Here is a 227,757-nt window from a genome sequence, read left to right on the forward strand (position 1 = left end):
GATGGTCGCCTTCGTGCCGGCTTCGATAGAGTCGGCGCCAAGGCCGGGCCCGACAGTGCGCTCTTCCACCACCGTCAGCGGCGCCGGTAGAGCACCTGCGCGCAGGAGGATGGCGAGATTGTTGGCGCTCTCGACAGAGAAGTTGCCCGAGATCTGGCCCGAGCCGCCCGTGATCGGCTCGTTGATGCGCGGCGCCGAGATCACCTTGTTGTCGAGGACAATGGCGAATGGCTGGCCCACATTTGCCGTAGTGGCAGCGGCGAAGCGGCGCGCGCCGTTGGAATTGAAGCGGAACGAGACGATGGGCTCGTTGTTGCGCTGGTCAAAGCCCGGCTGTGCGTCAATGAGATCCTCGCCGGAGACCAGGATCTCCTTCTTGATGAGGTAACGCTCGCCCGGATTGTCCTCCGCACCCGGCATGATCTCGGAATCGGCCGGCGGGCGCGTCTGCTCCGCCTGCTGCACCGGCATGGTGACATCGACCATGCGGAAGGTCAGCTTTGCGGTGGTCCCGATCAGGGCCTTGAGGCGCTGCGGGTCCTGCAGGCCGGGAACCTGCACGAGAATGCGGTCCGCACCCTGGCGCTGAATGCTGGGCTCGGTGGTGCCCAGTTCGTCCACGCGACGGCGCACGATCTCGATAGACTGGTCGACCGCCGAGCGGATGCGGGCGTTGAAGCCCGTCTCGTTCGGGGTCACGGTGATCACGCCATCGGCCGTGTTCGTCACGTCCAGATCCACGCCACCGGGACCGGCCGCGAACATGGAGGAGGAAATGGGATTGGCCAGTTCGCGCAGCCGGGGCAGCGCCTTTCCGATGTCCGCCGGATCGCGCAGGCGCACCTGCACGGAATTGCCGGAGATGGACAGCCCGGTATAGCCCACGCGCTGTTCGCGCAGCACGGCTCGCGCCTGGTCCCGGATCGAGGTCAGGCGTTCGGCCCGCAGTGCTGCGGCGTCGACCTCCAGCAGCAGGTGGGACCCGCCCTGGAGATCGAGGCCAAGCACGATGCTGCGGGAGGGCAGCCATGAGGGAAGGCTGTCACGCATCTGCTGCGTGAGCAGGTTCGGCATGACGAGCATCAGACCCACCACGACGATCAGAAGCGTCAGGATGGTCTTGGTACGCGAATAATGAAGCATAGAAGACGGGCTGCCTTATGCGTCCGAACTGACAGGCTCGCCCTTGGCGCGCACTTCGGAGACGGAGGCGCGGGTGACGCGCACACGGACATTGTCCGCGATCTGCACCTCGACCTCGCCATCGTCCACGGCCTTCGTCACCTTGCCGATGATGCCGCCCGAAGTGACGATCGTGTCGCCACGGCGAAGATTCGTCGTCAGCTCGCGATGGGCCTTGAGGCGCTTCTGCTGCGGGCGAATGACCAGGAAGTACATGATCACGAAGATCAAAAGAAACGGCACGATGGACATGAAGAAGTTCGCCTCCCCGCCGGCAGCGGCGCCCTGAGCGAAAGCGGGAGTCACGAACATCATTCTCTCCATATGGATTCGGGACCAAAGGTCGGGAAGCGGCGGGACTATAGCGGTGCAACGGGGGAAAGCAACGCCGCCCTCATGGACACACGAAGGGGTGAAGGGTATCCGCACGGTATGACCGACAAGCCCCCCTTCCCGTCAGACGCACTCGAGCGCATCGCCAGCGCGCTGGAGCGCATGTCTCCCCCACTTCCGGCACCTGTGGATGTGGGTACCGCCGATGCCTTCGTGTGGCATGCGCCCTCGCGCCGGCTGGTGCCGGTGCCACACGTCAACCGCGTGGACATAGCTTTGCTCAAGGGCATCGACCTCTCGCGCGACACCCTTCTGGCGAACACAGAGCAGTTTGCCCGCGGCTACCCCGCCAACAACGCGCTGTTGTGGGGCGCACGCGGCATGGGCAAGTCCTCGCTGGTGAAGTCCGCCCATGCAGCCGTCAACGCAGCGGGCACCGCGCTCAAGCTGGTCGAGATCCACCGGGAGGACATCGAGAGCCTGCCCGAGCTGATGGGCATGCTGCGGAACCTCGACCACCGGTTCCTGCTGTTCTGCGACGACCTCTCCTTCGACAGCGATGATTCGTCCTACAAGGCGCTGAAGGCGGTGCTGGACGGCGGCATCGAAGGCCGGCCCGAGAACGTGCTGCTCTACGCCACCTCCAACCGCCGTCACCTGATGCCGCGCGACATGATCGACAACGAGAAGGCGACCGCCATCAATCCCGGTGAAGCCGTCGAGGAGAAGGTGTCGCTTTCGGACCGCTTCGGGCTCTGGCTCGGCTTCCACCCGTGCGGACAGGACGAATACCTCGCAATGCTGACCGCCTATGCGGAGCGTTACCGGCTGCAGATCCACGCCGATGAGTTGCGGGCTCAAGGACTAGCCTGGGCCATGGGACGCGGATCGCGCTCCGGACGCACCGCCTGGCAGTTCATCCAGGACCTTGCGGGCCGGCTGAACACGAAGCTCTCCTGATCGGGGCAAACGAAAAAGGGCGCCATCGAGGCGCCCTTCTGCATTCCAAGTTCGGAGCGATCAGCCGGCCGGCAGATGCTGCATCGGGTCGACCGGGGTCGCGCCGCGCCGCACTTCGAAGTGCAATTGCGGGGCGGAGACATTGCCGGTCTTGCCGGACTTGGCGATGATCTGCCCGCGCCGCACTACGTCTCCGCGCTTCACCAGGATCTCGCTGGCATGGGCGTAGGCCGTAACCCATTCGCCCTGATGGCGGATGAGGACGAGATTGCCGAAGCCCTTCAGCTCGTTCCCGGCATAGGCGACCACGCCGCCTTCTGCGGCCTTGATGGCCGTGCCTTCCGGCACCGAGAGGTTCACGCCGTCATTGGTGGCGCCATTGGGCTTGGAGCCGAACCCGGAAATCACGCGACCACGCACCGGCCAGCGGAAGTCGGCGCTGGAGGACGCACCGGAAGAACGGGGAGCATCGTCCGCCTCCTCATCCTTCTGTGCGGGCTTCGGCTCCATGCTGGCGACGGCCGGCTGGAACTTGGCCTCCGGCTCGCTTGCCTTCTCGACAGGCGCGGAGGTCTTCACCTCGGCCAGCGGCTTCGCGGCTGGAACGTTGAGCGGCGCTTCTGCGGCGGCGAGCTTCTGCGTGGCGAGAGGCGCCGGCGCGACTGCCGTGGTTCCGGCCGGGATCGTCAACGTCTCGCCGATGCGGACCTGATGGTCGAGGTCGAAGCCGTTGGCGGCGGCGAGTTGCCCGACCGGCACATTGTTGCGGCGTGCGATGGAGAACAGGGTTTCGCCGGGAGCGACGGTGTGCCCGCCGCCGGACGCGGTGGAGCGGCTTGCCGGAGCCTGCGCAACGGAGCGCGGGGCCACCGGCGCAGGACGCGAGATCACTTCGTTTGCAGCAGCCTGGTTGCCAGTGGACGGGATGACAAGGCGCTGGCCGGGAACAAGGGTCGATCCCTGCGGCAGCTTGTTGGCAGACAGGATCTTGCTGGCGGGAACGCCGTGGCGCTGGCCAAGCGAATACGGCGTGTCGCCATACTGCACCACGACGGTGCGGCCACCCTTCTCGTAGCTGCGGTCAGCCGTGGGATAGCTGGGGGCCGCCGAATAGGTGGGTGCCGGCGAAGAGGAATAGGAGGGCTGCGCGGGAGCGGAGCTTTGCTGCTGGTAAGGCGGATAGCTCGGCGCGGCCGGCGCGTAGGCAGGCGCATTGCTGCCGTAGCCGGACGGAGCCGCCAGCGGCTCGGAGGTAACGCCGCCAACCGGTGCGCTGGCGATGGGACCCGCGCCGTTCGAGACGGAGCCGGTCATCGTGGGGCCGCTCTCGCGGCCATTGAAGGGGTTCCCGAACGGGTCGTAGGCAAACCGGTCAGAGCTGCAGGCCGAAGCCGAAACCGCGACCGCGCCGAGAACCGCGAACCTGACGCCGAACCGGGACCAAGATGAAGCCGACTGCATCGCGCCACTCACACACTAAAGACATTGCGTGAGAGGGATTAAGCGCCGTCGCGGTAAACAACCCGTTGCACTCCAGAAGATTGCCCCGGATATTTTTCCGCCTTGTTCACCACATATCGAGCGCGACGCGGGCTTCGTCGGACATACGGCCCTGATCCCATGGCGGGTCGAAGGTCATGGTCACCTTCACGGCGTTGACGCCCGGGACCGAGCCGACCGCATTCTCCACCCAGCCCGGCATTTCGGCCGCCACGGGGCAAGCCGGCGCCGTCAGCGTCATGTCGATGGCCACATCGCGCTCGTCGCTGATGTCGATCTTGTAGACGAGGCCCAGCTCGTAGATGTCGACCGGGATCTCGGGGTCGTAGACCGTCTTCAGCGCACCGATGATCTCTCCCGCCATGCGGTCGAGCTCTTCCGGCGGAAGGGTCGCGGAGCTCAGCTCCACATTGTTCGGATTCGTCGTTGTGTCGGTCATGGCGGCTTTCTAGGCGAACAGGGCCTGCGTCTTTTCGAGCGCCTCGACCAGCGTGTCGATCTCGGCGGTGGTGTTGTACAGCCCGAAGCTCGCGCGGCAGGTCGAGGTTACCCCATATCGGGCCAGCAAGGGCTGGGCGCAGTGCGTTCCGGCGCGCACCGCGATGCCGTAGCGATCCAGCACATGGGCAACGTCATGGGCGTGCGCGTCCTTCATCTCGAACGCGACGATGGCGCCCTTGTCGGGCGTGGTGCCGAAGATGCGCAGGGCGTTGATGCGGCTCAACCGCTCCATCGCGTAATCGCGCAGCACGGTTTCGTGCGCAAGGATGGCTTCGCGGCCGATGCCGTTGACGTAGCGGATGGCCGCGCCGAGGCCGACCGCCTGAACCAGCGGCGGCGTTCCCGCCTCGAACCGGCTCGGCACGCCGGCATAGGTCACGCCGTCTTCGGAGACGTCGCGGATCATCTCGCCGCCGCCCTCGTAAGGCGGCATGCGCTCGAGCCATTCCCGCTTGGCGTAGAGAACGCCGATGCCGGTGGGGCCGTACAGCTTGTGGCCGGTGAAGACGTAGAAATCGACGTCGAGATCGCGCACATCGACCGGCATGTGAACGGCGGCCTGGCTGCCGTCGAGCAGCACCGGAATGCCGCGCTCGTGAGCGAGCCGGATGATCTCCTTCACGGGCGTGATGGTGCCCGTGACGTTGGACATATGCGTGATGGCGACGATCTTCGTCTTCGGCGTCAGCAGTCGCTCGTAAGCGGCGAGGTCGAATTCGCCCTCCTCGCTGACCGGCACCCACTTCAGCACCGCGCCGCTGCGCTCGCGGTGGAAGTGCCAGGGCACGATGTTCGAGTGATGCTCCAGCAGCGAGATCACGATCTCGTCGCCCGGACCGATCCCAGCCATGCGTCCGAAGCTGGAGGCGACAAGGTTCAGCGATCCCGTCGCCGAACGCGTGAAGACGATCTCGTCAAGCGAGCCGGCATTGAGGAAGCCCCGCACCTGCTCGCGCGCATCCTCGAATGCCTCGGTCGCGGCATTCGCGAGATAATGCAGCCCGCGATGAACGTTGGCGTATTCCGCCTCGTAGGAATGGCGGATGGCGTCCAGCACCTGGCGCGGCTTCTGAGCCGAGGCGCCGTTGTCGAGATAGCAGAGCGGTTTCCCGTTCACCTCCATCGAGAGCGCCGGGAAATCGAGGCGCACGGCCTCGACGTCGTAGGTGACGGTCTTCGGCAGGACAGGTGCGTTCATTGTCTGCTCTCCTCCCTCCACCTCGCGGGAGAGGGCCGGCTCAAACCGGCAGGTTCGAGCGGGGTGAGGGTTGCGCCCTCATATGTAAGTCTGTCCCCTCACCCGGCCATCGCTGCCGCGACGTGCCGACCTCTCCCCGCCGGGTAGAGGTGATGTTCAATCGCGGGTGCGCAGCCACTCATTGGTGATGATGGCCAGCTTCTCGCGCAGGGGCTCGTTGTCCACGGCCTCCAGCACTTCTCCGACGAACGCCTCGACCAGGATGGCCTCGGCTTCCATCTTCGGAATGCCGCGGGCACGCAGGTAGAACAGGTGCTCGTCGTCAAGCGCCGCACAGGTCGCGCCATGGGCGCACTGCACGTCGTCGGCGTAGATCTCCAGCTCCGGCTTCATGTCGGCTTCGGAGCCTTCCGAAAGCATCAGCGCGCGCATCATCATGCGGCCGTCGGTCTTCTGGGCGTTCTGGCGCACCAGGATCTTGCCCTGGAACACCGAGCGGCTCTCGCCGTCCAGCACCGACTTGAACGTTTCGCGGCTCTCGCAGCCATAGGCGGCGTGATCCACGAACATGGTCGTGTCGAGATGGCGGCGCCCGCCGGACAGTGAAATGCCGTGCAACTCGGCATTCGTGCTGTCGCCTGCAAAGGTCAGGAACATCTGCTGGCGGGCCATGGCCGCGCCGCGCGCGATGTTCACCGTCTTCAGCTTCACCTCGGCGCCGAGCTTCGCCCCGAACGTGGCGAGGTGCTGCGTGCCGAGCGATTCCGCCTGCAGCTTCACCATCGTCACATCGGCGTTGTCGTCGGCCACCAGTTCAACGACCGTGTTGGTCTGGTGCGAGCCTTCACCGGAATGCGTCTCGATGATCTCGACCTGCGCACCGGCCTCCACGACCACGACAACGCGGGTGTAGGCGGCATGGCCGTTGCCCTGCTGGACAAAGACGAGATGCAGCGGACGCTCGACCTTGGTGCCGGCGGCGACCCGCAGGACCACTCCGTCCGAGACGAACGCGGTGTTCAATGCCACGGCCGCGTTGTCGGGCGGGATCGGCGCCTCGCCCGAGCGGGCGATCAGCGGGTGGTTCTCCGCATAGGCGCGCGCGATGGACACGGCTTCCACGCCAGCCGGCAGGGAGCCGAGGTCCGACACGCCCTCGATCAGGCTGCCGTTGACGAACACGATGCGCGCGGAGTCCACCGCATGTTCGGCCATCTGCTCGCGCACGGAGTTGATCTCGCCCACGGTCGGCAGTTCGGCCAAGGGCAGCGCATCGCGCATCAGGGCGCGAAGATCGGTGTACTTCCACTCCTCCACGCGGCGGCTCGGCAGCCCGTCGGCGACGACGCCAAAGGCCTCCTCACGCGCCGCGAGGTTGCCGTTCAGGCGACCCTTCGCGGAGGTGAACTGTTCCGCCAGCGCGTTCTCGGCAGCGGTCTTCAGGGGACGGACGGCGGCGGTGCTCATCAAGCGGCCTCGCCATATTCGGCATAGCCATTGGCTTCGAGTTCAAGCGCCAGTTCCGGCCCGCCCGAACGAACGATGCGGCCCTTGGACATCACATGCACCACGTCCGGCTTGATGTAGTTCAGCAGGCGCTGGTAGTGCGTGATAACGAGGAAGGAGCGGTCGCCGCCGCGCAGGCGATTGACGCCCTCGGAAACAACCTTCAGCGCGTCGATGTCGAGGCCTGAATCCGTCTCGTCGAGAATGCCGAGCTTCGGCTGCAAAAGCGACATCTGCAGGATCTCGGCGCGCTTCTTCTCGCCGCCGGAGAAGCCGACATTCAGCGCACGCTTCAGCATGTCCTGGTTGATGCCGAGGTCGCCGGCGTGCTGGCGCACCATCTTCATGAAGTCGGGCGTCTGCATTTCGGGCTCGCCACGCGTGCGGCGTTGAGCGTTGAGGGCTGCCTTGAGAAAGGTCATCGTGCCGACGCCGGGGATTTCCAGCGGGTACTGGAAGGCCAGGAACACGCCCTTGGCGGCGCGCTCGTCAGCTTCGAGCTCCAGCAGGTCCTCGCCGTTGAGCTCCACCGAGCCCTCGGTCACCTCGTAGTCCGGCTTGCCGGCCAGCACGTAGGACAAAGTGGACTTGCCCGAGCCGTTCGGCCCCATGATGGCGTGCACCTGGCCGGCCGGAATCTCGAGATCGAGCCCCTTGATGATCTCCTGCCCGTTGTCCTCGATGCGGGCGTGCAGGTTCTTGATCGACAGCATGTTCGTCTTCCTTCTCGCCGGCGAGCGCTGCGCTGCAAACCGGCCTTAGTCTCAACAGGGATCATCACGGCAAAGCAGGCGGCGCGTACGCCGCCTGGCTTCAGCCCACCGAGCCTTCCAGGCTCACCGCGATCAGCTTCTGCGCCTCTACCGCGAACTCCATCGGGAGCTGCTGAAGCACCTCCTTGACGAAGCCGTTGACGATCAGCGCCACGGCTTCCTCGGACGAGAGGCCGCGCTGCTGGCAGTAGAACATCTGGTCTTCGGCGATCTTGGACGTGGTCGCCTCGTGCTCGAACACCGCCGTGGCCGTGTTGGCCTCGATATACGGCACCGTGTGCGCGCCGCACTGGTCGCCGATCAGCAGGCTGTCGCAGTTCGTGAAGTTGCGGGCGTTCTTCGCCTTGCGATGCGCCGAGATCACGCCGCGATAGGTGTTCTGCGAACGCCCGGCCGCGATGCCCTTGGAGATGATTTTCGAGGTCGTGTTGCGGCCGAGATGGATCATCTTGGTGCCGGAATCGACCTGCTGCATGCCGTTCGAGATGGCGATCGAGTAGAACTCGCCCACCGACTCGTCACCGCGCAGGATGCAGCTCGGATACTTCCAGGTGATCGCGGAGCCGGTCTCCACCTGCGTCCACGAGATCTTCGCGCGGTCGCCACGGCAATCGCCGCGCTTGGTCACGAAGTTGTAGATGCCGCCCTTGCCGTTCGCATCGCCGGGATACCAGTTCTGGACGGTGGAGTACTTGATCTCCGCATCGTCCAGCGCGATCAGCTCGACGACAGCCGCATGCAGCTGGTTCTCATCGCGCATTGGTGCCGTGCAGCCTTCGAGATAGCTCACATAGGAGCCCTTGTCGGCGATGATCAGCGTGCGCTCGAACTGCCCCGTGTTCCGCTCATTGATGCGGAAATAGGTGGACAGCTCCATCGGGCAGCGGACGCCCGGCGGGATGTAGACGAACGAGCCGTCGGAGAAGACGGCCGAGTTCAGCGTGGCGAAGAAGTTGTCCGTCACCGGCACGACGGAGCCAAGATACTTCTTGATCAGCTCCGGATGCTCGTGGACCGCCTCGGAGATGGGCATGAAAAGCACGCCGGCCTTGGCCAGTTCAGCCTTGAAGGTGGTGGCTACCGACACCGAGTCGAACACGGCGTCCACCGCGACGCGGCGCTCGCCCTCGCCTTCCGGACGCTCGACGCCAAGCAGGATCTCCTGCTCGCGGAGCGGGATGCCCAGCTTCTCATAGGTGCGGAGCAGTTCCGGATCGACCTCGTCCAGGCTCTTCGGCCCGGGCGTGTTTTTCGGCTGCGAATAGTAATAGAGCTCCTCATAGGGGATCGGCGGATACTCCACCTTTGCCCAGTTCGGCTCCTGCATGGTGCGCCAGCGCTTATAGGCGTCGAGACGCCATTCGAGCAGCCATTCCGGCTCGCTCTTCTTGGCCGAGATGTAGCGGACAGTGTCTTCGGACAGACCCTGCGGAGCGCGTTCGCTCTCGATGTCCGTCACAAAACCATACTTGTACTGATCGACGTCGATCAGACGAACCTGGTCGATCGTCTCCTGGACGGCCGGCATGAACTTCTCCTTCCACAGCGGTTTCAAGGACCGCGCGTTGGGGTTCCATATAGGTGCTGCGCGGGAAGATTCCCACGCTGCGTACGCATCAAGCAGCCAGACCTCGTCCGGCTGTGTGAATTCTCTGCTTCGTCGTGGCGAGCGCGGCGAGGAAACCGTCCACATCGGCTTCCCGCGTGGTCCAGCCTAGGCTGGCGCGCAGCATGCACTTTGCCATGTCGGGTTGCACGCCCATGGCGTCAAGGACGGACGAGGCCTTTACTGTGCCGGACGAACACGCCGAGCCGGAAGAGACCGAGACGCCTGCCAGATCAAGAGCCATCAGAGCGGTCTGGGCGTTCATGCCCGGCAGGGCAAAGCACACCGTGTTCGGCAAGCGCGCCGCGCCCGCGCCGAACACCGATGCTGCGCCGTCTAGCGACCGCAATCCGGCTTCGAGACGATCGCGCAGTGCGGTGATGCGGGCGGTTTCCTCAGTGAGAGACTGAAGCGCCGCCTGCGCCGCCGCAGCAAAGCCTGCGATCCCCGGCCCGTTCTCGGTGCCTGCGCGCAGACCCTTCTCCTGGCCGCCACCGCGCACCAGCGCATCGGGAATGTGGATGGAATCGCGGGCACGTACCAGCGCGCCAATGCCGGCAGGTCCGCCGAGCTTGTGGGCCGAAAGCGCCACCATGTCGGCGCCGATCTCGTTTATGTCGAGCGGCACGCGCCCAGCCGCCTGCACCGCGTCGCAGACGAGCAGGCCACCGGCCGCATGAACCCGTTCGGCGGCTTCGCGCAGCGGCTGGATGACGCCCGTCTCATTGTTGGCGAACTGCAGTGCGAGCAACGGGCGCGACCCAGTATCAGCAGCCAGGGCCGCATCCAGCGCATCGAGATCCAGCACGCCCTCGCGGCTCACCGGCAGCACCGTCACGGCATCTGCCGGGAAACGATGCCCGCGCAGCACGCAGGGATGCTCCGTCGCGGAGACAAGGAGATGCCAGGGCCGCGCGTCGGTGCCGTGATGTAGAGTGGGCGTCAGCGCAAGGTTCAGCGCCTCTGTGGCGCCGCTCGTGAACGTGACGTTCTTCGCTGCCCCGCCGACAAGCCCGGCGACAACGGAACGAGCTTCCTCCAGCGACGCGCGGGCGCGGCGGCCCTCGGCGTGGACCGAAGACGGGTTTCCGCCTCTCAACAAGGCCTGCCCCACCGCGCGTGCCGCTTCGGGCCGCACCGGCATGGTGGCGTTGTGATCAAGATAGATGCGTTCTTGTAACATCCGCCGTCACACGCAACGGAAAGCTTGCACCGCTGCCGCTGCGCCATGATATAAGCAGCCGGTTGCCGCCATGCGTGCAGCCGACCTTTAGAATAATTCCACCACTTCAGCCAGGTCAGCGTCCGAGTCAAGCGCGTTGCCGCGCCCGGGCCTTCCTGAAGCGAGAGATCACCTACGATGCCCGAAGTCATTTTCAACGGTCCGGCCGGACGGCTCGAGGGCCGTTATCACCCGTCAAAGACCAAGAACGCGCCCATCGGCATCGTCCTTCATCCGCACCCGCAGTTCGGCGGCACGATGAACAATCCCATCGTGTACCAGCTCTATTACATGTTCGTGGAGCGCGGCTTCTCGGTGCTGCGGTTCAACTTCCGCGGCGTCGGGCGCAGCCAGGGCATCTATCACGGCCAGGACGAACTCTCGGACGCGGCTTCGGCCCTCGACTGGGCGCAGTCCATCAATCCTGACGCACGCGGCTGCTGGGTGGCCGGCGTCTCCTTCGGTGCCTGGATCGGCATGCAGCTCCTGATGCGCCGTCCGGAGGTTGAGGGCTTCATCTCGGTCGCCCCACCCGCCGGCAAGTTCGACTTCACCTTCCTCGCGCCCTGCCCGTCCTCCGGCCTCATCGTCCACGGCGATGTCGACCGCGTGGCGCAGATGAAGGACGTGCAGGCGCTCGTCGACAAGCTGAAGACGCAGAAGGGCATCGTCATCGACCAGGACGTGATCCCGGGCGCCAACCACTTCTTCGACGGCAAGACCGAAGAGCTGCTGGACAGCTGCAAGGGCTATCTGGACCGCCGCCTGAAGGGCGCAAGCGCCGCCTGACGGCGGGACTGCGATGTTCGCTGCACTCGCGGTCGTCCTGCCGATCTTCGCACTGATCCTCGCCGGTGCCGCGTGCCGGCGCGCCGGTATCTTCGGCGCGACGGCCACGACCGAGCTGAACCGCTTCGTGGTCTGGCTCGGCCTGCCCTCCCTGATGTTCCACATCACGGCCAATGCCGGATGGCAGGAACTCTACCGGCCGGGTTTTACGGCCGTTTTCGGCATCTCCTGCTTCACGATGTTCGGGCTCGCACTGCTTGTGGCTGTGCGGCAGCGCGGTCTCGCGGATGGCGCGGTCGAGGGCCTGATCGCGGGATATCCCAACACTGGCTATCTTGGTTTCCCGCTGGCTCTCGCCGTCCTAGGGCCGGCCAGTTCGACGGGCGTGACGATCGCGTCCATCCTTACAGCCTGCGTGATGTTCGGCGTCGCCATCGTTCTTCTTGAGATCGGAATCCAGGAGGAGCGCCGTCTCGGGCCGCTGCTCTTCAAGGTGTCGCTGTCTCTTCTGAAGAACCCTCTGGTCGTCTCGCCGGTCCTTGGCGTGCTGTGGGCGGCTACCGGCATTCCGCTGCCCCACAGTGCGGATTCAGCCCTGCTCCTGCTGGGTGGCGCGGCCAGCCCGTGCGCTCTGGTGGCTCTGGGCACGTTCCTGGCGGACAAGCGCCCGCCCGCACCCGGCCAGCGCCCGACCGAGCTCTTTCTTGCGATGGCCAAACTGCTGCTGCAGCCGGGCATCGCTTACGTGCTCGCGCACTTCGTCTTCAACTTGCCGAAGTTCGAAGCCGATCTTGCCGTGCTGATGGCCGCGCTGCCGACCGGCACCGGGCCGTTCATGCTGGCCGAATATTACGGTCGCGACGCCGCGATCACGGCAAAGGTCATCCTGGCGACGACCCTCTGCTCCGTCATCACCATCACCATCTTTCTGACGCTGTCAGGCTACGGCGGCCTTCCGGGGTAGATCCGGGCCGGGGCTCGCAAGCACGCCGCCGGTCTGGGGACGCGGAACGCCTGTCGTCCCGGGAAAGCTCAGCGGCAGGCCGCGCAGGCTGCGCACCGCGAGGAAGGCAAAGGCCTGCGCCTCGATATGGTCGACCGACCAGCCGATCTCGGCTCCGGTCTCCACCCGCGCTGGCGCCAGCCTCTCGCGCAGCATCCGGATCAGGGTCGCATTATGCGCGCCACCGCCGCAGACGATCCAGCTGTCCGGCGTTTTCGGCAGATAAGGCACGACGCTCGCAACACCGGCCGCCGTGAAGGCCGACATGGTCGCTGCGCCGTCTTCCAGCGCGATGGTCTGCCAGGGCGCCACATCCGCGGCGAAGGCGCGGAACTCGTTGCGGTCCAGGGATTTCGGCGGGCCCATGCGGAAGAACTCATGGCTCATCAGCCGCGCCAGCACGGCCTCGTCCACGCGCCCGGCGGCCGCTGCCGCGCCGTTTTCGTCACATACCTGTCCGGTACGCGCCAGCATGAAGTCGTCCAGCAAGGCATTGGCCGGGCCGACATCGCACGCCAGAAGTTCGTCCCCTGTGCCGTCGAGATAGGTGATGTTGGCCACGCCGCCGAGATTGAGCACGACCACGGGTCCGCTTCGGCCAAGCGCGCGCACCAGAGCGCGGTGGAACACCGGCACCAGCGGCGCGCCCTGCCCTCCGGCCTCCATGTCCGACTGCCGCAGATCGTGAATGACGGGAATGCCGGCGGCACTGGCAAGCGCGGCCCCATCGCCAAGCTGAAGGGTCAGCCCCAGTTGCGGGCGGTGCACCACGGTCTGCCCGTGGAAGCCGACGACATCGGGCCGCGCCGGCAGATCACCTTCGAGGAAGCGCAGCAGGGCATCCCGGTTCAGCCGCGTAACGGCCTCTTCCGCCGCAGCGAGCCGTCCCGGACGCGCAGCACGGTCCGTCAGGTCGCGGGCATCGTCCATGGCGCCGAAGATCAGAGGGCGGTCCGCCCCCTCTTGGTCGTAGGGGTAGCTGGCCACGGGGCCGAAGCTCTGCACAGTCTCGCCATCGGTCTCGATCATGGCGATGTCGATGCCGTCGAGCGAGGTGCCGCTCATCATGCCAATGGCCCACATACGGGCTTTCCCCTCACGCGCCGCCACCGTGTCATCAGGCCACAAACCTGATACACGGTCGCACCTCCGTCATCGACACAAAGCCCCAGGATCATGGAAGCTTACGAATCGTCTTTTCTGAAGCTGCTCTCAGAGCGCGGCTGCATCAACCAGATTTCCGACCCCAAGGGTCTCGACGAACTGGCGCAGAAGGGACCGATCACGGCCTATATCGGCTTCGACATGACGGGCCCGAGCCTGCATGTCGGCCATATGATGGGCATCATGATGCTGCGGCGACTGCAGCAGGCCGGTCACAAGCCCATTGTCCTGATGGGCGGCGGTACCACCAAGGTGGGCGACCCCAGCGGCAAGGACGATGCACGTCCGGTGCTGACCGACGAGATCATCGCCCACAACATGGCTTCGATCCGGCGCGTGTTCGACCGGTTCCTGACCTTCGGTGACGGTCCGACGGACGCCATCATGGTCAACAATGCCGATTGGCTGGAAGAGCTCGCCTACATCCCGTTCCTGCGTGATGTCGGCCGGCATTTCTCGGTCAACCGCATGCTGACCTTCGACTCGGTGAAGTTGAGGCTGGAGCGTGACCAGCCGCTAAGCTTCCTCGAATTCAACTACATGATCCTGCAGGCCTACGACTTCGCCGAGCTGTCGAAGCGCTATGGCTGCCGCCTGCAGATGGGCGGCTCCGATCAGTGGGGCAACATCGTCAACGGCATCGATCTTGGCCGCCGCATCGCCGGTGCGGAGCTGTTCGGTCTCACCTGTCCGCTGCTCACCACGGCCTCCGGCGCCAAGATGGGGAAGACCGCCTCGGGCGCGGTCTGGCTCAACGCCGACATGCTCACGCCTTGGGACTTCTGGCAGTACTGGCGCAACACGGAAGACGAGGATGTCGGCCGCTTCCTGCGCCTGTTCACGGATCTTCCGATCGCGGAAATCGAACGGCTGGAAGCCCTGTGCGGAGCCGACATCAACGAAGCGAAGAAGGTGCTCGCGAATGAAGTGACCGCCTTGGTCCACGGCCGCGAGGCAGCGGACGCTGCGGCGGAGACGGCACGGCGCACCTTCGAGGAAGGCGCGCTGGCCGACGATCTGCCGAGCGTGTCCGTCCCGGCCGCCGAGCTGTCCTCCGGAATGGGCGTGCTTGGCGCCTTCGTCACGGCGGGCCTTGTCGCATCGAACGGTGAGGCACGGCGTCAGGTGAAGGGCGGCGGCCTGAAGGTCAACGATGCGACCGTTACGGACGAGCGCGCCGTTCTGACCGACGCCAACCTGCAAGACGGCGTGATCAAGCTGTCGCTCGGCCGCAAGAAGCACATCCTCCTGCGCCCCGAGGCCTGAGCGGGAGCGGTCAACCCGGCGGGTTCGCCCGCTGGGGATTGCCGTCGTCGCGGAACTCGAACAGCTTGCGCAGGAAGCCGGGCGCGACCGCCGAAAGCGGGTTCACCTTCATGCGCGGCTGCGACCACTTTCCGTCGACCTCGAAGGTTATGCCGAGCAGGCCCTCCTTGGAGCCGCCGCCGAGGATGGCGCCGATCACGGGCAGTTTTCCGAACAGGTTGTTGATGGCGTAGGCCGGCAGGAACGTTCCCCGGATGCCTACGTCATTGGCTGCGTAGTTGATCTCGCCAGTGAGCGTCGCGCCAAGTTCGTTTCCGTAGACAAGGCATTCGTCGATCAGGATGCGGCCTTCCGTGGCCCGGAACTTGGCATCCATCTTGGTGAAGGTCATGCCGCCATTGTTCTGGGGACGGCTTCCCCGCGCGATGGTGGCAAGCTGCTGGTCGCCGACCTGGAACCCCTGCAGTCCCAGCCGCGCATGGCTGACATCGCCGGGCACCACCTCAAGCGTCATGGTGCCGCCCTGCACCCGTCCGTAGACATCCAGGAAGCGCAGGGCCGCCCCGGCATCAGCCGCCCGCACGCTGATGATGCGGCGCTTTTCTCCGGAGGTGCGTGCCTCCACGCCGCCATTCCCCAGCCTGGCCGCCAGCGACAGGGTGCGGATATCGGCGCCACGGCGCACAACCTTCAGGTCGAGGCCGCTCAGGATCTGGCCATTGTGCCCGGTCACGGTGCCGAGCTTGGCTTCCACGTCCATGTCGAGCGAGTCCTTGCCGGCCGAGCCGGAGAACGCTTCCTTGAGCGCGCTGCGCGCGTCGAACGAACTGCCCTGAAGCGACACCTTGTAGCCATTGCCGGCCCGGGTGACCTTCAGCCGCGTATCGTCCCCTTCCGAGGCATGGAAGGTGCCGAGATCGGCCGAGACGAGCCCGGACGGCCCAAGCTCCAGCACACCGCGCGCATCAATGCTGCCGCCCTGCGCCTGGAAGTCCCGAAGCCGCCAGCCTTTCTCCAGAACGTCGACCGTGAATTTCAGCCGGCCGGCTTCTCCCGCAGATTTGGTCATGCCGATCGGGCCCTGGACACGCGCCCCGCTGAGGTCCGCCTCGAGAACTGCGTTCTGGATCTCGCCGGCCTTGGGCATGGTCAGTCGCGCAGAGACCGGCCCCACGAGCGTCCATTTCTCGGCCGCGAAATCCTTGATCTTCGAGGGATCGAGAGAGAAGGCCACGCTCGTCTGCCCGAACTCTCCGGGACCGCTGCGGGCAATCATCGCTTCGAGCGCCGTAGGGGCACCGCCGATCCGCGCCTGCCCCCGGACCGTCAGTGCCGAACCGTCGAGCGCGATATGGAAGTTTCCGTCCTGAATATCCTTGCCGCCGACCGCCCTCGGCAGCGAGACGTCCTTCACATCGGCATCGACGCTGATCGCCATCTTGGCCATTTCCGTCTCGCGGCCGATAAGCCCTTTCAGGGAGACGGTGCCGGCTGCGGTGCCCTGCCCCTTGAGCGCACCAGCCGCTCCGGGTGCCAAACGAGCAAGGGAAGGCGTCGCCATCAGGGAAGAAACCGCCTCGATGGGGCCGGCGAGCTTCACTGCGATCTCGCCGGGGAAATTGGCGGGCCTGTGGTCCGGCGCCGTGAAGCGCGTCCCGGCAATTGAGAGTGTCCGACCCTCTGCGAAATCCACCTGCCCCGTGTCCATCACAAGATCCAGCTCGCGATCGCCCATGACGATGCGGCCGGCGATGCCCGCTGCTGGAGGGGCATCGGCGAGATAGGACAACACGCCTTCGGAAAACCTGGCGTCGAGCCGAAGCGAACGGTCCGCACTTGGACCGACGCTCAACGGCCCCTTCACGGCGATCGTCATCTCGTCCACCACGGCGCGGCGGACGTTCTTCGAAAGATATGTGCGGGTGTTGGGAGCGATGGGTTCCGGCCAGACGCGCAGCAGCGCGGCAAGAGGTCCGCGCGAGCTGGCGATGGCAAGGTCGCCTTGCGGAACAGCGCCCGAGAAATCGAACTGCCCCTGTGCGACGACGGAAAGGGCCCGCCCGCGCAGGCCGACGGTCTGGAGGTCGAGATGACGTCGCTTGATGCCCGCCTTACCGGCCAGTTCGATCCGGTCGAAGCGCAACGCCTGTGCCGCCGCGTCGAGGCCGGGGATGGCGAGCTCCGTTCCGCCAAAGGAGAACTCCCACTCCTCCCCCGCCGCGTCAATCGGCTTGGCCTGCCCGCCCAGTGCGACCCGGGTGGTGCCGGTGGCCACATCGGCCTTCAGCAGTCGCAATTGCCGCTCGGCTCCGTTCCATTCAACCTCCACCCGGCCACGCTCGACCGTCGTCGCGGCCTCGCGCTTCACGGGCGAGATCATCTGGAAGCCCAGCACGTCGAGGCGTGCGCCCGCCGTCTGGATCGCACCTTCGGGGGCAACCTGCGCGTAGAGGTGCCCGGAAAGGCTGCCGGCGAAGTCGGCCGGCGTGGCTCCATTCAAAGCCTCTTCGATAAGGCGGCCGAGCGGCAGGTTCTCGAATCCGAGGTCGAAGTTCCGGCTGTCGCCCTCATGCCCAGTCAGGGTTGCAGTCGCCGACCAACGATTTCCGGCCTCCACGGACGATGCGCTTGCAATGAGACCACCGTCCTTCTCCCGGCGCGTGATGCGGACATCGACATTGCGCAGGCTCTCGGTCCGGCCCTTGCGCCGGTCGTCGATGACGATGTCCGCGGCACTTACCTCGGCAGACGAGAAGCGCGCGAATGGACCGCCTGAGCCGATGACAGCATCGGCGGCTGTCAGCATCTGCAGGATGTCGAGGGTCGAGGCCTGGGACGTAGCCGTGGATGGCATACCGAACAGGGGCAGGCCACCGTCCGATGACGCGAGGTTTACCGACCCGTTTTCCTCCACGCGCAACGTCAGGCGTGGCTGGACAAGCTTGATGCGTCGCAGCGGAAAATTGCCCGTGCCTGCGAGCAGCGCCTTATCCACGGCCATGGATGCGCTCGGCACGGAGAAGACGCGGTTGCCGCCTGCATCCAGAATCGAGAGATCATCGAGGCGGAGGTCCAGGCCCTCGCCGGTGATGTCCGTGCGGCTACGGCCGATCTGGACGCGATAGCCGGGCCCGAGGCGCGCCTCCAATGCCTTGACGATCTGCGGCGTCACCAGAATGGAGGCGACGGGCGTGAAGAGCACCACGGCGACGAGCGCGACCACGCACAGGACAGCGGCGGCGGCGCCGATCGCCAGCTTGCGCCTACGCGAAAGGCCCTGCCCCGGCAACAAGGGATGTCGAACGCCACGCCGGTCGAACGCGCAGTCCTTTAATCTCCTCGCGTGAACCGGCCGCTGCTCCGTCATTCCTCCCCGCATCTTGATGGGCCCGCCTGGCAGGTACTAAGCAGCACGCTTGCCGCAGCCTCAGCAGATGAGGCCCATAGGCTTCAGGAATAAGACGAAAGGACGGCACATGACAAAGCTCGCCATCGGTTCTCCCGCGCCTGATTTCAACTTACCGGGAGACAGCGGCCGCGCGGTGCGCCTTTCCGAGCTGAAAGGCCGCAAAGTGGTGCTCTACTTTTATCCCAAGGACGACACCAGCGGCTGCACTCAGGAAGCCATCGCCTTCAACGGTGCGCGCGAGGCCTTCGCCGCGGCCGGCACTGAAGTGGTCGGCATGTCGCCCGATTCGCCGAAGAGCCATGACAAGTTCCGCGCCAAGTACGACCTCGCCTTCCCGCTTGCCTCAGACGAGTCAAAGGAGGTTCTGGAAAGCTACGGGGTCTGGGTGGAGAAGAGCATGTATGGCCGCAAATATATGGGGGTCGAACGCACCACGATCCTCGTGGACGCGGACGGCAACATCGCGCAGGTCTGGCCGAAGGTGAAAGTCCCCGGCCATGTGGACGAGGTGTTGGCGGCCGCGCAGGCGCTCTGATCACGGGCTGTTAACCATGCTGGTGTTCTATGGCGGAAGCTCTGGGCGATCCGGGATCCGCCATGCACCTCAGGTCAACCCTTCCCTTCGCCGCGCTGCGGCAGCCGGTCCGTCTCGATGTCTCCGGCGGAACGATCCTGCTCGCAGTCGTCGTCGCGCTCCTTCTTTTCGGATGGTGCGCGGCGACCACCACCTACGCCTTGTTCCACGACCGGGCTTTGGACGCGATCGCCGAGCGGCATCTCTCCCGTCAGCAAGCCTCGCGATCGGAGATCCTGCGGCTTCGCGCTGAGCTGGAGAGGACCGGCAGTCTCCACCTCATCGAGCGGACGGGTTTCGCCGAACGCCTGGCCGAGCTTGAACGGCGTCAGGAAGCGCTCGAGAGCCGGGAAGAGGCGATCGCGGTTCCCGGTGCACCGCAGCGCGACGGTGCCGTAAATCTGTTGCCGCCCGCAGAGGACGGCAAGCCACAAAGCCTCACAGCACGGCTGGACGCCGCCTCGATCAGGGCCGACCTCTTGACCACGCAGCAGGAGCGCAAGGTCGCCGACGCCGTGGCCGCGACGCAACGCGAGGCTGCCGCCCTTCGCCTCGCATACAGCCGCGCAGGCGTCGTTCCCATCTCCAAAGCACCCGTCGAAGCAGGACTGGGCGGCCCCTTCATCGCCATGTCGGCACGCGATGCTTCCACGGGCGATGCCGCGCAGCTGATGAAAGCTCAGGCTGAACGGGATCGTCTGCGGGCCGGCCTCGACGCCATCCCGGTCAGGCACCCTGCCCCAGGATCGCCGGTCAGCAGCGGCTTCGGTGGACGCTCGGACCCGTTCCTCGGGGAGCCGGCCTTTCATTCGGGAGTGGACTTCCGCCAGCCCACCGGCGCCGGCGTGTCTGCGACAGCGGACGGCACCGTCGTCACCGCGGGCTGGAGCGGCGGATACGGGCAGCTGGTCGAGATCCGCCATGCGAGCGGCTTCTCCACCCGCTACGGGCATCTTGCGACCGTGCTTGTCCAGGAAGGGCAGCGCGTAAGCCAGGGAGAGATCATCGGCCGCGTAGGCTCGACCGGCCGCTCCACGGGCGCCCACCTGCACTACGAGGTGCGGCGTGACGGGCAGGCTGTGAACCCTGCCCGTTACCTCAGCGCAGCGGCTGCTCTCGAGAACTGAGCCTCGGGCTCAGTCCACATCGTCCACATTCGCGGGCCCACCACCGTAGACGCGCTGCGCCAGGGCCGCTTCCATATAAGGATCCAGCGCCCCGTCCAGCACGTCTCCGGGGCTGGTGGAGGTCACGCCGGTGCGCAGGTCCTTCACCATCTGGTAGGGCTGCAGCACGTAGGAGCGGATCTGGTGGCCCCAGCCGATATCCGTCCGCGCGGCCTGCTCCGCCGCCGCCGCTTCCTCGCGCTTCTTCAACTCGCGCTCGTACAGCTTGGCGCGCAGCATGTTCCACGCCGTGGCGCGGTTCTTGTGCTGCGAGCGGTCGCCTTCGCTGACGACGGCGATGCCCGTCGGCAGATGGGTCAGGCGCACGGCCGATTCCGTCTTGTTGACGTGCTGGCCGCCGGCGCCGCCCGAACGCATCGTGTCGACCCGCACCTGGCTCTCGTCGATGTCGATCTGGATGCGGTCGTCGATGACCGGATAGACGTCGATTGAGGCAAAGCTGGTCTGCCGACGCGCCGCCGAATCGAAAGGCGAGATGCGCACCAGACGGTGCACGCCGCTTTCGGTCTTCAGCCAGCCATAGGCGTTCTTGCCCTTGACCTGCATGGTCGCGGACTTGATGCCCGCGCCTTCGCCCGACTGGTAATCGACGAGATCGACCTTGTAGCCGCGCCGTTCCGCCCAGCGCGTGTACATGCGCAGCAGCATCTCGGCCCAGTCCTGGCTTTCGGTGCCGCCCGCGCCGGGGTGGATGTCGACATAGGTGTCGTTCTCATCCGCCTCACCCGAGAGCAGCGTCTCTATCTGCTGGCGCGCGGCCTCGTCGCGAAGGCCGCGGATGACGGCGTCCGCTTCATCGATGACGCTCTCGTCGCCCTCGGCCTCGCCGAGTTCGATCAACTCGATGCTGTCCGCCAGTTCGCGGTCGAACCGCAGGATGGCGTCGATGCGTGATTCGAGGTCGGTCCGCTCGCGCATCAGCTTCTGCGCGCGGTCGGCGTCGTCCCACAGCGTGGGATCTTCGGAAAGGGCGTTGAGCTCTCTTAGACGGGAATTTGCCTGATCCCAGTCAAAGATGCCTCCTCAGCAGCCCGACTGACTGCTTGAGTTCTTCTACGAGGTTAGCCGTCTCGGCGCGCATTATGGTGCTCTTCGAGGGGTTGGGGAAAGTTGGCGGAACCTAGGGAGCGCGGGCTGATCTGTAAACCGCCTGTCATGCTCGCGAGCGGCTCATCAGCGTGAAAAAACCGATGCCGGCGAGAACAAGCGTGCTGCCGGCCACATCGATGACCGTCAGGCTGTCACCCAGCACAAGCACCGCCAGTGCAAGTGTGGCCACCGGGCTGATGGTGGCGATCGTCGCATTGGCCTGCGCCGAGATGCGCGACAGCGCGGCGTTCATGAAGAACGACGGCAGGACGGTCGCAGCGATGGCCAGCAGCAGCCCGAGCCACAGGACCCGTTCCGAAACGGGTTCTATCGGATGCAGGAGCAGGTATTGCAGGATTGCGGCGACGCAGGCCGCGCTCATCGCGATGCAGGTGAACAGCCGCGCACCCATGCCGGCAATCATGCGATGGGCAAGCAACTGGTAGAGCGCGTAGGCGACGGCTGCCACCATCACCCACGCCACGCCCACCAAAGCTGCGGTCCCGATCTCCGCGAAATCCTGCACGAAGATCACCGCGAGCCCGCAATAGCTGATGCCGAAGGCCATCAGGGCGCGAACGCGCACGCGCTGCCCGAAGAACATCGCGCCCAGCAGAACCACGAACAATGGATAGGTGAACAGGATCAGCCGTTCAAAGCCGGCCGAGATGTAGAGCAGGCCCTTGAAGTCGGCATAGCTGGAGAACCAATAGCCCAGCAGCCCAATCAGGACAGCGCTCGCCACGGCACGCCGGTCACCGAGTACATGGCGGCTGCGGACAGGATCACTCCTGACACCGAGCAGGCCGATCACAAGGTAGAACGGCAGCGACATCACCATGCGGAGCGCGAGCAGCGTCTCCGGATCGACACCTTCGGCATAAGCCAGCTTGATGAAGATGCTCTTGGTGGAGAACAGGAACGCGCCCGTGGCCGCCAAGCCGTAGCCGACCCAGAGGCTCCGGGTCGCTGGCACTGCCTTGCCGGCCATCGATGTTCCCTTAGTAGAGCCCGCCAGTGCCCGTGCGAACCGAACGCCCCGCAGCTTCGGGGGTGACGTTCACCGCCTGCCCTTCATAGCTCTCACCGCCTATGACGGTATAGTTGTCGGGCGGAGCCGTGCCCGGCTTGAACGCTTCGAGGATGACCCTCTGGTCGCCCGGCCCTGCACGCATGCCCGTTGCCGGGTTGATGCGCACGAGCTTGATGCCGGCCGGCACGCGGAACGGCACCGCAGGCTTGTCGGCCAGCGCCATCTTCATGAACTCGGCCGCGACCGGCGCCGCCAGTCCGCCACCCGTCGCACTCTTCCCCATGCCGCGCGGCTTGTCGTAGCCAAGATAGACGCCGACGACGAGGTCCGGCGAAAATCCAACGAACCATGCATCCTTGTAGTCATTGGTGGTGCCGGTCTTGCCGGCCACCGGCTTGCCGACCTCGCGCAGTGCCGTGCCCGTGCCACGAAGCACCGCTCCCTCCATGATGGAGGTCATCTGATAGGCGGTCAGCGGATCGAGGATCTGCTCGCGATGATCCGCAAGGGTCGGCGGCTGCTGGTTGCGCCAGTCCGTTGCGCGACAGCCCTGGCACTCCCGCTCATCATGGCGATAGACGGTGCGGCCGTAGCGGTCCTGAATCCGGTCGATCAGAGACGGCGTCACCTTCTTCCCGCCATTCGCGAACACCGAATAGCTGGAAACCATGCGCAGCAGCGTGGTCTCGCCGGCACCCAGCGCCATGGATAGGAAGGGCGGCAGGTCGTCATACGCGCCGAAGCGACGGGCATATTCCGTGATGATCGGCATGCCCATGTCCTGCGCCAGACGGACGGTCATGACGTTGCGGGACTTCTCGATGCCGTAGCGCAGGGTCGAGGGGCCATTGAAGTCGTTGCCGTAATTCTCCGGCTTCCAGTCCTCCTGCCCGCTGCCCTGCGCGATCTCGATGGGAGCGTCGAGGACCAGCGACGACGGCGTGTAGCCGTTCTCCAGCGCGGCGGCGTAGATCAGCGGCTTGAAGGAAGAACCCGGCTGGCGCAGCGCCTGCGTGCCGCGGTTGAACTCGCTTTGTGCGTAGGAGAAGCCGCCCACCAGCGCCAGGACGCGGCCCGTGAAAGGGTCCATGACCGCCATGGCGCCGGAGATTTCCGGAGGCTGCCGCAGGCGGTACTGTCCGGCCTCGCCGCTCTTGGTCTTCAGCGGCTCGACATAGACGACATCGCCCGGCTGCACCGGACCCTTGAGGTTGGCGGGCTTCTCGACGCCGCTTGCCCAGCGGGCCCATTTCAGGCCTTCCGTCGGGATCGTGCCGGTCTCGCGGTCGGGCTTCACGGCGCCCGATCCCTCGCGTCCGGGCTGAAGACCGATGGCCACCTGATTGCCCTGCACGCCGATAACCACGGCCAGCTGCCACGACACGTCGTTCAGGGCGGGAACTTCCGCCAAGGCAGGTCCCCAGTCGGCGCCCAGCTCGATGTGCTTGACCGGACCACGCCAGCCGCGGGCCTCGTCGAACTTCACGAGACCGTCCGTCAACGCCTTCTTGGCCAGTTCCTGAAGCTGCGGCTCAAGCGCGGTGCGAACCGAAAGCCCGCCTTCATAGAGCCCCTTCGCACCGTACTTCTCATACAGGACGCGACGGACCTCCTCCGAATAGTACGGAGCGGTGTAGTTGTGCGGTGCGCCGGCCCGCGCGATCACGCCCAGCGGCGAATCCTTGGCCTTCTGGGCATCCTCGGGCTTGACGTAACCGTTCTCGACCATGCGATCGATGACCCAGTTGCGGCGCTCGATCGCACGGTCCGTCTGGCGAAAGGGATTGTAGTTGTTCGGAGCCTTCGGCAGCGCAGCCAGATAGGCAACCTCGGCAATGTTCAGTTCGTGGACCGACTTGTCGAAATAGTTCAGGGCCGCAGCCGCGATGCCGTAATTGCCGAGGCCGAGATAGATCTCGTTCACATAGAGTTCGAGGATCTTGTCCTTGGAGAAGGTCTGCTCGATCCGCATGGAGAGCAGCGCCTCCTTGATCTTGCGGGTCATCGAAAGTTCGTTGGTCAGCAGGAAGTTCTTGGCCACCTGCTGCGTGATCGTCGATGCGCCCTGCGGCCGGCGGTCCGTGCCGAAATGCTCCACGAAAGCCAGGGCCGCGCGAGCAATGCCGGTAAAGTCGATGCCGCTGTGCTGATAGAAGTTCTTGTCCTCAGCCGAGATGAACGCGCTGAGCACGAGTTGCGGCACGGCCTGGATCGGGAGGAACAGACGCCGCTGATTGGCGTATTCCCCGATCATGCTGCCATCGGAGGCATGCAGGCGGGTGATCACCGGCGGCTCGTAGTTCTGAAGCGCGGTGTGGTTGGGCAGGTCGCGGCCCGTCTGCCACACGAAGATTGCCACGCCGGCAGCCGCGACCACGCCGAGAATCGCAGCGGTGGCAAAGACAAAGCCGAAGAACCGGATCAGCAAGCGCATCGGTCAGCAGAACTCCAGGGTCAACGTCTCAGGCTGGCGGCACACCGCCTGCGGCCGAATGGGGCTTGGCGGTCTTTTGTGTGTTTTGTGGGGCGCGACGGCGAGTGGCGCTAGTTCACCCCACCTTCGGATTCGCTCCCCTGCCGTGCGCCGAAGAACGCATCGACAGCTTCCGTCATCGAGGTCGCGGCCCGCTCCCGCCAGCTTCGCGAGGTCAAGAGCTTAAGATCATCGCGACTGGACATATAGCCCAGCTCCAGCAGCACCGACGGCACGTCGGAAGACTTCAACACCATGAACCCGGCCGACCGCAATGGATTCTTGTTCATGGTGATGCTGGATTTGATCGAACCGTGGAGGGTCTGCGCGAAGCGGGATGAAAATACCTTGGTTTCGCGATGCGCGAGGTCGATCAGGATGCTGGCCACCTCGTCGGGCTCGTCCGCAAGATCGACGCCGGCGATGATGTCCGCGCGGTTTTCCTTTTCGGCCAATTTCTCGGCTTCGCGGTCACTTGCCTTGTCGGACAGGGTGTAGATCGTGGCTCCGCGCACGTCCTCAGCCGTGCTCGACATCGAATCCGCGTGCACCGAGATGAACAGGTTGGCCTGGTTGTCGCGGGCGATCTTCACGCGCTTCTTCAGGGGGACGAAGCTGTCGTTGTCGCGGGTCATCACCACGCGGTAGCGGCCGGTGGCCAGCAATCGGTCGCGCAAGGCGCGGGAGAACTGCAGCACGACATCCTTTTCGAGATCGCCCGATCTGCTGCGCGCTCCGGAATCGATGCCGCCATGGCCGGGATCGATCGTGATCAGGGGCTTGTGCTCCGCCCCTTCCGCCTTGGGCTCCTCTGCGGCGCTCTCCTCTTCCTGCAGCTTGGGACCTTCCCGCAAGGTCTGCATGAAGGCCACTTCCGAGGTGGGCGCCAAGTCTATGGAGATGCGGGCACTGCCGTCCTCGTCGATGAGCAACTGGGGCTGTTCGGCGCTCAGCGGCTTGTCGGAATCGATCACCACACGGGAACGCCCGGGTGCTATCAGCCCGTACCGATAGGCTGCGACCAGAGGCCCGGCCGAAGGTTCCGGCAGGTCGGGAGCGAACACGACGTCGGGGAGGTCGAGCACCACGCGATAGGGGTCGGCGAGAGTGAACACGCGCGCCTGCGCCGGCCCATCCAGTTCGAGCACCAGCCTGGTCCGCTGTGCATCGCCCTCCAGCCGTGTGGCGGTGACTACCGCCGGCTGCGCCGCCCGGGCCATTGGAGCGATGACGCATCCCGCCATGATCAGGAACAGAACGGCCAAACGTGCCAGCACAACATCCGATCCCCTGTTCGAGCGGTGTTTAGCGAAAGCCGCCGCTTCCGTGAACGCTTTTTCTTCCACGGCCGCCAACTCCCATTTCTGCGACCGTTGCCTCACGGCCACAGGCGACTTGTCAAAAGACGCCATTTCTGTATGAAGGAACGTGGCCCGTTTGAGGCAGCGCACGCTGCCCTGGCGTGATCCGGCGCCTCCAGGCTTCAAGCCAGGGGCGCTGCGTCGGGAAGACAATGGCGTTCATCGCCGCCGCGCACGCGTTTTTTGAGGCGCGGACATGGTCATCCGACGCTCGCGCGCCGAGCCTCAAGACGCTGCATCCTGCAGCGGATAGATGACCGGAGCCGATGGCAAACATGGCGTGCGTTTTTGAGATTCTCGACGCACACGCCGCTGCCCCGGCTGCATTAACCCACGACATCAATCTTCGCGCCACCGGCGCCGGCCGCTCACAGGGTGCCTTGCGCCTTGCCTGCGAGCGCCGCGCAGGACATCGCGCCAAACTGAAGGTTTCCCATGGCCAACAAAATGCTCATCGACGCAGCCCACCCGGAAGAGACACGGGTCGTGGTGGTGCGCGGCAGCCGCATTGAAGAGTTCGACTTCGAAAGCGCCAACCGTAAGCAACTTCGCGGGAACATCTATCTCGCCAAAGTTATCCGCGTGGAGCCGTCTCTTCAGGCAGCCTTCGTGGAATATGGCGGAAACCGCCATGGCTTCCTCGCCTTCAGCGAAATTCATCCGGACTATTACCAGATCCCCCTCGCCGATCGTCAGGCCCTGATCGACGAAGAGGAGCGCGATCGGGATCGCGACAACGGCGATGAAGCGGAAGCCAGCAGCAGCGAAGAGCGCCCCCGCGAGCGTCGGGGACGCGGCCGCGACCGCAGCCGCGCAAAGGGTGCCCGCCCTGACGAGTCGGTCAGCGAAGAGGCGTCGGCTGAGGACGTAGCCGCGGCATCTGGTGAATCCAGCCAGGAGCCGACCGGCGAAACGGAATTCACTGAGACCGGCACCGCCGACCAGCCGCAGCTGGAAGCCGAAAGCGAGCGGCCTGACGAGGAGCCCGCGTCCGAGGACCGGGTCAGCGAAACCCGCTCCGACGACAACGGCCAGGAGAACACCCCCTCCGACGAGGGCAGCGCCGAGATCGTTGAAGTCGGCGACGACACCAAGGAAGAGATCGAATCGCTCGGCGGTGACGACGAAGCGCTGGAAGAGGTGCCCGAGCGCCGCCAGCCGCGCCGCGCCCGCCAGTACAAGATCCAGGAAGTCATCAAGCGCCGACAGGTCCTGCTCGTGCAGGCCGTGAAGGAAGAGCGCGGCAACAAGGGCGCCGCCCTCACCACCTATCTGTCGCTCGCGGGCCGCTACTCGGTCCTGATGCCGAACACCGCACGCGGCGGCGGCATCTCCCGCAAGGTCACCAACGCGTCCGACCGCAAGAAGATGAAGGAGATCGCCGGCGATCTCGACGTGCCGGAAGGCATGGGCGTTATCCTCCGCACGGCCGGTGCGAACCGCACCAAGGCCGAGGTGAAGCGGGACTTCGAATACCTGCTCCGCCTCTGGGAGACCGTGCGCGAGAGGACGCTTGAGTCCACGGCGCCGTCGCTGGTGCACGAGGAAGGTTCGCTCGTGAAGCGCGCCATCCGCGACCTCTACAATCGTGACATCGACGAGGTCCAGGTCGCGGGCGAAACCGCCTTCCGCGAGGCCAAGGACTTCATGCGCATGCTCATGCCGAGCCATGCCAAGAACGTGAAGCTCTATCGCGACGTGGTGCCGATCTTCACCAAGTCCGGCGTCGAAGCGCAGCTGGACGCGATGTTCTCATCCACGGTGACGCTGAAGTCCGGCGGCTATCTCGTCATCAATCAGACGGAAGCCCTTGTCGCTATCGACGTGAACTCGGGCCGCTCGACGCGCGAGCAGAACATCGAGGACACCGCCGTCCGCACCAATCTGGAAGCGGCCGAGGAAGTGGCCCGCCAGCTTCGCCTGCGCGACCTTGCCGGTCTCATCGTGGTCGATTTCATCGACATGGAGGAGAACCGCAACAATCGCGCCGTCGAGAAGAAGCTCAAGGACTGCCTGAAGAACGACCGCGCACGCATCCAGGTCGGCCGCATCTCCCATTTCGGCCTGATGGAGATGTCGCGCCAGCGCATCCGCACGGGCGTGCTGGAAAGCTCGAGCGAGGTCTGCTCGGTCTGCGGCGGCAATGGCCGCGTTCGCTCGGTTCCCTCCGTCGCGCTCCACGTGCTGCGCATGATCGAGGACAACCTGCTGCGGAATCAGGGCTTCAACCAGGTCGTCCGCACGGCATCGGTGGTGGCGCTGTACATCTTCAACCAGAAGCGGGCCCATCTCCACGACATCGAGACGCGCTTCGGCATTCAGGTGGAATTCGTCGCCGACGATCATCTGGCCGTGCACGAGCATTGCGTGATCCAGCGTGGCGAGCCCGCCCTGAACCCGGTCCCGGTCCTGCTTCCGCCGCCTCCGGTCGACGACATCGAGGACGATGTCGAGGAGATCGAGGACGAAGAGGCCGATGCCGTCGAGGTCAAGGAGCCGGCATCCTCCGGAGACCGCGCGCCTCGTGAACGCGAAGCCGACAGCTCGGCTGAAGGCAAGAATGGCCGTCGCCGTCGCCGTCGCCGCCGTCGTGGCCGCGGTGGAGACGATCGCGGTGACGACCAGCAGGGTGCCGACGCCGCGCAGGGTGACGAAGGTCCCGACGACGCCACCGAAGTGGCCGGCGACGAAGGCAGCGCTGCTGAAGCCATGCCTGTGATCGAAGGCGGCGAAGAAAGCTCGACCGCTGCGGGCACGGTGGCCGATGCCGCCGAAGCTGGCGAAGCTCCGAAGTCACGCCGCCGTGGCCGCCGTGGCGGACGCCGCAGCCGTGGCTCCGATGCCGGCGAGAGCAGCGATGCGACGGAAGCCTCTGACGACAACGTCGAGGCCAGTGCCCCAAGCGAAGACGCCGCCGAGGCTGACGCAGCGGCTCAGCCAGTTGCCGAGGAACAGGCGGTAGCTGCGGAACCCGCTGCCGAGCCGCAGCCGGAAGCCCAATCCGCTGAGCCGGAGGAAGCCCCTGCCGAGGCACCAGCCGCTCCGGAAGAAGCCGCCCCGGCGGAACCCGCAGCCCCCGCACCGGCAGCTGAGGAACCCGAGTCCGCAGCAAAGCGGCGCCCGGCCCCGGAATCCACATCGCCCGATCCGGAGCAGCCCCGCCGCTCCGGCTGGTGGAACCGCCTTCGCGGTTAAAGCCGAACACAAAAGCCCCCGGTCTCCGGGGGCTTTTTTCTTAGGTGCTGCGCGTGCCGTTTCGCCACAGCGCGATCCGACGCACCGCTTCCGCGATATCCGCCTCGCTCCCCGCATAGGAGAAGCGGAGGAAGCGGCTTCCCCGGGCGTGGTCGAAGTCCATTCCAGGCGTGGCGGCAACGCCTGCCTCGTCCAGCATAGCCCTCGCGAACGCAGCGCTGTCGTTCGTCAGGTGACCAATATCGGCGTAGAGGTAGAACGCACCATCCGGCGGAAGAAAGCTGTCGAGGCCGGCTCGTGGAAGTTCGCGCAGCAGGAGATCACGGTTGCGCGCATAGCCTTGATGCACCACCGCCAATTCCTCATGCGCGTCCATGGCAACGGTCGCGGCAACTTGTGACAAGGTCGGTGCCGAGATGAAGAGGTTCTGCGCCAGCCGCTCCACGGGTCGCAGCAGCGTTTCGGGCAGCACCATCCAGCCCACGCGCCATCCCGTCATGCACCAGTACTTGGAGAAGCTGTTGATGATGACGGCATCATCATCGAATCGCAGCGCGCTTGTCGCCGCCATGCCATAGGTGAGGCCGTGATAGATCTCATCGGAGATAAGGCGAATGCCCAGGTTCCGGCACGTCGTGGCGATGTCTTGCAGCGCCGTGGCATCGATCATCGTGCCGCTGGGATTGGCGGGGCTCATGATCAGCAAGCCCTCGAGCGGACGTTCCGCATGAGCCCGAGCAATCGCCTTGCCGTCGAGCGCCCAGCGCTGCGCGGCCCCCACCTCGATCTCGACGGGCTCCAGCCCCAGGGCCTGCAGGATGGTGCGGTACGGCGGATAGCCCGGCGACGCAATGGCGACCCGCTGGCCGGGATCGAACATTGCGAGGAACGCCAGCACGAAGCCGCTGGACGAGCCGGTGGTGACCGCGATCCGCTCGGCTGCGATCTCGAGGCCATGCACGTCGCGGTAGTGCCGGGCAATGCGGGCGCGCAGTTCCGGCAGGCCGAGCGCCTCGGTGTAGCCGATCCGGCCGCTGGCAAGGCGCGCCATGGCGGCATCGATGGCGGGCTTGGGCGCGCCATGGCCCGGCTCCCCGATCTCCATGTGAACGACGTCGCGGCCGGAGGCTTCGAGACGGCGCGCGGAGGACATGACGTCCATGGCGATGAAGGGCGCAATCTCCGCCCGGCGCGCGTGCAGCATGCCTCGTGCGCGTCGTTCCCGGTCCGTCATGCGTCGCGCGCCCCTTTTGCGCCATTCTTCTGGTGCATCGCCCGCCCTATGCCGCGCCCTGCCCGTCCCCGCAACCCCGACAGCCCGTCACCGCTGGCACGCCTGCGCACCCGCGCCGTCGCCTTGCTGGTGGCCGTGTCCATTCTGGCGGTGCAAGTTCCCGTGCCTGCGCAAGCTCAGGACAGTGGCAAGCTTTCCCCGGTCCGCGATGCGGAGATCGAGGAACTGATGCGGGACTACGCGACGCCGCTGATGAAGGCCGCGAACGTTGATCCCACGGCGGTCCAGATCGTCCTTATCCGCGACATGTCTTTCAACGCCTTCGTTGCGGGCGGCCGGCGCATCTTCATCAATCTCGGCGCCATCGTCGAAAGCAAGACGCCGAACCAACTGATCGGCGTGCTCGCGCATGAGATCGGCCACATCGCCGGTGGGCATCTCAGCGCCATGAGGCAGAAGCTGGAGCAGGCACAGTCCCGCGCCGTTATCGCCATGCTGCTGGGCGCGGCAGCGGTGGCCGCGGGTGCGGCCGCCGGCGCCAGCGGCAGCAACATCGCCGGAGCCGCGCAAGCCGCCGCGACAGGGCCCAGCGAGATCATCAAGCGCGACCTGCTCTCCTATGTCCGCAGCCAGGAACAGGCCGCCGATCAGGCCGGCGTGTCTTACCTGACCAAGACCGGCCAGTCCGCCAAAGGCATGCTGGAGGTGTTCCGCGGCTTTGCCGACAAGAGCATGTTCACGGCGCGCTTCATGGACCCCTATGCCATGACCCACCCGATGCCGGCGGAACGCATCGCCTTGCTGGAGCGCATCGCCACGTCGGCTCCGAACTACAATGCTGTCGACGCGCCTGCCTTGCAGCGCCGGCACGACATGGCCCGCGCCAAGATCATCGGCTTCATGCGTCCGGCCCCCACCGTCGAGCGCGCCTATCCGCGATCGGACACAAGCTTCCCGGCCCGCTACGCACGCGCCGTCACCGCCTACCGGTTCGGCAACGTGGACGATGCGCAGAAGCAGATCGACGCCCTTATCGCGGAACAGCCCGGTAGCCCCTGGTTCTGGGAATTGAAGGGACAGGCGCTTCTGGAAGCAGGCCGTGCCCGGCAGGCCGTTGCGCCCTTGCGCAAGGCTGTTTCGCTGAAGCCGAATTCAGGCTTGCTCCACATCATGCTCGGCCAGTCCCTGGTCGACACCGGCGACGCTGCGCAGCTCGACGCGGCCATCGCGGAACTGCGCCAGGGCCTCGGGCGTGAAGAAGCCTCGGCATCCGCCTATCGCAGCCTGGCACAGGCCTATGGCCGCAAGGGTCAGACCGCAGACGCGGACCTTGCCTCCGCGCAGGCTGCCTTCCACAGCGGCGACATCACGCTCGCGAAATCGCTCGCCGCGCGCGCCAAGAGCCGCTTCTCCACGGGAGCACCCGGCTGGTTGCGCGCCGACGACATCGTCAATTACCGTCCACCCAAGCTTTGAGCGGGCTCACAGCTCAACAGCCGCCCTGGCGGCTGATCAGGAGAACATCTTGTCCATACGTCGGATCGTGATTGCTGCCCTGGTGGTGGTGGCTGGCCTCGGCCTCTTCCTGCTGCCGCGTTACTTGAGGGCTGAGACGCCGGCGGGCGCGACGGCCCAAGCGGCATCTCCGTCCGATCGCGCCGGCATCGAAAGCGTCGTGCGGGACTACCTTCTCTCGAATCCGGAGATCCTTCGCGAGATGATGGCCCGCCTTCAGCAGAAGGATCAGGTTGCCGCAAACGAGCAGCGCGGATCCGTCTTCGAGGAGTACCGCGACACCATCTACAATTCGCCGAAGCAGGTGGTACTTGGCAATCCCGAGGGCGACGTCACCCTGGTCGAGTTCTTCGACTACAATTGCGGATACTGTCGAAAGGCACTGGCCGATGCCGAGCAGCTTCTGAAGGAAGACGGCAAGCTCAGGATCGTCCTGAAGGAGTTCCCCGTTCTGGGCGAGGAATCACGCGATGCCGCGCGGGTGGCGGTTGCCGTCCATGCCCAGGCGCCGGACAAGTATCTGGATTTCCATCGCGCCCTGATGACGGCCGAAGGCGGCGCCACGGGAGCCGGCGCGCTCGAGGTCGCCAAATCCCTCGGCCTCGACATGGACCGCATCTCGGCGGACCTGACGGGCCCGGAAGTCGACGAGCCGATGCTGGAGGCACATCAGCTTGCCGGAAAGCTCGGAATCGACGGCACGCCGACCTATGTCATCGCCGATACTGTTGTGGCGGGTGCCGTCGGCGCCGAAACCTTGAAGGGCATCATCAGCAATGTCAGGACGTGCGGGAAGGCGTCCTGCTCGTAAAGACGTGCCGGCAAGCAATCGGAATGGCGGCACCACCCTTTCGCGCGATGATCAGCCCTCCTATAAGTCGGACCCGTCGATGAACGAATCCTGCCGGATGCGGCCCGCATGACCGCAACGATCTTTGTGCTCAACGGCCCGAACCTGAACATGCTCGGGCTGCGGGAGCCGCACATCTATGGTGCCGACACGCTGGCCGATATCGAGCAGCGTGTGAAGGCGCATGGCGTGGGCCTGGGGCTCGCCGTGGATTTCCGCCAGAGCAATCATGAAGGCGTGCTGGTGGACTGGGTCCAGGAAGCACGTGATCGTGCCCGGGGCATCGTCATCAATCCCGCCGCGTACACCCACACCTCGGTCGCGCTGCACGACGCGCTGAAGGCATCGGACCTCCCGGTCATCGAAGTGCATCTTTCAAATGTCCATGCGCGCGAGGAATTCCGCCATCGCTCGTTCGTTTCTCCCATCGCCCGAGGCATCGTCATCGGCTTCGGCGCGCAGGGCTACGAACTTGCGCTTGACGGTATTAGCCGCATGATTTCGCCCCCATCCGCCCAACGGCCCTAAAGAAAAGAAGATCAATGACCAAGGACGCCACTAAAAGCTTCGACCATGAGCTCATCCGTCAGCTGGCTCAGTTGCTGAACGAGACCGACCTGTCGGAGATCGAGATCGAGAACGACGATCTGCGCGTTCGCGTTGCCCGCACCATTCAGGTCTCGGCCCCCGTTTATCAGGCGCCTGCAGCGGGCGGTTTTGCGGCACCGGCTGCAGCGGCGGCAGCCGTCGAGGACAAGTCGAAGAGCGTCGGCGCTGTTCTGTCTCCCATGGTCGGCACGGCCTATCGCTCGCCGGAGCCGGGCGCCAAGTCGTTCATCGAAGTCGGCACCGAGGTGCGGCAGGGTCAGACGCTGCTGATCATCGAAGCCATGAAGACCATGAACGCGATCCCTGCTTCGAAGGGCGGCCGCGTCAAGGAGATCCTGTTCGACGACGGGCAGCCGGTCGAGTTCGGCCAGCCCCTCGTCATCGTCGAGTGATCGGATCCCCGATGTTCGACAAGGTCCTGATTGCCAATCGCGGCGAGATCGCGCTGCGCGTGCTGCGCGCCTGCAAGGAGCTCGGCATCGCAACGGTCGCCGTGCACTCGACGGCCGACGCGGAGAGCATGCATGTGAAGCTGGCGGACGAAAGCGTCTGCATCGGCCCGCCGGCGGCCCGCGACTCATACCTCAACATCCCGCAGCTTCTGGCTGCCTGCGAGATCACCGGCGCCGACGCCGTGCATCCCGGGTACGGATTCCTATCGGAGAACGCCCGGTTCGCCGAAATACTGGACGATCACGGCATCGTCTTCATCGGCCCCAAGGCCGAGCACATCCGCAGCATGGGCGACAAGATCGAAGCCAAGCGCACCGCGAAGCGCCTTGGCATTCCGGTTGTTCCCGGCTCCGAGGGCGGCGTCACGGAAGACTCGGAAGCGCTGCGCATCGCGCAGGAGATCGGCTTCCCGGTCATCATCAAGGCCGCTTCCGGCGGCGGCGGCAAGGGCATGAAGGTGGTCCACAGCGCGGACGAGATGTCCGTTCAGCTTTCCACCGCCCGGAGCGAAGCCAAGGCCAATTTCGGCGACGACGCCGTCTACATCGAGAAATATCTTCAGAAGCCGCGCCACATCGAGGTGCAGGTTATCGGCGATGGCCGCGGCAAGGCGGTTCATCTGGGCGAGCGCGATTGCTCATTGCAGCGCCGTCACCAGAAGGTCTGGGAAGAAGCCCCCTCGCCGGCCCTCAATGCCGAGGAGCGTGAGCGCATCGGCAACATCGTGGCCAAGGCGATGGCCGAGATGCAGTATCGCGGCGTCGGAACGATCGAGTTCCTCTACGAGAACGGCGAGTTCTACTTCATCGAGATGAACACCCGCATCCAGGTGGAGCATCCGGTGACGGAAATGATCACGGGCATCGATCTGGTGAACGAGCAGATCCGCATCGCCGGCGGCGCCGAGCTGTCGTTCACGCAGGACGAGGTGGTGCTGCGCGGCCATGCCATCGAGTGCCGTGTGAACGCCGAGAACGCGAAGACCTTCCGGCCATCTCCCGGCATGGTGAGCCAGTGGCACGTGCCGGGCGGCCTCGGCGTCCGCGTCGATTCACACGTCTATCAGGGCTATACGATCCCGCCCTATTACGACAGCCTCGCCGGAAAGCTCATCGTGCTCGGCAAAAACCGCACGGAGTGCCTGATGCGGCTGCGGCGCGCGCTGGACGAGTTCGTGGTGGACGGCATCGAGACCACGCTGCCCCTGTTCCGGCAGCTGGTCCGTAATCCCTACATCCAGGACGGGCAGTACGATATTCACTGGCTGGAGAAGCAGCTCGACGCGGATACTCTGGAGTAGAGCTCTGCAAACCGGGGCCCCGCGAGACTAGATTAGGCGCATGACCCGTATCGCCGACGCGCTTGTCGAAATCACGCCCGATGTCCTGCTGAAGGCCTATGCCTGCGGCATCTTCCCGATGGCGGAAAGCGCCGAAGATCCGGGGCTGTTCTGGATCGAGCCCCGGATGCGCGGCGTCATCCCGCTGGATGACTTCAGGGTATCGTCGCGTCTGGCACGCACCTTCCGGTCGGACAGGTTCACGGTGCGGGTGGACCATGACTTCGACGCTGTGATCTCCGGCTGCGCGGCCCCGGCCGAGGACCGCAAGCTCACTTGGATTAACCGCCGCATCCGCCACCTTTACGGTGAGTTGTTCGAGAGCGGCCACTGCCACACCGTCGAGGTCTACGACGGCGACCGGCTGGTCGGCGGCCTCTACGGGGTGCGGCTAGGAGCTGCGTTCTTCGGCGAGAGCATGTTCCACACCGAGCGCGACGCCTCCAAGGTCGCCCTCGTGCATCTGGTTGCCCGCCTCATCGCGGGGGGCTTCATGCTGCTCGACACGCAGTTCGTCACGGATCATCTGCGCAGCTTCGGGGCTGTGGAAGTGCCCCGGCGCCGCTACCAGGCGCTGCTTGACGCCGCCACAGGCCGTTCTGCGGATTTCTTCACATGGCCGAAGGAGAGGCTCGTGACCGGCGCCGAGGCCCTGGCGACCATCCGCGCGCGCTAGGCCCTATTCGCCGACGACTGGCCCACGCTTGGGCTGGGGCCGTGCACCGCCCGTGCAATCGGTCAGCCACACGTCATAGATCGGATGTTCGACGGCGTTCAGGCCGGGACTGTCGGCGAACATCCAGCCGGTGAAGATCCGCTTCGTCTCGTTCTGCAACGTGATCTCATCGACCTCGATGAAGCCGATGGTTTCCGGCTGCTCGGTGGTCGGGCGCGTGTAGCAGGTGCGCGGCGTGACCTGCAGGGAGCCGAACTGCACCGTCTCGTTCACATTGACTTGGAAGTTGACGATCCGGCCCGTGACCTTATCGAGCCCGGAGAACGTGGCGACCGGATTGGCGATGCGCTCGCCGTCATTTCCGGTTTCGATCTGCGCCGCCGCATGCGGAATCGCCATGCACGCCAGCATGGCCGCCGTCAGCGCGGTGTCGCGGGCTACAACCAGCACCCGCTTGCGCGCCTGCTGCCAGCTGCTTCTCTTTGGGTTTGTCACGACGGAGCGGGTCAGCCTTCCGGCGACCAGGCCTGATAGTCGCCTGTCGTCTTGGCGCGGCGGCTCTGGGAAAGCGTGGATCCCCGGGGGCGATAGGCTTCGCTCGTGCCGGTGGGGTTTGCGCGGTGCGGCTTCTGCCATTCGCGGGCCACGAAGTTTTCTTCGCTCGGCGCAACGTCGCTCGTGTGATGAATCCAGCTGTGCCAGCCCGCAGGAATGCGCGAGGGCTCGGCGACTCCATTATAGACGACCCAGCGACGCTCCCCGAGATGCGTGCCGCCCGCGCGGAAGTAGCGGTTGCCGAACTCGTCCTCGCCGACAGCCTTGCCGGCGCGCCACGTGAAGAAGCGGGTGCCGATCGTCTGGCCATTCCACCAGGTGAAAATCTGCAGGAGAAGCTGCTTCACGGATAGGGACTCCGGCGAACGATTGGGCGCGTTATGGCCCCTCTCCCGCACGCTGTCCAGCGGGCCTTCAGCGTTCTATTTGGAACAAAGTGTGGCAAAATCAAGAAACAGCTTCTACGGCTGACGGTATAGGTTAGACTTGATCCAAGCTTGAGGCTCACACCGATGCGAGATGACGATCTGCTGCCGCATGGAATAAGGCTGATGACCGAAGACGGTCTTCGCTTTGTTGCCAGCTATCGCGGCTTGCAGATGCTGGCGGCCCGGCAGGCGGTTCTCGGCGGCCCCAACGCCGCACGGTGGAAAGAAGCCGAGCGCAGGGCGGAAAGTGCATTGATGTCGGACGAGCCCCGCGCGGGCCAGCTCGCCATCGCCGCGTTCTCGGATGCAGCACGTTTCCAGGGCTGGTCGGTGCGCTCGGATACACCGCCGCCGGCGTTCACACGCCAGAACCGCCCCAGCGGGCGGCGCGAGCCGGCCCACGGCTGACGTTCAGCCGCGATTCGTGTCGTCCTTTGTCATTCCGATCTGCGCCGTGATTGCTGCGAAGGACCCTGCGCCCTCACCCTTGCTGGCAGCGCGAAGATAGCGGAACGGAAAGCGGATGGCGTCGATATGCGCCGGTGAAAGCTCGTGCGGCCGGTCCCGCGCAGTCGACTCCTCTGCATCCTGCAGGCAGCGCTCGATTTCCTCCTGGCTGAGTACGCCCTTCTGCTGCAGCGTGCCGATGATGGCGGCGAGAGCCGCATACAGTCCCTCAAGCTGAAGATTTGCAGTGTTCATGTCGGGCTCCAAACGTCACGGGAAACGTTCGCCCGGGCGGGCAGGTTCCTGAAACTTGGTTGGCGTATCCGTCAGCAAAGACTTTGCCTCATGGGAAAAAGCGGCGCACAATCTCCGCGTGCCGCGTTGCCCTCCCAGGTCCCCCATCCATGAGCACCATCAGTATCGAGCCCCTGCACTCCCGCATCTGGTCGGGCAAGCCACGGGCGGGAGACGATCGCCGTCTCGCGAGAGCCCTTGGTTTCGGTCCGGACGAAACTGAAAGCCTGGCCCTGTGCCAGGCGGCCTTGGCCGGCAACGTGGATGCGGCGCTCGATCTCTGGCGCGCCTGCCGGCCGGGCCAGTCGCTGCGCATCCAGGTCACCCACACGCCGTCCGCGTTGAAGATGTGCGCGCACCTGCTGAAGCAGGCCGAGGGCGAATAAAAACGGCCGCTGCATCTTCCCGGCCATCTGGGCGTTTCACTTCTTGAACGGAGTTGAGATGCTGGACACCAAAAGCGCGGCCGACGCGGCCATAGATCATCCCCACACACGCGAAGAACGCCCGCTGCAGGTCCTCGTGATCGCCGGCTCCGCGCGGCGGGTGAACGGATGCCCGGGCCTCGATTCGAAGGCCCGCTATCTTCTGAGGCGCATGGCCGCACAGCTGCCGGCGGGCTGGCAGGTGGATCTGGAGGACATCTCGAACGAGCATGGCAAGCCCAAGATCCAGGGCTGCAATGGCTGCGTCTCCTCCTCCATGGCGCTGTGCGTCTGGCCCTGCAATTGCTACGGGCCGAACAGCGACACCCAGCCCGATCTTCTGTGGGATCTGGACCTCTACGGTCGGCTCGCCCGCGCCGACGCCTGGGCGTTTATCGGCCCGATCTGGTGGTACGGCCCCAGCACCAATTTCAAGCTGCTGTTCGACCGCCTGGTCTGCATGAACGGCGGCAATCCGCGGCCGGACCTCATCGACAAGAAATCCACGCTGTTGGCCCAGGCGCTGGAGCGCTCGCCTCAATGGCCGGAGCTGAACCGCAACCATCTCGAGGGCCGCACCGCCGCTTTCTTCTCCTACGGCGACAAGGGCGGTGCGGATATCGGCGAGGATGGAAGGCCGAGGAATCTCAAGCGCAAGGACTGGTTCGACCCGGCGGACGAGCCGCAGGATTGCGACACGCGCGACGCCTATAAGAGCCTGGTGTGGCAATGCCGCTATTCCGGCATCGAAGTGCCGGATGCCCTTTGGCAGAGCACCAGCTTTGGCGTCGGCAAGCTCTATGCCGATGATCAGGCGGACGACATCGTGCGCGACCGCGAGCCGGGGCTGGAGCAGTTCGACAGCTGGGTGGACGGCTTCGTGCGCCATGTTCGCGCCAAGGGGGCGCTGCCCGGCATGAAGGAGGCGGTCGCCTCGGCCAAATCGACCACGAATGTCTGAACGCCGGGAACAGGCACAGCGACCGGACGTTCACCCGGCAGCACCGCCATCCGGACGGTCACAGCAAGGAGTTTCCCCAATGGGACTGTTCTCGAAAGACATCAAGACGCTCGACGACCTGTTTCTCCACCAGCTGGAGGACATCTATTACGCCGAGCAGCAGATCGAGAAGAACCTTCCGACCATGATCGAGAAGGCCACCAATCCCGAGCTGAAGCAGAAGTTCGAGACCCACCTTCGCGAGACCTCCAACCAGATCAAGCGCCTGGACACGGTGTTCGCGGCCTATGGCAAGCCCGCCAAGGGCGTGGATTGCGAGGCCATCGACGGCATCCTCAAGGAAGCCAAGCACGTAGCCGGCAATGTCGCTGACCCCGAGGTGCTCGACGCCGCCCTGCTCGCATCTGCGCAGGCTGTCGAGCACTACGAGATCACCCGCTACGGCACGCTGATCGCCTGGGCGAAGCAGCTGGGCCGCAACGACCTCGTACCGGCGTTCGAGCAGAACCTCGACGAGGAGTACAAGACGGACAAGGGCCTGACCGCACTTGCGGAACAGCGCCTCAACGCCAAAGCTGCCTGAACCAAGAAGGCCCGCCATCATGGCGGGCCTTTCTCTTCGACGGACGGTCAATCCATGAAATACGCCATCGCCGCTCTGGGCCTCTCAACCTTCGTGATGTCGGGCGCCGTTCTGCCCGCCCAAGCCGCGACTTACGACGGCGAATGGAGCGTGCTCATCGTGACCGAGCAAGGTAGCTGCGATCGCGCCTACCGCTATCCCGTGAAGATCAGCAACGGGGTGGTCAGCTATAACGGCCAGAACAAATTCAACGTCTCCGGTCGCGTGCAGTCCAACGGTTCCGCACAGGTCACCGTGAGCAAGGGCAACCAGGCTGCATCGGGCAGCGGGCGCCTCAGCGGCAAGAACGGACGCGGCACCTGGCGGGCGCCGGACGGCGGTTGCTCGGGCAAATGGACGGCTGAGAAGCGCGGCTAGACTTGCGGACCAGACGGCTTCGCGTATAGAGGCCCTTCCCTGCCACTGGCAGGCGTTAGGCCGGAGCCGTCATGAGAATTGCCCTGATCGGGTCGCGCTGGTTCGGCGCGGAGATGCTGAAGATCGTCCACGCCCGCGGCTACGACTTCCATGTCGTGGCGCCGGACGCGGAGGACCGCCTCGCCCAGACGGCGGTGGAGCTCGGCGCGCCGCTGTCCCTTCACACCGGCAAGCGACGCGTGACGCATGACCACCTGCCCGGCGAGTTCGACGTCGTGGTCGCCGCCTACTCCCATGCCTTCATCCCGCTCGACAAGGCGCCGATCTCCATCGGCTACCACCCGTCGCTCCTTCCGCGTTGGCGCGGGATCGCGTCGGTGGAATGGACAGTGAAGGCGGGCGACGCCGTTGCTGGCGGCAGCGTCTATCACCTCACGGACGAGATGGATGCCGGCGGCATCGCCGCGCAGGATTGGTGCTTCGTGCTGCCCGGTGAGGATGCCGGCAGCCTGTGGCGGCGCGAGCTCGGCCCGATGGGCCTGCGCCTGCTTGCACAGGTGATCGACGAAATTGCGCAAACCGGCACCTGCCGTGCCGAACCGCAGGACGAGCGATTCGTGACGCTCGCCCCCCGCATCAAGGAAGCAGAGAGCGCCTGAGCGTCAGGCGTCGGCCATGCAACTGGCGAGGATACCCGCCAGTTGCCCCGCCCGCGCCGTTCCTGTGTGGCCTTCCAGGATGATGCCCCGTGCCACGCCCGCCATCTCCTGCCTCTCCGCTTCGCCGGTTTCCTCCAGCATGCGGACCACATCCTCGCTGCTACCCGCGATGAAGATGGCTTCCGGCTCCGGCAGGAGCTCGGTAAGCCCCTCCCAATAATCACTGATGATCGGCGTGCCGCAGGCGCCTGCCTCGAAGATGCGCACGCTGGGCGACCATCCCGCGGCGATCATGTCCTGCCGCGTGATGTTCAGCGTAAAGCGCTGCCGTCCATAGAAGGCGGCGTGCTGCTCCGGCGGCAGGTGCTCGATGCGCTCCACATTCGCCGGCCACTCGATGCTGGCGGGGTATTGCGGCCCGGCGACCACGAAGCGCCGGTCCGGCATCCGCCGCGCGGGTTCGATCAGCAGCCGCTCGAGACCGGGCTGACGGTCATCGCTGTAGGTGCCGAGATAGCCGAGATCCCAGTGCGGCTCATAGCCGGTCGGTGCGTAGCGGGCCTCGTCGACGGCGCAGTAAAGCGCCTCGGCCCGCTGTGCTCCATATTCCTGTTCCAGTCGCTGCAGTGTCGGCCCGCCAGTGAAGGACAGGTACACGCTGAAGCAGGGGATGACCTGCGGGCTGACATATTCGAAATCGCCGCGCGCGAGCTTCGCAAGCGTCACCGGCGTGTCGATGTCATAGAACGCGGTGACGCCGCGCGCGGTGCGGAACACATATTCCGCAACGGCCACGCCTTCAGGCACGTATGAACCGACGATGACCGCATCCGCATCGCGGATAGCCTCTGCCCAGCGCGAGTGCAGTTCAGCCAGATCGGCGTAGAGCGCCAGCCGGCAGAAATCCGGTTCCGGCAGGTCGCGATGCGCGGAGTACCAGGGCACGTCGCGTTCGAGGAACAGCACGTCGTGGCCCAGCGCGTGGAGCCCCCGCACCAGCGCGCGATAGGTCGTGGCGTGCCCGTTGCCCCAGGCGGAGGTGATGGACAGGCCCAGAATGACGATGCGGAGCGGCCGCGTCGTCATGCCGGCGTCGGCTCCGCCTTGGCGTCGCGCATCGCGCGCAGCAGCCGGTGCACCTCCTGCGCGCGGCTGGCATAGGTGTGGTCACGCAGGACGCGAGAGAGCGCGGCTTTGCCGATCTCATCAGCGCGTTCGCGCGTCAGACCCGACATGATCTCACCGACATCCCGGCCATCGCGCGCAACCAGCACCTCGGTGTCCGGCTCCAGGAACATCTCGAGCCCCGTCCAGGCATCGCAGATCAGGCAGGCACCCGCGCCGGTGGCCTCGAAGACGCGGGTCGGAGGCGAGAAGCCGGTCGCGGCCATGCTGTCGCGGTTGATGTTCAGCACCGCCATCGGCGAGCAGTTGAAGGCGTTGTGGTCGCCCGTGCCGACATGGCCGATATAGCGGACATTGTCGGGCATGTGCTTGTCGCCCCAGCCCGAGCCGCCGAGCAGGAACGACTTTTCCGGGATGCGGGCGGCGGCGTCGAGGAAGAAGTCCTCCACCCGCTTCTCGCGGTCTGGAAGCCGGTTGCCCAGGAACGCGAGATCCACCGAGAAGCGGCTGTCTGCCGGTACCGGATGATGCGTCTCGGGATCGAGGCCGTTGTAGATCGGGTGCACCGCCCGCGCGCCGAGCGCGGTATAGGCGTCGATGACCGGCTGCCCGCCGCCATAGGTGCACACCGCATCGAGCGAAGGCAGCGTCACGCGCAGCGGATGCGCGGCGTCGGGCTGGATCTCGGCAAGCGTGGCAGGCGCATCCACGTCCCAGTAGATGCGGATGGCGTCAGACCGGGCAGCGGCCATGGTCTGCACCAGCAGTTCGTTGTCGAACACGCCCACGCCGCTGGCTTTCACCACCACGTCGTAGTCGGCGGCTTCCGCCGTGACCCGCGCAAGGGCTTCCTCGGTTGCGTCGTAGACCACCACGCGGCACCAGTCCGGCGGGTCCATGTCGCGGTTCTTCTGCCGGTCATAAGCGTCCGGCTCGTAGAACGTGACATCGTGGCCGAGCAGCGCCATCTGCTTCAGCAGGCCGCGGTAATAAGTGGCCGCCCCGTTCCAGTAGGAGGACAGCAGGCTCGATCCGTAGAAGGCGATGCGCATCAGGCGGTTTCCATGCGGTCGTTGCGGGCGGGCGCGTTCCCGATGCTGTCGAGAACAGCCAGCAGTTCATCCACTCGGTGGGCACAGGTGTGCCGCGCGAGAACGGTTTCCAGTCCGCTGGCAGCAAGGGCTGCGGCAAAATCCGGCTCCGCGATCACGCGCTTCATGGCGCTTTCCATCTCGCCGCCATCGCGGACGAACAGGAAGTCCTCGCCCGCACGAAACAGCCCCTCGCTGTCCGACCATGGGGCCGAGATCAGCGGGATGCCGCAGGCCAGTGCCTCGAACATGCGGATGGTGGGAATGCCGGGAAGCGACTGCGTATAGGGCCGGCGCGGCACATGCACCGTCATGCGGTGGCGGGCATAGACCTCCGGCACCGAGGCGCTGGCCACCCAGCCGCGATAGTCGATGCCGGCATCCGCCAGCGCGGCCAACGCGTCATGCGGGTAGCGCACGCCGTGTACCGTGCCGGAGAGCCCGAGCCGCTTGACGGGTTCGATCAGGAAATCGCGCAGTTCCTCACTGCGTTCCCCGTCGCCCCAATTGCCGATCCAAACGAGATCGCGCTCCGGCTCGATCTCCGGGCGGGGATGGAACAGCCTGACGTCGGCGGCCTCGTGCCAGGTGAAGACCCGGCGACCCCAGCCACGGCGCAGATAGAGCTCGCGCAGCACCTCGCCGAAAGCAAGCACGCCGTCATATCCGTCGAGGTCCAGCCCGCCGATCTCGTGCTCCTCGGAAACGGCACGATGATGCGTGTCGTGGAACAGCAGCGTGAACTTCGCGCCATCGCGGCGCATCCGGCCAAGATCGGCAATCAGCGCCGGATCGGTCCATTCATGGACCAGCACCACATCCGCGCCGTCCAGTGCAGCTCCGTGATCGAACCCCGCCCCATAGGTCTGCGACGTCAGCTCCGGAAAGCTCTTCGCGAACCAGTCCAGCGCCACGGGTCCGTTCTGCTCGATCAGGTTGGCGCGGCTCCAGCCATCGGCGGGTTCCATCGCGAGCGTCTCGTGGCCGCGCGCTTGCAACTCGCGCAGCACGCCGCGCAGGAAGTGGGCGTTGCCGTGGTTCCAGTCGGAGACGAGCGAATGGGTGTAGAGGACAAGGCGCATGGATCAGGCCGTCTGGAGTTGAACGGGAGCCGGAACGCGCTGCACTGCTTCGGCATATACCGCGAGCGTGGCGTCGGCCTGTGCCGAGAGGTTGTAGCGCTGCGCCCGATCATGGGCGGCGTGGCCGAGGCGCTGACGCTCGTCCGGATCATCTGCGAGCCGGTCGATCGCCGCCGCAAGTGCGGCCGCGTCCCGCGCCGGAACGAAGACGGCGGCGTCGCTCCACAATTCGCGGAAGCTCGCGATGTCCGATAGCACAAGCGCGGAGCCGCCCAGTGCAGCTTCCAGCACGGCCAGCCCGAAGGGCTCGTAAAGCGCCGGGGACACGAAGATCGGCGCCGAGCGCACGAGCCGGGCCATGTCCGGCCGCGAAAGATGTCCCACGGGCTGGGCGTGCGTTGCCTCGCGACGTTCTCCGCCCGGGCCGTTCAGTGCTCCGGCAATGCGGATCGGCCAGCGGCAAAGCCCTGCGGCCTCGTCGAGCGTGGCGAGGTTCTTTGCGTCGTCCCACCAGCGCCCGGCGGCAAGGGCGAAAGCGGCTGGCGAAGGAGCCCCAGTGTCGGCGATGCCGGCAGACGCGTTGTGCACGGTGTGCAGGTAATCGATGTGCCCATACGCGGCACGGATGCCGGAGGCATGGGCACGGCTTGGCGCGATCACCGCATCGGCACGCTGAAGCCCGGCACGGGTGGCCGCCAGATGCCAGCGCCAAGCTTGAGGAAACGGCTCGTCGCCGCGCACCATGTTCCACCAGGTCGCGAGGCAGGAATGCGCCGCGACCACCACGGGCTTGTCCGTGGGAATGTCGACGGCCTGCGTCGGCAGGTTGAGGTGGAGGAGATCGACGTCGAGTTCAGCAGCCAAAGCCGCCAGCCTCGGCGGGATCGTGGCTATGTCAGCCTCTCCCGCGTCGGCCATCCAGTCGAGGCTTCCGCCGAGCACGACGAGTTGCACTCCGCCGATGGTGCGGACTTCCGCCTCAAGGTCGGGGGACGGCGGCGGCCCCATGACCACCAGCACCGTCTCCACACCGCGCTCCGAGAGACTGCGGCAGAGATCGACGGCGTAGCGCCACACGCCGCCGACGGCATCCACCGTCATCATCACCCGGCGAGGCGTGGGCGTCATCACGAGGCGCATGCCACGAGACGCATCATGCTGGCTGCTTCAGCAGATTTGCCTGGCGCACGATGCCGATGATGTCGCTGTGCTCTTCGATCCAGCGCGCCAGATCGCGCAGGCCCTCCCGCCAGCCGGTGCGGGCGGTCCAGCCGGTCTCGCCCTGCAGGCGGCGGGTGTCGGCCACGAAGAACAGCTGGTCCCCGGCGCGCCAATCGGAATAGCTGACATTGAGCGGCTTGCCAGTGATGCGTTCGATCTCGGCCAGCATCAGCCGCAGGCTCACGGCGTTGTCGGCCCCGCCCCCGAGATTGAACACCTGCCCCTTCAGGCGGTCGATGTCCGACAATAGCGTGCGGTAGGCCGCGACGGCGTCGGAGACGTGCAGCACGTCCCTCACCTGCCGGCCATCGCCATAGATGGTGATAGGCTCGCCGCCGAGCGCGCGAATTAGGAAGTGCGCCACCCAGCCCTGGTCCTCGGTGCCGAACTGGCGCGGACCATAAATGCAGCTCATGCGCAGCACGGCCGTGCGCAGGCCAAAGGTGCGCGTGTAGTCCAGCACATACTGGTCGGCCACGCCCTTGGAGCAGCCATAGGGCGTCGCGAAGTCCAGCGGCTGCTTCTCGGAAATGCCGTAGGCGCGGATCTCCTCGTCGGCCGGGATGTGGCGGTCGTCCTGCGGCACCATCTCCACGTTGTCGAGATGGCCGTAGACCTTGTTCGTGCTGGCGAAGATCACCGGCGTCTGGCCGCCATGGCGGCGCACCGATTCCAGCAGGTTCAGCGTGCCCTGCCCGTTGATCGTGAAATCGTCCTCGGGCGATTCAAGGCTCGTCGTCACCGCCACCTGGGCCGCCAGATGCACCACGGCGCTGGCTTCGCGCACCGCATCATCGAGCGCCTGCTTGTTGCGGATGTCCTCGATGCGGGCCGTGACGCGGTTGCCGTAGCGGTCCTTCAGCCATTGCAGGTTCGTCTCGACACCCCGGCGCGCCAGCGCGTCGTAGATGATGACTTCATGGCCGTCGCGCAGCAGGCTGTCGGCCAGATTGGAGCCGACGAAACCCGCACCGCCCGTGATCAGAACCGGGCCAGCGCTCATACCACCAGTCCCCGGGCCTCAAGCTCCTTGCGCGCATCGCGGGCACGGTCCGTCGCCTGCTGGCGGGCCACCCACTCGGCCAGTTCGCCCAGCTTGTCGGAAAGCTTGTATTGCGGCTTGAAGCCCAGCACGCGCTCGGCCTTGGAGAGATCGCCGAAGCAGTGCCGGATATCGCCGGAGCGTGCCTCGTTCAGGATCTCCGGCTCGATCTCGCGACCCATGGCGCCGGCCAGCAATTGCCCGACCTGCTGCACCGTGTGCGGCTCGCCGGCGCCGATGTTCATGGTCTCGCCATTGGCCTCGGGCGTGTTCATGGCCAGCTGGAAGGCGCGCGCCACGTCGTCGACATGGACGAAGTCGCGCATCTGCTTGCCGTCCTCGAAGATCATCGGACGCTCGTGGTTCAGCAGCCGCGACGCGAAGATGGCGAGCACGCCGGTGTAGGGGTTGGACAGCGCCTGCCCCGGGCCGAACACGTTGAACAGGCGCAGCGCCACGGCGCCCATGCCATAGGCGCGGGCGGTGATCAGCACCTCCTGCTCCTGCACGAACTTGGTCAGCGCGTAGATCGAGGACAGCGAGATTTGCTTCGTCTCGTCCGTGGCGATGGGCGTCAGCGGCTCGCCATTCGGGCCGACAGGATCCCAGGTGCGGGATTTCACCTGATCGCCGGTGCGCACCGCGTTTTCCACGCGGGTGCCGTGCGGCGTCACATACAGCCCCTCGCCGTACACGCTCATGGAGGATGCCACCACAATGCGCTCGACGGGCTTCGCGATCAGTTCCTGCAGCAGGTTGGCCGTCGCTAGATCGTTGCCGCCGACATAGCGCTCGATCTCGTACATGCTCTGCCCGACGCCGACCTCGGCGGCGAGATGGTAGACCGCGTCCACGCCGTCCACGGCGCGCGCCGCGACATCGCGGTTCCGCAGGTCGCCCTGGATGAATTCGACATGCTGGAGAACGTCCGCGCGCGGCTGTCCCCCATGGACCTGCTCGACGAGGCTGTCGACCACCCGGATCTCATGACCCTCGTCCAGCAATTGCCGGCACAGATGGCGGCCGATGAAGCCGGCACCGCCGGTGACAAGATATCGCGCCATAAGTCCCGCTCCTTAGCCGGTCGCCTGAGTGCGGGCTTCTTTCTGCATGAGTCGCGGCGTCTTGGCATCAAGACATTGGGCAAACCACTCGGCGGTCGGCGGAAGTCCCTCCGAGAGCGGCACTTCGGGCGCCCAGCCCAGCACGGTCTTCGCCAGGGAGATGTCGGGGCGGCGGCGCTGTGGATCGTCCTGCGGCAGCGGCTCGTGCACGATCCGCGGCTTGCTGCCGACAAGCTCGGCGATCAGCTGTGCGAACTCGTTGACCTTGTACTCCTCGGGATTGCCGAGATTGACCGGTGTCGCCGGTGCATTTTCCACGTTCATCAGGCGCACGAGGCCACGCACCAGATCCGACACGTAGCAGAACGACCGGGTCTGCTCGCCGGAGCCGTAGACAGTGATCGGATCGCCGGAGAGCGCCTGGATCAGGAAGTTGGAGACGATGCGGCCGTCGTCCGGCTGCATGCGCGGGCCATAGGTGTTGAAGATGCGCGCGACGCGGATGTCGGCCCGGCCGAGGCGGGAGAAGTCGAAGCACAGCGCCTCGGCTGCGCGCTTGCCCTCGTCGTAGCAGGCGCGCGGCCCGGTGCAATTGACGTTGCCGAGATAGGCCTCGCGCTGCGGGTGCTGCTCGGGGTCGCCATAAACCTCGCTGGTGGAGGCCTGCACGAAGCTGGCGCCGAAGGCCGCCGCATGATCGAGCAGGTTCTTCGTGCCCACCACGCTGGTCATCATCGTGTGGATGGGGTCGGCCTGATAGGCCGGAGGCGATGCCGCGCAGGCCAGATTGTAGATCTGGTCGACCTTCAGCTTGGGATGCAGCGGCGTGCAGATGTCCTGCTCGATGAACCTGAAGCGGCTGTCACGTTCGAGCGGACGAAGATTGTCTTCCGAACCGGTCTGGAGGTTATCGACGCACAGAACTCGATGTCCGGCCTCCAGCAGGGTCTCGCAAAGATGCGAGCCGATGAAACCGGCGCCGCCCGCCACTAGGACGGTCTTCTGGGCCGCAACCGGAAGGTTCGTTACGGACATCGGGTGTATTCCTCGGATACTGGCGGGAAAATCAGAGACGGTCCTGCGCCGGGTTGACGGTCCAGCGTTAAGTGTTGCGGCGCAAGGACTGCGCCCGACACTGTCCAGCTTGTTGGCGGCGCCCTACCTCGGTCGGACATTCGCCAACTGGTCAAACTTCTTCATCTTCTTCTTTGTTCCCGCACCTCTGGCAGGACAGGCTTTCTGCGGAATCGCGCAGCCTCGCGTTGCACCGGCTCAGTCTGGTCATGTCATGTTCTTGTTGTCTACAAGCGGTGCCAACCCGCGTCTGGCCTGGTGAATCGCCGGGCGTCTCAGGAGGATCCATGTCGATGAACGGGCAGGCCCTAGACGGGCAGCAGCCGCGCCGTACCGGCGGTGAAGTCAGGGTAGCCCTTGTCGGGGTGGGAAATTGCGCCTCTTCGCTCGTGCAGGGCGTGCAGTTCTACCGTGACGCGTCGGACAATGAGCGCGTGCCCGGCCTGATGAATGTGCGGCTCGGCGGTTATCATGTCGGCGATATCCGGTTCGTCGCGGCCTTCGACGTGAATGCCGAAAAGGTCGGACAGGACCTCGCGGACGCCATTGGTACGAAGCCGAACAATACGATCCGCTTTGCCGATGTGGACAAGCTCGGAGTAACCGTGCATCGCGGACCGACGCTCGACGGCCTCGGCTCGTATGTGAAGGAAGTCATCGCGGAATCCGACGAACCGCCAGCCGATGTTGGTGCCATTTTGCGGGAAACGGGCGCCGACGTTCTGGTGTCCTACCTGCCCGTCGGCTCGCAGAAAGCCACCGAATACTACGCCGAGCAGGCGCTTGCCGCCGGCTGCGCGTTCGTCAACTGCATCCCCGTCTTCATCGCCTCGCAGCCGGAATGGGTGCGCCGCTTCGAGGAGAAGGGCCTTCCCATCATCGGCGACGACATCAAGAGCCAGGTTGGCGCCACCATCGTCCACCGCGCTCTGGCCAACCTGTTCCGCGAGCGTGGCGTGCGGCTCGACCACACCTACCAGTTGAACGTCGGCGGCAATCTGGACTTCCGCAACATGCTGGAGCGCGAGCGGCTGGAATCGAAGAAGCTGTCCAAGACCCGCGCCGTCACCAGCCAGATCGACCACGAACTGTCCAACGACGACGCCCACGTCGGACCGAGCGATTTCGTACCATGGCTCACCGACCGCAAATTCGCGTTCATCCGGCTCGAAGGAACAAGCTTCGGCGACGTGCCGCTGAGCGTGGAACTGAAGCTGGAGGTATGGGACTCGCCCAATTCCGCCGGCGTGGTCATCGATGCCGTGCGTTGCGCCAAGCTGGGTCTGGACCGCGGGGTGGGCGGTGTCCTGGCCGGCCCATCGAGCTACTTCATGAAGTCTCCGCCCGTTCAGGTCACCGACAACGAGGCGCGGGACGCGACCGAGGCGTTCATCGCCGGCGCCTGATTTCGTACGCCATGCGTCCATTGCCGGTCTCGTGCGTTGATGCACGCAAAATGGCGGGGCAATGCACCGGATGAAGAAACTACCCATTGGAATGAGCCGGATCCCCGACGGCGAGAACGGTGACATAAACTCCGTTCTCACCCGCAATATCGGGGCTCTGCGCGACAAGCAGAACGAGGACCAGCGGAACGCCAGCCTTCAGGAGCGTCTGGCGGAAAGCATAACGCGCTTCACCGGCAGCATGGCCTTCGTCTACATTCACCTGGTTCTTGTGGGGCTCTGGATCGCGATAAACCTGGGCATCGTCCCCGGCGTTCCGGTGTTCGATCCCACCTTCGTCATTCTTGCGACGTTCGCATCCGTCGAAGCGATCTTTCTCTCGACCTTCGTGCTGATCAGCCAGAACCGGGCGGCCGCGATGGCTGAGCGCCGGGCCGAGCTCGACCTCCAGACGAGCCTGCTCGCAGAGTACGAGATCACCCGCGCGCTGAGCCTGACCATCGCCATCGCGAAGCATCTCGGGGTCGAGGAAGCGAACGACCCCTCCCTGCAGGAGCTCCGGAACTACGTGGCGCCGGAGAAGGTGCTGGAGGAAATCGAGCAACCGCCCGAGGAGGCGTCCACTCTTCAGGAAGGCTAGACGCCCGCCGGGATGTTCTCGGCCCGGCGGTTCACGGCGCGCGGAGCGGTCAGGTCCTTCCATTGCGAAAGGGCTCGGCTGACGGCGCCGTTGGCCGGCCGTTCCACAAACCTGCCGTGCCCGGGCTCGGCCAGCACCTTGCCATCCCGGTAGGCCACGCGACCGCGCGACAGGGTGATGCGCGGAAGGCCGGTGACCTCGACCCCTTCGAAGACGTTGTAGTCGATGGCCGAGAACTGTGCGGCCGCGCTGATGGTCTTGGTGGCGAGCGGATCCCAGATCACCAGGTCCGCGTCTGAACCCGGCAGGATGGCGCCCTTGCGAGGATAGATGTTCAGGATGCGCGCAATGTTGGTGGACGTCATCGCGACGAACTCGTTCATCGTGATGCGCCCGGTGCGGACGCCGTATGTCCAAAGCACCGGCAGCCGGTCTTCCAGCCCGCCGGTCCCGTTGGGGATGCGCGTGAAGTCCGCGACGCCCATGCGCTTCTGCTCGGTCGTGAAGGCGCAATGATCGGTCGCAACCACCTGAAGGCTGCCTGCGGCAAGGCCCGCCCAGAGCCCGTCCTGATGCCGCCTGTCGCGGAACGGCGGTGACATCACCCGGCGCGCGGCATGATCCCAATCCGGATGGCTGTATTCGCTTTCGTCCAGCACCAGGTGCTGGACGAGCGGCTCGCCGTAGACGCGCATGCCCTTCTGGCGGGCGCGACGGATCGCCTCGTGTGCCTCCTCGCAGGAGACATGCACCACGTAGAGCGGCACGCCGGCCTGGTCGGCGATCATGATGGCGCGGTTCACGGCCTCGCCCTCCACTTCCGGAGGACGCGAGAAGGCGTGGCTCTCGGGGCCGGTTTTGCCCTGCGCCATCAGCTTCTGCTGCAGGTGGGCGATGATGTCGCCGTTCTCCGCGTGGACCAGCGGCATGGCGCCAAGCTCGGCACAGCGCTGGAACGATGCGATCATCTCGTCATCGTTGACCATCAGCGCGCCCTTGTAGGCCATGAAGTGCTTGAAGGTGTTGATGCCCTGGGCCACCACCTCCGCCATCTCGTCGAAGATCCGCTCGTTCCAACCGGTCACCGCCACGTGGAAGGAGTAGTCGGTCCGCGCCTTGCCGGCTTTATGGAACCATTGCTGCAGCGCATCCAGCATCGAGGCGTCGGGGGCTGGCAGCACGAAGTCCACCACCATGGTGGTTCCGCCCGACAAGGCCGCCGCCGTACCGGTGTCGAAGTCCTCGTGCGTCTGCGTGCCCATGAAGGGCATCTCGAGATGGGTGTGGGGGTCGATGCCGCCCGGCATGACCAGGCAGCCGGCCGCGTCGATGACCTCGTCGCCGGCCAGATGATCGCCGATGGCCAGGATGCGCCCGCCATCGATCAGGATGTCGGCCCCGTAGCTGTGATCGGCGGCCACGATCGTGCCTCCACGGATCAGTGTACGCGTCATCGCTCTTTCCTCTTCAGCTTTCCACGCCTGCCGTGCGCAGGACGGCGTGCAGCAGCACATTGGTTCCCGCAGCGGCCCATTGCGGCGTGATGGTCTCATCCTCGTTGTGGCTGAGCCCGTCCACGCAGGGGCACATGATCATCGCGGTGGGTGCCACGCCGGCCACCCAGCAGGCATCGTGCCCGGCGCCGGATACGATGTCTCGGTACGAGAGATTCAGCGTCCGTGCCGCCTCGCGCACGGTGTCTACGCAGCCCTCGTCGAACGTCACGGGATCGAAGGCCCCCACGTTCTCGAACGCGATCTCAAGGCCGAGATCCGCTGCGATCTTGCGGCCCTCGATCTCCAGCGCTGCGACCATCGCCTCGATCACCGCGCGGTCGGGATGCCGGAAATCGACGGTGAACACGGCTTTGCCGGCGATGATGTTGCGGGAGTTGGGGTGGTGGTTCAGCATGCCCACGGCACCGACGGCATGAGGCGGATAGCGCCAGGCGATGTCGTTGACGCGGTCCACGATGCGCGCTGCCCCGAGCCCCGCATCGACCCGTTTTCGCATAGGGGTGGAGCCGGTGTGCGCGTCGCGTCCGGTCAACGTGACCTGCACCCAGCGCAGCCCCTGCCCGTGGGTGACGACGCCGATATCGACCCCCTGATCCTCCAGGATCGGGCCCTGCTCGATATGCAGTTCGAAATAAGCATGGACCGGATGCCGCCCGCAGACCTCCTCGCCCTCGAAGCCGATGCGGGCCAGTTCCGCGCCCAGAGAGCGGCCATCGGCATCGGTGCGCGACTTCGCCCATTGGGCGTTCAGCACGCCCGCGAACACGCCTGAGGCCACCATTGCGGGCGCGAAGCGGCTTCCCTCCTCGTTGGTCCAGTTCACCACCTCGACTGGATGCCTCGTGCGGATGCCGAGGTCGTTCATGGTGCGGACGACTTCAAGCCCGCCGAGCACGCCCAGCACTCCGTCGAATTTCCCGCCGGTCGGCTGCGTGTCGAGATGGCTTCCGACGACCACGGGCGGCAGACCGGGTTTGGTCCCTTCGCGTCGGGCGAACATGTTGCCCATCGTGTCCACCGTCATGGCGAGCCCGGCATTCCGGCACCATTCGGCGAACAGCAGCCGGCCTTCGCGGTCCTCGTCGGTTAATGCCTGCCGGTTGTTGCCGCCGCGCACACCGGGACCGATCCTCGCCATGTCCATCAGGCTTTGCCACAGCCGCGCCCCATCCACGCGCCGGTTGTCACCCTCCGCCATCTGCACTCCGCTCGATCCCTGAGAACTGAAGACCGCCTTCGGCATCAGCCCGCGATGCGCTTGCGTGCCGCCTTTTGCGACACAAAGATCGCAGCCAGGGCGATGAGAATGATCCCCACCGAAAACAAGGTCGTCACGGTGCCGAGCGCGTAGAGCACCGGCGTCGTCACATTGGTGGTCATGCCGTAGATCTCGAGCGGCAGCGTGTTGAACGATCCCGCTGCCATCAGCGTCCGCGCGAACTCGTCATATGACAAGGTGAAGCCGAACAGGCCCACGCCGATCAGGCTGGGCAGGATCAGCGGCAGCACGACATGCCGGAAGGTCTGCCATGAGGTGGCGCCAAGGTCGCGCGCCGCCTCCTCATAGGCCGGGTTGAAGCGGTTGAAGACCGCGAACATGATCAACAGGCCGAAGGGCAGCGTCCATGTCAGGTGCGCGCCGAACGCCGAGGAGTACCAGACCGGCTCCAGCCCAAGGACCTGGAACAGCAGGCCGATGCCGAGGCTGACGAGGATGGACGGCACGATGAGGCTGGCGATGGCCGTATAGAACAGCGGCGTCGCTCCCCAGAACGGGCGGCGGAAGGCCATGCCGGCCAGCAGCGACACCACGACGGTGGTGATCATCACCATCAGGCCGAGCAGGAAAGACCGCGTGAACGAGCCGCCGAAGTCGCCGACCGCCTGCGTCTCCAGCAAATTCCTGAACCAGTGCAGCGAGAAGCCGTTCATCGGGAAGGTCAGGCCGCCGCTCGGCCCCTGAAACGACAGGATGAAAATCGTCGTCAGCGGGCCGTAGAGGAACAGCACGAACAGCGTGAAGAAGGCGGCCAGCACATAGAAGCCAAGCCCGCGGCGTTCGCGATCCATCTCAAAGCTCCTTGCGGATGTTCACGACGCGCAGGATGCCCGCCACCATCAAGAGCACCACGGCCAGCAGCACCACCGCATTGGCGGCCGCAGCCGGGTATTGCAGCACGGAAATCTGGTTCGCCATCATCAGGCCCACCGAGGCCGACTGCCCGCCGGACATGAAGCGCACGGTGATGAAGTCGCCCATAACGAGCGTCACCACGAAGATGGAGCCGATGGCGATGCCGGGCTTCGCCAGCGGGATGATGATGTTGGTGAGGATCTGCAGCGAGCTGGCGCCCGCATCGCGCGCCGCCTCCAGCAGGGAGCGGTCGATGCGCATCAGCGTGTTGAAGACCGGCGTCACCATGAACAGCGTGTAGAGGTGCACCATCGCCAGCACGACGGCGAAGTCGGAGAACAGCAGGAACTCCAGTGGGTGACTGGTGATGCCGAGGTTCATGAGCGTCTGGTTGATCAGCCCGTTGCGCCCGAGGAACGGAATCCACGAGATCATGCGGATGATGTTCGATGTGAGGAACGGCACGGTGCAGATCAGGAACAGCACCATCTGCATGGTGGGCGTACGCACATGGAATGCCAGGAAATACGCCACCCAGAAGCCGATCACGAGCGTCAGCGCCCAGACGATGGCCGTGTACTTCAGCGTGTTGAGATAGATTGTCCACGTCACCCAGGAGCCGAGCGTCTCCTCGTAGTTCAGGGTGATGAAGTCCGGGATGATCTGGATGGAGTCGTAGTCCCAGAAGCTCACCATGATGATGGTGAGGATGGGGAGCACCAGGAAAATTCCGAGCACGATGGCGAGCGGCGCGGCCTGAAAATAGGACGCCAGATGGCCGGCGCTGCGCTTGCGCGCAGGCTTGCTCTTCAGCGTGTCGGCCCGCGCCACGCCCGGCGCATAGTCCATCGCCTGATCGGTCACCCCTGCCCCCTTGCTCGTTCATGCAGGTCCGGGCCGCGGCGTGAACCGCGGCCCGGAAAGATCGTCAGGCGGCGATGAACTCGTTCCACTTGCGGACCATGTGGCGGTCCTCGTCCATCACGGAGTTCCAGCAGGCGACCTTGCCCATGCGCTCGCTGAAGGAGCCGCCATCGCGCACCGCACCGGCCTTCTCGATGAGCTGGCCATCGGGGGACTTGATGTCCTCGGCCGCGGGCTTGCCTTCCATCCAGAACGCCCACTCGGCGGGCGTCATATGCTCCTTGGCGGTCTCGACGCAGGCCGAGTAATAGCCCTGGCGGCCCAGATAGGCGCCGACCCAACCCGACAGGTACCAGTTGATGTACTCATAGGCCGCGTCGAGCTGCGCACCCTTGAGGTGGCTGGCGAGACCGATGCCGCCGCCCCAGGCGCGGTAGCCTTCCTTCAGCGGCTGGTAGACGCAGGGAATGCCCTTTGCCTTCACCGCGGTCACGGCCGGCGACCACATGGACTGGATGACCACCTCGCCGGAGGACATCAGGTTCACGCTCTCGTCGAAGCTCTTCCAGAAGGCACGGAACTGCCCGTCCTTCTTGGCCTTGATGAGGAAGGCGATCGTCTTGTCGATCTCCTCCTTCGTCATGTTGCCCTTGTCGCCGTATTTGATCTCGCCCATGGCCTCCATGATCATGGCCGCATCCATGATGCCGATGGACGGGATGTTCAGGATGGCGGTCTTGCCCTTGAACTTCGGGTCCATGATGTCGGCCCAGCTGGTGATGTCGCGGCCGACGAGATCGGGGCGGATGCCCAGGGTATCGGCGTTGTAGATGGTCGGAACCATCGTCATCCAGTTGGTCTGTTCCTTCGCGAACTTCGTGGAATCCTTGCCTTCGACGAAGGTCACGGTGTGCGGCGCCGTGCCCTGCGCGATGGTGGATTCCGGCGTCAGCTTGCCGTTCACGAAGAGCGGGACGATCTTGTCGAAATACTTGATCTTCGACACGTCCATCGGCTGCAGCTTGCCCGACGGGAAGATCTTCTTGCAGATCCAGTACTCGACATCGGCGATGTCATAGCTGTTGGGCTGCGTCACGGTGCGCTGCGCGGCGGCGTCGGAATCCAGAGCCGTCATCTGCAGCGTGATGCCGAGATCGGCTTTGCACTTCTCCGCGATGGCGTTGATGTTCGACACGCCGGTGCCGACCTGGCGCAGCGTGATCGGGTTCTGCGCCCAAACAGTTGGGAAGCCTGTGACCACGCCCGATCCGGCGGCGAGGCCCGCCGCTGCGGCAGCGCCCTTCAGCACGGTGCGCCGGCTGATGCCGCTGGTGCCCTTGTCCTTGTTGCTCATCCTGTTTGCTCCCCGTTGATGCGCGTGTTCAGGCCGTGGCAGACGGTTTCAGGACGTGGACGTCTTCCGGCGCCCAGGTCAGGGGCACCGCATCTCCCACGTGAAGCGGTGCCGAGAAGAAGTCGGTCTCGGGAAGCTGCAGCGCGAACTCGTCGACGCCGGGTGCGCTCAGCGCCACCTGCACCTTCTGGCCGTGATATTCGATGTTCTGCACCAGCCCCGTCAGGCTGCAGCCGGTAACCGGCTCCCGTCCGATCCGCACGCGATCATTGCGCACCGCGATCTCGATGGGTTGACCGACCTCGGCGCCCGAGGCGGGTGCGGTGAAGGACAGCCCGTCCGGTAGCTCGAAGCGGATGGCATCGTCGCCCGCCTGCGTCACCCGTCCCTTGAGCACGTTGTGGTCGCCCATGAAACGGGCCACGAACGCCGTTTCCGGCCGGTTGAAAACTTCGCGGGGCGTCGCCGCCTGCTCGATGCGCCCGCCGTTCATGACCACCACGAGATCGGCCAGAGCCATGGCCTCCTCCTGGCTGTGCGTCACGTGGATGAACGAGATGCCGAGCTGCAGCTGAAGCCGCTTGAGCTCCTGCCGCACCTTGATCTTGAGGAAGGGGTCGAGCGCGGAGAGCGGCTCGTCCAGCAGCAGCACCTGCGGATCGGTGATCAGCGCGCGGGCCAGTGCCACGCGCTGCTGCTGTCCGCCGGAAAGCTGGGCCGGCCGCCGCTCGGCCAGATGCTCCATGTGGACCAGCTTGAGCATCTCCATGGCGCGGGCGCGCCGCGCCGCCTTGTCCATGCCCTTCATCTTGAGGCTGAAGGCCACATTGTCCGTGGTGTCGAGATGCGGGAACAGCGCATAGCTCTGGAACATCATGGCGGTGCCGCGCGCCGCGGGCGGCAGATCGGTCACGACCGTGGTTCCAAGACGAATATCGCCTTCGGTGATCGTCTCGTGCCCGGCGATCATCCGGAGCGTGGTGGATTTTCCGCAGCCCGACGGTCCGAGCAGGCAGCAATAGGTGCCTGCAGGGATCTTCAGGCTGACATCATCGACCGCGGCCGCGCCACCCGCATATCTCTTGGTGACACCGATCAGTTCGATCTGGGCTGGCTCCACGCTGATGCTCCCCTGCCTTCGAACGGATCATCGCAATCCCCGTGCCAAGAGCCAAGCGCAACGTTGAGGCGGCTGCGGGCGGTGCGCGCCTCTCGACAGCTGCCTAATATCGCGCCAGATCGCATACAGAAGCACCCAAAGTTGTATACGAATGCGTCGTGACGTTCAGGGCCGCGAATGGGATGATCGTGGCCATGAAGCCGCTTCACCAGATGGACGATCCCCCCGGTGACACCCTGCCGCCGCCGGCACCGCGGGACCGCAGCAGCGTCGTTCGCGATGCGATCCAGGCAGCCATCATGGATCATCGTCTTCCGCCTGGCACCAAGCTGACGGAGGACGAGATCGGTGCGTCGTTCGGGGTCAGCCGCACACTGGTGCGTGCCGCGTTGCAGGCACTGTCCTTCTCAGGGCTGGTCACGCTTGAGCGGCACAGGGGAGCCTTCGTCGCCAGCCCCAGCGCCGAGGAAGCCGACCAGGTGTTCGCCTGCCGGCGCCTTGCCGAGGCTGAGCTTGCCGCGCTCGCCGCCGCCCGTTGCACGGCCGCGCACGCACGCATCCTGCAGGCTCACCTGGACGAGGAAGAGGAGGCCATGCGGGCGGGTGAACGCCGGACGGCCATCCGGCTCTCCGGAGAACTGCACCTGCAGATCGCCGAGATATCCGAAAACGCGATCCTCGCCCGCTTTCTGGGCGAACTGGTGGCGCGCTCCTCGCTCATCATCGCGCTGTACGGCGCCAGCGGCTCATCCAGCTGCGGCCTGGCCGAGCATCGCGAACTGGTGGCGGCTCTCGAAGCCCGGGATGCATCACGGGCTTCACAGTTGATGGTCCAGCATCTGGACCACATCCGCCGCGATCTCGATCTCTCGCGCCGCGCAGCCACGGAAAGTGTGGGCAGCCTGCTCAAGCTGTAAGCCTGTTCGGCCCTGTTCAGGCCCCGAGCGCAGCCCACGCCCGGTCGATCAGCCCGAACCGCTCGATGGCCGCCGCGCCCCAGATAAGCCCCGCGAGGGACAGCGTGCAGAACACCGCCGCCGAGCCGACATCCTTCACCACGCCGATCTTCGGGTGGAAGTCCGGCGTCACATGGTCCGCCAGCTTCTCGACCGCCGTGTTCAGCAGTTCCACGGCAAGGACCACCAGCAAGGCTCCGATCATCGCCACATACCAGGCGATGTCGGGCGCGATGAAAAAGCCGAGCGGAATGGCCACCACCAGCGCCATCAGTTCCTCACGCAGCGCAGCCTCGGTGCGCGCCGCAAAGCGCAGTCCGCGCAAGGTGTTGAGCGTGGCGTGATAGAGACGTGCCGGACCGTGCGACTGCTGGGCGTAGGAATGGGCCGGCTGCGGGTCTGTCATGGAAGCGTCCATCCTCTCCGAAGGATCGAGCCTAGCGATTGAACGTGACGGTTCTGTCGCATAGCTTCCGCGCCATGAAACAGGTTCACATCATTGGCGGCGGGCTCGCCGGTTCCGAAGCGGCGTGGCAGGTGGCGAATGCCGGAGTGCCGGTTGTGCTGCACGAGATGCGCCCCGTGCGAGGCACCGACGCGCACAAGACGGACGGGCTGGCCGAGCTGGTCTGCTCCAACTCCTTCCGCTCGGACGACAGCGAGGGAAACGCCGTTGGCCTGCTGCACTATGAGATGCGCCAGCTCGGCTCGCTGATCATGCGCGAGGCCGACGCCCATCAGGTGCCGGCCGGCGGCGCGCTCGCGGTGGACCGCGACGCCTTCTCGGCGGCAGTCACGGCGGCGCTCGAAGCGCATCCCCTCATCATGATCGAGCGCGAGGAGGTGTCTGGCCTCCCACCCGAGGACTGGGACAACGTCATCGTCGCCACGGGGCCCCTCACCTCGCCCGCTCTGGCCGAAGCTGTGCGGGAACTCACCGGACGCGATGCGCTAGCCTTCTTCGACGCCATCGCCCCCATCGTCCACTTCGACAGCATCGACATGGATGTCTGCTGGTTCCAGTCGCGCTACGACAAGGCCGGACCGGGCGGAACGGGCGCGGACTACATCAACTGCCCCATGGACCGCGAGCAGTACGAAGCCTTCGTGCGGGCGCTGGTCGCGGGCGAGAAGATCGACTTCAAGGACTGGGAAGCCTCGACCCCCTATTTCGACGGCTGCCTGCCCATCGAGGTCATGGCGGAGCGCGGACCTGAGACCCTGCGCCACGGCCCGATGAAGCCCATGGGCCTCACCAATCCGCGGGATCCGACCGTGAAGTCCTACGCCGTCGTGCAGTTGCGGCAGGACAATGCGCTCGGCACCCTGTTCAACATGGTGGGCTTCCAGACCAAGCTGCGCCACGGCGTGCAGGCCGAAACCTTCCGCATGATCCCCGGCCTCGAAAAGGCCGAGTTCGCGCGCCTCGGCGGCCTGCACCGCAACACCTATCTCGACTCGCCGCGCGTGCTGGACCGCACCCTTCGGCTGAAGGCGCAGCCGCGCCTGCGCTTCGCTGGCCAGATCACCGGCTGCGAGGGTTATGTCGAGAGCGCCAGCATCGGCCTCCTCGCCGGCCGCTTCGCCGCAGCGGAGCGCCTGGGGCAAGCACCCGCCGTGCCGCCGGAACTCACCGCATTGGGCGCCCTGCTCGGCCACATCACCGGCGGCCACATCGAGGTGGATGGCGACGAGAACACCAAGCGCAGCTTCCAGCCCATGAACGTGAACTTCGGCCTGTTCCCGCCCTACGACGGTCCGCTGAAAGGCCCCGATGGAGAGCGCGTCCGTGGCCCGGCCAAGTCGGCGGCGAAGAAGCGCGCGATCAGCGGGCGGGCGAAGGCGGCCTTGGCGGAGTGGATGGGCGGGACAGCGCAGGCGGCGGAGTAACACCGTCTCCGAGCAGGAGAACGCCGGCCACCGACGTGATCTCCAGCGCCTCCCGGCCCTCGGCCGTGATGTGGTTCAGGATCAAGGCGGATGCGCCGTCGACGGACGTGACGCTGATTGGCACATCCACGAAAGATCCATCGCGCACACCGTCGGCCAGCCACTTGAGATCGAAGACCAGCGGCGGCGTGGAGGCGAGCGTCACGCGGCTGTCCTGCAGGCTCAGCCAACCTTCGAACGGCTCCGGCTGAACGCTCTCCTTGCCGAGACTGAACGGCCCAAGAGCAAGCCCGAACGGGGTCCGGGTGCCACCTGCTGAAGCTTTTGGCGATGCATGCACCGTTGCGGCCGGCATCAGCCAGAGGGTCCGCAGCAGGGCGCGGGCTTCATCCGCGTTGGCGAACACCCGTCCGGTCGACTGGCGGACAGTATCCAGCGCGCCGAGCCCGAGAAGCACGCCTGCGGCACTCGCAATGTCCTGCCGTGCCGCCTCCGGCGCATCGTCCCTCACGCCGGTCACCGCGCCGCCGCTCCGCTGCGCCCACCGGTCCAGAAGCACATCGAGGCGGGCCGACTGACTTCGGATGGTGGTCTTCTTGAAGGTCAACGGACCCACCATGGTCGCAACGGCAAGCAGCAGCACGACGCCGGGAACAAGGCGAATGTCGAAGCGCTCGCGGAGCACAACGAAGCACGCAAGCAGCATCACGGCCGCCGCCGTGATCAGGGCCAGCACATGCCGCTCCGGCGTCACCCCATAGGCCCCGATGCGCTGCCACGTCGCCAGCGCCAGCAAGGCCACGGGTACGGCGGTCATCGGGAACCACAGCCGCCGGATCCAGCGAACCGCCGGGGCGACATCTCCATCGGGCCGGTAGCTCGCCAGCAGGCCAAGATTGCCAATGAACAGAAAGGCCGAGACGATCCAGCCAACCTGGTTGCGCGGCACATCCATGGTGAGCGCGATCTTGGCTGCGTAAAGGTGCAGCACCACCGCATAGATCGCGGCCAGAACGGCGAGGATGATGCCCAGCGCCGCCACGGCTCTTCGAATGAGCCCGTCCGGCGCTTCCGGAGACTGCCTGTTCCCCAGCAGCGAAAGCCACAGGAGCGGCAGAACGAGGGCGAAGCCAAGCGCCCACACATATTGCATCACGGTGTCCGTCACCGTGATGCCGAACAGGTACCGGATGCTGTAGAGGATCGCCGCCAGCCCGATCATGATCACGAGCGTGCTCAGCCCGGCGAAGGCGAGGCCGGACAGGGCCGAGAGGTTGAAGACCCAGCTCCGCCGTTCCTCGTCGCGCAGAAGCGACAGCGAACCCGTCGCCGCGAGCGCGATCGCGGCCACTCCGGCGGCCTCTGGACTGAACCAGTGCGACTCGTGGAACACGGCCGAGATCGCGCCCGTCGTCGCGGCAAGAAGTTGTAGAAGCGCACGCCCACGTCCAAGGCCGTGAGCTTCCGACATCACGCCTGCCGCCACCGACGCGGCAAAGGCGACAAGGCAGCCGATGCCGACCATCTCCGCCATGGTGTGATCGAGACGGTCATGGATTTCGGCGATCGCCATGGCGGTGACGATGACGGATGCGGCTACCGCTACGGGAAAGCGCGTCACCGCGCGCTGGAGATCGGCCTGCGCGAATGGCAGAGCCTTTATCCGCGACAGAAACCCCGATCCGTCTTGCCGCATCGCATCCTCCCCGTTCGGCCCCTTCAGGATGCGAGCACGCCCCTGAAAGGTCGAGAACCTAGCCGTATCGTTCCAGTTTGCGGGAAAGCAACCGGATGTTAACCGTTGCGGAACACATAAGGAACAGCTACCTTTTTGTTCCTGATTTGTTTTGATTCATCCGCCGAGGTGCCCATGCTCACGCGAAAGCAGCACGAGCTTCTGCGCTACATTCATGAGCGCCTGAAGGAATCGGGTGTCCCGCCCTCGTTTGACGAGATGAAGGAGGCACTTAACCTCCGTTCCAAGTCGGGCATCCATCGCCTCATCACTGCGCTTGAGGAACGTGGCTTCATCCGCCGTCTCCCGAACCGGGCTCGCGCGCTGGAAGTGCTGAAGCTGCCCGAGACGGTGGCCCCGCCCATGCGGCCGACCGGGAAGTTCCAGCCAAGCGTCATCGAAGGCAATCTCGGCAAGGCGCGCCCGCGTGCGGCCGATGATGACGAGGAGCGCGGCCATTCGGCGTTCGTGCCCGTCATGGGCCGGATCGCGGCCGGCGTGCCCATCGAAGCCATCCAGACCCGCAGCCACACCATCGCAGTTCCACCGGAAATGCTGACGGGCGGCGAGCACTTTGCGCTCGAGGTGCGCGGCGACTCGATGATCGAGGCCGGCATCCTTGAGGGCGACGTGGTCGTCATCCGCAAGGCCGACACGGCCGCAACCGGCGACATCGTGGTCGCGCTGGTGGATGACGAAGAAGCCACGCTGAAGAGGCTCCGCAAGCGCGGGGCGTCCATCGCTCTCGAAGCCGCCAACCCAGCCTACGAAACCCGCATTTTCGGACCCGACCGGGTGCGCGTGCAGGGCAAGCTGGTGGGGCTGATCCGCCGCTACTGAGGCGTTCGGCCCAGCGGAGCACGGCTGAAAATGATGCGGGGAGGTCCTGTCCGGACCTCCCCGTTTTCGTGCTTGAAGCTGCGAACAGTCGATGCGGCCGGGCGTGGATGCCGGGCCGCACGGATTGCCGTCAGCCGCGATCCTTGGCCGGAACGAAGCTGCGCTCGACGGCTCCATTGTAGAGCTGGCGCGGACGTCCAATGCGCTGCGCCGGGTCTTCCAGCATTTCCTTCCACTGTGCGATCCAGCCGACGGTGCGTGCCACCGAAAACAGCACGGTGAACATCGAGGTCGGGAAGCCCATCGCGCGCAGCGTGATGCCGGAATAGAAATCGATGTTCGGGTACAGCTTGCGCTCGACGAAGTACTCGTCCTGCAAGGCAACCTTCTCAAGCTCCACCGCCACGTCGAGCAGCGGATCGTCCTTGATGCCGAGCTCGTCCAGAACCTCATGCGCGGTCTGCTGCATGATCTTGGCGCGCGGATCGTAGTTCTTGTAGACGCGGTGCCCGAAGCCCATCAGGCGGAATGGATCGTTCTTGTCCTTGGCCTTTTCCACGAACTCCGGAATGCGGTCCGGCGTACCGATCTCTTCCAGCATCTTCAGCGCCGCCTCGTTCGCGCCGCCATGGGCGGGGCCCCACAGGCAGGCAACACCGGCCGCGATGCAGGCGAACGGGTTTGCGCCCGACGAGCCCGCGAGGCGAACGGTGGAAGTGGATGCGTTCTGCTCGTGGTCGGCGTGCAGGGTGAAGATGCGGTCCATGGCGCGTGCCATCACCGGGTTCACCTTGTACTCCTCGCAGGGCACGGCGAAGCACATCTGCAGGAAGTTGGACGCGTAATCGAGGTCGTTTCGCGGATACACGAACGGCTGGCCCACCGAGTACTTGTAGGCCATCGCCGCAAGCGTCGGCAGCTTTGCGATCATGCGGATGGACGCGATCTCGCGTGCGTTCGGGTCCGCCACATCGGTCGAGTCGGGGTAGAAGGCGGCCATGGCGCCAACGCTGGCCACCATCACGGCCATGGGGTGCGCGTCGCGGCGGAAGCCCGTGAAGAAGCGGGTCATCTGCTCGTGCACCATGGTGTGGCGCGTCACGCGGCGCTCGAAGCTCTCGCGCTCCTTCGCGCTCGGCAGTTCGCCGTACAGCAGCAGGAAGCAGGTCTCGAGGAAGTCGCCGCCCTCGGCCAGCTGGTCGATGGGATAGCCCCGGTAGCGCAGAATGCCCTCGTCGCCATCGATGAAGGTGATGGTCGAGGCGCAGCTCGCGGTGGAGGTAAAGCCGGGATCGTAGGTGAACATCCCGGTCTGCGCATACAGCTTGGAGATGTCGATGACGTCAGGTCCGGTCGAACCTTCCAGTATGGGAAGTTCGATCGTCTTGCCGCCGACGGTCAGCGAAGCTGTCTTGTCGCTCATACGCGCACCCTTTCTCCAGACAGATAGCATTCCCGTTGCCACGGAAAGGCCGTGATTTCAGCTAAGCGAATTTACCCCCGGCCACAAGAGAAGGGTGTGACAGCACGATTTCGTTCAGCCGGCTTGATCGGCCAGGCGGGCGAGGCTTTCGTCTCGGCCGAGCACCGCCAGCACCTCGAAGATCGGTGGAGACACCATCTTGCCCGTGAGCGCCGCACGCAAGGGCTGCGCCGCCTGCCCCAGTTTGATCCCCTGCTCCTCGGCGAACGCCCGCACCTCGGCTTCGGCGGCCTCGGCCTCCCAGTTCGGCAGCGCGGCGAGACGGCCGGCCAGCTTCGCCACACGTTCGCGTGTGCCATCCGCCGCCAGCGCCTGCTCGGCCTTCGCGTCGAGCGCCAGCGGACGGTCGACCAGCAGGAAGCTGGCATTGTCCATGAGCTCGATCAGCGTCTTGGAACGCTCCTTCATGGCCGGGAGCATCACCCGGAACGCGTCCCAAAGACCGGCATCGAGCTTAGCCTTGGCTTCGGGCCCGCCCGGAAGATAGGGCAAGGCGTCGGCAAAGATCTGCACCAGTTCCTCGTCGGGCGTGGCGCGCATGTAGTGGCCGTTGAGGTTCTCCAGCCGGCCAAAATCGAATCGTGCTGCCGAGCGGCCCACATCCGAGAGGCTGAAAGCCTCCACCATCTCCTGCGTCGAGAATATCTCCTGGTCGCCATGGCTCCAGCCGAGGCGGACGAGGTAATTGCGCACCGCGACCGGCAGATAGCCCATCTCGCGATAGGCCTCGATGCCGAGCGCACCATGGCGCTTGGACAGCTTGGCCCCGTCCGGCCCGTGGATCAGGGGGATGTGCGCCATGCGCGGCACGTCCCAGCCGAGCGCCCGGTAAATCTGGATCTGGCGCGCGGCATTGGTGAGGTGATCGACCCCGCGCACCACATCGGTAATGCCCATGTCGTGATCGTCCACCACGACCGCGAGCATATAGGTCGGCGTGCCGTCGGAGCGCAGCAGGACGAGATCGTCCAGATCGGCGTTCGGGAAGGTCACGGCGCCCTGCACCGCGTCATCGACCAGCGTCTCACCTTCATTGTTCACCCGCAGGCGGATGACCGGCTTCACGCCTTCCGGAGCCGTTGCCGGGTCGCGGTCGCGCCAGCCGCCGTCGTAGCGGGGCGGCTTGCCGGCCGCCAGCGCGCTCGCCCGCATGGCGTCGAGTTCCTCGACGGTGTCGTAGGCCCGGTACGCCGCGCCCTGCGCCAGCAACTGGTCCACCACGGCCCGATGGCGGTCCGCGCGCGAGAACTGGAACACGGGCTCGTCGTCCCAGTCGAGGCCCAGCCATTTCAGCCCGTCCATGATGGCGTCGATGGCCTCCTGCGTGGAACGCGCCCGGTCCGTGTCCTCGATGCGGAGCAGCATCTTGCCGCCCTTCGATTTCGCGAACAGCCAGTTGAACAGGGCCGTGCGCGCCCCGCCGATGTGAAGAAAGCCGGTGGGAGACGGCGCGAAACGGGCGATGACGGGATCGGACATGGGCGAACTTTGGCAGGTGGGATGGGGGGCGAGCGCGCTGCGCTTCGGCGTGGCTCCGTGTAGCATGGCCCGCGACGAAAGGGGAACGGGGTGGGGAACGGGGTCGGCAGCATGGGGGCTGCGCCATCCGCACGGCGGCATGGCCGTGGCACCGCCGCGTTCCGTTTGCGCCAACTGCTTCCCGTGTCTGGCGGTGCGCTGACCTCGGCCCTGGAAGAAGAGCGCGAGCGCGGCCGATTCTTCATCTGGCTGCCAGTACTGGCCATCTGCGGGGTGATCCTCTTCTTCGCGGCCCCCGACGATCCTTCGCTGACGGCGTCAGCGCTGGCGTTCCTCGCCGCCCTCGCAATGTGCGCCGCCGCGCGGAAGCGCCCGACCGGGTTCTGTGTTGCCGTGTCCGTGGCCGCCATCATCGGCGGCTTTCTCGCGGCCGGCCTGCAGGTCCACCGCGTCGCAGCGCCGGTGCTGGAGCGTGGCGTTCGCGGCGAGGCCGTCGGCGTGGTGGAACGGCGTGAGCCGCGTGCGCGTGGCGCGGTGCGCCTGCTGATCCGTGTTGAGTCCATCGCGGGCGTGCCGGAAGACCACAGGCCGCGCTTCGCGCGCGCAACGGTGCGGGGAGCGGATGGCGTTGCCGCCGGAAGCCGTGTCGCCATCGACGCCTATTGGCGACCACCGCCGCAGGCAGTGCGGCCCGGTGGCTATGACTTTGCGCGGGAGGCGTTTTTTACGGGCCTTGGCGCAGTGGGCAGCGAGGCGAAGCCCCCTCGCCTGCTGGATCCACCACCGCTGACCCCGATGGGCCGGTTCAGCGCGGCGACGGACCGGCTGCGCAATGCGATCTCCGCGCGCATCCAGCAGGTGGTCCCCGGAGACGCGGGCGCGATCTCCGCCGCTCTCGTGACCGGGCAGCGCGGCGACATCTCGGCGGCGGCCAATGATGCGCTGCGCACAGCGGGCCTCTACCACGTCATCTCCATCTCCGGCCTGCACATGGCCTTGTTCGGAGGCGGCGTGTTCGCCGCCCTGCGCCTCCTCCTCGTCATGGTGCCGGGGCTCGGGCTCCACGTCCCGGTCAAGAAATGGGCTGCGGCGGCGGCCCTGCTGGGTGCCGGTGGCTACCTCTATCTGTCCGGGAACGAGGTCGCCGCGCAGCGCAGCTTCATCATGATCTCCGTCGTCTTCCTCGCGGTCATCGTGGATCGCCAGGGCCTCACCATGCGCAATCTCGCCATCGCCGCGCTGTTCGGCATCGCGCTCACGCCTCATGCGGTGCTCGGCCCGAGCTTCCAGATGTCGTTCGCGGCCGTGCTCGGACTCGTGTCCTGGTACGAGCGGACCCGGTGGCAGGTGCCCGATGACGAACCCCGCTCCAGCGGTCGCGGCGTGGCGCGCCGGGTGTGGATCTACGTCCTCGGCATCGTCGTGACGACGATCATCGCCGCCCTGACCACCGGCCCGTTCGCGGGGTTTCACTTCCAGCGTATCGCCGTGCACTCCCTGCTGTCGAACCTCGTCGCGCTGCTTGTGGTGGGCACGCTCGTCATGCCGTTCGCGCTGCTCGGCTTCGTGCTGATGCCATTCGGCCTCGATCCGCCGGCCTGGATGGTCATGGGCTTCGGCGTCGACATCATGCTGGCTGTGTCCTACTGGGTAGCCGATCTTCCCGGCGCCCTGGTGGCGCTACCCGCCTTCTCCGCCTCCGCCGTTCTCTTCCTGGCCCTCGGATTGTGCTGGATCGCCATCTGGACGACATGGCTTCGGCTTCTCGGCGTGCTGCCCGTCGCACTGGGGGTCGCTCTCGCCGCGATCCCTGACCGGCCGGACATCTACATCGACCCGGAAGGCCGCGCTGCCGCGGTGCGGGGACCCGATGGCGTGCTCCATGTCAGCGGCCTTCGATACGCGAGCTTTGCGGCCGAGAACTGGCTCGCGGCCGATGGCGATTTGCGGAAGCCGCGCGACAAGAGCGTTGCGCTGGGCGTGCGGTGCGACAGCTTCGGCTGCACCCTGCCGCTCCCGAGCGAAGGCCACCTCGCCCTCGCCTGGACCTATGCCGCTCTGCGCGAGGACTGCACGCGGGCGCGCATCGTGGTGACGCGCCTTGTCGCACCGCCAGGCTGCCGCAACACCGCCTTCGTCGTGGATGGCACCGACCTCACGCGCAATGGCGCGACGACGCTCAAGCTGGAAGACGGCGAGGCCATCACCCTTCGAGCGCATGATCCCGGCCAGCGCGCGTGGAGCGCGACCAACCGGGCACCCGTCGGGCCGCCCTGGCGCCAGCCCGCCGTTTCGCCGCCTCCCTCCACTTCCCCCGAAGCGGAGCAGGCCCTGCCGGAGGGCGAGATGACGCCGGCCGAGGAGCTGGAGTGACGTTATCGTCCCTCAAGCAGCTGCAGAAGGAAGCCCCGGCCCTCTGGCCAGCTCCCAAGGCCGCTGTCGCTGTTGATGTGACCTAGACTGCCCACATCACGAAAGGCCGATCCCCAGAAGCCGGCAAATTCCTGGGCGCGCGGAAGGTCTATATAGGGATCGTCGCGGCTCGCCACGACCATCGAGCGGAAGGGCAGAGCCTGCCTCGGCATGGGCGCGAACCGCCGCACCGGGTCCGGCATGTCCGGGCGGTCGGCATCGGCGGGCGCCACGAGCAAGGCAGCTTTCACCGTCCACTGGGGCTTGGCACAGCGCGCCACCAGCACGCAGCCAAGGCTGTGCGCCACGAGCACCGCACCGGGCCTTGCTGCCACGACGGCCCGCTCGATCACGGGCTCCCAAAGCTGTGGCTCCGGATCATCCCATGCACCGAGCTCTACCCTGGCCGCACCCGCAATCTCGCCTTCCCAAAGGCTTTGCCAGTGATCGGGGCCGGATCCGCCCAATCCGGGAACAATCAGCACGCTCATGCCGGCTTCTCCGCAACAGCCTTGACGATCCGCGCCGCGAGAACGCTCGGCGGCTCTTCCACGCGCATCCTCTCGTCGAGACGTGCGAGGCCTCGCATCTGGGCCTGCCGCTCCGGCGAATCCGTGAGGAGAGAGCCCAGCGCTCTGGCTATTGCCGCCGGTTCGGCATCATCCGCGACGAATTCCGGGATGACCCGGTCATCGAGGATGAGATTTGGAAGCAGGATGTGGCGAGCCTCGATCTTCACGAAGCGACGGAGCACATCGGTCAGGCGGTCCGTGCGGTAGACACCGATCATCGGGACGCCGGACACGGCGAGCTCCAGCGTAACTGTGCCCGAAGCCGCGAGCGCCGCGTTGGAGGTGCGGAAGGCCTCGAGCTTGGCCGGCTCACCCGTGACAATGCGCGGGCGCTGCGGCCAATCCGACGAAAGCCGCGCAACCTCCGCTTCAAGACGCGGCATGGTGGGGATCACCAGATCCCGTGGCGCCTCCGGCAGCCGTGCGAGCACCTCTCCGAACAACGGCATGTGCCGCTCAAGCACCGAGGCGCGGCTGCCGGGGAGCAGCAGCAGCCGTGCTCCATCCGTGATCGGCGGGCGCTCTCCGGCATGCGGCCGAAACTCCGCCAGCCGTTCCACCAGTGGATGGCCCACATAGGTGCAGGCCGGGCCGCCAAGCCGGCGGTGCGCCTCGGGCTCGAACGGCAGCAGCGCCAGCACATGGTCGACATATTCGCGCATCGTCCGGGCGCGCCCGGAGCGCCATGCCCACACGGTCGGGGAAACGTAATCGACCACGGGCAGTGCCGGCAGCCGCGCCCGCGCCCGACGCGCTACGCGATGCGTGAAGTCAGGGCTGTCGATGATGACGAGCACGTCCGGCGGCCTGTCGGTCACCGCACGCGCTGTCTCCCGGATTCGGCGCAGCAGAAGCGGCAACCGGCGGATGACGGGAGCAAAACCCATCACCGCGATGTCCTCCATCGGGAACAGGCTCTCCATGCCCTCGTCGATCATGCGCGGCCCGCCCACGCCACGGAAGGTGACCTGCCCCTCCGTAAGGTCCTTCAAGGCGGCCATCAGCTTGAAGCCGAGCTGGTCGCCGGAATGCTCGCCGGTGACGAGGAAGACGTCGAGCGGCCGGGTCATGCCCTCTCCCGCTCATAGCCCTGGATGAATAGGCCGGCCGCATCAGCGGACGCGATCATCCTCTCGGCATCCACGGCCATGACGTCGCCGGCAGCATAGGCGATGCCTGCAAGGCCTGCCGCGCGCGCGCTTTCAACGGTTTTCGGCCCTATGGCGGGCGTGTCCATGCGCAGGTCCTGCCCCGCTTTTGCAGCTTTGACGAAGACGCCTGCGCGAGCCGGCAGGCGAAGACGACCGCTGGCGCGCAGTTCAGCCACCCGCACCAGCATGGCGTCGGTGCCTTCCGCCGCTTCGACCGCAACCACGCGACCGTTGGCGATGACCGCGCCCTGCCCGACATCGAACGGACTCATGGCTGCCAGCACCCGAAAGCCCAGCACCGCGTCGGCCGTGTCCGTGTCCAGTGCGGTGCGCTGTCCAAGCGGCCCTGCGGGCAGCATCAAACCGGGGGCGACCTCATGCACGCCACGCACCTGCAGGCCATGTTCCGCGACGGCGCCGACCACGGCGCGCAGAAGGTGATCATCGCCGCCGCGCAGGGCGCGCAGCAATCGGGGCACCAGCATCAGAAGGCGGCGGTCGGGACGCAGTTCGAGCCAGCCGGCCGGACGGCTCAGCGCCCCGACGAACACGATGTCCCTCGCACCTGCGCCGCGCGCAAGTTCCACCAGCCGGCCGAACTGCCCGAGCCTCGCCCACGCATGGGGATGATGTTCGATGGCCGGATCGCTGCTGCCCAGGATACCGATAAGGAACACGGGCCGCCCCGTGCGGCGCACCTCCTCGGCAACGGCCAGCGGAAAGGCGCCGGCGCCGCACAGGATGGCAAGCGGCGCCTCCGGCGAGCCGCCCGCCGGCATGCTCAGGCCGCGGTCCGCGGCGCACTCTCCGGTGTGCAGAGAGCCCGGTCGCCGCCGGCGCGGACGAAGGCTACGACGTCCTGCACAAGCGCGGACTCCGGGAAGCTGGAGGCCATGTTGTCGACCCGTTCCTGCAATGTGCCCGTCTCGGCGAACAGCAGGCGATAGCCCTCGCGCAGCGCATTGATCTCCTCGCGCGGAAAATTGCGCCGCCGCAGGCCCACCAGATTGAGCCCGGCCAGGCGCGCGCGATCACCCACCGCCATGCCGAACGGGATCAGGTCCTTCTCGACGCCGCTGAGGCCACCGACGAAGGCGTGCGACCCGATGCGGGCGAACTGGATCACGGCCGATCCCCCACCCATGATGACATTGTCGCCCACGGTCACGTGTCCGGCTAGAAGAGCGCCGTTCGACAGGATGACATTGTTGCCGACCCGGCAGTCATGGCCGACATGGGAGTTCGCGAGGAAGGCGCAGTTGTCGCCCACCACCGTGTGGCTGCCGCCACCTTCGGTGCCCGCGTTCATCGTCACGCCCTCGCGGATCAGGCAGTTCGCGCCAACCGTCAGCGTGGCGTGCTCGCCCCGGAACTTCAGGTCCTGCGCCTCGTGGCCGATGGAGGCGAACGGGAAAATGCGCGTGCCCGCTCCAATGCGGGTGTGGCCGGCCACGGCAACATGGGATTTCAGCACGCAGCCATCGCCAAGCACGACATCCGCGCCCACCGTGCAAAACGGACCGATGCTGACATCGCTGCCGATCACGGCACCATCTTCGACGACCGCGCTGGGGTGGATCGCCATTCTACTGGTCGCTGATCATGGCCGACAGTTCGGCCTCTGCCACGACGACGCCATCCACCTTGGCCTCGCCCCGGAACCACCACATCTTCGAGCGGCTCTTCAGCTTGGTCATGTGGTATTCGAGCCGGTCGCCCGGTACCACGGGCTTGCGGAACTTGGCCTTGTCGATCGTCATGAAATAGACGAGCTGCGGACGCGTGCTGCCGCCGGCGGCCACGCACATCGCACCGGCCGTCTGCGCCATGCCCTCGATGATGAGCACACCCGGCATGATCGGCGAGCCCGGAAAATGGCCGGTGAACTGGGGCTCGTTCATCGTGACATTCTTGATGCCGATGCCGCGCTCATCACCCTTGATCCCGATGATGCGGTCCACCAGCAGGAATGGGTAGCGGTGCGGCAGCAGTTCAAGCAGCCGGCGGATATCCACCGATCCCAGCGTCTCGGTTGCGGCCTCTACGGCGTCCGTCACTGTTCTTCTCCCGAATTCCCGCTCCTGGGCCCCCGCGCGCGGGCGTCCCGCACCATCTTCCGGACAAAGGCCACTTCGCGCATATGGTCCCGCACCGGCTGCGCCGGCGATCCGGCCAGCCGCTGCCCGGCCGGCACATTGTTCATGACACCGGACTGAGCACCTATCTGCGTTCCGGCGCCGATTTCGATGTGGCCGACAAGGCCCGCCTGCCCGGCCACGACAACGAAATCGCCGAGCGTGGTGCTGCCCGAAATGCCCGCCTGCGAGACGATAACGCAATGACGACCTATGACCACGTTGTGTGCGATCTGGACCAGGTTGTCGATCTTGGTGCCCTCGCCCACCACCGTGTCACGCGTCCCGCCACGGTCCAGGCAACTGCCGGCGCCTATCTCCACATCGTCCTGCACGACAACACGGCCGATCTGGGGAATCTTGAGGTGTCCGCGCGGCCCCATGGCGAAGCCGAAGCCATCCTGCCCTATGCGGACGCCCGAATGCAGGATCACGCGATTGCCGATCAATGCGTGAACCACCGTCGCGTTGGCGCCCACCGCACAGTCGCGTCCGATGCGTACATCCGCGCCGATCACCGAATTGGCTCCAATGATGGTGCCGCTGCCGATCTCCGCGCCGTCACCGATCACGGCGCCGAAGTCGACGATCACACCTGCTTCGAGGCGTGCGCGGGGATGCACCGTCGCGCCCGGCGCGACGCCCACGCCCTCGAAGATCGGCTCCGGCCGCATCGCCGCCGGGAAGAGACGAGCCGCCGCCACGGCGAACGCCCGGTAGGGCTCGCGAGAGACAAGAAGGGTCAGGCCATCGGGCGCTTCGCCGGCCAGATCGGGCGAAACAAAGCACGCGCCCGCACGCGTGGTGCGGAAGTCGCCGGCATAGGCCTTGTTGTCGAGGAAGGAGAGATCGGATCGGCCGGCGCGCTCCAGCGGACCTATGCCGTTGAGCTCCCGGCTGCCGTCGCCGTGCAGCTCGGATCCCGTCAGCTCGGCGAGATCGGAGGCACGTACCGGCTGGGGTTCAGCGAAGAAGCGGGGATCACCCATCATGTCACCCGCAAAAGGATCCGCGCGGCACCCGGCCGCGCGGACATCATTGTCCTCAGAAGCGACCGCCGCCGGAGAAGCGGAACGCCTGCTCCTCGTCCGCATCGTCCTTGGTCAGCGCCCAGGCATAGTCGAAGCGCAGCGGGCCGAGCGGAGACTGCCAGAGCAGCGACACGCCGACGGAAGAGCGGATGTCGCCATCGTCGCCTACGACATCGAGGTCGCGTCCGTCACCGAACCCGCAGGCCGTGTCGCAACCCTTGTAGTCGAGCAGCGTACCGGCGTCCGCGAACACCGCACCACGAAGGCCGAAGTCCTTCGGAATGCCCCAGAGCGGGAACAGCACTTCGGCCGTGGCACCTGCGTAGACCGTGCCGCCGAGTGCGTCGCCGGTCTCTTCGTCGCGCGCGCCGATGCCCGAGGTCTTGAAGCCGCGCACCAGATCCGGACCCTTGAAGAAGTGATCCAGGATGTTCAGGTCTTCATCGCCCCAGCCATAAATGTGACCGGCCTGGCCGCGGATCATGCCGACCATCTCGCCCGGCAGCTCGTGATAGTAGCGAGCGTCGAGTGTGGTGCGGATGAACTCGGAGTCGCCACCCAGACCGGCGAAGTCCTGACGAAACTCGGCACGGATGCCGTCCTTCGGGTTCAGGTTGCTGTCGAGCGAGTTCCAGACCAGCGAATAGCCGGCAAGCGAAGTCAGGGTCCTGCCCTCGGCCTGCTGGAGAGCAACCGACACTTCGCGGGGATCGAGCGTCCCGTCTATGCCACACGCGATCTCCTCGCCATCAGCGTTGCGATAGCAGCCATCCTTCAACTCGGGATCGATGTCGATCTCGCGCTGATAGATCTGGTAGTTCACGCCGGCGGTGAAGTTGTCCGTGATCGGCAGGCCCAGACGCAGGCCACCGCCGACGGTCTTCAGCTCGTAGGAGGCGTAGCTCGTCTTGTCGCGGTTCTTGATGTAGGCGTCGAAGCCTGCGGAGATGCGGCGGCCCAGGAAGTACGGGTCGGTGAAGCTGAAGTCGTAGCCATTGCTGTTTTCGCCCAGCGACGCGCCGACCTTCACGTAATAGCCGCGTCCGAGGAAGTTCTTCTCGGCAACGGAAACCTCGGCGATGAAGCCGTCCGCCGTCGAGTAACCACCCGACACCGAGAACTCGCCCGTGGACTGATCTTCGACGTTCACGTTGACGATCACGCGGTCAGGCGAAGAGCCCGGCTCCGATGTGATCTTCACGGCCTTGAAGAAGCCGAGGCGGTTCAGGCGGCGCTCGGCCCGATTGATGAGCGCCTGATTGTAGGCATCACCTTCCGACAGGTCGAATTCGCGGCGCACCACATAGTCACGCGTGCGGGCGTTGCCGCGCACATTGATGCGCTCGACATAGACGCGGGAGCCTTCCTCGACCGAATAGGTCACGGCCACCGTGTGGTTCTGGTAGTCACGCGAACCGCGCGGACGAACCTGGGCGAAGGCGTAGCCGTTCGTCGCCAGTTCGATCGACATAGCCTCGACGGTCTTCTCGATCTCGTCGGCGCTGTAGATCTCGCCAGCCGTGCCCTTGATCTTGGAGCGAAGCACCGCGGGATCGACGTCGGCCACGTTCGATTCCACATCGACGGCGGCGTAGCGATAGACGGGGCCTTCCTCGACGGCGACCTGGATGCGGTAGGAGTTCGCGGCCTCGTCGAAGGTGACGTTCTGCGACGCGACACGGAAGTCCGCATAGCCGTTGCGCAGGTAGAAGCGGCGGACCAGCTCAAGGTCTGCGTTCAGGCGGTCCGGATCGTAGACGTCCGAGCTCTTGAGCCAGCTCATGAAGTTGGACTGGGTCGTCGTCATCTCGTCGCGCAGACGGGAGTCTGAATAGACGGTGTTACCGGAGAACTCGATCTCCGCGATCTTGCTCTTCTTGCTCTCGTTGACGACGAAGACCAGGTCGACGCGGCCGTTGGGGCGCGAGATGACCTGCGGCTCGACGGTGGCCTCGGTGCGGCCGGCACGCCGGTAGAGCTCCAGGATGCGCTGGACGTCGCCCTGCACGAGGCTCGTATTGAACGGACCGCGCGACTTGGACTGCACTTCCGCTTCGAGCGTGGCGTCCTTGATCTTCCGGTTACCCTCGAAGGCGACACGGTTGATCATCGAGTTTTCGACGACGGTGACCACGAGGCCGCCGCCGGCGCGGGAAACCTGCACGTCCTGGAACAGCCCGGTCGCGTAGAGGCCCTTTACGGCCTCGTCGATCTTGACGGTGTCGAGACGCTCACCCGGCTGGGTGGCGAAATAGGCGCGAACCGCATCCGATTCGATGCGGCTGTTGCCGCGGACAGTGATGTTGGCGCTCTGCGCCTGAGCAGACGTCGATGACACAAGGACAGCGCCCCCGACAGGAGCGGCAAGGCTTGCCATGACAGCTGCTGCCGGAGTGACCCTTGCAAGGACACGATACACATACTTCATCGGGTTCCGACCCTCTTTGTCGGCGTGTCCGGACCCCCGTCCGAAACGGCAGATTCTGCTCCACGCCTATCCGGTTCTTAGCCGGTTTCCCGTCAGCCGCAACCCTGAATCCCTTGGGTTACGACGGTTTTCAGCGCAGCCGTTGCCCTGAGGCCACGGCTCTAGGTCGCAAGATGGACGATGTCGTTCCAGGTGGCGAAGAGCATGAGGCTGAGCACCATGGCGATGCCGATGCGGAACCCCACCTCCTGCGCACGCTCGCTGAGCGGACGTCCCCGTATCGCTTCCACGGCGTAGAAGAGAAGATGCCCGCCATCGAGCAGCGGAATCGGGAACAGGTTCAGCAGGCCGATGGAGATGGAAATCACCGCGGTGAGCTCGAACAGCACTTCGAAGCCAAGCTGCGCCGCCTGCCCGGACACCTGGGCGATGCGAATCGGGCCGCTCAGCTGGTCGGCGGATTCGCGTCCGGTGAAGATGCCGCCGATATAGGACATCGTCCTGTCGACCACGAACCATGTCTCGCCCACCGCCCCCGCGACGGCTTCGCCGAGGCTGTAGTCGCGGTGGGGAATCTCCGTTTCCGGCTTGCGGCTGATGCCGAGCACGCCGATGCGCAGGGTCTGCCCGAACGAATCCTGCACCTCCTGGCGCTTCGGGCTGGCCGTCAGGCTGACCTCCTGTTCGCCGCGCCGCACGTCGAACCGCATCGCCCGCTCCGGGCTGATGCGCACGATGCGCTGCATGTCGGCGAAGCTGCCGATGGAGCTGCCGTCGATCCGCAGGATCACGTCGTCAGGCTGGAAACCGGCGGCCTCCGCGGCGCTGCCGGCGACCACCTGGTCCACTCGGGCCTCGCTCGCCGGGCGGCCATAGATCCAGAAGGAGGCGGTGAAGATGACGATGGCGAGCAGGAAATTGGCGACAGGGCCGGCCGCGACCACGGCGGCACGCTTGCCCACGCTCTGGCCGTAGAAGCTTACGCTGCGTTCCTGCTCAGGCATGGCTGCCAGCCGCTCGCGGTCCGGCGCACTCGCTGCGTTCTCGTCGCCGTAGAACTTCACGTAGCCACCCAACGGTATGGCCGCGAGCCGCCAGCGCGTGCCCTTCCGGTCGTGAAAGTGGGCGATCTCCGGGCCGAAGCCCATAGAGAAGGTCAGCACCCGGATGCCGCACCACCGCGCCACGAGGAAGTGGCCCATCTCGTGGATGAAGATGACGATGGCCAGCACCGCGACGTAGGGGACGACGTATGTAACCGCACCGGCGGCGATATCGTAGGCGCTCATCATCCTCGGCTTTCGTGCAGGCGGGCCCTAGGCATCCGCGAGCTTCATGTTCAGGCTCTCGGACGCTATGTGGCGTGCTTCCCGGTCGATCGCGAGGGCATCTTCCACCGTTTGCGGAGCGCTGACCAGTCCCTGCCGCCCGGCCGCCTTTTCCAGCACCGTTGCGACGAGCGCCGCGATACCCGGGAAAGACAGCTTGCCGTCCAGGAATGCAGCCACCGCCACCTCATTGGCGGCATTGAGCACGGTCGGCGCGGCTCCGCCCGCGCTGAGCGCGTCGAGCGCCAGCCGCAAAGCCGGGAAGCGCTCGTGATCCACCGGCTCGAAGGTCAGCGAACCCACCCGCGCCAGATCCAGCGGCGTCACATTGGTGCGCAGCCGCACGGGCCAGCCAAGGCAGTGCGCGATCGGCACACGCATATCGGGCGGCGCCAGACCGGCGACCACCGAGCCGTCGCTCCAGCTGACGAGCCCATGAACCACCGATTGCGGATGCACCAGAACGTCCAGCTGGTCGGCGCCTACCCCAAATAGATGATGCGCCTCAATGAGTTCGAGGCCTTTGTTCATCAAGCTCGCCGAGTCGATCGTAACCTTGCGGCCCATGGTCCAGGTGGGATGCTTGAGCGCGTTTTCCGGCCGCGCGCGCGCGATCTCCCCGGCCGACCAGGTGCGGAACGGCCCGCCCGACGCCGTCAGGATGATCTTCGAGACCTCGCCCGCGCGCCCTGAGGTGAGGGCCTGGGCGATGGCGTTGTGCTCGGAATCGACGGGCAGAACTTCCGCGCCGGCTTCCGCCGCCTCGCGCATGAAGACGTCGCCGGCGGAGACGAGGCATTCCTTGTTGGCGAGTGCGATCATGCCGCCGCGGCGCACTGCAGCCATCGTGGGCCTGAGGCCCGCAATGCCGACCACCGCGCCCATCGTCCAGTCCACGGGGCGCGCAGCGGCATCGTCCATGGCCTCGTCACCGGCGGCAACCTCGATGCCGGAGCCATCGAGCGCGTCCTTGAGGGCCCCGTAGCAGGACGGGTCGGCCACCACGGCCACCTTGGCGCGCAGGGCCCGGGCGACATTGGCGAGCGCCGCGACATCGCGGCCCGAAACGACTGCCTCCACCTCGTAGCGATCGGGGTCGGCCAGCAGCAGGTCCACCGTCGATCGACCGATCGAGCCCGTCGCACCGAGGAGCGTTACCGTGCGGGGCGCCTGCGGCCCGTCCGTCGAAGTCACCATATCAGAACTCCCTGCCCGGCCGCTTCCCAGCCGCCGCGCATCACACCGAGCACCAGGGCGAACAGCCCCGCGGCGATGAACCCATCCAGCCGGTCCATGACACCCCCGTGACCAGGAATGACGGCACCGGCATCCTTGACGCCGAAAGCGCGTTTAACAGCCGATTCGAAGAGATCGCCGCCCTGGCTGATCATCGCGGCCACCACGCTCACCAGAGCGACAGGCAGGAGCGACGGAACGCCCGCCCCCGCGGCCACGCCAGTGGCTGCAACGCCCGCGAACAGCGTGCCGCCGATGAAGCCCGCCCAGGTCTTGCCGGGGGAGACACGCGGCCAGAGCTTTGGCCCGCCGATGAGCCGGCCGCAGACATAGGCCATAACGTCGCTCGTCCATACAACCGCGAACAGCCACAGCAAAGCCGGCAGCCCGAACTCGCCGCTCCACCTCAGGGTCAATGGAACCACGAGGACGATGGCCGCATAGACCAGGCCGAAGGCCTGCCACAACGGCCATCCCCGGGTGATCCGCCACCATTCGGCAAGCACGAACGCGGCAAGGGCAAGCCAGACGGCGATCAGCACCACGCCGCCCAGCCACGCCGTCACCAGCGCCCCGGCTGCCATGAAGGCTCCGGAGATCAGGCGTATGCCGAGGTCCGCCAGCGGCCTCTTAACCCGTGGGTTCACTGCCCGGCCTTGCGCAATCCACCGAACCGGCGCTCGCGCTGACGGAACTGATCGAGGGCTTGTTCGAGCGCCGCGCGGTTGAAGTCCGGCCAATGGAGAGGCAGGAACACCAGTTCGGCATAGGCCGCCTGCCACAGTAGGAAGTTGGAGAGCCGCTGCTCGCCGCTGGTCCGGATCACCAGATCAGGATCGGGCAGATCGCTCGCGTAGAGGTGGCGCGTCAGATCGCCGGCCGTAATGTTGTCGGCATCCAGCGCCCCGCTGGCGACTTCCCGGGCAAGCCTCTGGGCGGCGTGCACGATCTCCTGGCGTGACCCGTAATTGAAGGCCACGACGAGCGTCATCGCGGTGTTGTCGCGCGTCAGCGTCTCGCTCTCTTCGATCAGCGACTGGATGTCGGGATCGAGGTTCGCGCGCTCGCCGATGATGCGCACCCGGACGCCGGAGGCATGGAGTTCCGCCAGGTCGTCGCGGACGAAGCGGCGCAGCAGGTTCATAAGATCGAAGATTTCGCTGCGCGGACGCGACCAGTTCTCGACAGAGAAGCTGTACAGGGTCAGCACCTTGATGCCGAGTTCGCCCGCCGCTTTCACGGTTGACCGAACCGCCTGAACGCCGCGCCTGTGTCCTTCGACCCGCGGCAGACCCCGCGCCGCTGCCCAACGTCCATTGCCATCCATGATGATGGCGACGTGCTCGGGCATGCGCTCACCATCTGTCGCGGACACGGCCGCGCTCGCAAGGCGTTCGATGGCGTTCATCCGCTCGGCCGGAACCTTTCGTGTCAGACCTGGGTGATCTCTTTTTCCTTGGTCGCCATAAGCTGATCGATCTCGGCGATGGCCTCGTCGGTCACCTTCTGCACCTGATCACTCTGCTTGCGGACATCATCTTCCGCGATGTCGCCGTCCTTTTCCATCTTCTTCAGGACGTCCATCCCATCGCGCCGAACGTTGCGGACGGCAACCTTGGCCTGCTCGGTGTATTTATGGCCGACCTTCACGAGCTCCTTGCGGCGCTCGGCGTTCAGCTCCGGGATCGGGATGCGGAGCAGCTGGCCTTCCACGATGGGGTTGAGACCGAGATTGGACTCGCGGATCGCCCGCTCGACGGCGCCCGTCATGCTGCGGTCCCAGACCTGAACGTTCAGCATGCGGGGCTCCGGCACGGTGATGGAAGCCACCTGGTTCAGCGGCGTGTGCGAGCCGTAGGCATCGACGCTGATGGGGTCCAGCAGGCCGGCCGAGGCCCGGCCCGTGCGCAGGCCGTTCAGTTCCGTGCTCAGCACGCCGATGGCGCCCTGCATGCGGCGCTTCAGTTCGGCGATGTCGAAAGGGGTTGCCATCGTAGATCCCAGATTTTCGAGGCCCGAAGGGGCTGTGGACTTCAGCCGCCGACTAAGGTGCCGCGCCCGTTGCCCATGACGGTAGCCTTGATCGAGCCCGGCTCGTGAATGGAGAAGACGATTACCGGAATACGGTTCTCGCGGGCAAGCGCGAACGCGGCGGCGTCCATCACCTTGAGGTCGCGCGCGATGGCTTCGTCATAGCTCACGCGATCGTAGCGGACGGCGGTCGGATCCTTCTTGGGATCGGCCGTGTAGACGCCATCGACATTGGTGGCCTTCAGCAAGGCGTCGCAGCCCATTTCCGCCGCGCGAAGCGCAGCCGCCGTATCCGTCGTGAAGAAGGGGTTGCCGGTCCCGGCCGCGAAGATCATCACATGGCCGCGCTCGAAATGGCGCAGCGCCTTGGGACGAGAGAACGTCTCGCAGACGGCGGGCATCTCAAGGGCGGACATGACGCGGGCGGTGGCGCCGAAGCGTTCGATGCTTGCCCCGAGCGCCAGCGCGTTCATCACCGTGGCCAGCATGCCCATATAGTCGCCGGTCGCGCGGTCGATGCCGCTCGCCGCCACCTGCACGCCGCGGAAGATGTTTCCGCCGCCGACCACGAGCGCGACTTCCACGCCCTCGTTGCGCAGGCCTGCCACCTCTTCCGCTATGCGGTCGACGGTGGCCGGGTCGAGGCCGAAACCGGCCCCGCCCATCAGTGCCTCACCGGAAATCTTGACGAGCACGCGCCGGTACAGCGGAGTGGTCATGCTCATCAATCCTCCCGATGCCGTTCTATCAGCGCCCTCCGGCCGCCGCGGCAACCTCGGCCGCGAAGTCGGATTCCTGCTTCTCGATGCCTTCGCCCAGCGCGTACCGGACATAGCCGATGACCTGAATGGGCGAGCCCACCTGGCCTTCAGCTTCCTTCAGCGCCTGGCCAACGGTCTTGGAGCCGTCCTGCACATGCACCTGATCGAGAAGGGTGACTTCCTTGTAGTAGGACTTCAGGCCCGATTCGATGATCTTTTCCTGCACATTGGCAGGCTTGCCCTGGTGCTTCTCGAGAAGGATGGCCTTCTCGCGCTCCAGCACCCCGGCATCGATTCCGCTGGCATCGACGGCGAGCGGGTTCATTGCGGCGATGTGCATCGCGATGCCACGGCCGAGCGTCGAAAGCTTCTCGACATCGCCCTTGGACTCGAGCGCGACGAGCACGCCGATACGGCCGAGGCCGTCGGTGACCGCGCCGTGCACGTAGCTGGAGATCACGCCGTCCTGCACGGTGAGCTTGGCCACGCGCCGGATGTTCATGTTCTCGCCGATAGTCGCCACCAGATCCGTCAAGGTGTCCTTGAGGTTCTTGGAACCGCCCGGGAAATGCGCGGCCTCGAGGGCCTCCACACTGCCGTCCGTGTTCAGCGCAACCTTGGCCGCTTCGCGCGCGAAGGCCTGGAAATCGGTGTTGCGGGCAACGAAGTCCGTCTCGGAATTCACCTCGACCACGGTCGCGGTCTTGCCCGACGACTCGACAGCCACAAGGCCTTCGGCCGCGACGCGACCGGCCTTCTTGGCGGCCTTCGACAGGCCTTTCTTGCGCAGCCAGTCAACCGCGGCTTCAAGGTCGCCGCCGGTCTCCGTCAGGGCCGCCTTGCAATCCATCATGCCGGCGCTGGTCGTTTCGCGGAGTTCCTTGACGAGTGCCGCTGTGATGTTCGCCATGTCTAGTCCTCGGAAGATAAGGAAACGCGTGGCGCGACCGGAGCCGCGCCACGTGGTCTCGGATCAGGCGGCCAGCAGCTCGCGGGCCTGCGCCACCCAGCCCTCGGGGCTCAGGCGGCCGGCAAGCTTCAGCTCGCTGTCGATGGCGGATGCCTCGCCTTCGGTCATCGCGGCGATCTGCCAGTAGTGGAAAATGCCGTATTCGTTCAGCTTCTTCTCCACCTGGGGACCAACGCCCGTCAGGCGGGACAGGTCGTCCGGCGCGCCGCGCGGAGCGGACAGGCGCTCATAGGCCTGCGTCTGCGTCTCGTCGGTGGCGGAGGCAGGTGCCTCTTCCTCGACCGGCGGCAGCTCTTCCACCAGCACCGGCTCTTCGGCCGCACCGAGATCGAAGCCGGCGCGGCCCTGCGCACGGCCGATGCCGTCGATGGCGGCACGGGCGACGAGGTCGCAGATCAGCAGGATGGCGCGACCGGCGTCGTCATTGCCGGGAACCGGGAAGGCGATGCCATCCGGGTCGCAGTTCGAATCGAGGATCGCAGCCACCGGAATGTTCAGGCGGCGCGCTTCCTGGATCGCGATCTGCTCCTTGTTCGTGTCGATGACGAAGATCAGGTCCGGCAGGCCGCCCATGTCGCGGATGCCGCCGAGAGCGCGGTCGAGCTTGTCCTTTTCACGGGACAGCGTCAGGCGCTCCTTCTTGGTGAAGCCGGAGCCTTCGCCCGAGAGCATCTCTTCGAGCTTCCGCAGGCGCTGGATCGAACCGGAAATGGTCTTCCAGTTGGTCAGCATGCCGCCGAGCCAGCGCGAGTTCACGTAATACTGGGCGGAGCGCTGAGCAGCGTCGGCGACGTGCTCGGCTGCCTGGCGCTTCGTGCCGACGAACAGGACGCGGCCACCCTTGGCCACCGTGTCGGACACCTGCTGCAGCGCCTGGTTCAGCATCGGCACCGTCTGTGCCAGATCGAGGATGTGAATGTTGTTGCGCGTGCCAAAGATGAACGGTGCCATCTTCGGGTTCCAGCGGTGGGACTGGTGGCCGAAATGGACACCGGCTTCGAGGAGGGCGCGCAGATTTACTTCAGGAAGAGCCATTGTCTTGTTCTCCGGTTGTGACCGCCGCGGACGTGACCATGTCTCCATAGGGAGCCAGGGCACCGGAATGCATGAATGCAGGTGTCCGCGTGTGGAATGGCCGGGCTTATAGGGGATGAGGGCCGCAAGGGCAAGCCGAAGGGCGGCTTTTCAGGGATGCCTCGATCCGCACCGCCGCGTCCCGGAAGCGCGAAAGCGCTGTCCGGGACCCATACGCTCCGCGGTGATCGTTACATGGGTGCCCGCATCCCGAGTCGAGCGCTCCTAGCGTATGGGTTCCGGACAGCCGCTGCGCGCCTTCCAGAACGCGGCTGAACGGATGCAGGCTTGAAGCTAGGCGCTCACCACATCCAGCACGCCCGGCACGGCCTTGATGGCGGCGGCGATGGGCGGAGACACGCGGTAGCGGCCCGGCAGCTTGATCTCCACCTCGGTCGCGCCCTCCTCCATCAGCAGCACCATGCTGACTTCGCTTTCACCGCCACGCTGCAACCGGCTGGCGACAAGCTCCATCGGCTTCGGATCGCGCACGAACACCTGCAGCGACTGGCCGAAGCGGGTCGCGGCATCCTCCAGCGGCACCACGGAGAGGATGCGCGCCCTCACCTCCTCGCCCTCCAGCGAGGCCTGCAGGCTGACGACGACGGAGCTGTTCGGCTCCAGCAAGTCGCGATACTCGCTGAGCCCCTCGGAGAAGATGATGGCCTCGTAATGGCCCGTCGGGTCCGACAGCTTCAGGATGCCCATGCGGTTGCCGCTCTTGGTGCGCTTCTCCTGGCGCGACAGCACCGTTGCCGCCAACCGCCCGGCGGTCGCGCCCTGCCGCACCGAGGCGCAGAACTCCGACCAGCGCGACACCTTCATGCGGCCGAGCAGGTTCTGATAGCCGTCGAGCGGATGGCCGGTGAGGAAGAAGCCCACGGCCTCGTATTCGCGGGTCAGCCGCTCGCCCGGCAGCCACGACTCCACCCGGGGCGCACGAATGGTCTCCGGCTCCACCCCGCCGAACAGATTGTCCTGCCCGGCGACGGCGTCCGACTGCGTGCGCGCGCCGATTGCCATCACCTGCTCCAGCGAGGCGAAGACGCGGGCGCGGTCCGGGTCCAGCGTGTCGAACGCGCCGGCCTGAACAAGGCCTTCCAGCGTGCGCTTGTTCACGGCGCGCGGGTCGAAGCGGCGCGCGAAATCCGCCAGATCCTTGAACGGCCGGTCGCCGCGAGCGGTGACGATGGCCTCGGCCGCCTGTGCGCCGACGCCCTTCACGGCTGCGAGCGCATAGCGGATGGAGCCGTCGTGCACGCCGAACTCAACGCCGGAATGGTTCACCGAAGGGGGATCGACGCGGATTCCCATCCGGGAGGCCTCGGAGCGGAACTCCGCCAGCTTGTCGGTGGAGCCCATATCCATGGTCATGGACGCGGCCATGAACTCGACCGGATGGTTCGCCTTGAGGTAGGCCGTATGGTACGAAACCAGCGCATAGGCGGCGGCATGGCTCTTGTTGAAGCCGTAGTCCGCAAACTTCGCCAGCAGGTCGAAGATGGTGTTGGCGTCGTCCTTACCGACGCCGCGCTCGGTCGCGCCGTTCACGAAGATCTCGCGCTGCGCGTCCATCTCCGAGCGGATCTTCTTGCCCATCGCGCGGCGCAGCATGTCAGCCTGCCCCAGCGTGTAGCCGGCAAGCGTCTGCGCGATCTGCATCACCTGTTCCTGATAGATGATGACGCCGAAGGTCTCGGCCAGGCTCTCCTCGATCTTCGGGTGCGGGTATTCCGGCTCCTCGCGGCCGTGCTTGCGGGCGCAATAGGTCGGGATGTTGGCCATCGGACCCGGACGGTACAGCGCCACCAGCGCTACGATGTCCTCGAAACGGTCCGGCCGCATGTCGAGCAGCGCGCGCCGCATGCCGGCGCTTTCCACCTGGAACACACCGACAGTCTCGCCGCGCGCCATCAGGTCGTAGGCGGGCTTGTCGTCGATCGGCAGGCGCGACACGTCCAGTTCAAGCCCGCGCGCCTTCAGGTGATCCACCGTCTTGCGGATCGTGGTCAGCGTCTTGAGACCCAGGAAGTCGAACTTCACGAGGCCGGCCTGCTCCACCCATTTCATGTTGAACTGGGTGACCGGCATGTCGGAGCGCGGATCGCGGTAGAGCGGCGCCAGCTCGGCAAGCGGCCGGTCGCCGATGACGATACCTGCCGCATGGGTGGAGGCGTGCCGATAGAGGCCTTCCAGCTTCAGCGCGATGTCGAGCATGCGCCCGACCACCGGCTCCTCCTCCCGCGCCGCATCGAAGCGCGGCTCGTCCTTGATCGCCTGTGCAAGCGTCACCGGATTCGCCGGGTTCTGCGGCACCAGCTTGCAGAGCTTGTCGACCTGCCCGTAGCTCATCTCGAGAACACGGCCGACGTCGCGCATCACACCGCGCGCCTGGAGCGAGCCGAAGGTGATGATCTGCGCCACCCGGTCATGGCCGTATTTTGCCTGGACGTAGCGGATCACCTCCTCCCGCCGCTCCTGGCAGAAGTCGATGTCGAAGTCCGGCATGGACACGCGCTCGGGGTTCAGGAACCGCTCGAACAGCAGCCCGAACCGAATCGGGTCCAGATCGGTGATCGTGAGCACCCAGGCCACCAGCGATCCGGCGCCCGAGCCTCGGCCCGGTCCCACGGGAATGTCCTGCGCCTTGGCCCATTTGATGAAGTCCGAGACGATGAGGAAATAGCCCGGAAACTTCATGCGCTCGATGACGTCGAGCTCGAAGTCCAGCCGCGCCTCGTAGTCCGCCACGGTTAGGCCGGGCGCGCAGCCATGCACGTCGAGGCGCTGCCGCAGCCCCTCCTGCGCTTGCCGCCTCAGTTCGGCGCCCTCGTCGCCATCCTGCGTGAAGCGCGGCAGGATTGGCTTGATGGAACGCGGGCGGTAGGCGCAGCGACGTGCGATCTCGACGGTGTTGCCGGTGGCTTCCGGCAGGTCCGCGAACAAGGCCAGCATCTCGGCGCGCGTCTTGAAGCGATGCTCCGGCGTCAGCTGGCGGCGGTTGCTGTCCGCAACGAAACGTCCGTCGGCGATGGCGAGAAGCGCGTCATGCGCCTCGAAGTCTGCGACGGTGGCGAAGTAGCAGTCGTTCGTGGCAACGAGCGGGACATCGAGTTCGTAGGCAAGGTCGATCAGGCGCGGTTCGACGGCACGTTCGCTGTCGAGGCCATGACGCTGAAGCTCGATGTAGAGCCTGTCGCCGAAGCACTCGCGCAGCCTCGCGACTCGCGCGCGAGCAAGATCGGCGCGCCCTTCGGCGAAGGCGCAGTCCAGCGGGCCGCGCGGTCCACCCGTCAGGAGGATCAGCCCCTCATTGTGCTCGGCCAGGCAGGCGAACGAGACATGGGCGGTCTCGCTGGGATCTGTCTCCAGGAAACCCCGGCTCGTCAGCGCCAGCAGGTTGCGGTAGCCGCGCTCGGAGCGGGCCAGCACCACCACGCGCGGGCGTTCGCAGGCCGGTCCCCTCGCCCCCGGCGCGGCCTCACGGTCGCCGAACTCCACGGCGATCGAACAGCCCGTGATCGGCTGCACGCCTGAGCCCGCGAACTTCTCCGAGAACTCCAGCGCCCCGAACAGATTACCGGTGTCGGTCAGGGCCATGGCCGGCATCTTGTCCGCCTTGGCCAGCTCCGCGAGCCGCCCAACCGTCATCGAGCCTTCCAGCAGCGAATAGGACGCATGGACGTGAAGATGCACGAAGCCGGGATCGGACAAGGTACCTACCGCAGTTACAGGATCGGCAGGGCGTCTGCCCAGACCAGGATCATGCCGATGAATATGGCGACCGAGCTGAGTTCGGCCAAACCGGAGAGAACGCCTTTCATGTCGTCGAACACCATGGCTGGCTCCTGTTATCCACTGAGTTCTTGTTTTGTTCTTTTCTTGGCAATAGGTCAAGCGGGCGCAGGCGGTGCGCGCTCGTGTGGTTGATGAACTCTTAAGGAAGTCGCCGCTGCGGTGAGCTCAGGTCTCGACCGCCAGCCCGTCGCGAAGGGTGATGCGGCGATCCATGCGCGAGGCAAGATCGAGATTGTGGGTGGCAATCAGCGCCGACAATCCGGTGGCCTTGATAAGGCGGAACAGGCTCTCGAACACGGAATCGGCGGTCACCACGTCGAGATTGCCGGTCGGCTCGTCGGCAAGCAGCACGCGGGGCGCGTTTGCGACCGCGCGGGCAATGGCGACGCGCTGCTGCTCGCCGCCGGACAGCTCGTTCGGTCGATGCTGGACGCGATCCGGCAGACCAAGCCAGCCCAGCAGATCCTGCGCGCGGTTCTGCGCCTCGCGGCGCTCCAGCCCGTTGATGAGCTGCGGCAGCATCACATTCTCCAAGGCGGAGAATTCCGGCAGCAGATGATGGAACTGGTAGACGAAGCCTATATCGGTGCGGCGGATCTGCGTGCGCTCGGCGTCCGAGAGCTTCGAGGTCGGACGCCCGCCGATCACGACCTCTCCGGCGTCCGGCCTCTCCAGCAGGCCGGCGATGTGAAGAAGCGTCGACTTGCCGGTTCCGGACGGCGCGACAAGCGCGACCGCCTCGCCCGGATGAAGCGTGAAGTCGAGCCCGCGCAGGATGTCGAGTTCGGCTTCCCCCTGTCGGTAGCGGCGCTGGATGCCTTCCAGCCTGATGGTTTCGCTGAGGTTCATTCGTAACGCAGCGCCTCTACCGGATCGAGCCGCGAGGCGCGCCATGCGGGATAGATCGACGCGACAAGCGACAGCGCCAGCGCCATCAGCACCACGGAGACGGTCTCGCCGACATCCACCTTGGCCGGCAGGCGGCTCAGGAAATACAGCTCCGGCGAGAACAGCTCCGTGCTTGTCAGCCAGGACATGGCCTGCCGAATTTCGTCCACATAGGCGCAGACCAGCAGACCCAGCAAAACGCCCACGATGGTGCCGATGAAGCCGATGGCTGCGCCCGTGATCATGAAGATGCGCATGATGGTGCCGCGGCTCGCGCCCACTGTGCGCAGGATGGCGATGTTCTGCCCCTTCTCCTTCACCAGCATGATCAGGCTGGAGATGATGTTGAGGTCGGCCACCAGCACGATGAGCGTCAGGATGAGGAACATGACGTTCCGCTCCACCTCCAGCGCCGAGAAGAAGGTCACGTTGCGCTGGCGCCAGTCCGTCATCTGCACCTGCCGCTGCGTGGCTTCCTGTATTGGCCCACGCATGCGTTCGGTGTGTTCGGGGTCATCGAGGAACACCTCGATGGCCGAGACGTCGTTGTTGCGGTTGAAATAGGCCTGCGCCTCCGCAAGCGGCAGGAACACGAAGACGGCGTCGTATTCCGACATGCCGACCTCGTAGATCCCGCGCACGGGATAGCCCTTGATGCGTGGCGCCGTGCCCATCGGCGTCACCGCGCCGCGCGGCGAGACAAGCGTGAGGATGTCCCCCACGCGGATGCCCAGCTGCTCGGCGAGCTTGCGCCCGATGACCACGCCGACGCTGTTGTCGAAGTCCTCGAGCGTCCCTTCCTGAATGCTCTTGCCGATGAGGCCGGAGCGCTTCAGGTCCGCTTCCAGAACACCGCGCACCAGGACGCCGCCGGCATTGGAGGCCGAGGACGCAAGTGCTTGCCCCTCCACCAGCGGCATTGCGAGACGCACTCCCGGCACGGCGCCGATGCGCTGGGTGACCTCGACATAATCGGTCAGGTCGGAGCCGATCGGCTGGACGACCACATGGCCGTTCACGCCCAGGATCTTGCCCATGAGTTCTGCGCGAAAGCCGTTCATCACCGCCATGACGATGATGAGGACGGCGACCCCCAGCATCACGCCGAGAAAGGAGAATGCGGCCGAGACGGAGATGAAGCCTTCGCGGCGGCGTGCCCGCAGATAGCGGGCCGCGATCATCCACTCAAAGGGCGCGAAAGGCCTCGTCGCCTGCGCGCCGCCGCTACCGCTACTGCCAAACTTGGGGAGCCGGATCACCCGAGCAGCCGCGCCAGCGCGGATTCGGTGGAGAGGCTTTCCTTTTCACCGCTGGCCCGATGCTTCAGTTCCACCGTGCCGGAGGCGAGGCCCTTCGGGCCGACGACCAACTGCCAGGGAAGGCCGATAAGGTCGAGCGTCGCGAACTTGGAGCCCGGGCGTTCGTCGGTGTCGTCGTAGAGCACGCTTTTCCCGCCCGCCTGCAGCTTGGCATAAAGATCGGCGCACACCGTGTCGGTGCTCGCATCCCCCGCCTTGAGGTTGGCTAGCCCGATGTCGAACGGCGCCACGCCTTCCGGCCAGATGATGCCCTTATCGTCGTGATTCGCCTCTACAATCGCCGCCACGAGACGAGACGGCCCGATGCCGTAGGACCCCATATGCACTGGCTGCTCCTGCCCGTCCTGGCCGGACACGACGGCTCGCATCGGCGCGGAATATTTGGTGCCGAAATAGAAGATGTGGCCGACCTCGATGCCGCGTGCGGACAGGCGGCTGGCATCGGGAATGGCGTCGAAGGCGGCTTCGTCGTGCTTCTCGGAGGTTGCGGCGTAGAGTTCGGTCCAGCCATCGACGAGGCCCTGCAACCCGGCCGCATCGTCGAAATCGACGTCTGCGCCCGGCACCGGCAGCTTCAGGTAATCCTCGTGGCAGAACACCTCGCTCTCGCCGGTTGGCGCGAGGATGATGAATTCATGGCTGAGATTGCCACCGATCGGGCCGGTGTCCGCCACCATGGGGATGGCGCGCAGGCCCATGCGCGCGAAAGTGCGCAGATAGGCCACGAACATGCGGTTGTAGGAGGTGCGGGCGCCTTCCGCATCCAGGTCGAAGGAGTAGGCATCCTTCATCAGGAATTCGCGCGAGCGCATCACGCCGAAGCGGGGGCGCACCTCGTCGCGGAATTTCCACTGGATATGGTAGAGGTTGAGCGGCAGGTCGCGGTAGGAGCGGACATAGGACCGGAAGATCTCGGTCACCATCTCCTCATTGGTCGGCCCGAACAGCATGTCGCGTTCGTGCCGGTCCTTTATGCGCAGCATCTCCTTGCCATAGTCGTCATAGCGTCCGGACTCACGCCACAGATCGGCGGACTGAATCGTCGGCATCAGAAGCTCGACGGCCCCTGCCCGGTTCTGCTCCTCGCGCACGATGCCGCAGACCCGATCCAGCACGCGCTTGCCCAGCGGCAGCCAGGCATAGATGCCCGAAGATTCCTGGCGGATCATGCCCGCGCGCAGCATCAGCCGGTGTGAGATGATTTCGGCTTCCTTGGGCGTCTCACGGAGAATCGGCAGGAAAAAACGCGAGAGACGCATCGGGAAAACCTCTGTGGGGGCCGGCCGCTTCGAACGCGGCAGACGAAAGCCCAAGCCCTGCGGAAACACAAGGGCTGGAGCGCCCCGTCAACCGGCTGTGCAACGAGAAGGCATAACCCGTTCCCGCCGCCTGTTTAGGCATTTGTCGCCTTCGTGAAGGCAATGTGTCAAAAAAAGTGCCAAGAGCCGCGTACTACTTAGTGACAATGGCGTGACTCTTGTTCTAGCATCATCCCAATGAAAGAGGCCTGACAGCGCTGAGGCGCCGAAGGGTCCGGGTCTTGGGAGGAAGAGGCTCTTTTGGTTGCTGCCCCGCACCCGGCAGCCAAATACGCAAGGTCGATCCGCATCTCGACCAAAGCGAGCCCGCTAAACTAAAAAGCAAGGCTTCGGCCTTGCTTTTTTATTGCCTGCGGACCTGCCGAGCCGTGCTTAATTCAGTGAGTAGCGCGGCAGGAACGGCACGTTCTCCAGCGTGATCCAGCCCTGCGTCCAGTTCAGATAGAACGCCCCGAACACAATGCTCGCGAAAACCGTGTTGACGAGCGCGATGCGCAGCAGCCGGGTGGCCACCGGTGCGCCCGGCTCCGTGCCGGGCACCACGTTTCCATCCTCATGCTGGGACCGCACGCCCCAGGGCAGCACAGCGAAGAGGCCGATCCACCAGATCACGAAATAGATCGCCACCATGCTGCCGAGGGCCATGCCCAGTCCTCCTGATCAGACGCCGATCACCAGGACGTGGCAGAACGGCTTCTTGCCCCAGGCCGCGTTGACCTCAGCGCGTACTGCACGGCGTACCGCATCGGCTACCGAATCCCGGTCGCGACGGCGTGCTTTCGGAAGCGATTCCACGACATCCAGCACGGCATCGTAGACGATGTCGGCCATCTTCTCTTTGTCGGCATCCACATCCGGCAGGCCGGAAAGATCAACTTCCGGATCCCCGACCAGATCGCCGCGCGCATCGACCGCCAGAGCAACCGAAACCATCCCCGCGAACGCCAGCCTCTTGCGCTCCCGCACCGGCTCTTCACTCGAGAGCAGCAGATTGCCGTCCTTGAACACGCGTCCCGAAGGCACCTTGCCGACGATCTCCGGCTTGCCGGGGAACAGCTTCAGCACCTGCCCGTTGCGGACCCGGCCGATATTCTCGATGCCGAGGCTGCGGGCCAGTTGCTCGTGCGCGTTCAGGTGGAGCGCCTCGCCGTGGACGGGAACCACCGCCGCAGGCCGCAGCCAGGAGTAGAGCTGCGCCATCTCTCCCCGCCTCGGATGGCCCGAGACGTGGACGAGGTGGTCATTGTCCGTGACAACCTCGATCTCGCGATCGATCAGCGAGTTGATGATGCGGCCGACCTCGCGCTCATTGCCCGGAATCGTGCGGGAGGAAAAGATCACCCGGTCGCGCTTCGACAGCGAGATTTCCGGATGATCGCCCGAGGCGATGCGCGCCAGCGCGGCACGCGGCTCGCCCTGGCTCCCGGTCAGAAGCAACAGCGCCTTCTCAGGCGGCAGATAGCCGAACACGTCCGGGGAGCGAAACTCGCCGATGCCGTCCAGCCATCCCGTCTCGCGAGCGACCGCCACCGTGCGCTCCATGGCGCGGCCTACCACGACGACTTCGCGGCCGGTCTCGAAAGCGGCTTCGGCAACCGTCCTGAGCCTTGGAATGTGCGAGGCGAAGGTGGTCACGGCCACGCGTGCCGGCGCGCTGCGGATGAGCTCGGCGATGTTGGAGGCGACTTCGGTCTCAGACGGCGAGAAGCCCTCACGAGTCGCGTTGGTGGAATCGCCGATGACTGCGATCACACCCTCGTCGCCGAGCGCGCGGAACTTCGCCTCGTCGGTCGTTCCGGCCGTGGAGGACTGCGGGTCGATCTTCCAGTCGCCAGTATGAACCACGAGCCCGGCCGGCGTGCGGATAGCCAGCGCGTTCGCCTCGGGAATGGAGTGCGCGACCGGGACGAACTCGACGCTGAACGGTCCGAACGCAACCTTGCCGCCCTGCTGCACCACCTGAACGGGGACCTGCGGACCGTGGCGTTCGCCGGCCGCCTTTGCGGTCAGCAGATTAGCCGTGAAGGGCGTAGCCACCAGCGGCACCTTCAGCTGCGGCCACAGATCCAGCACCGCACCGTAATGGTCCTCATGCGCGTGCGTGAGGATGAGCGCGAGCAGGTTCTCCTTCAGGCCGAGCGCGAAGGTGATGTTGGGAAGGATCAGGTCGACGCCCGGCGTTTCGGACGCATGTCCGAAGGTGACGCCGCAATCCACCATGATCCACTGCTTGTTCCGGCCTGGACCATATCCGTAGAGGCCCATATTCATGCCGATCTCGCCCACGCCGCCCAGGGGCACGTAGACCAGTTCGTTCTCGTTCTCGCTCATCGCATCGTCGCCGCAGTGCCAAAGTGCACCTCGCCCGCCGCGATCATGCGGCGGCTTCCGGCATCGGTCAGCACGACCAGGCGTCCCTCATCATCAAGTGTTTCGAATATACCGCGTATCACATCATCGCCGTGGCGTATGGCAACCGGCGCGCCAATCCCCGCCGCCTGCTCCAGCCAGAGCCGTCTTATATCGGGCAGGCCCCTGCCCCCGTTCCAAATTGCATAGAAGCCAACCCACGAATCGCTCAGGGCCTCGAACAGGTCCGCCGCGGTGCAGTCGGAGCCGAGTTCCGCGAGCGACGTCGCCGGGTACGACGTGTCCTTGGGTGCGGCCGCTACGTTGACGCCGATGCCGACGACGGCGGCAAGCCCCGCCTCCTCGTGGGAATGGACCTCCACAAGAACCCCGGCAAGCTTGGCTCCGTCCAGCAGGACGTCATTGGGCCATTTCAGCGCGAGCCGATGCCCGGGCGCCTCGTAGCCATCGAGCACTGTTCGCGCCATGGCGCGCGGCGCGACCGCGGTGATCGCCGAATTGAGGGCCAGGCCCGCGACAAAACCGAGACCGGCTGCAAGAGGCCGATCCGCGACCCCGGGAACGACGAGACTTGCCGCGAGGTTGCCCGACGGCGTCTCCCAAGCCCGGCCGCGACGCCCATGCCCAGCCGTCTGGCGCGAGGTTACGATCCACAGGGGCCGCGAAACCCCGGCCTCCGCTCTCAGCAATCCCTCGGCATTGGTCGATCCAAGGCTTTCATGGGCTTCAAGCCCGTATCCAGCTTTGTCTGCGACCGCCCCGAGAGCAAACCTCATCAGGTCAGAACAGGCTGCGTGCGGCCGCGCTGGCAGCCTCGGCCATCGGCGCGGGATAGATGAAGTACAGCAGCACGAACGCTCCCGTAACCGCGACCATGGCGCGCAATTCCATCGGCATGCGCTCGAACCGCGGCGCGGGCTCGTCGAAGTAGATGATCTTGACGATGCGCAGGTAGTAGAACGCACCCACGACGCTGGTGACCACGCCGATCACCGCCAGCCAGTACAGCTGCGCATTGATGGCCGCGAGGAAGACGTAGAACTTCGCGAAGAACCCGGCGAGCGGCGGAATGCCTGCCAGCGAGAACATCATCATCGCCATGATGAAGCCCATCAGGGCGTCGTTGCGCGCAAGACCCGCAAGATCGTCCACGTTCTCGATGGCCTTGCCGTCACGGCGCATGCCCATGATCACGGCGAAGCAGCCGAGCGTCATGACGACATAGACCACGAGATAGATCAGCACGCTCTGCACGCCCTCGGCGGTGCCTGCCGCGAGGCCGACGAGGATGTAGCCGACATTGCCGATGGAGGAATACGCCATCAGGCGCTTGATGTTGCGCTGGCCGATGGCCGCGAACGAGCCCAGCGCCATGGAGGCGATGGCGATGAACACCACGATCTGACGCCACTGGTCGGCAATCTGCGGGAAGGCATCGATGGCCACGCGGGTGAACAGCGCCATGGCCGCCACCTTGGGGGCTGCGGCGAAGAAGGCCGTCACCGGCGTCGGCGCGCCCTCGTAGACGTCCGGCGTCCACATGTGGAACGGCACGGCGGACACCTTGAACGCAAGACCCGCAAACAGGAACACGAGGCCGAAGATCATGCCGAGCGGCGCGCTTCCGGCGGTCACCGACTGAGCTATGCCGGCGAAGGCCACCGTTCCCGAGAAGCCATAGATCAGCGAGCAGCCATAGAGCAGCATGCCGGACGACAACGCGCCCAGCACAAAGTACTTCAGGCCGGCTTCCGTCGAGCGAAGATTGTCACGGTGGAACGAGGCGATGACATAAAGCGCGAGCGACTGGAGCTCGAAGCCCAGATAGAGCGCGATCAGATCGCCCGCCGAGACCATGATCATCATGCCCGTCGTGGACAGGATGATCAGGATCGCGAACTCGAACCGGTTCAGCCCCTCGTTCTTGAGGAAGTGAAAGCTCATCACTAGCGCACCCAGTGCGCCGACGATGACCAGCACCTTCAGGAACTGCGCGTAGCGATCGAACACGAAGCTGCCATTGAACGCCGTGACCGTTTCGGACGGCGCGCTCAGCACAAGACCGCCGACCACGATCAGCAGGGCGATCGCCAACCCGTTGATCAATGGTGCCGAGCGGTCACCGCGAATGGCGCCGACGAGAACCAGGATCAGCGCGCCTGCTGCCATCAGCAGTTCCGGCAGCGCAGGTGCGAGGTCGGCGGAGGAGAAGCCGTTCATGGTGTCGGACCTGGACCTAGTGTGCGGGTGCGGCCGCTGGCACGGGTGCTGCCGCTGTCGCGGGCGCCGTGGTCACGGTCTGAATGGAAGTGTCAATCAGGTTCTGGACGCTGGCCGAGGTCATGTTGAACACCGGTTCCGGCCACACCCCGAACAGCAGCGTCAGGACGATGAGCGGCGCCAGGATCAGGGCCTCGCGGCGGTTGAGGTCCGACAGAACCGCGATAGCCGGCTTGTCCACCACGCCCCAGATCACCTTGCGGAAGAGCCAAAGGCCATAGGCCGATGACAGGATGACGCCGGTGGTCGCGAAGAAGGCGATCCAGGTGTCCGCCTGGTAGGCACCCAGAAGGCTGAGGAACTCGCCCACGAAACCGGACGTACCCGGAAGGCCGATATTGGCCATGGTGAACAGCAGGAACACGGCCGCGTAGGCCGGCATGCGGTTGACCACGCCGCCATACGCCGCGATCTCGCGGGTGTGGGTGCGGTCGTAGACCACGCCGACGCAGAGAAAGAGCGCGCCCGAGACGATGCCATGCGAGATCATCTGGAAGACGGCACCGTCGATGCCCTGCCGGTTCAGCGAGAAGATGCCCATGGTCACGAAGCCCATATGGGCGACCGACGAATAGGCGATCAGCTTCTTGATGTCCTCCTGCATCAGCGCCACCAGCGAGGCGTAGATGATGGCGATGACCGACAGCACCAGAACCATCGGAGCGAAGAACTCCGACGCATCCGGGAACATCGGCAGCGAGAAGCGGATGAAGCCGTAGCCGCCCATCTTCAGCAGCACGCCCGCCAGGATGACAGAGCCGGCCGTCGGCGCCTCCACATGCGCATCGGGCAGCCAGGTGTGGACCGGCCACATGGGCATCTTGACCGCGAAGCTGGCGAAGAAAGCCAGCCATAGCCAGGTCTGCATGCTTGCCGGGAACTCGAACGCCATCAGCGTCGGGATGTCGGTCGTGCCGGCCTGCACATACATCGCCATGATGGCGAGCAGCATCAGCACGGAGCCGAGCAGCGTGTAGAGGAAGAACTTGAAGCTCGCATAGACGCGGCGCGCCCCGCCCCAGATGCCGATGATGAGGAACATCGGGATCAGGCCTGCCTCGAAGAACAGGTAGAACAGCACAAGATCCAGCGCGCAGAAGACGCCGATCATCAGCGTCTCGAGCACGAGGAACGCGATCATGTATTCCTGAACACGCTTCTCGACCGAGCGCCAGCTCGCCAGGATGCACAGCGGCATCAGGAACGTGGTCAGCAGGACAAGCGGCAGCGAGATGCCGTCTACGCCCAGATGATAGTTGATGGTGTCGCCCAGCCAGGGCGTCTTCTCGACGAACTGGAAATCAGACGAGGACGCGTCGAAGCCCGGCAGGAGGAACAGCGACACCACGAAGGTGACGACCGTCGTCCAAAGCGCGATGTGCCGGACATTGCGCAGCGTCGCGGGATCGTTCCCCCGCATGAACAGCAGGAGCAGCGCACCAACCAGCGGCAGGAAGATGGTGACCGAGAGAATGGGCCAGTCGCTCATTTTGTCAGCCAACCCCGCCGAACATGAACCAGGTGAACAGCCCGGCGACGCCGATCAGCATCGCGAAGGCATAATGATAGACATAGCCGCTCTGCAACTGGACCACGCCGCGCGTGACATCCATGACGCGGGCCGCGACGCCGTTTGGACCGAAGCCGTCGATGATGCGGCCATCGCCGGTCTTCCAGAGGAAGCGGCCGAGCCACTTGGCCGAGCGCACGAAGACCACCTCGTAGACCTCGTCGACGTACCACTTGTTGAGCAGGAAGCGGTAGAGCACGTCGTGACGCCGTGCGAGTTCGACCGGCACGCGCGGATTGACGATGTAGAAGTAGTACGAGGTCACGAAGCCAAGGGCCATCATCACGAAGGGCGAGAGCCTCACCCAGAGCGGCACGTGATGCATCGCCTCGATGATCTCCGGATGGTCACCGCCGGCCAGCGAACCCTTCCAGAACTCCGCGTAATGGTGGCCGATGAAGTCCCCGGAGAACACCACGCCGGCCAGCAATGCGCCGACGCCGAGGATGATCAGAGGGATCGTCATCACGCGCGGTGATTCATGGACATGCTTCATGACTTCGAGCGGAGCGCGCGGCGCGCCGTGGAAGGTCAGGAAGATCAGGCGCCAAGAATAGAAGCTCGTGAAGAGCGCGGCCACCACCGTGAGGACGAAGGCATACATCGCAATCGGCTGCTCGCTGGCGAACGCCGCCTCGATGATGGCGTCCTTCGAGTAGTAGCCTGCCGTGCCGATGACGCCCGGAATGCCGAAGCCGGTCAGCGCAAGCGTGCCGATGATCATCATCCAATAGGTCAGCGGGACCAGCCGGCGGATGCCGCCCATGCGTCGCATATCCTGCTCGTGGTGCATGGCGTGGATGACCGAGCCTGCCCCCAGGAACAGCAGCGCCTTGAAGAAGGCGTGCGTGAAGAGGTGGAACATGCCGGCGGAATAGGCGCCGACGCCGAGCGCGACGAACATGTAGCCGAGCTGCGAGCAGGTCGAATAGGCGATGACCCGCTTGATGTCGTTCTGCACGAGACCGACCGTGGCCGCGAAGAACGCCGTGGTCGCGCCGAAGAAGATCACGACGGCCAGCGCGGTGTGGGAGAGTTCGAACAGCGGCGACATGCGCGCCACCATGAACACGCCCGCCGTCACCATGGTTGCCGCGTGGATCAGCGCGGAAACCGGCGTCGGACCCTCCATCGCGTCCGGCAGCCAAGTGTGCAGGCCGAACTGCGCGGACTTGCCCATGGCGCCCATGAAGAGCAACAGGCAGATCACCGTCATGGCCGGCGCCTCGCCCCAGCCCAGGAAGCTGAAGGTGGCGGCAGCCTTGCCGGGAGCGTCCGCAAAGATGGTCTCGAACGAGACGGAGCCGAACACCGCGTAGATGGCGAAGATGCCGAGCGCGAAGCCGAAGTCGCCGACGCGGTTGACCACGAACGCCTTGATGGCGGCGGCCGAGGCGGAGGGCTTCGTGTACCAGAAGCCGATCAGGAGGTAGCTGGCGAGACCGACGCCTTCCCAACCGAAGAACATCTGGACGAGATTGTCCGACGTCACCAGCATCAGCATGGCGAAGGTGAAGAGCGACAGATACGTGAAGAAGCGCGGCCGCTGCGGATCCTCGTGCATGTATCCGGTGGAATACAGGTGCACGAGAGCGGACACCGAGTTCACCACCACGAGCATGACAACGGTCATCGTGTCGATGCGGAGCGCCCAGTCGATCTCGAGCGCGCCCGAGGTCATCCAGCGCAGCACCTGCACGCGCTCGGCCTCGTGATGGCCCAGGCCGTACTGGAAGAACGCGACCCAGGACAGCAGCGCGGCGATCATCACGGCGCCCGTCGTGATCATTTCCGTGACGCGTGCGCCCGTGGCGACGGGCTGCACCGGGCCATGGCTATCGTGGTCGTCATGGTCGCCGTGGCCGTGCGCATCGTGATGCGCATGCGGATCGGCATGCGCGGCATGACCCATTGTCGGATCCTGCGGCTGCTCGACCTCGACCACATGGGCGTGGTGCCCGTGATGGTCATGATGCCCGTGCCCTGCCCCGCCCATCTGCGCGAGTTCGGCCGCACGGATGCGGTAGGCGCCCAGCAGCGTGATGGCGCCGCCGATGATGGCGCCGATCAAGGGAAGAAAGACGATCGCTTGAAACATGGCGCTGTCTTCAGCCCTTCATCATGTTGACGTCTTCGACCGCGATGGACCCGCGATTGCGGAAGAAGACAACGAGGATCGCGAGTCCGATGGCCGCTTCGGCAGCTGCCACCGTGAGGACGAGAAGTGCGAAGATCTGGCCGACCAGATCTCCGGAAAAGCTGGAGAACGCCACGAAATTGATGTTCACGGCGAGCAGGATGAGCTCGACCGACATCAGGATGACGATGATGTTCTTGCGGTTCATGAAGATGCCGAACACGCCGAGCGTGAACAGGATCGCTGCAACCGTGAGGTAATGTCCGAGGCCGACTTCCATGTCTGTTCTCCCGTACCGCCTCAGAGGCCCTGGCCGGACTTGACCTTGCGCACTTCGACGCCGGTCGCCTTGGTGCGCGCGATCTGCGCCGCAATGTTCTGCCGCTTCACAGTGGGCTTATGGCGGAGCGTCAGCACGATGGCGCCGATCATGGCCACGAGCAGGATCATGCCCGAGATCTGGAAGAAGTAGATGTAGTCCGTGTAGAGCACGCGACCGAGCGCCTCGGCATTGGTGACGTCCGTCGGGGTCGGCGACTGTGCCAGTTGCGGGGCGACGCCGGAGCTCGCCCATCCGCCGACGACCAGCACCAGCTCCGCCAGGACGATGAAGCCGACCAGCGCACCCACCGGCAGATATTGCAGGAAGCCTTCGCGGAGCTGGGCGAAGTCCACGTCCAGCATCATCACGACGAACAGGAAGAGCACTGCGACCGCCCCGACATAGACGACCACCAGGATCATCGCCAGGAACTCTGCCCCAAGCAGCAGGAACAGGCCCGCCGCGCTGCAGAACGCGAGGATCAGGAACAAAACGGAATGCACGGGGTTCCGCGACGAGATGACCATGAAGGCCGACGCCACCGTCACTCCGGCAAACAGATAAAAGAAGGCCGAGGCCAAGCTCATCCGATCCCCCCGTCCCTGTTCGGGACGTCTCTTAAATTGCGCTGCGTGCCGCCGTCCAGAGGATCAGCGGTACGGTGCGTCCAGCTTCAGGCGGCGTTCGATGTCGCGTTCCCAACGGTCGCCGTTCGCGAGCAGCCGCTCCTTGTCGTAGAGCAGTTCCTCACGAGTCTCCGTCGCGAATTCAAAGTTCGGCCCCTCGACGATGGCATCCACCGGGCAGGCCTCCTGGCAGAAGCCGCAATAGATGCATTTCACCATGTCGATGTCGTAGCGCGTGGTGCGGCGGGTGCCGTCATTGCGCCGCGGACCGGCCTCGATGGTGATGGCCAGCGCGGGGCAAACGGCTTCGCACAGCTTGCAGGCGATGCAGCGCTCTTCCCCGTTGGGATAGCGGCGCAGGACATGCTCGCCACGGAAGCGCGGCGAAATCGCGCCCTTCTCGAAGGGATAGTTGATCGTCGACTTCGGCTTGAAGAAGTACTTCATCGCCAGGAGAAAGGCCGACACGAACTCCGTCAGGAAGATCGAGCGGGCGGCTTGATCGAGTTTCATCGTCAGGCTCCCCAGCCGGTGAAGTGCAGGACGGATGCAACCAGCACCACCATGAAGAGCGAGATCGGCAGGAACACTTTCCAGCCCAGCCGCATCAGCTGGTCGTAGCGGTAGCGCGGCACGAACGCCTTCACCATGGCGATCATGAAGAAGACGAGGCTGGCCTTCAGGATGAACCAGATGATCCCCGGCACCCAGGTGAAGGGCGCGAACGGGATCGGCGAAAGCCAGCCGCCCATGAACAGGATGGCCGCGAGCGAGCACATCACCATGATCGACACATATTCGCCGAGCATGAACAGCAGGTACGGGGTCGAGGAATATTCGACCGCGAAGCCGGCGACCAGTTCCGATTCCGCTTCCGGCAGGTCGAAGGGTGGCCGGTTCGTCTCGGCCATGGCCGAGATGAAGAAGATGACGAACATCGGGAACAGCGGCAGCCAGTACCAGCCGAAGATGCCGAACGACGTATCCTGCGCGCGGACGATGTCGCTGAGGTTCAGCGAACCCACGATCAGCAGCACCGAGATGATGACGAAGCCGAGCGAGACCTCGTAGGACACCATCTGCGCCGCAGAGCGAAGCGCACCCAGGAACGGGTATTTCGAGTTCGAGGCCCAGCCGCCCATGATGATGCCGTAGACACCGAGCGAGGAGATCGCGAACAGATAGAGGATGCCGACATTGATGTCGGCCATCACCCAGCCATCGGCGAACGGGATCACCGCCCAGCCGGCAAGCGCAAGCGTCGCGGTGACAAGTGGCGCGAGAAGGAACACGCCCTTGTTGGCGCCCGACGGGATCACCGGCTCCTTCACCACGAACTTCAAGAGGTCGGCGAAGGACTGGAAGAGCCCGAACGGCCCGACCACGTTGGGCCCGCGTCGCAGCTGAACCGCCGCCCAGATCTTGCGATCGGCCAGCAGGTAATAGGCGATCGCCACGAGCAGGACGACGATGATCAGCAGGCTCTGTGCGAGCATGATGACCAGCGGCCAAATCCAGCTATTCCAAGCGTCCTGGAACATCAGGGCCTCACTCAGCGGCTTGAAGTGCGGCGCGCCCGGACACGGCGGCGCACTCGGCCATCAGCGCGGATGCCCGCGCGATGGGATTTGAGAAATAGAAGCTGTCGGACGCGGTGCGGAAGCCAGCTCCGGCCGGGACGGTCACATCGCGAGCGCTCAGCGAACGGAGCCCGTCAATGTCAGACGGCGCGATGGCGTCGATGGCCGCGAAATGCGGGTGCGCCGCATAGAGCGCGCGACGTAGTTCCGACAGGCTGTCATACGGCAGGCGCGCACCGAGCACGTCGGACAGTGCACGAAGCACAGCCCAGTCCTCGCGGGCTTCACCCGGCGGGAACACGGCGCGGGCGCCGATCTGGACGCGACCCTCGGTATTGACCCAGGTCGCATTCTTCTCTGTATAGGCCGCGCCCGGCAGGATGACATCGGCGCGGTTGGCGCCGCGATCACCATGCGTGCCCTGATAGACGACGAAGGCACCGGCTGGCACCTCGACCTCGTCGGCGCCGAGCAAGAACAGCACGTCCAGTGCACCGGGAGCGATCATGCCCGCGACATCGAGCCCGCCGCTCTGGGGAACAAAGCCAAGGTCCAGCGCGCCGACCCGTGCAGCGGCCTTGTGCAGGACCGCAAGTCCATTCCAGTCACCGGAAAGCGCGTTCGCGCCGGACGCGATGCGCGCGGCGAGCGCGAGAACGGCAGCGCCCTCCCCGCCGGCCAGCGCATCCTGCCCGACGATCACCACGGGACGCTTGGCCTTCTTCAGCACATCGGCAAAGCTGCCCGAGCCGTCGGCCAGCGACTTCAGCGTATCGACGCCGGCGCCGAGGTAATCATAGCTGTAGGTCAGGTCGGCATTGGCGCCGATGACCGCCACCCGCGCGCCATTCAGGCGCCAGGCCTTGCGGATGCGCGCGTTCAGCACCGGTGCATCATGGCGCGGATTGGAGCCGATGATGAGGATCAGGTCCGCCTCATCGAGCCCGGCAATCGTCGGATTGAAGATGTAGCTGCTGCGGCCGAGCGACGGGTCGAGCGCTGCGCCATCCTGCCGGCAGTCCATGTTCGAAACACCGAGGCGGCCCATCAGGTCCTTGAGCGCGAACACCTCTTCCACGGAGACGAGATCGCCGGCAATCGCGCCGATGCGGCCCGGCTGAGCGGCCGAAACGCGCTTCGCGATGACGCCGAAGGCCTCGGCCCAGCTTGCCGGACGCAGGCGTCCGTTCTCGCGCACATAGGGGCGGTCGAGACGCTGTGACTTCAGTCCGTCCCACACGAAGCGGGTCTTGTCGGAGATCCACTCCTCGTTCACGTCGTCGTTCTCGCGCGGCAGGATGCGCAGCACTTCGCGGCCACGCGCGTCGACGCGGATGTTCGAACCGAGAGCGTCCATGACATCGATCGACTCGGTCTTCGACAGCTCCCAGGGACGCGCCGTGAAGGCGTATGGCTTCGAGGTCAGCGCGCCGACCGGGCAAAGGTCGATGACATTGCCCTGGAGCTCCGACGTCATCGCGCTTTCGAGATAGGTCGTGATCTCCATGTCCTCGCCGCGCCCGATGGCGCCGAGGTCCGGCACGCCGGCCACTTCGGTGGAGAAGCGGACGCAGCGCGTGCACTGGATGCAGCGCGTCATCGTCGTCTTCACGAGCGGGCCGATATACTTGTCTTCCACCGCGCGCTTATTCTCGGCGAAACGCGACGAGTCCGAGCCATACGCCATGGCCTGGTCCTGCAGGTCGCACTCGCCGCCCTGGTCGCAGATCGGGCAATCCAGCGGGTGGTTGATCAGCAGGAATTCCATCACGCCCTCGCGCGCCTTCTTTACGAAAGGCGTGCGGGTGTTCACGACCGGCGGCTCACCATTCGGGCCGGGGCGCAGGTCCTTCACCGCCATGGCGCAGGAGGCGACCGGCTTCGGAGAGCCCTTCACCTCGACAAGGCACATGCGGCAATTGCCGGCGACCGACAGGCGCTCGTGGAAGCAGAAACGCGGAATTTCCGCGCCGGTCTGTTCCGCAGCCTGAAGCAGCGTGAACTCCGGCGGGACGTCCAGTTCGATGCCGTCGACGATGATCTTGGCCATCTCTCGTACCCTATTCCGCCGCCACCGGCATGACCGTGTCGCCACGGTTACGGGCGGTGAAGTCGTCGATGCGCTTCTCGATTTCCGGCCGGAAGTGCCGGATGAGCCCCTGAACCGGCCACGCCGCCGCGTCGCCCAGCGCGCAGATGGTGTGGCCTTCGATCTGCAGCGAAACCTCGAGCAGGAGATCGATCTCCTTCTTCATGGCCTCGCCGCGCACCATGCGCGTCAGCACGCGCCACATCCAGCCGGTGCCTTCGCGGCACGGCGTGCACTGGCCGCAGCTCTCGTGCTTGTAGAAATGGGCAAGCCGCGCAATGGCCTGGATCACGTCGGTGGACTTGTCCATGACGATGACCGCTGCCGTGCCGAGGCCGGACTTCAGATTGCGCAGGGTGTCGAAATCCATCGACAGCTCCTGGCACTGATGCGCAGGCAGCAAGGGAACGGACGAGCCGCCGGGGATCACCGCCAGCAGATTGTCCCAGCCGCCACGGATGCCGCCGCAATGGCGCTCGACCAGTTCGCGGAAGTCGATGCCCATCTCGACTTCGACATTGCACGGCCGCTCGACATGGCCGGAGATCGTGAAGAGCTTGGTGCCGGTGTTGTTCGGCTTGCCGATGCCCGCGAACCACGCGCCGCCACGGCGCAGGATCGTCGGCACCACGGCGATGCTCTCGACATTGTTGACCGTCGTCGGCGCGCCGTAGAGGCCCATATTGGCCGGGAACGGCGGCTTCAGCCGCGGCATGCCCTTCTTGCCTTCCATGCTCTCGATGAGAGCCGTCTCCTCGCCGCAGATATAGGCACCTGCGCCATGGTGGACGTAGAGGTCGAACGGCCATCCATGAATGTTGTTCGGTCCGATCAGATTGGCCGCATAGGCCTCGTCGACCGCCGCCTGCAGGCGCTCCCGCTCGCGGATATATTCGCCGCGGATGTAGATGTAGCAGGCGTTCGCGTTCATCGCGAAGCTGGCGATGAGGCAGCCTTCGATCAGGGTCTGCGGATCATTGCGCATGATCTCGCGGTCCTTGGCCGTGCCCGGCTCGGACTCGTCGGCATTGACCACGAGGTAGCTCGGACGGCCGTCCGAGACCTTCGGCATGAAGGACCACTTCAGGCCCGTCGGGAAGCCGGCGCCGCCACGGCCACGCAGGCCGGACGCCTTGACCTCGTTGATGATCCAGTCGCGGCCCTGCTCGATCAGGAACTTGGTGCCATCCCAGGACCCGCGCTTTTTCGCGCCTTCAAGACCGGAGTCCTGGAGACCGTAGAGATTGGTGAAGATGCGATCGCGATCATGCAGCATGGATCACTCCGCGTCCTTCTTGCCGGCGATGGTGGAAGACGGCGCGTCGGCTGTCTTCAGCCCCTCGCCTGCGGGATTGGTGGCCGTGTCGGCCGTGTCCTTGCGGAGCGACGGCTCGGCTGGCGCCTCGCTGGCGGCGGCCGCCTGGTCGCTGGCCTTGATGGGGCTTTCGCCGCGCGCAGCACGGTCGCCGGGGCTGTCGGACGCCTGCTTCTCGCCGGGGCTCTGCTCGTGCGGCTTGGCCGCATCGGTCGGCGCCTGCTCGGGGGCCGGTGCGGTGTCGAAGCGGTTGCGCCAGCTGCCCACGACGGAGCCGTCATAAAGCGTCTCGTCGAGCAGCGTGGTCGGACCGCCGGCGGGACCGGACAGCGGACGGTCGATCTGCGGGCCGGGTTTCACCGGGCGTCCATTGCGGAGATCGTCCAGCAGCTTCTCGAAGCTCTCGGGATCGAGGTCCTCGAAATAGTCGTAGTTGATCTGCGCCATCGGCGCGTTGGAGCAGGAGCCCAGGCACTCCACTTCCAGCCAGGAAAGCTGGCCGTCCTCGGAGACGTGGTTCTGGTGGCCGATCACGCGCTCGCAGACATGCATCAGCTTGTCGGCTCCGCGCAGCAGGCACGGCGTGGTGCCGCAGACCTGCACGAAGTGCTTCCCGACCGGCTCGAGCGCGAACATGGTGTAGAACGTCGCGACTTCGAGCACGCGGATATAGGCCATGCCCAGCATTTCCGCGACGGCGCGGATGGCAGGCTCCGGCAGCCAGCCGCCATGCTGCTCCTGCGCCTTCCACAGCAGCGGAACGACGGCGGAAGCCTGGCGGCCTTCCGGATATTTCGCGATCTGGCCCCTCGCCCACTCCACGTTGTCGGGCGTGAAGGCGAAGCTTGCGGGCTGTTCTGCGGCGAGGCGGCGTACGGACATCTCGCGTCTCTTAGCGGTCGACTTCGCCGAACACGATGTCCAGCGAGCCCAGAATTGCACTGACGTCGGCCAATTGATGGCCGCGGTTAAGGAAGTCCATCGCCGCGAGATGGGCGAAACCCGGAGCGCGGATCTTGGCGCGGTACGGCCGGTTGGTCCCGTCCGATACGAGGTAGACGCCGAACTCGCCCTTGGGCGCCTCGGTGGCGGCGTAGACCTCGCCTTCCGGCACCTTGAAGCCTTCGGTGTACAGCTTGAAGTGATGGATGAGCGCTTCCATCGAACGCTTCATCTCGCCGCGCTTGGGCGGCACCACCTTGTTGTTCACCGAGGAGATCGGCCCGCCGCCATCAATGGAGCGCAGCTTCTCGATGCACTGCTTCATCATGGACGCGGACTGGCGCATCTCCTCCATGCGGACAAGATAGCGATCATAGCAGTCGCCGTTCTTGCCGATCGGGATGTCGAAATCGAGCTCGTCGTAGCACTCGTAAGGCTGCGACTTGCGCAGGTCCCAGGCCGCGCCCGAACCGCGCACCATCACGCCCGAGAAGCCATAGGCCCAGGCATCCTCAATGGACACGACGCCGATATCGACGTTGCGCTGCTTGAAGATGCGGTTCTCGGTAAGGAGATCGTCCAGGTCCTGAACCACGTTCAGGAACGGGTCGCACCAATTGTAGATGTCGTCGAGCAGGTCGTTCGGCAGATCCTGATGGACGCCGCCCGGGCGGAAATAGGCCGCGTGCATGCGCGAGCCGGACACCCGCTCATAGAACACCATCAGCTTCTCGCGCTCGTCAAAGCCCCAGAGCGGAGGCGTCAGCGCACCCACGTCCATCGCGAACGTGGTGACGTTCAGCAGGTGCGACATGATGCGGGTGAGTTCAGCCATCAGCGTGCGGATCAGCTGGCCGCGACGAGGAACCTCGACGCCGACCAGCTTCTCGATGGCCAGGCACCAGGAGTGCTCCATGCACATGGGCGAGCAGTAATCGAGCCGGTCGAAGTAAGGCAGGCCCTGCAGGTAGGTCTTGTACTCGAGCAGCTTCTCGGTGCCGCGATGCAGCAGTCCGATATGCGGATCGACGCGCTCGACCACTTCGCCGTCCAGCTCCAGCACAAGGCGGAGCACGCCGTGCGCCGCCGGATGCTGCGGGCCGAAATTGATGGTGAAATTGCGGAGTTCGGCTTCGGACATGATCAGGACTTGGCTTTCTCGTCGCCGGGCAGCGCGTATTCCACGCCCTCCCAGGGACTCAGGAAGTCGAAGTTGCGGAACTCCTGCGGCAGGCGCACGGGCTCGTAGACGACGCGCTTCTGCGTGTCGTCATACTTCACCTCGACGAAGCCGGTCAGGGGGAAGTCCTTGCGCAGCGGATGCCCCTCGAAGCCGTAATCCGTGAGGATGCGGCGCATGTCCGGGTGGCCGGAGAACAGGATACCGTAGAGGTCGTAGGCCTCCCGCTCGAACCAGTTGGCGGCGGGGAAGATCTCCACGCAGCTCTCGACCGGCGTCATGTCGTCGGTCTGCACCTTGAGCCGGATGCGCGCGTTCTTCTTGGGCGACAGCAGGTGGTAGACCACGTCGAAGCGCAGCGCGCGCTGCGGATAGTCCACGCCGCAGACGTCCAGCAGGCACCAGAACTGGCACTCGGGATCGTCGCGCAGGAAGCGCAGCACCTGCAGGATTTCGGAGCGCTCCACCTCTACCGACAGCTCACCGAGGGTGATGCCGTGGCTGAGGATCGCGCCGCCGAGTTGCTGCGCCAGGCGCTCGCCGATTTGGATGTGGCTTTCGTCCATGATCTGCCGAACAGGCCTCGCCTAGCGTTCGATGGTGCCGGTGCGGCGGATTTTCCGCTGCAGCAGAAGCACGCCGTAGAGCAGCGCTTCGGCCGTGGGCGGGCAGCCCGGCACATACACATCGACCGGCACGACGCGGTCGCAACCGCGCACCACCGAATAGGAATAGTGATAGTAGCCGCCGCCGTTTGCGCACGACCCCATGGAGATGACGTAGCGCGGCTCCGGCATCTGGTCATAGATCTTGCGGAAGGCCGGAGCCATCTTGTTGCACAGCGTGCCGGCAACGATGATCACGTCCGACTGGCGCGGGCTGGCGCGCGGCGCGAAGCCAAAACGCTCGGCATCGTAGCGCGGCATCGACATGTGCATCATCTCGACAGCGCAGCATGCCAGGCCGAAGGTCATCCACATCAGCGAACCGGTGCGGGCCCAGGTGACCAGGTCCTCGGTCGAGGTGACGATGAAGCCCTTGTCGGAGAGCTCGCGGTTGACCTCGTTGAAGAACGGATCATCCGGGCGCTGAGCCGGAACCGAGGGGCCGCGCGAACAGCCGGTGGCCGGATCGATGATGTCGGTGCCGGAGGCCGGCAGGCGCGCCGCCAGTGGTGAATTCGGATCGATGATGCCCGGTACGCCCGGACGGTTGCTCTGCGGGCTCAATCCCATTCCAGAGCTCCCTTCTTCCACTCGTAGACAAAGCCCACGGTCAACACTCCCAGAAACACGATCATCGACCAGAAGCCGACGGAGCCGACATCACGGAAGGCAACCGCCCACGGGAAAAGGAAGGCCACTTCCAGATCGAAGATGATGAACAGGATGGCCACGAGATAGAACCGGACATCGAACTTCATGCGGGCGTCTTCGAACGCGTTGAAACCGCATTCGTAGGCAGACAGCTTTTCCGGATCCGGGCTGCGATACGCAACGAGGAAGGGCGCAACAAGAAGCGCGAGGCCAATCACCAGGGCCACCCCGATGAATATGGCGAGCGGAAGATATTCTGCAAGAACCGCGTTCATGACGACGCCTGTGCGATTGGGGCCGACCCGGTGATCGGCGTCAGGTCCGGCAGGGCCGGGACCCCGCAAGGCTTGGCGCCGACCCGTTGGATCGGCTGGCGCAGGCTTATCCAAGCCGCGCAGGCGACGCAAGCGCGCCCGGCTTATAATCGGTCCAATTCCAGAAAATAAGGCATGGTGCATACCAGCCGTGCTGGCCACACAAGATTTCGGGCCCACGCCTTATGACCGTCCTGCGACACACCGACTTGCGCGTGACAAAGCGTTGCGCGAGTCGGCGGGCGCCAAGTTCCTGCTAGCGGAGCATCGCGACAGGTCGGCTACGCACGAACGGATCCGGGGCGACCGTCAACGCCCGCAGATCCAAACATCACCGGCCCGAAGGCGACCCCTACTTCTTGGCTTCCTTGGAGCGGCCCACGGTGTCACCCACGACTGAGTTCTTGGTGGACGCCGCGGCGGCGGAGACCTTCGGCACCACCTTCTTGGGCTTCTTCGCTTCCCGGTTGCTTCGCTGTTCCTTGGCCATCATTGCCTCCTTGCGTGGCGCGAGTCGCGCCCTGCTTCACAGCTGCGGGTGCCCACGTCCGGCTGGCGCTCCGCGACCGCCATACCGCCGATCACGGGATTGGCTGAATCTCGAATTCGCGGACCATGAGTTCGGCAAGACCGGCTGCACTCTTGATCCTGTACTGGAAAATGCCGTCACGGCCCTGTGGCATCTGCCGAATGACCTTATACGCCCCCGAAGGGGTAGCAAGAGAAGGCGCCCGGAAGGTAACCGATGCGCCGACGAGAAATTCGTGTTCCTGTTCCATCAAGTCAATATGAGGATCGGGGCGCCCAGATACAATCCATTTATTTTCTGCCGACCATGCTGAACAGACCGACCGAAAGTAGCGGCGGCTTTTCCTCTACGTATTTCAAGACGTTCTATCGTAGCGGGCCGCTTTCGCATCTATGCCGGCAGAATCGTCTGGAGCACCTGCCGGGCACCCCGGAACCTCCCTTGCTCAATGCCGGGAATCATCGGGCGATCGCTCGTCCTGAAACGCAGGCAGTCTCTTTGGGACGCATAAGCGACGAACGCTTCAAGGGCGTGTCGAACGCGTGCAGCATGTATCTGAGGAAGGACCCGGAAGGCCGGGGCGCGGTGCCCGGTGGGCAGGCGCTTCAAGGGCTAAGCCATTGATATAATGGCGGGAGTGACGGGGCTCGAACCCGCGACCTCCGGCGTGACAGGCCGGCGCTCTAACCAACTGAGCTACACCCCCAGGAGCGTCCGAACCGGTCGCTCAAGGTGGGCGTGAACTACGATACCCCCTGCCCCAAGTCAACGGTCTGGCGGCGGCTCATGACGCTTTTCCGAATTTTTCGCGACGTCGCGCACGTGGCGCTGGAACGCAAAACGCCGGCTCCTCGCGGAACCGGCGTCTGAATTGGTGGGCAGTGACGGGATCGAACCGCCGACATCCTGCGTGTAAAGCAGGCGCTCTACCAGCTGAGCTAACCGCCCGTTGCGCTCTCTCTAAGTCGGAATCATGCGCAGGCGCAAGACGCCGCGCACGACGCGCTCACGAATGTCCGTTGATCGCGTCCTTCAGAACCTGACCCGCGCGGAACTTGGGCGTCTTCGACTCGGGGATCTTGATGGCCTCCCCGGTCCTCAGATTGCGGCCCACGCCGGCGGCGCGCTTCACCACCTGGAAGGTGCCGAATCCCACCAAACGCACGTCCTCGCCCTGCTTCAGCGTCTCCACGATCGAATCGATGGCGGCCTCGACGGCCCTGGTCGCATCTTGCCGGCTCAACCCGGCGCTCTCGGCGACCTTTCCGATCAGATCCGATTTGTTCATCCTGCCGCCCCTTCGCATCTCGCGCCGTTCCGCAGCCCCTCGAAACGAGCGGGCAAACTTCCGCGAAACACCGGGAAACGCAAGGAAAAGGCGCACTTGATTCGCCGCCGCGGCGAGGGTGTGGCCCCATCGGCACAGAACATACGCAAACGGCCCGCAGATGCGGGCCGTTCACAGTTCTCGTTCGTAGGAGGTCAGTGCGCGGTGACGACCGCCGGATCCTCGGGATGAGGATTCGGCATGGGGTCTGCCGCTTCTTCCCACTCGATAGGCTCAGGCTGGCGCAGCAAGGCGTGCTGCAACACCTCGTTCAGGTGACGGACGGGAATGATCTCCATCCCGCTCTTCACATTGTCCGGGATGTCGATCAGGTCCTTGGCATTGTCCTCGGGGATCATCACGGTCTTGATGCCGCCGCGCAGCGCGGCCAGCAGCTTCTCCTTCAGACCTCCGATGGGCAGCACCCTGCCCCGCAGCGTGATCTCGCCGGTCATGGCGATGTCACGACGCACGGGAATGCCCGTCATCACCGAAACGATCGCGGTGGCCATCGCCACGCCGGCCGAGGGGCCGTCCTTCGGGGTTGCCCCTTCCGGCACGTGGACATGGATGTCGCGCTTCTCGAACAGCGGAGGCTTGATGCCGAAATCGACCGCACGCGAACGGACATAGGAGGCCGCCGCCGAAATCGATTCCTTCATCACGTCCTTGAGGTTGCCCGTCACGGTCATGCGACCGCGTCCCGGCATCATCACGCCCTCGATGGTCAGGAGCTCGCCGCCGACTTCCGTCCAGGCAAGACCCGTCACCACGCCGACCTGATCCTCCATCTCCGCCTCGCCGTAGCGGTACTTCGGCACGCCGAGATACTGCTCGAGGTTCTCCTCCGTGACGTCGACCTTCTTGACCTTGCCAAGCACGATCTCCTTCACGGCCTTGCGGACCATGGTCGCGACTTCACGCTCCAGGCTGCGGACGCCGGCTTCCCGCGTGTAGCGGCGCACCATCGTCATCAGCGCGGCGTCGTCGATCGACCACTCCTCGGGCTTCAGGCCATGCTTCTTCACCTGGCCGGGGATGAGGTGGCGGCGAGCGATCTCCGCCTTCTCGTCCTCGGTGTAGCCGGCGATACGGATGATCTCCATGCGGTCCATCAAGGGGCCGGGGATGTTCAGCGTGTTCGCCGTGGTGATGAACATCACGTTGGACAGATCGTAGTCGACCTCGAGATAGTGGTCGTTGAACGAGCCGTTCTGCTCCGGATCCAGCACTTCGAGAAGTGCCGAGGCCGGGTCGCCGCGATAATCCATGCCCATCTTGTCGATCTCGTCGAGCAGGAAGAGCGGGTTGGCCTTCTTCGCCTTCTTCATCGACTGGATGACCTTGCCGGGCATCGAGCCGATATAGGTGCGCCGATGGCCGCGGATCTCGGCCTCGTCCCGGACGCCGCCAAGCGACATGCGGACATATTCACGGCCGGTAGCCTTGGCGATGGACCTGGCGAGCGAGGTCTTGCCGACGCCCGGAGGTCCGACAAGGCACAGGATCGGGCCCGCGAGCTTGTTCGCACGGCTCTGCACCGCAAGGTACTCGACGATGCGCTCCTTGACCTTGTCCAAGCCGAAATGCTCGGCGTCGAGCACCTGCTCGGCAAAGGACAGGTCCTTGCGGACCTTGGACTTGTCGCCCCATGGAATCGTCAGCAGCCAGTCAAGGTAGTTGCGCACGACGGTGGCTTCCGCCGACATCGGGCTCATCTGCTTCAGCTTGCGCAGCTCCGCATTGGCCTTGTCACGGGCTTCCTTGGAGAGCTTGGTGTTCTTGATCTTCTCTTCGAGTTCGGCGGTGTCGTCGCGGCCTTCATCGCCGTCGCCGAGCTCCTTCTGAATCGCCTTCATCTGCTCGTTGAGATAGTACTCGCGCTGCGTCTTCTCCATCTGGCGCTTGACGCGCGTGCGGATGCGCTTCTCCACCTGCAGCACGGAGATCTCACTCTCCATGAGGCCGAGCACACGCTCCAGCCGCTCAACGACGTTGAGCAGTTCGAGCACGCCCTGCTTCTCGGGGATCTTCACCGAGAGGTGGGATGCGATGGAGTCGGCCAGCTTCGACGCATCGTCGATCTGCGTCACGGCGGTGACGATCTCGGACGCAATCTTCTTGTTGAGCTTCACATAGCTCTCGAACTCGCTGACCACGGACCGCGCCAGAGCCGCAGGCTCGACGCCCTCGCCGTTGATGTCGGCAAGCGTCTCTGCTTCGGCCTCGTAGAAGTCCTCACGACCGCTGTAGCGCGAGACCTGCGCACGGCCGAGGCCTTCCACCAGCACCTTCACGGTGCCGTCGGGAAGCTTCAGAAGCTGCAGCACATTCGCGAGCGTGCCGATCTTGTAGATGGCGTCGGCTGCCGGGTCGTCGTCCGTGGGGTTGAGCTGCGTGGCCAGAAGGATCGGCTTGTCCTCCTTCATAACGGCTTCAAGCGCGCGGATCGACTTCTCGCGCCCTACGAAGAGCGGCACGATCATGTGCGGGAACACGACAATGTCGCGCAAAGGCAGGACGGGATAGGTACCGCTTTCCCCCGGAACCGGCAGGTTGGCCTTGGAACCAGTCATAGGATCATTCCTTTCGCGGTGCCGGCACGATGGCCCGGCACCGAAAGCCTGGGGCGATTTCGGCTTCGCGCGGAGCACCGCGCAATATCGCTTGTGGCGGATGACCGTCGCACTTCGTGCCGACGGTAGTTGTTGATGAAGAGATGGTCGGTGCGGCACGGCGTTTCAAGACGCCGTGCCGTGCAGTCGCGACCTGTAAGAACCGGCGAGAACAGGGCCGGTTCTGCGCTCATCAGGCGCTGGCTTCCGAGGCGTCCTTCGCGCGGTCGGAGTAGATGTAGAGCGGCTTCGCGCCGCCCTCGATCACATCCGCCGAGACGACCACTTCATCCACGCCTTCCAGTCCCGGAAGGTCGTACATCGTGTCGAGCAGGATCGCTTCCAGGATGGAGCGAAGCCCGCGGGCACCGGTTTTCCGCTGGATGGCTTTGCGCGCCACCGCACCAAGCGCATCCTCGTGCAGGGAAAGCTCGACGCCCTCCATCTCGAACAAGCGCTGGTACTGCTTCACCAGCGCGTTCTTCGGCTCCATCAGGATCTTCTTGAGGGCGCTCTCATCAAGATCCTCAAGCGTCGCGATGACCGGCAGGCGGCCGACGAATTCCGGGATCAGGCCGAACTTCAGCAGATCCTCGGGCTCGACCTCGCGGAACACCTCGCCGGTACGGCGATCCTCCGGTCCGGACACACGTGCGCCGAAACCGATGGACGTGGCCTTGCCGCGCGAGGAGATGATGCGCTCAAGACCTGCGAAGGCGCCGCCGCAGATGAACAGGATGTTCGTCGTGTCGACCTGCAGGAATTCCTGCTGCGGATGCTTGCGGCCGCCCTGCGGGGGAACGCTGGCAACCGTGCCTTCCATGATCTTCAGAAGCGCCTGCTGCACGCCCTCGCCCGACACGTCGCGCGTGATCGACGGATTGTCGGACTTGCGGGAGATTTTGTCGATTTCGTCGATGTAGACGATGCCGCGCTGCGCGCGCTCGACATTGTAGTCGGCGGACTGCAGCAGCTTCAGGATGATGTTCTCGACATCCTCGCCCACATAGCCGGCTTCAGTCAGCGTGGTGGCGTCGGCCATCGTGAACGGCACGTCGAGGATGCGCGCCAGCGTCTGCGCCAGAAGCGTCTTGCCGGAACCGGTCGGGCCGGCGAGCAGGATGTTCGACTTCGCGAGCTCGACATCGTTGTGCTTGGTGGCGTGGTTCAGGCGCTTGTAGTGGTTGTGCACCGCGACCGAGAGAACCTTCTTCGCCTGGTCCTGCCCGATGACATAGTCGTCGAGGACCTTGCGGATCTCCTTCGGGGTGGGCACCCCGTCGCGCGACTTCACCAGCGAGGATTTGTTCTCCTCGCGGATGATGTCCATGCACAGCTCGACGCATTCATCGCAGATGAACACCGTCGGGCCAGCGATCAGCTTGCGGACCTCGTGCTGGCTCTTGCCGCAGAACGAGCAGTAGAGCGTGTTCTTCGAGTCGCTGCCGGCCTTGCTCATATCGTCCAATCCTTCCAGCGGCGACTGCCACGGGCCCGGCGCCCTTGCACCTGAACCTTCGAGGCTAGGCCCGCCGGCCTAACAATGTGTTTCGCAGCGCCCGCACCCCGGATGCCGCACCAGAATCCTCACCCACACCTAAGACTCGCTGCGAATGTGACCATGGTAGGGCCGTTCGGATCAACCCACCTAGGGTACGCAGGCTGCGGATCAGGTGCTGCAAATCGCGGGCCAAGGGTCAGGGAGCCTTTCCCCCCGACCCGATCCGTCCCCTCAGGTGGCGGAAGTCAGCTTGGCTGCGCCTTCGCCGTCGTCGGGACGGGTTTCCAGCACCTGGTCGACGAGGCCGAAATCCTTGGCCTGGTCCGCCGTCATGAAATGGTCGCGGTCGAGCGTGCGTTCAATAGTCTCGAGGTCGCGGCCGGTGTGCTTCACGTAGATCTCATTGAGACGACGTTTCAGCTTCACGATGTCCTCGGCATGACGCTCGATGTCCGAGGCCTGCCCGCGGAAGCCGCCGGACGGCTGATGCACCATCACGCGCGCGTTCGGCGTGCAGAAGCGCATGTCCTTTTCACCGGCAGTCAGGAGCAGCGAACCCATGCTGGCTGCCTGCCCGATGCACAAGGTCGACACCTTCGGACGGATGTACTGCATGGTGTCATAGATCGCGAGACCCGACGTAACCACCCCGCCCGGCGAGTTGATGTACATCGAGATTTCCTTCTTGGGGTTTTCCGACTCCAGAAAGAGAAGCTGCGACACGATGAGGGACGCCATGCCGTCCTCCACCGGGCCGGTCAGGAAGATGATGCGTTCCTTGAGCAGCCGCGAGAAGATGTCGTAGGCGCGCTCGCCCCGGTTCGTCTGTTCGACGACCATGGGGACGAGGTTCATGTAGGTTTCATACGGATCGCGCATCTCAACTCCTCAGGCGCGGCCGCTCAGGCCGCTCAAACTTCCTCGGATTCAGCGTCTGCGAACAGTTCTTCGCGCGTCACGGTCTTGTCGGAGACGTCGGCGAGCTCGACGATATGGTCGATCACCTTCTCCTCGAAGATCGGCGCGCGGAGTTCGGCAAGCGCCTCCGGCGTTTTCTGATAGAATTCCCAGACCTGCTGTTCCTGGCCCGGGAACTGGCGGGCACGCTCGACTACGGCGCGAGTCACCTCGTCGTTCGTCACCTGGATATCGGCCTTCTCACCGATCTCCGCAAGGAGCAGGCCGAGACGCACGCGACGCTCTGCGATGGTGCGGTACTCCGCCTTCAGCTCGTCCTCGCTCTTGCCTTCCTTGGCCGCGTCGCCGCCCTGGGCGATCTCGCGCTCCACCTGCGTCCAGATTCCCGCGAACTCCTGCTCGACGAGGCTCGGCGGCAGGTCGAAGCTGTGCGTCGAATCAAGTGCATCGAGCAGCGCGCGCTTCAGCTTCTGGCGCGATGCCTGCTTCTGCTGGTTGCCGATCTGCTCGCGTACGGCATCCTTCAGCTTGTCGAGCGATTCCATGCCCAGCTTCGTGGCCAGCTCATCGTCCGCCTTCGCGTTCTGCGAGGAGGCGATGCCCTTCACCGTCACGGCGAAGGCGGCGTCCTTGCCGGCCAGTTCGGTTGCCCGGTAGTCCTCGGGGAAGCTCACGGTCACGGTCTTTTCATCGCCGGCCTTGGCGCCGACCAGCTGCTCCTCGAAGCCGGGGATGAACTGTCCCGAGCCGAGCACCAGCGGATGATCATTGCCGGCGCCGCCCTCGAACGGCGTGCCGTCGATGGAGCCGACGAAGTCGATCGTGATCTGGTCGCCGGTCTCGGCTGCTCCGTCCTTCGGCTCGAAGGTGGCGTTCTGCTCGGCAATGCGCGCCAGCATCTCGTCGACCTGCTCGTCGGAGATGTCGGTCACGAGGCGCTCGACCTTGATGGTCTTCAGGTCGCCGACCGTGATCTCCGGCAGCACCTCGACCTCGACCGTATAGGCCAGGTCGTTCTTGCCGGCGGCGACGCCCTCGATCTCGGCCTGCTCTTCCGGCAGCGACACCTTGGGCTGGCCGGCGAGCTTGATCTTGTTGTCCTCGACGATCTTCTGGTTCGCCTCGGTCATCACCTCCTGCAGCACCTCGCCGAACACCGAGCGGCCATAGAGGCGCTTCAGGTGGGCGGCCGGCACCTTGCCGGGGCGGAAGCCCTTGATCTGGACCTTGCCCTGCAGGTCGCTGAGACGGGTCGCGACGCGGCTGTCGAGATCGCCGGCCGGCACCGTGATGCGGAATTCGCGCTTCAGTCCCTCGGAAAGGGTTTGGGTGACCTGCATTGTTCTTCTTCCGGATCGTACGGGCTCGCGACGGAGCACCAGCTCTGAATGGATTTCCGGCGGGTCTCGCTAATGGTGCGGGCGGAGGGACTCGAACCCCCACACCTTGCGGCGGCAGGACCTAAACCTGCTGCGTCTACCAATTCCGCCACGCCCGCGCCGGGCGAGCCCCCTCACGGAGGCGGTCGCGTCTATAGCATGCGGATTGCGCTTCGCACGCAAAAAAGAGCGCAAGCCCGACTTGGTGTCCCGGAAGCGCCTGCGCTGTCCGGGACCCATACGCTCCGAGTGTTCTGATGGGGCGATGGCAGAACCGCGAACTCACGGCGTATGAGCCCCGGAGAGACGCTGCGCATCTTCCGGGACGCGCTCAACGACGCCCGAGGTAATCCCGTTTGCCGACGGGCACGCCCTTATGACGCAGGATGTCGTAGGCTGTCGTGACGTGGAAGAAGAAGTTCGGCAGCGCGTGCTGCAGCAGGAATTCCTGCCCCCTGAAGGCAAACGACTGCTTCCCGGCCGTCAGCAGCACGTCTCGCTCTTCCGACCCGTCGATCTGCTCCGGACGCACCGTCTGCAGGAAGGCGACCGTTCGGGAAATCCGATCCTGGAGCTCGGGGAACGTTGCCTCATTATCCTCGAAGCTTGGCATGTCGATGCCTGCCAGGCGCGCCGCGCAGCCCTTGGCGGTGTCGCTTGCCCGTTGCACCTGGCTGGACAGCGGCCCCATGTCCTCGATCAGCCGCGCCTGCACGAGAGCATCCGGATCGACGCCCTGCTCGTCGGCGAAGGCCAGTCCCTTGTCGAGGATGGCGGACAGATTGGCGAAACCGTGGAGGAACACCGGCACGCTGGTTTGATACATCGAAAGAGGCATGCACGTTTCTCCTGTTGAGGCGTCAGACGCCGTAGCGCTCGGCGCGAATATCCTGGGGAGCCACGCCGGCGGCCACGAGGGCGTCGGCGGCAGTGTCCACGAAGGCATTGGAGCCACAGATGAAGGTCCGCTGCGGCGGGTCCGGCAGGCGCGCCAGCACCTCCGCCAGCATCGCGGCGTCCAGCCGGCGGCTGAAATCACCTGCCCGGCGCGGCTTGTCGCGCGTCAGCGTCAGGACGATCTGCGCGCCATCCTTGGCGCCTTCCAAAGCCAGCAATTCGTCGCGGAAGATCACGTCGTTCCATGTGCGCGCCGACACCAGCAGCAAGGCCGGAACGGTGGAGCCCGCCCCTGCCCGATGCCGCAGCATTGACATCAGCGGCGCGACCCCGGAGCCCGCCCCGATCAGCAGCAGCGGCCCGCCATCCTCGACCGACCACACGAAGTGCCCGCCCAGCGGCCCACGCACTTCGATCTCGTCGCCGACTGCCGCCACCTCATGGAAGAACGGCGACACCTCACCGCTCTCCAGGCGCTCTATAGCGAGCTCGATCCACGGTCCGTCCTCCGGAGCGGAGGCGATGGAGTAGGCGCGCCGTGCCTCGTAGCCATCCGGCGCGACCAGGCGGATGTCGACGTGCTGCCCCGCCCGGAAGCCGAACGGCTCGGCAGGACGAAGGAAGAAGGATGTGACGGTCGGCGTGCGCGCCACGATGCGGGTGATCGTGGCCGTCTGCCAGTGCAGGGAAGTGGACGCCATCAAACCCCACCTGCGTCCCGGAAGATGCGAATGCATCTGTCCAGGACCCATACGCTGTGTGCTTGCGATCTGAATCGCTGCCTGTCCGCTATCGACCAGAGCGGAGCGCATGGGTCCCGGACAGCGCGTTCGCGCTTCCGGGACGCAGCCATCGGCATCGCAGCCCCATCACGCATCGCTGGAATAACGCTGCTCGCGCCACGGATCGCCATAGGCGTGGTAGCCGCGCAGTTCCCAGAAACCCAGCTCATCGCGCTCGGTGAACTGCAGGCCCGTCACCCATTTCGCCGATTTCCAGAAATAGAGATGCGGCACCAGCAGCCGCGCGGGGCCGCCATGCTCGTGCGTCAGCGGCAGGCCCTCATATTTCAGAGCCACCATGGACTTGCCGCCGACGAGATCCGCGGTCGGCACATTGGTGGAATAGCCGTCATAGGAATGGGCCAGCGTGAAATCGGTCGGCGCTTCCACCCCTGCTGCCGCCAGCACGTCGTCGATCAGCACGCCCTCCCACGGGGTGTCGAGCTTCGACCAGGTGGTGACGCAATGGATGTCCCGCGTCATCCGCGTCATCGGCAGCGCGTTGAACTCGTCCCAAGTCCATTTCACCAGCGGGCGTGGGCCGTGCTTCAGCTCGAAGGTCCAGCGCGCCGCCTCGATGCGAGGCGTGGGCCCGGCCGACAAGACCGGGAAGTCGTCGGTCAGGTGCTGGCCGGGCGGCACGCGGCCTTCCGGCTCCTGCGGCCTGGGGCGTCCAAAGAAACCGCGCGTGATCATGCCGTCCTCCATGGCGGAAACCAGTTCAGGCGCAGGTTACACGTGCCTGTTGCCAAGGCCATGTCGGTGAAGTCACCACGGCAGGGGCTGCCCGAGATGGAAGAAGCCGCCTGTCGGTCCGTCCTCCGCCAGCGTCGCAAGCTGCACGCTGGTGCGCCCGCCGGTCTCGATGTCGAGATCGGCGCCTGCTCCACCCATATCGGTCCTCACCCAGCCGGGATGCGCCGAGTTCACCTTGATGGCGGTGTCGCGAAGTTCATGCGCCAGATGCACCGTGAAGGCGTTCAGCGCCGTCTTGGAGGCATCATAGGCGAAGCCCTTGGCGTCATAGATCGGCGAAGCGGGATCGGCGTGCAGGGTCAGCGAGCCCAGGATGCTGGAGAGGTTCACGATCCGGCCGGCGGCCGATTTGCGCAGAAGCGGGAGAAGTTCGCGGGTCAGCGCAACCGGTGTGAAGAAATTCACGTCGAAGGTGTCACGCAGGATGTCCGGCTCGACGCTCAGCGTGGTGTTCGTTCCCATTCCCTCGTGCATGACGCCGGCATTGTTGACGAGGATATCGAGATGGCCGAAGCGGCTCTCTATCTCGTTCCGGACGACTGCGCGCCCCGCGTCTGTACTGATGTCGGAGGCGATGAAGTGCGCGTCCGCGCCGCCTTTGCGCAGAGAGGATACCGCCTCCTCGCCCTTTCCCGCATCGCGCACCCCGATGATCACCGTCACGCCGAGCGCGCCGAGTTGCCGCGCGGTCTCCAGACCGAGCCCGCGATTGCCGCCGGTGATGAAGGCGAACCTGTTCTGCTGCTGATCCGGCATGATGGACTCTTGCGTTTTATCTAACGGTCATTACATTTCTAGTCTGTAGACGTGCCTGTCAACGGGCTTGTACTGGTTCAGAAGGAATGGAAGGAACGCGTTATGGCACTCGGCCGGCCCCGGTCATTTGACACCGACACCGCCCTCGCTGCGGCGATGGGGGTGTTTTGGCGTCGCGGCTACGAAGGCGCTTCGCTGGCTGAGCTGACGAAGGCCATGGGCATCAACCCGCCCAGCCTGTACGCAGCCTTCGGAAACAAGGAGCAGTTGTTCCGCGCCGCGCTCGACCGCTATGGCGAGCGCCGCTCCGAGTTCTTTGCCTGGGTTCTTGAAGCGCCGACGGCGCGCGAGGTGCTTGAGCGCATCTTCCGTGGCACCGCGGAAAGCTCCACCACGCCCGGCGAGCCGCGCGGTTGCCTCGTGGTTCAGAGCGGCACGGCCTGCAGCACTGCCGATGATTCGGTGGCGAAGGAGATCGTCGCCCGACGTCGCGGCATCGAGGAGGCAGTGACCGCCCGGTTCCAGCGCGCCAAGGACGAGGGAGACCTCGCGCCGGACGTCTGCCCGGTGGCTCTCGCCCGCTATGTCAGCGCGGTCGTCCAGGGCATTGCCCTGCTCGCCGCCAATGGCGCGGAGCGCGAGGAGCTTCAGCAGGTTGCCGAGATTGCGATCCGCACCCTCCCCGCCGGTCAGAGCGCGTCCGACTCGCGGTCGGCTCAGGAGCCCGCTATGACGGCGGGATGCATCGAGCCAGCCAACCAGCACTGACGCGACGCCTGCTGCTGACCACGGGTATCGCCGCTCTCTTGGCGAGACCTGACCTTGCGTCCGCACAGGGCGCATCCCCGCCGATCCTGCTTGCCATCAAGCCGGGCGAGTGGGCGGTGCCGGGCACCTCGCAAACTTTGCTCGCGCCCCTGATCAATGGCGCGGCGGCAGGCCCGCTGGTGAACACGGTCGCCGGTGCAGAGACCATCCTCGACATCAGCAACGGCACCGCTGCGGCTTTGCGGTTCTCTGTGCAGGGGCTTCGCTCGTCCATAGCGCCGGACGAACCGGTGCCCGCAGGACAGACCCGCACCATCAGGTTCACCGCGCCGGACGCCGGCACCTTCGTCTACAGGTTTCACGCAGAGGCTGAGGAAAACGTCGGCGAGACGGTTCTGCTGGCGGGTCCCGTCATCGTGGGCGGCAACGATCCCGCTGTGGCGGACCGCGACATCTGCGCCGCGTTCAGCATTCTCAACCTTGCCGGCGAAGACGGGTCGCGGCGCAGGTTGGTGCTGGTGAACGGCGGCCCGGCTCTCTCCGTGTCCGCGCGGCTCGGCGAGCGCCTGCGCCTTCGCCTGGCCAATCTCGCGGAGGACGTGGCGCCGCTTCGCCTGCCGGAGGGCGCCCGCATCATCGCGCTCGATGGCCAGCCCTGCGCACCGTTTCCTCCGCTCGACAATGTGCTGCTCCTGCCGCCGCTCGGCCGCGCCGACATCCTCCTCGACATGCCGGCCTTGCCCGGCGACGTGGTGGTGAAGGACGATCTCACGCCGGATCATGTCCTCGTCCGCATCGCCGTGGCCGGCGAACCCGTCGCCGCGCGAACACTCGCGGACAGGCTCCCTGACAACCCACGCCTTCCTGCCAAGATACCGCTGAAGTCTGCCGTCCGGGCCAACCTCCCGACAGGCCAGCCGGCACCGGAGGTTCTGGTGAATGCGCGTAAGGGCCAGACGGTGGTGCTGACCGTCTCGGGCGGCAAGGTGCTCACAGCTCTGCGGCTTGAAGGCGTCAGCGCTCGCCACTTGGACACGATGGACGACGGCTGGAAGCCATGGTGGCTGGACACGCAACTCATCTTCCCCGGCGAGACCAGCCGGCTCGCCTTCGTTATCGACAGCGCTGGAAGATATCCCGTCATCCTCCAGCCGCTGGAAGGCGGCGGCCCCACGCTCAGAAGCGTGGTTCAGGTAGACTGAGCCCTGGCCGCAGCCCCGTAGAGCCGGGCCAGCACGGGCCTGAGCGCATCCGGCAGATCCTCGGCGATCAGCCCCGGTCCGATCTCGCGAGCGGCCTCGCCGTGCATCCAGGCCGCCGCCGCGGCGGCCTCGAACGCGGGCATGCCCTGCGCCAGAAGGCCTGTGATGATGCCGGCCAGCACATCACCGGACCCCGCCGTAGCGAGCCATGGAGGCGCGTTGTCCGAAATAGCGGCCCGCCCATCCGGCGCGGCGATCACGGTGTCCGCGCCCTTCAGGAGCACGACGGAACCCGAAGCTTCCGCGGCCGCCCGTGCGCGCTCAAGTTTCGAACGAGATGAACCGCGCAAGCCCCTGAAGACGCGGTTGAACTCGCCTTCATGAGGGGTCAGAACGACGTTCCCGTTCTGCTTGTTGCGCGAGAACAGATGCTCCGGCTCGTCCGCGAAGCTGGTCAGGGCGTCGGCGTCCAGCACCACGGAGCGGCTGCTTTCAAGAGCAAGCCAGGCAAGTTCCCGGGTGGCGAAATCCGCGCCTGCGCCCGGACCCACGAGCACCGCATTGCGCCTGTCATCGAGAAGCAGGTCGGCAAAGCCGCCTCTGCCGTCCATCGGCAGGACGATCACAGCCTCCAACGCCGCCTGGTAGATCGGCAGGACGGCTGGCGGCGCGCCAAGCGTTACGAGACCGGCGCCTGTCCGCAGCGCCGCCCGCGCAGCCAGGCGGGCCGCACCCGTCATGGTCGAGCCGCCGGCAATCAAGGCGTGTCCCCGGCTGTACTTATGCCCGCCGGCACCCGGAACGGGAAAACAGGAGCCCCAGAGCGAGGGTCGGTTCAACCATGCGCGACTGCCGATGGCATCCAGCACCCCCGGCTCGATGCCGATCTGGGCCAGCCGGACGCGCCCGCAAAGCTCTCGCCCGGGCAACAGCACATGTCCCGGCTTCAAACGAAAAAACGTTATCGTGGCATCGGCCTGCACAGCCTCGCCGCGCACCTCACCGGTCGTTCCGTCCACCCCGGAAGGCACATCGACGGCGAGCACCCGTGCGGTGGACCTGTTGACCAGCCGCACGGCCTCCAATGCGGCTCCCTGCACGTCGCGCGCAAGGCCTGCGCCGAACAGCGCATCGACGATCAAGGAAGCGCCCTCCAGCCGGTCGGCCGACACCCGCTCGACGGGGCCGTGCCAGAGCGCAGCCGCCGCTGCGGCATCCGGGCGCATCGAACCCCGATCCCCCACGATCCCGACCCGCACCCTGTAGCCGCTTTCCTGCAGCAGGCGCGCGGCAACGAAGCCATCGCCGCCATTGTTGCCGGTTCCGCAAAGAACGTAGACGCACGCGCCGTCAGGCAGCATGTCCACGGCCGAGTCGCGGACCGCCTGCCCTGCTGCCAGCATCAATTCCCCGACCGGCCGTCCGCTCGCGGCGGTCAGCGCATCGGCGCGGTTCATCTCCTCCGTCGTCAGCAGCTCGATCATGTGTGCAGATTATCCGGTGCTGCTGGGGCTGGCTTCTGTCGACCCGCTCTTCGCTCTTGCTCAATGTTGAAGCAACCGCCGATCAAAACCGCGGCGGCATCGTGCCTAAACATGCGCCACTTGACCGCTTTTTAATCATCAACAGGCATACCGCCACGTCGCGAACATAGAGGGCATAGACAATAGCTGCCGTAAAAAACGGTTCCGCGTCTTTGGCACGATTGCTGCTAGTGGTGGGCGCGCCCGCGGCGGCGGCAGGTAACAGGGGTAGACATGAAGAAGATCGAGGCCGTCATCAAGCCGTTCAAGCTCGATGAGGTGAAGGAGGCCCTGCAGCAGGTCGGCGTGCAGGGTATCACTGTCATCGAAGCCAAGGGATTCGGCCGCCAGAAGGGCCATACCGAGCTTTATCGCGGCGCCGAATATGTTGTGGACTTCCTGCCCAAGGTGAAGATCGAAGTCGTGATCGGCGACGACCTCGTGGACAGCGCTATTGACGCCATCCGCAAGGCCGCGCAGACGGGTCGCATCGGCGACGGCAAGATCTTCGTGTCCACCATCGAGGAAGTCATCCGCATCCGCACGGGCGAGACCGGCATCGACGCCATCTGAGCCCACCAGCCTATCGGCGGCGTCCGCCGCTTAATTTCTTACGTCAGAGGAAGCAGACATGAAGAGCGCCAAGGAAGTCCTGAGCTTCATCAAGGACAACGATGTGAAGTATGTGGACCTCCGCTTCACGGATCCGAAGGGCAAGTGGCAGCACGTCACCTTCGACATCTCCATGGTGGACGAAGAGTTCTTCGAGGAAGGCCAGATGTTCGACGGCTCGTCGATCGCCGGCTGGAAGGCCATCAACGAATCCGACATGCTTCTGATGCCGGTTCCCGAGACCGCCTGCCTCGACCCGTTCTTCGCGGCATCGACCCTCTCGGTCGTCTGCAACGTCCTCGAGCCCACCACCGGCGAGCCCTACCCCCGCGATCCGCGCGGCATCGCGCTGAAGGCCGAGGCTTTCGTGAACTCCGCCGGCATCGGCGACACCATCTCGTTCGGCCCGGAAGCCGAGTTCTTCATCTTCGACGACGTGAAGTACTCCGCCACGCCGTACAATGTCGGCTTCCAGGTCGATCACCCGGAACTGCCGCACAACTCGAACACCGCCTACGAGGGCGGCAATAACGGCTACCATGTCGCCACCAAGGGCGGTTACTTCCCGGTTCCCCCGGTCGATTCCGGACAGGACATCCGCGGCGAGATGCTGGCAGCCATGGCAGCCATGGGCGTCAAAGTCGAGAAGCACCATCACGAAGTCGCCTCCGCGCAGCACGAACTCGGCATGAAGTTCGACACGATGACGCTGATGGCCGACCAGCTGATGATCTACAAGTACTGCATCCACTCGGTTGCGCACTCGTTCGGCAAGTCGGCGACCTTCATGCCGAAGCCGGTCTATGGCGACAACGGTTCGGGCATGCACTGCCACCAGTCCATCTGGAAGGACGGCAAGCCGCTCTTCGCGGGCGACAAGTATGCCGGCCTCTCGCAGGAGTGCCTGTGGTACATCGGCGGCATCATCAAGCACGCCAAGGCCGTCAACGCCTTCACCAACCCGTCGACCAACTCCTACAAGCGCCTGGTCCCGGGCTTCGAGGCTCCCGTGCTGCTGGCCTATTCGGCCCGCAACCGCTCGGCCTCGTGCCGCATCCCGTTCGCGACCTCGCCCAAGGCGAAGCGCGTCGAGGTGCGTTTCCCGGATCCGCTGGCGAACCCCTACCTGGCATTCGCGGCCCTCGCGATGGCCGGCATGGACGGCATCCTCAACAAGATCGATCCCGGCCAGCCCATGGACAAGGATCTCTACGATCTGCCGCCCGAGGAGCTGAAGGAAATCCCGACCGTGTGCGGCTCGCTGCGTGAAGCGCTCGAGAGCCTCGACAAGGATCGCGAGTTCCTGAAGGCCGGTGGCGTGTTCACCGACGACTTCATCGACAGCTTCATCACCCTGAAGATGCAGGAAGTCATCAAGTTCGAGCACACCCCGCACCCGGTCGAGTACGAGATGTACTACTCGCACTAAGACCAGCGAAACATCGATGCACTGCAAGAAGCCGGGGCGTGGAAGCGCCCCGGCTTCTTGTTTGAGTAACCCTCGATCGCCCACCAAAGGAACCATTCCGTACCAGTGCGGTTGTCTGGACCGGGGACCACGAGGGATAAAAACATGAACACCAGGATCATTCTTGCTGCCGCTATCGGCGCTCTTGCTCTGTCCGGCGCCGCACAGGCACAGGAAGGCACCGCAGCCGGCGTGGCTGGCGGCGCGGCCACGGGCGCCGTAGTGGGCGGCCCGGTCGGCGCAGTCGTCGGCGGCGTGGTCGGCGGCATTGCCGGCACGGCCATCGATCCGCCGCCGGCCGAAGTTCGCCAGTACGTGGTCCGCGAGCGCTACGAGCCGGTTCGCGTCGAGCGTCGCATAGTCGTCGGCGAGGCACTGCCCGAGACCGTCGTCGTCCGCGAAGTGCCGAACTACGAAAGCTACAGCTACGCTTACGTCAACGACCAGCGCGTGATCGTCGATCGCCGCAGCCGCAAGGTTGTCGAGATCGTCGACTGAGCCAGCACCACCAAGGACAATGACGACGATGCCGCCCTCCCGGGCGGCATTTTCGTTTTCGGTGCGCATCGCGCCGAAATGATGAGGAGGCGCACTCCGTGCGATGCGGTACCTCCGCAGATTTTTTCCGATGTCACTTGACTGTCATTCAGGACAGTACCAATCTCTCATTGTCAGACACGGAATACGGAGGTTTAAGAAAATGACCCCGCCGGAGCAGATATAACCTGATAGAACGTTTCATCCGCTGAGATGAATACTGGCATCAGGACGTCAGACAATCAGAAATTACATCGTTACATATGAACGACATCTGCTGCATGCCATCGTTGATGGAGGCAGCAACCTGATGGCGCAGATGTGGTTCACCTGAACGTACAATCAAAGCCGATAGGGTTCGATCGCCCGCGCGCATTATCATGCCCGGCACGGACAGGCTCCGACGAACCAATGGCAACGCGCCCCTTCGCATGCGAGGGGGCGTTTTCATGTCGGGACGGAGCCGTCCAGCTTGATGAAATCCAGAAAGGCCCGCAGAGGCGCCGGCACCAGCCTGCGGCCCGGATAATAGAGGAAGGGGCCGGTAAATCGCGGCCACCAGGGTTCAAGCACCGCCTCCAGCCGTCCGCTGTCCAGATGGGGCCGCAGCCAGTCTTCGAACAGGGAGATCACTCCCGTTCCTGACAGAGCGGCATCGACCGCGAGATCCGTCGCCGCTCCCGCGCTGACAACCAGCGGACCACCGGGCTCGACGCGAACGACCTCGCCCTCGCGCTCATACTCCCACGTAGTCATCGCCCCGCTGCTGAAACGCCCCTGGATGCAGGCATGGCCAAGCAGGTCGCGCGGATGCTCCGGACGTCCTCGCCCATCGAGATAGAAAGGCGCCGCGGCCGTGGCGAAACGCTGCGTTCGCGGGCCGATGGGCACGGCGATCATGTCCTGCTCCAGCCGCTCATCATAGCGGATGCCCGCGTCGCAGCCTGCGGAGACCACGTCCACGAAACTGTCGTCGGCCACGATCTCCAGCCTGATGTCGGGATATGCCGCAAGGAAGCGCGGCACGATGGCTGGCAGCACCAGACGCGCGGCGCTCACGGGCACGTTCAGCCGCAGCGTGCCGGCTGGGCTGTCGCGAAATCCGTTGATCACGTCGAGAGAGGACCTGATTTCGTCGAAGGCGGGTGTCAGGCGCGCCAGCAGCCGCTGCCCGGCCTCCGTCGGCACCACGCTCCGTGTCGATCGATGCAGCAGGCGCACGCCAAGCTTTGCCTCGAGCCGCCGCACGGCATCGCTGAGAGCCGAGGCGCTCGTCTGGTTCAGCCGCGAAGCCTCACGGAAGCCCCCGGCGCGAGCGACCCAGACAAAGTGGTTCAGATCTTCCAGCATGCCATTGTTCGCCGTTCCGGACAGCTCGTGCGGATTGTGCCCCATTATCAGCTGGAGCGCGACAGCCTAGGTTCAGTCCACCCAACGAGGAGGATTGCCATGTCCATGATTGATCGCAGCGGCACGTTTCGGCTTGGAGACTTCGAGGTTCGCAGGCTCGGCTATGGGGCCATGCAGCTTGCCGGTCCGGGCGTGTTCGGGCCGCCGAAGAACCGCGCGGAAGCCGTGGCAGTGCTGCGAGCCGCGGTTGAAGCCGGCGTCAACCACATCGACACCAGCGACTTCTACGGACCCCATGTCACGAACGAGATCATCCGCGAGGCGCTTCATCCCTATGCCGACGATCTCGTGATCGTCACCAAGATCGGAGCCAGGCGTGGTCAGGGCGGCTCGTGGCTTCCGGCCTTCTCAGCCGACGAACTTCGTCAGGCCGTTCACGACAACCTGCGCAATCTCGGCCTGGATATCCTTCCGGTCGTCAACCTCCGGGCCATGTTCAGCGTACACGGGCCTGCGGAAGGCTCGCTTGAAGAGCCGCTTTCGGCGCTGGCTGAGATGCAGAAAGAAGGGCTGGTCCGGCATATCGGGCTCAGCAATGTCACGCAGCGGCAGGTGGAGGATGGCCGGCGGATCTGCTCGGTCGTGTGCGTGCAGAACCAGTACAACCTTGCGCAGCGCGCCGATGACGGTCTGATCGGCCGGTTGCAGGCCGAGGGAACGGCCTATGTGCCATTCTTCCCATTGGGCGGCTTCACTCCCCTGCAGTCTTCAGCTTTGAGCGGGGTCGCGGACCGGCTGGGGCGCACGCCCATGCAGATTGCGCTGGCATGGCTGCTGCAGCGAGCGTCGAACATCCTGCTGATTCCCGGCACGTCTTCTACGGGGCATCTGCAGGAGAACCTCGCAGCCGCTGAAGTCACGTTGAACGACGACGATCTCGCCGAACTGGACGGTATCGCCGGGAGTGCTGCGGGCTTGTGACGCTGCCGGCCTTAAGCAGGAGGCCTGACCATGCATCAAATCATGGAACTCACGGCGGAGCCGGGTGCCCCTTGGTCTCTAAATAGCGCCAAGACGTACCAACCGGGTTGCGTACAGAAGCGCCGCCTAGTGCAGGATGGGCAAGCCTGCCAGTCTGGGTATCTGTTCAAGGGAGCCGTCCCCCAGACCCGCCCTTGATCGGCAACTTGGCCGCGCCGCTCCATCCCTCACCCCGGGAGCGGCGCGGCGGCTTATCCGCTCAAGAGGAGCATTGGATGAGCAGTCCGATCGATCCCAGCCCGATGGCCTTCATGTCGCCAAGCCGGGCTGCGCTAGGGCACATTCGGCGAGTACAAGACGGGCCTGTCCTGTCGTGCCGTCTTCAGCCAGGAGGCCGCCATTGCTAGCGCGGCGACCGCATATACCATCCCCGCCGGAATCCACATGATGAGGCCCGCGAGTTGCTGATCCTCCAGCGGGGTCATTCCCCAAAGACCAGCATCGGGCATGGCCTCATACAAAAGGCTGGGCGAGAAGGTCAGGAGCACGCCTAGGAAGCCCGTGTGCAGCGAGGTCACGAACAGGTGGCCGACCACGGCACCGGAGGCGTGGCGGCGGCGCCACCCTTCCAGCATCACCCACCAGAACAGCAGCGCCGAGGCGAAGAAGCTGAGATGCTGCAGCCAGTGCAGCCATTCGACGGCGAGCGCAGCCTCGAACAGGCCCTTCACGTGCCAGATCCAGATCGCCAAGCCGTGCAGGACCGTCGCGGTCAGCGGCCGCGTCAGGAACGCCCAGAGGGCTACGAACCGCCTGCCCCTGGCAGCCCGCCCGAGCCCGCGCCGCCAAGCTTGCCGGAGCGCCCACAGCATGGCCCCGAGCGGACGGCCCAGCACCAGCAATGGCGCGGCCACCACCATCAACAGCTCATGCTCGACCATATGGGCGGTGAAAAGGCGGCGGCTCGCATCATGCAGGGGTGAAACAAGGGCGATCGCGGTGGCGAGCCAGCCAAGGGCGAACAATGCGGCCTGCGCGCCGGAAACGCCGCGGCCCCATCCCGCACGGCGCCACAGCCGCAGCGTTCCCGACCCGTAGAGGCCGGCGCTCAGCAGCAGCGGAGCAAGCAAGGTGGGATCCAGCGTCCAGCCGCCAAAGGTCTGCCCGCCAAAGCAGCGGGACGCCGCAAGCAGCAGGTCGAACTGGCTTCCGGTCACCGCTCGCAGCCGTGGAAGATCAAGCCCGCCAGTCCGTGCAGCAGGATGATGGCGGTGAAGAGCGCGGCGGACATAACGCCGAGCGCGGCAAGGAAGCGTTCGGTCTCGGGCCTGCGGTCGAGGCTGCGCGCATCCGCCTCCGCGCCGCGCCAGCCTCGCCACGAGACCAGCCCCCCTGCCGCCGCCACAAGTGCGAGGACACCGGCCGCCCAGGGCACAGGATAGAGCTGGTGCGCGCACTGCCAGGGCACGAGCACGTAGTTCAGCTGAAAGGACAACGCCCATGCGGCGGGTCCGGTCGCCAGGCCGGCCCATGGAAGGGAGAAGCGGCGATATCCCATCATGGCGTCAGATCCGCTGGAACCAGTAGAGCAGGACGTAGAGCGGCACCCAGGAGCCAACCACGAAGTACCAGTAGAAGCCGTTGTCCTCGACATCGGTGAACCGGCGTGGCACGCGCCCCTCCTTCGTGAACATCAGCACGGTCACGACGAGCGTGTCGCCGACATCGGTGGCGAGATGGACGGTGTGCAGGGCAAGGATCAGCCACAGCATGGAGCCGTAGGCGTTCGTGTCCCACCAGATGTTCAGGGCCGGGAACTCGAAGACGCGGACACCGAGCAGGACAAGGCCCAGCAGGCTCATGACCACGAGCCCGATCCTCACCCGTCGCAGGTCCTTCTTCACTGCCGCCTGCTTGAGCCAATGGTTCGGCAGCAGGCTGGCCAGCAGCAGGATGCTGAAGACAATGCCGGGCATGAGGTCCGGCGGCGCCGCACCGATCGGCCAGGCACTTTCGCTGAGATAGGCAAGATAAAGATAGGACCCGCTGACCAGCGCGAAGCCCATGCCCTCCAGCGCGCAGAAGGCAAGCGTGCCCCACCACGTCGTCATGCGGGGGCCGAAGCCGTAGGTCGGGTGGTCCTTCAGGTCGAGGACGACGCGCGTCTTCATTCCTCATCCTCCGGGTTGCCCTTCGGCCAGAACCAACCGATCAGCGCAACCGCCGCCACCGGCGTGCCCCAGACCACGAACCAGGGCGAGAAGATGGAGCCCAGGAAGGTCGCGCCCACGGCCATCGCCGAGAGGAAAGGCCAGATCGAGGGGTCGGGAGAGGCCTCGCGCAGGTCAGGCCGGGCGCTCGTCACCGTGGTGACGACGATCTCGCGGGCATCGACGCGCAGCCCCGCCACCGCAGGAAGGCTCTCACGCTCATGCCAGAGCGGCTCCTCGTGGGTCACCACCGGTATGCGCGCGAAATTGTGCGGCAGCGGCGGCGAGGCTGCGGCCCATTCCAGCGTGCCGGCGTCCCACGGATTGGCCGGCGCGACGGAACCTGAGCGCAGGCTGCGCACCACATTCACGGTCAACAGCACGAAGCTGACGAACAGCATCAGCGCGAACGCCGTGACGAGCAGGTTGATGCCACCCCAGCCCAGTTCCTCCGGATAGGTGTAGACGCGGCGCGGCATGCCCATGAAGCCCAGGATGTGCATGGGAAAGAAGGCGCCGTTGAACCCGATGAAGGCGGTCCAGAAGTTCCAGGTGCCGAGCCGCTCGGACAGCATGCGGCCGGTGAATTTGGGGAACCAGTAGTAGACGGCGGCGAGCAGCGGGAACACGGCGCCGCCGATCAGCACGTAGTGGAAGTGCGCCACCACGAAATAGGTGTCGTGCACCTGGAGATCGAGCGGAACGGACGCGACCATGACCCCGGTGAGGCCGCCCGCCACGAAGATGAAGAAGAAGCCCAGCACGAAGAGCAGCGGCGTCTTGAGCACGGGGCGACCCATCCACAAGGTCGCGATCCAGCAGAAGATCTGGATGCCGTTCGGAATGGCGATGAGCATGCTGGCGGCGGTGAATAAGCTGGCGCCGAGCATGGGCAGCCCTGTCGCGAACATGTGGTGGACCCACAGCCCGAAAGACAGGAATCCCGTGGCGATCAGCGACAGGACCAGCGCGATGTAGCCGAAGATCGGGCGGCGCGCGAAGGTCGGGATGATGGCCGACACGAAGCCCGTCGCGGGGATGAAGATGATGTAGACCTCGGGGTGCCCGAAGAACCAGAACAGGTGCTGGTAGAGGAGAGCGTCGCCGCCTTCCGCCGGGTTGAAGAAGTGCGTGCCCACCAGCCGATCCAGGATCAGCATGGTGGAGGCCATCATCACGGCCGGCATGGCGAAGATGATGACGAAGCTCGTGATGAGCAGTGCCCAGACGAAGAGCGGCACCCGGTCGAGGCTCATGCCCGGCGCGCGCTGCTTGAAGACGGTCACGATGGTGCTCACCGCACCGGCGAGCGAGGCCACCTCCGTGTAGGTGATCATCTGCGCCCAGACGTCCGGTCTTTTGCCGATGCCGTATTCCGGCCCGGACAGCGGCACATAGGCGAACCAGCCGACATCCGGGCCGATGTTCAGCATGAACGACGCCCACAGGAACAGCCCGCCCGACAGGAAGATCCAGTAGCTGAAAGCCGTCAGCCTCGGAAATGCGACATTGCGGGTGCCCACCATCAGCGGCACCAGATAGATGCCCAGCCCCTGCATCACCGGCACGGCGAACAGGAACATCATGGTCATGCCGTGCATGGTGAATAGCTGGTTGTAGAGATCCGGCCCGATGAACCCGTTCTCCGGCCGTGCCAGCTGGATGCGCATGGCGATGGAGGACAGCCCGCCAAGGAACAGGAAGATGAAGGCCGTCACGATATAGCGGCGGCCGATATCCTTGTGATCGACGCTGGACAGCCAGCCGACGAAGCCCGGCTCCCGCCGCCAGGTATCGGCAAGAACGCGGTCCAGAGTCTCGTCATCCAGCCCGTCGTCGCGGGTATCGAACGGCACCTGTCCGGGAACGAGTGGAGGCGGCGCCCGTCTGGCGATCCCGGGCACCTCCGCGATACGGGCGAAGGCCTGCGGGTACAGCATTCGCTTGACGGCCAACGCACCCGCGACGCCCGAGGCGAACGCCAGAAGCGTCGGCAGCCAGGCCCGCAGCCCACCGTCATCCCGTCTCCCGCCGGCGCTCATTTTAGCCCCGCGAGATAGGCCGCGACCGCACCGATATCCTCGCCGCTGAGATCGGTCTTCGGCATGTTCACGCCCGGCTTGAAGTGATGGGGATCGGCGATCCAGCGCGCCAGATTGTCCTCGCTCATGGGCAGGGTGCCCGCCCCGATGGTCTGCTGGCTGCCGACATGGGTCAGATCAGGAGCCACGCGCCCGGCAGCCGAGGTGCCGCGAATTCCGTGACACATGGCGCAGGCCCGGCTGGTGAAGACCTGCTCGCCGCGTTGACGGCTTGCTTCGGAGGGCCGCTCCGCCGGCTTCAGCTGCGCCTCGTACCAGGCATCGAATTCGGCGCGCGGATGGGCGATGACGAGCAGCCCCATATGCGCGTGCTGGAAGCCGCAGAACTCCGCGCACTGGCCACGATAGGTGCCGGGACGATCAACCACGAAGGACTGGATGTTGGTGCGGCGGGGGATCAGGTCCGTCTTGCCGGCAAGGCTCGGCACCCAGAAGCTGTGGATCACGTCCGCCGAGGTCAGCTTCAGCGTGACGGTCTCGCCCACGGGCACGTGGATCTCGTTGGCGACACTGAGCACGCGCGAAGGCTGGTCGCTTTCATAGGTCACCTGCCACCACCATTGCTGGCCGGTGACGCGCAGGACCAGCCCTTCGCCTTGCATGCCCGCGAGGCTCTTGCCGGTGAGGAAGGTGGCGGCGGTGAGGACGACGAGGATCACCGCCGTCAGCGCCACGAGGCCCGACACGGCAAGGGTCGCAAGGCGGTCGGCGCGCGGACGTTCCTTCAGCGGATCGGCATGGTCGGTGCGCCGCCGCCTCAGCATCGCGAACCCGAGCGCGGCCATGGTCAGCAGCCAGACAACGGTGCACACGGCTATGAAGAACCAGGTCAGGCTCTCGATCCCGCCCGCCATGGGGCCGTGGCTGTCGAGGGAAGACTGGATGCCCCGGCATCCACCAAGCGCCAGGCTGGACGCCAGAAGCCCGGGAACTGACCGCCTGTTCACAGCGGCGCCCGCTCGGCCGGCGATGGGGGCGTCACATTGTTCGGCACGCCAACGCTCGGCGGTGCGTCGGCTGGACCGAACGGGTCCTTCACCATGCGGTTTTCGCCGGGAGCGGACTGCATGTCGTCATTGCGGCCCGGCGGCACGTCCTTCGAGGTCAGGCCACCCAGCGCGCGCACATAGGCCGACAGCTGCCAGATTTGCTCCTCCGGCACCTTGCCACGGAAGCTCGGCATGCCGTTCGGCCGTCCTTCGCGGATCGTCGCCGCGATGTTCTCGATGGTGTTGCCGTAGATCCAGGCATCATCCATCAGGGCCGGGCCGGAGCCGCCGCCGCCGTTGCCGTGGCAACCCACGCAGTTGAACCAGGTGAACAGGCGCTTGCCCTGGCTGACGTGGTAGGCATTGCTCTCATAGGCCTGCCCCTGCCCGCTGTTCGCGGCCACGGGAGCTGCCTGCCCGGGCGACAGCGGCGACAGAACCACCTGATCGGCCGGCCCCGGCGGCGGGCTTTGGAAACTGCGGTCCTCGCGCTCACAGGCTGCGACTGCCAAAAAGAGTGACATGGCGGCGATCAACCGGATCATCGGCGGGCCTCCGTCCGGTCGAGCCGCGGCACGCCATAGCTCGCAAGGATGGCGTCCACATCTGCCCGCCGCGCCTTCAGCGCCGCATCCACCTCCTCGCGCAGGGGTTCGTCCTCGCGGCGCACACCCATGGAGATGTCGAACACCATCGGGAGCATCGGCCCATCGATTCCCGGCGTGACCGGGCGAATGGAGAGTTCCACGGCCTGCCGTGGCGCGAAGTAGCCGGCGAACGGACCCCAGACGACCGCGACATCCACTTCGCCCTCCGCCACGGCGCGCACGATGCGGCCGGCGGGGTTCGCCTCGGCATAGTCGCCGTAGACGGTGTAGCCCCGCATATTGCCGGTGATGCCCCGGCGCTCCAGCGCATGTGCGGGCGGCGCATTCGAACCGTCGTCGCCGATCAGTTGCACGCCCACGCGCAATGTCCGCAGGCGCGGATCGTCGAACGAGCCGATGTCCAGTGCATCCACGCCCCGCGTCACGAACACATAGCCCGAGCGATAATACGGCGCGGTGGTACGCAGCATCTCCATATTGGCCACGGTGCCGGGGATCAGGTCGCAGCGCCCTTCCCGCAATGTGTTGCGGATGAAGCCGCGCCGCTGTGCCCACCAAGTGTAGCTGACCTCCGCACCCATCTGCTCGGCGATCACTGCCGCGATGCGGTTCTCGAAGCCTTCCCCGCGCTCGTTCGAGAACGGCAGATTGTTGGGGTCGGCACAGACCCGCAATTCACGTGCGGATGCTGGAAGCGCCAGAACCACGACAAGCGCGATGCCCTTAAGGAAGGCGGAACACATAAAGCGTCCCTCCCTTCGTGGTGTGCTGCGGCAGGTCGCCCATGGCACCGACGAAGCCGAGCGCCGCCGTCTTGTCCCGCGCGTCGAGATCGCCTGACACGATCACCCCCGGCCAACCGCCGACGCCGGCGAGGATGGCCACATACTGATGCCCGTCGGGACCGCGATAGGTGGTGGGCTGGCCGATGATCCCCGAAGAAGTCTTGAACTGCCAGAGCACCTCTCCGCTCCGGGCGTCCACGGCTTTGAACCAGCCCTCCATGGTCCCGTAGAAGACGACATCGCCCGCCGTGACCAGCGCCCCGCTCCAGACGGGGAACGGCTCGTTGATCGTCCACACCTCCTTGCCGGCGCGGATGTCCCAGGCGGAGAACTCGCCGCGATGGCCACCGGGGCCGGGCTTCATGTGGACATTGGCGCCGACATAGGGCGTGCCGGCGATGTAGTTCGGCTCGACGCCCTCGAAGTCCATGCACAGGTTGGCGTGCGGAAGGTAGAGCAGCCCAGTCCGCGGCGAGAAGGCGGACGGGTTCCAGTCCTTGGCGCCGGAGGCATTGGGGCAGATGTCGCGCACCACCTTGCCGGTTTTAGGCTCCTTCTCGGACACCATGTGCGGGCGCCCGGTCTTAAGATCGACGCCGCTGATCGCCGTCAGCGCGTGGAACGGGTTTGCGGACAGCACCTCGCCCGTCGTGCGGTCCAGCACATAAACGAAGCCGTTCCGCTCCGGCCGCACCAGCACTTTGCGGGGCTCTCCGTTCCAGTCCATGTCGAGCAGGATCTGCTCGTTGATCCCGTCATGGTCGTAAACGTCGTGCGGGCTCCACTGGTAGAACCACCGGGCCGCGCCCGTATCGGGATTGCGCGCGAAGATGCCGGCCGTCCACTTGTTGTCGCCGGGGCGGGCCTCATGGTTCCAGGGGCCGGGATTGCCGGTGCCGTGGTAGATCAGGTCGAGGTCGGGATCGTAGGAGATCCAGCCCCACATATTGCCGCCGCCCTGCCGCCACGCCTCCGGCGGCCAGGTGGTCACGCCGAGATCGGTGCCCCGGTCGTTCTCGTAGAACGGCTTGAACTCCGGGCCGATCAGGACATCGCCGTCCGGCCCTGTCGCCCAGGCCGTCCAGCGCACCTCGCCGCTGTTTATGTCGAGCGCCTTTAGCCAACCCCGGACGCCGTACTCGCCACCGGAATTGCCGACGAGCACCTTATCCTTCACCACCAGCGGAGCCATGGTGGTGGTCTCGCCTATATTGATGTCGCCGACCTTGACCCGCCACACCTCCCGGCCCGTCTCGGCATCGACCGCGACGGTGTGGGCGTCCAGCGTGTTGTAGAAGATCTTGCCCTCGGCATAGGTCGGGCCGCGATTGACGACGTCGCAGCACGCCACGCCCTGAGAGGCCGGCTCCGCCTTCGGATCGTAGCGCCACTTCATCGGCGCGCCGGGCCGGGCGAGGTCAAGCGCGTAGAGGATGTTTGGCCAGGGGCTCAGCACATACATGGTGCTGCCGACGACGAGCGGCGCCGCCTCTTGCCCCCGGTTCACCCCAGTGGAGAAGGTGAAGGCAACCTGCAGGCCTTTGACGTTCCCCGTGTTGATCTCGTCGAGGCCGCTGAACCGCGTGCTGGCATAGTTCTTCGCCGGCATGGTCCACTGGCCGTCCTCCGGCGGAGCAGCGGATGGTGGCGGCGCGATGGCGGGTTGTTGCGCAAGCGCGGGCGCCATGGACAACAGTGCCAGCAAGAGCAAAACACCGGAACGCATGATCACCTGCCCCTACGCGACAGAGGCATGATAACGCGGCCGTGAAATCCGCGGTTCCTCGGTACTCTAGGGCACAAACCTCCCGCGCCACAGGCCCCGCCCGGGGTCGTAGCCCAGCACGGCACCGGCGAAGAACACGGCAGTGCACCCGACGACGATGGCGAGCGAGAGGGTGTTCAGCTGAAGATAAAGAGCAAACCGGATCAACTCGACCGCGTGGCTGAACGGGTTCGCGGCAGCGATGCCAGATAGGACAGCGCTCGCTTCCTCCAGCCGCCACAGCGGGTAAAGCGCCGTGGAGGAGAAGAACATCGGGAAGATCACGAAGTTCATGACGCCGGCGAAGTTCTCGATCTGCCGGATCAGCGAGGAGACCAGCAGGCCGAGCGCGCCCAGCATCAAGCCCGCAAGCACGATGGCCGGCAAAGCCGCGGCATAGCCCCAGAGAGGTGGGCGCATGTGCCAGAAGCGGGCGATGATCAGGAAGGCGTAGACCATCGGCAAGGCCACGAGCGTACTCGCGAGGAGGCGGGCCGCCAGCACGAACCATCGCGGCAGCGGGCTCGCCAGCAGCACGCGCATGGAGCCCGTCTCCCGGTCATGCACCATCGAGAGTGCGCTTTGCATGCCGTGGAACAGCAGCATCATGCCGGCGAGGCCGGGCACGACATAGGTCTCGTAGAGGATGTAGGTCTTGTAGGGCGGGATGATCGAGAGCCCCAGCACTGCCCGGAAGCCCGCCGCGAAGACCACGAGCCAGACCAGCGGCCGCACCAGAGCCGAGACGAACCGCGCCTTCTGGGACACGAAGCGCAGCGCCTCGCGCCGGAAGATGCCGGCAAAGGCACGGGAAAGGTGCCGCGCCGTCATGCCGCCCGCTCCGTGGCAGCAAGGAAGGCGCGTTCCAGATGGCCGTCCGGAGCGAAGTCGCCTGCCGGTCCAGAATGCAGCACCCTGCCCTTATGCAGCAGGACGAGCCCGTCACCGGCCTCCACCTCGTCCGCGAGATGGGTTGCCCAAAGCACCGAGAGCCCGTCCCGCTGCCGGAGCTCCCGGACATGGCGCAGAAGATCGCGCCGGGAGGCGGGATCGAGGCCGGAAGTCGGCTCATCGAGAACGAGCAGGCGTGGCCGGTGGATCAGCGCCCGTGCCAACTCCACGCGCCGCTTCTGCCCGCCGGAGAGGATGCGCACCGTGTCACTCAGCCGGCCGGCCAATCCGGCGCGCTCCAGTTCCTCGCACGCCCGCCGCGCACTTTCCCCGGCGCCGAGCCCATAGAGCGCGCCGTGGTAGCGCAGGTTCTCGCGAACGCTGAGATCGGGATCGAGCGTCGTCTCCTGGAACACGACGCCCATCAGCGCAAGCGCCGCCTCCGGCTCGCGCCGCAGATCGCGGCCCAGCACCCGCACCGTTCCCTGCCGCGCGTGGTAGAGCCGCGTGATCAGGGAAAGCAGCGTCGTCTTGCCGGCGCCGTTCAGTCCGAGCAGCGCGGTGAACCCGCCCGGCTGAAGGCTGAACGACACATCGGTCAGCGCCTGCCGCCGTCCGAAGCTGTGGCTGAGACCGGCGACCTCCAGCGCGTTCACGGAACCACGGCCACGCCCCATGGCCCGCGCCCGACCGCGATGGTCTTGACCGGCTCATTGGTCTCCAGATCGACGATGGTGACGTCGCTGGAGGTGCCGTTCGCCGTGTAAAGCCGCCTGCCATCCGGCGAGAGCGCCATGTGCCACACGCGCTGCCCCACAAGGAACATGCGGACGACCTCGAAGCTGGCCGGGTCCACCTCGGCCACCCGGTTCGCCGGCCCCAGCGCCACGAACGCGCGCTTGCCGTTCGGCGACATCTCGATGCCGACGGCCTGCACCAGTTCGCGCGAAACGCTCGGCACACCGAAGCTGATCTTCTTCAGCGAGGCGCGGGTGTTCGCGTCGAAAACCTCGACCGTGCCCCGGATCTCCGACGACACCCAGATCTGCGCGCCATCCGGCGTCACCATGGCCTCGCGCGGTCTCGTATCCACGAGGATGTTGTCCAGCAGTTCCATGCTTGCGGCATCAATCACATGCAGCATGCTTGTCGTCTCGGAGGTCGCCAGCACCAGCTTGCCGTCCGGGCTCACGCCCATGCCCTCGGGCTCCACGCCGACCTCGACCTCAGCCGTCACCTCAGATGAGGCGATGTCGACCGCCGACACCTTGGCATCGTCCTCATTGGCCACGAACAGCCTTTTGCCGTCGGGATGCACCGCGAACAGCTCCGGATCCTCGCCGCTGGGAATGGAGCGGACGACCTTTGCCGTCGCCACGTCCAGGACATCGATCCGGTCGTCGTCGCCCACCGCGATGAAGATGGACTTGCCGTCCACGCTGGGTGCGATGCCGCGCGGCCGGCGGCCGACATCCACGGTGGCGACCAGTTCACCGCGCTCACCGTCGATGATGGAGACGGTGTTGTCCTGCTCGTTCGACACATAGACCCGGTCCGCGAGCGCGGGGGTTGCAAGGATGAGAGCTCCCGCGAGCAGAACATCTCCTACATGCGGCATCGGCTCTCCTCCCTGTCGGTGCCCAAGGTGTCCAGCTCCGATCCACGGTGCAGGAAGCCCGGCTGGGGCGAGGCCGAGACGAGGAGCCGTGCCGTTGAGATGAGCACGGGCTGGCGCATCTGCCCATCCCAGTCTCGGAAGCTTAAGCCTTGCCCCTTGAAGCCGGCGAGCACGAAATCGGGCCCTCGCAGATAGGCGTTCAGGACGCCCGGATCGCTGCTGCGCGTGCGGATGGCCGCCTCACTTACAGCTCTCACAGCCAGCCAGGCCGCGTAGTCCGCCGCGTTCATGCGGCGACCCGCCAGTTTCTGGAATCGGCTGTGCAACTGGGCCGCGCCCCATTGCTCGTTCATGGTGCTCCAGCCGCCGGCCACGATCCCGTGCGTACCGACAACAGGCCGCGGAAGCGCCGTGCGTCCTTCCAGATAGTCCCCAAACTCGCCGCGCTCGTCAGCGACGACAAGCACATCGTGATCAGGAGCTCGCGTGAAGACGGGTATTTCGGATTGAAGTGCGACATGGCCCGTATCGGCACGCGCATTGCCGGGCTGGAACGTCCACCTTTTCTCTGCCACGATCTCTGCGCCGAACCTCTTGGCCGAGCGGTGCAGCGCCGCCGCCACCTCAATGTCGCCCTCGCCGCGTCCGACGATCAGGAACCAACGTCGCCAGCGCTTCCAGACAAGATACTGCGCCAGTCCGTCCGCGATCTGCGCACGGCTTGGCACGGTGTGCAGCATACTTGCTCGGCAGTCCTCGTTGCGAAGCCGGTCATCGGGTGCCCGGGCATTGATAAGCCTGATGTCGGCGTGGCGTGCGGCGTCGGCGGCGGCGAGCAGATCCTCCGCATCCAGATCCGTGGTGACGAAGCGCACCCCCTGCCCGGCAAGCTCAAATAATCCCGCCGCGATATCCCCGCTGCCAATCCGTCTCTCGATCAGACGGAAGCTGTGCCCGCTGAACCTTCCGGTAGTATTGCCATCCGCAATGGCGAGCCTCGCCCCATCAAGCCCGCTATCCGGGAGATCGGCGTCCACCGGGCTGACCTGCGTGAGCGGCGGCCGCTCCCGGCTCAGGAAGCCTATTGCCAATTCGGCGGCTTTAGCAGGCGCGACGACGAGCGAGGAGCCCAGCAGCACGAACAGCAGCGCCACAGCGATGGTCGTGGTCCTCATCGCCTTCCCCCGCAGCGCTCGGGATCGCGGATGCACGCGCCTATGACGCTCAACGCCCCACGCCACTCGCTCGTTCTCGGCTCAACCTCGGCAGGGCCGGCGCGCTGCAGTTCCCGATAGGCACGTTGGGCGGAGCGGAACGCTTGTCGTACGGCTTCTCGATGACCCTTGACGACAGCCACTTGCTCGAGCGCCGCCTGAGGCACCACCGCCAGCGGCGCGTAGCACTGCTCCGACATGCACACGACGTCGCTGTCGTCCGACATGCCTCGTGGGCCGGATAGCAGTTGATAGATCGCGTATTCGCCGTTGCCGCTTGTGGTGAAGATGAAGAACCCGTCCAACCCGCGCTCGATTTCCGAGGCGATGAGGGGGCGATCTCCGTCTGCGCCGCGCACGGCTGCAGGGACCACCAGAACAGCGGCAAGAACGAGGATGCGCTTCAATCCTGCGTAAGCTGCCATCACCGCTTCCGACGCACTCCAGTCGCTGACTTTCCTTAGTACCGCGATCTTGCCCCCGCAGGCTCCTATGATCGGAAGAGTACCGTCAGCTATGAAGTGTGAATGCGCCCGATCTCGGCTTGGGCACTATGCATGGAGCTGAACGTCGCCGGACGTGTTGGCGCAAGCGACTGATCTTGCCAGCTTATCGCGTGGTCCAATTGTGATCCCCCGCAAGGGACAGGAACAAGGCGGCGGCTTCGCGCGATCGGGCGATGCGCTCCAGGTCTCCCCAGCCGATACCGCCGCTCTCGGCGCCGAAGAACACCTGCCACGCCTCTTCGGAGACCCTCCGTCCCGGAAGATCGGCCTCGATGTCCCGCATCACGCCGACAAGCGCGGGCGTGATGGAGAAGGACGGGAGTGCCTCGTCGTCATCGGGAGATGCGCAGGATTCACACATCGCGCTCCACCGCCGCGGGAGTCGTTGCGGTGACGATCTCGAACCCGCGATCGCGGTCCAGGATGTAGACGAAGCCGCGCTCATCGACATCCACGTCGTTGCTTTGTGGCGCGACGTGACCGGGATAGGGCTCCGGCAGGTAGAAGCCGACCTCCACCGGGTGCTCGGGATCGGCGATGTCGATCACCCGCACACCACCCGCGAACCAGGTCGCATAGACGAGGCTGCCCACCTGCTTTTCCTGGAACTGATGGGCGCCGAACCGTCCGCCTGCTCCCGCATAGGGCGACCCGCGTTCGCTGACATGGAAGGTGGAGATAGGCGTCAGGTTCGCGGGATCGCTGGCATCCATGATCCAGATGAAGCCGTGCGGCTGGCCGGGCACATGGTCGTGCTCCTCGTCGACGATCAGCGCGATCTCGCGCCCGCCGACCGGCTCCGGCAGGCGCATCAGCGTGTGCGTCGGCTCCGGGAACGGGGGATGATAGTTGAAGCTGCCGATGGTGGTGGGGCGGGTGATGTCGGAGATGTCGATGACATAGGCGCCGGCATACCAGCACGCCGCCCACATCCGGTCGCCTTGCCGCAGCGCGTGGTGCAGGCGGTGGCGCTGGCCCTTCCATGAGGGCGTCTCGCCGCCAGCGACGTGCTGCCCTGGCATCCACCAGCGCGAAACCTCGCGCGGCGCCGCCGGGTCCGCCAGATCGTAGGTGACGAGGATGTTGCCGACATAGCCCTCCATCTCGGTCGAGATGTAGGCAAAGTCGCGGTCCATGTCGAAGCGATGGACGCCGATGCCGCCGGTGCGCACGGTGGACAACAATCGTGGATTGGCAGGATCGGCGATGTTCCAGACGCGGAAGCCCCCTTCGTCATAGCCGCGCGCCGCCCCTTCGCGCAGATCGGCCATGTCCGCCTCGGCAACGCCGATCTCGGCCGCCAGTTCTGCCTCCGTGGGCGGCCGGCCGAAGCGGGCCGACAGCACCTCGCCAGCGGCCGGCAAGCCTTCGCCCTTGCGGTAAAAATGTCGCCGGTGCCGCTCGACATTGGTGATCATCAGGTGGCCGGCCACCCGCACCTTGTGGGTATGCGAAAAGCGGCTGGGCGGTGGGATGCGAGCCACGACGACTGGATTCCATGGGTCGCGCACGTCGATGATGGAGGTGCCTTCCGGCGGCGACATATGCCCGACAAAGGCATAGCCGTCCTGCACCACCACTTGTCCGCCACCCATGATGTCCAACCGGGCAACAGGCCGCAGGCCTCGCGCGGTTTCCGTCTTCGGTACCGCGGTCATGCCCCGCCTCCCGCCACTGCCCCGGCGACAGGCTGCGGGCGCAGGCCTCGCTTCTTCCGCCACGCCACGAATGAAGGAATGAAGAGGGAGATGAAGAGCAGTGCCCACAGGATGTTGCCGACCGTGGAGGAGAAGAACACCAGCGGGTCATTGCCGCTGATGCGCAGCGCGCGCATCACATTGGCCTCCAGAAGCGGGCCGAGGATGACGCCGATGAGCATGGCCACGACATTGTAGCCGGTGCGGCGGCAGACATAGCCGATGACGCCGAACAGCAGCGTGAGCCAGAGGTCGAACATGTAGCCGCGCGGCGCGAACGAGCCCACCATCGTGAAGGCGATGATGATGGGCGCGAGAACCGCCGTGGGGATCAGGATCAGCTTCGAGATGTAGCGGGTCAGCGGCAGTGTGGTGAACAGCATCACGCCATACGCCACCAGCATGGTCACGAACACGCCATAGCCGAGTTCGGGCGTCTGGATGAACATGCGCGGGCCAAGCTGGACCCCGTGATAGGTCATCACGATCAGCATGACGGCCGCGGTGGTGCCGCCGGGCACCCCAATCACCAGCAGCGGGATGAGATCGCCCGAGGCGCAGCCATTGTTGGCGCTCTCCGGCGCGATGACGCCCTCGGGTATGCCCGTGCCGTAGAGCTCCGGCGTCTTCGAATAGAGGCGTGCCTGCTGGTAGGCCACGAAGGCTGCGATGGACGCTCCCGCTCCCGGGACGATGCCGATGATGAGCCCGACAATGCCCGTCCAGATCATCAGCCACCATCGCGCGAAGGCCATCTTCACGCCCTCCCACGTCTCGGGCCAGCCCGCCTTCTTCGCGATCTGCATGCCGGCCTCGGACAGCACCGAGCGGCTTTCCATCATGATCAGCGCCTCGGAGATGGCGAACACGCCGATCAGCACCGCGATCAGCGGAACGCCGTCGTAGAGTTCGAGGGCTCCGAACGTGCCGCGCGGCGTGGAGTAGATGTGGTCCGCGCCGATGGCGCCGATGAGCAGGCCGAGGAACCCCGCGATCAGGCCCTTCAGCATGTTCTCGGACGCGATGGATGCGATGAGCGTGATCCCGAACAGCAGGATCACCACCATTTCCACGCTGTGCAGGTAGTAGGCCAGCCTGGCCATGTAGGGCAGCAGGAAGATCGACATTCCCGCCGTCACCATGCCGCCCACGGTGGAGGCCACGAAGGAGAGGACCAGCGCCTGCTGCCCCTGCCCTTTCTTGGCCATGGGGTAGCCGTCCAGGCAGGTGGCCGCCGAGCCTCCGTTCCCCGGGATGTTGAGCAGGATGGAGGTTATGCCGCCGCCCATCTGCGACGCGCAGAACAGCGAGACCATGAAGATCATGGCGACGTCGACGTCCACGGCCAGCGTGAAGGGCAGCAGCATGATGATGGTGTTGGCCGAGCCGAAGCCCGGCATGGCGCCGATGATGATGCCGATGGTGGTGGCGATCAGGATCAGCCACCAATACGACAGAGCGTGAGCGAAGAGCTCCGCCACGAAGCCAAGGCTTGGTTCCATTGGACGCGTCCCTAAAGGCCGGTCAGAGCGCGCGCCGCGAGCTCGAACGGTCCAAGCGGAAAGGTGGTGCGGAGGATGGCGATGAAGAGCACATAGCCGCCGAAAGCGAGCGATGCTGCGGTGATCAACGCCATTCGGGGGCTCATCTTCTCCAGCCACAGGAAGGATGCCAGCAGGAAGAAGAACGTGCTGAGCGTAAAGCCGGCCCAGGGCAATGCCGCCACCGACAGCACCGCGAGCAGGAACAGCAGCCCCCGGACGCGGAACAGTGCGGCGTTCTCCCACAATGGGGTGAAATCCACCCGTAGCGCGCCGCGCCGCAGCCCCACAACCACCGTGACGACGAACACCGCGATCAAGGCGTAGAGCACGACCGCGACGAACACCGCCGCGATCTTGGCTTCCCAGACCAGATCGCGGATCGAGAACAGGTAGTAGGTGGCGAACCCCGCCGCGATGACGGGGATGATCCAGTCGCCCCCCGTCGCGTTTCGCGGGGCAGCTTCGCCGGAGGTGACCTCCGGCTCAAGGTGCGCGCTCACTTGCCGGCCGAGAGCAGCGGCTTGTACTGCGCGGCCAGTGCGGCGAACGCCTTGGCGGATGCATCGCATGCGGCGGCATCGCCAAACTGGATGAACTCCCAGGGCGTGCCGGCTTTCTCGGCGACTGTCTTGTATTCGGGATCGACGAACACCTCTTTCATCGAAGTGATCAGCTTCTCGAGGCGGTCCGGATGCTGTTCCGCCGCCTTGCGATGGATCGCCCAGGCGCGCTGGCCAGACATCGCAGGTATCTTGGTGCCAAGCGCCTGGTTCACGGGTGGGGCGTTGTCGGTCAATTCCGGCGCACGGTTGGTGTCGTTGAACACGGTCAGGAAGCGCGCCTGCTCGGAAAGTCCAAGCGAGGACGACAGGAAGGTCGCGCAGCCATCCACCTCGCCCGTGAGAGCGGCGGCGCGGGCGGGACCACCCCCGCCATAGGGGATCATCCGGATCTTGATCCCCGCCGCGTCGGCAAGCGCCAATGCCCCGATTGTCGAGGGATGAGGCAAGCGGCTGGTGGACAGCGTGATCTGACGCTTCTTCCCCTCTTCCACGAGGTCGTTGATCGTCTTGAACTTGCTGTTGGTGGGAACCCAGATGACGCTGTCGTCGACGTCGATCGAGCCGAAATACATGATGTCTTCAGGATATTTGTAGCGCACGTTCTGTGTCGCATACATGATCATCTCAGGGCCGATATTGCCGAACAGCAAATTGTAGCCCGTCGGCTCCCTCTTGCCGACGAACACCTCGTAGCCGACTTGTCCGGAGGCGCCGGGAAAGTAGGAATACTCGAAATTGGCGCCGAGATGCTTTGCCCACACGCGGGTGAATGCGCGGGCCGCCTGATCGACGCCGCCACCCTCACCCGTTGGCACCAGAACCTGGATGTTCTCGGACGGGAACGCCTTCTGCGCCCGCACGATCGATGGCGTGCAAAGTGCCGCTGCGGCGGCACCGCCGGACAAGATGAAACCACGGCGGGTGAAAGGCCGATCGGTCATGTTTACCTCCCTGAGCGCCGGCGGTTTGCCGCCTGGCTTTTTTGTTCAGTCTCCAGCTTTGAAGGTGCCCCGCGACCCACTCAGGAAGCTTATTGAGGTTTCCCGATGGGCTTGGTTGCGTGGTGGTCTCTTGCGCGTTCCAAGCCTCCCGAAGGAGCTTTTGGTTTAACCAATAATGGACATGATAATGATTGGTTCGTCTACGTAGTCAAGCCGATCAGCTGCAGGATCAGACAACCAGTAGCGTGTTCTGGGCGAAGCTGTCGGATTAGCGTTCGCCTGCGAATTCTCAGCCGCAAGGAGGCCGCCGTCGTTCCGATGGTTGCTTACAACTCTCGGTGCCGCCTTCCATTCAGAAGGCTCTTTCGCGACGAGAGGCCAAGCGCTCGAGGGGAAGAAGCCCTGACGCGTGCGGTCCGACGACCGTCTTCGTCCATGATAGGAATGTAGCTGCCACTGACGGTGGCTCAGTCACGGGGTTGCCTCTACGTTTCGCCGGCTGACGCAGCTGTGATGCGGCAGCATCCCAAAGCGGCCGAACTGGCGCTGGACCTGCGAGATCACCTTCGCGGATGAGCACGCCTCCGGAACTGGGCTCAGCAGCCGCCGAAGGCGTGGATCAAGGTCGATCCGAGGCGGGTCCCGGCGAGAACGCTCGGCTTGGAACGATCAGCCGCGCGGGCCAGCTTTAGGCGCAACAGCAAGGACATCCTCGCCGACGTGCTCCTCAAAGGCTCGGAAGTTGTCGGAGAACATTGTCACGAGGCGTTCGGCCGCCCGGTCGTAGCTGTCACGGTCCGCCCAGGTCTGACGGGGATCGAGAAGCGCGGTGTCGACGCCGGGTACTTCCGTCGGAACCGCGAAACCGAAGTGAGGGTCAGTTCGGAAGGTCACGTGCCGCAAGGAGCCGTTAAGCGCGGCCGTCAGCAGGGCGCGGGTTGCGTTGATCGGCATGCGCTTGCCCGTGCCGTAGGCGCCTCCCGTCCAGCCGGTGTTGACTAGCCAGCACTCCGAGCCATGTGCCTCGATCTTGCTCCGCAACAAGGCGCCGTATTCAGAAGGATGACGCGGCATGAACGGTGCGCCGAAGCAGGTCGAGAACGTGGCCTGTGGCTCGGTCACCCCCTTCTCCGTTCCTGCAACCTTGGCGGTGTAGCCCGACAGGAAGTGGTAGACCGCCTGGGCCGGCGTGAGGCGGGCGATGGGCGGCATCACGCCGAACGCATCCGCCGTCAGCATCACCACGTTTCGAGGATGCCCTGCCCGCCCGCTGGCGCTGGCATTGGGGATGAAGTCGATCGGATATGCGCAGCGGCCGTTCTCCGTCTTGGAGACGTCGTCGAAGTCGGGCTCACGGGTGGCAGGATCGAGCGCCACGTTCTCCAGCACGGTGCCGAAACGTCGCGTCGTCGCATGGATCTCCGGCTCCGCCTCGGCAGAGAGGTTGATCGTTTTGGCATAGCATCCACCCTCGAAATTGAAGATGCCGTCATCGCTCCAGCCGTGCTCGTCGTCACCCAACAGAATGCGCGTGGGGTCGGCAGAGAGCGTGGTCTTGCCGGTGCCGGAGAGGCCGAAGAAGATGGCGGCATCTCCGTCCGGCCCCACATTGGCAGAACAGTGCATCGGCATGATGCCACGCGGCGGGAGCAGGTAGTTCAACGTTGTGAACACCGACTTCTTCATCTCGCCGGCGTAGGAAGAATTGCCGATGAGAACCAATCCGGCGGTGAAGTCGACCGCAATAATCGTCTCGCCACGCACGCCGTGCCTGGCCGGGTCTGCGCGGAAACTCGGCAGATCGACGATTGTGAGATCCGGCACGAAATCCACGAGCTCCGCCGGCTCCGGGCGGCGCAGCATGGTCCGGATGAAGAGGGCATGCCAGGCATACTCCGTGAACACCCGGACCTTCAGCTGGTTCGCCGGATCCGCTCCTGCGAATAGGTCTTGGGAGAACAATTCCAGGCGCTGCGCGTGATCGACAAAATCGGCGCGGATCATGCCGAATTGTTCGGGTGTCAGCGCGGCATTGTTGCCCCACCACACGTCGGCTTCGGTGCTGGCGTCACGGACGGTGAACTTGTCCTTCGGACTTCTTCCCGTATGCACGCCGGTGTCGGCAGCCAACGCGCCGCCCGCAGCGAACTGTGCCTCTCCTCTGCGGATTGCCTCCTCGATGAGCACGGGCTCAAGAAGGTTGGGATGATGGGCCTTGAACTCCTCAGCGGATTTGATGTCAGCGTTCATAGTCTCCCCCTCGCCGCTCGTTGATGTGTGGCGGCCTATTCATTGTTTTTGGCGTCAGGCCGGTTGGAAGCCTGCCATGCGCAGCGCTGACTTCAGCGGCGAAAGAATATGACCTCGCTCCGCAGCGACAGTCACCAAGAGACGGCGCGTCCACTGTTGGCGTCGGCAAGTCGCCGGAATTCCCCCGGTCGGATCGCGCCTACAAGCCGAAGCCGGCTCTGCCTTTCATCGTTTTGCAGAGCAGCTTCGAGAAGATCATGATGCGCTGCTCGGCACGCCCCGCTAGATTGCACCGAGGCTGGATATTCCAAGTTCGTCCGCGAGCAAGTCGAGCTTCGTCAACAAAGCCGTTGGAATGGTGACGCCTTCAGCCTGCCTTTTGCTGCGGCGTTCCGCGCGCTGCTCGCCCGGTAGACGGATCGTGCCGAAACCGGGAAGCGTATCGCCGGACTTCAGGTCTGCGACATGCCGGGAGACTTCATTCTCGAAGGTTTCGAGCGGAATGAAGCGGCTGATATCGATTGCCAGGATGCACTGACCCGTATTGGTGACGGTCCTGTTGTCCGCATTGAAATCGACGACGTCCTTTCCGATCGAGGCGCCGTTCAGCGTGCCAGCCAGGAAGCTGAGCATCAGGGCAAGGCCGCTGCCTTTGTAGCCGCCGATCGGCAGCAAGATGCCTTCGCTGCTTTGAGCGGGATCTGTGATCGGCTCGCCGGTTGTTCGGCTGACCATCCAACCCTCCGGCAGCGGCTTTCCTAGCAATGCGTGCTTTTTGATCGTGCCGTAGGAGACCACCGTCGTCGCCATATCGAGGATGATCGGCCCCGACGGGCCGCCCGGCACGCCGATCGCCAGTGGATTGGTGCCGAGAAGGAGGTCTGTGCCGCCCCAGATCGCCATGTGATTGGCGCTCGCCACGGCCGAGTACACGCCGATCATCCCATGCTCCACAGGCATGGACGCATAGATCGCCGCAGGCCCGGCATGATTGGAAAAGCGCGTCCCGACCCACCCGATGCCGCTTTCCCGAGCAAGTTCAATTGCGGTGTGCGCGGCACGGCGCATGACCAGATGTCCCATCCCGTTGTCGCCGTCGACCAGGGCCGTTGCAGCGGCTGTGCGGGTGACCTGAATATCGGGTTGGACATTGATGCCGCCCGCCTTGATGCGCGAGACATACTGCGGCAGCCGGAAGATGCCGTGTGCATCCGCACCCGTCACGTCAGCCTCCACCATCAGTTCGGCGACATTTTCCGCATCTGGCTCGCACAGCCCGACAGCCGTGAGCGCGCGTGCAATGAACGCACGCATGGAGGCGGCGGAATGGCTGCGGGACGGCTCGGCGTCGGCAGGCAGGGGAGCCGGCATCAAAGCCTCTTCTCATGCTCGGCAGCCACGGCCCGCGTCTCGCCGGTTTCCACATTCGTGCGGGTCGCCGCCACATCGGCGTAGGTCCAGAAGATGCGCATCTCCTCGGTGTCCGAGGCGTTGATGAAACGATGCGGCGCATTCGCCGGGATCCAGGTCGTGTCCATGGCCTTTAGCCGATGTTCGGTTCCATCGATCACGGCGATCGCATCGCCCGAGAGCACCATCACGCTCTCTTCGCAATTGTGCAGGTGGAACGGTATCTTGGCGCCTGGCGCGAAGATCGTGATGCCGTTGATCAGGCTCTTAGCGCCGAGCCCTGGGTGTACGAGCGGAATGGTCTTCGCGCCGTTGCCTCGATCAGCCGGCCGAATTTCATCGGGGCGCAGGATCGCGCCCTTGAGTTCTTCTGCCATAACCTGTCTCCCTAGCTTTTGCCGTCATTCCGAACGTGCGGGCGGCGCACCGACGCAGACGGTCTTGATGTTTGTGAATTCGCGGATGCCGTAGACGCCGAGCTCGCGGCCGTAGCCCGATTTCTTGATGCCGCCGAAGGGCAACCGGACGTCTGAGGCGGACATGCCGTTGATGAAGACGGCTCCGGCTTCGATCCGTCGAGCGAGGCCGTTGGCGCGCTCGATATCGCTAGTCCACAAGGCTGCGGCCAGCCCGTAGTCGGTGTCGTTGGCAAGCGCGATGGCGTCGTCCACGTTGGCGACCCGGATCACAGGTGCGACGGGACCGAAGATCTCTTCGCGACAGGCCGCCATGTCGGTGGTGACGTGATCCAGGATGGTCGGTTGGTAGAAGGCTCCCGGGCCCGCAAGCGGACCGCCGCCCAGGACCAGCTTCGCTCCCTCCGAGATGGAGCGCTCAACCTGGGCATGAAGCTCATCGCGCAGATCCTCTCGCGCGATCGGCCCCATCTGCGTGCCATCCTCGAGCGGATCCCCGAGCTTCAGCGCCCGAGCGTGGCCGGTAAGCCGCTCGACGAATTCATCCGCCACCGAATGCTCGACAATGAAGCGCTTCGCCGCGATGCAGCTTTGGCCAGCGTTCTGAAAGCGCGACCTAGCCGCGAACTCTGCAGCACGCGCGATGTCTGCGTCTGCAAGCACGATGAAGGGGTCGGTGCCTCCAAGCTCCAGAACTTGCTTCTTGATGTGGCGACCGGCCTCGGCAGCGACCAACTGGCCAACGGCGGTGGAGCCCGTCAGCGTCACAGCCGCAATCCGGCGATCCGCGATCAGACCGGCGACACGCTTCGACTCGATGAGAAGAGAACGGGATAACGCGGACGGAACGCCGGCACCGTGTACCAGTTGCTCGATCGCGAGCGCGCATCCCGACACGTTCGACGCGTGCTTGAGAACGACGCCGTTGCCCGCAGCGATGGCCGGCGCGAAGAAGCGGAAGAACTGCCAATAAGGGTAGTTCCAGGGCATGATGGCGAGCACGACCCCGAGCGGATCGTAGACGATCCGGCTGTCGGCGGCGCTCGCCTCGACCGTCTCGTCGGCGAGAAAACGCTGCGCATTTTCTGCGTAGAAATTGCAGCACCATGCGGACTTCTCAATCTCTGCCCGGGCTTCGGCCAGCGGCTTGCCCATCTCGGTGCTGATGAGATGCGCGAATTTATCGCGACCCTCGCGGAGCGCTGCTCCGACGCGCGTCAGTGCCGCGCATCGCTGTTCCATCGGCTCCGCACGCCACTTGGCCTGCGCCGCGACCGCCTCGTCCAGCACCCGGCCCACCTCGGCCTCGCCGTGCGGCTCATAGCTTGCGATCTGCTGGCCGTCGGCCGGGTTGATTGAGCTGAACATCCAGGATTCCTCCAGTGTGCTGGGGGCTGCCGATCACGCGGCTTGAGCCGTGGACCGGCGCTTCTCCTCAGCGATGAGTGGGGACAAGAGCAGAGCGCCCGCCAGTGGAAACAAAGCGAGACAGGCGAAAGCCAGCGACCAGGACGTGCCTGCCACGACCGCACCGAAGGCCACGCCGGCGCCCGCGCTGACCACGCGCATCACGGTACCCTGCAGGCCAAGAGCGAACCCCGCTTTGGAGTAGCCCGCCATCTCAGCCGCGGCTGTGAAGGCGAGCCCATTCCAGCTGACCGAGATCACGCCGGCCGCCACCACGACCACCACGATCAAAACCGCAGAGGCATCGACCAGCAGCGCGCTTAAGACCAGCATCACCGCGAGCGCGATGCCCTGCAGCCGCATCTGAGGGATGCGAAGGCCGCTGCGATCCGATATATGGCCGGACAAAATGCGGGCGGCGCCCCCTGCGATCTGCACGCCGGCCAGAACCGATGCGGCACCCAGCGGCGTGAAGCCGCGCTGCTCATTCAGGAAGATGACCAGGAAGGAAGCCAGCGCGATCTGGCCGCAGGCGAACAGGCCCGTACACATCGACAAGCGCCACATCGGCCAATCCCGGGTGGGTGCCGGCAAGCCATGGAGCCGTGGCTCCGCCAGCGTTCGACGGGGAGGAAGCAGCCCAGCAAGGGCGATAAGGCCTCCGGCGAAGAACGCCCCTCCGAGGCACGACAGCGCGCCACCAATGCCCCACCGCACGGCGGCGAGAGGCAGTGCCACAGCAGCGATGCCTCCCCCAAGCGTCACGGCCATTTGGCGGATTCCAAGCGCGAGACCGCGTTCATTTCGCCCGAACCACGCCATCGCGGAGCGTCCCGACGCTGCGATCGCGGATGAGCTGAGACCTCCTGCCAGGAAGAGCAGGATCGCGATGTCGACCGGTGCGTCGGTCTGCGCGGCGACGAGCATCACACAACCTGCACTGCCAAGCCCGAGAACGGTGACCAGGCGTTCGCCGAAGCGATCCGTCAGCACGCCCCACAGGACGAGCATCATCATCGTTCCCCAATTGGAGGCGGCGAGAACGAGACCGACTTCCGTAAGGGACAGCGAAAGCTCCGAGCGAAGATAAGGGCCTATTGCCGGCAAGCCATGGTGCAGAGAGGACATGGCTGCCTGTGCCGCGACGCCGGACGCGAGCACCAGCCACTTCACGTGCGACCCATGCTGCGGAAGTGCTACCGCATCCGGCATCTGCGTCATGCCGACCTCGGCTTTGGCTTCGCCTTCCGGGCGCGCGGCTTCGAAGAAGACGGCTTCTCCAATCCTGGTTCGCCTGCACGCTCAGGACCGCTGGCAGCAACGGGAACGAGACGCCGTGGATTGTCGAGGAGATCGAAACTGGTGTTCGCCACCACTTCGAACGAACGCCGATAATGCTCGACGAGCAGCTGAGCGGCATCGTCCGCCTTCCTCGCGAGGCACGCATCGAGGATGTCCTTGTGCTCATGCACAAGCTTGTCCCTCAACGGGGGCTGCGTCGCAGACAATCTGCGACGCCGCGCGCGGTACCGTGTCAATTGATCATAGAGCTTGCGGCAGAGGCCGATCAGCCACTCGTTTCCACACGCGCTCAGCAGCGCGAAGTGAAACTCCTGATGGGCGATCGACCAGGCCGGTGTCAGCACGAAATCGGTGGCCGTCCCTGCCGACGCAGCCTTGGAGAGGCGATAGAAAGCGAGAACGATCCTCTCTTCCCACTCGGCGTCTCCCTGAAAGATTGCCAAGCGAAGAGCCGTCTCTTCGAGAACAAGACGCAGATTGGTGATTTCCAGAAGCTCTGCTTCGTCCAGTTTCGAAACGAAGAAGCCCTTCTGTTCACGCTTCTCCACCAGTCCGTCGGCGCATAATCTGTTCAGCGCGTCTCGCAGCGGGCTAAGACCGATGCCGTAGTTGGCCTGCAGATCCGAGGCGAGCAGCTTGCCGCCTGGTTCGAGAACGCCGGCGATGATGTCTCCGTAGAGCTGATCATAAGCCTGCGCAGCAAGGGATGCTGGCCGCCCTGCCTCCGATGCGAGCCCCCTCGCGGGCCAATCCGTCACGGACAAGTTCTTCAGGGTCATGACGATCCAACTCCGCCATGATCGGCCGATCGTTCGCTCTGCGCCCTGCCCGGCAGCACCAGCGCCCGGAAGGATTGGCGGATGATCTCAGCATCCATGCCCTTCGTGATCACGACAATCCTCGATGTGGCCGTGTCATCACCCCAGTCCCCAAATGGCTCAAGTGCGCCGACAAGGGGTCCGACGCCATGGATTGCATGAGGAATGCGGTGCCCAACGAGGTTGAGGACCGCTTTCATACGAAGCAGGTGGGAGGCGCGCAGGGAGTAGAGAAGGTCAAGCCAGTCCCTGAAGCGGCTCCACATGATCGGCTCCTCGATCTCCTCGGACCAACTCTCGACCGAGCGATGACGCACGACTTGGGAGCCGCGCACCCGGCGGGGAGCGAGACGATATGTCGAAGGTGCCGCCAGCCGGGAACCCGACGGGGCCAGCAACAGATCTGGATCGAAGGATCCGGCGCGCAGCACTTCAACCGCCGCGTTCGGATTGAGTGCGTGCAGTTCGCCGACAAGCGCGTTGATTGCGTTCGGATTGCTGAGTTCGGCCTTCGTTACTAGGCAGACATCGGCCTGGACAACCTGCGCCACAGCCTCATCCGCCGAGCCGAGTTGCTGCGCACCCAGCACTCCGTCGACCGTGACGATGACCTTCCCCAACACCACCGGCCGCGAGGACCGGATTGTTTGCAAAGCCGCGATGATAGGCTGGGGGTCGGCCAGCCCGGTCGTTTCCACTATGACGCGAGAGAAAGCCGGTATCTCCCCGTTCGCGGCCCGGGCAAACAGATCGGTGATCGTATCGACGAGATCGCCGCGGATGCTGCAGCACACGCATCCATTCTCAAGCAGGAGCGTGTTCTCGACCGCGGACTGGACGAAAAGCTGGTCGAGCCCGACCTCTCCGAACTCGTTGATGACCAGCGCCGTATCCGTCAGATGCGGGCTTTCCATCAGCCGACGGATCAGGCTCGTCTTGCCGCTCCCCAGGAACCCCGTGAGCAGGAAGACCGGTGTCACAGCATCGGGTCGTTGGGTCTGGGCCATGGTGATCAGGCCTTTTTTCTGACCATGGACACGGTAGACCCGACGATGATCGCAAGTGCCAGCAATAGCAGACCGGCCGCGATGGGGTGGCTGAGCGCCGCGACGATGTCTCCACGATTGATGATCAGGGCACGCCCGAGATTGGTTTCGATGATCGGCCCCATCACGAACCCAAGAATGACGGGCAGCGGCGAGACACCGATCTTCTCCAGAACATAGGCGAACACGCCTATGACCAGGAACATCACCACATGCGTGACGGAGTTGTCGTAGGCATACGCGCCAACGACGAGCAGCACGAAGATGAACGGCGCAAGCAGCTTGGCCGGCACATAGGCGATCGGAACGAAGAACCGAATGCCGAACCAGCCGACCAGGAGAAGCGCGATGTTGCACGCTACCAGGCCGAGGAACACGGACATCACCAGCGGGCCACCCTCGCTGAACAGGGTGGGACCGGGAACGATCCCCTTGCTGACGAGAACCCCAAGCAGGATGGCGATTGCTCCGGTGCCCGGGACGCCGAGCGCAAGAGCCGGGACCATGGCGCCAGCGACCACGGCGTTGTTGGAGGATTCAGGTGCAGCAATGGCGTCATCGACACCCTGGCCGAACCTGTCTCGGTCCTTGGACCAGCGCTTTTCCTCATTGTAGGCGACGACCGCAGCGACAGTTGGGCCGGGGCCAGGCAAGGCGCCAATGGCGGTCCCGATCAGGCCACCGCGGATCGAGGCTGGCAGGATCTTGATGAAGTCGCGAAAGCCAAAGCCGTCCTCCGCGCTCGATGCGATCAGTGTGCCTTGGGGCTGGTTCGGCGCGCCGTAGCCGCGGCCGCCAGACAATGCTGCAAGCATCAGACGAAAGCCTTCAGGCGCAGCGAGAAAAGCCATGATCATGACGATCAGAGGAACGCCATCGTAGAGAAAGGGAAAATCGAAGGTGAGCCGAGTTCCACCGAACGTGGAGTCCCCCACCGTAGAAAGCAGAAGGCCCAGGGTACACCCGATGAACGCCTTGATCGGCTCACCGCCGACAAACCCGCCGACGATGGTAAGCCCCACAATGCCAACGGCGAACAGTTCCGACGGGCCGAACTGAAGACCGACCCAGGCAAGGCCGCTGGCCGAGAAAATGAAGATCACGCTGGACAGCAAGCCGCCGATCACTCCCGAAACATTCGAGATCTGCAAGGCGCGGCGCGGGCGACCCTTGCGCGCCATCGGCGAACCGTCGAGGAGCGTCATGATGGCGGCGCTGGTACCCGGCGTCTTGATCAGGATGGCAGGAATGGAGCCGCCATACTCCGCACCGGAATAGATGCTGAGCATGAACATGATCGCGCTCGCCGGTTCCATGAAGAACGTGAACGGGAACATGAGCGCCAGCGCCTGCGATCCTCCAAATCCCGGAAGGATGCCGAAGGCGGTTCCGATGAACACGCCCAGGACGATAAGCACGATGTTGAGCGGATCGCCGACGAGGAACAGCGCCGGCATGAATTGCTGAAAGGCATCGAACATCAGCGGTCACCAGTTCAGGTAGCGAGGCAGAAAGGTGAGCGGCATGAACACCGACAACAGCTGACAGAATATGACATACACAACAGCTACTGCAGCGACTCCGGACAGTATTGACGTTAGCGCCCGGCGAGTAACGAAGTACACCATCGCCGCCACGAAGAGCAGAACGCCGACCTCCATGCCGACCCACTGCATGACGGCAACGAAGGATGCCAGCATGGCCAGGACAATGAGGAAGTCCCGCGCGGATGTCGGCTCCTCGGCATCCTCATCCGGTGCGAGAGGCACAGGCGCCTGAGGCTCAGCAGCAGCTGAGCGCGAGAGCCGCAGGAGTTCCAGCGCGATGCCTGCGGCGGCGAAGACACCCATGAGGGTCAGCGCCAGACGTGGGAACATAGCCGAGCCGGGATAACCGGGAAGCAGCGGCTGCGGGAAGCCGTTGGTCTGGAGGTAACCGAAGCCGGCCACCAGAATGAAGAACCCGTACAGCCCGATGTTGATGAAGGACTTCTGTCGCGACGACGTCATGTTGCACCTTCCCCTGAGGTAAGGGGCCGCGCACGCGCGGCCCGGTTATTACTTCAGCAGGCCGGCTGCACGCAGCGTATCGCCCATCGTCTTGCGCTCTTCATGGAAGGCCGCCGTCGCTGCGGCCTTATCCGCATTGAACGACGGGATGACGTGGCTGTTCTTTGCTAGATAGTCCTTGTAGCGAGGCGTCTCGACCGCACGCTTCAAGGCTTCGACGATTTTTGCCTCGACGTCCGGTGGGGTTCCCTTCTTCAGAAAGACGCCCTGGAGTTGGTGTGTGATCGGGTAATTGACGCCCAGTTCTGAGGGGACACGGATGTCCGCCAGCCCCTTCTGGTTCAGCCGCTCCTCGTTGATGAGAAGCAGGTAACGCGCCTTGCCGGCGTCGACATGCGGCTGCCAGATGCCGGGAGGTCCGATGGCGGCATCCACATGGCCGCCCAAGGTGTCCTTCATTGCATCGCCCGCGCCATCATAGGGCACGTAGCTCCACTTCACGCCGAATGCGCGGAACAGCTTGTCAAGGTGAAGATGGTGCGCGGAGCCCGGCTTGTTGGCCGCTACGGTGACCTGCCCGGGCCGGGCCTTCATGTCGGCGATCAGATCCTCGAAAGTCTTGTACTTGCTGCTTGCCGGGACAGCGACGACAAACAGAAACTTCTCGATGTCGGCCACGACCTCGAAGTTCATGGGGTTCGGGCGGAACGTCGGCAAGCTCATATAGCCGGCATAGCTCGTGTTGCGCTGAAGCCAAGTGTAGCCATCGGCGGGCCGCTCATCGACGTATGAAGCCCCTTCATTGCCAGCGCCGCCCGCCTTGAAGAGAACTTCGACGGGCTTTCCCAGTTCGGCGCCCGCGAGCTCGGCCATGAGCAGACACCAGTTCGCCGCGCCGGAGCCCGCATTGGTCGCACAAACGAATTCGATGGGGTGCTTCGGCCAATCGGCCGCCGTCTGAGCCGCGGCAGGAACGAGAGCCGAAACGAGGGCGCACGCCCCCGCAAGTGCGAGCTTCAACACGCGCATGATGAGTTCTCCAAGCGTTTCCTTGCCGGCGCACTCTGATGGCACGTCTCAGCCCCCGAACTATCCGCTCCGTACAATCCACCTGTCAAACATAATTTATAAATTGCGTCGCCATGAAAGCTGAATTTATATGGAAGCCTCACTCGGGAAGGAATGCTCGTGCAAGGCGCAGTCTCGAACAGAATGACCCTGCTGTCGCAAGACACCCTCCGCGGCTTCGGCGCCATCGGTGAAGGCATGAGCATGCAGATCGCGGGCGATAGCCGGCGAATCCTGTGGATCGCTCATGAGGGGCCGCCGAAGAATTTCTCCGCGGTCGACGTCAGCGATCCGCGCACACCGAAGGTGATCTGCCAGACCGAGCTGCCGCACAACAACATGCGTTCGAACTCGCTCGAAGTGTGCGGCAACCTGATGGCAGTCGCCTATCAGGTGTCGGTGCCGGGACAGCAGCCTGCGGGGATCGAGATCTTCGATATATCCACGCCGGAGACCCCTCGCTCGATCTCGTTCTACGACACCTCCGGCCCGCACTCGCGGGGAGTGCACTGCCTATGGTTCGTGGACGGTGAATACATCCATGCATCCAGCGGCTCGGCAGATTTCATGCCCCGCCACCCGCGTGACGATCAGTTCTACCAGATCATCGACGTGCGCGATCCGACGCGGCCGCACGAAGTCGGACGCTGGTGGTATCCCGGAACACGGAAGGGCGATGTAGCCCCTCCCCCCGCACGGGTTCGGCCGCAACCCATGGAGAATCTCCGCGGGCCCGACGCCTTCCGCCTCCACAACGCAAACGTTTATCCGGAACGCCCGGACCGCGCCTACATCGGCTATATCGACGGAGGCGCTTTCGTCCTCGACATCTCAGACAAGTCAGACCCGCGTGTCGTCAGCTCATGGAACCCGCACCCGCCTTACCCCGGCTTCACACACACCGTGATGCCCCTGCTCGAACGTGGCCTTCTGGTGGTGACGGATGAATGCGTGCAGGACGACGCGGAAGACTGGCCGAAGTTGACTTGGATGATCGACGCCCGCGTAGAGACAAATCTTGTTCCGATCGCGACGTTCCCGATGCCACCGGTCGAAGAGTTCGGTCACAAAGGTGGACGTTTCGGTTCCCACAACATTCACGAGAACCGGCCAGGCCCCTCGTTCCGCAGCGAAGAGATTATCTTCGGTTGCTTCTTCAACGCAGGGATCCGGATCTTCGACATCAAGAACCCCTACCGACCCGAGGAGATAGCCTGCTTCATTCCGCCCGGGCCCGCGGGATCACGGGTCCCGACAGCTCAGATGAACGAGATCTATGTCGACGACCGCGGCGTGATCTACTCAGGCGACCGCTGGGCCGGCGGACTGTACACTCTAGAAGCGGACATCTAGGCATCTCGATGTCGGCCGGCTCGGGCGCAGTGCTCCACGTGGTGTATGGGATCGTCGAAGACCCTGGGGCGGCGCTTGCTCGGTTGCGTGCCGCCGATCCTGGTACATCGCCTTTGACGCCGATGTCGTTCAGCATGATCCACGGTTCACCGGCGCTGCGGCTCAACAGCCATGGCTGGATGAACCTGCCAGCTGATGTTGTGAGCGGCCTGTCTGGTACGGAGGCCCTTCTCCACTATTGTCGTGAACGGCTGCACAACCGGGTGTCGGTCTTCTCGCTCGCGATCCGCGCATTTCTGAGCCACTATCTCGATGTGGTCGAAGCTGAGATCGAGCACCTCAGGGGCGAGCTTGAATCGCGCATCTCCAAGGCCGGGCTTCCAATCAGCCTTGGCTTCCCAACACACCGAGATTTCGCCTTCTCGGCGCTGCTGCCACTGCCAAATGCCTATATTGGGTTGAGTGGAGACAGGTCCGGCGGAGCCGAATTCGTGCGTGTCGATGCGTTGTTCTGGGATGGCAAGACGGCCACAGCGGTGCTGCTTGAGGGGAATAGCGCGCCAACACGCAGCGATGCTCAAAGGCTGAAGAGGCTCGAAGATGAGTCTCCCCACGTCTCTATCCTGCGGCTGAAGAAGCCGATGTCAGGCATCGCCGACATCGCCCGCAGGTCGTTGAACGACGCCGTTTTGCCGTTCGGACCGTACCGGACGCTGCATCGGGATGCATTCGCTGGCCGCGAGACAGAGAATGCACCTTCGTCGGGATCCGGGGCTGAAAAGGCCTGAGCCTTCGGGCGCCAGAGAAGATGGAGTGCTGAGGACGGCGATGTTGTCGGACGAGCGATCTCGACTGTGCTCAAGCGGACGAGTTCAGTTGGATATGCGCTGACACCCGCCGCCACCGCTCCAGATTTCCAACTCGCGGCGAGCGCCATGATGACGCTGGAACGGGAGGGACAGAGAACAAAGGCTGTAAAACCGGGTGTAAAATCGGTCTGATGTTCTGGTCTACCGCCACCCCGTTTCTCCAGGAGAATGAGGTGGTGGGCGCACTAGGGCTCGAACCTAGGACCCGCTGATTAAGAGTCAGCTGCTCTACCAACTGAGCTATGCGCCCGCCTGCAGGAGATGAACTCCCCGCGGGCCGGTTGGGTACCAAACCCCCCGTTCTATGTCCATAGCTTCATGACGTTTTTTTCACAGGCCGGGCCGGATTGCCGACCACGGTCGTGCGCGGCGGCACGTCCCGCGTCACCACGGCCCCTGCTCCTACGACGGCATCATCCCCGATCGTCACGCCGGGCAGGATGATGGCACCGCCGCCGATCCAGGCATTGCGGCCGATATGAACGGGCCGCCCGAACTCCAGCCCGGCGGCACGCTCCTCCGGGTCGCGGGGATGATCGGCTGCATAGATCTGCACGGCGGGGCCGATCTGGGTCCCGTCGCCGATGCTCACCGCCATCACGTCGAGAATCACGCAGTTGAAGTTCAGGAAGACATCGCGTCCGAGGCTGATGTTGTAGCCGAAGTCGCAATGGAAGGGCGGGCGCACCACGGCGCCCTCTCCAACGCTGCCGAAGCGCTGTGACAGCAGCGCACGCCGCGCGTCCGGCGACGCCGCAAGCGACGCGTTGTACTCCACCATCCACGCCTTGGCCGCCGCCTGATCGGCCTGGATCTCGGAATCGCCCGGCCGGTACGGCTCACCCGCCAGCATCTTCTGCTTTTCCGTGCGCACCCTGCCCCCTTGATTGCAGCAGAGGACGTCGCCCGTCTGCGCTATTCCTCTTCGACGAACACTTCGTCGCGCTTCTTCCTGATGCTCGGCAGGAAAACGACCACCAGCGCGATGAACGCCAGCACCAGCAGCGTGGCGCTGATCGGGCGTTCCGCAAAGTTGATGAAGATCGTCGGATCGCCCCGCGAGATGATCATCGCACGGCGCAGATGTTCCTCCAGCAGCGGCCCGAGCACGAAGCCCAGCAGCAAAGGCGCCGGTTCGCAGTCGAGCTTCAGCAGTACCCATCCCACAAAGCCGAACAGGGCGATGGCGTAGAGGTCGAACGGATTGCTGTTCACCGACCACACCCCGATCGAGGCGAAGGCGAGGATGGCCGGAAACAGCGCGCGATACGGTATCCTCAGCAGCCGCACCCAGATGCCGATGAGCGGCAGGTTCAGGATAACCAGCATCAGGTTACCGATCCACATGGAGGCGATGAGGCCCCAGAACAGGTCCGGCTGCTCGCGGGCCACGTTGGGGCCGGGAACGATGCCCTGGATGATCATGGCGCCGATCATCAGCGCCATCACGGGATTGGCCGGGATGCCCAGCGTCAGCATGGGGATGAAGCTTGTCTGAGCGCCTGCATTGTTGGCGCTCTCGGGCGCAGCCACGCCCTCGATGGCGCCCTTGCCGAACTTCTCCGGATGGCGCGAGACCTTCTTCTCGATGGTGTAGGCCGCAAACGAGGCGAGGATCGCGCCGCCGCCCGGCAGGATGCCAAGAATGGAGCCGATGGCCGTGCCGCGCAGGATGGGCGCCACCATGCGGCGCATGTCCTCGCGCGAGGGCATCAGCCCTTCCACGCGGGCGATGATCGGCTCGCGCGTGCTTTCCGTCTCCATGTTGCGCAGGATCTCGGCCACGCCGAACACGCCGGCTGCGACCGCCACGAAGTTGATGCCGTCCGCGAGTTCCAGCTGGTCCAGCGTGAAGCGCGGTACACCCGTATAGATGTCCGTGCCGACCAGGCCGAGGATCAGGCCCAGCACGATCATGGCCAGCGCCTTCAGCACCGATCCATGCGCCAGCGCGATGGACGAGATCAGGCCGAGCACCACAAGCGAGAAATATTCGGGAGGCCCGAAGCTCAGCGCGACTTCCGTCAGCGGCGGAGCGAAGACGGCGATGGCGATGGTCGCCACCGTGCCGGCGAAGAACGAGCCGATGGCCGCCGCCGCAAGCGCAGGTCCCGCCCTGCCCTGCCGCGCCATCTGGTAGCCGTCGACGGACGTCACCGCAGACGAGCTCTCGCCCGGCATGTTGATGAGGATGGCGGTGGTGGAGCCGCCATATTGGGCGCCGTAATAGATGCCGGCCAGCATGATCAACGCGGGCGTCGGCGCCAGCGTGAAGGTGATGGGCAGCAGCATCGCGGTCGTGGCCGTGGGGCCGAGGCCCGGAAGAACACCCACGAGGGTGCCGAGCAGGACACCGATGAAGCAGTAGAGGAGGTTCTCCGGCTGGGCCGCCGTCGACAGCCCGAGGGCCAGGTTTGCGAGCAGGTCCATGGTCCTAGAACCTCACCCAGGGGCCGAACAGCTGAATAGGAAGGCCAAGCGCGTACACGAAGACGAGCGAGCAGAAGACGGTCAGGCCCACCGCCAGCATGAAGGCGAAGACAGGTCCGGTCTGGCGGCTGGCGAAGGCGGAGCTGAAGGCGACGATGAATACCGCCGGGACAAGCCCCAGCCCGCGCACGCCGAAGCCGAAGATGATGGTGGCAGGCAGGATGAAGATGAGGGCGCGCCACGGCACGCCGCCGAGCGGGCTGGATTCCTTGTTGATGGCGCGCACCGCGAGGATCGCCCCGATCAGCATAAGTCCCACGCTGAGAACGAGCGGGAAGTAACCCGGCCCCATCCTGAACGCTGTGCCGAGCGGCAGGTCCAGCGAACCGATTGCGAACAGGCCACCCAGGCCGATGAAGATCAACCCGGCCAGAAGATCCTTGCGATTGACGACCATGAAACCCCGCAGCCCGCGCACTCACCAAAGAAAACCGCCGGCGTCTTGGCGACGCCGGCGCTTGCCGCAAACCTAGTCCGCGAACTGTCCGGCCTGCTGGATGACCGGCTTCCAGCGGGCGACTTCTTCCTTCAGCTTCTTCTCGAGTGCAGCGGGTGTGGCTTCCTCATTGGTCACCGGAACGGTGCCGAGCGAGGCGAAGCGAGCCACCACATTGGGGTCCTGAAGCGCCTTCTGCAAAGCAGCGGTCAGCTTGTCGAGCGCGGGCTTCGGCGTGCCCTTGGGCGCGTAGATGCCGTGCCAGATGCCGACCGTGAAGTCCGGCAGGCCGGCTTCGCCCGCGGTGGGCACGCCCGGCAGCGCTGCCAAAGGCTGCGCCGTCGTGGTGGCATAGGCCTTGATCTTCTTTTCCTTGATCTGGTTCGTCGTGTTGGTCGTCTGGTCGCACATGAAGTCGACCTGCCCGCCCATCAGGTCCGTCAGCGCCGGTCCTGTTCCCTTGTAGGGCACGGTCGTCAGCGGCGTATTGATGGCGCTCATGAAGAGCATGCCGCAGAGATGCGAGGCGGCGCCGATGCCGGCATTGGCATAGGTGACCTTGTCCTTGTTGGCCTTGACGTAGTCGATCAGGCCCTTGAGGTCGTTCGGCTCGAATTTGGGGCTCGCCACGATGACCATGGGCACATCGGTGACGAGGCCCACATAGTCGAAGCTCTCCAGCGTCTTGTAGGCAAGCTTGCGGTAGAGCGTGTCGCTGGTGGCCATGCCGATGTGGTGCAGCAGCAGCGTGTAGCCATCCGGTTCCGCCTTGGCGACACGGCCCGCGCCGAGCGTTCCGCCGGCACCGCCGACATTGTCGACCACGATCTGCTGGCCGAGTTCCTTGCTCATGCTCTCCGCGACGAGGCGGGTCACCGTGTCCGTGGGCCCGCCTGCCGAGAACGGCACCACCATGGTGATCGCCCGCTCGGGATAATCGGCAAATGCTGGGCTGGCGAGGAATGCGGCGCCAAGTGCGGCCGCAAGGATCTTACGCATCGATTGCTCTCCCATCGGACGTCTTCCGGCCCAGAGCCGCGCGTCCTTGTCCTGCGATCTTTGGGCGGAATCGCTTTTTCTTCAAGGGCTTTGACGGCGCGCTGCGCTTTTCACGCCCCGCTTGATCGCGGACAGGGGTCACGTAAGCTCCGACAAAAATTGGGAGGAAAGAAAGATGAAGCTGACACGCCGTGAACTGGGTCTCGGGCTCGTGGCCGTCGGAGGAGCCGCCGCGCTCGGTATCGGGCCGTCTCGGGCACAGCCGAAATCCCTTGAGATCATCGCCGCAGCGGGTCCTGGCGGGGGCTACGACACCCTCGCCCGCACGGTCCAGCAGATCGCGCAGGAGCGGAAGCTCATCTCGAACGCGCAGGTGATCAACGTGCCCGGCGCTGGCGGCACGGTGGGTCTCGCCCAGTTCGTCAATGCGAAAAAGCCGAACGGCCTGCTCACCATCGGGCTTGGCATGGTGGGCGCCATCACGCTCAACAAATCGCCGGTCACACTCGACCAGATCACGCCGGCGGCCCGCCTCCAGGGCGAGTATCAGCCGCTCGTCGTGTCCGCGAAGTCGGACATCAAGACGCTCGACGACCTAATGGCGAAGTACAAGGCCGATCCCGGCTCCGTCAGTTGGGGCGGGTTCGGCATCGGCAGCCCGGATCATTTCGTCAGCGCGCTGGTCATCAAGGCCGGCGGGGGCGATGTGAAGAAGATGAACTACATCGTCGTCGGCGCAGGCGGCGAGATGTTGCCCTTCGTCATCTCCGGGAAGGTGACGGTGGCGACCGGCGGTTACGCGGAGTTCGCGGACCACATCAAGTCCGGCGCCTTGCGTGCCATCGGCATCTCCTCTCCGCAGCGGCTGGCCGGCATCGACGTGCCGACCTTCAAGGAGCAGGGCTACGACGCGGAACTGGTCAATTGGCGCGGGTTCGCAGCGGCTCCCGGTCTCTCTGGCGCGGATCTGGCCGCCCTCGACAGCATCCTGAGTGAGGTCGCACGCAGCGAGCAATGGGCGGACGCCTGCAGGACGCGTGGCTGGGAGAACCTTCATATGCCGGCCGCCGAGTTCAAGACGTTCATGGAAGCCGAGAAGACGCGCATCGCCGGCCTGCTGAAGGAACTTGGCCTGGCCACTTGAAGAAGAAACGATCAAGGACGGCGGCCCTCAACGGGCCGCCGCCAGTCTTGTCCAGTCGCCGACTGGGACGCCGCTGCATCGGCAGGCGACCGGCACCCGGACCGATACTTTCAGCAGTGCTTCACCTTTGTGCCATAACCCTTCGATTGGCACCCAGGGGATCGCGATTGCGGACGTTCAGTAGCTGGTTCGCTGGCCGGGCCCTCCCGGCCATCATCGGCATCATCGCTGTCAGCTTTATCCTGACGATCTTCCTGATTGTCCGCATCGCTGATGCCCAGAACACGGCTTCGCTTCAGCGCACGGCCGAATTCGCGGAAGCTGCGGTCAGTCGGCAGCGCGAGGCACTGGAGCGCACCGCGAAGGACTATGCGGCGTGGGCCGACGCCTACCGGCACCTCCACCCTCAGGTTGACCTGCAGTGGAGCTATGAAGAGGGCAATATCGGATCCACGCTCTTCCCTGATTTGGGGATCGACCACCTTCTGGTGATCGGCCCCTCCGATGACACAGCCTATGCCGTGGTCGAAGGAAAACTCAGCGCCAATGCCGTGGCAGAGCGCTTGCTGGATGGCGGGATCAGGGCCCTTGTCGCCCGTGCCCGTGAATCCGGCACAGAGACTGTGCCCGTGACCGGCTTCCTCTCTGCGGGAGGCCATCCGGTCCTTGCGGCGGCAGCCGTGATCTCCCCCGGAGATCAGGACGATGTCGCGCGGGCCCCCGGCCCCACATCCGTGCTGGTGCTCGCCAGCGGGTTGACGCCCGAACGTCTGGAAAGGCTGGCCGGCGAGTACTTCGTGCCCGCCCTCCGCAGCGTGCCTGCCGATGGCCTGCGTCCGGAAGAAAGCATCGCCATCTCCTCCGAAGACGGGTCCCTTCGGCTTGCCCTCGAATGGGATGCCGAGCGCCCCGGGCAGGCCCTGATCGACCAGGTGCTTCCATGGGTGCTCGCAGCGGCGGTCCTGATGGGGCTGCTTGCCTTCCTCATCCTGCGCTACGCGGTGCGCACTGCACGGACCATCGAGGAAGGCGCCAGGGAGCTCGCCGCCGCCCATCGCAAGGCCGAGCACCTCGCAATGCACGACGCGGTGACCGGCCTGCCCAACCGCAGCATGATGAGCCGTTTTCTCGACAGCAGCATCGGTCGGGAATCGGGGCAGGCATTGGCGCTGATCTACCTTGATCTCGACCGGTTCAAGCCGGTCAACGACACGATGGGCCATCTGGCCGGCGATCTCGTCTTGGGCGAGGTGGCGAACCGCCTGCGGTCCGCCGTTCGGGAGAAGGATCTTGTGGCTCGCGTGGGCGGAGACGAATTCGTCGTGGCGCTCCGCAGCGTTACGGCGCCAGCAGAGGTGGAACTGCTCTGCCAGCGCCTGAAAGAAGCCGTCTCCCAGCCTATCCGCCTGGACGGCACCGATGTCGGTGTCGGCATGTCGGCAGGCATCGCGATGGCTCCGACGGATGCGCAGACCTCCGAAGAGCTGATCCGCATGGCCGACATCGCGATGTATCAGGCGAAAGCCACCCGACGGGGATCGCACCAGTTCTATTCGCCCGAGATGAACGACCTCATCCGCCAGCGCCGGGCTCTCGAGATCGACCTGCGGCGCGCTTTGGCTTCGCAGGAGTTCGTCCTGCACTTCCAGCCACGGCTGCGCGCAGAGACCTTGCAGGTCATGGCGGTCGAGGCACTTGTCCGCTGGCAGCACCCAATCCACGGTCTCGTCGCGCCTGGGGACTTCATCCCGCTGGCCGAGGAGACCGGCCTCATCATCCCTCTGGGCGACTGGGTGCTTCAGGAGGCCTGCCGGGCGGCCGCGTGCTATCCGGATCTGGTCGTCTCCGTGAACGTCTCTCCCGTTCAGTTCCGAAACGGCGATCTGGTCGAACAGGTCCGCGCGGCGCTCTCATCCAGCGGCCTGCCCGCGTCCCGGCTCGAACTGGAACTGACCGAAGGTGTCCTGCTCGAGAACATCGAAAGCGCCATCAAGTCGCTTCGGGCGCTCAAGGCACTGGGCGTCAGCCTGGCAATGGACGACTTCGGAACCGGCTATTCTTCGCTGGGCTACCTGCAGCATTTCCCGTTCGACAGGCTGAAGATCGACAAGAGCTTCATCGCTCCCCTGGGAGATCGCGAGGATTCACGGTCGATCGTCCAGGCGATCCTCAGTCTGGGGCGTGCGCTCGGCATGTCCGTGACAGCGGAAGGCGTGGAGTCCGCCGAGCAGTTGCGCGTGCTGCGCGATGACAATTGCGATGAACTGCAGGGCTTCCTGCTCGGCAGGCCCATGCCCGCCGAGCAGCTGAGCGAGCTCCTGGCCGATCCCGCACGCAGCATGGCAGAGGCATCGGCAGTCTGAGCGAGGGACCTCCATGGCCCCTCGCACCAACTTTTCCGATCAGGCGCTCATCACCTGCGCGCCCACCGTGGTGCGCTTCACCATCAGCTTGTTCAGCGCCGCCACATAGGCGCGGGCCGACGCCACCAGCGTGTCGGGATCCGCCGCGCGCGCCGTGACGGTCTTGCCGTTCTCCGTCAGCCGCACAGACACTTCCGCCTGTGCGTCGGTCCCTTCGGTGACGGCATGGACCTGGTAGAGCTCCAGCACCGCCTCGTGCGGCACCAGTTCGCGGATGGCGTTGAAGATGGAATCGACGGGGCCGTTTCCGGTGGCCTGCACCGTGCTGTGCTGGCCGTCGGTGTCCAGCGTCATCGTGCAGGACTGTGCGCCCACCGTGCCGGCGATCACCGTCATGGACAGCACCTTGATGTGGTCGCTGGCCAGCGCGATCTCCTGATCGACCAGTGCCTCGATGTCCTCGTCGTAGACATGCTTCTTGCGGTCCGCGAGCGCCTTGAACCCGTTGAAGGCATCCTCGAAGGCGTTCTCGCCCAGCTGGTAGCCGAGCTCGCGCAGCTTGTCGCGGAAGGCGGCGCGTCCCGAATGCTTGCCCATCACCAGCGAGGTCTTGGTCACGCCCACCGAGGCCGGCGTCATGATCTCGTAGGTGGTGGCGTTCTTCAGCATGCCGTCCTGATGGATGCCGCTCTCATGCGCAAACGCGTTCCGGCCCACGATGGCCTTGTTGTACTGCACGGGGAACGAAGTCACCGCCGAGACCAGCTTCGACGCACGCGTCAGCATCGTGGCCTCGACGCCGGTCGCATAGGGCAGCACGTCGCCGCGGGTCCGCAGCGCCATCACCACCTCTTCCAGCGCGGCATTGCCGGCACGTTCGCCCAGCCCGTTGATGGTGCACTCGATCTGACGGGCACCGCTCGCGACACCTGCCAGCGAATTCGCGACCGCCAGGCCCAGATCGTCATGGCAATGCGTGGAGAAGATCACGCGGTCGGCGTTCGGCACCTTCTCGATCATGGTGCGGAACATGTGGCCGTATTCCTCGGGCGTCGCATAGCCCACGGTGTCCGGCAGGTTGATGGTGGTGGCGCCGGCCTTGATGGCCGCCTCCACGCAGCGCGCCAGATAGTCCAGCGGCGTGCGGGTGGCGTCCATGGCGGACCATTCCACGTCGTCGACGAGGTTGCGTGCCTGCGCCACGGTCGCCGCGATGATGTCGAGCACCTGCTCCTGCGACTTGCGCATCTGGTGTTCCAGATGGATCGGCGACGTGGATACGAAGGTGTGGATGCGGCCACGCTGGGCCACGCGCACCGCCTCGCCGGCGCGGGCGATGTCACCCGGAATGGCGCGAGCCAGGCCGGCGATGATCGACTTTTTGGCCCGGCGCGCGATTTCCTGCACGCTTTCGAAATCGCCTACGCTGGCGATGGGGAAACCGGCCTCGATCACATCGACGCCCATCTCCTCCAGCAGTTCGGCGACTTCCAGCTTCTCCTCGAGCGTCATGCTCGCGCCGGGGCACTGCTCGCCGTCGCGCAATGTGGTGTCGAAGATGACGACGCGGTCGGATGCGTTTGCGGTCGTGGTCATCGGATATGCCTTCTTGATTTCTTGCCCGGCTCTGCGGCTCTGGGCGTCGGGTCTGTCTTCTGTGCGGTGACCATCCCCTGAGCGCCCAGGCAAAAGCCCGGCCGGCCCTCAGGGGCGGCTAAGAAGAAGCAGGCCGGAAAGAAGGCACACGGACGCCCCGGCGAGGTGCCGGTCAGCCGTCCATGCTGTGTTGGTGCGCGCCATCATGGCAGCGGTTCCATTCGCCTTCACGTGCGCAAGCCGCGCATCCATTCCCACTTACGCGCTTCGGCGCCTCCGGGCAAGCGCCCTCAGGCCGCCCTGCCCCCGGTGACGATCTCGACCAGAGAGCGGGCATATTCCAGAACATTGTTCAGGCTGGCCGCATCACGAACGAGCACGATATCGGCCAGTTCATCGTCTCCACCCGACGCGCGATGTGCCTCGAAACGGGCCCGCACCTCGTCCGCGGTAAGCCGCGTGTCGATGCGCCGCGCGCAGCAGACAAGAGGGCCGTCCTGACTGATCCAGCGCTGCTCGGAGGGTACGAGCACGTCGGCCCCAAGGCCCGTCTCCTCCTCCAGTTCGCGCAGCATGGAGGCCTCGAAGTCGAGCCTGCCGCCCGTCACATCGTCCAGATCGGGCGTGCCGCAGGGAAAATAGAGCCGACCCGCATTGGCGGTGTGCGCGCCCATGCGGCCCAGCAGCACCGCGCCATCGGCCGTCACCACCACGGCCGAGGCAAAGGTGTTGCAGGCTCCGGTCTCGATGAAGCCCTGGCTCAGCCAATAATTCAGCCCGGAATAGCGCACAACGATGTGCGCACCGCGCCAGATGCCGTCTTCGATGCTGAAGCGGCGGGCAACCAGCACCTCGCCGTCGAACAGCGACGGCTTCTCCGCGGCGGCACGCGCCCAGTGCTCGCCGATCGCCTCCGCGTTCTCGTCGCGCCAAGGCCAGGGCTCATCCACCACGAAGGCATCGAAGCCCAGCACCGGCGTCACGATGGCCCGCTTACCAGAGGGATTGAGCGGGTTCATGCGGTGATCCGGCCCTCGGATACCAGGATAGCCTCGCCCCCGATGGTCGCCCCCTCGAGCACACCCTTCCAGACGTCGAGGCCCAGCACGATGCGGCTGGGACGCCCCATCTCGTGGCCCTGCTCCACCACCACGGCATGCTGGCCATCCGCCGGCCGCTCGAAGGCCATCAGCGCGCCGGCGAAAGCAGCCACGGCAGATCCCGTGGCCGGATCTTCCCCCATGCCGAAGCCCTGCTCCAGCATGCGCGCCCGGAACGACGCATCCGGCGCCTCGCCGCCGCGTGTGTAGACATAAGCCGCGGCAGCATCGGGCATCGGGAAGGCAGCCGGCCAGTGCTGCGGCTGGACGGCGGCACGGGCCAGCACGCCGGCATCCCGCACCGGCACGAAGGTGAAGGACGGCCCCACCGCAAAGCGGCTCGGCACGTGGCGGTCGAATCCGATCTCGTCCGGTGAAAGCCCCAGAGCCGCCGCGACGGCGTGGATCGGCGCCGCCTCGCCCGCTCCAAATGGCAGCCGCGGCAGGTCGAAACGTGCGCGGCCCGTGTCCTCGCCCAGGCGATGCACGGTGCAGGGCACCACGCCGACCTCTTCCTCAACAAAGAAGTTGAGGTCGCTGCGAAGCCGGGCCTTGTTCTCGATGGACAGCACCAGCGCTGCGCCGACGGTTGGGTGGCCGGCGAAAGGCAGTTCCGTAGCCGGCGTAAAGATGCGCAGCCGCGACAGGTTCACGGGCTCGCGCGGCGGCAGCAGGAACACCGTCTCCGACAGGTTGAACTCGCGAGCCACCGCCTGCATCGACGCGGTGTCCAGATCCTCGCAGCCGAACACCACGGCCAGCGGATTGCCCGCGAAGCGCCGGTTGGTGAAGACGTCGAGCGTGATGAACCGGCGCGGGGTCACAGCGCTTCCGCTGCGAAGACGGTGGTGGGGTTCACGAACTCATCCTGCGCCGCAACCGTCAGGATCTCGCGCGAACCCGCCTCCTCCGTGCGCCGCAGCAGTCCGTAGACGGAGGACGCGGCATGCGATAGCGCCTCGCCGGCATCACGCGTGGCGAGGTAATGCACGAAGAACAGCGCCGCGATGGCATCCCCCGCCCCGTTCACCGAAACGGGCAGCAGCGGCGTGCGCACGCGCCATTTGCGGCCCCGGTCCGACACCACGAGGTCGAGAAATCCCAGCGGGGTGTCATCGGTGTGCAGGCTGGTGACCACGACGACCGCCGGTCCGAGCGCATGAACCGCATCAAGCGCACGGACCAGGGCCGCGTCGTCCCTGGCTTCCATCCCGGCCAGGTATTCCAGCTCGAAATGGTTCGGCGTGATGATGTCGGCCACGCCGAGCGCGCGGTCCCGCATGAATTCGGGGATGCCCGGCCGCACGAAGACGCCACGCCCGATATCGCCGATCACTGGATCGCAACAATACAGCGCCTCCGGATTGGCCGCCTTCACGCGCGCGACGGCGTCCAGCACCGCCTCGCCGATGGCGGCATCGCCCATATAGCCGGACAGCACCCCGTCCGCCGCGCCGAGCACGCCCCGATCGGCGATGCCATCGACCAGGTCGCGGATCGCATTGCCGGAATACACCTGCCCCTTCCAGGCGCCGTAGCCGGTGTGGTTCGAGAACTGCACCGTGTTCACGGCCCAGACCTCGTGCCCCAACCGCTGCATCGGGAAGACAGCGGAGGAATTCCCGACATGGCCATAGGCCACCCAGGACTGGATCGACAGGATGTTCATCAGCGCGTTCTACATTCTTCCGATGGTATGAGGATATGCCAGGTTCGTCATGAAGGCCCCAGATGTCGCAAGCGGTGCTGTTCCTCACCCATCTTCGAACACCTCGTGTGCTTGCACATTTCGAACGGCTGCGCGCCGAGGCCGGCCCGGTCTTGCCGGTGTTCCTCGGCGCTGATGATACGGCGCATGTTCAGTTACCGCCTCCGGGCCCGCAAGCCGATTTTCAGGTCTGCGTCGAGGCCACCCAGGCGATGTTCCCTGGCCTTTACCCCGATTATGCTCCCGGCCGCACGGATCTTATCTTCCTGACAATGCTCATGGATCCGCGCCTGCGCGCCTTCGATCATGTCTGGATCATGGAGTACGACGTCGATTATTCCGGCGATTGGTCCGAGTTCTTCAAGGGCTTCGAGAACAGGCGGGGAGACCTCGTGGCCACGCGGATAACGCACCGGTCACGTCATTCGACCTGGTTCCATTGGCGCGATTTCGCGAGCCCGCCTAGCGTGCCAGAATCTCGGCATATCTATGCCTTCATGCCGATGGTTCGTTTGTCCCGAGCCTTCATCACCGCCTATATCGAGGCTCGCCGGCGCGATTTATGGCAAGGGCATTACGAGGCCATCCTGCCGTCCTTCGCGCTGGACGCGGGCTTCCACATCGTCGACATGGGGTATGGCCCCTATGGAAGCTTCTTCCGGCGCCGCCTCTACCGCCGTCGAACGTTCAGGTTCCGCCCCGCTCGCCCCAACTACTTCCATGAAGTGCCCGCGCAGTTTCCGTTGCGCTCCGTACTCTACCACCCGGTAAAGCTGTAAAGCCGTGGCTGAGGCCTGATTGCCAGCCCCGCGCAGGCATGGTGCATGAGAGGAAATGACCTCTGCCCGCCAAGCGATTCTCTTCCTCACCCACGTCCGAAGCGCCCGCGTCCTCCAGCATCTCGAACGGCTGCGCCGTGAGACTGCCGGGCTGATGCCGGTGTTCGTGTGCGTGGATGATCGCGGAAGCCGACGAGACACGGCAGCCAGCTTCCCAAGCGATTTCAGCGTGCGCGAGGAAGATTGGCGTCGTCTGGCGCCGGCCCGCGCCGCCCATCTGCGCCATGGCCCGCGCACGGACTATTACGACCTGTTCTACCTGCCGGCCTTGCTGTCGGAACGGCTGTCCGGCTTCGACCATGTGTGGTTCATCGAGAACGACGTCGATTTCGCAGGCAATTGGGGGGACTTCTTCCGGCCCGCGATGCAGAGCGCAGCCGATCTCTTGGCCACCACCGTCTACCCCCGTCCGCTGCAGCCGGGCTGGACCCATTGGCGGCGCTTCCGCACGCCGGAGCGGATACCGCAGGAGCGCCATATCCGGGCATTCCTGCCGCTGGCGCGGTTCTCGCAGCGCTTGATCCGCGCCTATGCTGAAGAGGCACACGATCCGGCATGGGCGGGGCAGTTCGAGGCGATGTGGCCGACCTTGGCAGCGGAACGCGGATGGCCGATCAGCGATCTTGGCGGCGCGGGGCCATTTCAGCCCGCCGAAGGCTTCGCCTTCTACCGGAACACCTTCAACCGGCGCACCTTGTCGCCGGGCAATTTCGTCTTCCGTCCGGCGCGCCGGGTCTACTTTCACGAAGACCCGGCGGCATTTCCGGAGACGGGGCAGCTCTACCATCCCGTGAAAGGCTGGTAGAGCCCCCGCTCCTGCTTAGTTGCGCTCGCGGTCGACCAGCTTGTTCTTGCCGATCCACGGCATCATGCCGCGAAGACGCTCGCCGACTTGCTCGATCTCGTGGCTGTCGTTGACGCGGCGGATGCCCTTGAAGCGTGCCGAACCGGCCCGGTATTCCTGCATCCAGTCGGACGTGAACTTGCCGGTCTGGATGTCCGCGAGAATCCGCTTCATCTCGGCCTTGGTTTCGGGCGTGATGACGCGCGGACCGGAGACATACTCGCCCCATTCGGCGGTGTTCGAGATGGAGTAGTTCATGTTGGCGATGCCGCCCTCATAGATGAGGTCGACGATCAGCTTCACTTCGTGCAGGCACTCGAAATAGGCCATTTCCGGCGCATAGCCGGCCTCAACCAGCGTCTCGAAACCGGCGCGGATCAGCTCGACGAGGCCGCCGCAGAGCACGGCCTGCTCGCCGAACAGGTCGGTCTCGCACTCTTCCTTGAAGGTGGTCTCGATGATGCCCGAACGGCCGCCACCGACTCCCGACGCATAGGCGATCGCGAGCTCGAGCGCATTGCCCGAGGCGTTCTGGTGCACCGCCACAAGGCAAGGCACGCCGCCGCCCTTCTGGTATTCGCCGCGCACGGTGTGGCCGGGGCCCTTCGGGGCGATCATCACGACGTCGACGCTCTTCTTCGGCTCGATGAGGCCGAAATGCACGGCCAAGCCGTGGGCGAAGGCGATGGCTGCGCCGTCGCGGATGTTCGGCGCGATCTCGTCCTTGTAGATGTCGGGCTGCAGCTCATCCGGCGTCGCCATCATCATCAGGTCGGCCCAGGCAGCCGCTTCCGCGACGGAGAGAACCTTCAGGCCGTCGGCCTCGACCTTCTTGGCGGTGCTGGAGCCCGGGCGCAGGCCGATCGCGATGTCGGTGATGCCCGATTCCTTCAGGTTCAGCGCATGCGCGCGGCCCTGGCTGCCGTAGCCGATGATGGCGACCTTCTTGCCCTTGACCAGATTGAGATCGGCATCACGATCGTAATAGACGCGCATGTGGTTCCCCTGAAGCGACGGCCGCCCTGCGGCACGTGTAGTGTGCGGGCGGCTACGCCCTAATCCCCGGCGGGCTTCTAGACCCGCGCGGGCGTTCTGAACAAGAGGGCTACATCCCCTCCGGGCCGCGCGAGATCGCGGCGACGCCGGTGCGGGACACCTCGACGAGGCCGAGCGGCATCATCAAGGAGATGAACTGGTCGAGCTTGTCGGTCTTGCCGGTCAGCTCGAACACGAAGCTTTCGATGGTCGCGTCCATCACTCGGGCGCGGAACGCCTCTGCCAGGCGCAGCGCTTCCGCGCGGGCCTCGCCCGTGCCGGCCACCTTGATGAGCGCCAGTTCGCGCGACACCATCGGCCCGCTGTTCGACAGGTCCACCACCTTGTGCACCGGCACCAGACGGCCAAGCTGGGCCTCGATCTGGTCGATGATCTCCGGCGTTCCGGAGGTCACGATGGTGATGCGCGAACGATGCTTGCCCTGCTCGATCTCGGTGACCGTCAGGCTCTCGATGTTGTAGCCGCGGCCGGAGAACAGGCCGACCACGCGGCCCAGTACGCCGGGCTCATTATCGACGAGGACGGACAGGGTGTGGCGTTCGACGCGGTTCTGGCTGGCGGACATGACTGGCTTTCGCAGGTTGGCGCGGACGCGCCGGGCAGAGGGGTGCGGGCGCGGCACCGGCCGCGCCCGGAAGCATGATCAGACGAGCATCTTGCCTTCTTCGGAGATGACGGTGCCGATGTCCTCGGCAGAGGCCGCATCGCCAAGGATCATGTCGTTGTGGGCCTTGCCCGACGGAATCATCGGGAAGCAGTTCTCGATCTTCTCGACACGGCAGTCGAACAGGACGGGACCGTCATAGGCGAGCATCTCGCGGATCTTGTCGTCCAGTTCGGCCGGATCGTCGCAGATGATTCCCTTGCCGCCATAGGCCTCGGCCAGCTTCACGAAGTCCGGCAGGGCTTCCGAATAGGACTGGGAATAGCGCGATCCGTGCAGCAGCTGCTGCCACTGGCGCACCATGCCCATATATTCGTTGTTCAGGATGAACACCTTGATCGGCAGGTTGAACTGCTTGGCCGAGGACATCTCCTGCATGTTCATCAGCACCGAGGCTTCGCCCGCGATGCAGACGACGAGCGCATCGGGATGCGCCACCTGCGTGCCGATTGCCGCCGGAAGGCCGTAGCCCATGGTGCCGAGGCCGCCCGAGGTCATCCAGCGATTCGGCTCCTCGAAACCGTAATACTGAGCCGCCCACATCTGGTGCTGGCCGACCTCGGTCGTGATGTAGGTCTCGCGATCCTTGGTCAGCTCGTACAGGCGCTGCACCGCATATTGCGGTTTGATCACGCTTTTCGACTGGTTGTAGGCGAGGCAATTGCGCGAGCGCCAGCGCTCGATCTGCTTCCACCAGTCGGCCAGCGCCGCCGTGTCCGCCTGGAGCTTCTGCTCCTTCCAGAGCCGCACCATCTCGGCGATGACATTGCCGACATCGCCGATGATCGGCACGTCGACCTTGACGATCTTGTTGATCGACGAGGGGTCGATGTCGACGTGGATCTTCTTCGATCCCGGCGAGAACGCATCGACCCGTCCCGTCACGCGGTCGTCGAAGCGTGCGCCGAGGCAGATCATCACGTCGCAATCGTGCATCGTGTGATTGGCTTCGTAGGTGCCGTGCATTCCCAGCATTCCGAGGAAGCGCTTGTCGGAGTGCGGGAAGCAGCCGAGGCCCATCAGCGTCGATGTCACCGGGAAGCCGGTGAGGTCCACCAGTTCGCGCAGCGCGCGGCTGGCTTCCGGGCCGGAATTGATGATGCCGCCTCCGGTGTAGAAGATCGGCTTCTTCGCGCCCGCCATCAGTGCAACCGCTTCGCGGATGCGAGCGTCGTCGCCCTTCACGCGCGGCTGGTAGGTGCGGTGCTCGACATTCGCGGCGCCGGTATAGGTGCCCGTTGCGAACTGGATGTCCTTCGGAATGTCCACGAGCACCGGACCCGGACGCCCTGAGCGCGCGACGTAGAACGCTTCGTGCAAGACGCGCGACAGGTCGTTCACGTCCTTCACGAGGTAGTTGTGCTTGGTGGCCGCGCGGGTGATGCCGACCGTGTCGCACTCCTGGAATGCGTCGGTGCCGATGAGGTGAGTCGGAACCTGGCCGGTGATGACGACGAGCGGGATCGAATCCATCAGTGCGTCGACCATGCCGGTCACGGCATTGGTGGCGCCGGGGCCGGAGGTGACGAGAACCACGCCCACCTTGTTGTTGGAGCGCGCATAGCCTTCCGCCGCATGGGTCGCACCCTGCTCGTGGCGAGCCAGGATGTGCTGGAGCTCATTCTGCTGGAACAAGGCATCGTAGATCGGAAGCACGGCGCCGCCGGGATATCCGAAAATCGTGTCGACGCCCTGCTCTGCAAGCGCGCGAACGACCATCTGCGCGCCGGTCATCTGTTCACTCATGGCGAACCTCCGCCTTGTGTTCCTGCGCCTCGGTGCTGACTGGGACATCGACCGGGCAATAAAAAAGGGGCCTCTAAGAGCCCCCGCATGCGCCACCTTTCGCGACGGCTGTCAAAGCCGTTACGTCGATGGCGCTCCCGATACGATAATCAACGTGCGCACGCGCAGCGTCTCCTTTGAAGTACGGGTTGGATAATCCCCTGCCCGGCGCGGGTCAAGTAGAACCGTGACACAAAGATGGCACCGCAAAGCAAAACCCCGCCCGCTTGCGCGGACGGGGCTTTGAAACCGGATCGGACCGAAGGGTCAGATCAGAAGTGGTAAGCGATACCGCCGCGAACCGTCTGCATGTCGAAGCTGACATCGGCAGCTGCCGTCACGCCGTCCGCGCTGAGCGAGAAGCGCTCGTCGTCGAAGTCCGTGTAGAGGTACTCGACGCGAGCCGACCAGTTGCCGCCGAACTTGGCTTCGACGCCACCACCAACGGTGTAGCCGACCATCAGGTGGCTGTCGTCGTCGCCGAGGACGTCAGACGACACTTCGACATTGGCGAGCGAGAGACCGCCAGCAGCGAACACCAGGAAGTTGCCGAAGGCGTAGCCGACGCGGCCACGGGTCGTCGACCAGGCGTTGATCTCGGCGTCCACCAGACCGGGAACCACTTCGGTGTCGATGTCGACATAGGAGATGCTGTTGTCGATGCCGACAACCCAGTTGCCCCACTGGCGGTTGATGCCGCTGTAGATGCCGATGTTGAAGCCGTCGTCCTCGATGTCGAAGGTCGGATCGCCAAGATCGCCGCCGTTGACGCTGATGCCGTCGAGTTCGCCCTCAACCCAGTTGTAGCCGCCCTGGACGCCCAGGTAGAAGCCCGACCAATCGCTCTCGGCAGCAACCGGAGCAATGGCGGCCTCAGCCGGGTAAGCCGGCATGTCGGCTGCGAAGGAAGCGGTGGAGAGAGCGACGAAAGCGGCGCCGGCGAGGAGAATGGTCTTCATTGGGTAGTCCCCCGAAACAAGTTGATTTGTTCTAGCCCAAGCCGGCGCTTCGGGCTGTAACCTTTGGGTCACACCGCATTTTCAAAAAACCGCGGCGCCGGCTGCCAGTCCGCGAAACGGTTCCTCATCCAGGTTGTCTGCCGCTTCGCGTATTGGCGACTGTCCGTGATGGCGCGTTCCACCGCCTCATCAAGGCGGAGCTGTCCCTCTAGATGGGCGGCAAGAGGCGCGACACCGATGGCCCTCATCACCGGCAACGAAGGGTCCAGCCCGCGCTGCAGCAGGATCAGCACCTCATCTAGCCCGCCGGCCGAGATCATGGTGCGAAAGCGTTCCGCAATGCTCACCCGGATATCGTATCGCTCCGGGATCAGCAGGAATCGTTCGCCGGCCTGTACCAAAGCGGGAGAAACCTCGCTCTGCCATTCGAGGAGCGAGCGCCCGGTCGATTCGACCACCTCGAGAGCCCTCAGGATACGCTGGGTGTCCGAAGCCCGGATCCGCTCCGCCGCGGCGGTGTCGCGCCGGGCTAGCTCGCCGTGCAAATCGGCGGCTGATCGCAGCGCCGACTGGCCTCGCCAGTGCTCCCTGACGGCCTCGTCGATCGGCGGCACCTCCGACAATCCTTCGATGAGCGCCTGAAGGTAAAGGCCGGTCCCGCCCACGAAGATCAGCGGGCGAGGATCCGTACCGGCCAGCAGGCGCCGCACATCGTCCAGCCAGAGCGCGACCGAATAGGGCTTGGCGCCATCCACATGGCCGTAGAGCATGTGCGGCGTGCGGCGCTCCTCCTCCGGGTCGGGCCGCGCGGTCAGAACCCGGAGGTCGCTGTAGACCTGCATGGAATCGGCGTTCACCACCACGCCGCCGCAGGCCTGCGCCCACCGGACGGCAAGAGCCGATTTACCACTCGCGGTGGGACCCGCGAGCAGGATTATGCGACGGCCTTGCCCCACAGCCATTGCGCTTTACCTCTGGAACACATCTTTATTGCCGTCTGTAGCATCTGCTGCCATCGGCCGGACCCCACATGAACATCGCCTCGATCATCACTCGCCCGGACAACCCGGTGCTGGGGGATACGCTTCTGGCATATCTCGCCTCGGAGTTGCCGCGGGCCGGGCTCGTGAAGTGGCTGGCGCCCGGCACGGCCGCCGAGATCCCGTTCGTCGGCCGCGGCGCGGCGCTGGCGCTGGCCTGGGAGCGGGCCACCGAGGTTATTGGCGACCTGCCGGTGGACCTGAACATCATATCCGGGATCAATCGGCGCAAGCGCCTGCTGGTCGCGGACATGGACTCGACCATCATCCAGCAGGAATGCGTGGACGAACTGGCCGACCTCGTTGGCAAGCGGGCCGAAGTGGCGGCGATCACCGAACGGGCCATGCGCGGAGAGATCGAATTCGCAGGTGCCTTGCGGGAGCGCGTGGCGCTTCTGCGCGGCATCCGGGAGGACCAGGTCGAGGCCCTGCTTCGCGACCGCATCACCGCCACGCCCGGCGCCTCCACACTGGTGCAAACCATGCGCAGCCACGGCGCCTACACGGCGCTTGTGTCCGGCGGCTTCACGCTGATGACCGGCGCTGTTGCAGCGAGGGTTGGCTTCGACGAGCATCGCGGCAATGTTCTCGGGCTCGACGGCGGTAAATTGTCCGGCACGCTGGAAGAGCCTGTTGCCGGAGCCGATGCCAAGCGGCAGGCCGTCGTCGAACTGCGCGAACGTCTCGGGCTCGAGGCCGACGACACCATCGCTGTGGGCGACGGGGCCAACGATATCGACATGATGCGCGAGGCGGGGCTCAGCGTCTCCTTCAACGGCAAGCCGGCCGTGGCCGCCGCAGCCACCGCCCGCATCCGGCACGGGGACATGACCGCCCTCCTCTATTTGCAAGGCTACAGCCGGGACGAATTCGCCACCGGCTGACCCTCAGGGCAGCGGAATGCGGATGAACTTCATTTCCGCCTTCGGCGTGGCCACCAATATCAGTGCGCTGGTCTGGCCATCCTTCTTCAGCGCCTCGATCTGGCGCGAAAGATCATCCGGCGAGGCCAGCTTGCGCTGCGCGATCTCCACGATGGTGTCCCCGATCCCGATATTGAGGTCCTTCAGCGGCGATTCGGCGCGGATGGCGACCACCACCACGCCCGCCTCGACAGTGCCGTCGATGCTGAAGGCGCCGCGCGCCGGCGCCTGCAGGGGCGCGACGTCGAGGCCCATGATCGTTGCCGTGCTTTCCGGCGGCTTCGGAACGCCGGCGTTCTCCGCCGCACCGGCGGGACCGGCCGCTGCCTGACGCGCGATCTTGATCTGCGAGCTGACCTGCTTGCCCTCTCGCCAGATCTCGAGCGGCACCTCGCGCTCCACGCCGGCGTCTGCGACGAGCCTCTGGAACCCGCGTGACGTGGTCACCGGCTTCGCGTCGAACCGCGTGATGATATCGCCGATCTTCAGCCCCGCTTCGGCCGCAGGCCCATTGTCGATGACGCCCGCGACCAGCGCCCCTCCGGTGCCCTGCATGCCCACGCGTTGGGCGACTTCGGGCGGCACGTCCTGAATGCGCACGCCGATATAGCCGCGCCGGACCTCCCCGAATTTGAGCAGTTGATCGATCATCGGACGAAGCGTCGATGCCGGGACGGCGAAGCCGATGCCGACAGATCCGCCCGTGGGCGAAAGGATCGCGGTGTTCATGCCCACCACCTCGCCCGCGAGGTTGAACAAGGGCCCGCCGGAATTGCCCTTGTTGATCGAGGCATCCGTCTGGATGAAATTGTCGAAGCGGCCGGTGCGCATGTCGCGATTGCGCCCGGAAACGATGCCGGACGTCGCCGACAGGCCGATCCCGAACGGATTGCCCATCGCCAGCACCCACTGGCCAAGCTTCAGGTTCTCCGCATCCCCGAATCGAGCCGGCTTCAGCGGGCCGGCCACGGGCTTGACCTTCAGCACCGCGATGTCGGTTTCCTTATCTCGGCCAACCACTTCGGCTGCGAGCTTCGTGCCATCGTTGAAGGCTACCTCCACGCGGTCCGCACCATCGACAACATGGAAGTTCGTGACGATGGTGCCTGAAGCATCGATGACGAACCCGGAGCCCTCTCCAGTCTGCCGGCCGCTTCCGCCACCTTCACCGCGTTGCTGACGCTCGAAGAAATCGTTGAAAAACTCGTCGAGCGGTCCGCCCTCCGGAGCGTCCGGACGTGGTCCGGCCTCGGCATCCTCGTCCTCGCCGGGTGAACCGTCGACGTCCTCCGAGGTGGAGATCAGAACGACGCTGTCGATGACCTGCTCGATGACGTCGCTGAGTGCGTCCGGTCCGCGCAAGGTGCCCTGATCCGCAGGAGCAGTTTGGGACTGGGCCACGTCCATGGCCGCCAGGGACACAGAAAAGGCGAGGCCGATCCCGAGCAGGGGACCGCGAAACATCTGCTGCACCAAACAAGCCTCCCGGCTGCATCCGCAGCCAACACGCAGGCGCCGGAGTATGTCCGAGCAACCCGACCGGTCGAGATGCCCGCTCGTCAGGACCAGTTCAGGCCCTGATCTGCACCGGCGGCATCTGCACCGCTGCCAACATGGCACGGCCCCCGCCTCCCGGGGAAGCCGGGGGACGGGGGCCGTTGATCACAACCGCTAGCGTGGAAGGCGCGGCCTATTGGGCGGGAGCCGGAACCGCCGGCGTTGGGGCCGGTGGTGCCGGAGGAGTCGCGGCATCCGCAGGCGCTGCCGTCGGCGCCGGGCTTGCTGCGCCCGTTCCCGCAGGCGCGGAGCCAGGCTGGCGGAAGTACTTGAAGAACTCCGAATCCGGGCTCAGCACCAGTCGGGTGCCGTTGTTGGCGAGACCGGTCTCGTAGGCCTGCATCGAACGATAGAAGGCGAAGAAGTCCGGATCACGTCCATACGCACCCGCGAAGATCGCGTTGCGCTGGCCGTCACCCACGCCGCGCATCCGTTCGGCCTCACGGTTGGCTTCAGCCTGCAGCACCACCACGTCGCGGTCTGCCCGTGCGCGGATGCGCTGTGCCGCCTCGGCGCCCTCGGCGCGGATCTCCGACGCCTCACGCTGACGCTCCGTCTGCATGCGCTGATAGACCGCCTGGCTGTTCTGCTCCGGAAGGTCGGCGCGGCGGATGCGGACATCGACGATCTGGATGCCGAGTCCGGTGGACTGTCCGTTCACCTGGTCCCGGATGCGGTTCATCAAGGTCTCGCGCTCATCGCGCACCACCTGCTGGAAGGTCGATTCGCCGAGAACGCGGCGCAGGCCGGAATTCACGAAGGTCGCCAGCTGGCTGTTGGCCCGCTCGATGGAGCCGAGCGTCTGATAGAAGCGCAGCGGATCGATGATCTTGTAGCGCGCGAACGCATCGACGCGGATGCGCTTCTGGTCGGAGGCGATAACCTCCTCGACCGGAAGATCGAGCGCGAGGATGCGCTTGTCGACCCGCACCACGCCGTCCACGAAGGGCAGCTTGAAGTAGAGGCCGGGCTCGCGCACGACGTTGATGGCCTGCCCGAAGCGCAGGACGATCGCCTGCTGCGTCTGGTCGACGGTGAAGACGGAGCTGAAGCCGAGGAAGGCCAGCGCCGCGACGAGAATGATCGCGGCTCCACTTGCAAGGCTCCTCATCGGCCGGCTCCGTTATTGTTGGGCGATCGCAGCACGGGCTGCGGCGGCTGCGGTGCCGGCGTGGACACGGCCGGGCGTTGCTGCTGGCCGAGTTCGCCGAGCGGCAGATAAGGCACCACGCCGGAGCCATTGCCGCTGTTGTCGAGCACGATCTTGTCTGTCGTCGAAAGCACGCGTTCCATGGTTTCGAGGAACATGCGTTCGCGCGTCACCTCGGGAGCCTTGCTGTATTCCGCGTAAATGGAATTGAAGCGGTCGGCCGCGCCGCGCGCCTCGTTGATCACGCGCTCGCGGTAGCCTTCTGCTGCCTGCAGGATGCGGGCGGCATCGCCTCGAGCTTCAGGAACCACGCGGTTGGCGTAGGCCTGCGCCTCGTTCTGGAGGCGCTCCTGGTCGGCTCGCGCCGCCTGCACGTCGCGGAAGGCATCGATGACCTGATCCGGCGGATCGACCTTCTGCATCTGCACCTGAATGACCGCGATGCCGGCCTGGTAGCTGTCCAGCGTGCGCTGCATGAGATCATGCACGGCACGTTCGACACCCTGCCGGCCCTGGGTCAGCACCGGCTGAAGCTCCGAGCGTCCGATCACTTCGCGCATGGCGCTTTCGGCGATGGCCTGGATGGTGGCCTCGGGGCTCTGGATGTTGAACAGGTAGTCGGCGGCACCGCCCGGGGTTTCCGTCTCGGGATTGCCGGGCTTGATCTGCCAGACGACGGTGAAGTTCACGTCGACGATGTTTTCGTCGCCTGTCAGCATGAGGCTTTCCTGCGGCACCTCGCGAACGCCGACCGTGGTGCGTGCGGCAGGAGCTTCGAGGCGCAGGCCGATCTCCAGGCGACGGTTCTCGGTCACGTTGGGCGTGATGACCGTTTCGATGGGGTACGGCCAGTGATAGTGCAGGCCCTCGCCCGTCGTCCGCACGTGCTTGCCGAAGCGCAGCACCACGCCCTGTTCGCTGGGGCTGACGGTGAAGAAGCCCGACGCAAGCCAGACGATCAGCGCGATGACGAGGATGGCGAGCAACCCGAGGCCACCGCCGAACGAGCCACCCGGAACAATCCGGCGCAGGCGCTCCTGGCTGCGGCGGAACAGTTCATCCATATCCGGCGGCTTGGGCCCTGAGGATTGCGGGCCGGAGCCCCACGGTCCGGGGTTCGGGCGCCAAGGTCCGCCACCACCCCCGCTCTGATTACTCCAGGGCATCCAGTTCCTTCCCATGCCCGGCCGGGAAGGCGGGCAGCGTATCCACATGTGGGAAAGCTTTTAGGCTGGGGGAAGGCCTGCGATCAACCCGGTGGAACTACCTTCCCTCGGGTTTGGCAAACACGCCTACGTTACGTCGGACGCGGCCTTGCGGATGTAGTCGATATAGCTGGAGCCGCAATCGTCGCCCGGTGAAGCCGGATGCACCGTTCGGCTCTCCTCGAGCCACTGGCCCGGGTCCAGCTCCGGAAACTCGACGTCGCCCTCCGGCGAGCAGTCCAGCTCGGTCATATAGATGCGTTCGGCCAGGTCCATGACCTGTGCATAGACCTCCCCGCCTCCGATGACGGCGATCTCGTCGGCCGAGAGCTGGACCGCCAGTTGCTTCGCCCGCTCCACCGCCGCTTCCAGCGAATGCACCACGTGCCCGCCCTCGGCGGTGAAGTGCGGATCGCTCGTCACGATCACGCTCTCACGTCCCGGAAGTGCCCTGCCGATGGCCTTCCAGGTCTTGCGGCCCATGATCATGGGCTTGCCCCAGGTCACCGTGCGGAAGCGCTTCAGGTCGCTCGGCACACGCCAGGGCATTGTGCCTTCGTTGCCGATGACGCGGTTGCGGGCCATGGCGACGACAAGAACGATGGCGGCCTGTTTCATGCATCCTCCGCGAGCTTGACCAGCGCATCCCCGGACACCCGGCATGTCGTCCAGCCATCCATCAGTTCGGCGCCGCGCGAGCGATAGAAATCGATGCTCGGCGTATTCCAGTCCAGCACCGACCATTCGAGCCGGGCGAGCCCTTCGTCGCGGCACCGTGCGGCAAGGCGGACCATCAGCGACTTGCCGATTCCCTTGCCCCGCAATTCGGGACGAACGAACAGGTCTTCCAGATAGATCCCTGCCCGCCCCTCGAAGGTCGAGAAATTGTAGAACCACAGCGCCAGCCCGACCGGCTCGCCATCCCATTCCGCAATGTCGCAGAATGCGCGGGGCTCGGGTCCGAACAGGGCCGCATCCATCATCTCGTCGGTCGCGACCATTTCGTGCAGCAGCTTCTCGTACTCGGCGAGTTCGCGGATCAGCTGCAGCACCAGCGGGGCTTCGCCCGGGCGGGCGGCACGGATGTTCAACGTCATGTTGTCCTCTGGAACGGGCGGGCTCTACACGGCCACCGGCGCCTTGATGGCGGGATGAGGATCGTAGCCCTCGAACGCGATGTCCTCGAAGCGGAAGTCGAACAGCGAGCGAACATCCGGGTTCAGCCGCAAGACCGGCAGCGCGCGCGGCTCGCGCGAAAGCTGCTCGCGTGCCTGCTCCAGATGATTGAGGTAGAGATGCGCATCGCCGAAGGAGTGGACGAAGTCGCCCGGCTCCAGCCCGCAGACATGCGCGATCATCTGCGTCAGCAGTGCATAGGACGCGATGTTGAACGGCACGCCGAGGAAGATGTCGGCCGAACGCTGGTAAAGCTGGCAAGACAGGCGTCCGTCCGCCACGTGGAACTGGAACAGGCAATGGCATGGCGCCAGCGCCATCTTGTCGAGATCGGCCGGGTTCCAGGCCGAGACGATGAGCCGGCGCGAGCTCGGGTTGCGCCGGATCTCGTCCAGCACCCCGCCGATCTGGTCGATCACGCGGCCGTCCGGCGCTTGCCATGAGCGCCATTGCTTGCCGTAGACGGGCCCGAGTTCGCCATCGGCGTCGGCCCATTCGTTCCAGATCGAGACGCCGTTGCGCTGCAGGTAATGCACATTGGTGTCGCCGGCGAGGAACCACAGGAGCTCGTGGACGACGGATTTCAGGTGCACCCGCTTCGTGGTGACCAGCGGAAAGCCCTTCGAGAGGTCGAAGCGCATCTGGTGTCCGAACACAGAGAGCGTGCCGGTGCCGGTACGGTCATCCTTGCGCGTGCCATGGTTCAGCACATGGTCCAGCAGGTCGAGATAGGCCTTCATCACGGTCTCCGAGCCTGCGGACATTAGCGTCCGGAAGCGGCCGGATGCACCCCCTCAGTGCCCTTTTCCCTGAACCTTTGGCTGTCAACCGCGTTCAGTTTGGGTTCAGAGCTTACCCCTTAAGGGGAAAGATGAGCCGGGGGGCTCAAGGAGGAATTCATGCGTAAGATCATTGCCGGCGCGCTACTCGCCACCACCCTTGGTCTTGGTTTCGCTGCGGCGCCTGCGGCTGTTCAGCCCGCCAGCGCCCAGGGCATCGCAATCGGCCCCAATGGCGTACGCATCTATCCCGGTGACCGGGATTATGACCGTTACGACCGTCGCTCGCGTCGTGACGTCGATCGCCGTGACGCCGAGTACATTGCTCGCCGCAACGGCGTGGACCGCGTGCGCAGCGTAACGCGCCGGGGCGGTGACTGGATCGTCGTGGGCGAGGCCCGCCGCGGGCGTGGCGACCTGCGTGTCCGCATCGATGGCCGCAGCGGCCGCGTGCAGAACGTGGATCGCATCATCCGCCGCTGATCTGTTCAGCTCTAGCGAAGGGCGGGCCATGTGCCCGCCCTTTTCGTTTGCGCGCCGTGCATCGGACCGCTTTTCAAAACGTGACTCGGTGCCTATATCTGTCTGTGCCGGCGCAAGTCGGCTATGGCGATAAACGAGCCTCGAAATAAGCCTTTCGGACCCGGGGGCAGTACCCGGCGCCTCCACCACAGACCGCGTCTTACGGTTTGCGGCGGGGGCGAAACAGGATCGACGAGGGTGTAAAGGTTGTTCTTTCGCTCGGTATTGTTCCGCCGTTATCGGGCTGTTGCATAGTTGCCAATGATAACAACTACGCTCCGGCCGCTCTCGCCGCTTAATGCGGTGCTGGTGACCGACCATAAAGCCCTGGGGGATTAGCGTTCCTTAGGCGGGGTTCGGAGGCACCTGGCAACAGAAGCCTCCACTTTATCCTTTGCTCTGGCCTGCCGGAGCGCCCGATTTTTCCCGATCCGGTCGCATAAGAGCCCATGAGCACCGATCTCATCAGATACGATCTTCTGGCGCAGGAAGCCCTGCGCGGCGTGGTCCGGCGCGTGCTGGAAGACGTGTCCCGCACCGGTCTGCCGGGCGAGCACCATTTCTACATCTCGTTCAACACGGAATTTCCGGGCGTGCGCATCTCGCCGCGCCTTCGCGAGAAATATCCGGAGGAGATGACGATCGTCATCCAGCACCAGTTCTGGGACCTCAACGTCGAGGATCATGATTTCCAGATCGGACTGTCGTTCTCGAACATTCCCGAAATGCTGCATGTGCCGTTCGACGCCATCACCGGTTTCTTCGATCCGTCCGTGAAGTTCGGCCTGAAGTTCGAGCCGCTGACGCCTGTGGACGAGGACGGCAAGACCAGCGAGTCGTCTCCGGCACCCGCCGCCGTTCCTGCCCCGGCATCCGAAGTCAGGTCCATCGTTCCCGCCGCGCGTCCTGCCAAGGCTGAAGCCGAGGATGAGAAGGCCGCGTCGGAGAACGGGGACGAGACCGAGGAGAAGCCCGAAGGCGCCCAGATCGTCAGCCTGGACAAGTTCCGCAAGAAATAAGCGGGACGCCGAGCCCGCCTCGCCGGGAGGGCGAGCCGATGACCAAGACACGCACGGAAACCGACACCTTCGGCCCCATCGAAGTCGAGGCTGATCGCTATTGGGGCGCACAGGCCCAGCGCTCCCTCGGCAACTTCAAGATCGGCTGGGAAAAGCAGCCCCTGCCGGTCGTCCGCGCGCTCGGCATCGTCAAGCGCGCCGCCGCCGAAGCGAACATGGACCTCGGCCGGCTCGATGAAGGCGTTGGCCGCGCCGTCGTTCAGGCCGCGCAGGAGGTCATCGAGGGCAAGCTCGACGCCCACTTCCCTCTGGTGGTCTGGCAGACCGGCTCCGGCACCCAGTCCAACATGAACGCGAACGAAGTGATCTCGAACCGCGCCATCGAGATCATGGGCGGAGAGATGGGCTCCAAGAAGCCGGTCCACCCAAACGACCACGTCAATATGAGCCAGTCGTCCAACGACACCTATCCGACGGCCATGCATGTGGCCTGCGCAGAGGAGATCGTGCACCGGCTCATCCCGGCGCTACAGACGCTGCGCAACGCGCTTAACGACAAGGCTGAAGCGTGGAAGTCGATCATCAAGATCGGCCGCACCCACACGCAGGACGCGACACCCCTTACCCTCGGCCAAGAATTTTCCGGCTACACCGCGCAGGTCGAGAACGGCATCGCCCGGATCGAGCAGACCCTGCCGAAGCTGATGGAACTCGCGCAGGGCGGTACCGCTGTCGGGACCGGCCTCAACGCGCCCGTCGGCTTCGCGGAAGCGGTGGCCGACAAGATCGCCCACATCACCGGCCTTCCCTTCAAGACCGCGCCCAACAAGTTCGAGGCCTTGGCGGCGCATGACGCCATGGTGTTCTCGCACGGCGCCATCAACACCGTGGCCGCCAGCCTCTTCAAGATCGCCAACGACATCCGCTTCCTTGGGTCAGGCCCGCGCTCGGGCCTTGGCGAGCTGTCGCTGCCGGAGAACGAGCCCGGCTCCTCCATCATGCCGGGCAAGGTGAACCCGACGCAGTGCGAGGCCATGACGCAGGTTTGCGTGCAGGTGTTCGGCAACCACGCCGCCCTCACCTTCGCGGGCAGCCAGGGCCATTTCGAACTGAACGTGTTCAACCCGGTGATGGCCTACAACTTCCTTCAGTCCGTGCGGCTGATGGCGGATGCCGCCGTGAGCTTCACCGAGAACTGCGTCGTGGGCATCGAGCCGCGCACCGACAACATCCAGGCCGCGCTCGAGCGCTCGCTGATGCTGGTGACGGCGCTCGCTCCCAAGATCGGCTACGACAACGCCGCCAAGATCGCGAAGACCGCGCACAAGAACGGCACCACCCTTCGCGAGGAAGCGGTCGGCGGCGGCTATGTCACCGATGCCGAGTTCGATGAGGTCGTCCGCCCGGAGAAGATGATCTCGCCCGGCTAGTTGCCGTACTCCAATCATCGGCTACAATGATGCGCATGAACCATGCGCAGAGTGCTCGATGCCACGTGTAGCAGAAGCTGGAGCAGCAACGCGACCGGCCGCGAAACGGGCGGTTAATGTCTCCGTGCGGCAGGACCTCATAACCGAGGCCAAGGAATTCGGGACCAACATCTCTGCTGTGCTGGAGCGGGCTCTGGAGGCAGAGCATCGGGAACATAAGCGCCGGCATTGGCGGCAGGAGAATGCCGCGGCGATCCAGACTCTGAACCTCTGGGTCGAGGAGAACGGGGTTCCGTTCGCAGATCTACGAGCTTGGTGACCCGCCAGTTCGACGTCTGCCGCATCGTAGGACTACGAGACGGATCGGCCGTCGATCTCGGTCTAATTCTTCAGGACGATACATTGTCGGATCTGGCGACGAGGATTGTCGCGCCGCTTATTGAGATCGATTCCGGCCTGACCGGCACCGCCGCCACCCCCGAGGTGGAGGTCGATGGACAGCGCTTCATCATCGCGATGCATCTCATGACGGCGCTGCCATCGCGCAATCTGGGACGGGTGATCGTCAATCTTGAAAGCGAGGAGCGCCGCATCAAGAACGCTCTCGACCTTCTCTTCTTCGGGATCTGAACGCCATGGCCGATCTCATCAACCTGAACAAGGCCCGCAAGGAGCGCGCCCGCGCCGAGAAGCCGGCCAAGGCTGCCGAGAACCGCGTCGCCTTTGGCCGCACCAAGGCCGAAAAGGATTTGGAGAAGGCCAGGGCCGAAAACGCAGCCCGCCTTCTCGATGGTCATCGCCGCGACGGCGACACCTGATGAGTGGCGTCCTCAAGCGCTCCATCGAGATCGCCGGCCATCGCACCAGCATCACGCTTGAGAACGACTTCTGGGCGGCATTGCGGGAAATCGCCGAAGAAAAGCAAATGACGCTGCGCGCTCTGGTGGCCGAGATCGACGCCGGTCGCGGCGAGAACAACCTGTCCTCCGCCATCCGCCTTCACGTCCTCACCCACTACCGCACGCGCTCTTCCGACCTCCTGAACAGGTCGAACGGCAGCACCTGACGACGCACGGGCGCGGGAGCAGCTTGCGGCGGCGGCGCCGGTGCGGGCGGCGGCCGCAGATCGACAGGCGGGGGCAGTTCGCCGAGCGGCACCTGCCCCGTGCTTTCCGTGATAGCACGGATGCGGGCTTCTTCGGCCTCCCGGCGCGCACGCTCGCGCTTGTCCCTCTCCATCTTCTCCACCCGGCGCATTTCGCGGTCCAGCGCCTGGACAGTCAGGAAGCTTGTGAGGGTGGTGGTGTCGATCACACGCTGTGGCGCCGCAATGGGACCGGAGAATAACAGGACCGCCTGTGGAGCCGACGCGCCGGGGATGGCTTCCGCACCGGCGGGCCGCAGCGTCAGTTCCGCGGCGAGGCCACCCCGCACAAGGTCCAGTTCCGCCGAGGCGGTCCCGGTGGCAGACGGCGACGCAATCGCGGCGTTCGACACCCGCAGCACGCCGGACGCCATGGTGAAGGCGCTTGTGAGATCGGCCGCCTGAAGGTCCCCGAGGCCAAGTTCATGTGCGAAACGCTGGGCCACGTCCTGCGCATCCGGCGGAGTCGTTTGGGCCTGGACCTGCTGCGTCACCCGCTGGAACGCGCCTGCGTCCACTCCCTTGAGCCGGGCATTGCGCAGTTCGAATGTGCCGCTGCCGGTCAGCCCGCTGGCCATGGCCGCGAGCGTCCGCCCGCTGCCAACCGCGTCGGCGGTCACGTCCAGCACGCCGGACGCCACGGGGCTGCCGCGCGAGGTCCAGACCAGTCCTGCCAGCGCCGCATCCTTCAATGTGCCGCGCACGGAGATGGAGGCATCCTGCCCCGCTTTGCGCACCGTGAGTTCGCCCGCGATCGAGCCGCCGGCGAGAACGCCCGAGACATCCTGCAGCACGAACTCGTTCGGCGTGACCGCCAGCGTCAGCGCCGCACGGCCGGCGACATATCCCGCCGGAAGGCCAAGAGCATCGCTGCTGATCCTCAGCTTGGCCTTCAGCCCGCTGAGAAGCCCCGTCTCGATCGTGCCGGTGGGCCAGGAAACGTCGGCAGCAGCGACCGCTACGGGCCCGAGGGCAACCCCGAGCAGTTCCGGCAGGCTTATCGAGGCGATTTTCACATCGCCAGTCAGGCCTTGCGATGGTCCGTAGGCCACGGTGCCCGAAACCGGCCTCCCGGCCACGAAGCCGGTCATGCCCGATGCCGTAAGCACTGAAGCGTCGCGGCGCAAAGTGCCGGTCAGAGTGACGGGGATGGCCGGGAGCTCGAGAGGCTGCAGCCGCCCCAGCAGCACGCCCAGCCGCCCGGCATCCTCCATCTGGGCTTCGGCCCGTCCGTTCAGAACGAAGTCATCTCCCAGCACGCCACGGAATTGCGCGCGGCCGCCGATTGCCTCCAGATCGCCCTCTGCCGAGAGTCCAGAGGTGCCCCGCACAAGGCTTGTGCGCAAGGCACCGCGCCCTTCCGGCTCAACCCCCGCTACGGGAAGCCCGATCTGCTGGAGAAGGCGGGTCGCGTCCCGGGAGCTCGCGGTCAGTTGCATGTCCTGCAGCGAGGCAAGCGAGAGGCCGGATCGTAGCCGCAGGTCGAAATCGCTGCCGGCCAGGGTTCCGGAAGCCGTGCCCTCGAACACCCCGCCATCGCGCGACGTCACGTCCAGGGCGAGCTTGGCCGGCACCAGCACGTCCATGCGCGTGGCAAGCCGGTCGGTCAGCGCCGCCGGCACGGCCAGCGCGCGCATCATCCGGGTCACGCCATCGAGCGAGCGCGCATCGAGCTGCGCCTTCAGATTGCCGCCTGCGGTAGCGCCGAATCCAACGCGTCCCGCCGCTTCCAGTCGCGCGCCACCGAGGTTACCTGCGACGAACCTGCGAATATCGGCACCGTTGCCATCGAGGCGGAGATCGGCGTCGAGATCGCGGGTCTCCACGCCGGCAAAGGTCAGCTGGCCGACTTTCGCCGTCAGGTCCAGGCGCAGCATGCCGCCGGCCGACTCCTCGACCCAGCGCGCAAACCGCTTCACCTCCAGGGCGTCGAGATCGAGCTGGTCGCTCTTCAGCTGGGCCTTCAGGGACGCCTCGCCATCGTCGTCTTGCGACCAGCTGAACGCGCCATCCGCAGCCATGCCGTCGAGCGCCAGCCGCATCTTGTCGACCGAGAAAGCTCCGGGGCGAGCCTGAAGCTGCCCGGCGATCGCCACTTTCCGGACGCCCAGATCCGGGCGCGCCCCGCCGGTTTCCGCTCCGCGCAGCCAACGCACCAGACTGGGCATGTTGGGCGCGTCCACCGAAAGCGAGCCGGTGTAGCTCGGTGCCGACCATGCGTTCACGGCGAGGACACCGCGGCTCGCCGCCAACGCACCGCCAGGAAGCTTCATGTCCAGCGAGCGCACCGCCCATCCCTCACTCGCGGAGGCAAGTTCGAGCTGGGCGCCCGACACCACGTCGCCGCCGAGGATGACCGAATCGATTGCCACCGACGCTTCGACGGGGAAGCTCAGCTCCGGCGGTTCCGGAAGCGTGTCGAAATAGGCTGCAAGCGCCTCGTGGGGCGGCAGAGCCGGTGCATCCTCGGGACGCATCAGCGCGCGATCCAGGTCGAACTGCTTCGCCGTGAGATCGAGCCGTGCGCCGGGCTGTGCTCCGAAGCGCCATTCGCCGCTGCCGACCAGCCGCAAGCCCCGGCCCTCGGGCCCATACAGAAGATCGAGCCCGCGCGCGCCGACGCGACGGGCATCGGCTTCCACTTGTCCCGAGACGCGCCAGACGGTCGCCGCCTCGCCACCAGCCGGCGCCGCCGTGAACCTGCCGCTCAGCACCGGAAGGCCATCGGCGATCTTCAGCGAGCCATCGACGTCCAGATCGGGCACAGCCGGCGAGCGGAGAGCCAGCGTGATGCGGCCGGCACCCTGGTCGAACCCGCCGGTGGACAGGCGTAGCGTGAACGGCGTCTCGTCCTTGAGCCCCGTAGCCTCCATCTTCAGCGGCCCGCGCAGGCTGTCCGCCTGCCCCGTCACCAGCAGGTCCCGCAGGTTTATCTCGCGCTTCGCCGCCATATCCGTCAGCAGCAGGCGCGCGTCGCGCACCTCGAAGCTCTCCAGGGAAACGCGGTCCAGATCCTCGCGCGCCGCCATCGCAGCACGAGCCGGCAGAATGGGGCGTCCCTCGGCATCGAGGTCGAGCCGCGCATCGACGCCGGCCACGGACAGGCGTGTCACGCGGTATTGCCCGCTCATCAACGGCGCGAGCGCCAGGTCCAGCGTGAAGCTGCGCGCATCCAGAAGCGGCCGTGCATCCTCGCCCACCCGCACATCGCCGAAGCTGATGCGGGGGCTCGGCAGCAGGCGGGCATCCACCTCGCCGCGCACCTTCACCGGCACGCCGGCAAGCCGCGAGGCCTGCTCCTCGAAGCTGCTGCGGTAGTGCGTCCAGTCGACGAAGAACGGCCCGACAAGCGCGGCGATCAGGGCCACGACAAGAGCAATTCCAAGACCGGTCAAGGTGGAGTTCAAAGGGTCGGCACCCGCATCCTGTTGCGCATCCGGCGCGGCCCCTCCTTATCATGCTGATCGGACGGGGAGAACGCCGCGACGCTCACCGGCGCAGAGACTGCACGCCATCCACAAGCGATTTGATGCCGAACGCCACGAAAAGTGCGCCAGTGATGCGGGTGATGGTGCGGTGGTGCCGCTCCACGACGCGGCGCACGGGGCCGAGCCCGGCCATCCACAACAGCAAGCCGTAGGCCAGGACGAAGCCCGCAATGGCCGCCGCCATGAAGCCCGGTGCGTCACCCCATGTCAGGTCGGCCGCGAACGGCGAGGTCAGCGCCGTGAACATGGCCACCGCGACCGGGTAGGCCTTCGGGTTGGTAAGGCCGAAGACAAGCCCCGTCCTCACCGGGTTGCGCGCGCCCACCGCCTGCGAAGGTCCGTCTCCCGGCTGGCGCAGCGCCTTGACGCCCAGCCAGATCAGGTAGAGCCCGCACGCAATGCCGAGCACGTCGAACAGCCCCTGCCCCAGCTGGCTCACGCCGACGATGGCGAGGATGGCCAGCGAGCACCACAGCGTGTCGCCCAGCAGATGCGCTCCGATGAAGCGCGCGCCGTGCTGCCGGCCGGCCAAAGCCGTCAGTGTGAACAGAGCAAGCACCGCCGGTCCCGGCGAGAGGCCGTAGACGAAGCCGGCGGAGAACGAGGCGGTCAGGGCTTGCGAGGTCATCGGCGCACCGTGGAGAGCACCCCTGCTTAGCAAGCCCCGCAGCGCTTGTGCATCTTTTCACGCGCGATTGCGTTGTCAGCACGGCGCAGGGGGATCAGGCATGAAGATGACAGGCAAGGCGGTCGAGCACATGGCTCGCTTCGGCTTCGCGGCACGCGGCGCGGTCTACGTCGTCATCGGCGCGCTTGCCTTGCTGGCGGCGTTCGGCTCCGGCGGGCAGACCACCGGCTCGAAGGGCGCGCTGCAGGAGGTGCTGACCCAGCCTTTCGGCACCTTCGTCCTCGGCCTCGTCGTGCTTGGGCTGTTCGCCTTCGCGCTGTGGCGGTTCATAGAGGCCACGCTGGATGCCGACGATCGTGGAAGCGACGCGAAGGGCCTCCTCGTGCGAGGCGTTCACATCCTCAGCGGCGTGGTCAACACCGGTCTTGCGCTCTCCGCGGCCGGACTGTTGATCGGCACCGCCAGTTCATCCGGCGAGGATGGCGGCACGCAGGACTGGACGGCCTGGCTGATGGAGCAGCCCTTCGGCCAGTGGCTTGTCGGCGCCGTCGGCCTGGGCATCGTGATCGCCGGTGGAGTGATGTTCTGGAACGCCGCGCGCTGCAATTTCCTGAAGCGGCTGCGCTGCCCGGCCGCCCATGAAGGATGGATCAAGATCGTCGGTCGCGTGGGCTATGCCGCACGCGGCGTCACCTTCCTGCTGATCGGCGGATTTCTGGTGATGGCGGCTATCTCGTTCGACTCCAGCGAGGCACATGGTCTCGGCGGGGTCTTGCGTGAACTGCAGCAGCAGCCTTATGGCTGGGCGCTTCTCGGGCTTGTCGCGGCGGGGCTGTTTGCATTCGGGGCCTTTGGCTTCGTGCAGGCGCGCTACCGCAAGATCGATGCGCCGGATGCCGGCGACGTGCCGGGCCTCGCGCGCGTCTGATCGTGCCCGCCTCGCAATTAGGCAGCCGAGATGCCATTTTGTTCACGGGAACGAATCGCTTCAGGCGGTGATCCCGCCGTGAGGTAAGCCCGTTTGGCCGAACAGAACCCGGTTCCGTTTTTCGATGAGGATGCTCCCCTGTTGAAGGAGGGCGGCATCGCCGCGCGCGCTCTCGCCGCATCGGGGCGTGGCGGCGTCGCCGATTACCTCTCCGGGCTGAACCCGGAACAGCGCGATGCCGTCGAGACGCTGGACGGGCCTCTTCTCGTGCTCGCCGGCGCCGGCACCGGCAAGACACGCGTCCTCACCACCCGCATTGCCCACATCCTCGCCAGCCGGCGCGCCCACCCTTCCGAAATCCTCGCCGTCACCTTCACCAACAAGGCCGCGCGCGAGATGAAGATGCGCGTCGCCAACCTCGTTGGCGATGTCGCGGAAGGCATGCCCTGGCTTGGCACATTCCACTCCATCGGCACGCGCATCCTGCGCCGCCATGCAGAGCTAGCCGGCCTGAAGTCCAGCTTCACCATCCTCGACACCGACGACCAGATCCGCCTCATCAAGCAGATCCTGCAGGCCGAGAACATCGACGAGAAGCGCTGGCCCGCGCGCTCGCTGGCCTGGACCATCGACGGCTGGAAGAATCGCGGCCTTGGACCGGCCGAAATCCCGGCAGGCGAAGGCGCCTCCTTCGCCAACGGCAAGGGCGGAAAGCTCTACACGCTCTATCAGGAGCGGCTGAAGACGCTGAACGCCGCCGATTTCGGCGACCTGCTGCTGGAGCCGATCCGCATCTTCCGGGCGCATCCGGACGTGCTGGCCATCTACCACCACCGCTTCCGCTTCCTGCTCGTCGACGAGTACCAGGACACCAACGTCGCGCAATATCTGTGGCTGCGCCTGCTGGCACAGGGGCCGCAGAACCTGTGCTGCGTGGGCGACGACGACCAGTCGATCTATGGCTGGCGCGGCGCCGAGGTCGACAACATCCTGCGCTTCGACAAGGATTTCCCCGGCGCCAAGGTCATCCGGCTGGAGCGCAACTACCGCTCCGACGCCCACATCCTCGGCGCAGCCTCCCACCTCATCGCCCACAATGAAGGCCGTCTCGGCAAAACGCTGCGGCCGCAGGGTGCGGACGGCGAGCCCGTCACCGTCACCGGATCATGGGATTCGGGCGAGGAAGCCCGCTCCATCGGCGACGAGATCGAGAGCCTCGAGCGCAAGGGCGAGAGCCTCGACAGCATGGCCATCCTGATGCGCGCTTCCTTCCAGATGCGAGAGTTCGAGGAGCGCTTCGTCACGCTCGGCCTCAACTACCGCGTCATCGGCGGCCCGCGTTTCTACGAGCGCGCGGAGATCCGTGACGCCCTCGCCTATCTGCGCTGCGTGAACTCGCCCTTCGACGGGCTGGCCTTCGAGCGCATCGTCAACACGCCCAAGCGCGGCCTGGGCGATGCCACCATCCAGACGCTGAACCACATCGCCCGCTCCGCGAACGTGCCCCTGATGGAAGCCGCCCGCATGGCTTCGGACTCCGAGGAGCTGAAGCCGAAGCCGCGCCAGACGCTGCGCGACCTCACCGGGTGCTTCCAGCGCTGGTCACGTCAGGCCGAGACGATGAAGCACACCGATCTCGCCGAGATGGTGCTGGATGAGTCGGGCTACACCGAGATGTGGCGGCAGGACCGCTCGCCCGATGCCGCTGGCCGGCTGGAAAACCTCAAGGAGCTGATCCGCTCCATGGACGGCTTCGAGAACCTTCAGGGCTTCCTCGAACATGTCTCGCTCGTCATGGATGTCGAGGGGCCGAACAACGGCGCCGCCGTAACGCTGATGACGCTGCACGGCGCCAAGGGGCTGGAATTCGACACCGTGTTCCTGCCCGGCTGGGAGGAAGGCCTGTTCCCCAGCCAGCGCTCCATGGACGAGAACGGCCGCGCCGGTCTGGAGGAGGAGCGCCGCCTCGCTTATGTCGGCATCACCCGCGCCCGCAAGCGCGCCAAGATCTACTTCGCCTCGAACCGTCGCATCCACGGCATGTGGCAGTCCTCCATCCCGTCGCGTTTTCTGGATGAACTGCCGGACGCCCATGTCGAGGTGAAGGAAGCGCCGGCCGCATTCTCCAATCGCGGATACGGCACCAGCCGCTTCGACCGCGTGGAGCCGTTCGGCTCCACCTACAACACGCCGGGGTGGCAGCGCGCGCAGGCACGCCGCGAAACCCATGCCGGCTTCGCCGAGCCGAAGCGCAGCGGCTTAAGCTCAGGCCCGGGCCGTCGTGGCGGGCCGATGGTGATCGAAGGCGAACTGGTCGCCACCTCGGACGCGAGCGCCGCGACCTACCGGACCGGCGAGCGCGTGTTCCACGACAAGTTCGGCTATGGCGACGTAATCGGCGTCGAAGGCAACAAGCTGACGGTGCAATTCGACAAGGCCGGCCAGAAGCGCGTCATCGACAGCTTCGTGAAGCGGGCTTAGCGCGTCCCGGAAGCTCTCGGCGTTCCGGAAGGCGAAGCCTGTCCGGGACCCATACGCTGTGCCCCATCGCAGCTTGCCGCAACCTGCGCAGCCAAATAACACAGGCGTAGCGTATGGGTCCCGGACAGCACTGCGTGCTTCCGGGACGCACGTCGACCGCACTGATAAGTGCCCGCAACCCAACATCCGGACACCCCATGCCCACCGCCGTCCTCCGCATCTTCGCGCCGCAGCAGCGTGCCGAGCACATAGCCCTCCTCGCGGAGGAGATGCTGACGCTGGACGACCTCTCCATCGTGGTGTCGGAAACCGAGCCGGACGATCCGATGTGGCGCGTCGACCTGTTCGCCGGCGTCAACATCGCGCCCAGCGATCTGGAAGCCGAGGTACGCGCGGTCCTGGCCGACGAGATCGACGGCTGCGAGACACGTGCCGAAGCCATTGAGGATGCGGATTGGGTGGCGCAGTCGCTCGCGGGCCTGGACCCGGTGCTCGCAGGCCGCTTCTTCGTCCATGGCGCGCATGATCGGGATCACGTGCCGGCGAATGCGGTGGGCATACAGGTCGAAGCGGCGCTGGCCTTCGGCACCGGCCATCACGGCACGACGCGCGGTTGCCTGCTGGCGTTCGACCGGCTGCTGAAGCGCACGCGGCCGCAGCGCGTGCTGGATCTCGGCACCGGCACCGGCGTGCTGGGCATCGCAGCCGCCAAGGCGCTGCACATTCCGGTGCTGGCCAGCGACATCGACGCCATGTCGGTCGTGATCGCGCGCGAGAATGCAGCGCTGAACCGCGCGGGACAGGCCGTTCGGGTGCTGCACGCCAACGGCATGCAGGACCGTCACATCCAGACGGCGGCACCCTACGATCTTGTGTTTGCGAATATTCTGGCGGGGCCGCTGGTCGCGCTGGCACCGTCCATCGCGCGCGCGGTCATGCCGGGCGGCGTGGTCATCCTGTCGGGCCTGCTGACCCATCAGGAGCGTGCGGTCCGCGCGGCTTACCGCGCACAGGGACTGATCCCGGTTGGCCGGATCGTCCTCAACAACTGGGTGACGATGACGCTCGCGGCCTGAAGCCGCCGCGAGCTATTTTCGTAGAGCGATCAGAGGCCGCGCAGCGAGAAGAAGGCGGCGTCGAAATCCTGCGAGGGGGCGCTGTAGCGGTTCAGGAACCCGAACAGGGTCTCGATGAAGCTGGGGCGAGCGATGAGGGCGCCAGAGGCGTAAGTCGTGGTGGCCATTGTTCTTGATCCTTGCGGTTCTTGTGCGCTGGTATTTGGTATACCAACTCGATCAAGTTACCTCCGGGCGCGCCGTTTCGCCTCTGTCGAGTTTGCATGGCTGCCCATGCGGAGCAGCGGGATCACGGTCAACGGGCTATAATCAAAGACACAGGGGAGCCTCTTCCTCTGGCCGCGTGCCGCACCTAGTCTGCAGCCATGTTCGAAAGCAGATTCCAGGACTTCGACGAGCGCGCGGACGGTCTCCGCGGAGCGGAACGCCTTGCCCTCCTTCGCGCGGAGCTACGCGCCCGTGGAGTAGACGGCTTCCTCGTCCCCCGGGCGGATGCCCACCAGAACGAGTACGTGCCAGCAAGCGAGGAGCGCCTCGCCTGGCTGACGGGGTTCACAGGTTCCGCCGGATCCGCGGCGGTGCTGATGGACCGGGCGGCCTTGTTCATGGATGGCCGCTACACCGTGCAGGCGCGTGAACAGGTCGACACATCAGCCTTCACGCCGGTGAACATCCTCGACCAGACCCCCGCGGCCTGGCTGCGCGAGCATGCCGCCGGGCACAGGATCGGCTTCGACCCATGGCTGCACACGGTTGATGCCGTTGATCGTCTCCGCGCGGCAGGTGTCGCCCTGGTGCCCCTGGCCAACAATCCGGTCGATGCGATCTGGAACGGTCGTCCACAACCACCTGCCGAGCCGATCACCGCGCATGAGCCGCGTCTCGCAGGCGAGGACGCCGTCTCCAAGATCGCTCGCGTGCAGCAGGAAATCGTCAGCGCAGGTGCGGACCATCTGCTGCTGACGGATCCGCACGCCATTGCGTGGCTGTTCAACATCCGGGGCGGCGACGTCGCCCACACCCCTCTCCCGCTCGCCTGGGCCCTCGTTCCAGCAGACGGCAAGCCGCTCCTTCTCGTGCAGTCGCGCAAGTTGACCAACCTCCTGCGCGATGATCTGGCGGAGATCGCGGAGATCGGCGAACCCGAGCGGCTGCAGCAGGAACTCGCCGCGCTGGGGCAGGCTGGCCGCACGATCATGCTCGATACTTCCATGACGGCGGACCACCTGCGCCACGTGCTGGAGACGAATGGCGCCCGGCTGAAGCACGCCGCCGATCCCATCCAGAAACTCAAGGCTGTCAAGAACACGGCCGAGATCGCCGGCACGCGCGAAGCGCATCTCCGCGACGGCGCTGCCATGGCGCGCTTCCTCTGCTGGTTCGACCGCGAGGCTGCCGGCGGCGCACTCGACGAGATATCAGCCGCGCAGGCGCTGGAGACCTTCCGGCGCGAGACCGGCCAGTTGATGGACGTTTCCTTTCCCACCATCTCGGCGGCGGGGCCGAACGCGGCGCTGCCCCATTACCGGGTCACCCGCGCCACCAACCGCCGTATCGAGCCCGGCCTGTTCCTGATCGATTCGGGCGCGCAGTACCGCGACGGCACCACGGACATCACCCGCACCATTGCCGTGGGCGAGACGACGCCGGAGATGCGCGACCGCTACACGCGCGTCCTGAAAGGCCACATCGCCATCGCCACCGCGCGGTTCCCGAAAGGCAGCAGCGGCGCCCAGCTCGATCCGTTCGCCCGCCGCGCGCTATGGGATGTCGGCGCGGACTTCGACCACGGCACGGGCCACGGCGTCGGCTCCTACCTCTCGGTGCATGAAGGGCCGCAGCGGATATCCAAGCTCGGCCATGTGGCCCTGGAAGCCGGCATGATCCTTTCGAACGAGCCCGGCTATTACCGCGAAGGCGCGTTCGGCATCCGCATCGAGAACCTCGTTCTGGTGCGGGAAGATGCCCGTCCGGGCGACGAGCGTCCCATGCTCGCATTCGAGACCCTGACCTTCGCGCCCATCGACACCCGGCCTCTGGCGCTCGATCTGCTGACGGCGGAGGAACGCGCCTGGCTCGACGCCTACCACGAGCGGGTCGCGGCGAAGATCGGGCCGTTGCTCGACGAGGGCACCCTGAGCTGGATGGAGCGTGCCTGCTCGTCTGTACGGTAAAGTGCGGGCAACCCTCTTGTTAGGTGGAACTTCGCGGCGCGCGGCGGTGTTCACTTGTCGGCACCGAGGCAAGGAGGGCCAACATGTCCACCATTCTGATCATCATCCTTATTCTGATCCTGGTCGGCGCACTGCCAAGCTGGGGCTACAGCCGTTCCTGGGGCTATGGCCCGGGCGGCATCGTGGGCATCATCCTGATCATCGTGATCGTCCTGGCTTTGATGGGCCGCCTCTAGACTGATCCGCGGCAGGCCGGTCCTCAGGGGCCGGCCTCGCCTGCGCCGATCAGGCCCAGCCACTCGTCTTCGGACATGACCTGAAGGCCCAGTTCCGCCGCCTGCTTCAGCTTGGAGCCTGCACCCGGCCCGGCCACGACGATGTCCGTCTTCTTCGAGACCGACCCCGACACTTTTGCGCCCAGCCGCTCGGCCTGAGCCTTGGCCTCGTCGCGCGTCATGCGTTCGAGGGTGCCGGTAAACACCACCGTCTTGCCGGCAACGGGGCTCTCCTCAGCCACCCGCTCCATCTCCTCCGGCTGAAGCTCTGCAAGCAGCGCGTCCAGCACCGCTTCGTTGCGCGGCTCCTGGAAGAACTCGACCACCGCTCCCGCAACCACGGTCCCGATGCCGGGCACGTCCACGATCTCGCGCCACGCCTCGTTGCCCTTGTCGGCGCGGCTCTCGCCCGAAGGGGGGTGCGCGGCAAGCGAGGTCTCCCGCAGCCGGTCCAGTGTCCCGAAGTGGCGCATCAGGCGCTTGGCGTTGATCTCGCCGACATGACGAATGCCCAGTGCGAAGAGCACGCGGTTCACCGGCCGCGAGCGCGCCGCTTCGATGGCGGCGAACAGGTTTCGCACGGACGTCGCGCCCCATCCCTCCCGGTTGCGCAGGCGGGCGAGCCCGTCCTTTTCCGCCGTCTCCAGCCGGAAAATGTCCGATGGCTCGTTGACCAGCCCCCATTCGTGCAGGGCCAGCACCTGCTTCTCGCCCAGCCCTTCGATGTCCATGGCATCGCGCGACACGAAGTGCCGAAGCCGCTCCTGAAGCTGCGCCGGGCACACCAGCCCGCCGGTGCAGCGCCGGTCGGAGACGCCCTCCTCCCGCACGGCATGGCTGCCGCAGGCCGGGCATGTCGTCGGGAACTCGTAGGGGCGCGATTCCGGCGGCCGCTTCTCCACCAGCACGCGCACGATCTGCGGGATGACGTCGCCCGCGCGCTGCACCACCACCGTGTCGCCGACACGTATGTCGTTGCCGTCTCGCACAGGTTGGCCGTGCGAATCCACGCCGCGGATGAAGTCCTCGTTGTGCAGCGTGGCATTGGCCACCACGACGCCGCCCACCGTCACCGGCTCCAGCTTCGCCACCGGCGTCAGTTTGCCCGTGCGGCCCACCTGAATCTCGATATCGCGCAGGATCGTCGTGGCCTGCTCCGCCGCGAATTTGTGGGCGATGGCCCAGCGCGGGGAGCGTGAGACGAAGCCGAGCCGGCGTTGAAGATCCAGACGGTCCACCTTGTAGACCACGCCGTCGATGTCATAGCCGAGCGTGGCGCGCTGTTCCTCGATCTCGCGATGATAGGCGGTCATCTCCTCCACCGTGCCGACCACGCGCACCAGAGGATTGGTGACGAAGCCCCACTCGCGCAAAGTCGCCGTCATGGCCGACTGCGTCTCGGCCGGCAGCGAGGACGCCTCACCCCAGCCATAGGCGAAGAACTTCAATCCGCGCGAACGGGTAATCTCCGCGTCCAGCTGGCGCAGCGAGCCGCCAGCCGCGTTGCGCGGGTTGGCATAGATCGGCTTGCCCGCTTCCGCCTGCCGTTCGTTCAGCGCCTTGAACCGGTCGTGCGGAAAATAGACCTCGCCGCGCACCTCGATCAGGTCCGGAACACCGCCGCCATCCAGCCTCTTTGGAATGTCGGGGATCGTCAGGACGTTGGCCGTCACGTTCTCGCCAGTCTCGCCATCGCCTCGCGTCGCGGCGACGGTCAGGCGTCCGCTCTCATAGCGCAAGTTGCAGGACAGCCCGTCGATCTTGGGTTCCGCCTGAAAGGCGATGTCAGTGGTGATGTTCAGGAACCGCCGCACCCGCCCGACGAACTCGGCCACGTCCTCTTCGTCGAAAGCATTTTCCAGCGACAGCATCGGCACGCCGTGGCGCGATTTCGCGAACTTCTCGGAAGGAGCTCCGCTGACCCTCTGGGTCGGACTGTCCGGCGTGACGAGTTCGGGATACTGCGCCTCAATCTCGATGAGGCGGCGTCGCAGCGCGTCGTATTCCGCGTCGGAGATCGCAGGCGCATCCTGCTCGTAATAGCGCCGGTCGTGGCCGCGGATCTCCTCGGCCAGCCGGGTGTGCTCCGCGGCAGCGGCTTCGAGGGTTTCAGGCGTGGAATCTGCGGCGGTCATGCCAGTGTTTTGCCCCAGAACACGCCCGGGAAGAAAGCCGCTTCGCGCCTAGAGCGATCCCGCGATGGCGGCCTGTATGCCCCGCACGTCAGCGCCCTTTCGCAGGGTCTTCTGGATCGGCGCACCCATGCCGGAGACCCAGATCTTCAACTCCGATTCCAGATCGAAGCGCCCGGCATTCTCGATGGAATATGCGGTGATCGCGCGGTACGGCACCACGAAGTACTCCACCTTGCGCCCTGTCATTCCCTGCTTGTCGACAAGGATCATGCGGCGGTCGGTGAAGACATAGAGATCGCGCACCACGCGGAAGGCCACCTGCACCGGCTCCCCCGGCAGCAGGACGTCCTTGAGCTCGTCCTGGACCTCTGCGGCAGACACATCGCTGCCGTGGCCCATCAATCCGTCGAGAATGCCCATGCCCGCCTCCGTGTGGCTTTGAAGGTGGGCGATCAAGACGCCCGGTCAAGCACCGGAGGCCTCTTAAGCCGCGCCGCTCAGCAGCCGGTCCGCCGCCGCCCGTGCCTCGTCGGTGATGCGCGCGCCGGCCAGCATGCGGGCGATCTCCTCACGCCGGAACATATCTTCCAGCGGCGTCACGCGCGTCGCCACCCTCTCCTCGCCCGGCACCTCGTCCTTGGCGATGAGGAGGTGGCTGAGGGCGCGCGCGGCCACCTGCGGCGCGTGCGTCACCGCCAGCACCTGCACCCGCTCGCCCAGACGCGCCAGCCGCGCACCGATGGCATCGGCCACGGCGCCGCCCACGCCCGTGTCGATCTCGTCGAAGATCAGGGTTGGCGCCGAGCCGCGATCGGCCAAGGCCACCTTCAGCGCCAGCAGGAATCGGGCAAGCTCGCCGCCCGATGCCACCTTCAGCATCGGCCCGGCGCGCGTGCCGGGATTGGTCTGAACCCAGAATTCGACGCGATCCAGCCCTTCCGGCCCGGGTGTGGTGTCCTCGGTGATCTCGGCATAGAAGCGCGCCCGCTCCAGCTTGAGGTCCGGCAGTTCGGCCATCACGGTCGAGGCAAGGTGCCCCGCCGCCTCGCGCCTCTTGGCCGACAGCACGCCGGCTGCGGTGCGGTAGGCCTCCTCGGCTTCCGCAGCCTCTTTCTGGAGCCGCACGAGGTCTTCCTCGCCGCCTTCCAGCGCGGCAAGCTCGCTGGCAAACCGCACGGCAACGGCGGGCAGACCCTCCACGCTGGTCTCGAACTTGCGGGCGGCGGCGCGCAGAGCGAACAACCGCTCTTCCGCGCGCTCAAGATCACGCGGATCGAACGCTGCGGTGCGGATGGCCTCTTCGAGATACGTGCCCGCCTCGTCCAGCAGCACGAGCGCGTCGTCGATGGCCTTCATCGCGGGCTCGACATAGCCGGGAAGCTGGCCCGCGCGGCGTTCCAGCCGGCGGATTGCGGCGGCCAATGCCGGAACCGGCGAGTTCGGGCCGGTCACGGCCTGATGCACATCGTCCAGATCCCCGGCGATCTTCTCCGCCTGCATCATAGTGGCGCGCTGCGCCGCCAATTCCGTCTCCTCGCCTTCCTGAGGCGAGAGTTCCTCCAGTTCGGCGTGGGAGTGGCGCAGGTAATCGGCTTCCGCCCGCACCCGCTCCACCAGTTTCCGCTGCGCCTCGCGCGCCTGGACGGTGGACCGCCACGCGGCATGCAGCCGGGCGAGGCCACGAACCTCGCCGTCGAGGCCGCCGAACGCATCCAGCAAGGCGCGGTGCTGCGCGGGATCTACCAGAGCCCGGTCGTCGTGCTGGCCGTGGATCTCGACAAGACTGGAGGCGATGGCCCTCAGGGCCTGCACGCCGACGGCCTGATCGTTGACGAAGGCTCGGGTGCGTCCGTCGGCCAGCTGGACACGCCGCAGGATGAGGTCGCCCTCATCCGAAAGATCATGCGCTGCCAGCGCAGCGCGAGCGGGATGGCTGTCGGACAGGTCGAAGACCGCCGTCACCTGCCCTTGGGCAGCGCCGGAGCGCACAAGGCCGGCATCGCCGCGCCCGCCAAGTGCCAGCGTCAGAGCATCGAGCAGGATGGACTTGCCCGCACCGGTCTCGCCGGTCAGCACCGTGAGCCCGCGCGCAGGCGCGAGGTCCAGCCTCTCGATCAGAACGATGTCGCGGATCTGGAGCTGGACCAGCATGTGGTGACCGGTTGCGCGTCAGCCCCTGCCGAACGCCTTGCTAATCCACGAGCCCTTGTCCTCGCGGGGCGCAGTGCCCTTCGAAGCCATGAGCTTGTAGGTGTCCTTGTACCACTCGCTCTGCGGGAAGTTGTGGCCCAGCACGGCGGCGGCGGTCTGCGCCTCCCCGACAATGCCGAGAGCCATATAGGCTTCGGCGAGGCGGGCCAGCGCTTCCTCGACGTGGCGGGTGGTCTGGTGCACCGTCACCACCGTCTTGAAGCGATTGATGGCGCCGACGAAATTGCCTTCCTTCAGGTAGTAGCGGCCGATGTCCATTTCCTTGCCGGCGAGCTGGTCGCGGGCAAGCTGGATGCGCTGGCGCGCAGGCTCGGCATACTCACTGGTGGGATATTTGCGGATGACCTCCTGCAGGGCGTCGAGCGCCTGCTGGGTGCGCGACTGGTCGCGGGTCACGTCCGGAATGCCGTTGTAATAGGACATGCCGAGCAGGAACTGCGCATAGGCCGCGTCCGGGCTGCTGGGATGCAGCGTGACGTAGCGCTTCGCGGCCGTCGCCGACTCGTCGTAGTCGCCCTTCTTGTACTTCGCGTAGACCTCGAGCAGCGCAGCCTTGCGCCCGTACTCGGTGTACGGGTGCTGCTTGTCGAGTTCCTGGAACTTCTCGCTCGCCGCGTCGTACTTGTTCTGGTTCAGGTTGAAGACGCCCTGATTGTACAGCTTGTCGGGCGGGTCGTCGGAATAGACGATCGCCTCCTCCTTGCTCCCGCCGAAGCTGGAGCAGGCGCCGGCGCTGAACGCCAGCACGGTGGCGAGCGCCACGAACACGGCCCGGCGCGGTCCGCCGGACAAAGGAGCCGAAACGCTCGAAACCATGCAACCCTCAGAAAGGTGATACGCAAACAGGCGCTGGCACGCCTTCTAAACCAAAGCGGACTGAACCGCCATGGTGTGGCGAAGCTGTGTTGCTGCCGAGGCGATCAGGCTTTTTCCGCAGAGAAGACAGGCTGCATCGACGGCACCAGTTCGCCGTAGCCCTGACGCACCGGCTTGCGGACCGTTTCGATGGTCCAGGCGCTCGTGTCGGCATAGAGGGCGCGCAGCATGGTGACGTTCAGCTTGTGGCCGCCGCAATAGGAGCGGTACAGCCCCTGGATGGGCAGACCGGCCAGCGCAAGATCGCCCACGGCGTCCAGCGCCTTGTGGCGAACGAACTCGTCCGCTCCGCGCAAGCCGCCCGGGTTCAGCACGCCATCGTCGCCGATGACCACCGTGTTCTCCAGTGCCGAGCCGCGCGCGAGGCCGAGCGCGGAAAGCTTCTCGAAATCACGCAGGAAGCCAAAGGTGCGGGCGCACGAAAGCTGGCGACGGAAATTCGCAGGCGTAAGGTCGAGCGCGATGGACTGGCGGCCGATCAGTGCCTCGGTGAAGTCGATCTCCACCTCCAGCCGGAAGCCCTTGTGATGCGGCAGAAGCTCGCCCCAGGCGCGTCCCTGCTCGACCCGGATGGGCTTCAGCACCTTCAGCACGCTGCGGGCTGCGGAAAGCGTCACCACGCCCACCTCGTCCACAGCCTCCACGAAGGCGGCAGAACTGCCGTCCATGATGGGCATTTCCGGCCCGTCGATGCTGATCTGGGCGTTGTCCACGCCAAGCCCGCGCAGGGCGGCGAGCAGGTGCTCGACGGTAGAGACGGCGCCCTTCTCATTGTCGCCGAGCACGGTGCAAAGCTCCGTCTGGCCGACCTGGTCGACATGGCCGCGGAGGGTGCGCGTCTTGCCGCCTGGAAGATTCGTGCGGAGGAACCGGAAGCCTGTGCCGGCCTGTGCGGGCGCGAGTACGATGCTGGCCGGAGCGCCGCTGTGAACGCCGATTCCGGAGACAGCGATCGTGCCTCCGAGAGTGGTCTGCTGCGTGCCCATGCCCTGCCCCCGTACCCCACTAGGCGGGCGCACTGCCCGCCTGCCGACCGGCACGCGCGAACTTTGATTCGCGCGGCAGGTTCCGCATCTGGAAGGTAAATTTTCGCAGGCGCAGGAACAAATCACTGTTCATTGCCGAACATTACAGGCCTGCAATGAAAAGGCCCGGCAAAACCGGGCCTCTTCTTTATTCAACGCCGTCAGGCGCTTAGTTAGCCTGGCGGCGGAGGAAAGCCGGGATTTCCAGCTCATCCTCGAGGCCGCGGGCGGGAGCCGCTGTTGGGCGCGCCGCGTGCTGCGGACGCTGGGCCTGCGGTGCCGGGCGCGGTGCGGCCGGTGCCATCATCGGATGCTCGCGGTGCTGAACCGGAGCAGGCTGCTCCTCCTCCTCGCGACGGCCGAGGCCAACGGCGGCGAGACGCTGCAGCAGCGAGTTGCGCTTGCGCTCCGGCGAGTGATCCTCGGCATAGCCGCCGCGCTGTGCGATCTGCTGCTGCGCGTGCACCGGCAGTTCCTCGAGGCGCGGCATGCGGGGTCCGCGATTGGTGCGCTCCGGAACCGGAGGAATGAAGGGCATGGCCTCTTCCTCATGGTGCTCGGGGGCCTGCACCGGCTCCTCGTAGAAGCTCGGAGCCGCGCGCTGCGGCAGCGGGCGGATCGTCACGTCATCCGAAACGACGGCGGCGTGGGCCGGTGCCGGTGCGTGATGATGCTCCTGATGCGCGTCCTGCGCATAGATGTCCGGGCGCTGCTCGTCGATCGGACGGATGATCGGCGCGCGAAGTGCCGGCTCGGCGGCCTTGGCCTGAGGCTTCAGCTTCTCGGCCAGTTCGGCGAGGCGCTGCTCGGAGTAGACGGGCTGAAAGCCTGCCACCTGATCGATGCCGGTGGCGACCACCGACACGCGAATGGTGCCCTCCAGTTTTTCGTCGAAGGTTGCGCCCAGGATGATGTTGGCTTCCGGATCCACTTCCTCGCGGATGCGGGTCGCGGCTTCGTCCACTTCATACAGCGTCAGGTCGTTGCCGCCGGTGATGGAGATCAGCAGGCCGCGCGCGCCGCGCATGGACACGTCGTCCAGCAGCGGGTTGGCGATGGCGGCTTCGGCGGCCTGGATGGCGCGCTTCTCGCCGGTGGCCTCACCGGTGCCCATCATCGCCTTGCCCATTTCGCGCATGATGGCGCGGACGTCGGCGAAGTCGAGGTTGATGAGGCCTTCCTTGACCATCAGGTCGGTGATGCAGGCAACGCCCGAATACAGCACCTGGTCGGCCATGGAGAACGCGTCGGCGAAGGTCGTGCGCTCGTTGGCGACGCGGAAGAGGTTCTGGTTCGGGATGACCAGCAAGGTGTCGACGGTCTTGTGCAGCTCCTCGATGCCGGCATCGGCGACGCGCATGCGGCGCTGGCCTTCGAAGTGGAACGGCTTGGTCACGACGCCGACGGTCAGGATGCCCATCTCGCGGGCGGCGCGAGCCACCACCGGAGCGGAACCCGTGCCCGTGCCACCGCCCATGCCGGCGGTGATGAAGGCCATGTGCGCGCCCTGGAGGTGATCGCGAATCTCGTCCATCACCTCTTCAGCGGCGGCGCGGCCGACTTCCGGCTGCGAGCCGGCGCCGAGACCCTCGGTCACCTGCAGGCCCATCTGGATGATGCGGTCGCACTTGGAGAGGCTCAGCGCCTGGGCGTCCGTGTTGGCAACCACGAACTCCACGCCGTGCAGGCCGCACTCGATCATGTTGTTCACAGCGTTGCCGCCGGCGCCGCCGACGCCAAACACCGTGATGCGGGGACGAAGTTCCCGGATATCAGGCATTTTCAGGTTAATGGACATCGCTCGCCTCTAGTGTTGTACGCGCGCCGCGTTTCTGGTTTCCGTCACCGACTTCCCCGAGGGGCCGCCGGTTAAAAGCTTTCCTTGAGCCAGTGCCCCATGCGGGACAGATAGCCGTTGGTTCCCGTCGCGCGCGCCGTGGGGCGCGCGGTATCGAAATGTTCGTCCCCGCTCCGCTGCGGGTAGACCAGCAGGCCCACGCCAGCCGCGAAGCTGGGAGCCTTGGCCTCTTCCGGCAGGCCGCGCACGCCGAGCGGGCGACCGATCCGGACATTGCGGCCCAGAATGCTGCTGGCCAGATCGGGCATGCCGTTCAGCTGGCAGGCGCCGCCGGTCAGGACGACACGCTTGCCGCCGCTGGCCACATGGCCGGAAGCCCGCAGGCGATCCCGCACCAGTTCGAGGGTTTCCTCGACGCGGGGCTTCACTATGCGCAGGAGCTGCGCCTTGGTGATCTGCTGCACATGGTCCAGCGCATCCTCGCCCACCGGCGTGATCTGGATCATCTCGCGCTCGTCCGAGCTCGCGGAGAACACGCTGCCGTGCAGGGTCTTCAGGCGTTCGGCGTCGTCCACGGAGATCGACAGACCGCGCGCGATGTCGAGCGTGACGTGGTTGCCGCCGAGCGCGATGCCGTCGACATGGACGAAATTGCCGCCGGAGAACACCGCCACGCTGGTGGTGCCCGCACCCATGTCGATCAGCGTCACGCCGATCTCGGCCTCGTCATCGGCCAGTGCCGCAAGGCCGCTGGCATAAGGAGCCGCCACAAGCGTCTGGACGTCCAGATGGCAGCGCTCGATGCAGAGCATCAGGTTGCGAACCATGGCCTCGTCGGCCGTCACCACATGCATGTCGAGCCCAAGCTCGGAGCCCACCATGCCGCGTGGATCATGGATGCCGCGCGTGGCGTCGAGGCCGAAGCCGACCGGGATCGAGTGCAGGATGGAGCGATCGCGGCGCACCGAATGGTCCGTGCCTGCGCGCAGCACCCGCTGGATATCGCCGTCGTTGATCGCCCGGCCATGCACCGGCACCGTCGCGTTGAACATCTCGCTGCCGAGGCGTCCGGCCGATATGGAGACGATCAGGCTTTCGATCCGCGCGTCGGCCATGCGCTCGGCGGCGTCGACGGCGAGACGGATGGACTGCTCGGCGGCTTCCATGTCCACCACCGCGCCGCCCTTGATGCCGCGGGACCGCTGGTGCCCGATGCCAAGGACTTCGATGCGGTGCGTGCGACTGGGCAGTGCCGGCCCGCTCTCCACGGGCTTCAGCCGACCGATGAGGCAGGAGATCTTGCTGGTGCCGACATCGAGCACCGAGATTTCCACGGCGCGCTTCGGCGGCAGGGGCTTGAGGCGAGGCGTCACGCCATGCGGATGGTGCTTCATGTGCCCGCCCGCTTGTTCTTGTCTTTGGAGGCTGCAGCCAAGGCAGCGGCAGCGTCGTCCGAGAGCCGCACCGTGACCAGTCCGTCGCGGCGCAGGTCGAGTTCGGTGATGTCGCGGTCGGTGATCTTCTGCGAGCGGTCGAGTTCGGCCACCTGGGCCAGCGCCGCGTCCAGGGCTTCTTCCGGCAGCTTCACGTCCATGCCGTTCTTCAGGCGCAGGTTCCAGCGGCGCGAGCCCACGCGGACAGCGGCATAGACCTTGTCGCGAAGCTCGGCATGCGGCTCCAGCGCCTTGAGGATGCGGGGGGCACCGGTATCGGCGCCGGCGCCGACAACGAGGGGAAGGTTCACGAAGCGGCTGTCGCCAGCCGCCTCGATGACGGTTCCGTCAGCCGCGATGACCGACAGCTTCTCGCCGACCTGCCACAGCGCGAAGGGCTCGCGCTCGGCGATCTGCACGGAGAGGCGGTCCGGATAGAGCTTGCGGATGGTCGCCTGCTTGATCAGCGGATTGGCCAGCAGGGTTTCGCGTGCGGCCGCAACGTCCAGGGACATCAGCGACTGGCCGGGCTCGTAGCCCAGCGCCGCCAGGATCTCGTTGTTGGTGACGACCTTGCGGCCTTCGACTTCGATGCGGGCGATGGTGAAGCCGCTGCCGCGGGCAAAGGCCTCGGGCGCGCTCTGCGCCAGTTCACCGACCTCGCCCCAGCGCTCGCCGATCGTCGCGCCATAGACGCCGGTGGTGGCGAGAAGGACGACCACGCCGGCCCAGCCAATTCCGGGACGGGTCAGCTGGCTGGCGATGCTGTCGTGGTGCAGGGCCGTCACGCGGCGGCGACGGCGGAAGATGCGGAAAGGCAGGCGCGTCCCTGCGGCCCGGCGGGGGCCGTCTATCTGTTCAGGGAAGCGTCTTCCACCATCCATGACACGAGCTCATCAAAACTGAGGCCGGCGTAAGCCGCCAATTCGGGCACCAGGCTCGTTCTTGTCATCCCCGGCTGCGTGTTGACCTCGAGACAAACAAGCTCCCCGGTGCCTCCGGGTCGATCGTCGAATCTGAAGTCCGCGCGGCTTACGCCTCGGCATCCAAGTGAGTGGTGCGCCTTGAGAGCTGAGTGTTGAACAAAATGGTAAACAGATGGTGAAAGAACCGCCGGCAATTTATGAATTGAGCCTCCGGCGGCGTACTTGGCGTGGTAGTCGTACCAGCCATTGGCGGGCACGATGTCGATGATGTCGGTGGGCTTCCCGTCGATCACCGCGCAGGTCAGCTCCCTGCCCTCTATGTACTTCTCACACAACAACAATTCGCCGTGCGGATAGTCCTCGCGGGTGAGCTCCTGAGGCGGGTGTTCCTGCCCTTCGCGAACGATGAGAATGCCGACGCTGGAGCCTTCGCAGACGGGTTTCAGCACATATGGAGGTGTTAACGGGTGTGCCTTCGCTGCATCAGCGCGGTTAACCACTACGCCCTCCGCGACAGGCACGCCGGCGGACGCCATCACCGTCTTCGCACGGTCCTTGTCCATGGCCAGCGCCGAGGCCAGAACACCCGAATGCGTGTAGGGGATCTGCAGCAGTTCCAGCACGCCCTGCAGCGTGCCGTCCTCGCCGAAGCGGCCATGCAGCGCATTAAAGGCCACGTCCGCGCGCAGCCGCGCCAGCACGTCGGCCACGTCGCGCCCCACATCCACGCGGGTCACCTGATAACCGGCGCGCTCCAGCCCGTCGGCGCACGCGGCGCCGGAGTTCAGCGAGACTTCGCGCTCGGCGGACCAGCCACCCATCAGCACGGCCACATGCTTCGTCATCGTCCGTCCCCGCTAGACCGCGCCGGTGAACACGTCACCATCCAGGAATTCCCGCACCTCGCAGCCTTCCACGAAGTGCCCCATCCGGCGAATCTCCCAGCGAAGCTCGATTCCCGAACGGGCTCGCACGCGGTGGCGCACCGTCTCGCCCAATGTTTCGATGTCGTAGGCGCTCGCATTTCCCAGATTGAGCAGGAAATTGCAGTGCAGTTCCGAAACCTGGGCATCACCCACCGTCAGACCCCGACATCCGGCCTCGTCGATGAGCTTCCAGCTGGAATGCCCATCCGGGTTCTTGAAGGTCGAGCCGCCGGTGCGCGACTTCACGGGCTGACTTGATTCGCGCCGTTCGGTGATCTCGCGCATCCGGTTCTTGATGTCCGCCGGATCGCCTGCGGTGCCCTCATAGACCGCGGAGACGAACACCGCGCCCGCAGGTCCGTTGGACTTGCGGTAGCGGTAGTCCATGTCTGCATTGGTCAGGGTGACGATCTCACCCGACCGTGTCACGGCCCGGAGTTCCACCACCCGGTCGCGCGTCTCGGTGCCGTAGCATCCCGCATTCATGTAAAGCGCGCCGCCGATGCCGCCGGGAATGCCGCTGTAGAACGTCAGCCCGTCGATGCCGGCCTCGGCCGCAGCCGCAGCGGCACGCGCATCCGGCAAGGCCGCGCCAACGCGGACGCGGCTCTCGCCCAGCACCTCGGCGCCGCCGAAGCCGCGTGCGGAGAGCCGGATGACCACCCCGTCCAGCCCACCATCCCGGATCAGCAGGTTGGAGCCCAGGCCGATGGTGGTGACGCGAATCTCGGCCGGCAGATTGCGAAGGAAAAAGCCGAGATCCTCCTCGTCCGCCGGCTGGAAGAACAGCTGCGCCGGTCCACCCACGCGAAACCAGGTGATCTCTGCGAGCGACTGGTTCGGCACCAGCCGGCCACGAATGTCGGAGGCCCAGGAGCCAAGTTCGAGTTCAGGAAAGCTCAAGACACGAACTCCGTGCGGTCCGGAAGCGGCAAAGCCGCTGTCCGGGACCCATATCCCAGAGCGCCCTTGGCCCCATCGCAGGCCTCACGCCGTATGGGTTCCGGGCTCCCGCTGCGCGAGCGCCGGAACGCGGATGAGAGGCAGAAGGACATCAAGCCCCCGTCCCCGACACGGCCTCGAGTTCACCCGGCAACGCGTACGCCCACTGCGTGATCGACCCCGCACCAAGGCACACAACGTAATCCCCGGGCCTCGCCAGCCCGGCGATATGGTTCGCCAGCCCCTCAGGCGCTTCCAGTGAAATCACGTTGCGGTGCCCGCGCGCGCGCAGGCCGTTCACCAGATGCTCCCGGTCGGCGCCCTCGATGGGCTGCTCGCCGGCCGAATACACATCGGCCACGATCACCGCATCCGCATCGTTGAAGCAGGTGGAGAAGCCGTCGAACAGCGCCTGCAGGCGGGTGTAGCGGTGCGGCTGCACCACGGCGATCACCCGTCCCTCGGTGGAGGCCCGCGCCGCGCGCAGCACGGCGGCGATCTCCACCGGATGGTGCCCGTAATCGTCGAAGATCGAGACGCCCTTCCACTCTCCGGTCTTGGTGAAGCGCCGCTTCACGCCGCCGAAGCGCGACAGTCCCAGCCGGATCTTCTCCGCCGAGATGCCGAGATTATGAGCCACGGCAATCGCGGCCGTGGCGTTCAGGGCGTTGTGGTGCCCCGGCATCGGCAGTTCCAGCCCATCGATCTCCATGCAGGAGCCGTCGCGGTCGCGGATCATGACGCGGAAGCGGCAGCGTCCGCCCTTCAGATCGACATCCAAGAGCCGCACATCGGCCTGCGGGTTCTCGCCATATGTCACGATGCGCCGGTCCTCGATCAGGCCGACAAGGTCCTGCACCACGGGATGGTCGAGGCACATCACGGCGAAGCCGTAGAACGGCACGTTCTCCACGAAGGAGCGGAACGCCGCCTTGATGGCGTCATAGGTGCCGAAATGATCCAGATGCTCGGCGTCGATATTCGTCACAATGGCGATGTCCGCCGGCAGCTTCAGGAAGGTGCCGTCCGACTCGTCGGCCTCCACCACCATCCAGTCCGAATCGCCCATGCGCGCATTGGTGCCGTAGGCATTGATGATGCCGCCATTGATGACGGTGGGATCCAGTTCGCCCGCGTCCAGCAGCGTGGCCACCAGTGAGGTCGTGGTCGTCTTCCCGTGCGTACCGGCCACCGCCACGCAGGTCTTGAGCCGCATCAGTTCGGCAAGCATCTCCGCTCGGCGGACCACGGGAAGGCGCTTGGCACGCGCAGCCATCAGTTCGGGGTTGTCCCGTTTGATGGCCGAGGACACGACGAGGACTTCCGCCTCACCCAGGTTCTCGGCCCGATGTCCGACGCTGACGGCGATGCCCTTCTCGCGCAGGCGCTTGACGTTCGCGTTCTCCGCCACGTCCGAGCCCTGCACGGCATAGCCCTGATTGGCGAGAACCTCGGCGATGCCGGACATGCCGATGCCGCCGATTCCGACGAAGTGGATGGGGCCGGTGTGGCGGGGGAGCTTCATGGATGGACCATTCTAATTGGCAGGCGTGATGCCGCCGACGCTCAGGACGAGATCGGCAAGCCGCGCCGCGGCGTCGGGGCGCGCATAAGCGCTCGCCGCAGCCGCCTGGGCGTGGAGACGTGCAGGATTGGCCAGCAGGCTTGTCAGCAGGCCGGCAAGAGTAGCTGGCGTGAACTCCGACTGCGGCACCAAAGTGGCGGCGCCCAGTTCCTGCAAAGCCCGCGCATTCTCCAGCTGGTCGTTGTCCAGCGAATGCGGCAGCGGGACCAGGATGGAAGGCCGGCCGATGGCCGCCAGTTCCGCGACGGTGGAGGCGCCGGAGCGCGCGACCACGAGATGGGCATCGGCCATGCGCACCGGCAGGTCCCGGAAGAACGGCGCGACCTCCGCCTCCACGCCGGCGGCAGCATAGATCGCCTGAGCAGCCGTGAGATCTTCCGCACGTGCCTGCTGCACCACCGAGAGGCGGGCCCGCAGATCTGCGTCGAGTTGCGCCACGGCGGGCGGGACGATCTCCGACATCACGCGCGCGCCCTGGCTTCCACCGAAAGCGAGAAGTCTGATCCTGCCGGTCTCGCCGACCGCCTCATAGGCGCGGGCAGCATCCAGAACCGCGGCGCGGATCGGGTTACCGACATGAACCGCCTTGGCAGCAATCTCGGCTTTCGCGTTGACCAGTCTGGAAAATCCGGTCGCGATGCGTGTTGCGCGCGGAACAAGTACCCGGTTTGCCCGGCCCAGAACGGCGTTCTGCTCGTGCACCACGGTGGGCACGCCCAGCACCTGCGCCGCCACCAGCGGCGGCAGGCTGGGATAACCCCCAAAACCCACGATGACGGAAGGCTTCAGGCTGCGCATAAGGTTCAGCCCCTGCGCGAATCCGAGCCCGAGCTTTGACGCCGAGGCCAGCATTGCGAGCGGCGCACGGCTGCCAAAGGTCGCCGACGCCACGGAATGCACGCGCCGCGCAGGAAAGCTGCCGGCATATTCGAGGGCGCGGGGGTCCGTCACCAGTTCCACGGGCACGCCGCGACGGTTCAGCTCCGTCGCAAGCGCCTCCGCAGGGAACAGATGGCCACCGGTTCCGCCGGCGGCCAGGAGAACGAGAGGTTCGCGCGGCATCAGGCGTACTGACCCTCGGGAAGCGCGCTGTACCCTCCGGTGATCCGCGAGCGCGGACGGCGGCGCGTCAGCGCTAGCAGCATGCCCATGCTGAGCGCCAGCGACAGCAGCGAGGAGCCGCCATAGGAGATGAAGGGGAGCGTCATGCCCTTGGCCGGCATCAGCTGTACATTCACGGCCATGTTGATGGCCGACTGCAGGCCGAACAGCATGACGAGGCCGGAGGTTGCGAACCGGGTGAAGGGGTCGTCCTCCTGCGCCGCGATCCAAAGGCCGCGCAGCACCACGAAAGCGAAGAGCGAGAGCAGGATGAGGCAGAACAGGATGCCGAACTCCTCGCCCGTCACCGCGAAGATGAAGTCGGTGTGCGCATCGGGCAAGATGCGCTTCACGGTGCCCTCGCCCGGACCACGGCCCAGCCAGCCGCCGGAGACAAAGCTGTCGAAAGCGCGCTCCGACTGGAAGTTCTCGTTGGAGCCCGCACCGGACCCGGTGAACTTCGCAAGGCGCGCCCTGATATGCGGGAACGCCTCGTAGGCCAGGAACACGCCACCGATGCCGAGGCCGGCGAGGCCGCCCATCAGCACCCAGCTAAGTCCGGCGAGGAAGAACAGCGCACCCCAGACGACGGAGATCAGCACCGTCTGCCCGAAATCTGGCTGCAACATCAATATGCCGATGGTGGCCCCGTAAAGGGCGATGGACAGCAGCCGACCCGGGACATCGCCCCGCCGCGAGCCCTCCGCGAACAGCCAGGACGCCAGCACGATGAAGGCGGGCTTCACGAACTCCGACGGCTGCAGGCCCAGCGGGCCGATCTGGATCCACCGATGCGCGCCCTTGATCTCGGGACCGATGAACAGCGTCGCGATCATCAGCGGATAGAAGATCAGGAAGGCGATGAGCGCCGTGCGGCGAACGCCGCGCAGATCGAGGAACGACAGCGCGAACATCAGCACTACCGCCGGCACCAGGAACATCACCTGTCGGTTCACGAAGTGGAAGAGATCGAGGTTCAGCCGATCGGCCACGCCCGGGCTGGCCGCCAGCGACAGCACGATGCCCGCCACCATCAGCGTGCCGAGCGCCGCCAGCAGCGGCTTGTCGATCGTCCACCACCACTCACCGAAGCGGGTGCGTTCCGCGCGCGAAATCATGGCCGTCCCTCTGCTCCCGGAAGGCGGGAGAACACGGCACCAGCATGACCCATTATGGTAAATTCTTTATTCGTTCCTGGACCAGCCGCCGGAAATGGTCGCCGCGAACTTCGAAGTTCGCGTACTGGTCGAAGCTCGCGCAGGCCGGCGAGAGCAGCACCACGGGCTCCTCCGCCCGCGAGAGGGCGGCATCCTCATGCGCGCGCTCCACCGCCTGCTCCATGGTGCCCGCGATCTCGTGCGGCACATCGCGCAGGGTCTCGGCGAACATCTCGGCCGCCTCGCCGATCAGGTAGGCCTTCGCCACGCGGTCGAAGAAAGGCTGGAGGCTGGCGATGCCTCCGGTCTTCGCCTTCCCGCCGAGGATCCAGTAGATGTCCGAGGGAAAGCTCGCCAGCGCCTGTTCCGCGCTGTCGGTGTTCGTGGCCTTGCTGTCGTTGACGAAGAGCACGCGGCCGGCCTGGCCAACCTGCTCCATGCGATGGGCGAGACCCGGAAAGGTCTGGAGCCCGCGCGCCACGCTCTCGGCAGACAGGCCCAGCGCAAGGCACGCCGCCATCGCAGCCGCCGCATTCTGCGCGTTGTGCGCACCACGAAGCGAGCCGACACCGCCGAGATCGGCCACTTCGCGGGTCTTGCCCTCCGTCTCGCAGAACAGTTCCGAGCCCTCGGCGTAGATGCCCTTGGGCACATGATGGCGCGCCGAAATGCGCCGTACATGCACGCCGGCGCCTTCCACCCGGTCAGCGATGGCCGCGCACAGCGCATCGTCGACGCCGATGACGGCGGTGCGGGACCGGGCGACCAGCCGTTGCTTGATGGCGGCATAGTTCTCCATGGTGCCGTGCCGCTCGAGGTGATCCTCGGATAGGTTCAGCAGCAGTCCGACCGTCGGATCGAGCGTGGGCGCAAGATCGATCTGGTAGGACGAGCACTCGACCACGTGGATGCACGCCTCGGAAGGAGGGGCGAGGTCGAGGATCGGCACGCCGATATTGCCGCCCATCTGCACGTCCACGCCGGCCGAGCGCAGCACATGCGCGATCAGGGCCGTGGTGGTGGACTTGCCGTTCGTGCCCGTAATGGCCACCAGCGCGGAATCGGGCGCGATCCCGCGCCGCTCCCGGCAGAACACCTCGATGTCGCCGATGATCTCGACACCCGCAGCCCGCGCCTTCTCCACGGTCCAGTGCGGCACCGGATGCGTGAGCGGCACGCCGGGCGCGAGGACAAGGCAGTCGCAGCGTGCGAAATCCACGTCCCGCAGATCTGCCACGGGAACACCGGCCGCGCGGGCCTTTTCAACGCTCGCGGGCGCATCGTCCCAGGCCAGAAGGTCCGCACCGCCGGCCAGCAGCGACTTCGCGGTGGAAAGTCCCGATCCGCCGAGGCCGAACAAGGCGACCCGCTGGCCGCGGAATGAAGTTGCGGGCGTCATCTCAGTTTCAGCGTCGCAAGCCCGATCAAGGCCAGAACCACGGCGATGATCCAGAAGCGAATGACGACCTGCGGCTCCGTCCAGCCCAGATGCTCGAAGTGATGGTGGATCGGCGCCATGCGGAACACGCGCTTGCCCGTCAGCTTGAACGAGACGACCTGGATGATGACCGAAGCGGCTTCCAACACGAACAGCCCGCCGATGATGGCCAGCACGATTTCGTGCTTGGTCGCAACCGCAATGGAGCCCAGCAGTCCGCCCAGTGCAAGCGAGCCGGTATCGCCCATGAAGACCTGAGCCGGAGGCGCGTTGAACCAGAGAAAGCCAAGGCCGGCACCCAGAATGGCGCCGCACATCACGGCCAGTTCCCCGGTGCCGGGCGTGAAATGGATCTGCAGGTAATCCGCGAACACCGCATTTCCCGCCAGATAGGCAATCATCGCGAAGCTCATCGTAGCCACGATCACCGGGACGATTGCGAGGCCGTCGAGCCCGTCGGTCAGGTTCACGGCATTGCCGGAGCCGACGATGACGAAGGCGCCGAAAATGATGAAAAACCAGCCGAGATCGATCAGCACACCCTTCAGGAAGGGCAGCGCCAGCGCATTCTCCAGCGGCTCCGGGCTCACAGCCGACATGATCGCCACGGCCACGGCGGCGATCGCGAATTCCAGCAGAAGCCGCGTGCGGCCGGAGAAGCCCTTATGGCTCTGCTTCGAGACCTTGAGGAAGTCGTCGTAGAAGCCGATCAACCCGAAGCCCAGCGTAACCGCCAGCACGACCCAGACATAGACGTTGCGCAGATTGCCCCAGAGCAGCGTCGCAACGACAAGGCCGACGATGATCATGAGGCCGCCCATGGTGGGCGTGCCCTTCTTCGACAGAAGATGGCTCGCAGGCCCGTCCTCGCGGATCGGCTGTCCCTTGCCCTGCTTGAGGCGCAGATAGTCGATGACGGCGGGGCCGAACATGAACACGAACAGCAGCGCCGTAATCACCGCCCCGCCTGTGCGAAAGGTGATGTAGCGGAACACGTTCAGGAAAGGCAGACTTCCGGAGAAGTCCGCTAGAAAGGTCAGCATGGCGCGTCCTTACGCGGGGGTCGTCTCGGCTGCGGAGAATCGGCCGACCAGCGCGGTGACGATAGGGCCCATTCCGCTGCTGTGCGAGCCCTTGATCATCAGGGCATCGCCTGCCCTGACCGCATCGAGCACCTGCGGCTGCAGTTCCGACGAGGTTGCGGCCCAGCCGCCGCGCCGCGCTTCCGGCAGTTCCTCGTGCAGCGCACGCATGGCACGTCCGGCCGTGAAGACCAGATCGACCTTCGCCGCCAGAAGCGTCTCGGCCAGCCCGCGATGCATGTCCTCTGACGCGTCGCCGAGTTCCAGCATGTCGCCCAGCACGGCGATGCGCCGACCGTTCGTCGCGCCAAGAAGCGCGATGGCCGCGCGCATGGAGGCGGGGTTCGCGTTGTAGCTTTCGTCCAGCAGAACCGCCTGCCCGCCGACCAGATTCAGTGTGTGCCGCTGCCCGCGCCCCTGCGGCGCCTGGAACTGTGCAAGGCCCGCCGCAGCCGCCTTAACGTCGGCTCCCGCCAGCTTCGACGCCAGCAGCACAGCGAGGCTGTTCTGCACCAGATGGCGGCCGGGCGCGCCCAGCGTAAAGGCGACGTCCTCGCTCATGATGCTGGCCGTGACGATGGAGCGGTCCGGCAAGGTGCTGACCGTGAGCAGCCTCGCGTCGGCATCGGGTGCCACGCCGAAGCTGCGGATCTCGACATCGATCTGTCGCGCCGCTGTGCACAGGCGCCCGAACTGCGGGTTGTCGGCATTGAGAACGGCGACGCCGCCCGGCACCACGCCCGTGAAGATCTCGGCCTTGGCGTCGGCAATGGCCTCGACCGAGCCGAAATACTCGAAGTGCACCGGCTCGACATTGGTGATGATGGCCACGTGCGGGCGCACCATGCCGACCAGCGGCGTGATCTCACCCGCATGGTTCATGCCGATTTCGAACACGCCGTATTCGGTGTCGCGCGGCAAACGCGCCAGCGTCAGCGGGACACCCCAATGATTGTTGAAGCTTGCAGCCGAGGCATGAACACTGCCCTGCCCGCCAAGCGCTGCCCGCAGCATCTCCTTGGTGCCCGTCTTGCCGACGCTGCCGGTGACGGCGATGACCTTGCCGGCGGTGCGGGCCCGGGCGGCACGCCCCAGGGCTTCCAGCGCACGCAAGGCATCGGGAACGACCAGGAGAGGTGCGGCATCGCCGAGCCCGTCGAGCTTGCCCTCTTCCACGACGGCAAGGGCCGCACCGTTGCCCAGTGCCTGCGCAACGAAGCGGTGGCCGTCCATCTTGTCGCCGGTGATGGCAAAGAACGCCTCGCCCGACGTCAGGGTGCGGCTGTCGATGGAGACGCCCGTGACGGCGTCCGGCAGGTCTCCCCGCGCCTGTCCGTCCAGCGCCGCGCGAACCTCCTGTCCGCTCCACAGCGCCTCAGACATTGCCTGCCTTGGTCATGTCGCCCCCGCGATCGCAGCTCGAATCGCCGCCTGATCGGAAAATGGAAGCGTTCGGTCGCCCACGATCTGGCCGGTTTCATGGCCTTTGCCCGCAACCAGCAAAACATCGCCGTCCTGAAGCGAGCCTATAGCCGTGCCGATGGCCTCTGCGCGGTCCCCGATCTCGAACGCTCCGGGCGCTGCCGCGATGATCTGGCTTCGGATGCCAGCGGGATCCTCGGAACGCGGGTTGTCGTCCGTGACGATCGCGACATCGGCATGGCGGGCGGCCACCGTGCCCATCAGGGGGCGCTTGCCCGGATCGCGATCCCCGCCGGCCCCGAACACGACGATCAGGCGATTGCGGGTGAAGGGCCGCAGCGAAAGAAGCGCGTTCTCGAGCGCATCCGGCGTGTGGGCATAGTCCACCAGGATTTCAGCGCCGCCATGGCTGGCCACTCTCTCCAGCCGGCCGCTGGCCCCCGTGAGGCCTTCCAGCGCCGTGAACACGTCGGCCGGCTCACCGCCGGTGATGATGGCAAGCCCGGCCGCGACAAGCGCGTTCTCTGCCTGGAACACGCCAGCAAGTGGCAGGAGGAAGCTGTAGTCGAGATCGCAATGACGCACGACAAGGCGCTGCGCAAAGCCGGCGGGCTCGCTGGCCAGCAGGTGGATGCCCAGGCCGGCCGATCCGACCGTCAGCAATTCCAGGCCGCGCTGCCGCGCGGCTTCAGCGAATATCTCTCCGTTCGCGCCATCGACGCAGATCACGGCGCCCGCGCCTTCCGGCAGCACTTCCGTGAACAGGCGCAGCTTGGCGGCCCGGTAGTCGGTGAAGGTGGCGTGATAATCCAGATGGTCGCGCGTCAGGTTGGTGAAGCCGCCCGCGGACAGCCGCATGCCGCTCAGGCGAGACTGGTCCAGCCCGTGCGAAGAGGCTTCCAGCGCGAGATGGGTGACGCCCTCGCGGCACAGCTCGTCAGCGATGCGGTGCAGCTTGACGGGATCGGGCGTGGTCAGGTTCGAGTAGACCTCGCCCGAGGGGCTGACGAGGCCGACCGTTCCCAGGCTTGCCGCCTTGTGGCCCAGTGCCGTCCAGATCTGGCGGAGGAACGAGGCGACGGAGGTCTTGCCGTTCGTCCCCGTCACCGCGACCACGATGTCCGGCTGCGCGGGATAGAAGCGTGCCGCTGCGCGGGCGAGCGAGGCGCGCGCGTTCGGCACCCTTACAGGCACCATGCCGGCGGGCACTGGATCGGAGCTTTCGGTGAGAACCGCGACAGCTCCGGCAGCGGCAGCGGCCGCCGCATAGAGCATGCCGTCCGCCTTCACGCCGGGCAGCGCCGCGAACACGAAGCCTGGCCCGACTTCGCGGCTGTCAGCCGTCAGTCCGGCCACGTGGATGCCGCGCGAGGGCGCGGAAAGTTCGGCGTCCGGAAACAGGGACGCCAAGGTGACAGGCTGGCCCATCAATGAGGATCGCCAAGTGCCGCCGCATATTGCGCGGGCGGCAGATTTGGCGGCGCGTCGAAGTCCGGCTGCAGGCCCAGCAGCGGGGCCACGCGGCTGACGATGCGGCCGGCCACCGGTGCGGCGTTCCAGCCGGAGGTGCGAAAGCCGTGCGTTGCCTTGGTACCCTTCGGCTCATCGAACATCACGAGCACCGCATAGCGCGGGGCGTCCATCGGGAACACGGCCGTGAAGGCGTTCATCACCTTGTCGCTGCTGTAGCGGCCGTTCACCACCTTCTCGGCCGTGCCGGTCTTGCCGCCCACGCGGTAGCCGGGAATATCAGCCTTCTTGGCCGAGCCCTTCTCCCCGTTCAGCCGGAACAGGTAGCGCATCTGGGCGCTGGTTTCCGGGCGGATGACGGTCTTGGCGAGCTTCGCCGCGTCTTCCTTCGAGCGTTTGAGAAAGGTGGGCGGGATCATCTGTCCGCCGTTCATCAGCGCCGCCGTGGCCATGAGCGTCTGAAGAGGCGTCACGGAAAGGCCGTGGCCGTAGGAGATCGTGACCGTGTTCAGCTCGCCCCAATTGCGGGGCACGATCGGCATGGCGCTTTCCGGAAGCTCGGTCCGAAGACGGTCCAGTTGGCCCAGCTTCTTCAGGAACGCCTTGTGGCCTTCCACGCCGACGGCGAGCGCGATCTTGGCGGTGCCGATGTTCGATGAGTGGATGAACACCTCCGGCACGGACAGAATACGGCGGGTCGGGTGGAAATCGTCGATGCGAAAGCGGCCATACTGCATGGCCGAACGCGCGTCGAAGCGGTCGGTCAGGCGCACCTTGCCGGAATCCAGCGCCATAGCGAGCGTAAGCGCCTTGAAGGTCGAGCCCATCTCGTAAACGCCGACGCTGAGCCGGTTGATGTTGTTGGGCTTCAGCGCTTCGGCAGGCTGGTTGGGATCATAATCCGGCACGGACACGAAGGCGACGATCTCCCCCGTTTCCACGTCCATCACGATGCCGGATGTGGCGATGGCGTCGAATTCCTTGAGGCCCTTGTAGAGCTCGTCGCGCACGGCGTGCTGGACATTCAGGTCCAGCGCCAGCTCCACCGGCTTCAGATCACCCTTGCCGTCTTTCGAGACCTGCCCGACGCGGTCGAGATACTGCTCGAAGCCCGCAATGCCCTGATTGTCGACATTCACCGAACCCAGAGAATGCGAGACAATGGGGCCGTTGGGATAGATCCGGCGCTGCTCGTTGAGAAAGCCCACACCCGGTATGCCCAGGCGGTGAACCGCGGCCTGCTCGGTCGGCGTGATCTCGCGCTTGATCCAGACGAAGCCGGCATCCTTGTTCAGGCGCTTGTGCAGTTCATCCGCGTCGAGCCCCGGCATTGCGCGCGTCAGCAGTTCGGCTGCCTCGTCGGCGTCGATCATGTTGCGCGGTTCGGCGAAGATGGACGAGGTCTGGATATCGGTCGCCAGCTGGCGGCCGGCGCGGTCCATGACCACCGGGCGGCGCATCGCAAGCGATGCCTCGGCGTCGATGCGCTCCTTCACCTGCGGATCGGGCTCGACGCCCAGCCATACGAGACGCCCGCCGATCGCAAGATACACCGCCGCAAAGCTCACCATCGCGAGCTTCACGCGCCCCGAGGAAGGTCCCATGCGCATCATCGTGCACCCCCGGCCGGCCCGTCGGACCCGACCTGCTTCATCCGCGACTTCACCCGGTCGCCGGCACCTGGAAGTGCCAGGCCCATGGCCTCGATGGTGCGCGCGATCGCATCGTCCCGAGGTGGTGTCGCTTCGATCTCAAGCGGCTTTTCCAGACCGAGCGAGGAGATGGTGTCGGCGATGCTGTCCACCCGCCCCGGCCGCATCGGCAGGCTGGCCAAGGCGATGCGCTGCTCGGAATTCACCGGCTTCAGGTCGAGGTTCTTCTCGGTGAGGATCTGGATGCGGTCCGGTCGCAGCAGGTGCGCCCATTCCGCGTTCAGCACGGCGATGGCCGTCTTCTCACGCGCAATCTGGCGCTCCAGCCGTGCCACTTCCTCGGCCTGCCAGGTCGCTTGATACTTGATCTTGTAGACGTACACCGCGGCGCCGATCAGCAGCCCCACGGCCAGAACGTTGACGACGCGGGTGATTTTCATGCGCGCTCCATGAAGGCGGCAAGCGCCGACAGCTGTGGCACGCCGTAGGCCATGGGGTCCCCGGCGCCGCGGGCGGCAGCGTCCGTGCGCTCGGCGGCGCGCAGGCGCGCTGACCGGGCACGTGGATTGCGTGCCATCTCCTCCTCGCCCGGCGTGGCCGAACGCACGATGGGCACGAAGGTCGGCGTCGCGGCAAAGGTCGCAGGTGCGTGGCGGGACACGTTCGGCGTGGTGCGCGAACGCTCCGCGAGGAAGGTCTTCACGATGCGGTCTTCCAGCGAGTGGAAGCTGACCACCGCCAGCCGCCCGCCGGGCGACAGCACCTCTTCCGCCGCGAACAAGGCGCGCAACAGCTCGCCCAGCTCGTCGTTCACGGCGATGCGCAGGGCCTGGAAGGTGCGGGTCGCGGGATGGATCTGGTCGGGAATGCGGCCGATCACGGCTTCGCAGATGCGCGCCAGCTGTGCGGTGCTTTCGATGCGCCCGTTTGCGCGCTCCGCCACCACGGCCTTGGCCACGGCATTGGCGCGGCGCTCTTCGCCCAGCGCGCGGATCAGCGAGGCCAGATCCTTTTCGGCCAGTTCGTTGACCAGATCGGCGGCGCTCGGCCCTTCGCGGCCCATGCGCATGTCGAGAGGACCATCGAAGCGGAAGGAGAATCCCCGTTCGGCGGTGTCCAGCTGCATGGAGGACACGCCGACATCGAGGACGACGCCATCGACGCGGTCGACGCCGAGTTCCTGCACGATGGACTTGAGGTCGCCGAAGCGTCCCTCCACAACCATCAGCCGGCCACCCGCCTGATCGACGAGGGTCGCGGCGCCCGCGACGGCCTCCACGTCACGGTCGATGCCGATGACATGAGCGTCCGCCATATCGAGGATGGCGCGGCTGTAGCCGCCCGCCCCGAAGGTGCCGTCGATGTAGACGCCGCCATCCACCGGCGCGAGGGCGTCGACCGCCTCGTCGCGCAGGACGGAGATGTGGCGCGGCTTGGAGCCGTCCTGGCCGGGCTGGAGCGCCATCATTGTGGCGTCCCCGTCGTTCCGCCCATCCGCTCCGCGCCGATGCGGCGGCGAAGTTCGCGCGCCTTGGCGCGGGCGTCGTCGAGATGGGCGCGAAATGTCTCCGGCTCCCAGATCTGGAATTTGTGGCCATGACCCACGAAGGTCACCTGGTCGGTGATGCCAGCATAGGCCTTCAGGCTCTCGGTGAGAACGACGCGGCCCTCCGCATCGGTCTTTAAGGTTTCGCTGGTGCCAAGAAGCGCCGTCGAAATGGCGTCCCGCTCCTCGGAATAGGGCGCGAACCCCTCCAGCAGACGGTCGATTTCCCCGAGCAGCGCATTGCCGCCCGCGTCCAGCGCCCGGGTGTCGAGCGAAGGGGTCACGCACAGGCCTTCGTAGCCATCCCGCGCCAGAACCGCCCGGAACGAGGCAGGGATCGAGACCCTGCCCTTGGCATCCAGCCGGTTCGTAAAGTTGGACACGAAACGGTCCATGACCCTCCCCAGGCCCCTGCGCAAAGCTCCGCCGCCGGTCCGAAATGGCCTTTCCGGCCACCTCCAACCAAGACACTTTATACGCTCCGCAAGGGATAGTTTGGGATAGCATGGGCTCCTATGGGCGTCAACGATATTTAGCCACAATTAACCATTGCGACGGGCTCTTCGGGCACACCCGGGCCGACGCTAAGTCACTGGTGAATCTGAGCCCTTAAGGTTAACAACCGCTTTCGCAGAAAGATTCATCTCAGTTGATCCGGCGCTGGGGATTGCCGTTCTAAGTCCCTGTAAAAGCTAGTGGAGCGCTGAAAAGGCGCGGCGGGGACGATTTCCCATGGAATGGATTTTTCTCGGGGCGGCCGCCTTTCTGGCCGGTGTCGTCGACGCCGTGATCGGCGGCGGCGGCATGGTTCAGATTCCTGCCTTATTTGCGGTGCTCCCAGAGGCGCTGCCCGCCACATTGTTCGGCACCAACAAGGTGGCTTCGCTCGCCGGCACGCTCGGTTCCGGGTGGCGCTACGCACGCAACCTTCAGGTGCCGTGGCGTATCATCCTGCCGTCCATGGCGGCGGCGTTCGTCGCGTCCTTCATCGGCGCAGCGGTGGTCTCGTACATCCCGGCAGACTGGCTGCGGAAGGCCCTGCCCTTCATCCTGCTCGCGCTGCTCGGCTACACGGTCTTCAACAAAGTGGGGCTTGAGCACTTGCCCCGTCACACCGCAGGGCGCGCGACCCTCATCGCCACAACCGGCTCGGCGCTCATCGGCTTCTACGACGGCATCTTCGGGCCCGGCACCGGCGCGTTCCTGAAACTGCTCTTCGTGCGCGGTTTGGGGTTCGACTTCCTGAACGCCTCCGCGCCGTCGAAATTCATCAACGTCGCCTCGAACCTGTCCGCGATCGGCTTCTTCGGTGTGGGTGGCTATGTGCTCTGGGGGCTCGCGGCGTGGATGGCCGTTTGCAACTTCCTCGGGGGTCAGGTCGGCAGCATCATCGCCATTCGCTTCGGCAGCGGCTTCCTGCGTGTCGCTCTCATCGTCGTCGTGTCGGCCCTGATCCTCAAGACCTTCTATGACGGCTACCTCGTCTAGCGTCCGGCGGGGCCTTGATGCCGCAGCGAAAGCGTGTCCGCTGGTCTAAGCCGGGGCCGGTGCTATATCGGCTTGAAAACAAACCTTTTCTCGAACCCCGGCACCATGAAAAGCGACGCCTCCCAAATCTCCACCGGCAATGAGGGACTCGACCTCATCCTGTGCGGCGGCCTTCCCCGGCACCGCCTCTATCTGCTGGAGGGTGCGCCCGGTTCCGGCAAGACCACCCTCGCCCTGCAGTTCCTGCGGGAAGGCGCCCGCCGGGGCGAGAAGGCGCTCTACATCACCCTCTCCGAAACCCGGGACGAGCTTGAGGTCGTGGCCGCCTCGCACGGCTGGGACATCAGCGATTTCGACATCTTCGAATTCAACGCGGTCGACGGTCTTCTGGGCGACGGCGCAGACCAGTCCATCCTCCATCCCTGGGAGATCGAACTCAGCGAGACGGTCAAGCTGATCCGGGACGAGGTCGAGCGCGTCCAGCCGTCACGGGTGGTCTTCGACAGCCTCTCCGAGATGCGGCTGCTGGCGCAGGATCCGCTGCGCTACCGCCGACAGGTGCTGGCGCTGAAGCAGTTCTTCGCCGGACGCAGCACGACCGTCCTTCTGGTGGACGATCTCAGCGGCGCCAAGGATGGCAGCGACAGCCAGTTGCACAGCCTTTGCCACGGCGTCATCACCCTCGAGCGCCTGACCCTGGACTTCGGCGCCGCCCGCCGCCGCCTTCAGGTGCAGAAGCTGCGTGGCGTGGATTTCAACGCCGGCTATCACGACTTCATCATCGCGCGCGGCGGCCTCGACATATACCCGCGCCTTATAGCTGCCGACCACCATGCGGAGTTCGACGGCCACCCCGTCAGCAGCGACGTGCCGGAACTGGACGCGCTTCTAAAGGGCGGCCCGC

The 227,757-nt window shown here is 65.5% G+C and carries 207 protein-coding genes, 4 tRNA genes, 1 other RNA gene and 1 pseudogene (2 of these 213 running past the window's edge); 54 read left to right on the forward strand and 159 right to left on the reverse strand.

Annotation, left to right across the window (positions count from 1 at the left end; all coding sequences use genetic code 11):
- A protein-coding gene (secD, locus tag SCD90_RS04915; RefSeq protein WP_319843517.1) for a protein translocase subunit SecD crosses the window boundary here: on the reverse strand, positions 1-1,143 show its 5' portion. 471 nt of this gene lie to the left of the window's left edge; the window shows 1,143 of its 1,614 coding nt (coding positions 1-1,143); the start codon lies at positions 1,141-1,143; its stop codon lies beyond the left edge, outside the window.
- A gap of 15 nt (positions 1,144-1,158) precedes the next feature.
- A complete protein-coding gene (yajC, locus tag SCD90_RS04920) occupies positions 1,159-1,497 on the reverse strand; it encodes a preprotein translocase subunit YajC (protein WP_319843518.1) in 339 nt (112 codons plus the stop codon).
- Between the two features lie 117 nt (positions 1,498-1,614).
- Here yajC and SCD90_RS04925 point away from each other — a divergent pair, with 117 nt between their 5' ends.
- Positions 1,615-2,475, forward strand: a complete 861-nt coding sequence (locus SCD90_RS04925; protein WP_319843519.1) for an ATP-binding protein — start codon at positions 1,615-1,617, stop codon at positions 2,473-2,475.
- Positions 2,476-2,535: 60 nt separating this feature from the next.
- Here the strand turns inward: SCD90_RS04925 and SCD90_RS04930 are convergent, their stop codons facing one another.
- From SCD90_RS04930 to SCD90_RS04960, 7 genes are all read right to left on the reverse strand, one after another.
- On the reverse strand, positions 2,536-3,936 hold the full coding sequence (locus tag SCD90_RS04930; RefSeq protein ID WP_319843520.1) for a peptidoglycan DD-metalloendopeptidase family protein: 1,401 nt from the start codon (positions 3,934-3,936) through the stop codon (positions 2,536-2,538).
- 106 nt (positions 3,937-4,042) lie between these two features.
- Positions 4,043-4,414: an SUF system Fe-S cluster assembly protein gene (locus SCD90_RS04935; RefSeq protein WP_319843521.1), complete on the reverse strand. Its 372-nt coding sequence runs from the start codon at positions 4,412-4,414 to the stop codon at positions 4,043-4,045.
- Positions 4,415-4,423: 9 nt separating this feature from the next.
- On the reverse strand, positions 4,424-5,674 hold the full coding sequence (locus SCD90_RS04940; protein WP_319843522.1) for a cysteine desulfurase: 1,251 nt from the start codon (positions 5,672-5,674) through the stop codon (positions 4,424-4,426).
- Positions 5,675-5,830: 156 nt separating this feature from the next.
- The gene (gene sufD / locus SCD90_RS04945; RefSeq protein WP_319843523.1) at positions 5,831-7,141 is read right to left on the reverse strand and encodes a Fe-S cluster assembly protein SufD; all 1,311 of its coding nucleotides are present in this window, start codon (positions 7,139-7,141) and stop codon (positions 5,831-5,833) included.
- Positions 7,141-7,893: a Fe-S cluster assembly ATPase SufC gene (sufC, locus tag SCD90_RS04950; RefSeq protein ID WP_319843524.1), complete on the reverse strand. Its 753-nt coding sequence runs from the start codon at positions 7,891-7,893 to the stop codon at positions 7,141-7,143. The genes sufD and sufC overlap by 1 nt, the downstream gene beginning before the upstream one ends.
- A gap of 100 nt (positions 7,894-7,993) precedes the next feature.
- On the reverse strand, positions 7,994-9,481 hold the full coding sequence (gene sufB, locus SCD90_RS04955; protein WP_319843525.1) for a Fe-S cluster assembly protein SufB: 1,488 nt from the start codon (positions 9,479-9,481) through the stop codon (positions 7,994-7,996).
- Positions 9,482-9,569: 88 nt separating this feature from the next.
- A complete protein-coding gene (locus SCD90_RS04960) occupies positions 9,570-10,742 on the reverse strand; it encodes a cysteine desulfurase family protein (protein ID WP_319843526.1) in 1,173 nt (390 codons plus the stop codon).
- A gap of 177 nt (positions 10,743-10,919) precedes the next feature.
- Between SCD90_RS04960 and SCD90_RS04965 the strand changes: the two genes are divergently transcribed.
- Positions 10,920-11,570, forward strand: coding sequence for an alpha/beta hydrolase (locus SCD90_RS04965; protein WP_319843527.1), 651 nt, complete (start codon positions 10,920-10,922; stop codon positions 11,568-11,570).
- A gap of 13 nt (positions 11,571-11,583) precedes the next feature.
- Complete coding sequence (locus SCD90_RS04970) at positions 11,584-12,534, forward strand: AEC family transporter (RefSeq protein ID WP_319843528.1); 951 nt, start codon at positions 11,584-11,586, stop codon at positions 12,532-12,534.
- Here SCD90_RS04970 and SCD90_RS04975 read toward each other — a convergent pair.
- Positions 12,508-13,656, reverse strand: a complete 1,149-nt coding sequence (locus SCD90_RS04975) for an anhydro-N-acetylmuramic acid kinase (protein WP_319843529.1) — start codon at positions 13,654-13,656, stop codon at positions 12,508-12,510. The genes SCD90_RS04970 and SCD90_RS04975 overlap by 27 nt on opposite strands.
- A 93-nt stretch (positions 13,657-13,749) precedes the next feature.
- Here SCD90_RS04975 and tyrS point away from each other — a divergent pair, with 93 nt between their 5' ends.
- Entirely contained in the window at positions 13,750-15,003 is a 1,254-nt protein-coding gene (gene tyrS, locus SCD90_RS04980; protein WP_319843530.1) for a tyrosine--tRNA ligase, read from the forward strand.
- Positions 15,004-15,013: 10 nt separating this feature from the next.
- Here the strand turns inward: tyrS and SCD90_RS04985 are convergent, their stop codons facing one another.
- On the reverse strand, positions 15,014-18,292 hold the full coding sequence (locus SCD90_RS04985) for a YhdP family protein (RefSeq protein ID WP_319843531.1): 3,279 nt from the start codon (positions 18,290-18,292) through the stop codon (positions 15,014-15,016).
- 187 nt (positions 18,293-18,479) lie between these two features.
- Here SCD90_RS04985 and SCD90_RS04990 point away from each other — a divergent pair, with 187 nt between their 5' ends.
- Both SCD90_RS04990 and SCD90_RS04995 read left to right on the forward strand, forming a co-directional pair.
- Positions 18,480-18,947 (forward strand): peroxiredoxin, encoded by a 468-nt coding sequence (locus SCD90_RS04990; protein ID WP_319843532.1) that lies wholly within the window; start codon positions 18,480-18,482, stop codon positions 18,945-18,947.
- A 62-nt stretch (positions 18,948-19,009) separates the two neighbouring features.
- The gene (locus SCD90_RS04995; RefSeq protein ID WP_319843533.1) at positions 19,010-20,113 is read left to right on the forward strand and encodes a M23 family metallopeptidase; all 1,104 of its coding nucleotides are present in this window, start codon (positions 19,010-19,012) and stop codon (positions 20,111-20,113) included.
- Between the two features lie 9 nt (positions 20,114-20,122).
- Here SCD90_RS04995 and prfB read toward each other — a convergent pair.
- The 4 genes from prfB to SCD90_RS05015 form a co-directional block, all read right to left on the reverse strand.
- Positions 20,123-21,254, reverse strand: a protein-coding gene (gene prfB / locus SCD90_RS05000; RefSeq protein WP_319843534.1) for a peptide chain release factor 2 whose coding sequence is annotated in 2 segments (ribosomal slippage) — positions 20,123-21,184 and positions 21,186-21,254 — 1,131 coding nt in all. Because the reading frame shifts where the segments join, the coding sequence is not laid out codon by codon here.
- A 72-nt stretch (positions 21,255-21,326) separates the two neighbouring features.
- Entirely contained in the window at positions 21,327-22,253 is a 927-nt protein-coding gene (locus tag SCD90_RS05005) for a DMT family transporter (RefSeq protein ID WP_319843535.1), read from the reverse strand.
- 10 nt (positions 22,254-22,263) lie between these two features.
- Positions 22,264-24,729, reverse strand: a complete 2,466-nt coding sequence (locus SCD90_RS05010) for a penicillin-binding protein 1A (protein ID WP_319843536.1) — start codon at positions 24,727-24,729, stop codon at positions 22,264-22,266.
- 110 nt (positions 24,730-24,839) lie between these two features.
- Positions 24,840-26,045: an N-acetylmuramoyl-L-alanine amidase gene (locus tag SCD90_RS05015; protein ID WP_319843537.1), complete on the reverse strand. Its 1,206-nt coding sequence runs from the start codon at positions 26,043-26,045 to the stop codon at positions 24,840-24,842.
- Positions 26,046-26,564: 519 nt separating this feature from the next.
- On the opposite strand from SCD90_RS05015, the gene SCD90_RS05020 reads away from it, so the two are divergent.
- Entirely contained in the window at positions 26,565-29,324 is a 2,760-nt protein-coding gene (locus tag SCD90_RS05020; protein WP_319843538.1) for an Rne/Rng family ribonuclease, read from the forward strand.
- A gap of 40 nt (positions 29,325-29,364) precedes the next feature.
- On the opposite strand, the gene SCD90_RS05025 is transcribed toward SCD90_RS05020, so the two are convergent.
- Positions 29,365-30,558: a pyridoxal phosphate-dependent aminotransferase gene (locus tag SCD90_RS05025; protein WP_319843539.1), complete on the reverse strand. Its 1,194-nt coding sequence runs from the start codon at positions 30,556-30,558 to the stop codon at positions 29,365-29,367.
- 48 nt (positions 30,559-30,606) lie between these two features.
- On the opposite strand from SCD90_RS05025, the gene SCD90_RS05030 reads away from it, so the two are divergent.
- The 6 genes from SCD90_RS05030 to aat all read left to right on the forward strand — a co-directional run bounded on the left by SCD90_RS05030 (position 30,607) and on the right by aat (position 36,000).
- Positions 30,607-32,034, forward strand: a complete 1,428-nt coding sequence (locus SCD90_RS05030; RefSeq protein WP_319843540.1) for a M48 family metalloprotease — start codon at positions 30,607-30,609, stop codon at positions 32,032-32,034.
- A 49-nt stretch (positions 32,035-32,083) separates the two neighbouring features.
- A complete protein-coding gene (locus tag SCD90_RS05035; RefSeq protein WP_319843541.1) occupies positions 32,084-32,884 on the forward strand; it encodes a DsbA family protein in 801 nt (266 codons plus the stop codon).
- Between the two features lie 108 nt (positions 32,885-32,992).
- Positions 32,993-33,451, forward strand: coding sequence for a type II 3-dehydroquinate dehydratase (gene aroQ / locus SCD90_RS05040; protein WP_319843542.1), 459 nt, complete (start codon positions 32,993-32,995; stop codon positions 33,449-33,451).
- 14 nt (positions 33,452-33,465) lie between these two features.
- Positions 33,466-33,924: an acetyl-CoA carboxylase biotin carboxyl carrier protein gene (accB, locus tag SCD90_RS05045; RefSeq protein ID WP_319843543.1), complete on the forward strand. Its 459-nt coding sequence runs from the start codon at positions 33,466-33,468 to the stop codon at positions 33,922-33,924.
- Between the two features lie 11 nt (positions 33,925-33,935).
- The gene (gene accC / locus SCD90_RS05050) at positions 33,936-35,285 is read left to right on the forward strand and encodes an acetyl-CoA carboxylase biotin carboxylase subunit (protein WP_319843544.1); all 1,350 of its coding nucleotides are present in this window, start codon (positions 33,936-33,938) and stop codon (positions 35,283-35,285) included.
- A 40-nt stretch (positions 35,286-35,325) separates the two neighbouring features.
- Complete coding sequence (gene aat, locus SCD90_RS05055; protein ID WP_319843545.1) at positions 35,326-36,000, forward strand: leucyl/phenylalanyl-tRNA--protein transferase; 675 nt, start codon at positions 35,326-35,328, stop codon at positions 35,998-36,000.
- A 42-nt stretch (positions 36,001-36,042) separates the two neighbouring features.
- Here aat and SCD90_RS05060 read toward each other — a convergent pair.
- Both SCD90_RS05060 and SCD90_RS05065 read right to left on the reverse strand, forming a co-directional pair.
- Positions 36,043-36,399: pseudogene (locus SCD90_RS05060) on the reverse strand (DUF2155 domain-containing protein); the annotation flags it as partial.
- A gap of 107 nt (positions 36,400-36,506) precedes the next feature.
- Entirely contained in the window at positions 36,507-36,902 is a 396-nt protein-coding gene (locus SCD90_RS05065; protein WP_319843546.1) for an NADH:ubiquinone oxidoreductase subunit NDUFA12, read from the reverse strand.
- 204 nt (positions 36,903-37,106) lie between these two features.
- Here SCD90_RS05065 and SCD90_RS05070 point away from each other — a divergent pair, with 204 nt between their 5' ends.
- The gene (locus SCD90_RS05070; protein ID WP_319843547.1) at positions 37,107-37,391 is read left to right on the forward strand and encodes a hypothetical protein; all 285 of its coding nucleotides are present in this window, start codon (positions 37,107-37,109) and stop codon (positions 37,389-37,391) included.
- A gap of 3 nt (positions 37,392-37,394) precedes the next feature.
- On the opposite strand, the gene SCD90_RS05075 is transcribed toward SCD90_RS05070, so the two are convergent.
- Positions 37,395-37,685 carry a hypothetical protein gene (locus SCD90_RS05075; protein WP_319843548.1) on the reverse strand — a complete coding sequence of 97 codons (291 nt, stop codon included), beginning with the start codon at positions 37,683-37,685 and terminating at the stop codon, positions 37,395-37,397.
- Between the two features lie 149 nt (positions 37,686-37,834).
- On the opposite strand from SCD90_RS05075, the gene SCD90_RS05080 reads away from it, so the two are divergent.
- The 5 genes from SCD90_RS05080 (at position 37,835) to SCD90_RS05100 (ending at position 40,769) form a co-directional block, all read left to right on the forward strand.
- Positions 37,835-38,110 carry a hypothetical protein gene (locus SCD90_RS05080; protein WP_319843549.1) on the forward strand — a complete coding sequence of 92 codons (276 nt, stop codon included), beginning with the start codon at positions 37,835-37,837 and terminating at the stop codon, positions 38,108-38,110.
- 58 nt (positions 38,111-38,168) lie between these two features.
- Entirely contained in the window at positions 38,169-39,110 is a 942-nt protein-coding gene (locus SCD90_RS05085) for an NAD(P)H-dependent oxidoreductase (RefSeq protein ID WP_319843550.1), read from the forward strand.
- A 79-nt stretch (positions 39,111-39,189) separates the two neighbouring features.
- Positions 39,190-39,693 carry a YciE/YciF ferroxidase family protein gene (locus tag SCD90_RS05090; protein ID WP_319843551.1) on the forward strand — a complete coding sequence of 168 codons (504 nt, stop codon included), beginning with the start codon at positions 39,190-39,192 and terminating at the stop codon, positions 39,691-39,693.
- A gap of 54 nt (positions 39,694-39,747) precedes the next feature.
- On the forward strand, positions 39,748-40,110 hold the full coding sequence (locus SCD90_RS05095; RefSeq protein WP_319843552.1) for a hypothetical protein: 363 nt from the start codon (positions 39,748-39,750) through the stop codon (positions 40,108-40,110).
- 71 nt (positions 40,111-40,181) lie between these two features.
- Entirely contained in the window at positions 40,182-40,769 is a 588-nt protein-coding gene (locus tag SCD90_RS05100) for a formyltransferase family protein (RefSeq protein WP_319843553.1), read from the forward strand.
- Between the two features lie 3 nt (positions 40,770-40,772).
- Here SCD90_RS05100 and SCD90_RS05105 read toward each other — a convergent pair whose 3' ends face one another.
- The 7 genes from SCD90_RS05105 to SCD90_RS05135 are packed head-to-tail and all read right to left on the reverse strand — an operon-like array spanning position 40,773 to position 48,429.
- On the reverse strand, positions 40,773-41,855 hold the full coding sequence (locus SCD90_RS05105) for a CgeB family protein (protein WP_319843554.1): 1,083 nt from the start codon (positions 41,853-41,855) through the stop codon (positions 40,773-40,775).
- Positions 41,852-42,946 carry a CgeB family protein gene (locus tag SCD90_RS05110; RefSeq protein WP_319843555.1) on the reverse strand — a complete coding sequence of 365 codons (1,095 nt, stop codon included), beginning with the start codon at positions 42,944-42,946 and terminating at the stop codon, positions 41,852-41,854. The genes SCD90_RS05105 and SCD90_RS05110 overlap by 4 nt, the downstream gene beginning before the upstream one ends.
- On the reverse strand, positions 42,946-44,067 hold the full coding sequence (locus tag SCD90_RS05115; RefSeq protein WP_319843556.1) for a CgeB family protein: 1,122 nt from the start codon (positions 44,065-44,067) through the stop codon (positions 42,946-42,948). Before SCD90_RS05115 ends, SCD90_RS05110 begins: the two co-directional genes overlap by 1 nt.
- A 3-nt stretch (positions 44,068-44,070) precedes the next feature.
- Complete coding sequence (locus tag SCD90_RS05120; RefSeq protein WP_319843557.1) at positions 44,071-45,195, reverse strand: glycosyltransferase family 4 protein; 1,125 nt, start codon at positions 45,193-45,195, stop codon at positions 44,071-44,073.
- 25 nt (positions 45,196-45,220) lie between these two features.
- The gene (locus SCD90_RS05125) at positions 45,221-46,291 is read right to left on the reverse strand and encodes an NAD-dependent epimerase/dehydratase family protein (protein ID WP_319843558.1); all 1,071 of its coding nucleotides are present in this window, start codon (positions 46,289-46,291) and stop codon (positions 45,221-45,223) included.
- Positions 46,288-47,394, reverse strand: coding sequence for an NAD-dependent epimerase/dehydratase family protein (locus SCD90_RS05130; RefSeq protein ID WP_319843559.1), 1,107 nt, complete (start codon positions 47,392-47,394; stop codon positions 46,288-46,290). Before SCD90_RS05130 ends, SCD90_RS05125 begins: the two co-directional genes overlap by 4 nt.
- 12 nt (positions 47,395-47,406) lie before the next feature.
- Entirely contained in the window at positions 47,407-48,429 is a 1,023-nt protein-coding gene (locus tag SCD90_RS05135; protein ID WP_319843560.1) for a UDP-glucuronic acid decarboxylase family protein, read from the reverse strand.
- Positions 48,430-48,755: 326 nt separating this feature from the next.
- On the opposite strand from SCD90_RS05135, the gene SCD90_RS05140 reads away from it, so the two are divergent.
- Both SCD90_RS05140 and SCD90_RS05145 read left to right on the forward strand, forming a co-directional pair.
- Complete coding sequence (locus tag SCD90_RS05140) at positions 48,756-49,874, forward strand: inositol-3-phosphate synthase (RefSeq protein WP_319843561.1); 1,119 nt, start codon at positions 48,756-48,758, stop codon at positions 49,872-49,874.
- 91 nt (positions 49,875-49,965) lie between these two features.
- A complete protein-coding gene (locus tag SCD90_RS05145; RefSeq protein ID WP_319843562.1) occupies positions 49,966-50,514 on the forward strand; it encodes a DUF1003 domain-containing protein in 549 nt (182 codons plus the stop codon).
- Here SCD90_RS05145 and hydA read toward each other — a convergent pair.
- From hydA to SCD90_RS05175, 6 genes are all read right to left on the reverse strand, one after another.
- Positions 50,511-51,968, reverse strand: a complete 1,458-nt coding sequence (gene hydA / locus SCD90_RS05150) for a dihydropyrimidinase (protein WP_319843563.1) — start codon at positions 51,966-51,968, stop codon at positions 50,511-50,513. The genes SCD90_RS05145 and hydA overlap by 4 nt on opposite strands.
- A gap of 13 nt (positions 51,969-51,981) precedes the next feature.
- Complete coding sequence (locus SCD90_RS05155) at positions 51,982-53,229, reverse strand: Zn-dependent hydrolase (protein ID WP_319843564.1); 1,248 nt, start codon at positions 53,227-53,229, stop codon at positions 51,982-51,984.
- Positions 53,230-53,273: 44 nt separating this feature from the next.
- The gene (locus SCD90_RS05160; protein ID WP_319843565.1) at positions 53,274-54,101 is read right to left on the reverse strand and encodes an ABC transporter permease; all 828 of its coding nucleotides are present in this window, start codon (positions 54,099-54,101) and stop codon (positions 53,274-53,276) included.
- A 1-nt stretch (position 54,102) separates the two neighbouring features.
- A complete protein-coding gene (locus tag SCD90_RS05165) occupies positions 54,103-55,014 on the reverse strand; it encodes an ABC transporter permease (protein WP_319843839.1) in 912 nt (303 codons plus the stop codon).
- A 79-nt stretch (positions 55,015-55,093) separates the two neighbouring features.
- Positions 55,094-56,383, reverse strand: a complete 1,290-nt coding sequence (locus tag SCD90_RS05170; protein ID WP_319843566.1) for an ABC transporter substrate-binding protein — start codon at positions 56,381-56,383, stop codon at positions 55,094-55,096.
- 28 nt (positions 56,384-56,411) lie between these two features.
- Positions 56,412-57,503, reverse strand: coding sequence for an ABC transporter ATP-binding protein (locus tag SCD90_RS05175; protein ID WP_319843567.1), 1,092 nt, complete (start codon positions 57,501-57,503; stop codon positions 56,412-56,414).
- A gap of 194 nt (positions 57,504-57,697) precedes the next feature.
- Here SCD90_RS05175 and SCD90_RS05180 point away from each other — a divergent pair, with 194 nt between their 5' ends.
- Positions 57,698-58,420: a GntR family transcriptional regulator gene (locus SCD90_RS05180; protein WP_425265639.1), complete on the forward strand. Its 723-nt coding sequence runs from the start codon at positions 57,698-57,700 to the stop codon at positions 58,418-58,420.
- A 16-nt stretch (positions 58,421-58,436) separates the two neighbouring features.
- Here the strand turns inward: SCD90_RS05180 and SCD90_RS05185 are convergent, their stop codons facing one another.
- Complete coding sequence (locus SCD90_RS05185; RefSeq protein ID WP_319843568.1) at positions 58,437-58,865, reverse strand: diacylglycerol kinase; 429 nt, start codon at positions 58,863-58,865, stop codon at positions 58,437-58,439.
- A 74-nt stretch (positions 58,866-58,939) separates the two neighbouring features.
- Between SCD90_RS05185 and trmFO the strand changes: the two genes are divergently transcribed.
- Positions 58,940-60,349, forward strand: coding sequence for a methylenetetrahydrofolate--tRNA-(uracil(54)-C(5))-methyltransferase (FADH(2)-oxidizing) TrmFO (gene trmFO, locus SCD90_RS05190; RefSeq protein WP_319843569.1), 1,410 nt, complete (start codon positions 58,940-58,942; stop codon positions 60,347-60,349).
- On the opposite strand, the gene SCD90_RS05195 is transcribed toward trmFO, so the two are convergent.
- Positions 60,285-62,045: a DUF4153 domain-containing protein gene (locus SCD90_RS05195; RefSeq protein WP_319843570.1), complete on the reverse strand. Its 1,761-nt coding sequence runs from the start codon at positions 62,043-62,045 to the stop codon at positions 60,285-60,287. The genes trmFO and SCD90_RS05195 overlap by 65 nt on opposite strands.
- A 174-nt stretch (positions 62,046-62,219) precedes the next feature.
- On the opposite strand from SCD90_RS05195, the gene lexA reads away from it, so the two are divergent.
- Complete coding sequence (lexA, locus tag SCD90_RS05200) at positions 62,220-62,924, forward strand: transcriptional repressor LexA (protein ID WP_319843571.1); 705 nt, start codon at positions 62,220-62,222, stop codon at positions 62,922-62,924.
- Between the two features lie 130 nt (positions 62,925-63,054).
- On the opposite strand, the gene gltA is transcribed toward lexA, so the two are convergent.
- Together gltA and gltX are read right to left on the reverse strand one after the other, a co-directional pair.
- Positions 63,055-64,347: a citrate synthase gene (gene gltA / locus SCD90_RS05205; RefSeq protein WP_319843572.1), complete on the reverse strand. Its 1,293-nt coding sequence runs from the start codon at positions 64,345-64,347 to the stop codon at positions 63,055-63,057.
- Between the two features lie 114 nt (positions 64,348-64,461).
- A complete protein-coding gene (gene gltX / locus SCD90_RS05210; RefSeq protein WP_319843573.1) occupies positions 64,462-65,886 on the reverse strand; it encodes a glutamate--tRNA ligase in 1,425 nt (474 codons plus the stop codon).
- 90 nt (positions 65,887-65,976) lie between these two features.
- Between gltX and SCD90_RS05215 the strand changes: the two genes are divergently transcribed.
- On the forward strand, positions 65,977-68,259 hold the full coding sequence (locus tag SCD90_RS05215; protein WP_319843574.1) for a ComEC/Rec2 family competence protein: 2,283 nt from the start codon (positions 65,977-65,979) through the stop codon (positions 68,257-68,259).
- A 2-nt stretch (positions 68,260-68,261) separates the two neighbouring features.
- Here the strand turns inward: SCD90_RS05215 and SCD90_RS05220 are convergent, their stop codons facing one another.
- The 37 genes from SCD90_RS05220 to SCD90_RS05400 form a co-directional block, all read right to left on the reverse strand.
- Positions 68,262-68,789, reverse strand: a complete 528-nt coding sequence (locus SCD90_RS05220) for an RBBP9/YdeN family alpha/beta hydrolase (protein WP_319843575.1) — start codon at positions 68,787-68,789, stop codon at positions 68,262-68,264.
- Positions 68,786-69,940 carry a lipid-A-disaccharide synthase gene (gene lpxB, locus SCD90_RS05225; protein ID WP_319843576.1) on the reverse strand — a complete coding sequence of 385 codons (1,155 nt, stop codon included), beginning with the start codon at positions 69,938-69,940 and terminating at the stop codon, positions 68,786-68,788. Before lpxB ends, SCD90_RS05220 begins: the two co-directional genes overlap by 4 nt.
- Complete coding sequence (locus tag SCD90_RS05230; protein WP_319843577.1) at positions 69,937-70,800, reverse strand: LpxI family protein; 864 nt, start codon at positions 70,798-70,800, stop codon at positions 69,937-69,939. The genes lpxB and SCD90_RS05230 overlap by 4 nt, the downstream gene beginning before the upstream one ends.
- Before the next feature lie 2 nt (positions 70,801-70,802).
- A complete protein-coding gene (lpxA, locus tag SCD90_RS05235) occupies positions 70,803-71,606 on the reverse strand; it encodes an acyl-ACP--UDP-N-acetylglucosamine O-acyltransferase (RefSeq protein ID WP_319843578.1) in 804 nt (267 codons plus the stop codon).
- 1 nt (position 71,607) lies between these two features.
- Positions 71,608-72,078 carry a 3-hydroxyacyl-ACP dehydratase FabZ gene (gene fabZ, locus SCD90_RS05240; protein ID WP_319843579.1) on the reverse strand — a complete coding sequence of 157 codons (471 nt, stop codon included), beginning with the start codon at positions 72,076-72,078 and terminating at the stop codon, positions 71,608-71,610.
- Entirely contained in the window at positions 72,075-73,145 is a 1,071-nt protein-coding gene (gene lpxD / locus SCD90_RS05245; protein ID WP_319843841.1) for a UDP-3-O-(3-hydroxymyristoyl)glucosamine N-acyltransferase, read from the reverse strand. Before lpxD ends, fabZ begins: the two co-directional genes overlap by 4 nt.
- 55 nt (positions 73,146-73,200) lie before the next feature.
- Positions 73,201-75,564 carry an outer membrane protein assembly factor BamA gene (bamA, locus tag SCD90_RS05250; protein ID WP_319843580.1) on the reverse strand — a complete coding sequence of 788 codons (2,364 nt, stop codon included), beginning with the start codon at positions 75,562-75,564 and terminating at the stop codon, positions 73,201-73,203.
- 212 nt (positions 75,565-75,776) lie between these two features.
- Positions 75,777-76,907 carry an RIP metalloprotease RseP gene (rseP, locus tag SCD90_RS05255; RefSeq protein WP_319843581.1) on the reverse strand — a complete coding sequence of 377 codons (1,131 nt, stop codon included), beginning with the start codon at positions 76,905-76,907 and terminating at the stop codon, positions 75,777-75,779.
- A gap of 24 nt (positions 76,908-76,931) precedes the next feature.
- Complete coding sequence (gene dxr / locus SCD90_RS05260; protein WP_319843582.1) at positions 76,932-78,140, reverse strand: 1-deoxy-D-xylulose-5-phosphate reductoisomerase; 1,209 nt, start codon at positions 78,138-78,140, stop codon at positions 76,932-76,934.
- The gene (locus SCD90_RS05265) at positions 78,134-78,826 is read right to left on the reverse strand and encodes a phosphatidate cytidylyltransferase (RefSeq protein ID WP_319843583.1); all 693 of its coding nucleotides are present in this window, start codon (positions 78,824-78,826) and stop codon (positions 78,134-78,136) included. The genes dxr and SCD90_RS05265 overlap by 7 nt, the downstream gene beginning before the upstream one ends.
- Entirely contained in the window at positions 78,823-79,587 is a 765-nt protein-coding gene (locus SCD90_RS05270) for an isoprenyl transferase (protein ID WP_425265640.1), read from the reverse strand. The genes SCD90_RS05265 and SCD90_RS05270 overlap by 4 nt, the downstream gene beginning before the upstream one ends.
- Positions 79,588-79,610: 23 nt before the next feature.
- Positions 79,611-80,171 (reverse strand): ribosome recycling factor, encoded by a 561-nt coding sequence (gene frr / locus SCD90_RS05275; protein WP_319843584.1) that lies wholly within the window; start codon positions 80,169-80,171, stop codon positions 79,611-79,613.
- 41 nt (positions 80,172-80,212) lie between these two features.
- Entirely contained in the window at positions 80,213-80,935 is a 723-nt protein-coding gene (gene pyrH / locus SCD90_RS05280) for a UMP kinase (protein WP_319843585.1), read from the reverse strand.
- 22 nt (positions 80,936-80,957) lie between these two features.
- Positions 80,958-81,881, reverse strand: a complete 924-nt coding sequence (gene tsf / locus SCD90_RS05285; protein ID WP_319843586.1) for a translation elongation factor Ts — start codon at positions 81,879-81,881, stop codon at positions 80,958-80,960.
- 63 nt (positions 81,882-81,944) lie between these two features.
- On the reverse strand, positions 81,945-82,976 hold the full coding sequence (locus SCD90_RS05290; protein WP_319843587.1) for a 30S ribosomal protein S2: 1,032 nt from the start codon (positions 82,974-82,976) through the stop codon (positions 81,945-81,947).
- 333 nt (positions 82,977-83,309) lie between these two features.
- Positions 83,310-86,729 carry a DNA polymerase III subunit alpha gene (gene dnaE / locus SCD90_RS05295; protein WP_319843588.1) on the reverse strand — a complete coding sequence of 1,140 codons (3,420 nt, stop codon included), beginning with the start codon at positions 86,727-86,729 and terminating at the stop codon, positions 83,310-83,312.
- 249 nt (positions 86,730-86,978) lie between these two features.
- Positions 86,979-87,662 carry an ABC transporter ATP-binding protein gene (locus SCD90_RS05300; RefSeq protein WP_319843589.1) on the reverse strand — a complete coding sequence of 228 codons (684 nt, stop codon included), beginning with the start codon at positions 87,660-87,662 and terminating at the stop codon, positions 86,979-86,981.
- Positions 87,659-88,882, reverse strand: coding sequence for a lipoprotein-releasing ABC transporter permease subunit (locus SCD90_RS05305; protein ID WP_319843590.1), 1,224 nt, complete (start codon positions 88,880-88,882; stop codon positions 87,659-87,661). Before SCD90_RS05305 ends, SCD90_RS05300 begins: the two co-directional genes overlap by 4 nt.
- A 74-nt stretch (positions 88,883-88,956) precedes the next feature.
- The gene (gene proS / locus SCD90_RS05310) at positions 88,957-90,279 is read right to left on the reverse strand and encodes a proline--tRNA ligase (protein WP_319843591.1); all 1,323 of its coding nucleotides are present in this window, start codon (positions 90,277-90,279) and stop codon (positions 88,957-88,959) included.
- A gap of 432 nt (positions 90,280-90,711) precedes the next feature.
- On the reverse strand, positions 90,712-90,984 hold the full coding sequence (locus SCD90_RS05315) for a DUF1467 family protein (RefSeq protein WP_319843592.1): 273 nt from the start codon (positions 90,982-90,984) through the stop codon (positions 90,712-90,714).
- 15 nt (positions 90,985-90,999) lie between these two features.
- On the reverse strand, positions 91,000-92,670 hold the full coding sequence (locus SCD90_RS05320) for a ribonuclease J (protein WP_319843593.1): 1,671 nt from the start codon (positions 92,668-92,670) through the stop codon (positions 91,000-91,002).
- Positions 92,667-93,485, reverse strand: coding sequence for a biotin--[acetyl-CoA-carboxylase] ligase (locus SCD90_RS05325; RefSeq protein ID WP_319843594.1), 819 nt, complete (start codon positions 93,483-93,485; stop codon positions 92,667-92,669). Before SCD90_RS05325 ends, SCD90_RS05320 begins: the two co-directional genes overlap by 4 nt.
- Positions 93,486-93,489: 4 nt before the next feature.
- Positions 93,490-94,929: an NADH-quinone oxidoreductase subunit NuoN gene (gene nuoN, locus SCD90_RS05330; RefSeq protein ID WP_319843595.1), complete on the reverse strand. Its 1,440-nt coding sequence runs from the start codon at positions 94,927-94,929 to the stop codon at positions 93,490-93,492.
- Between the two features lie 16 nt (positions 94,930-94,945).
- Positions 94,946-96,478 carry an NADH-quinone oxidoreductase subunit M gene (locus SCD90_RS05335; protein WP_319843596.1) on the reverse strand — a complete coding sequence of 511 codons (1,533 nt, stop codon included), beginning with the start codon at positions 96,476-96,478 and terminating at the stop codon, positions 94,946-94,948.
- A gap of 4 nt (positions 96,479-96,482) precedes the next feature.
- A complete protein-coding gene (gene nuoL / locus SCD90_RS05340) occupies positions 96,483-98,657 on the reverse strand; it encodes an NADH-quinone oxidoreductase subunit L (RefSeq protein ID WP_319843597.1) in 2,175 nt (724 codons plus the stop codon).
- Positions 98,658-98,667: 10 nt separating this feature from the next.
- Positions 98,668-98,976 carry an NADH-quinone oxidoreductase subunit NuoK gene (gene nuoK, locus SCD90_RS05345; RefSeq protein WP_319843598.1) on the reverse strand — a complete coding sequence of 103 codons (309 nt, stop codon included), beginning with the start codon at positions 98,974-98,976 and terminating at the stop codon, positions 98,668-98,670.
- A gap of 20 nt (positions 98,977-98,996) precedes the next feature.
- Positions 98,997-99,605: an NADH-quinone oxidoreductase subunit J gene (locus SCD90_RS05350; protein WP_319843599.1), complete on the reverse strand. Its 609-nt coding sequence runs from the start codon at positions 99,603-99,605 to the stop codon at positions 98,997-98,999.
- 63 nt (positions 99,606-99,668) lie between these two features.
- Positions 99,669-100,157 (reverse strand): NADH-quinone oxidoreductase subunit NuoI, encoded by a 489-nt coding sequence (nuoI, locus tag SCD90_RS05355; protein ID WP_319843600.1) that lies wholly within the window; start codon positions 100,155-100,157, stop codon positions 99,669-99,671.
- 2 nt (positions 100,158-100,159) lie between these two features.
- Entirely contained in the window at positions 100,160-101,185 is a 1,026-nt protein-coding gene (gene nuoH, locus SCD90_RS05360) for an NADH-quinone oxidoreductase subunit NuoH (RefSeq protein WP_319843601.1), read from the reverse strand.
- A gap of 7 nt (positions 101,186-101,192) precedes the next feature.
- A complete protein-coding gene (gene nuoG, locus SCD90_RS05365) occupies positions 101,193-103,274 on the reverse strand; it encodes an NADH-quinone oxidoreductase subunit NuoG (protein ID WP_319843602.1) in 2,082 nt (693 codons plus the stop codon).
- Positions 103,275-103,284: 10 nt separating this feature from the next.
- Positions 103,285-104,589 carry an NADH-quinone oxidoreductase subunit NuoF gene (gene nuoF, locus SCD90_RS05370; protein WP_319843603.1) on the reverse strand — a complete coding sequence of 435 codons (1,305 nt, stop codon included), beginning with the start codon at positions 104,587-104,589 and terminating at the stop codon, positions 103,285-103,287.
- A gap of 3 nt (positions 104,590-104,592) precedes the next feature.
- Entirely contained in the window at positions 104,593-105,510 is a 918-nt protein-coding gene (gene nuoE / locus SCD90_RS05375; protein WP_425265641.1) for an NADH-quinone oxidoreductase subunit NuoE, read from the reverse strand.
- A 10-nt stretch (positions 105,511-105,520) separates the two neighbouring features.
- Positions 105,521-106,711 carry an NADH-quinone oxidoreductase subunit D gene (locus tag SCD90_RS05380; RefSeq protein ID WP_319843604.1) on the reverse strand — a complete coding sequence of 397 codons (1,191 nt, stop codon included), beginning with the start codon at positions 106,709-106,711 and terminating at the stop codon, positions 105,521-105,523.
- A gap of 2 nt (positions 106,712-106,713) precedes the next feature.
- Complete coding sequence (locus tag SCD90_RS05385; protein ID WP_319843605.1) at positions 106,714-107,316, reverse strand: NADH-quinone oxidoreductase subunit C; 603 nt, start codon at positions 107,314-107,316, stop codon at positions 106,714-106,716.
- 21 nt (positions 107,317-107,337) lie between these two features.
- Positions 107,338-107,985, reverse strand: coding sequence for a NuoB/complex I 20 kDa subunit family protein (locus SCD90_RS05390; RefSeq protein WP_319843606.1), 648 nt, complete (start codon positions 107,983-107,985; stop codon positions 107,338-107,340).
- Complete coding sequence (locus SCD90_RS05395) at positions 107,976-108,341, reverse strand: NADH-quinone oxidoreductase subunit A (RefSeq protein WP_319843607.1); 366 nt, start codon at positions 108,339-108,341, stop codon at positions 107,976-107,978. The genes SCD90_RS05390 and SCD90_RS05395 overlap by 10 nt, the downstream gene beginning before the upstream one ends.
- A gap of 391 nt (positions 108,342-108,732) precedes the next feature.
- Positions 108,733-108,873 carry a hypothetical protein gene (locus tag SCD90_RS05400; RefSeq protein WP_319843608.1) on the reverse strand — a complete coding sequence of 47 codons (141 nt, stop codon included), beginning with the start codon at positions 108,871-108,873 and terminating at the stop codon, positions 108,733-108,735.
- A gap of 252 nt (positions 108,874-109,125) precedes the next feature.
- Here SCD90_RS05400 and SCD90_RS05405 point away from each other — a divergent pair, with 252 nt between their 5' ends.
- Positions 109,126-109,533: a hypothetical protein gene (locus SCD90_RS05405; protein ID WP_319843609.1), complete on the forward strand. Its 408-nt coding sequence runs from the start codon at positions 109,126-109,128 to the stop codon at positions 109,531-109,533.
- Between the two features lie 5 nt (positions 109,534-109,538).
- On the opposite strand, the gene SCD90_RS05410 is transcribed toward SCD90_RS05405, so the two are convergent.
- The 12 genes from SCD90_RS05410 to SCD90_RS05465 form a co-directional block, all read right to left on the reverse strand.
- Positions 109,539-109,615, reverse strand: a tRNA-Asp gene (locus SCD90_RS05410).
- 166 nt (positions 109,616-109,781) lie between these two features.
- Positions 109,782-109,857: transfer RNA gene (locus SCD90_RS05415), tRNA-Val, on the reverse strand.
- A 58-nt stretch (positions 109,858-109,915) separates the two neighbouring features.
- Positions 109,916-110,215, reverse strand: a complete 300-nt coding sequence (locus SCD90_RS05420) for an HU family DNA-binding protein (protein WP_319843610.1) — start codon at positions 110,213-110,215, stop codon at positions 109,916-109,918.
- 176 nt (positions 110,216-110,391) lie between these two features.
- Complete coding sequence (lon, locus tag SCD90_RS05425; protein WP_319843611.1) at positions 110,392-112,812, reverse strand: endopeptidase La; 2,421 nt, start codon at positions 112,810-112,812, stop codon at positions 110,392-110,394.
- Between the two features lie 232 nt (positions 112,813-113,044).
- The gene (gene clpX / locus SCD90_RS05430) at positions 113,045-114,310 is read right to left on the reverse strand and encodes an ATP-dependent Clp protease ATP-binding subunit ClpX (RefSeq protein ID WP_319843612.1); all 1,266 of its coding nucleotides are present in this window, start codon (positions 114,308-114,310) and stop codon (positions 113,045-113,047) included.
- Positions 114,311-114,583: 273 nt separating this feature from the next.
- On the reverse strand, positions 114,584-115,231 hold the full coding sequence (clpP, locus tag SCD90_RS05435; RefSeq protein ID WP_319843613.1) for an ATP-dependent Clp endopeptidase proteolytic subunit ClpP: 648 nt from the start codon (positions 115,229-115,231) through the stop codon (positions 114,584-114,586).
- Positions 115,232-115,263: 32 nt separating this feature from the next.
- Positions 115,264-116,610 carry a trigger factor gene (gene tig, locus SCD90_RS05440; RefSeq protein ID WP_319843614.1) on the reverse strand — a complete coding sequence of 449 codons (1,347 nt, stop codon included), beginning with the start codon at positions 116,608-116,610 and terminating at the stop codon, positions 115,264-115,266.
- Between the two features lie 73 nt (positions 116,611-116,683).
- Positions 116,684-116,768 (reverse strand) — tRNA-Leu (locus SCD90_RS05445).
- Positions 116,769-116,980: 212 nt separating this feature from the next.
- On the reverse strand, positions 116,981-117,487 hold the full coding sequence (locus SCD90_RS05450; RefSeq protein ID WP_319843615.1) for a DUF1993 domain-containing protein: 507 nt from the start codon (positions 117,485-117,487) through the stop codon (positions 116,981-116,983).
- A gap of 22 nt (positions 117,488-117,509) precedes the next feature.
- Positions 117,510-118,247 carry a ferredoxin reductase gene (locus tag SCD90_RS05455; protein WP_319843616.1) on the reverse strand — a complete coding sequence of 246 codons (738 nt, stop codon included), beginning with the start codon at positions 118,245-118,247 and terminating at the stop codon, positions 117,510-117,512.
- 168 nt (positions 118,248-118,415) lie between these two features.
- Positions 118,416-119,024: a sulfite oxidase-like oxidoreductase gene (locus SCD90_RS05460; protein ID WP_319843617.1), complete on the reverse strand. Its 609-nt coding sequence runs from the start codon at positions 119,022-119,024 to the stop codon at positions 118,416-118,418.
- A 72-nt stretch (positions 119,025-119,096) separates the two neighbouring features.
- Complete coding sequence (locus tag SCD90_RS05465) at positions 119,097-119,840, reverse strand: SDR family oxidoreductase (protein WP_319843618.1); 744 nt, start codon at positions 119,838-119,840, stop codon at positions 119,097-119,099.
- Between the two features lie 102 nt (positions 119,841-119,942).
- Between SCD90_RS05465 and SCD90_RS05470 the strand changes: the two genes are divergently transcribed.
- Both SCD90_RS05470 and SCD90_RS05475 read left to right on the forward strand, forming a co-directional pair.
- Positions 119,943-120,608: a TetR/AcrR family transcriptional regulator gene (locus tag SCD90_RS05470; RefSeq protein ID WP_319843619.1), complete on the forward strand. Its 666-nt coding sequence runs from the start codon at positions 119,943-119,945 to the stop codon at positions 120,606-120,608.
- Positions 120,581-121,810, forward strand: coding sequence for a multicopper oxidase domain-containing protein (locus SCD90_RS05475; RefSeq protein ID WP_319843620.1), 1,230 nt, complete (start codon positions 120,581-120,583; stop codon positions 121,808-121,810). Before SCD90_RS05470 ends, SCD90_RS05475 begins: the two co-directional genes overlap by 28 nt.
- Here SCD90_RS05475 and SCD90_RS05480 read toward each other — a convergent pair.
- Positions 121,798-123,291 carry an NAD(P)H-hydrate dehydratase gene (locus SCD90_RS05480; RefSeq protein ID WP_319843843.1) on the reverse strand — a complete coding sequence of 498 codons (1,494 nt, stop codon included), beginning with the start codon at positions 123,289-123,291 and terminating at the stop codon, positions 121,798-121,800. The two genes, SCD90_RS05475 and SCD90_RS05480, sit on opposite strands and share 13 nt — an antisense overlap.
- A 276-nt stretch (positions 123,292-123,567) precedes the next feature.
- Between SCD90_RS05480 and SCD90_RS05485 the strand changes: the two genes are divergently transcribed.
- The 3 genes from SCD90_RS05485 (at position 123,568) to SCD90_RS05495 (ending at position 125,911) form a co-directional block, all read left to right on the forward strand.
- The gene (locus SCD90_RS05485) at positions 123,568-123,906 is read left to right on the forward strand and encodes a P-II family nitrogen regulator (RefSeq protein ID WP_319843621.1); all 339 of its coding nucleotides are present in this window, start codon (positions 123,568-123,570) and stop codon (positions 123,904-123,906) included.
- Positions 123,907-123,964: 58 nt separating this feature from the next.
- The gene (gene glnA, locus SCD90_RS05490) at positions 123,965-125,374 is read left to right on the forward strand and encodes a type I glutamate--ammonia ligase (RefSeq protein ID WP_319843622.1); all 1,410 of its coding nucleotides are present in this window, start codon (positions 123,965-123,967) and stop codon (positions 125,372-125,374) included.
- 144 nt (positions 125,375-125,518) lie between these two features.
- Positions 125,519-125,911, forward strand: a complete 393-nt coding sequence (locus SCD90_RS05495; protein ID WP_319843623.1) for a DUF1236 domain-containing protein — start codon at positions 125,519-125,521, stop codon at positions 125,909-125,911.
- Between the two features lie 486 nt (positions 125,912-126,397).
- Here the strand turns inward: SCD90_RS05495 and SCD90_RS05500 are convergent, their stop codons facing one another.
- The gene (locus tag SCD90_RS05500; protein ID WP_319843624.1) at positions 126,398-127,300 is read right to left on the reverse strand and encodes a LysR family transcriptional regulator; all 903 of its coding nucleotides are present in this window, start codon (positions 127,298-127,300) and stop codon (positions 126,398-126,400) included.
- Between the two features lie 99 nt (positions 127,301-127,399).
- On the opposite strand from SCD90_RS05500, the gene SCD90_RS05505 reads away from it, so the two are divergent.
- On the forward strand, positions 127,400-128,281 hold the full coding sequence (locus SCD90_RS05505) for an aldo/keto reductase family oxidoreductase (protein ID WP_319843625.1): 882 nt from the start codon (positions 127,400-127,402) through the stop codon (positions 128,279-128,281).
- Positions 128,282-128,613: 332 nt separating this feature from the next.
- On the opposite strand, the gene SCD90_RS05510 is transcribed toward SCD90_RS05505, so the two are convergent.
- From SCD90_RS05510 to SCD90_RS05645, 28 genes are all read right to left on the reverse strand, one after another.
- A complete protein-coding gene (locus SCD90_RS05510) occupies positions 128,614-129,498 on the reverse strand; it encodes a cytochrome c oxidase assembly protein (RefSeq protein ID WP_319843626.1) in 885 nt (294 codons plus the stop codon).
- Positions 129,495-129,842 (reverse strand): hypothetical protein, encoded by a 348-nt coding sequence (locus SCD90_RS05515; protein ID WP_319843627.1) that lies wholly within the window; start codon positions 129,840-129,842, stop codon positions 129,495-129,497. The genes SCD90_RS05510 and SCD90_RS05515 overlap by 4 nt, the downstream gene beginning before the upstream one ends.
- Before the next feature lie 4 nt (positions 129,843-129,846).
- A complete protein-coding gene (locus SCD90_RS05520; RefSeq protein ID WP_319843628.1) occupies positions 129,847-130,452 on the reverse strand; it encodes a cytochrome c oxidase subunit 3 in 606 nt (201 codons plus the stop codon).
- Positions 130,449-132,533 (reverse strand): cytochrome c oxidase subunit I, encoded by a 2,085-nt coding sequence (ctaD, locus tag SCD90_RS05525; protein WP_319843629.1) that lies wholly within the window; start codon positions 132,531-132,533, stop codon positions 130,449-130,451. The genes SCD90_RS05520 and ctaD overlap by 4 nt, the downstream gene beginning before the upstream one ends.
- Positions 132,530-133,540, reverse strand: coding sequence for a cytochrome c oxidase subunit II (gene coxB, locus SCD90_RS05530; protein ID WP_319843630.1), 1,011 nt, complete (start codon positions 133,538-133,540; stop codon positions 132,530-132,532). Before coxB ends, ctaD begins: the two co-directional genes overlap by 4 nt.
- Complete coding sequence (locus SCD90_RS05535; protein ID WP_425265642.1) at positions 133,537-134,127, reverse strand: c-type cytochrome; 591 nt, start codon at positions 134,125-134,127, stop codon at positions 133,537-133,539. The genes coxB and SCD90_RS05535 overlap by 4 nt, the downstream gene beginning before the upstream one ends.
- The gene (locus tag SCD90_RS05540) at positions 134,124-134,933 is read right to left on the reverse strand and encodes a substrate-binding domain-containing protein (RefSeq protein ID WP_319843632.1); all 810 of its coding nucleotides are present in this window, start codon (positions 134,931-134,933) and stop codon (positions 134,124-134,126) included. Before SCD90_RS05540 ends, SCD90_RS05535 begins: the two co-directional genes overlap by 4 nt.
- Entirely contained in the window at positions 134,914-136,701 is a 1,788-nt protein-coding gene (locus SCD90_RS05545; protein ID WP_319843633.1) for a methanol/ethanol family PQQ-dependent dehydrogenase, read from the reverse strand. The genes SCD90_RS05540 and SCD90_RS05545 overlap by 20 nt, the downstream gene beginning before the upstream one ends.
- A gap of 66 nt (positions 136,702-136,767) precedes the next feature.
- Entirely contained in the window at positions 136,768-137,571 is an 804-nt protein-coding gene (locus SCD90_RS05550; RefSeq protein WP_319843634.1) for an ABC transporter permease, read from the reverse strand.
- Positions 137,568-138,308: an ATP-binding cassette domain-containing protein gene (locus tag SCD90_RS05555; RefSeq protein ID WP_319843635.1), complete on the reverse strand. Its 741-nt coding sequence runs from the start codon at positions 138,306-138,308 to the stop codon at positions 137,568-137,570. The genes SCD90_RS05550 and SCD90_RS05555 overlap by 4 nt, the downstream gene beginning before the upstream one ends.
- Positions 138,284-139,249, reverse strand: coding sequence for a PQQ-dependent catabolism-associated beta-propeller protein (locus tag SCD90_RS05560; RefSeq protein ID WP_319843636.1), 966 nt, complete (start codon positions 139,247-139,249; stop codon positions 138,284-138,286). The genes SCD90_RS05555 and SCD90_RS05560 overlap by 25 nt, the downstream gene beginning before the upstream one ends.
- On the reverse strand, positions 139,237-140,424 hold the full coding sequence (locus SCD90_RS05565) for an ABC transporter substrate-binding protein (protein WP_319843637.1): 1,188 nt from the start codon (positions 140,422-140,424) through the stop codon (positions 139,237-139,239). The genes SCD90_RS05560 and SCD90_RS05565 overlap by 13 nt, the downstream gene beginning before the upstream one ends.
- The gene (locus SCD90_RS05570) at positions 140,421-140,888 is read right to left on the reverse strand and encodes a hypothetical protein (RefSeq protein ID WP_319843638.1); all 468 of its coding nucleotides are present in this window, start codon (positions 140,886-140,888) and stop codon (positions 140,421-140,423) included. The genes SCD90_RS05565 and SCD90_RS05570 overlap by 4 nt, the downstream gene beginning before the upstream one ends.
- 184 nt (positions 140,889-141,072) lie before the next feature.
- Positions 141,073-141,330: a hypothetical protein gene (locus SCD90_RS05575; protein ID WP_319843639.1), complete on the reverse strand. Its 258-nt coding sequence runs from the start codon at positions 141,328-141,330 to the stop codon at positions 141,073-141,075.
- Positions 141,323-142,627: an LVIVD repeat-containing protein gene (locus SCD90_RS05580; RefSeq protein ID WP_319843640.1), complete on the reverse strand. Its 1,305-nt coding sequence runs from the start codon at positions 142,625-142,627 to the stop codon at positions 141,323-141,325. Before SCD90_RS05580 ends, SCD90_RS05575 begins: the two co-directional genes overlap by 8 nt.
- Positions 142,624-144,168 carry a tripartite tricarboxylate transporter permease gene (locus SCD90_RS05585; RefSeq protein ID WP_319843641.1) on the reverse strand — a complete coding sequence of 515 codons (1,545 nt, stop codon included), beginning with the start codon at positions 144,166-144,168 and terminating at the stop codon, positions 142,624-142,626. The genes SCD90_RS05580 and SCD90_RS05585 overlap by 4 nt, the downstream gene beginning before the upstream one ends.
- An 11-nt stretch (positions 144,169-144,179) precedes the next feature.
- Positions 144,180-144,710, reverse strand: coding sequence for a hypothetical protein (locus SCD90_RS05590; RefSeq protein WP_319843642.1), 531 nt, complete (start codon positions 144,708-144,710; stop codon positions 144,180-144,182).
- Entirely contained in the window at positions 144,707-145,714 is a 1,008-nt protein-coding gene (locus SCD90_RS05595) for a tripartite tricarboxylate transporter substrate-binding protein (RefSeq protein ID WP_319843643.1), read from the reverse strand. Before SCD90_RS05595 ends, SCD90_RS05590 begins: the two co-directional genes overlap by 4 nt.
- Before the next feature lie 669 nt (positions 145,715-146,383).
- Positions 146,384-147,964: a phosphoenolpyruvate carboxykinase gene (locus SCD90_RS05600; protein ID WP_319843644.1), complete on the reverse strand. Its 1,581-nt coding sequence runs from the start codon at positions 147,962-147,964 to the stop codon at positions 146,384-146,386.
- A 282-nt stretch (positions 147,965-148,246) separates the two neighbouring features.
- Positions 148,247-149,335, reverse strand: a complete 1,089-nt coding sequence (locus SCD90_RS05605) for an Ldh family oxidoreductase (protein WP_319843645.1) — start codon at positions 149,333-149,335, stop codon at positions 148,247-148,249.
- A complete protein-coding gene (locus SCD90_RS05610) occupies positions 149,335-149,751 on the reverse strand; it encodes a cupin domain-containing protein (RefSeq protein WP_319843646.1) in 417 nt (138 codons plus the stop codon). The genes SCD90_RS05605 and SCD90_RS05610 overlap by 1 nt, the downstream gene beginning before the upstream one ends.
- Positions 149,752-149,775: 24 nt before the next feature.
- A complete protein-coding gene (locus SCD90_RS05615; RefSeq protein WP_319843647.1) occupies positions 149,776-151,158 on the reverse strand; it encodes an NAD-dependent succinate-semialdehyde dehydrogenase in 1,383 nt (460 codons plus the stop codon).
- A 33-nt stretch (positions 151,159-151,191) separates the two neighbouring features.
- Positions 151,192-152,418: an MFS transporter gene (locus SCD90_RS05620; protein ID WP_319843648.1), complete on the reverse strand. Its 1,227-nt coding sequence runs from the start codon at positions 152,416-152,418 to the stop codon at positions 151,192-151,194.
- On the reverse strand, positions 152,415-153,278 hold the full coding sequence (locus tag SCD90_RS05625; RefSeq protein WP_319843649.1) for a GntR family transcriptional regulator: 864 nt from the start codon (positions 153,276-153,278) through the stop codon (positions 152,415-152,417). The genes SCD90_RS05620 and SCD90_RS05625 overlap by 4 nt, the downstream gene beginning before the upstream one ends.
- Positions 153,275-154,324: a CobW family GTP-binding protein gene (locus SCD90_RS05630; protein WP_319843650.1), complete on the reverse strand. Its 1,050-nt coding sequence runs from the start codon at positions 154,322-154,324 to the stop codon at positions 153,275-153,277. Before SCD90_RS05630 ends, SCD90_RS05625 begins: the two co-directional genes overlap by 4 nt.
- A 5-nt stretch (positions 154,325-154,329) precedes the next feature.
- Positions 154,330-155,844, reverse strand: a complete 1,515-nt coding sequence (locus tag SCD90_RS05635; RefSeq protein WP_319843651.1) for a tripartite tricarboxylate transporter permease — start codon at positions 155,842-155,844, stop codon at positions 154,330-154,332.
- A gap of 6 nt (positions 155,845-155,850) precedes the next feature.
- The gene (locus tag SCD90_RS05640; RefSeq protein ID WP_319843652.1) at positions 155,851-156,372 is read right to left on the reverse strand and encodes a tripartite tricarboxylate transporter TctB family protein; all 522 of its coding nucleotides are present in this window, start codon (positions 156,370-156,372) and stop codon (positions 155,851-155,853) included.
- Positions 156,373-156,420: 48 nt separating this feature from the next.
- Positions 156,421-157,401, reverse strand: a complete 981-nt coding sequence (locus SCD90_RS05645) for a Bug family tripartite tricarboxylate transporter substrate binding protein (RefSeq protein WP_319843653.1) — start codon at positions 157,399-157,401, stop codon at positions 156,421-156,423.
- A 183-nt stretch (positions 157,402-157,584) separates the two neighbouring features.
- On the opposite strand from SCD90_RS05645, the gene SCD90_RS05650 reads away from it, so the two are divergent.
- Positions 157,585-158,793: an LVIVD repeat-containing protein gene (locus SCD90_RS05650; RefSeq protein WP_319843654.1), complete on the forward strand. Its 1,209-nt coding sequence runs from the start codon at positions 157,585-157,587 to the stop codon at positions 158,791-158,793.
- 8 nt (positions 158,794-158,801) lie between these two features.
- Positions 158,802-159,581 (forward strand): hypothetical protein, encoded by a 780-nt coding sequence (locus SCD90_RS05655; RefSeq protein ID WP_319843655.1) that lies wholly within the window; start codon positions 158,802-158,804, stop codon positions 159,579-159,581.
- Between the two features lie 255 nt (positions 159,582-159,836).
- Here the strand turns inward: SCD90_RS05655 and SCD90_RS05660 are convergent.
- From SCD90_RS05660 to SCD90_RS05680, 5 genes are all read right to left on the reverse strand, one after another.
- Positions 159,837-159,912, reverse strand: a tRNA-Lys gene (locus SCD90_RS05660).
- Between the two features lie 66 nt (positions 159,913-159,978).
- On the reverse strand, positions 159,979-160,515 hold the full coding sequence (locus tag SCD90_RS05665; RefSeq protein WP_319843844.1) for a sugar O-acetyltransferase: 537 nt from the start codon (positions 160,513-160,515) through the stop codon (positions 159,979-159,981).
- Positions 160,516-160,577: 62 nt separating this feature from the next.
- A complete protein-coding gene (locus SCD90_RS05670; protein WP_319843656.1) occupies positions 160,578-162,092 on the reverse strand; it encodes a tripartite tricarboxylate transporter permease in 1,515 nt (504 codons plus the stop codon).
- A 4-nt stretch (positions 162,093-162,096) separates the two neighbouring features.
- Positions 162,097-162,549 carry a tripartite tricarboxylate transporter TctB family protein gene (locus tag SCD90_RS05675; protein ID WP_319843657.1) on the reverse strand — a complete coding sequence of 151 codons (453 nt, stop codon included), beginning with the start codon at positions 162,547-162,549 and terminating at the stop codon, positions 162,097-162,099.
- A 72-nt stretch (positions 162,550-162,621) separates the two neighbouring features.
- Entirely contained in the window at positions 162,622-163,587 is a 966-nt protein-coding gene (locus SCD90_RS05680) for a tripartite tricarboxylate transporter substrate binding protein BugD (protein ID WP_319843658.1), read from the reverse strand.
- Between the two features lie 175 nt (positions 163,588-163,762).
- On the opposite strand from SCD90_RS05680, the gene SCD90_RS05685 reads away from it, so the two are divergent.
- The gene (locus tag SCD90_RS05685; RefSeq protein WP_319843659.1) at positions 163,763-164,731 is read left to right on the forward strand and encodes a Bug family tripartite tricarboxylate transporter substrate binding protein; all 969 of its coding nucleotides are present in this window, start codon (positions 163,763-163,765) and stop codon (positions 164,729-164,731) included.
- A gap of 167 nt (positions 164,732-164,898) precedes the next feature.
- Positions 164,899-167,094 carry a putative bifunctional diguanylate cyclase/phosphodiesterase gene (locus SCD90_RS05690; RefSeq protein ID WP_319843660.1) on the forward strand — a complete coding sequence of 732 codons (2,196 nt, stop codon included), beginning with the start codon at positions 164,899-164,901 and terminating at the stop codon, positions 167,092-167,094.
- Between the two features lie 39 nt (positions 167,095-167,133).
- On the opposite strand, the gene SCD90_RS05695 is transcribed toward SCD90_RS05690, so the two are convergent.
- From SCD90_RS05695 to pdxY, 4 genes are all read right to left on the reverse strand, one after another.
- Complete coding sequence (locus tag SCD90_RS05695; protein ID WP_319843661.1) at positions 167,134-168,690, reverse strand: 2-isopropylmalate synthase; 1,557 nt, start codon at positions 168,688-168,690, stop codon at positions 167,134-167,136.
- A gap of 290 nt (positions 168,691-168,980) precedes the next feature.
- Positions 168,981-169,709 (reverse strand): NUDIX hydrolase, encoded by a 729-nt coding sequence (locus SCD90_RS05700; protein ID WP_319843662.1) that lies wholly within the window; start codon positions 169,707-169,709, stop codon positions 168,981-168,983.
- Complete coding sequence (locus tag SCD90_RS05705; protein WP_319843663.1) at positions 169,706-170,614, reverse strand: PhzF family phenazine biosynthesis protein; 909 nt, start codon at positions 170,612-170,614, stop codon at positions 169,706-169,708. Before SCD90_RS05705 ends, SCD90_RS05700 begins: the two co-directional genes overlap by 4 nt.
- Positions 170,611-171,459 (reverse strand): pyridoxal kinase PdxY, encoded by an 849-nt coding sequence (pdxY, locus tag SCD90_RS05710; RefSeq protein WP_319843664.1) that lies wholly within the window; start codon positions 171,457-171,459, stop codon positions 170,611-170,613. Before pdxY ends, SCD90_RS05705 begins: the two co-directional genes overlap by 4 nt.
- Positions 171,460-171,521: 62 nt before the next feature.
- Here pdxY and SCD90_RS05715 point away from each other — a divergent pair, with 62 nt between their 5' ends.
- Positions 171,522-172,277 (forward strand): hypothetical protein, encoded by a 756-nt coding sequence (locus SCD90_RS05715; protein ID WP_319843665.1) that lies wholly within the window; start codon positions 171,522-171,524, stop codon positions 172,275-172,277.
- 55 nt (positions 172,278-172,332) lie between these two features.
- Entirely contained in the window at positions 172,333-173,142 is an 810-nt protein-coding gene (locus SCD90_RS05720; RefSeq protein ID WP_319843666.1) for a hypothetical protein, read from the forward strand.
- A 15-nt stretch (positions 173,143-173,157) separates the two neighbouring features.
- Here the strand turns inward: SCD90_RS05720 and ilvC are convergent, their stop codons facing one another.
- From ilvC to miaA, 5 genes are all read right to left on the reverse strand, one after another.
- Positions 173,158-174,177: a ketol-acid reductoisomerase gene (gene ilvC / locus SCD90_RS05725; RefSeq protein ID WP_319843667.1), complete on the reverse strand. Its 1,020-nt coding sequence runs from the start codon at positions 174,175-174,177 to the stop codon at positions 173,158-173,160.
- Between the two features lie 109 nt (positions 174,178-174,286).
- On the reverse strand, positions 174,287-174,802 hold the full coding sequence (gene ilvN, locus SCD90_RS05730; RefSeq protein ID WP_319843668.1) for an acetolactate synthase small subunit: 516 nt from the start codon (positions 174,800-174,802) through the stop codon (positions 174,287-174,289).
- 78 nt (positions 174,803-174,880) lie between these two features.
- Positions 174,881-176,647: an acetolactate synthase 3 large subunit gene (locus SCD90_RS05735; protein ID WP_319843669.1), complete on the reverse strand. Its 1,767-nt coding sequence runs from the start codon at positions 176,645-176,647 to the stop codon at positions 174,881-174,883.
- Between the two features lie 311 nt (positions 176,648-176,958).
- Positions 176,959-177,645, reverse strand: coding sequence for an outer membrane protein (locus SCD90_RS05740; RefSeq protein ID WP_319843670.1), 687 nt, complete (start codon positions 177,643-177,645; stop codon positions 176,959-176,961).
- A 68-nt stretch (positions 177,646-177,713) separates the two neighbouring features.
- Positions 177,714-178,607, reverse strand: coding sequence for a tRNA (adenosine(37)-N6)-dimethylallyltransferase MiaA (gene miaA / locus SCD90_RS05745; protein WP_319843671.1), 894 nt, complete (start codon positions 178,605-178,607; stop codon positions 177,714-177,716).
- 68 nt (positions 178,608-178,675) lie between these two features.
- Here miaA and serB point away from each other — a divergent pair, with 68 nt between their 5' ends.
- Positions 178,676-179,569: a phosphoserine phosphatase SerB gene (gene serB, locus SCD90_RS05750; protein ID WP_319843672.1), complete on the forward strand. Its 894-nt coding sequence runs from the start codon at positions 178,676-178,678 to the stop codon at positions 179,567-179,569.
- A gap of 3 nt (positions 179,570-179,572) precedes the next feature.
- Here the strand turns inward: serB and SCD90_RS05755 are convergent, their stop codons facing one another.
- From SCD90_RS05755 to SCD90_RS05780, 6 genes are all read right to left on the reverse strand, one after another.
- On the reverse strand, positions 179,573-181,072 hold the full coding sequence (locus SCD90_RS05755; protein ID WP_319843673.1) for a Do family serine endopeptidase: 1,500 nt from the start codon (positions 181,070-181,072) through the stop codon (positions 179,573-179,575).
- A gap of 226 nt (positions 181,073-181,298) precedes the next feature.
- A complete protein-coding gene (gene hflC / locus SCD90_RS05760; protein WP_319843674.1) occupies positions 181,299-182,276 on the reverse strand; it encodes a protease modulator HflC in 978 nt (325 codons plus the stop codon).
- Complete coding sequence (hflK, locus tag SCD90_RS05765) at positions 182,273-183,481, reverse strand: FtsH protease activity modulator HflK (RefSeq protein WP_319843675.1); 1,209 nt, start codon at positions 183,479-183,481, stop codon at positions 182,273-182,275. The genes hflC and hflK overlap by 4 nt, the downstream gene beginning before the upstream one ends.
- Positions 183,482-183,607: 126 nt before the next feature.
- Positions 183,608-184,138 (reverse strand): dihydrofolate reductase, encoded by a 531-nt coding sequence (locus SCD90_RS05770; RefSeq protein ID WP_319843676.1) that lies wholly within the window; start codon positions 184,136-184,138, stop codon positions 183,608-183,610.
- Positions 184,135-184,617, reverse strand: coding sequence for a GNAT family N-acetyltransferase (locus SCD90_RS05775; protein WP_319843677.1), 483 nt, complete (start codon positions 184,615-184,617; stop codon positions 184,135-184,137). The genes SCD90_RS05770 and SCD90_RS05775 overlap by 4 nt, the downstream gene beginning before the upstream one ends.
- 24 nt (positions 184,618-184,641) lie before the next feature.
- Positions 184,642-185,436, reverse strand: a complete 795-nt coding sequence (locus SCD90_RS05780) for a thymidylate synthase (protein WP_319843678.1) — start codon at positions 185,434-185,436, stop codon at positions 184,642-184,644.
- 159 nt (positions 185,437-185,595) lie between these two features.
- On the opposite strand from SCD90_RS05780, the gene SCD90_RS05785 reads away from it, so the two are divergent.
- The 8 genes from SCD90_RS05785 (at position 185,596) to SCD90_RS05815 (ending at position 189,512) form a co-directional block, all read left to right on the forward strand.
- A complete protein-coding gene (locus SCD90_RS05785) occupies positions 185,596-185,958 on the forward strand; it encodes a PepSY domain-containing protein (RefSeq protein ID WP_319843679.1) in 363 nt (120 codons plus the stop codon).
- A gap of 66 nt (positions 185,959-186,024) precedes the next feature.
- Positions 186,025-186,384, forward strand: a transfer-messenger RNA (tmRNA) gene (gene ssrA / locus SCD90_RS05790).
- A 62-nt stretch (positions 186,385-186,446) separates the two neighbouring features.
- Entirely contained in the window at positions 186,447-187,016 is a 570-nt protein-coding gene (locus tag SCD90_RS05795; RefSeq protein WP_319843680.1) for an SspB family protein, read from the forward strand.
- Between the two features lie 38 nt (positions 187,017-187,054).
- Positions 187,055-188,446 (forward strand): class II fumarate hydratase, encoded by a 1,392-nt coding sequence (gene fumC / locus SCD90_RS05800; RefSeq protein WP_319843681.1) that lies wholly within the window; start codon positions 187,055-187,057, stop codon positions 188,444-188,446.
- Between the two features lie 58 nt (positions 188,447-188,504).
- Complete coding sequence (locus tag SCD90_RS16590) at positions 188,505-188,765, forward strand: type II toxin-antitoxin system CcdA family antitoxin (protein ID WP_425265643.1); 261 nt, start codon at positions 188,505-188,507, stop codon at positions 188,763-188,765.
- A complete protein-coding gene (locus tag SCD90_RS05805; RefSeq protein ID WP_319843682.1) occupies positions 188,762-189,076 on the forward strand; it encodes a CcdB family protein in 315 nt (104 codons plus the stop codon). The genes SCD90_RS16590 and SCD90_RS05805 overlap by 4 nt, the downstream gene beginning before the upstream one ends.
- A 5-nt stretch (positions 189,077-189,081) precedes the next feature.
- Positions 189,082-189,264, forward strand: coding sequence for a DUF4169 family protein (locus SCD90_RS05810; RefSeq protein ID WP_319843683.1), 183 nt, complete (start codon positions 189,082-189,084; stop codon positions 189,262-189,264).
- Complete coding sequence (locus SCD90_RS05815) at positions 189,264-189,512, forward strand: ribbon-helix-helix domain-containing protein (protein ID WP_425265644.1); 249 nt, start codon at positions 189,264-189,266, stop codon at positions 189,510-189,512. Before SCD90_RS05810 ends, SCD90_RS05815 begins: the two co-directional genes overlap by 1 nt.
- On the opposite strand, the gene SCD90_RS05820 is transcribed toward SCD90_RS05815, so the two are convergent.
- Complete coding sequence (locus SCD90_RS05820) at positions 189,461-192,985, reverse strand: AsmA family protein (protein WP_319843684.1); 3,525 nt, start codon at positions 192,983-192,985, stop codon at positions 189,461-189,463. The genes SCD90_RS05815 and SCD90_RS05820 overlap by 52 nt on opposite strands.
- A gap of 94 nt (positions 192,986-193,079) precedes the next feature.
- Complete coding sequence (locus SCD90_RS05825; RefSeq protein ID WP_319843685.1) at positions 193,080-193,706, reverse strand: LysE family translocator; 627 nt, start codon at positions 193,704-193,706, stop codon at positions 193,080-193,082.
- A gap of 100 nt (positions 193,707-193,806) precedes the next feature.
- Here SCD90_RS05825 and SCD90_RS05830 point away from each other — a divergent pair, with 100 nt between their 5' ends.
- From SCD90_RS05830 to SCD90_RS05840, 3 genes are all read left to right on the forward strand, one after another.
- Positions 193,807-194,634: a DUF1206 domain-containing protein gene (locus SCD90_RS05830; RefSeq protein WP_319843686.1), complete on the forward strand. Its 828-nt coding sequence runs from the start codon at positions 193,807-193,809 to the stop codon at positions 194,632-194,634.
- Between the two features lie 93 nt (positions 194,635-194,727).
- On the forward strand, positions 194,728-197,115 hold the full coding sequence (locus SCD90_RS05835; RefSeq protein WP_319843687.1) for an ATP-dependent helicase: 2,388 nt from the start codon (positions 194,728-194,730) through the stop codon (positions 197,113-197,115).
- A gap of 197 nt (positions 197,116-197,312) precedes the next feature.
- Positions 197,313-198,191, forward strand: coding sequence for a 50S ribosomal protein L11 methyltransferase (locus tag SCD90_RS05840; RefSeq protein ID WP_319843688.1), 879 nt, complete (start codon positions 197,313-197,315; stop codon positions 198,189-198,191).
- Between the two features lie 29 nt (positions 198,192-198,220).
- Here SCD90_RS05840 and SCD90_RS05845 read toward each other — a convergent pair whose 3' ends face one another.
- Positions 198,221-198,358: a hypothetical protein gene (locus tag SCD90_RS05845; protein WP_319843689.1), complete on the reverse strand. Its 138-nt coding sequence runs from the start codon at positions 198,356-198,358 to the stop codon at positions 198,221-198,223.
- Between the two features lie 198 nt (positions 198,359-198,556).
- Here SCD90_RS05845 and SCD90_RS05850 point away from each other — a divergent pair, with 198 nt between their 5' ends.
- Together SCD90_RS05850 and SCD90_RS05855 are read left to right on the forward strand one after the other, a co-directional pair.
- Positions 198,557-200,365 (forward strand): aminopeptidase P family protein, encoded by a 1,809-nt coding sequence (locus SCD90_RS05850; protein WP_319843690.1) that lies wholly within the window; start codon positions 198,557-198,559, stop codon positions 200,363-200,365.
- Positions 200,366-200,448: 83 nt separating this feature from the next.
- Positions 200,449-200,601, forward strand: coding sequence for a DUF3309 family protein (locus SCD90_RS05855; RefSeq protein WP_319843691.1), 153 nt, complete (start codon positions 200,449-200,451; stop codon positions 200,599-200,601).
- Between the two features lie 23 nt (positions 200,602-200,624).
- On the opposite strand, the gene ligA is transcribed toward SCD90_RS05855, so the two are convergent.
- The 21 genes from ligA to mraZ form a co-directional block, all read right to left on the reverse strand.
- Positions 200,625-202,775 (reverse strand): NAD-dependent DNA ligase LigA, encoded by a 2,151-nt coding sequence (gene ligA / locus SCD90_RS05860; RefSeq protein ID WP_319843692.1) that lies wholly within the window; start codon positions 202,773-202,775, stop codon positions 200,625-200,627.
- A 48-nt stretch (positions 202,776-202,823) separates the two neighbouring features.
- Positions 202,824-203,195: a PH domain-containing protein gene (locus SCD90_RS05865; RefSeq protein WP_319843693.1), complete on the reverse strand. Its 372-nt coding sequence runs from the start codon at positions 203,193-203,195 to the stop codon at positions 202,824-202,826.
- A gap of 63 nt (positions 203,196-203,258) precedes the next feature.
- A complete protein-coding gene (gene recN, locus SCD90_RS05870; RefSeq protein ID WP_319843694.1) occupies positions 203,259-204,926 on the reverse strand; it encodes a DNA repair protein RecN in 1,668 nt (555 codons plus the stop codon).
- Between the two features lie 18 nt (positions 204,927-204,944).
- A complete protein-coding gene (locus tag SCD90_RS05875; RefSeq protein WP_319843696.1) occupies positions 204,945-205,802 on the reverse strand; it encodes an outer membrane protein assembly factor BamD in 858 nt (285 codons plus the stop codon).
- 104 nt (positions 205,803-205,906) lie between these two features.
- Positions 205,907-206,848, reverse strand: coding sequence for a UDP-3-O-acyl-N-acetylglucosamine deacetylase (gene lpxC, locus SCD90_RS05880; RefSeq protein ID WP_319843697.1), 942 nt, complete (start codon positions 206,846-206,848; stop codon positions 205,907-205,909).
- A gap of 208 nt (positions 206,849-207,056) precedes the next feature.
- Positions 207,057-208,685 (reverse strand): cell division protein FtsZ, encoded by a 1,629-nt coding sequence (gene ftsZ, locus SCD90_RS05885; RefSeq protein ID WP_319843698.1) that lies wholly within the window; start codon positions 208,683-208,685, stop codon positions 207,057-207,059.
- Positions 208,686-208,756: 71 nt separating this feature from the next.
- Positions 208,757-210,079, reverse strand: a complete 1,323-nt coding sequence (gene ftsA / locus SCD90_RS05890; RefSeq protein ID WP_319843699.1) for a cell division protein FtsA — start codon at positions 210,077-210,079, stop codon at positions 208,757-208,759.
- Positions 210,076-211,002 carry a cell division protein FtsQ/DivIB gene (locus SCD90_RS05895; RefSeq protein ID WP_319843700.1) on the reverse strand — a complete coding sequence of 309 codons (927 nt, stop codon included), beginning with the start codon at positions 211,000-211,002 and terminating at the stop codon, positions 210,076-210,078. The genes ftsA and SCD90_RS05895 overlap by 4 nt, the downstream gene beginning before the upstream one ends.
- Positions 210,969-211,889, reverse strand: a complete 921-nt coding sequence (locus SCD90_RS05900; protein ID WP_319843701.1) for a D-alanine--D-alanine ligase — start codon at positions 211,887-211,889, stop codon at positions 210,969-210,971. The genes SCD90_RS05895 and SCD90_RS05900 overlap by 34 nt, the downstream gene beginning before the upstream one ends.
- Positions 211,890-211,901: 12 nt before the next feature.
- Complete coding sequence (gene murB / locus SCD90_RS05905; RefSeq protein ID WP_319843702.1) at positions 211,902-212,873, reverse strand: UDP-N-acetylmuramate dehydrogenase; 972 nt, start codon at positions 212,871-212,873, stop codon at positions 211,902-211,904.
- Positions 212,874-213,024: 151 nt separating this feature from the next.
- Positions 213,025-214,437, reverse strand: a complete 1,413-nt coding sequence (gene murC, locus SCD90_RS05910) for a UDP-N-acetylmuramate--L-alanine ligase (protein ID WP_319843703.1) — start codon at positions 214,435-214,437, stop codon at positions 213,025-213,027.
- A 12-nt stretch (positions 214,438-214,449) separates the two neighbouring features.
- Positions 214,450-215,559 (reverse strand): undecaprenyldiphospho-muramoylpentapeptide beta-N-acetylglucosaminyltransferase, encoded by a 1,110-nt coding sequence (murG, locus tag SCD90_RS05915; protein WP_319843704.1) that lies wholly within the window; start codon positions 215,557-215,559, stop codon positions 214,450-214,452.
- Complete coding sequence (locus SCD90_RS05920) at positions 215,559-216,716, reverse strand: FtsW/RodA/SpoVE family cell cycle protein (RefSeq protein ID WP_319843705.1); 1,158 nt, start codon at positions 216,714-216,716, stop codon at positions 215,559-215,561. The genes murG and SCD90_RS05920 overlap by 1 nt, the downstream gene beginning before the upstream one ends.
- A gap of 52 nt (positions 216,717-216,768) precedes the next feature.
- Positions 216,769-218,154, reverse strand: coding sequence for a UDP-N-acetylmuramoyl-L-alanine--D-glutamate ligase (murD, locus tag SCD90_RS05925; RefSeq protein ID WP_319843706.1), 1,386 nt, complete (start codon positions 218,152-218,154; stop codon positions 216,769-216,771).
- Positions 218,151-219,236, reverse strand: coding sequence for a phospho-N-acetylmuramoyl-pentapeptide-transferase (mraY, locus tag SCD90_RS05930; protein WP_319843707.1), 1,086 nt, complete (start codon positions 219,234-219,236; stop codon positions 218,151-218,153). Before mraY ends, murD begins: the two co-directional genes overlap by 4 nt.
- A gap of 9 nt (positions 219,237-219,245) precedes the next feature.
- Positions 219,246-220,658 carry a UDP-N-acetylmuramoylalanyl-D-glutamyl-2,6-diaminopimelate--D-alanyl-D-alanine ligase gene (locus tag SCD90_RS05935; protein ID WP_319843708.1) on the reverse strand — a complete coding sequence of 471 codons (1,413 nt, stop codon included), beginning with the start codon at positions 220,656-220,658 and terminating at the stop codon, positions 219,246-219,248.
- Positions 220,659-220,670: 12 nt separating this feature from the next.
- Complete coding sequence (locus SCD90_RS05940) at positions 220,671-222,125, reverse strand: UDP-N-acetylmuramoyl-L-alanyl-D-glutamate--2,6-diaminopimelate ligase (RefSeq protein ID WP_319843709.1); 1,455 nt, start codon at positions 222,123-222,125, stop codon at positions 220,671-220,673.
- The gene (locus tag SCD90_RS05945) at positions 222,125-223,771 is read right to left on the reverse strand and encodes a peptidoglycan D,D-transpeptidase FtsI family protein (RefSeq protein WP_319843710.1); all 1,647 of its coding nucleotides are present in this window, start codon (positions 223,769-223,771) and stop codon (positions 222,125-222,127) included. Before SCD90_RS05945 ends, SCD90_RS05940 begins: the two co-directional genes overlap by 1 nt.
- 5 nt (positions 223,772-223,776) lie before the next feature.
- Positions 223,777-224,259 carry a cell division protein FtsL gene (gene ftsL / locus SCD90_RS05950; protein WP_319843711.1) on the reverse strand — a complete coding sequence of 161 codons (483 nt, stop codon included), beginning with the start codon at positions 224,257-224,259 and terminating at the stop codon, positions 223,777-223,779.
- On the reverse strand, positions 224,256-225,287 hold the full coding sequence (rsmH, locus tag SCD90_RS05955) for a 16S rRNA (cytosine(1402)-N(4))-methyltransferase RsmH (protein WP_319843712.1): 1,032 nt from the start codon (positions 225,285-225,287) through the stop codon (positions 224,256-224,258). The genes ftsL and rsmH overlap by 4 nt, the downstream gene beginning before the upstream one ends.
- A complete protein-coding gene (gene mraZ, locus SCD90_RS05960; RefSeq protein ID WP_319843713.1) occupies positions 225,284-225,760 on the reverse strand; it encodes a division/cell wall cluster transcriptional repressor MraZ in 477 nt (158 codons plus the stop codon). Before mraZ ends, rsmH begins: the two co-directional genes overlap by 4 nt.
- Before the next feature lie 337 nt (positions 225,761-226,097).
- Here mraZ and SCD90_RS05965 point away from each other — a divergent pair, with 337 nt between their 5' ends.
- The gene (locus SCD90_RS05965) at positions 226,098-226,853 is read left to right on the forward strand and encodes a sulfite exporter TauE/SafE family protein (RefSeq protein WP_319843714.1); all 756 of its coding nucleotides are present in this window, start codon (positions 226,098-226,100) and stop codon (positions 226,851-226,853) included.
- A gap of 105 nt (positions 226,854-226,958) precedes the next feature.
- Positions 226,959-227,757, forward strand: partial view of an ATPase domain-containing protein gene (locus SCD90_RS05970; protein ID WP_319843846.1) — the 5' portion only. Its footprint extends 698 nt past the window's final position; 799 of the gene's 1,497 nt are visible here — the first part of the coding sequence; its start codon is at positions 226,959-226,961; its stop codon lies off the right edge, out of view.

Source organism: Terrihabitans rhizophilus, assembly GCF_033898525.1.
Classification (GTDB): Bacteria; Pseudomonadota; Alphaproteobacteria; order Rhizobiales; family Methylopilaceae; genus Flaviflagellibacter; species Flaviflagellibacter rhizophilus.

Excerpts from the sequence above, each read along its gene's own strand:
- yajC (WP_319843518.1), bottom strand. The coding sequence starts at position 1,497 with ATGATGTTCGTGACTCCCGCTTTCGCTCAGGGCGCCGCTGCCGGCGGG.
- SCD90_RS04925 (WP_319843519.1), top strand. The coding sequence starts at position 1,615 with ATGACCGACAAGCCCCCCTTCCCGTCAGACGCACTCGAGCGCATCGCC.
- SCD90_RS04930 (WP_319843520.1), bottom strand. The coding sequence starts at position 3,936 with ATGCAGTCGGCTTCATCTTGGTCCCGGTTCGGCGTCAGGTTCGCGGTT.
- SCD90_RS04935 (WP_319843521.1), bottom strand. The coding sequence starts at position 4,414 with ATGACCGACACAACGACGAATCCGAACAATGTGGAGCTGAGCTCCGCG.
- SCD90_RS04940 (WP_319843522.1), bottom strand. The coding sequence starts at position 5,674 with ATGAACGCACCTGTCCTGCCGAAGACCGTCACCTACGACGTCGAGGCC.
- sufD (WP_319843523.1), bottom strand. The coding sequence starts at position 7,141 with ATGAGCACCGCCGCCGTCCGTCCCCTGAAGACCGCTGCCGAGAACGCG.
- sufC (WP_319843524.1), bottom strand. The coding sequence starts at position 7,893 with ATGCTGTCGATCAAGAACCTGCACGCCCGCATCGAGGACAACGGGCAG.
- sufB (WP_319843525.1), bottom strand. The coding sequence starts at position 9,481 with ATGCCGGCCGTCCAGGAGACGATCGACCAGGTTCGTCTGATCGACGTC.
- SCD90_RS04960 (WP_319843526.1), bottom strand. The coding sequence starts at position 10,742 with ATGTTACAAGAACGCATCTATCTTGATCACAACGCCACCATGCCGGTG.
- SCD90_RS04965 (WP_319843527.1), top strand. The coding sequence starts at position 10,920 with ATGCCCGAAGTCATTTTCAACGGTCCGGCCGGACGGCTCGAGGGCCGT.
- SCD90_RS04970 (WP_319843528.1), top strand. The coding sequence starts at position 11,584 with ATGTTCGCTGCACTCGCGGTCGTCCTGCCGATCTTCGCACTGATCCTC.
- SCD90_RS04975 (WP_319843529.1), bottom strand. The coding sequence starts at position 13,656 with ATGTGGGCCATTGGCATGATGAGCGGCACCTCGCTCGACGGCATCGAC.
- tyrS (WP_319843530.1), top strand. The coding sequence starts at position 13,750 with ATGGAAGCTTACGAATCGTCTTTTCTGAAGCTGCTCTCAGAGCGCGGC.
- SCD90_RS04990 (WP_319843532.1), top strand. The coding sequence starts at position 18,480 with ATGACAAAGCTCGCCATCGGTTCTCCCGCGCCTGATTTCAACTTACCG.
- SCD90_RS04995 (WP_319843533.1), top strand. The coding sequence starts at position 19,010 with ATGCACCTCAGGTCAACCCTTCCCTTCGCCGCGCTGCGGCAGCCGGTC.
- SCD90_RS05005 (WP_319843535.1), bottom strand. The coding sequence starts at position 22,253 with ATGGCCGGCAAGGCAGTGCCAGCGACCCGGAGCCTCTGGGTCGGCTAC.
- SCD90_RS05010 (WP_319843536.1), bottom strand. The coding sequence starts at position 24,729 with ATGCGCTTGCTGATCCGGTTCTTCGGCTTTGTCTTTGCCACCGCTGCG.
- SCD90_RS05020 (WP_319843538.1), top strand. The coding sequence starts at position 26,565 with ATGGCCAACAAAATGCTCATCGACGCAGCCCACCCGGAAGAGACACGG.
- SCD90_RS05025 (WP_319843539.1), bottom strand. The coding sequence starts at position 30,558 with ATGACGGACCGGGAACGACGCGCACGAGGCATGCTGCACGCGCGCCGG.
- SCD90_RS05030 (WP_319843540.1), top strand. The coding sequence starts at position 30,607 with ATGCCGCGCCCTGCCCGTCCCCGCAACCCCGACAGCCCGTCACCGCTG.
- aroQ (WP_319843542.1), top strand. The coding sequence starts at position 32,993 with ATGACCGCAACGATCTTTGTGCTCAACGGCCCGAACCTGAACATGCTC.
- accB (WP_319843543.1), top strand. The coding sequence starts at position 33,466 with ATGACCAAGGACGCCACTAAAAGCTTCGACCATGAGCTCATCCGTCAG.
- accC (WP_319843544.1), top strand. The coding sequence starts at position 33,936 with ATGTTCGACAAGGTCCTGATTGCCAATCGCGGCGAGATCGCGCTGCGC.
- aat (WP_319843545.1), top strand. The coding sequence starts at position 35,326 with ATGACCCGTATCGCCGACGCGCTTGTCGAAATCACGCCCGATGTCCTG.
- SCD90_RS05070 (WP_319843547.1), top strand. The coding sequence starts at position 37,107 with ATGACCGAAGACGGTCTTCGCTTTGTTGCCAGCTATCGCGGCTTGCAG.
- SCD90_RS05075 (WP_319843548.1), bottom strand. The coding sequence starts at position 37,685 with ATGAACACTGCAAATCTTCAGCTTGAGGGACTGTATGCGGCTCTCGCC.
- SCD90_RS05080 (WP_319843549.1), top strand. The coding sequence starts at position 37,835 with ATGAGCACCATCAGTATCGAGCCCCTGCACTCCCGCATCTGGTCGGGC.
- SCD90_RS05085 (WP_319843550.1), top strand. The coding sequence starts at position 38,169 with ATGCTGGACACCAAAAGCGCGGCCGACGCGGCCATAGATCATCCCCAC.
- SCD90_RS05090 (WP_319843551.1), top strand. The coding sequence starts at position 39,190 with ATGGGACTGTTCTCGAAAGACATCAAGACGCTCGACGACCTGTTTCTC.
- SCD90_RS05095 (WP_319843552.1), top strand. The coding sequence starts at position 39,748 with ATGAAATACGCCATCGCCGCTCTGGGCCTCTCAACCTTCGTGATGTCG.
- SCD90_RS05100 (WP_319843553.1), top strand. The coding sequence starts at position 40,182 with ATGAGAATTGCCCTGATCGGGTCGCGCTGGTTCGGCGCGGAGATGCTG.
- SCD90_RS05105 (WP_319843554.1), bottom strand. The coding sequence starts at position 41,855 with ATGACGACGCGGCCGCTCCGCATCGTCATTCTGGGCCTGTCCATCACC.
- SCD90_RS05110 (WP_319843555.1), bottom strand. The coding sequence starts at position 42,946 with ATGCGCATCGCCTTCTACGGATCGAGCCTGCTGTCCTCCTACTGGAAC.
- SCD90_RS05115 (WP_319843556.1), bottom strand. The coding sequence starts at position 44,067 with ATGCGCCTTGTCCTCTACACCCATTCGCTCGTCTCCGACTGGAACCAC.
- SCD90_RS05120 (WP_319843557.1), bottom strand. The coding sequence starts at position 45,195 with ATGACGCCCACGCCTCGCCGGGTGATGATGACGGTGGATGCCGTCGGC.
- SCD90_RS05125 (WP_319843558.1), bottom strand. The coding sequence starts at position 46,291 with ATGAGCGCTGGCCCGGTTCTGATCACGGGCGGTGCGGGTTTCGTCGGC.
- SCD90_RS05130 (WP_319843559.1), bottom strand. The coding sequence starts at position 47,394 with ATGGCGCGATATCTTGTCACCGGCGGTGCCGGCTTCATCGGCCGCCAT.
- SCD90_RS05135 (WP_319843560.1), bottom strand. The coding sequence starts at position 48,429 with ATGTCCGTAACGAACCTTCCGGTTGCGGCCCAGAAGACCGTCCTAGTG.
- SCD90_RS05140 (WP_319843561.1), top strand. The coding sequence starts at position 48,756 with ATGTCGATGAACGGGCAGGCCCTAGACGGGCAGCAGCCGCGCCGTACC.
- SCD90_RS05145 (WP_319843562.1), top strand. The coding sequence starts at position 49,966 with ATGAGCCGGATCCCCGACGGCGAGAACGGTGACATAAACTCCGTTCTC.
- hydA (WP_319843563.1), bottom strand. The coding sequence starts at position 51,968 with ATGACGCGTACACTGATCCGTGGAGGCACGATCGTGGCCGCCGATCAC.
- SCD90_RS05155 (WP_319843564.1), bottom strand. The coding sequence starts at position 53,229 with ATGGCGGAGGGTGACAACCGGCGCGTGGATGGGGCGCGGCTGTGGCAA.
- SCD90_RS05160 (WP_319843565.1), bottom strand. The coding sequence starts at position 54,101 with ATGGATCGCGAACGCCGCGGGCTTGGCTTCTATGTGCTGGCCGCCTTC.
- SCD90_RS05165 (WP_319843839.1), bottom strand. The coding sequence starts at position 55,014 with ATGGACTATGCGCCGGGCGTGGCGCGGGCCGACACGCTGAAGAGCAAG.
- SCD90_RS05170 (WP_319843566.1), bottom strand. The coding sequence starts at position 56,383 with ATGAGCAACAAGGACAAGGGCACCAGCGGCATCAGCCGGCGCACCGTG.
- SCD90_RS05180 (WP_425265639.1), top strand. The coding sequence starts at position 57,698 with ATGAAGCCGCTTCACCAGATGGACGATCCCCCCGGTGACACCCTGCCG.
- SCD90_RS05185 (WP_319843568.1), bottom strand. The coding sequence starts at position 58,865 with ATGACAGACCCGCAGCCGGCCCATTCCTACGCCCAGCAGTCGCACGGT.
- trmFO (WP_319843569.1), top strand. The coding sequence starts at position 58,940 with ATGAAACAGGTTCACATCATTGGCGGCGGGCTCGCCGGTTCCGAAGCG.
- SCD90_RS05195 (WP_319843570.1), bottom strand. The coding sequence starts at position 62,045 with ATGCGGCAAGACGGATCGGGGTTTCTGTCGCGGATAAAGGCTCTGCCA.
- lexA (WP_319843571.1), top strand. The coding sequence starts at position 62,220 with ATGCTCACGCGAAAGCAGCACGAGCTTCTGCGCTACATTCATGAGCGC.
- gltA (WP_319843572.1), bottom strand. The coding sequence starts at position 64,347 with ATGAGCGACAAGACAGCTTCGCTGACCGTCGGCGGCAAGACGATCGAA.
- gltX (WP_319843573.1), bottom strand. The coding sequence starts at position 65,886 with ATGTCCGATCCCGTCATCGCCCGTTTCGCGCCGTCTCCCACCGGCTTT.
- SCD90_RS05220 (WP_319843575.1), bottom strand. The coding sequence starts at position 68,789 with ATGAGCGTGCTGATTGTTCCCGGATTGGGCGGATCCGGCCCCGATCAC.
- lpxB (WP_319843576.1), bottom strand. The coding sequence starts at position 69,940 with ATGACCCGGCCGCTCGACGTCTTCCTCGTCACCGGCGAGCATTCCGGC.
- SCD90_RS05230 (WP_319843577.1), bottom strand. The coding sequence starts at position 70,800 with ATGCCGGCGGGCGGCTCGCCGGAGGCGCCGCTTGCCATCCTGTGCGGC.
- lpxA (WP_319843578.1), bottom strand. The coding sequence starts at position 71,606 with ATGGCGATCCACCCCAGCGCGGTCGTCGAAGATGGTGCCGTGATCGGC.
- lpxD (WP_319843841.1), bottom strand. The coding sequence starts at position 73,145 with ATGGGTGATCCCCGCTTCTTCGCTGAACCCCAGCCGGTACGTGCCTCC.
- bamA (WP_319843580.1), bottom strand. The coding sequence starts at position 75,564 with ATGGCAAGCCTTGCCGCTCCTGTCGGGGGCGCTGTCCTTGTGTCATCG.
- rseP (WP_319843581.1), bottom strand. The coding sequence starts at position 76,907 with ATGATGAGCGCCTACGATATCGCCGCCGGTGCGGTTACATACGTCGTC.
- dxr (WP_319843582.1), bottom strand. The coding sequence starts at position 78,140 with ATGGTGACTTCGACGGACGGGCCGCAGGCGCCCCGCACGGTAACGCTC.
- SCD90_RS05270 (WP_425265640.1), bottom strand. The coding sequence starts at position 79,587 with ATGAACGCCATCGAACGCCTTGCGAGCGCGGCCGTGTCCGCGACAGAT.
- frr (WP_319843584.1), bottom strand. The coding sequence starts at position 80,171 with ATGGCAACCCCTTTCGACATCGCCGAACTGAAGCGCCGCATGCAGGGC.
- pyrH (WP_319843585.1), bottom strand. The coding sequence starts at position 80,935 with ATGAGCATGACCACTCCGCTGTACCGGCGCGTGCTCGTCAAGATTTCC.
- tsf (WP_319843586.1), bottom strand. The coding sequence starts at position 81,881 with ATGGCGAACATCACAGCGGCACTCGTCAAGGAACTCCGCGAAACGACC.
- SCD90_RS05290 (WP_319843587.1), bottom strand. The coding sequence starts at position 82,976 with ATGGCTCTTCCTGAAGTAAATCTGCGCGCCCTCCTCGAAGCCGGTGTC.
- SCD90_RS05300 (WP_319843589.1), bottom strand. The coding sequence starts at position 87,662 with ATGAACCTCAGCGAAACCATCAGGCTGGAAGGCATCCAGCGCCGCTAC.
- SCD90_RS05305 (WP_319843590.1), bottom strand. The coding sequence starts at position 88,882 with ATGATCGCGGCCCGCTATCTGCGGGCACGCCGCCGCGAAGGCTTCATC.
- proS (WP_319843591.1), bottom strand. The coding sequence starts at position 90,279 with ATGCGTCTCTCGCGTTTTTTCCTGCCGATTCTCCGTGAGACGCCCAAG.
- SCD90_RS05315 (WP_319843592.1), bottom strand. The coding sequence starts at position 90,984 with ATGGCCCTCGGCAGCATGGTGGCGATCTATTTCGTGATCTGGTGGATC.
- SCD90_RS05320 (WP_319843593.1), bottom strand. The coding sequence starts at position 92,670 with ATGAGCGAGAACGAGAACGAACTGGTCTACGTGCCCCTGGGCGGCGTG.
- SCD90_RS05325 (WP_319843594.1), bottom strand. The coding sequence starts at position 93,485 with ATGAGGTTTGCTCTCGGGGCGGTCGCAGACAAAGCTGGATACGGGCTT.
- nuoN (WP_319843595.1), bottom strand. The coding sequence starts at position 94,929 with ATGAACGGCTTCTCCTCCGCCGACCTCGCACCTGCGCTGCCGGAACTG.
- SCD90_RS05335 (WP_319843596.1), bottom strand. The coding sequence starts at position 96,478 with ATGAGCGACTGGCCCATTCTCTCGGTCACCATCTTCCTGCCGCTGGTT.
- nuoL (WP_319843597.1), bottom strand. The coding sequence starts at position 98,657 with ATGTTTCAAGCGATCGTCTTTCTTCCCTTGATCGGCGCCATCATCGGC.
- nuoK (WP_319843598.1), bottom strand. The coding sequence starts at position 98,976 with ATGGAAGTCGGCCTCGGACATTACCTCACGGTTGCAGCGATCCTGTTC.
- SCD90_RS05350 (WP_319843599.1), bottom strand. The coding sequence starts at position 99,605 with ATGAGCTTGGCCTCGGCCTTCTTTTATCTGTTTGCCGGAGTGACGGTG.
- nuoI (WP_319843600.1), bottom strand. The coding sequence starts at position 100,157 with ATGAAACTCGATCAAGCCGCCCGCTCGATCTTCCTGACGGAGTTCGTG.
- nuoH (WP_319843601.1), bottom strand. The coding sequence starts at position 101,185 with ATGTTCCAGGACGCTTGGAATAGCTGGATTTGGCCGCTGGTCATCATG.
- nuoG (WP_319843602.1), bottom strand. The coding sequence starts at position 103,274 with ATGGCCAAGATCATCGTCGACGGCATCGAACTGGACGTCCCGCCGGAG.
- nuoF (WP_319843603.1), bottom strand. The coding sequence starts at position 104,589 with ATGCTGCATGATCGCGATCGCATCTTCACCAATCTCTACGGTCTCCAG.
- nuoE (WP_425265641.1), bottom strand. The coding sequence starts at position 105,510 with ATGTCCGTACGCCGCCTCGCCGCAGAACAGCCCGCAAGCTTCGCCTTC.
- SCD90_RS05380 (WP_319843604.1), bottom strand. The coding sequence starts at position 106,711 with ATGTCCGAAGCCGAACTCCGCAATTTCACCATCAATTTCGGCCCGCAG.
- SCD90_RS05385 (WP_319843605.1), bottom strand. The coding sequence starts at position 107,316 with ATGGACGAAAGCCACATCCAAATCGGCGAGCGCCTGGCGCAGCAACTC.
- SCD90_RS05390 (WP_319843606.1), bottom strand. The coding sequence starts at position 107,985 with ATGGGATTGAGCCCGCAGAGCAACCGTCCGGGCGTACCGGGCATCATC.
- SCD90_RS05395 (WP_319843607.1), bottom strand. The coding sequence starts at position 108,341 with ATGAACGCGGTTCTTGCAGAATATCTTCCGCTCGCCATATTCATCGGG.
- SCD90_RS05400 (WP_319843608.1), bottom strand. The coding sequence starts at position 108,873 with ATGATGGCCAAGGAACAGCGAAGCAACCGGGAAGCGAAGAAGCCCAAG.
- SCD90_RS05405 (WP_319843609.1), top strand. The coding sequence starts at position 109,126 with ATGCGCCGACGAGAAATTCGTGTTCCTGTTCCATCAAGTCAATATGAG.
- SCD90_RS05420 (WP_319843610.1), bottom strand. The coding sequence starts at position 110,215 with ATGCGAAGGGGCGGCAGGATGAACAAATCGGATCTGATCGGAAAGGTC.
- lon (WP_319843611.1), bottom strand. The coding sequence starts at position 112,812 with ATGACTGGTTCCAAGGCCAACCTGCCGGTTCCGGGGGAAAGCGGTACC.
- clpX (WP_319843612.1), bottom strand. The coding sequence starts at position 114,310 with ATGAGCAAGGCCGGCAGCGACTCGAAGAACACGCTCTACTGCTCGTTC.
- clpP (WP_319843613.1), bottom strand. The coding sequence starts at position 115,231 with ATGCGCGATCCGTATGAAACCTACATGAACCTCGTCCCCATGGTCGTC.
- tig (WP_319843614.1), bottom strand. The coding sequence starts at position 116,610 with ATGCAGGTCACCCAAACCCTTTCCGAGGGACTGAAGCGCGAATTCCGC.
- SCD90_RS05450 (WP_319843615.1), bottom strand. The coding sequence starts at position 117,487 with ATGCCTCTTTCGATGTATCAAACCAGCGTGCCGGTGTTCCTCCACGGT.
- SCD90_RS05455 (WP_319843616.1), bottom strand. The coding sequence starts at position 118,247 with ATGGCGTCCACTTCCCTGCACTGGCAGACGGCCACGATCACCCGCATC.
- SCD90_RS05460 (WP_319843617.1), bottom strand. The coding sequence starts at position 119,024 with ATGATCACGCGCGGTTTCTTTGGACGCCCCAGGCCGCAGGAGCCGGAA.
- SCD90_RS05465 (WP_319843618.1), bottom strand. The coding sequence starts at position 119,840 with ATGCCGGATCAGCAGCAGAACAGGTTCGCCTTCATCACCGGCGGCAAT.
- SCD90_RS05470 (WP_319843619.1), top strand. The coding sequence starts at position 119,943 with ATGGCACTCGGCCGGCCCCGGTCATTTGACACCGACACCGCCCTCGCT.
- SCD90_RS05475 (WP_319843620.1), top strand. The coding sequence starts at position 120,581 with ATGCATCGAGCCAGCCAACCAGCACTGACGCGACGCCTGCTGCTGACC.
- SCD90_RS05485 (WP_319843621.1), top strand. The coding sequence starts at position 123,568 with ATGAAGAAGATCGAGGCCGTCATCAAGCCGTTCAAGCTCGATGAGGTG.
- glnA (WP_319843622.1), top strand. The coding sequence starts at position 123,965 with ATGAAGAGCGCCAAGGAAGTCCTGAGCTTCATCAAGGACAACGATGTG.
- SCD90_RS05495 (WP_319843623.1), top strand. The coding sequence starts at position 125,519 with ATGAACACCAGGATCATTCTTGCTGCCGCTATCGGCGCTCTTGCTCTG.
- SCD90_RS05500 (WP_319843624.1), bottom strand. The coding sequence starts at position 127,300 with ATGCTGGAAGATCTGAACCACTTTGTCTGGGTCGCTCGCGCCGGGGGC.
- SCD90_RS05505 (WP_319843625.1), top strand. The coding sequence starts at position 127,400 with ATGTCCATGATTGATCGCAGCGGCACGTTTCGGCTTGGAGACTTCGAG.
- SCD90_RS05515 (WP_319843627.1), bottom strand. The coding sequence starts at position 129,842 with ATGATGGGATATCGCCGCTTCTCCCTTCCATGGGCCGGCCTGGCGACC.
- SCD90_RS05520 (WP_319843628.1), bottom strand. The coding sequence starts at position 130,452 with ATGAAGACGCGCGTCGTCCTCGACCTGAAGGACCACCCGACCTACGGC.
- ctaD (WP_319843629.1), bottom strand. The coding sequence starts at position 132,533 with ATGAGCGCCGGCGGGAGACGGGATGACGGTGGGCTGCGGGCCTGGCTG.
- SCD90_RS05535 (WP_425265642.1), bottom strand. The coding sequence starts at position 134,127 with ATGATCCGGTTGATCGCCGCCATGTCACTCTTTTTGGCAGTCGCAGCC.
- SCD90_RS05540 (WP_319843632.1), bottom strand. The coding sequence starts at position 134,933 with ATGTGTTCCGCCTTCCTTAAGGGCATCGCGCTTGTCGTGGTTCTGGCG.
- SCD90_RS05545 (WP_319843633.1), bottom strand. The coding sequence starts at position 136,701 with ATGCGTTCCGGTGTTTTGCTCTTGCTGGCACTGTTGTCCATGGCGCCC.
- SCD90_RS05550 (WP_319843634.1), bottom strand. The coding sequence starts at position 137,571 with ATGACGGCGCGGCACCTTTCCCGTGCCTTTGCCGGCATCTTCCGGCGC.
- SCD90_RS05555 (WP_319843635.1), bottom strand. The coding sequence starts at position 138,308 with ATGGGGCGTGGCCGTGGTTCCGTGAACGCGCTGGAGGTCGCCGGTCTC.
- SCD90_RS05560 (WP_319843636.1), bottom strand. The coding sequence starts at position 139,249 with ATGCCGCATGTAGGAGATGTTCTGCTCGCGGGAGCTCTCATCCTTGCA.
- SCD90_RS05565 (WP_319843637.1), bottom strand. The coding sequence starts at position 140,424 with ATGAGGACCACGACCATCGCTGTGGCGCTGCTGTTCGTGCTGCTGGGC.
- SCD90_RS05570 (WP_319843638.1), bottom strand. The coding sequence starts at position 140,888 with ATGGCAGCTTACGCAGGATTGAAGCGCATCCTCGTTCTTGCCGCTGTT.
- SCD90_RS05575 (WP_319843639.1), bottom strand. The coding sequence starts at position 141,330 with ATGTGTGAATCCTGCGCATCTCCCGATGACGACGAGGCACTCCCGTCC.
- SCD90_RS05580 (WP_319843640.1), bottom strand. The coding sequence starts at position 142,627 with ATGACCGCGGTACCGAAGACGGAAACCGCGCGAGGCCTGCGGCCTGTT.
- SCD90_RS05585 (WP_319843641.1), bottom strand. The coding sequence starts at position 144,168 with ATGGAACCAAGCCTTGGCTTCGTGGCGGAGCTCTTCGCTCACGCTCTG.
- SCD90_RS05595 (WP_319843643.1), bottom strand. The coding sequence starts at position 145,714 with ATGACCGATCGGCCTTTCACCCGCCGTGGTTTCATCTTGTCCGGCGGT.
- SCD90_RS05600 (WP_319843644.1), bottom strand. The coding sequence starts at position 147,964 with ATGAACGCTGACATCAAATCCGCTGAGGAGTTCAAGGCCCATCATCCC.
- SCD90_RS05605 (WP_319843645.1), bottom strand. The coding sequence starts at position 149,335 with ATGCCGGCTCCCCTGCCTGCCGACGCCGAGCCGTCCCGCAGCCATTCC.
- SCD90_RS05610 (WP_319843646.1), bottom strand. The coding sequence starts at position 149,751 with ATGGCAGAAGAACTCAAGGGCGCGATCCTGCGCCCCGATGAAATTCGG.
- SCD90_RS05615 (WP_319843647.1), bottom strand. The coding sequence starts at position 151,158 with ATGTTCAGCTCAATCAACCCGGCCGACGGCCAGCAGATCGCAAGCTAT.
- SCD90_RS05620 (WP_319843648.1), bottom strand. The coding sequence starts at position 152,418 with ATGACGCAGATGCCGGATGCGGTAGCACTTCCGCAGCATGGGTCGCAC.
- SCD90_RS05625 (WP_319843649.1), bottom strand. The coding sequence starts at position 153,278 with ATGACCCTGAAGAACTTGTCCGTGACGGATTGGCCCGCGAGGGGGCTC.
- SCD90_RS05630 (WP_319843650.1), bottom strand. The coding sequence starts at position 154,324 with ATGGCCCAGACCCAACGACCCGATGCTGTGACACCGGTCTTCCTGCTC.
- SCD90_RS05635 (WP_319843651.1), bottom strand. The coding sequence starts at position 155,844 with ATGTTCGATGCCTTTCAGCAATTCATGCCGGCGCTGTTCCTCGTCGGC.
- SCD90_RS05640 (WP_319843652.1), bottom strand. The coding sequence starts at position 156,372 with ATGACGTCGTCGCGACAGAAGTCCTTCATCAACATCGGGCTGTACGGG.
- SCD90_RS05645 (WP_319843653.1), bottom strand. The coding sequence starts at position 157,401 with ATGCGCGTGTTGAAGCTCGCACTTGCGGGGGCGTGCGCCCTCGTTTCG.
- SCD90_RS05650 (WP_319843654.1), top strand. The coding sequence starts at position 157,585 with ATGACCCTGCTGTCGCAAGACACCCTCCGCGGCTTCGGCGCCATCGGT.
- SCD90_RS05655 (WP_319843655.1), top strand. The coding sequence starts at position 158,802 with ATGTCGGCCGGCTCGGGCGCAGTGCTCCACGTGGTGTATGGGATCGTC.
- SCD90_RS05665 (WP_319843844.1), bottom strand. The coding sequence starts at position 160,515 with ATGCTGGCGGGTGAGCCGTACCGGCCGGGCGATTCCGAGATCCAGGCC.
- SCD90_RS05670 (WP_319843656.1), bottom strand. The coding sequence starts at position 162,092 with ATGGACCTGCTCGCAAACCTGGCCCTCGGGCTGTCGACGGCGGCCCAG.
- SCD90_RS05675 (WP_319843657.1), bottom strand. The coding sequence starts at position 162,549 with ATGGTCGTCAATCGCAAGGATCTTCTGGCCGGGTTGATCTTCATCGGC.
- SCD90_RS05680 (WP_319843658.1), bottom strand. The coding sequence starts at position 163,587 with ATGCGTAAGATCCTTGCGGCCGCACTTGGCGCCGCATTCCTCGCCAGC.
- SCD90_RS05685 (WP_319843659.1), top strand. The coding sequence starts at position 163,763 with ATGAAGCTGACACGCCGTGAACTGGGTCTCGGGCTCGTGGCCGTCGGA.
- SCD90_RS05695 (WP_319843661.1), bottom strand. The coding sequence starts at position 168,690 with ATGACCACGACCGCAAACGCATCCGACCGCGTCGTCATCTTCGACACC.
- SCD90_RS05700 (WP_319843662.1), bottom strand. The coding sequence starts at position 169,709 with ATGAACCCGCTCAATCCCTCTGGTAAGCGGGCCATCGTGACGCCGGTG.
- pdxY (WP_319843664.1), bottom strand. The coding sequence starts at position 171,459 with ATGAACATCCTGTCGATCCAGTCCTGGGTGGCCTATGGCCATGTCGGG.
- SCD90_RS05715 (WP_319843665.1), top strand. The coding sequence starts at position 171,522 with ATGTCGCAAGCGGTGCTGTTCCTCACCCATCTTCGAACACCTCGTGTG.
- SCD90_RS05720 (WP_319843666.1), top strand. The coding sequence starts at position 172,333 with ATGACCTCTGCCCGCCAAGCGATTCTCTTCCTCACCCACGTCCGAAGC.
- ilvC (WP_319843667.1), bottom strand. The coding sequence starts at position 174,177 with ATGCGCGTCTATTACGATCGTGATGCCGATCTCAATCTGGTCAAGGGC.
- ilvN (WP_319843668.1), bottom strand. The coding sequence starts at position 174,802 with ATGTCCGCCAGCCAGAACCGCGTCGAACGCCACACCCTGTCCGTCCTC.
- SCD90_RS05735 (WP_319843669.1), bottom strand. The coding sequence starts at position 176,647 with ATGAGTGAACAGATGACCGGCGCGCAGATGGTCGTTCGCGCGCTTGCA.
- SCD90_RS05740 (WP_319843670.1), bottom strand. The coding sequence starts at position 177,645 with ATGAAGACCATTCTCCTCGCCGGCGCCGCTTTCGTCGCTCTCTCCACC.
- miaA (WP_319843671.1), bottom strand. The coding sequence starts at position 178,607 with ATGGCTGTGGGGCAAGGCCGTCGCATAATCCTGCTCGCGGGTCCCACC.
- serB (WP_319843672.1), top strand. The coding sequence starts at position 178,676 with ATGAACATCGCCTCGATCATCACTCGCCCGGACAACCCGGTGCTGGGG.
- SCD90_RS05755 (WP_319843673.1), bottom strand. The coding sequence starts at position 181,072 with ATGTTTCGCGGTCCCCTGCTCGGGATCGGCCTCGCCTTTTCTGTGTCC.
- hflC (WP_319843674.1), bottom strand. The coding sequence starts at position 182,276 with ATGAGGAGCCTTGCAAGTGGAGCCGCGATCATTCTCGTCGCGGCGCTG.
- hflK (WP_319843675.1), bottom strand. The coding sequence starts at position 183,481 with ATGCCCTGGAGTAATCAGAGCGGGGGTGGTGGCGGACCTTGGCGCCCG.
- SCD90_RS05770 (WP_319843676.1), bottom strand. The coding sequence starts at position 184,138 with ATGAAACAGGCCGCCATCGTTCTTGTCGTCGCCATGGCCCGCAACCGC.
- SCD90_RS05775 (WP_319843677.1), bottom strand. The coding sequence starts at position 184,617 with ATGACGTTGAACATCCGTGCCGCCCGCCCGGGCGAAGCCCCGCTGGTG.
- SCD90_RS05780 (WP_319843678.1), bottom strand. The coding sequence starts at position 185,436 with ATGAAGGCCTATCTCGACCTGCTGGACCATGTGCTGAACCATGGCACG.
- SCD90_RS05785 (WP_319843679.1), top strand. The coding sequence starts at position 185,596 with ATGCGTAAGATCATTGCCGGCGCGCTACTCGCCACCACCCTTGGTCTT.
- SCD90_RS05795 (WP_319843680.1), top strand. The coding sequence starts at position 186,447 with ATGAGCACCGATCTCATCAGATACGATCTTCTGGCGCAGGAAGCCCTG.
- fumC (WP_319843681.1), top strand. The coding sequence starts at position 187,055 with ATGACCAAGACACGCACGGAAACCGACACCTTCGGCCCCATCGAAGTC.
- SCD90_RS16590 (WP_425265643.1), top strand. The coding sequence starts at position 188,505 with ATGCCACGTGTAGCAGAAGCTGGAGCAGCAACGCGACCGGCCGCGAAA.
- SCD90_RS05810 (WP_319843683.1), top strand. The coding sequence starts at position 189,082 with ATGGCCGATCTCATCAACCTGAACAAGGCCCGCAAGGAGCGCGCCCGC.
- SCD90_RS05815 (WP_425265644.1), top strand. The coding sequence starts at position 189,264 with ATGAGTGGCGTCCTCAAGCGCTCCATCGAGATCGCCGGCCATCGCACC.
- SCD90_RS05825 (WP_319843685.1), bottom strand. The coding sequence starts at position 193,706 with ATGACCTCGCAAGCCCTGACCGCCTCGTTCTCCGCCGGCTTCGTCTAC.
- SCD90_RS05830 (WP_319843686.1), top strand. The coding sequence starts at position 193,807 with ATGAAGATGACAGGCAAGGCGGTCGAGCACATGGCTCGCTTCGGCTTC.
- SCD90_RS05840 (WP_319843688.1), top strand. The coding sequence starts at position 197,313 with ATGCCCACCGCCGTCCTCCGCATCTTCGCGCCGCAGCAGCGTGCCGAG.
- SCD90_RS05845 (WP_319843689.1), bottom strand. The coding sequence starts at position 198,358 with ATGGCCACCACGACTTACGCCTCTGGCGCCCTCATCGCTCGCCCCAGC.
- SCD90_RS05850 (WP_319843690.1), top strand. The coding sequence starts at position 198,557 with ATGTTCGAAAGCAGATTCCAGGACTTCGACGAGCGCGCGGACGGTCTC.
- SCD90_RS05855 (WP_319843691.1), top strand. The coding sequence starts at position 200,449 with ATGTCCACCATTCTGATCATCATCCTTATTCTGATCCTGGTCGGCGCA.
- ligA (WP_319843692.1), bottom strand. The coding sequence starts at position 202,775 with ATGACCGCCGCAGATTCCACGCCTGAAACCCTCGAAGCCGCTGCCGCG.
- SCD90_RS05865 (WP_319843693.1), bottom strand. The coding sequence starts at position 203,195 with ATGGGCATTCTCGACGGATTGATGGGCCACGGCAGCGATGTGTCTGCC.
- recN (WP_319843694.1), bottom strand. The coding sequence starts at position 204,926 with ATGCTGGTCCAGCTCCAGATCCGCGACATCGTTCTGATCGAGAGGCTG.
- SCD90_RS05875 (WP_319843696.1), bottom strand. The coding sequence starts at position 205,802 with ATGGTTTCGAGCGTTTCGGCTCCTTTGTCCGGCGGACCGCGCCGGGCC.
- lpxC (WP_319843697.1), bottom strand. The coding sequence starts at position 206,848 with ATGGGCACGCAGCAGACCACTCTCGGAGGCACGATCGCTGTCTCCGGA.
- ftsZ (WP_319843698.1), bottom strand. The coding sequence starts at position 208,685 with ATGTCCATTAACCTGAAAATGCCTGATATCCGGGAACTTCGTCCCCGC.
- ftsA (WP_319843699.1), bottom strand. The coding sequence starts at position 210,079 with ATGAAGCACCATCCGCATGGCGTGACGCCTCGCCTCAAGCCCCTGCCG.
- SCD90_RS05895 (WP_319843700.1), bottom strand. The coding sequence starts at position 211,002 with ATGGATGGTGGAAGACGCTTCCCTGAACAGATAGACGGCCCCCGCCGG.
- SCD90_RS05900 (WP_319843701.1), bottom strand. The coding sequence starts at position 211,889 with ATGACGAAGCATGTGGCCGTGCTGATGGGTGGCTGGTCCGCCGAGCGC.
- murC (WP_319843703.1), bottom strand. The coding sequence starts at position 214,437 with ATGAAGCTCCCCCGCCACACCGGCCCCATCCACTTCGTCGGAATCGGC.
- murG (WP_319843704.1), bottom strand. The coding sequence starts at position 215,559 with ATGCCGCGCGAACCTCTCGTTCTCCTGGCCGCCGGCGGAACCGGTGGC.
- SCD90_RS05920 (WP_319843705.1), bottom strand. The coding sequence starts at position 216,716 with ATGATTTCGCGCGCGGAACGCACCCGCTTCGGTGAGTGGTGGTGGACG.
- murD (WP_319843706.1), bottom strand. The coding sequence starts at position 218,154 with ATGACGCCCGCAACTTCATTCCGCGGCCAGCGGGTCGCCTTGTTCGGC.
- mraY (WP_319843707.1), bottom strand. The coding sequence starts at position 219,236 with ATGCTGACCTTTCTAGCGGACTTCTCCGGAAGTCTGCCTTTCCTGAAC.
- SCD90_RS05935 (WP_319843708.1), bottom strand. The coding sequence starts at position 220,658 with ATGTCTGAGGCGCTGTGGAGCGGACAGGAGGTTCGCGCGGCGCTGGAC.
- SCD90_RS05940 (WP_319843709.1), bottom strand. The coding sequence starts at position 222,125 with ATGGGCCAGCCTGTCACCTTGGCGTCCCTGTTTCCGGACGCCGAACTT.
- SCD90_RS05945 (WP_319843710.1), bottom strand. The coding sequence starts at position 223,771 with ATGGGACCTTCCTCGGGGCGCGTGAAGCTCGCGATGGTGAGCTTTGCG.
- ftsL (WP_319843711.1), bottom strand. The coding sequence starts at position 224,259 with ATGAAAATCACCCGCGTCGTCAACGTTCTGGCCGTGGGGCTGCTGATC.
- rsmH (WP_319843712.1), bottom strand. The coding sequence starts at position 225,287 with ATGATGGCGCTCCAGCCCGGCCAGGACGGCTCCAAGCCGCGCCACATC.
- mraZ (WP_319843713.1), bottom strand. The coding sequence starts at position 225,760 with ATGGACCGTTTCGTGTCCAACTTTACGAACCGGCTGGATGCCAAGGGC.
- SCD90_RS05965 (WP_319843714.1), top strand. The coding sequence starts at position 226,098 with ATGGAATGGATTTTTCTCGGGGCGGCCGCCTTTCTGGCCGGTGTCGTC.